The sequence below is a fragment of the Arthrobacter sp. B6 genome (assembly GCF_001663775.1).
Lineage (GTDB): Bacteria > Actinomycetota > Actinomycetes > Actinomycetales > Micrococcaceae > Arthrobacter.
Genome location: NZ_KV467168.1, coordinates 1285408 through 1516093, shown reverse-complemented (window position 1 = coordinate 1516093; position 230686 = coordinate 1285408). Strand labels below are relative to the sequence as shown.

General features: G+C 64.5%; 202 protein-coding genes and 4 pseudogenes. 95 read left to right on the top strand and 111 right to left on the bottom strand.

Annotated elements, in window-relative coordinates; genetic code table 11:
• The first annotated feature begins 138 nt into the window (after window positions 1-138).
• A complete protein-coding gene (locus tag AU175_RS06525) occupies window positions 139-1272 on the top strand; it encodes an LOG family protein (RefSeq protein WP_066286827.1) in 1134 nt (377 codons plus the stop codon).
• A 35-nt stretch (window positions 1273-1307) separates the two neighbouring features.
• Here the strand turns inward: AU175_RS06525 and AU175_RS06520 are convergent, their stop codons facing one another.
• Both AU175_RS06520 and AU175_RS06515 read right to left on the bottom strand, forming a co-directional pair.
• Entirely contained in the window at window positions 1308-2204 is an 897-nt protein-coding gene (locus tag AU175_RS06520; RefSeq protein WP_066286825.1) for a matrixin family metalloprotease, read from the bottom strand.
• A complete protein-coding gene (locus tag AU175_RS06515) occupies window positions 2204-3406 on the bottom strand; it encodes a VIT1/CCC1 transporter family protein (protein WP_066286823.1) in 1203 nt (400 codons plus the stop codon). The genes AU175_RS06520 and AU175_RS06515 overlap by 1 nt, the downstream gene beginning before the upstream one ends.
• 245 nt (window positions 3407-3651) lie before the next feature.
• Here AU175_RS06515 and AU175_RS06510 point away from each other — a divergent pair, with 245 nt between their 5' ends.
• Window positions 3652-3882 (top strand): hypothetical protein, encoded by a 231-nt coding sequence (locus AU175_RS06510; protein WP_066286822.1) that lies wholly within the window; start codon window positions 3652-3654, stop codon window positions 3880-3882.
• Window positions 3883-3991: 109 nt separating this feature from the next.
• On the opposite strand, the gene AU175_RS06505 is transcribed toward AU175_RS06510, so the two are convergent.
• Window positions 3992-5506 carry a sodium:solute symporter gene (locus tag AU175_RS06505; RefSeq protein WP_066286821.1) on the bottom strand — a complete coding sequence of 505 codons (1515 nt, stop codon included), beginning with the start codon at window positions 5504-5506 and terminating at the stop codon, window positions 3992-3994.
• Between the two features lie 291 nt (window positions 5507-5797).
• Here AU175_RS06505 and AU175_RS06500 point away from each other — a divergent pair, with 291 nt between their 5' ends.
• The 11 genes from AU175_RS06500 (at window position 5798) to AU175_RS06450 (ending at window position 20189) form a co-directional block, all read left to right on the top strand.
• Window positions 5798-6373, top strand: coding sequence for a helix-turn-helix domain-containing protein (locus AU175_RS06500; protein WP_066290680.1), 576 nt, complete (start codon window positions 5798-5800; stop codon window positions 6371-6373).
• A 171-nt stretch (window positions 6374-6544) separates the two neighbouring features.
• Window positions 6545-7609, top strand: coding sequence for an agmatinase (gene speB / locus AU175_RS06495; protein ID WP_066290677.1), 1065 nt, complete (start codon window positions 6545-6547; stop codon window positions 7607-7609).
• 5 nt (window positions 7610-7614) lie between these two features.
• A complete protein-coding gene (locus AU175_RS06490; protein ID WP_066286820.1) occupies window positions 7615-9318 on the top strand; it encodes a thiamine pyrophosphate-binding protein in 1704 nt (567 codons plus the stop codon).
• Between the two features lie 179 nt (window positions 9319-9497).
• Window positions 9498-9971 (top strand): MarR family winged helix-turn-helix transcriptional regulator, encoded by a 474-nt coding sequence (locus tag AU175_RS06485; protein WP_066286817.1) that lies wholly within the window; start codon window positions 9498-9500, stop codon window positions 9969-9971.
• Between the two features lie 112 nt (window positions 9972-10083).
• Window positions 10084-11730, top strand: a complete 1647-nt coding sequence (locus tag AU175_RS06480; RefSeq protein ID WP_156642363.1) for an MFS transporter — start codon at window positions 10084-10086, stop codon at window positions 11728-11730.
• 230 nt (window positions 11731-11960) lie between these two features.
• The gene (locus AU175_RS06475) at window positions 11961-13694 is read left to right on the top strand and encodes an ABC transporter ATP-binding protein (protein ID WP_066286815.1); all 1734 of its coding nucleotides are present in this window, start codon (window positions 11961-11963) and stop codon (window positions 13692-13694) included.
• Window positions 13691-15775 (top strand): ABC transporter ATP-binding protein, encoded by a 2085-nt coding sequence (locus AU175_RS06470; RefSeq protein ID WP_066286813.1) that lies wholly within the window; start codon window positions 13691-13693, stop codon window positions 15773-15775. Before AU175_RS06475 ends, AU175_RS06470 begins: the two co-directional genes overlap by 4 nt.
• A gap of 101 nt (window positions 15776-15876) precedes the next feature.
• A complete protein-coding gene (locus tag AU175_RS06465) occupies window positions 15877-16293 on the top strand; it encodes an acyl-CoA thioesterase (protein ID WP_066290675.1) in 417 nt (138 codons plus the stop codon).
• A 91-nt stretch (window positions 16294-16384) separates the two neighbouring features.
• Window positions 16385-16618, top strand: a complete 234-nt coding sequence (locus AU175_RS06460; protein ID WP_156642210.1) for a PLDc N-terminal domain-containing protein — start codon at window positions 16385-16387, stop codon at window positions 16616-16618.
• A gap of 81 nt (window positions 16619-16699) precedes the next feature.
• The gene (locus AU175_RS06455; RefSeq protein WP_066286808.1) at window positions 16700-18925 is read left to right on the top strand and encodes an McrB family protein; all 2226 of its coding nucleotides are present in this window, start codon (window positions 16700-16702) and stop codon (window positions 18923-18925) included.
• A gap of 16 nt (window positions 18926-18941) precedes the next feature.
• Complete coding sequence (locus tag AU175_RS06450) at window positions 18942-20189, top strand: McrC family protein (RefSeq protein WP_231938483.1); 1248 nt, start codon at window positions 18942-18944, stop codon at window positions 20187-20189.
• 49 nt (window positions 20190-20238) lie between these two features.
• On the opposite strand, the gene AU175_RS06445 is transcribed toward AU175_RS06450, so the two are convergent.
• Window positions 20239-21894, bottom strand: coding sequence for a sensor histidine kinase (locus AU175_RS06445; protein WP_066286806.1), 1656 nt, complete (start codon window positions 21892-21894; stop codon window positions 20239-20241).
• 101 nt (window positions 21895-21995) lie between these two features.
• On the opposite strand from AU175_RS06445, the gene AU175_RS06440 reads away from it, so the two are divergent.
• Window positions 21996-22769: a response regulator transcription factor gene (locus AU175_RS06440; RefSeq protein ID WP_197497055.1), complete on the top strand. Its 774-nt coding sequence runs from the start codon at window positions 21996-21998 to the stop codon at window positions 22767-22769.
• Here AU175_RS06440 and AU175_RS06435 read toward each other — a convergent pair.
• The 3 genes from AU175_RS06435 to AU175_RS06425 form a co-directional block, all read right to left on the bottom strand.
• Window positions 22742-23152, bottom strand: a complete 411-nt coding sequence (locus AU175_RS06435) for an Hpt domain-containing protein (RefSeq protein WP_066290670.1) — start codon at window positions 23150-23152, stop codon at window positions 22742-22744. The two genes, AU175_RS06440 and AU175_RS06435, sit on opposite strands and share 28 nt — an antisense overlap.
• 615 nt (window positions 23153-23767) lie before the next feature.
• On the bottom strand, window positions 23768-24292 hold the full coding sequence (locus tag AU175_RS06430) for a very short patch repair endonuclease (RefSeq protein ID WP_082979040.1): 525 nt from the start codon (window positions 24290-24292) through the stop codon (window positions 23768-23770).
• A 20-nt stretch (window positions 24293-24312) separates the two neighbouring features.
• On the bottom strand, window positions 24313-24747 hold the full coding sequence (locus tag AU175_RS06425) for a pyridoxamine 5'-phosphate oxidase family protein (RefSeq protein WP_066286804.1): 435 nt from the start codon (window positions 24745-24747) through the stop codon (window positions 24313-24315).
• Between the two features lie 193 nt (window positions 24748-24940).
• Between AU175_RS06425 and AU175_RS06420 the strand changes: the two genes are divergently transcribed.
• Both AU175_RS06420 and AU175_RS06415 read left to right on the top strand, forming a co-directional pair.
• Window positions 24941-26011, top strand: coding sequence for an alkene reductase (locus AU175_RS06420; RefSeq protein WP_066286802.1), 1071 nt, complete (start codon window positions 24941-24943; stop codon window positions 26009-26011).
• Window positions 26012-26259: 248 nt separating this feature from the next.
• Window positions 26260-26694 carry a nucleoside deaminase gene (locus AU175_RS06415; protein ID WP_066286801.1) on the top strand — a complete coding sequence of 145 codons (435 nt, stop codon included), beginning with the start codon at window positions 26260-26262 and terminating at the stop codon, window positions 26692-26694.
• A gap of 47 nt (window positions 26695-26741) precedes the next feature.
• Here AU175_RS06415 and AU175_RS06410 read toward each other — a convergent pair whose 3' ends face one another.
• The gene (locus AU175_RS06410) at window positions 26742-27059 is read right to left on the bottom strand and encodes a hypothetical protein (protein WP_082979202.1); all 318 of its coding nucleotides are present in this window, start codon (window positions 27057-27059) and stop codon (window positions 26742-26744) included.
• 119 nt (window positions 27060-27178) lie between these two features.
• On the opposite strand from AU175_RS06410, the gene AU175_RS06405 reads away from it, so the two are divergent.
• The gene (locus AU175_RS06405; RefSeq protein WP_066286795.1) at window positions 27179-29605 is read left to right on the top strand and encodes a Tex family protein; all 2427 of its coding nucleotides are present in this window, start codon (window positions 27179-27181) and stop codon (window positions 29603-29605) included.
• A 46-nt stretch (window positions 29606-29651) separates the two neighbouring features.
• Here the strand turns inward: AU175_RS06405 and AU175_RS06400 are convergent, their stop codons facing one another.
• Window positions 29652-30443, bottom strand: coding sequence for a ZIP family metal transporter (locus tag AU175_RS06400; protein ID WP_066286792.1), 792 nt, complete (start codon window positions 30441-30443; stop codon window positions 29652-29654).
• A gap of 102 nt (window positions 30444-30545) precedes the next feature.
• On the opposite strand from AU175_RS06400, the gene AU175_RS06395 reads away from it, so the two are divergent.
• Window positions 30546-30866 (top strand): hypothetical protein, encoded by a 321-nt coding sequence (locus tag AU175_RS06395; protein ID WP_066290666.1) that lies wholly within the window; start codon window positions 30546-30548, stop codon window positions 30864-30866.
• Here AU175_RS06395 and AU175_RS21235 read toward each other — a convergent pair.
• The 4 genes from AU175_RS21235 to AU175_RS06375 form a co-directional block, all read right to left on the bottom strand.
• On the bottom strand, window positions 30863-32527 hold the full coding sequence (locus AU175_RS21235; protein ID WP_231938482.1) for an HNH endonuclease signature motif containing protein: 1665 nt from the start codon (window positions 32525-32527) through the stop codon (window positions 30863-30865). The genes AU175_RS06395 and AU175_RS21235 overlap by 4 nt on opposite strands.
• A gap of 197 nt (window positions 32528-32724) precedes the next feature.
• Window positions 32725-33120, bottom strand: coding sequence for a DUF1622 domain-containing protein (locus AU175_RS06385; RefSeq protein WP_066286790.1), 396 nt, complete (start codon window positions 33118-33120; stop codon window positions 32725-32727).
• 125 nt (window positions 33121-33245) lie between these two features.
• Complete coding sequence (locus AU175_RS06380; protein ID WP_066286786.1) at window positions 33246-34106, bottom strand: SDR family oxidoreductase; 861 nt, start codon at window positions 34104-34106, stop codon at window positions 33246-33248.
• Between the two features lie 4 nt (window positions 34107-34110).
• Complete coding sequence (locus tag AU175_RS06375; RefSeq protein ID WP_066286784.1) at window positions 34111-35019, bottom strand: MSMEG_6728 family protein; 909 nt, start codon at window positions 35017-35019, stop codon at window positions 34111-34113.
• Between the two features lie 157 nt (window positions 35020-35176).
• On the opposite strand from AU175_RS06375, the gene AU175_RS06370 reads away from it, so the two are divergent.
• Window positions 35177-35767, top strand: coding sequence for a hypothetical protein (locus AU175_RS06370; RefSeq protein ID WP_066286782.1), 591 nt, complete (start codon window positions 35177-35179; stop codon window positions 35765-35767).
• A gap of 166 nt (window positions 35768-35933) precedes the next feature.
• On the opposite strand, the gene AU175_RS06365 is transcribed toward AU175_RS06370, so the two are convergent.
• Both AU175_RS06365 and AU175_RS06360 read right to left on the bottom strand, forming a co-directional pair.
• Entirely contained in the window at window positions 35934-36596 is a 663-nt protein-coding gene (locus AU175_RS06365; protein ID WP_066286780.1) for a transglycosylase family protein, read from the bottom strand.
• A gap of 191 nt (window positions 36597-36787) precedes the next feature.
• Window positions 36788-39451: an excinuclease ABC subunit UvrA gene (locus AU175_RS06360; protein ID WP_066286778.1), complete on the bottom strand. Its 2664-nt coding sequence runs from the start codon at window positions 39449-39451 to the stop codon at window positions 36788-36790.
• A gap of 162 nt (window positions 39452-39613) precedes the next feature.
• Between AU175_RS06360 and AU175_RS06355 the strand changes: the two genes are divergently transcribed.
• The 4 genes from AU175_RS06355 to AU175_RS06340 all read left to right on the top strand — a co-directional run bounded on the left by AU175_RS06355 (window position 39614) and on the right by AU175_RS06340 (window position 42838).
• Window positions 39614-40588, top strand: a complete 975-nt coding sequence (locus AU175_RS06355) for an adenosine deaminase (protein ID WP_066290664.1) — start codon at window positions 39614-39616, stop codon at window positions 40586-40588.
• A 259-nt stretch (window positions 40589-40847) separates the two neighbouring features.
• On the top strand, window positions 40848-41804 hold the full coding sequence (locus tag AU175_RS06350) for a pullulanase X25 domain-containing protein (RefSeq protein ID WP_066286776.1): 957 nt from the start codon (window positions 40848-40850) through the stop codon (window positions 41802-41804).
• Window positions 41805-41943: 139 nt separating this feature from the next.
• Complete coding sequence (locus AU175_RS06345; RefSeq protein WP_066286773.1) at window positions 41944-42489, top strand: YceI family protein; 546 nt, start codon at window positions 41944-41946, stop codon at window positions 42487-42489.
• Window positions 42490-42493: 4 nt separating this feature from the next.
• Window positions 42494-42838, top strand: coding sequence for an acylphosphatase (locus AU175_RS06340; protein ID WP_066286771.1), 345 nt, complete (start codon window positions 42494-42496; stop codon window positions 42836-42838).
• Window positions 42839-42873: 35 nt separating this feature from the next.
• Here AU175_RS06340 and AU175_RS06335 read toward each other — a convergent pair whose 3' ends face one another.
• The 3 genes from AU175_RS06335 to AU175_RS06325 all read right to left on the bottom strand — a co-directional run bounded on the left by AU175_RS06335 (window position 42874) and on the right by AU175_RS06325 (window position 49675).
• Complete coding sequence (locus AU175_RS06335) at window positions 42874-46578, bottom strand: TM0106 family RecB-like putative nuclease (protein ID WP_066286769.1); 3705 nt, start codon at window positions 46576-46578, stop codon at window positions 42874-42876.
• 162 nt (window positions 46579-46740) lie between these two features.
• Window positions 46741-47940, bottom strand: a complete 1200-nt coding sequence (locus tag AU175_RS06330) for a TerC family protein (protein ID WP_066286768.1) — start codon at window positions 47938-47940, stop codon at window positions 46741-46743.
• 37 nt (window positions 47941-47977) lie between these two features.
• Window positions 47978-49675, bottom strand: a complete 1698-nt coding sequence (locus AU175_RS06325) for a RecQ family ATP-dependent DNA helicase (protein ID WP_066286766.1) — start codon at window positions 49673-49675, stop codon at window positions 47978-47980.
• Window positions 49676-49901: 226 nt separating this feature from the next.
• Here AU175_RS06325 and AU175_RS06320 point away from each other — a divergent pair, with 226 nt between their 5' ends.
• Window positions 49902-52241, top strand: coding sequence for an FdhF/YdeP family oxidoreductase (locus AU175_RS06320; protein ID WP_066286765.1), 2340 nt, complete (start codon window positions 49902-49904; stop codon window positions 52239-52241).
• Between the two features lie 130 nt (window positions 52242-52371).
• On the opposite strand, the gene AU175_RS06315 is transcribed toward AU175_RS06320, so the two are convergent.
• Complete coding sequence (locus AU175_RS06315; protein WP_066286764.1) at window positions 52372-52701, bottom strand: DUF6457 domain-containing protein; 330 nt, start codon at window positions 52699-52701, stop codon at window positions 52372-52374.
• 90 nt (window positions 52702-52791) lie between these two features.
• Between AU175_RS06315 and AU175_RS06310 the strand changes: the two genes are divergently transcribed.
• The gene (locus AU175_RS06310; protein WP_156642208.1) at window positions 52792-54090 is read left to right on the top strand and encodes a serine hydrolase domain-containing protein; all 1299 of its coding nucleotides are present in this window, start codon (window positions 52792-52794) and stop codon (window positions 54088-54090) included.
• Between the two features lie 68 nt (window positions 54091-54158).
• Window positions 54159-54512 carry a GNAT family N-acetyltransferase gene (locus AU175_RS06305; protein WP_066286762.1) on the top strand — a complete coding sequence of 118 codons (354 nt, stop codon included), beginning with the start codon at window positions 54159-54161 and terminating at the stop codon, window positions 54510-54512.
• A gap of 276 nt (window positions 54513-54788) precedes the next feature.
• Here the strand turns inward: AU175_RS06305 and AU175_RS06300 are convergent, their stop codons facing one another.
• Window positions 54789-55175, bottom strand: a complete 387-nt coding sequence (locus AU175_RS06300) for a DUF7793 family protein (protein WP_066286760.1) — start codon at window positions 55173-55175, stop codon at window positions 54789-54791.
• Window positions 55176-55276: 101 nt separating this feature from the next.
• Here AU175_RS06300 and AU175_RS06295 point away from each other — a divergent pair, with 101 nt between their 5' ends.
• On the top strand, window positions 55277-56638 hold the full coding sequence (locus AU175_RS06295) for an MFS transporter (RefSeq protein ID WP_066286758.1): 1362 nt from the start codon (window positions 55277-55279) through the stop codon (window positions 56636-56638).
• Between the two features lie 82 nt (window positions 56639-56720).
• Here AU175_RS06295 and AU175_RS06290 read toward each other — a convergent pair whose 3' ends face one another.
• Window positions 56721-57746, bottom strand: coding sequence for a LacI family DNA-binding transcriptional regulator (locus AU175_RS06290; protein WP_066286754.1), 1026 nt, complete (start codon window positions 57744-57746; stop codon window positions 56721-56723).
• A 162-nt stretch (window positions 57747-57908) separates the two neighbouring features.
• Here AU175_RS06290 and AU175_RS06285 point away from each other — a divergent pair, with 162 nt between their 5' ends.
• Window positions 57909-58844: a dihydrodipicolinate synthase family protein gene (locus AU175_RS06285; RefSeq protein ID WP_066286753.1), complete on the top strand. Its 936-nt coding sequence runs from the start codon at window positions 57909-57911 to the stop codon at window positions 58842-58844.
• A 107-nt stretch (window positions 58845-58951) separates the two neighbouring features.
• Complete coding sequence (locus AU175_RS06280) at window positions 58952-60250, top strand: Nramp family divalent metal transporter (RefSeq protein ID WP_082979038.1); 1299 nt, start codon at window positions 58952-58954, stop codon at window positions 60248-60250.
• A gap of 71 nt (window positions 60251-60321) precedes the next feature.
• Here the strand turns inward: AU175_RS06280 and AU175_RS06275 are convergent, their stop codons facing one another.
• Together AU175_RS06275 and AU175_RS06270 are read right to left on the bottom strand one after the other, a co-directional pair.
• Complete coding sequence (locus tag AU175_RS06275; RefSeq protein WP_066286752.1) at window positions 60322-61476, bottom strand: FAD-dependent oxidoreductase; 1155 nt, start codon at window positions 61474-61476, stop codon at window positions 60322-60324.
• Between the two features lie 201 nt (window positions 61477-61677).
• A complete protein-coding gene (locus AU175_RS06270) occupies window positions 61678-62427 on the bottom strand; it encodes an ArsR/SmtB family transcription factor (protein ID WP_066290658.1) in 750 nt (249 codons plus the stop codon).
• 126 nt (window positions 62428-62553) lie between these two features.
• Here AU175_RS06270 and AU175_RS06265 point away from each other — a divergent pair, with 126 nt between their 5' ends.
• From AU175_RS06265 to AU175_RS06245, 5 genes are all read left to right on the top strand, one after another.
• Complete coding sequence (locus AU175_RS06265) at window positions 62554-62886, top strand: hypothetical protein (protein ID WP_231938481.1); 333 nt, start codon at window positions 62554-62556, stop codon at window positions 62884-62886.
• A gap of 103 nt (window positions 62887-62989) precedes the next feature.
• Window positions 62990-63361, top strand: coding sequence for an ATP-binding protein (locus tag AU175_RS06260; protein ID WP_066286748.1), 372 nt, complete (start codon window positions 62990-62992; stop codon window positions 63359-63361).
• A 24-nt stretch (window positions 63362-63385) separates the two neighbouring features.
• The gene (locus AU175_RS06255) at window positions 63386-63667 is read left to right on the top strand and encodes a hypothetical protein (protein ID WP_156642206.1); all 282 of its coding nucleotides are present in this window, start codon (window positions 63386-63388) and stop codon (window positions 63665-63667) included.
• Window positions 63668-63693: 26 nt separating this feature from the next.
• A complete protein-coding gene (locus AU175_RS06250) occupies window positions 63694-64557 on the top strand; it encodes an alpha/beta fold hydrolase (RefSeq protein WP_066286746.1) in 864 nt (287 codons plus the stop codon).
• 10 nt (window positions 64558-64567) lie between these two features.
• The gene (locus AU175_RS06245) at window positions 64568-65077 is read left to right on the top strand and encodes a GNAT family N-acetyltransferase (protein WP_066286745.1); all 510 of its coding nucleotides are present in this window, start codon (window positions 64568-64570) and stop codon (window positions 65075-65077) included.
• Window positions 65078-65153: 76 nt separating this feature from the next.
• Here the strand turns inward: AU175_RS06245 and pulA are convergent, their stop codons facing one another.
• Complete coding sequence (gene pulA / locus AU175_RS06240) at window positions 65154-68153, bottom strand: pullulanase-type alpha-1,6-glucosidase (protein WP_231938480.1); 3000 nt, start codon at window positions 68151-68153, stop codon at window positions 65154-65156.
• 253 nt (window positions 68154-68406) lie between these two features.
• Here pulA and AU175_RS06235 point away from each other — a divergent pair, with 253 nt between their 5' ends.
• Window positions 68407-69459, top strand: a complete 1053-nt coding sequence (locus AU175_RS06235) for a LacI family DNA-binding transcriptional regulator (protein WP_066286742.1) — start codon at window positions 68407-68409, stop codon at window positions 69457-69459.
• Window positions 69460-69946: 487 nt separating this feature from the next.
• Here the strand turns inward: AU175_RS06235 and AU175_RS06230 are convergent, their stop codons facing one another.
• The 3 genes from AU175_RS06230 to AU175_RS06220 are packed head-to-tail and all read right to left on the bottom strand — an operon-like array spanning window position 69947 to window position 71044.
• The gene (locus AU175_RS06230) at window positions 69947-70264 is read right to left on the bottom strand and encodes a hypothetical protein (protein ID WP_066286741.1); all 318 of its coding nucleotides are present in this window, start codon (window positions 70262-70264) and stop codon (window positions 69947-69949) included.
• A 28-nt stretch (window positions 70265-70292) separates the two neighbouring features.
• Window positions 70293-70553, bottom strand: coding sequence for a helix-turn-helix domain-containing protein (locus AU175_RS06225; protein ID WP_066286739.1), 261 nt, complete (start codon window positions 70551-70553; stop codon window positions 70293-70295).
• Window positions 70553-71044 (bottom strand): DUF2975 domain-containing protein, encoded by a 492-nt coding sequence (locus AU175_RS06220; RefSeq protein WP_066286736.1) that lies wholly within the window; start codon window positions 71042-71044, stop codon window positions 70553-70555. The genes AU175_RS06225 and AU175_RS06220 overlap by 1 nt, the downstream gene beginning before the upstream one ends.
• 107 nt (window positions 71045-71151) lie before the next feature.
• Here AU175_RS06220 and AU175_RS06215 point away from each other — a divergent pair, with 107 nt between their 5' ends.
• Complete coding sequence (locus tag AU175_RS06215; RefSeq protein WP_066286734.1) at window positions 71152-71475, top strand: hypothetical protein; 324 nt, start codon at window positions 71152-71154, stop codon at window positions 71473-71475.
• A gap of 203 nt (window positions 71476-71678) precedes the next feature.
• On the opposite strand, the pseudogene AU175_RS22290 reads toward AU175_RS06215, so the two are convergent.
• The 5 genes and pseudogenes from AU175_RS22290 to AU175_RS06195 form a co-directional block, all read right to left on the bottom strand.
• Window positions 71679-71801 (bottom strand): annotated as a pseudogene (locus AU175_RS22290) (carbohydrate kinase family protein); the annotation flags it as partial.
• The gene (locus AU175_RS06210) at window positions 71798-72859 is read right to left on the bottom strand and encodes an NAD(P)-dependent alcohol dehydrogenase (protein ID WP_066286732.1); all 1062 of its coding nucleotides are present in this window, start codon (window positions 72857-72859) and stop codon (window positions 71798-71800) included. The pseudogene AU175_RS22290 and the gene AU175_RS06210, both read right to left, overlap by 4 nt.
• A 34-nt stretch (window positions 72860-72893) precedes the next feature.
• On the bottom strand, window positions 72894-73811 hold the full coding sequence (locus tag AU175_RS06205; RefSeq protein ID WP_066286730.1) for a carbohydrate ABC transporter permease: 918 nt from the start codon (window positions 73809-73811) through the stop codon (window positions 72894-72896).
• A complete protein-coding gene (locus AU175_RS06200) occupies window positions 73808-74776 on the bottom strand; it encodes a carbohydrate ABC transporter permease (RefSeq protein ID WP_066286729.1) in 969 nt (322 codons plus the stop codon). The genes AU175_RS06205 and AU175_RS06200 overlap by 4 nt, the downstream gene beginning before the upstream one ends.
• 26 nt (window positions 74777-74802) lie before the next feature.
• Window positions 74803-76149 carry an ABC transporter substrate-binding protein gene (locus tag AU175_RS06195; protein ID WP_066286727.1) on the bottom strand — a complete coding sequence of 449 codons (1347 nt, stop codon included), beginning with the start codon at window positions 76147-76149 and terminating at the stop codon, window positions 74803-74805.
• A gap of 275 nt (window positions 76150-76424) precedes the next feature.
• Between AU175_RS06195 and AU175_RS06190 the strand changes: the two genes are divergently transcribed.
• Window positions 76425-77348 (top strand): AraC family transcriptional regulator, encoded by a 924-nt coding sequence (locus tag AU175_RS06190; protein ID WP_082979037.1) that lies wholly within the window; start codon window positions 76425-76427, stop codon window positions 77346-77348.
• 181 nt (window positions 77349-77529) lie between these two features.
• On the opposite strand, the gene AU175_RS06185 is transcribed toward AU175_RS06190, so the two are convergent.
• The 3 genes from AU175_RS06185 to AU175_RS06175 form a co-directional block, all read right to left on the bottom strand.
• On the bottom strand, window positions 77530-78786 hold the full coding sequence (locus tag AU175_RS06185) for an MFS transporter (RefSeq protein ID WP_066286725.1): 1257 nt from the start codon (window positions 78784-78786) through the stop codon (window positions 77530-77532).
• Window positions 78783-79241, bottom strand: a complete 459-nt coding sequence (locus tag AU175_RS06180) for a MarR family winged helix-turn-helix transcriptional regulator (RefSeq protein ID WP_066286724.1) — start codon at window positions 79239-79241, stop codon at window positions 78783-78785. Before AU175_RS06180 ends, AU175_RS06185 begins: the two co-directional genes overlap by 4 nt.
• 273 nt (window positions 79242-79514) lie before the next feature.
• The gene (locus AU175_RS06175) at window positions 79515-79910 is read right to left on the bottom strand and encodes a DUF1801 domain-containing protein (protein WP_066286722.1); all 396 of its coding nucleotides are present in this window, start codon (window positions 79908-79910) and stop codon (window positions 79515-79517) included.
• Between the two features lie 191 nt (window positions 79911-80101).
• Between AU175_RS06175 and AU175_RS06170 the strand changes: the two genes are divergently transcribed.
• The 3 genes from AU175_RS06170 to AU175_RS21655 all read left to right on the top strand — a co-directional run bounded on the left by AU175_RS06170 (window position 80102) and on the right by AU175_RS21655 (window position 81562).
• Window positions 80102-80614, top strand: coding sequence for a mycothiol transferase (locus AU175_RS06170; protein ID WP_066286719.1), 513 nt, complete (start codon window positions 80102-80104; stop codon window positions 80612-80614).
• 223 nt (window positions 80615-80837) lie between these two features.
• Window positions 80838-81218, top strand: coding sequence for a VOC family protein (locus tag AU175_RS06165; protein ID WP_066286717.1), 381 nt, complete (start codon window positions 80838-80840; stop codon window positions 81216-81218).
• Between the two features lie 179 nt (window positions 81219-81397).
• A complete protein-coding gene (locus AU175_RS21655; RefSeq protein WP_156642204.1) occupies window positions 81398-81562 on the top strand; it encodes a hypothetical protein in 165 nt (54 codons plus the stop codon).
• A gap of 48 nt (window positions 81563-81610) precedes the next feature.
• On the opposite strand, the gene nhaA is transcribed toward AU175_RS21655, so the two are convergent.
• Window positions 81611-82954, bottom strand: coding sequence for a Na+/H+ antiporter NhaA (nhaA, locus tag AU175_RS06155; protein WP_066286714.1), 1344 nt, complete (start codon window positions 82952-82954; stop codon window positions 81611-81613).
• Between the two features lie 88 nt (window positions 82955-83042).
• Window positions 83043-83933, bottom strand: coding sequence for a potassium channel family protein (locus AU175_RS06150; protein ID WP_066286713.1), 891 nt, complete (start codon window positions 83931-83933; stop codon window positions 83043-83045).
• 149 nt (window positions 83934-84082) lie between these two features.
• Between AU175_RS06150 and AU175_RS06145 the strand changes: the two genes are divergently transcribed.
• Window positions 84083-85444: a hemolysin family protein gene (locus tag AU175_RS06145; RefSeq protein WP_066286711.1), complete on the top strand. Its 1362-nt coding sequence runs from the start codon at window positions 84083-84085 to the stop codon at window positions 85442-85444.
• The gene (locus tag AU175_RS06140; protein WP_066286709.1) at window positions 85437-86477 is read left to right on the top strand and encodes a hemolysin family protein; all 1041 of its coding nucleotides are present in this window, start codon (window positions 85437-85439) and stop codon (window positions 86475-86477) included. Before AU175_RS06145 ends, AU175_RS06140 begins: the two co-directional genes overlap by 8 nt.
• A 40-nt stretch (window positions 86478-86517) precedes the next feature.
• Here the strand turns inward: AU175_RS06140 and AU175_RS06135 are convergent, their stop codons facing one another.
• Window positions 86518-87819, bottom strand: coding sequence for a hemolysin family protein (locus AU175_RS06135; RefSeq protein ID WP_066286708.1), 1302 nt, complete (start codon window positions 87817-87819; stop codon window positions 86518-86520).
• 196 nt (window positions 87820-88015) lie between these two features.
• On the opposite strand from AU175_RS06135, the gene AU175_RS06130 reads away from it, so the two are divergent.
• The gene (locus AU175_RS06130; protein ID WP_066286706.1) at window positions 88016-88930 is read left to right on the top strand and encodes an ABC transporter ATP-binding protein; all 915 of its coding nucleotides are present in this window, start codon (window positions 88016-88018) and stop codon (window positions 88928-88930) included.
• The gene (locus tag AU175_RS06125; RefSeq protein WP_066286705.1) at window positions 88930-90549 is read left to right on the top strand and encodes an ABC transporter permease; all 1620 of its coding nucleotides are present in this window, start codon (window positions 88930-88932) and stop codon (window positions 90547-90549) included. The genes AU175_RS06130 and AU175_RS06125 overlap by 1 nt, the downstream gene beginning before the upstream one ends.
• 24 nt (window positions 90550-90573) lie before the next feature.
• Here AU175_RS06125 and AU175_RS06120 read toward each other — a convergent pair whose 3' ends face one another.
• The gene (locus AU175_RS06120) at window positions 90574-92157 is read right to left on the bottom strand and encodes a serine hydrolase domain-containing protein (protein ID WP_066286703.1); all 1584 of its coding nucleotides are present in this window, start codon (window positions 92155-92157) and stop codon (window positions 90574-90576) included.
• 157 nt (window positions 92158-92314) lie between these two features.
• Between AU175_RS06120 and AU175_RS06115 the strand changes: the two genes are divergently transcribed.
• From AU175_RS06115 to AU175_RS06105, 3 genes are all read left to right on the top strand, one after another.
• On the top strand, window positions 92315-92953 hold the full coding sequence (locus tag AU175_RS06115; RefSeq protein ID WP_066286702.1) for a hypothetical protein: 639 nt from the start codon (window positions 92315-92317) through the stop codon (window positions 92951-92953).
• The gene (locus tag AU175_RS06110; RefSeq protein ID WP_197497053.1) at window positions 92953-93174 is read left to right on the top strand and encodes a helix-turn-helix domain-containing protein; all 222 of its coding nucleotides are present in this window, start codon (window positions 92953-92955) and stop codon (window positions 93172-93174) included. The genes AU175_RS06115 and AU175_RS06110 overlap by 1 nt, the downstream gene beginning before the upstream one ends.
• 88 nt (window positions 93175-93262) lie before the next feature.
• Window positions 93263-93733 carry a DUF309 domain-containing protein gene (locus AU175_RS06105; RefSeq protein ID WP_231938479.1) on the top strand — a complete coding sequence of 157 codons (471 nt, stop codon included), beginning with the start codon at window positions 93263-93265 and terminating at the stop codon, window positions 93731-93733.
• Here AU175_RS06105 and AU175_RS22285 read toward each other — a convergent pair.
• The gene (locus tag AU175_RS22285) at window positions 93730-95055 is read right to left on the bottom strand and encodes an alpha/beta fold hydrolase (RefSeq protein ID WP_231938478.1); all 1326 of its coding nucleotides are present in this window, start codon (window positions 95053-95055) and stop codon (window positions 93730-93732) included. The genes AU175_RS06105 and AU175_RS22285 overlap by 4 nt on opposite strands.
• A 62-nt stretch (window positions 95056-95117) precedes the next feature.
• Here AU175_RS22285 and AU175_RS21650 point away from each other — a divergent pair, with 62 nt between their 5' ends.
• Window positions 95118-95270 (top strand): LPXTG cell wall anchor domain-containing protein, encoded by a 153-nt coding sequence (locus AU175_RS21650; RefSeq protein WP_156642202.1) that lies wholly within the window; start codon window positions 95118-95120, stop codon window positions 95268-95270.
• A 236-nt stretch (window positions 95271-95506) separates the two neighbouring features.
• On the opposite strand, the gene betT is transcribed toward AU175_RS21650, so the two are convergent.
• From betT to AU175_RS06070, 5 genes are all read right to left on the bottom strand, one after another.
• On the bottom strand, window positions 95507-97639 hold the full coding sequence (gene betT, locus AU175_RS06090) for a choline BCCT transporter BetT (RefSeq protein ID WP_066290649.1): 2133 nt from the start codon (window positions 97637-97639) through the stop codon (window positions 95507-95509).
• Between the two features lie 560 nt (window positions 97640-98199).
• Window positions 98200-99840: a GMC family oxidoreductase gene (locus AU175_RS06085; RefSeq protein ID WP_066286699.1), complete on the bottom strand. Its 1641-nt coding sequence runs from the start codon at window positions 99838-99840 to the stop codon at window positions 98200-98202.
• Entirely contained in the window at window positions 99841-101337 is a 1497-nt protein-coding gene (locus tag AU175_RS06080; protein ID WP_066286696.1) for an aldehyde dehydrogenase family protein, read from the bottom strand.
• Window positions 101338-101690: 353 nt separating this feature from the next.
• Window positions 101691-102317 (bottom strand): TetR/AcrR family transcriptional regulator, encoded by a 627-nt coding sequence (locus tag AU175_RS06075; RefSeq protein WP_066286694.1) that lies wholly within the window; start codon window positions 102315-102317, stop codon window positions 101691-101693.
• Between the two features lie 125 nt (window positions 102318-102442).
• On the bottom strand, window positions 102443-104029 hold the full coding sequence (locus AU175_RS06070) for an MFS transporter (protein ID WP_331711937.1): 1587 nt from the start codon (window positions 104027-104029) through the stop codon (window positions 102443-102445).
• A gap of 30 nt (window positions 104030-104059) precedes the next feature.
• On the opposite strand from AU175_RS06070, the gene AU175_RS06065 reads away from it, so the two are divergent.
• The 6 genes from AU175_RS06065 to AU175_RS06040 all read left to right on the top strand — a co-directional run bounded on the left by AU175_RS06065 (window position 104060) and on the right by AU175_RS06040 (window position 109804).
• On the top strand, window positions 104060-104944 hold the full coding sequence (locus AU175_RS06065) for a helix-turn-helix transcriptional regulator (protein WP_066286692.1): 885 nt from the start codon (window positions 104060-104062) through the stop codon (window positions 104942-104944).
• Between the two features lie 102 nt (window positions 104945-105046).
• On the top strand, window positions 105047-105382 hold the full coding sequence (locus tag AU175_RS06060) for a cupin domain-containing protein (RefSeq protein WP_066286690.1): 336 nt from the start codon (window positions 105047-105049) through the stop codon (window positions 105380-105382).
• Between the two features lie 128 nt (window positions 105383-105510).
• Window positions 105511-107844 (top strand): PEP/pyruvate-binding domain-containing protein, encoded by a 2334-nt coding sequence (locus AU175_RS06055; RefSeq protein WP_066286688.1) that lies wholly within the window; start codon window positions 105511-105513, stop codon window positions 107842-107844.
• A gap of 25 nt (window positions 107845-107869) precedes the next feature.
• Window positions 107870-108535, top strand: a complete 666-nt coding sequence (locus AU175_RS06050) for a hypothetical protein (RefSeq protein ID WP_066286686.1) — start codon at window positions 107870-107872, stop codon at window positions 108533-108535.
• 270 nt (window positions 108536-108805) lie between these two features.
• Complete coding sequence (locus tag AU175_RS06045; RefSeq protein WP_066286684.1) at window positions 108806-109237, top strand: PRC-barrel domain-containing protein; 432 nt, start codon at window positions 108806-108808, stop codon at window positions 109235-109237.
• A 78-nt stretch (window positions 109238-109315) separates the two neighbouring features.
• Window positions 109316-109804 carry a hypothetical protein gene (locus AU175_RS06040; RefSeq protein ID WP_156642200.1) on the top strand — a complete coding sequence of 163 codons (489 nt, stop codon included), beginning with the start codon at window positions 109316-109318 and terminating at the stop codon, window positions 109802-109804.
• Window positions 109805-109873: 69 nt separating this feature from the next.
• Here the strand turns inward: AU175_RS06040 and AU175_RS06035 are convergent, their stop codons facing one another.
• Window positions 109874-111223, bottom strand: a complete 1350-nt coding sequence (locus AU175_RS06035) for a permease prefix domain 1-containing protein (protein ID WP_066290640.1) — start codon at window positions 111221-111223, stop codon at window positions 109874-109876.
• A complete protein-coding gene (locus AU175_RS06030; protein ID WP_066286682.1) occupies window positions 111220-111582 on the bottom strand; it encodes a PadR family transcriptional regulator in 363 nt (120 codons plus the stop codon). Before AU175_RS06030 ends, AU175_RS06035 begins: the two co-directional genes overlap by 4 nt.
• A 198-nt stretch (window positions 111583-111780) precedes the next feature.
• Between AU175_RS06030 and AU175_RS06025 the strand changes: the two genes are divergently transcribed.
• Window positions 111781-112125 carry a DUF1304 family protein gene (locus tag AU175_RS06025; protein WP_231938477.1) on the top strand — a complete coding sequence of 115 codons (345 nt, stop codon included), beginning with the start codon at window positions 111781-111783 and terminating at the stop codon, window positions 112123-112125.
• A gap of 224 nt (window positions 112126-112349) precedes the next feature.
• Here the strand turns inward: AU175_RS06025 and AU175_RS21230 are convergent, their stop codons facing one another.
• From AU175_RS21230 to AU175_RS05960, 14 genes are all read right to left on the bottom strand, one after another.
• Complete coding sequence (locus tag AU175_RS21230; protein ID WP_082979035.1) at window positions 112350-112769, bottom strand: LapA family protein; 420 nt, start codon at window positions 112767-112769, stop codon at window positions 112350-112352.
• A 15-nt stretch (window positions 112770-112784) separates the two neighbouring features.
• Entirely contained in the window at window positions 112785-113087 is a 303-nt protein-coding gene (locus AU175_RS06020; RefSeq protein WP_066286679.1) for a DUF3040 domain-containing protein, read from the bottom strand.
• 439 nt (window positions 113088-113526) lie between these two features.
• Window positions 113527-114006, bottom strand: coding sequence for a hypothetical protein (locus tag AU175_RS06015; protein ID WP_066286677.1), 480 nt, complete (start codon window positions 114004-114006; stop codon window positions 113527-113529).
• A gap of 134 nt (window positions 114007-114140) precedes the next feature.
• Window positions 114141-115382: an MFS transporter gene (locus AU175_RS06010; protein ID WP_066286675.1), complete on the bottom strand. Its 1242-nt coding sequence runs from the start codon at window positions 115380-115382 to the stop codon at window positions 114141-114143.
• A 170-nt stretch (window positions 115383-115552) separates the two neighbouring features.
• Complete coding sequence (locus AU175_RS06005; protein WP_156642198.1) at window positions 115553-115723, bottom strand: hypothetical protein; 171 nt, start codon at window positions 115721-115723, stop codon at window positions 115553-115555.
• A 195-nt stretch (window positions 115724-115918) separates the two neighbouring features.
• Window positions 115919-116800 carry a universal stress protein gene (locus AU175_RS06000; protein WP_066286671.1) on the bottom strand — a complete coding sequence of 294 codons (882 nt, stop codon included), beginning with the start codon at window positions 116798-116800 and terminating at the stop codon, window positions 115919-115921.
• A gap of 89 nt (window positions 116801-116889) precedes the next feature.
• Entirely contained in the window at window positions 116890-118038 is a 1149-nt protein-coding gene (locus AU175_RS05995; protein WP_066286670.1) for a baeRF3 domain-containing protein, read from the bottom strand.
• 378 nt (window positions 118039-118416) lie between these two features.
• Window positions 118417-119421: a bile acid:sodium symporter family protein gene (locus AU175_RS05990; RefSeq protein WP_066286668.1), complete on the bottom strand. Its 1005-nt coding sequence runs from the start codon at window positions 119419-119421 to the stop codon at window positions 118417-118419.
• Between the two features lie 176 nt (window positions 119422-119597).
• Window positions 119598-121139, bottom strand: coding sequence for an alanine/glycine:cation symporter family protein (locus tag AU175_RS05985; protein ID WP_066286667.1), 1542 nt, complete (start codon window positions 121137-121139; stop codon window positions 119598-119600).
• A gap of 283 nt (window positions 121140-121422) precedes the next feature.
• Window positions 121423-122163: a DUF4386 family protein gene (locus AU175_RS05980; RefSeq protein ID WP_066286666.1), complete on the bottom strand. Its 741-nt coding sequence runs from the start codon at window positions 122161-122163 to the stop codon at window positions 121423-121425.
• Between the two features lie 146 nt (window positions 122164-122309).
• On the bottom strand, window positions 122310-122816 hold the full coding sequence (locus tag AU175_RS05975; protein WP_066286664.1) for a hypothetical protein: 507 nt from the start codon (window positions 122814-122816) through the stop codon (window positions 122310-122312).
• 88 nt (window positions 122817-122904) lie between these two features.
• Window positions 122905-123522 carry a hypothetical protein gene (locus AU175_RS05970; RefSeq protein WP_066286663.1) on the bottom strand — a complete coding sequence of 206 codons (618 nt, stop codon included), beginning with the start codon at window positions 123520-123522 and terminating at the stop codon, window positions 122905-122907.
• Window positions 123523-123627: 105 nt separating this feature from the next.
• Window positions 123628-124044 (bottom strand): hypothetical protein, encoded by a 417-nt coding sequence (locus tag AU175_RS05965; protein ID WP_156642196.1) that lies wholly within the window; start codon window positions 124042-124044, stop codon window positions 123628-123630.
• Between the two features lie 121 nt (window positions 124045-124165).
• Window positions 124166-124588, bottom strand: a complete 423-nt coding sequence (locus tag AU175_RS05960; protein ID WP_066286660.1) for a PRC-barrel domain-containing protein — start codon at window positions 124586-124588, stop codon at window positions 124166-124168.
• A 1190-nt stretch (window positions 124589-125778) separates the two neighbouring features.
• Between AU175_RS05960 and AU175_RS05955 the strand changes: the two genes are divergently transcribed.
• On the top strand, window positions 125779-126195 hold the full coding sequence (locus tag AU175_RS05955; protein ID WP_082979034.1) for a LapA family protein: 417 nt from the start codon (window positions 125779-125781) through the stop codon (window positions 126193-126195).
• A gap of 118 nt (window positions 126196-126313) precedes the next feature.
• On the top strand, window positions 126314-127237 hold the full coding sequence (locus tag AU175_RS05950) for an ANTAR domain-containing protein (protein ID WP_197497052.1): 924 nt from the start codon (window positions 126314-126316) through the stop codon (window positions 127235-127237).
• Between the two features lie 123 nt (window positions 127238-127360).
• Here AU175_RS05950 and AU175_RS05945 read toward each other — a convergent pair whose 3' ends face one another.
• Window positions 127361-128395: an AAA family ATPase gene (locus tag AU175_RS05945; protein WP_066286653.1), complete on the bottom strand. Its 1035-nt coding sequence runs from the start codon at window positions 128393-128395 to the stop codon at window positions 127361-127363.
• A 365-nt stretch (window positions 128396-128760) separates the two neighbouring features.
• Window positions 128761-129111: a VOC family protein gene (locus AU175_RS05940; RefSeq protein ID WP_066286652.1), complete on the bottom strand. Its 351-nt coding sequence runs from the start codon at window positions 129109-129111 to the stop codon at window positions 128761-128763.
• A gap of 314 nt (window positions 129112-129425) precedes the next feature.
• Here AU175_RS05940 and AU175_RS05935 point away from each other — a divergent pair, with 314 nt between their 5' ends.
• Window positions 129426-130466 (top strand): serine hydrolase domain-containing protein, encoded by a 1041-nt coding sequence (locus AU175_RS05935; RefSeq protein WP_231938476.1) that lies wholly within the window; start codon window positions 129426-129428, stop codon window positions 130464-130466.
• A gap of 72 nt (window positions 130467-130538) precedes the next feature.
• On the opposite strand, the gene AU175_RS05930 is transcribed toward AU175_RS05935, so the two are convergent.
• Window positions 130539-131564 (bottom strand): DUF808 domain-containing protein, encoded by a 1026-nt coding sequence (locus AU175_RS05930; RefSeq protein WP_066286649.1) that lies wholly within the window; start codon window positions 131562-131564, stop codon window positions 130539-130541.
• A gap of 315 nt (window positions 131565-131879) precedes the next feature.
• Here AU175_RS05930 and AU175_RS05925 point away from each other — a divergent pair, with 315 nt between their 5' ends.
• Window positions 131880-132524 carry a hypothetical protein gene (locus AU175_RS05925; protein WP_156642194.1) on the top strand — a complete coding sequence of 215 codons (645 nt, stop codon included), beginning with the start codon at window positions 131880-131882 and terminating at the stop codon, window positions 132522-132524.
• 29 nt (window positions 132525-132553) lie between these two features.
• Here the strand turns inward: AU175_RS05925 and AU175_RS05920 are convergent, their stop codons facing one another.
• Window positions 132554-133510: a lipid kinase gene (locus tag AU175_RS05920; protein ID WP_066286644.1), complete on the bottom strand. Its 957-nt coding sequence runs from the start codon at window positions 133508-133510 to the stop codon at window positions 132554-132556.
• 295 nt (window positions 133511-133805) lie between these two features.
• On the opposite strand from AU175_RS05920, the gene AU175_RS05915 reads away from it, so the two are divergent.
• A complete protein-coding gene (locus AU175_RS05915; protein WP_066286642.1) occupies window positions 133806-134126 on the top strand; it encodes a GYD domain-containing protein in 321 nt (106 codons plus the stop codon).
• 136 nt (window positions 134127-134262) lie between these two features.
• Here AU175_RS05915 and AU175_RS05910 read toward each other — a convergent pair whose 3' ends face one another.
• Window positions 134263-135159 (bottom strand): ketopantoate reductase family protein, encoded by an 897-nt coding sequence (locus AU175_RS05910; protein WP_066286640.1) that lies wholly within the window; start codon window positions 135157-135159, stop codon window positions 134263-134265.
• A gap of 470 nt (window positions 135160-135629) precedes the next feature.
• Between AU175_RS05910 and AU175_RS05905 the strand changes: the two genes are divergently transcribed.
• Window positions 135630-136706: a N5-glutamine methyltransferase family protein gene (locus AU175_RS05905; protein ID WP_066286638.1), complete on the top strand. Its 1077-nt coding sequence runs from the start codon at window positions 135630-135632 to the stop codon at window positions 136704-136706.
• Window positions 136707-136851: 145 nt separating this feature from the next.
• On the opposite strand, the gene AU175_RS05900 is transcribed toward AU175_RS05905, so the two are convergent.
• From AU175_RS05900 to AU175_RS05885, 4 genes are all read right to left on the bottom strand, one after another.
• A complete protein-coding gene (locus tag AU175_RS05900) occupies window positions 136852-138135 on the bottom strand; it encodes a glycosyltransferase (RefSeq protein WP_066286637.1) in 1284 nt (427 codons plus the stop codon).
• A gap of 232 nt (window positions 138136-138367) precedes the next feature.
• Window positions 138368-139054, bottom strand: coding sequence for a DUF2306 domain-containing protein (locus tag AU175_RS05895; RefSeq protein ID WP_066286635.1), 687 nt, complete (start codon window positions 139052-139054; stop codon window positions 138368-138370).
• Window positions 139055-139248: 194 nt separating this feature from the next.
• Window positions 139249-140934, bottom strand: coding sequence for a thiamine pyrophosphate-binding protein (locus AU175_RS05890; protein ID WP_066286633.1), 1686 nt, complete (start codon window positions 140932-140934; stop codon window positions 139249-139251).
• 120 nt (window positions 140935-141054) lie between these two features.
• The gene (locus AU175_RS05885; protein WP_066286628.1) at window positions 141055-141558 is read right to left on the bottom strand and encodes an Lrp/AsnC family transcriptional regulator; all 504 of its coding nucleotides are present in this window, start codon (window positions 141556-141558) and stop codon (window positions 141055-141057) included.
• A 93-nt stretch (window positions 141559-141651) separates the two neighbouring features.
• Between AU175_RS05885 and hisC the strand changes: the two genes are divergently transcribed.
• Window positions 141652-142749, top strand: coding sequence for a histidinol-phosphate transaminase (gene hisC / locus AU175_RS05880; RefSeq protein WP_066286626.1), 1098 nt, complete (start codon window positions 141652-141654; stop codon window positions 142747-142749).
• A gap of 53 nt (window positions 142750-142802) precedes the next feature.
• Window positions 142803-144215 (top strand): amino acid permease, encoded by a 1413-nt coding sequence (locus AU175_RS05875; RefSeq protein WP_066286624.1) that lies wholly within the window; start codon window positions 142803-142805, stop codon window positions 144213-144215.
• Between the two features lie 121 nt (window positions 144216-144336).
• On the opposite strand, the gene AU175_RS05870 is transcribed toward AU175_RS05875, so the two are convergent.
• The gene (locus AU175_RS05870; protein WP_066286619.1) at window positions 144337-144612 is read right to left on the bottom strand and encodes a hypothetical protein; all 276 of its coding nucleotides are present in this window, start codon (window positions 144610-144612) and stop codon (window positions 144337-144339) included.
• A 291-nt stretch (window positions 144613-144903) separates the two neighbouring features.
• On the opposite strand from AU175_RS05870, the pseudogene AU175_RS21225 reads away from it, so the two are divergent.
• Window positions 144904-145217 (top strand): annotated as a pseudogene (locus AU175_RS21225) (integrase core domain-containing protein); the annotation flags it as partial.
• 117 nt (window positions 145218-145334) lie between these two features.
• Here the strand turns inward: AU175_RS21225 and AU175_RS05865 are convergent.
• The gene (locus AU175_RS05865; protein WP_066286617.1) at window positions 145335-146000 is read right to left on the bottom strand and encodes a hypothetical protein; all 666 of its coding nucleotides are present in this window, start codon (window positions 145998-146000) and stop codon (window positions 145335-145337) included.
• A gap of 346 nt (window positions 146001-146346) precedes the next feature.
• Here AU175_RS05865 and AU175_RS05860 point away from each other — a divergent pair, with 346 nt between their 5' ends.
• Both AU175_RS05860 and AU175_RS05855 read left to right on the top strand, forming a co-directional pair.
• On the top strand, window positions 146347-146676 hold the full coding sequence (locus tag AU175_RS05860; RefSeq protein ID WP_082979031.1) for a DUF4234 domain-containing protein: 330 nt from the start codon (window positions 146347-146349) through the stop codon (window positions 146674-146676).
• A 2-nt stretch (window positions 146677-146678) separates the two neighbouring features.
• Window positions 146679-147317, top strand: a complete 639-nt coding sequence (locus tag AU175_RS05855) for a hypothetical protein (protein WP_066286615.1) — start codon at window positions 146679-146681, stop codon at window positions 147315-147317.
• Window positions 147318-147440: 123 nt separating this feature from the next.
• On the opposite strand, the gene AU175_RS21985 is transcribed toward AU175_RS05855, so the two are convergent.
• Entirely contained in the window at window positions 147441-148163 is a 723-nt protein-coding gene (locus AU175_RS21985; protein WP_197497051.1) for a hypothetical protein, read from the bottom strand.
• 104 nt (window positions 148164-148267) lie between these two features.
• Window positions 148268-149035: a FadR/GntR family transcriptional regulator gene (locus tag AU175_RS05845; RefSeq protein ID WP_066286611.1), complete on the bottom strand. Its 768-nt coding sequence runs from the start codon at window positions 149033-149035 to the stop codon at window positions 148268-148270.
• A gap of 95 nt (window positions 149036-149130) precedes the next feature.
• On the opposite strand from AU175_RS05845, the gene AU175_RS05840 reads away from it, so the two are divergent.
• The 14 genes from AU175_RS05840 (at window position 149131) to mads8 (ending at window position 174920) form a co-directional block, all read left to right on the top strand.
• Window positions 149131-150009, top strand: coding sequence for a carbon-nitrogen hydrolase family protein (locus AU175_RS05840; RefSeq protein ID WP_082979030.1), 879 nt, complete (start codon window positions 149131-149133; stop codon window positions 150007-150009).
• Window positions 150010-150018: 9 nt separating this feature from the next.
• Window positions 150019-151368: an APC family permease gene (locus AU175_RS05835; protein WP_066286609.1), complete on the top strand. Its 1350-nt coding sequence runs from the start codon at window positions 150019-150021 to the stop codon at window positions 151366-151368.
• A 49-nt stretch (window positions 151369-151417) separates the two neighbouring features.
• The gene (locus AU175_RS05830; RefSeq protein ID WP_082979029.1) at window positions 151418-152197 is read left to right on the top strand and encodes a carbon-nitrogen hydrolase family protein; all 780 of its coding nucleotides are present in this window, start codon (window positions 151418-151420) and stop codon (window positions 152195-152197) included.
• A 336-nt stretch (window positions 152198-152533) separates the two neighbouring features.
• The gene (locus AU175_RS22280; protein ID WP_231938474.1) at window positions 152534-153112 is read left to right on the top strand and encodes a hypothetical protein; all 579 of its coding nucleotides are present in this window, start codon (window positions 152534-152536) and stop codon (window positions 153110-153112) included.
• The gene (locus AU175_RS22275) at window positions 153093-153557 is read left to right on the top strand and encodes a hypothetical protein (RefSeq protein ID WP_231938473.1); all 465 of its coding nucleotides are present in this window, start codon (window positions 153093-153095) and stop codon (window positions 153555-153557) included. Before AU175_RS22280 ends, AU175_RS22275 begins: the two co-directional genes overlap by 20 nt.
• Window positions 153536-153994, top strand: coding sequence for an amino acid permease (locus tag AU175_RS05820; protein ID WP_066286606.1), 459 nt, complete (start codon window positions 153536-153538; stop codon window positions 153992-153994). Before AU175_RS22275 ends, AU175_RS05820 begins: the two co-directional genes overlap by 22 nt.
• Before the next feature lie 281 nt (window positions 153995-154275).
• On the top strand, window positions 154276-155262 hold the full coding sequence (locus tag AU175_RS21980; RefSeq protein WP_197497050.1) for a hypothetical protein: 987 nt from the start codon (window positions 154276-154278) through the stop codon (window positions 155260-155262).
• A complete protein-coding gene (locus tag AU175_RS21645) occupies window positions 155244-156359 on the top strand; it encodes a hypothetical protein (RefSeq protein WP_156642190.1) in 1116 nt (371 codons plus the stop codon). Before AU175_RS21980 ends, AU175_RS21645 begins: the two co-directional genes overlap by 19 nt.
• A gap of 362 nt (window positions 156360-156721) precedes the next feature.
• Window positions 156722-159841, top strand: a complete 3120-nt coding sequence (locus AU175_RS05810; protein WP_442855306.1) for a DUF3427 domain-containing protein — start codon at window positions 156722-156724, stop codon at window positions 159839-159841.
• A 236-nt stretch (window positions 159842-160077) separates the two neighbouring features.
• Window positions 160078-162222, top strand: coding sequence for a methylation-associated defense system DNA methyltransferase MAD2 (gene mads2 / locus AU175_RS05805; RefSeq protein WP_231938472.1), 2145 nt, complete (start codon window positions 160078-160080; stop codon window positions 162220-162222).
• Window positions 162219-163634: a methylation-associated defense system restriction endonuclease subunit S MAD5 gene (mads5, locus tag AU175_RS05800; protein WP_066286601.1), complete on the top strand. Its 1416-nt coding sequence runs from the start codon at window positions 162219-162221 to the stop codon at window positions 163632-163634. Before mads2 ends, mads5 begins: the two co-directional genes overlap by 4 nt.
• Window positions 163634-167860 (top strand): methylation-associated defense system protein kinase MAD6, encoded by a 4227-nt coding sequence (gene mads6, locus AU175_RS05795; protein ID WP_066286599.1) that lies wholly within the window; start codon window positions 163634-163636, stop codon window positions 167858-167860. The genes mads5 and mads6 overlap by 1 nt, the downstream gene beginning before the upstream one ends.
• Window positions 167851-169485, top strand: coding sequence for a methylation-associated defense system protein MAD7 (mads7, locus tag AU175_RS05790; protein ID WP_066286598.1), 1635 nt, complete (start codon window positions 167851-167853; stop codon window positions 169483-169485). The genes mads6 and mads7 overlap by 10 nt, the downstream gene beginning before the upstream one ends.
• Window positions 169486-169601: 116 nt before the next feature.
• Window positions 169602-174920 carry a methylation-associated defense system ATP-binding protein MAD8 gene (gene mads8 / locus AU175_RS05785; protein ID WP_156642187.1) on the top strand — a complete coding sequence of 1773 codons (5319 nt, stop codon included), beginning with the start codon at window positions 169602-169604 and terminating at the stop codon, window positions 174918-174920.
• Window positions 174921-175054: 134 nt separating this feature from the next.
• Here the strand turns inward: mads8 and AU175_RS05780 are convergent, their stop codons facing one another.
• Both AU175_RS05780 and AU175_RS21220 read right to left on the bottom strand, forming a co-directional pair.
• On the bottom strand, window positions 175055-175459 hold the full coding sequence (locus AU175_RS05780) for a GNAT family N-acetyltransferase (protein ID WP_231938471.1): 405 nt from the start codon (window positions 175457-175459) through the stop codon (window positions 175055-175057).
• 63 nt (window positions 175460-175522) lie between these two features.
• On the bottom strand, window positions 175523-175816 hold the full coding sequence (locus AU175_RS21220; protein ID WP_331711950.1) for a PfkB family carbohydrate kinase: 294 nt from the start codon (window positions 175814-175816) through the stop codon (window positions 175523-175525).
• A gap of 768 nt (window positions 175817-176584) precedes the next feature.
• Here AU175_RS21220 and AU175_RS21640 point away from each other — a divergent pair.
• A complete protein-coding gene (locus tag AU175_RS21640) occupies window positions 176585-177250 on the top strand; it encodes a DUF6338 family protein (protein WP_197497047.1) in 666 nt (221 codons plus the stop codon).
• Between the two features lie 218 nt (window positions 177251-177468).
• On the opposite strand, the gene AU175_RS05770 is transcribed toward AU175_RS21640, so the two are convergent.
• From AU175_RS05770 to AU175_RS05750, 5 genes and pseudogenes are all read right to left on the bottom strand, one after another.
• Window positions 177469-179934: a CHAT domain-containing protein gene (locus AU175_RS05770; RefSeq protein WP_066286595.1), complete on the bottom strand. Its 2466-nt coding sequence runs from the start codon at window positions 179932-179934 to the stop codon at window positions 177469-177471.
• Window positions 179935-180068: 134 nt separating this feature from the next.
• A pseudogene (locus AU175_RS05765) lies at window positions 180069-180619 on the bottom strand (DeoR/GlpR family DNA-binding transcription regulator); the annotation flags it as partial.
• Window positions 180620-180632: 13 nt separating this feature from the next.
• Window positions 180633-181330: pseudogene (locus AU175_RS21975) on the bottom strand (DeoR/GlpR family DNA-binding transcription regulator); the annotation flags it as partial.
• Window positions 181331-181434: 104 nt separating this feature from the next.
• On the bottom strand, window positions 181435-181935 hold the full coding sequence (locus tag AU175_RS05755; RefSeq protein WP_066286591.1) for a GNAT family N-acetyltransferase: 501 nt from the start codon (window positions 181933-181935) through the stop codon (window positions 181435-181437).
• Window positions 181932-182798: a ribokinase gene (locus AU175_RS05750; RefSeq protein ID WP_066286590.1), complete on the bottom strand. Its 867-nt coding sequence runs from the start codon at window positions 182796-182798 to the stop codon at window positions 181932-181934. Before AU175_RS05750 ends, AU175_RS05755 begins: the two co-directional genes overlap by 4 nt.
• 142 nt (window positions 182799-182940) lie before the next feature.
• Here AU175_RS05750 and AU175_RS05745 point away from each other — a divergent pair, with 142 nt between their 5' ends.
• Together AU175_RS05745 and AU175_RS05740 are read left to right on the top strand one after the other, a co-directional pair.
• Entirely contained in the window at window positions 182941-184380 is a 1440-nt protein-coding gene (locus tag AU175_RS05745; protein WP_066286585.1) for an MFS transporter, read from the top strand.
• A gap of 25 nt (window positions 184381-184405) precedes the next feature.
• The gene (locus tag AU175_RS05740; protein ID WP_066286581.1) at window positions 184406-185407 is read left to right on the top strand and encodes a nucleoside hydrolase; all 1002 of its coding nucleotides are present in this window, start codon (window positions 184406-184408) and stop codon (window positions 185405-185407) included.
• Window positions 185408-185471: 64 nt separating this feature from the next.
• On the opposite strand, the gene AU175_RS05735 is transcribed toward AU175_RS05740, so the two are convergent.
• From AU175_RS05735 to AU175_RS05715, 4 genes are all read right to left on the bottom strand, one after another.
• Complete coding sequence (locus AU175_RS05735; RefSeq protein ID WP_156642183.1) at window positions 185472-187172, bottom strand: hypothetical protein; 1701 nt, start codon at window positions 187170-187172, stop codon at window positions 185472-185474.
• Window positions 187173-187516: 344 nt separating this feature from the next.
• Window positions 187517-188299 (bottom strand): GntR family transcriptional regulator, encoded by a 783-nt coding sequence (locus AU175_RS05725; RefSeq protein ID WP_066286576.1) that lies wholly within the window; start codon window positions 188297-188299, stop codon window positions 187517-187519.
• 497 nt (window positions 188300-188796) lie between these two features.
• A complete protein-coding gene (locus AU175_RS05720; RefSeq protein WP_066286573.1) occupies window positions 188797-189093 on the bottom strand; it encodes a hypothetical protein in 297 nt (98 codons plus the stop codon).
• 245 nt (window positions 189094-189338) lie between these two features.
• Complete coding sequence (locus AU175_RS05715; protein ID WP_066286571.1) at window positions 189339-189686, bottom strand: hypothetical protein; 348 nt, start codon at window positions 189684-189686, stop codon at window positions 189339-189341.
• Between the two features lie 1087 nt (window positions 189687-190773).
• Here AU175_RS05715 and AU175_RS05710 point away from each other — a divergent pair.
• The 3 genes from AU175_RS05710 to AU175_RS05700 all read left to right on the top strand — a co-directional run bounded on the left by AU175_RS05710 (window position 190774) and on the right by AU175_RS05700 (window position 193062).
• Complete coding sequence (locus AU175_RS05710; protein WP_231938470.1) at window positions 190774-191658, top strand: hypothetical protein; 885 nt, start codon at window positions 190774-190776, stop codon at window positions 191656-191658.
• Between the two features lie 179 nt (window positions 191659-191837).
• A complete protein-coding gene (locus tag AU175_RS05705) occupies window positions 191838-192530 on the top strand; it encodes an aspartate/glutamate racemase family protein (protein WP_066286570.1) in 693 nt (230 codons plus the stop codon).
• 19 nt (window positions 192531-192549) lie between these two features.
• Window positions 192550-193062, top strand: coding sequence for a DUF2087 domain-containing protein (locus AU175_RS05700; protein ID WP_331711934.1), 513 nt, complete (start codon window positions 192550-192552; stop codon window positions 193060-193062).
• A gap of 60 nt (window positions 193063-193122) precedes the next feature.
• Here AU175_RS05700 and AU175_RS05695 read toward each other — a convergent pair whose 3' ends face one another.
• From AU175_RS05695 to AU175_RS05675, 5 genes are read right to left on the bottom strand one after another with little or no spacing between them, the layout of a single operon-like run.
• On the bottom strand, window positions 193123-193971 hold the full coding sequence (locus tag AU175_RS05695; protein ID WP_066286566.1) for a sugar phosphate isomerase/epimerase family protein: 849 nt from the start codon (window positions 193969-193971) through the stop codon (window positions 193123-193125).
• A 48-nt stretch (window positions 193972-194019) separates the two neighbouring features.
• Window positions 194020-195237: a substrate-binding domain-containing protein gene (locus AU175_RS05690; RefSeq protein ID WP_066286564.1), complete on the bottom strand. Its 1218-nt coding sequence runs from the start codon at window positions 195235-195237 to the stop codon at window positions 194020-194022.
• Window positions 195237-196349: an ABC transporter permease gene (locus tag AU175_RS05685; RefSeq protein WP_066286563.1), complete on the bottom strand. Its 1113-nt coding sequence runs from the start codon at window positions 196347-196349 to the stop codon at window positions 195237-195239. Before AU175_RS05685 ends, AU175_RS05690 begins: the two co-directional genes overlap by 1 nt.
• Entirely contained in the window at window positions 196346-197383 is a 1038-nt protein-coding gene (locus tag AU175_RS05680; RefSeq protein WP_066286562.1) for an ABC transporter permease, read from the bottom strand. The genes AU175_RS05685 and AU175_RS05680 overlap by 4 nt, the downstream gene beginning before the upstream one ends.
• A complete protein-coding gene (locus tag AU175_RS05675) occupies window positions 197380-198981 on the bottom strand; it encodes a sugar ABC transporter ATP-binding protein (RefSeq protein WP_082979027.1) in 1602 nt (533 codons plus the stop codon). The genes AU175_RS05680 and AU175_RS05675 overlap by 4 nt, the downstream gene beginning before the upstream one ends.
• Before the next feature lie 322 nt (window positions 198982-199303).
• Here AU175_RS05675 and AU175_RS05670 point away from each other — a divergent pair, with 322 nt between their 5' ends.
• Both AU175_RS05670 and AU175_RS05665 read left to right on the top strand, forming a co-directional pair.
• On the top strand, window positions 199304-199762 hold the full coding sequence (locus AU175_RS05670) for an SRPBCC family protein (RefSeq protein ID WP_066290612.1): 459 nt from the start codon (window positions 199304-199306) through the stop codon (window positions 199760-199762).
• 75 nt (window positions 199763-199837) lie between these two features.
• Entirely contained in the window at window positions 199838-200602 is a 765-nt protein-coding gene (locus tag AU175_RS05665) for a class I SAM-dependent methyltransferase (protein ID WP_197497045.1), read from the top strand.
• A gap of 47 nt (window positions 200603-200649) precedes the next feature.
• Here the strand turns inward: AU175_RS05665 and AU175_RS05660 are convergent, their stop codons facing one another.
• Entirely contained in the window at window positions 200650-201396 is a 747-nt protein-coding gene (locus tag AU175_RS05660; RefSeq protein WP_066286559.1) for a hemerythrin domain-containing protein, read from the bottom strand.
• A 90-nt stretch (window positions 201397-201486) separates the two neighbouring features.
• Here AU175_RS05660 and AU175_RS05655 point away from each other — a divergent pair, with 90 nt between their 5' ends.
• From AU175_RS05655 to AU175_RS05645, 3 genes are all read left to right on the top strand, one after another.
• Entirely contained in the window at window positions 201487-202053 is a 567-nt protein-coding gene (locus AU175_RS05655) for a TetR/AcrR family transcriptional regulator (protein WP_066286557.1), read from the top strand.
• Window positions 202054-202180: 127 nt separating this feature from the next.
• The gene (locus AU175_RS05650; RefSeq protein WP_066286553.1) at window positions 202181-202390 is read left to right on the top strand and encodes a DUF4177 domain-containing protein; all 210 of its coding nucleotides are present in this window, start codon (window positions 202181-202183) and stop codon (window positions 202388-202390) included.
• Window positions 202391-202487: 97 nt separating this feature from the next.
• A complete protein-coding gene (locus AU175_RS05645) occupies window positions 202488-203294 on the top strand; it encodes an alpha/beta fold hydrolase (protein WP_197497044.1) in 807 nt (268 codons plus the stop codon).
• A 201-nt stretch (window positions 203295-203495) separates the two neighbouring features.
• Here AU175_RS05645 and AU175_RS05640 read toward each other — a convergent pair whose 3' ends face one another.
• The 13 genes from AU175_RS05640 to AU175_RS05580 all read right to left on the bottom strand — a co-directional run bounded on the left by AU175_RS05640 (window position 203496) and on the right by AU175_RS05580 (window position 217485).
• Window positions 203496-203714 carry a hypothetical protein gene (locus AU175_RS05640; protein ID WP_066286551.1) on the bottom strand — a complete coding sequence of 73 codons (219 nt, stop codon included), beginning with the start codon at window positions 203712-203714 and terminating at the stop codon, window positions 203496-203498.
• A gap of 197 nt (window positions 203715-203911) precedes the next feature.
• Window positions 203912-205642, bottom strand: coding sequence for a choice-of-anchor G family protein (locus AU175_RS05635; RefSeq protein WP_066286549.1), 1731 nt, complete (start codon window positions 205640-205642; stop codon window positions 203912-203914).
• Complete coding sequence (locus AU175_RS05630; protein ID WP_066286548.1) at window positions 205639-206190, bottom strand: hypothetical protein; 552 nt, start codon at window positions 206188-206190, stop codon at window positions 205639-205641. Before AU175_RS05630 ends, AU175_RS05635 begins: the two co-directional genes overlap by 4 nt.
• Before the next feature lie 199 nt (window positions 206191-206389).
• Window positions 206390-206983 carry a signal peptidase I gene (locus AU175_RS05625; protein WP_082979026.1) on the bottom strand — a complete coding sequence of 198 codons (594 nt, stop codon included), beginning with the start codon at window positions 206981-206983 and terminating at the stop codon, window positions 206390-206392.
• A gap of 11 nt (window positions 206984-206994) precedes the next feature.
• Window positions 206995-207690, bottom strand: coding sequence for a SipW-dependent-type signal peptide-containing protein (locus tag AU175_RS05620; protein ID WP_066290606.1), 696 nt, complete (start codon window positions 207688-207690; stop codon window positions 206995-206997).
• A 186-nt stretch (window positions 207691-207876) separates the two neighbouring features.
• Complete coding sequence (locus AU175_RS05615; protein WP_066286546.1) at window positions 207877-208791, bottom strand: peptidase; 915 nt, start codon at window positions 208789-208791, stop codon at window positions 207877-207879.
• Window positions 208792-209033: 242 nt separating this feature from the next.
• Entirely contained in the window at window positions 209034-209564 is a 531-nt protein-coding gene (locus AU175_RS05610) for a hypothetical protein (RefSeq protein WP_066286544.1), read from the bottom strand.
• 296 nt (window positions 209565-209860) lie between these two features.
• The gene (locus AU175_RS05605; protein ID WP_066286542.1) at window positions 209861-212191 is read right to left on the bottom strand and encodes a beta-L-arabinofuranosidase domain-containing protein; all 2331 of its coding nucleotides are present in this window, start codon (window positions 212189-212191) and stop codon (window positions 209861-209863) included.
• A gap of 53 nt (window positions 212192-212244) precedes the next feature.
• Window positions 212245-213162: a carbohydrate ABC transporter permease gene (locus AU175_RS05600; RefSeq protein ID WP_231938468.1), complete on the bottom strand. Its 918-nt coding sequence runs from the start codon at window positions 213160-213162 to the stop codon at window positions 212245-212247.
• 42 nt (window positions 213163-213204) lie between these two features.
• Window positions 213205-214146 carry a carbohydrate ABC transporter permease gene (locus AU175_RS05595; RefSeq protein ID WP_066286537.1) on the bottom strand — a complete coding sequence of 314 codons (942 nt, stop codon included), beginning with the start codon at window positions 214144-214146 and terminating at the stop codon, window positions 213205-213207.
• The gene (locus tag AU175_RS05590; RefSeq protein ID WP_231938467.1) at window positions 214143-215516 is read right to left on the bottom strand and encodes an ABC transporter substrate-binding protein; all 1374 of its coding nucleotides are present in this window, start codon (window positions 215514-215516) and stop codon (window positions 214143-214145) included. The genes AU175_RS05595 and AU175_RS05590 overlap by 4 nt, the downstream gene beginning before the upstream one ends.
• 45 nt (window positions 215517-215561) lie before the next feature.
• Window positions 215562-216557, bottom strand: coding sequence for a LacI family DNA-binding transcriptional regulator (locus AU175_RS05585; protein WP_066286535.1), 996 nt, complete (start codon window positions 216555-216557; stop codon window positions 215562-215564).
• Window positions 216558-216759: 202 nt separating this feature from the next.
• Window positions 216760-217485: a hemerythrin domain-containing protein gene (locus AU175_RS05580; protein ID WP_066286533.1), complete on the bottom strand. Its 726-nt coding sequence runs from the start codon at window positions 217483-217485 to the stop codon at window positions 216760-216762.
• 225 nt (window positions 217486-217710) lie between these two features.
• On the opposite strand from AU175_RS05580, the gene AU175_RS05575 reads away from it, so the two are divergent.
• The 3 genes from AU175_RS05575 to AU175_RS05565 all read left to right on the top strand — a co-directional run bounded on the left by AU175_RS05575 (window position 217711) and on the right by AU175_RS05565 (window position 221029).
• Window positions 217711-218106, top strand: a complete 396-nt coding sequence (locus AU175_RS05575) for a hypothetical protein (protein WP_066286532.1) — start codon at window positions 217711-217713, stop codon at window positions 218104-218106.
• Window positions 218107-218183: 77 nt separating this feature from the next.
• A complete protein-coding gene (locus AU175_RS05570) occupies window positions 218184-219341 on the top strand; it encodes an FHA domain-containing protein (protein ID WP_066286531.1) in 1158 nt (385 codons plus the stop codon).
• Between the two features lie 338 nt (window positions 219342-219679).
• Window positions 219680-221029, top strand: a complete 1350-nt coding sequence (locus AU175_RS05565; protein WP_066286528.1) for a flavin monoamine oxidase family protein — start codon at window positions 219680-219682, stop codon at window positions 221027-221029.
• A gap of 110 nt (window positions 221030-221139) precedes the next feature.
• Here the strand turns inward: AU175_RS05565 and AU175_RS05560 are convergent, their stop codons facing one another.
• The 7 genes from AU175_RS05560 to AU175_RS05530 form a co-directional block, all read right to left on the bottom strand.
• Window positions 221140-222363, bottom strand: a complete 1224-nt coding sequence (locus AU175_RS05560) for a Wadjet anti-phage system protein JetD domain-containing protein (protein WP_066286526.1) — start codon at window positions 222361-222363, stop codon at window positions 221140-221142.
• A 124-nt stretch (window positions 222364-222487) separates the two neighbouring features.
• Complete coding sequence (locus tag AU175_RS05555; RefSeq protein ID WP_197497043.1) at window positions 222488-225910, bottom strand: ATP-binding protein; 3423 nt, start codon at window positions 225908-225910, stop codon at window positions 222488-222490.
• Window positions 225907-226563 (bottom strand): DUF4194 domain-containing protein, encoded by a 657-nt coding sequence (locus tag AU175_RS05550; RefSeq protein ID WP_066286525.1) that lies wholly within the window; start codon window positions 226561-226563, stop codon window positions 225907-225909. The genes AU175_RS05555 and AU175_RS05550 overlap by 4 nt, the downstream gene beginning before the upstream one ends.
• The gene (locus AU175_RS05545; RefSeq protein WP_066286523.1) at window positions 226560-228002 is read right to left on the bottom strand and encodes a DUF3375 domain-containing protein; all 1443 of its coding nucleotides are present in this window, start codon (window positions 228000-228002) and stop codon (window positions 226560-226562) included. The genes AU175_RS05550 and AU175_RS05545 overlap by 4 nt, the downstream gene beginning before the upstream one ends.
• Window positions 228003-228100: 98 nt before the next feature.
• Window positions 228101-228493, bottom strand: a complete 393-nt coding sequence (locus tag AU175_RS05540) for a type II toxin-antitoxin system VapC family toxin (protein ID WP_231938466.1) — start codon at window positions 228491-228493, stop codon at window positions 228101-228103.
• A gap of 8 nt (window positions 228494-228501) precedes the next feature.
• Window positions 228502-228765, bottom strand: a complete 264-nt coding sequence (locus AU175_RS05535) for a type II toxin-antitoxin system Phd/YefM family antitoxin (RefSeq protein ID WP_066286522.1) — start codon at window positions 228763-228765, stop codon at window positions 228502-228504.
• Between the two features lie 83 nt (window positions 228766-228848).
• Entirely contained in the window at window positions 228849-229928 is a 1080-nt protein-coding gene (locus AU175_RS05530; RefSeq protein WP_066286520.1) for a DMT family transporter, read from the bottom strand.
• Between the two features lie 33 nt (window positions 229929-229961).
• Here AU175_RS05530 and AU175_RS05525 point away from each other — a divergent pair, with 33 nt between their 5' ends.
• Window positions 229962-230573 carry a TetR/AcrR family transcriptional regulator gene (locus tag AU175_RS05525; RefSeq protein WP_231938465.1) on the top strand — a complete coding sequence of 204 codons (612 nt, stop codon included), beginning with the start codon at window positions 229962-229964 and terminating at the stop codon, window positions 230571-230573.
• Window positions 230574-230686: the final 113 nt, after the last annotated feature.

Here is a 230686-nt window from a genome sequence, read left to right as displayed (position 1 = left end):
CATACTGCCTTTGGGACGATAGTAGCAAACTCCCTTCGGGCAGCAAAAGACCCGTGATCCAGCCATGGGGCGGCATACAACAGTAGGCTGGGCCGATGAACAACCGATCAGCTGTCCGGTGAACGCCAGGTCCCCGGCATGAACCTCTCCGGCAGCCTGGGCTCCAGCCCGCGGACCCTGGAGGTCGAAAGCCTGGACAGCTTCGACCGACTGGTGGCGGGCGGCGCAGTGGCCATGCACGGCTGGCACGCCCAGTCACTGGACTTGCGTGGGCGTAAAGCAGCGCTGGAGGCCCTTGACGTCGAAGGGGCCATCTTCCTGGGCTGCACTTTTGACCAGGGTGTCGAAGATAACCTGCGACGACGGGGCGCACTGATCTTTCCCCGGCTTGAGGGCGTGCCCTTCGACCCCTACCGGGCACGGCTGTACACGCCTCAAGAGTTGTACGCCGGGCTGGACCATAACCCTTATGAGGAGCTGCCTGATGCACTCGTCTACCAGTGGAGCATCCGCTCCGGGCAACGGCGCCGGCTGGACGCCACCCTGGCTTCGGCGCTGCACGACCACGCCATCGGAGACGCCCTGGACGAATTGGTCCGCTCCGACGTGGCTGCCGGACTGACCGTAGTGGGCGTGATGGGAGGCCACAACGCCCAGCGCGGTACTCCGGAGTTCGCCCAGGCGGCAACATTGGGCAGGCTGTTGGCGGGGAGCGGGAGGCTGGTGGCCACCGGAGGCGGTCCCGGCGCCATGGAGGCCGCCAACCTGGGTGCCTACCTCAGCGGTATTCCCCAGCACGAGTTCGAGGAGGCGCTGGCTTCACTGGGGTCCGTGCCCGGCTTCCGCCCCTCCGTGTCCGCGTGGGTCCGGGCCGCGGCCGCCGTCGTCGAACGTTATCCTGACGGAACGCCCTCGCTGGGCATCCCCACCTGGTTCTACGGTCATGAGCCGCCAAACTACTTTGCCACGCACATTGCCAAGTACTTCGCCAACGCCGTGCGCGAGGCGATTCTGCTGGAGGTCTGCAACGGCGGCATCATCTTCCTGCCCGGAGCGGCCGGTACCATTCAGGAAATGTTCCAGGACGCGTGCGAAAACTACTACAGCGCACGCGAAGCCGTCACGCCGATGGTCCTGGTGGGCAGCCGCTATTGGCAGCAGGAGTACCCTGCCTGGCCCATGCTCCAGCGGCTGGCAGCCGGACGGGCCATGGCGGACCGGATCTTCCTGGTGGACACCGTTGACGACGCGCTCGCCGTGATCGGCGGGTAGCCAGAGGACTTCGCGCGTCTCCGCGGGTGCCGCGCCTACAGGTCTTTCCGGCAGAGGGCACCGGCCAGTTCATACAGGCCGTTGAGATCGCCCGCTGCAAGGCCCTCCGGCGTGCCGATCTCCGGGTACATGAGCTGCCGGTGGTCCTCCACGTGTTCCAGTCCCATGACGTGGCTGAGCTCGTGCAGGATGACGGCCGTGGCGTACAGCTCGCCGTCCGGTTGCCGCAGCTCTTCGGCGATCTGCGGGGCGTCCAGCTCCAGGCTGCCGGTGACGAAAGTCTTGGGCCCGTCGTCGTAGCTGAAATGCGTGCTTCCGCCTGTGCCGATCACTTTGCCCTTGAGGTGCGGAGCCACCTCGGGGGTGGTCCAGGAGACCAGCAGCGGCGCCCAGCGGTCGCCATACTCGTCCGGCTGGTACGGCGCGCGCTGCGCGGAGGGCTGTTCGCTGGTGGGGCCGTCGTAAATGAAACGGATCCCGGTGGCCTGCGACATGGTGTCCATTGCCTCCGGGATGAGGTCCTGCGCGCCGGACGGGACCAGCTCCGCGTTTACCACGTAGTGCAGCGGCCGGCACGGTGAATACCCCACGGGTGTGCCGTCGTCGTTTGTCGCCAGGAACCGGTAGGAATCGCTCACATACGGGGGCCGTTCCGGCGTTCCCAGCGGCGCGTCTTCCTCCTCGAGGCCGGGCGGGGGAGCGTCAGGCCGGCCATCGGCGGCAGGCCGGACGCCTCCGGCTTCCCCCGGTTGGACCGGTCCCGGGCCAATGCGGATATCCAGCAATTCCCCTACGCGTGAGCCGCCGTAGACCACGCCACCAACCACCAGGGCCGTGGTGCCGGCGGTAATCCCCAGCAGGACGTTCCGCAGGGAACGCCCCGCAGATCGCCGCCCGCTGCTTTGCGGGCGCTGCTGGGTAAGGTTGTCCATCAGCCCACCACAGTGCCGAAGGCCAGGCCAAGCACATAAGTCACTGCTGCGGCGCCCAGACCGATGGCCAGCTGCCGCAACCCCCGCGTCAGCGGTGACGTCCCGGACAGCAGGCCAACGACGCCGCCGGTCATCAGCAGTGCCAGGCCCACCAGGACGCCGGCCACCACCAGGGCGGCCACGCCTGTCATGCCGAAAAGGAAGGGAAGAATGGGCACGATGGCTCCGGAAGCAAAGAAGCAGAAGCTGGACAATGACGCGCCCAAGGCGGTTCCCACGGCTTCGTGCTGGTCCCCTGTTTCGGGGAGCTCGGGCTGCAGGGACAGGCTGGGATCGCAGTCGCAGGAGAGCAGTCCCATGCGTTCCGCCACGCGGTGCTCAGCTGCTTCGTGGGACATGCCACGCGCCAGGTACACGAGCAGCAGCTCGTTATGTTCGATGTCCAGCTTGGGTGCTGCCGCGAGGGTGATTTGGGTGGGCCGGGTGGCCGCGAGGAGTTCACGCTGCGACCGGACGGAGACGAATTCGCCGGCACCCATGGAAAGCGCGCCGGCCAGAAGCCCTGCGATGCCGCTCAGGAGCACCACGCTGCTGGCCACGCCGGAGGCCGCCATGCCCATGACCAGGGACAGGTTGCTGACAAGGCCATCGTTGGCTCCGAACACGGCAGCGCGGAATGTCCCGGCCAGCCGGTTGCGGCCCCGCGTTGCCAGGCCACGGACCACTTCCTCGTGGATCTGTTCGTCAGCGGCCATGGCCGGCGTTGCAGAAGGGTCCTTGGCGTAGGGGGAGCGGCCTTCGGCGCGCTGGGCAAGTGCCAGGACAAAGACCGAGCCGAAGTGGCGGGCAAGGAAGCCCAGCAATTGGCTGCGCAGCGACGCGTGGCGGGATTTTTCGGCGTGTTCGCCCAGGAGGCTAAGCCAATGAGCCTCGTGCCGGCCCTCTGCTTCAGCCAAGGCCAATAGGATGTCGCGTTCTTCGCCGCGCCGGTTCTGCGCCAAATCGCGGTAGACAGCGGCCTCCGCGCGTTCGTCAGCCAGGTACTGGCGCCAGCGCCGGATGTCCGCGGACGTGGGCTGGGTGCTTGGGGGCCGGACTGCGGTTTCGCGCTCCGACGTCGTGGGAGCGGACGGGGCAGACTCCGGGGTGGTGGACTCTGACCGGGCGGCGCGGTGCTGGCCGGGACTGGCGTGCTGAGACACAGAAGCTCCTGAGCTTGATGGGGGATGTGCGGCCCCATTGCAACGCCCAGCTTACCGCGGAATTCCGCGGATTTTTGGCTGGCAAACCTCACTGCGGAGTTTCGGGCTCCCTCAAAGTCAGGACTCTGGCCCTCCCATGCGCGGACCCTTGACCGAGGCCACCGGCGGTGCTGTGATGAAAGTGTGGCGCCCGCCAGCGCCCAGCCGAAAGAGCACGTCAGTGGCGAACAAACGGAGGTTGCACAATGAACACCACCGGACAGCACCCGGACATGCCGCACCTTGATGCCGTAGAAGCCGATCCCGCATATGACTACGCCGAGGATGCGCCGGTTGACGAGAACGACTGGGATGCAGAGGACGAATTCCTGGACGCTGAAGAAATAGTTATCCCGACCCCTCCGGTGAAAGTCGACGCGGAGGAGCGCGTTGTTCCGCTGGATCCCGACGAGTTCCGCGAAGCTGAAGAGGAGTAGGACGGACGACGGCGGCGCCTCCTGTTCGCTGATGAGCGAAAGGAGGCGCCGCCGTCGTGCTTTACCTTGCTTGAACCGGGTCCCTACGTTGATCAGGCCCGTTGAGATCTCACGGCGCCGTGACAGTAACCGGAACTTCGTTTTCCTGGCCGGCCACGCGCCGCACCCAGTTCCGCATGACCTGCGGGTCCGTGGGTTTGGTGAGCAGTGAGACTGCCACGTAGACCACGGCTGAGCTGATGAGGCCGAAGTAGATCGGTTCGTTGGCGAAGACGCCGTCCAGCGGGGCCTTGGCGTTTATCTCGAGCACGATCATGGTGCCAAGCGTCACTACTGAACCCACCGCCATGGAGACAGCGGCGGCCAGGCCGGTGCCGCGCTTCCATACAAGGCCGCCGAGGATGGCAACCAGGAGTCCGCCCACCAGGATGTCGTAGGCGATGGTCAGTGCGGCCACGACGTCCTTGGTGATGACGGCGATCAGGATGGCCACGATGCCAAGTGCCAGGACCCACAGGCGGTTGGCCCTGACGTCGTGCTCGGGGTTGTCGGTGTCACCGGTGTTGATGTCCTTGCCGAACCAGCTGGCAACAAATGGCAGGACGTCGGCGCGGGCCACCGTGGCGGCGGCAATCAGGGCGCCGGAGGCGGTGGACATCATGGCGGCCACGGCCGCGGCGAGTACCAGTCCGCCGATGCCGATCGGGAGGATCGTCTGGGCAACCTCGGCGTAAACATCGTCCGTCGCGGCGATATCCATACCGGACAGGGCAACGCTCGCGGCCATCCCGATCAGGGCGCCGGCAACGCCGTAGAGGATGCAGTAGATGCCGGCGGTGGCGCCGCCCCAACGGGCCACGCCCGGGGTTTTGGCTGTGAACACACGCTGCCAGATGTCCTGGCCGATCAGCAGGCCCAGGGTGTAGACCACAAAGTACGTGATGATGGTCTGCACGCCGATGCCGTCCATCTGGAAGAAGCTCTCGTCAACGCGGCTGCGGATACCGTCGAGGCCGCCTGCTGCGTTGAGCGTGAAGGGAAGCATGAGGGCGAAGATGCCCACGGTCTTGATGACGAACTGCACCTGGTCCGCGAGCGTAATGGACCACATGCCGCCGATGGTGGAGTAGACCAGGACGATTGCTCCGCCGATGGCGATGGCGAGCCAGCGGTCCCAGCCGAAGAGGACCACAAAGATGGTGGCGTAGGCGCTGGTGGACGTGGCGCAGAGCATCAGCGTGTACGCCAGCATGACGATTCCCGAGGTCTGCGTTGCCTTGCTGCCGTAGCGAAGGGTGAGCATCTGGGAGACGGTATAGATCTTCAGCTTCTGGATGGTGCCGGCGAAGAGGAGGCTCAGCAGCAGCACGCCGGCGCCGATGGCCACCACCAGCCACATACCGGAGATGCCGAACTTGTAGCCGAGGCCCACTCCGCCGACCGTGGAAGCGCCGCCGAGGACGACGGCGGCCATGGTGCCGGTGTAGAGGAACGGGCCAAGGCGGCGGCCGGCCACGAGGAAATCGCTGTTGTTCTTGGTGCGGGACTTACCCCACCAGCCGAATGCAAGCATTGCGATGAGGTACACCACCACAATGGCGATGTTGACGAAGTTAGCGTCCATGTTGCGGCTCCTTGGAGCTGATGTGCAGCGTGCTGGAACCCGGAGGCTGCTGGGGAGCCGGTATTCCGCTGCTCTTACGGGGTGGGATGAGGAGAACCCTCAGACGTTGGCTCCCGGAAATATTGCATGGGAGACAACACTTGTTGCCTAGAAGCGTATGCTGTGACCGTGGTAACAGTCAAGGGGCCGCCGCCACTCCGCCGGCTGGTGCGTGGCGGCGTCACATGGGGGAGCGGCCATTAGGATTGCTCCAGGGATGGGGCCGGGCTGCCGGCCATGAAAGGTCTGCACATGAAGGCACTGCCAGTTGAGCCGAGCAACGTTCCGGTTGCCATCGGGTCCCGAATCCGTGCCGCCCGGCAGTCCCAGCGACTCACCATCGAGCAGGTTGCGGATGCCACGGGCCTGACCAAAGGCTTCCTGAGCCGTGTGGAGCGCGACCTGACCTCCCCTTCTGTCGCATCGCTGGTGACCTTGTGCCAGGTCCTGTCCATTTCCATCGGGGACCTGTTCGCTGCTCCGGAAACCCACTTGACCAAGCGCAATGACGGACCGCGGATTTCGCTGGGCGGCGAAGGGATCGTGGAGCGCCTGCTGACGGCCCGATCGGAACGCCGGATCCAGATCATCCAGGCAGTCATTGAACCCCATGGCCGCGGCGAGTCGGAGCTCTATGCCGTGGACTGCGACGTGGATGTGCTGCACGTTATCAAGGGCAGTATCCGGCTGATTCTCACCAACGAGGAATATGAGCTCAGCACGGGGGACACTGTCACCTTCCCCGGCCGTGAACCCCATACCTGGGTCAACCCCACCGATAAGGCCGTCGAGGTCCTCTGGGTGCTGGTTCCCGCCGCCAGCCGGTAGCACCAATCTAAGTAGCAGCAGGTGTCGTTTTGAACGCTCTAAACGGCATCTGCTGCTACTTAGTTGCGCCAGTGATCCCCTGGGGCTTGTAAACAGTTGATGCGCATTAGGAAACTTAGGGGTATGATGGCTGTCACACCCGCCGACCAATCCTCGAAGGAGGGGCTCACTGTGAAAGAGCTGCGCATCGAAGCCAACGGCAACCTTGGCCCTATCGATTCATCCCGCATCCCGCGTTACGCGGGAGCTGCGACGTTTGCCCGCCTGCCCCGCCTGGACCAGGTGGCGAAGGCTGACGTGACGGTAGTGGGCGTGCCCTTCGACTCCGGCGTGTCCTACCGCCCTGGTGCCCGGTTCGGCGCCAACCATGTCCGTGAGGCCAGCCGCCTGCTGCGCCCGTACAACCCGGCGTGGGACGTCAGTCCGTTCGAAAACATCCAGGTGGCTGACGCCGGCGACATGGCCGTCAACCCGTTCAACATCAATGAAGCGATCGAAACCGTCCAGCAGAACGCCCTGGACCTAACGGCCGGCGGCGGCAAACTGGTAACACTTGGCGGAGACCACACCATTGCGCTGCCCCTTCTTCGCGCGGCGGCCGAGCGCGCCGGCGGTCCCGTCGCGATGCTTCACTTTGACGCCCACCTGGACACCTGGGACACCTACTTCGGGGCTGAGTACACCCACGGCACCCCGTTCCGCCGGGCTGTTGAAGAAGGCATCCTGGACACGGAAGCCATCAGCCACATCGGAACCCGCGGCCCGCTCTACGGCAAGAAGGACCTCGACGACGACCACCGTTTCGGGTTCGGCATCGTCACCGCCGCTGACGTCTACTACCAGGGCGTCCTTGAGACGGTGGCCAAGGTACGGGACAGGATCGGCGACCGCCCGCTCTATATATCCGTGGACATCGACGTGCTGGACCCCGCCCACGCCCCGGGTACCGGAACCCCCGAAGCCGGCGGCATCACCAGCCGCGAACTCTTGGAGATCATCCGCGGCTTCCGTGGCATGAACCTGGTGGGCGCCGACGTCGTGGAGGTGGCCCCCGCGTACGACCACGCAGAAATCACCGGCGTGGCCGCGAGCCACGTCGCCTATGAACTGATCACCCTGATGGCGGACAATGCTGTTGAAGGTGACCGGTTCGGGGCGGCCAACGGCTACGCCGCCCAGGCCCTCGGCCAGGAAGTCCGCCAGCCCGCCGGCTTCGCCGCCGGAATCAAGGAGTAACGACAGTGATCGATTTCGATCCCGGCACGGCAGCCCCGACCAAGGGAACCAGCCAGCGCAACGGCGGGGACCTCGTCGTCGAAACCCTTGAAGCGCTGGGCGCCAAAACAGTCTTCGGCATCCCGGGCCAGCACGCGCTGGGCCTGTTTGATGCCATGGGCCGCGGCAACCTGCATTTTGTCTCCTCCCGGGTGGAAAACAACAGCGCCTTCGCCGCGGACGGATACTCCCGCGCCACGGGCGAGGTTGGCGTGCTGTTCCTGTCCACCGGTCCCGGCGCGCTGACGTCCCTCGCCGGCCTCCAGGAGGCCTACGCCACAGGGGTGCCTATGGTGGTGGTGGCCAGCCAGATCCCCTTGGAAGGACTGGGTGCCCGCCGCAAGGGCATGCTGCACCAGCTGGATGACCAGAAGGCTTCGGCCGCGAACGTCACCAAAAGCCAGCGCCTGATCCAGCATGCCTCCGGCATTCCGTCGGCCATCCAGGACGCCTGGACCGAAGCCATCTCCTCCCCGCAGGGTCCGGTCTGGCTGGAGATACCGCAGAACGTGCTGCTGGATCCCATCATGGTTCCCCCGGTAGAGGACGCGCTTGCCGAAGCGGCGGACAACCCGCCACGCGTCGAGCTGGTCCGCGAAGCCGTGAAGTGGCTGTCGGCGGCGGAGCGTCCCGCAATCATCGCCGGCGGCGGTACCCGCCGGGGCCGTGCGGAGAAGTCCCTGCTTTCCATTGCGGAAAAGCTGCGGGCGCCGGTGATCTGCACGCCGGGCGGCAACGGGGCGTTCCCGTGGAACCATGAGCTGTCGCTGCAGTCCTGGATCGAGGACCGGTACATGACCGACGTCCTGGAGGATGCGGACGTCCTGATCGTGATCGGCTCGTCCCTGGGCGAGGTCACCTCCAACTATTTCACCTTCGAACCTCGCGGCCGGATCATCCAGATCGACGCCGAACCCCGCGTGCTGGAGTCCAACCGTCCCGGCCTGGGCATCCGCGCCGACGCCGGCCAGGCACTGGCCGCCCTGGACGAAGCCCTGGCTGCTCCCGTGGACACCACGCGCAGCTGGCACGGGACGTCCCCCGAGAACCTGGTTAAGGAGTCCCTCGCCAAGGTCAGGGCGAGGCTGGAATCGCAGGACCTGGCCAAGGAACTGAAGTTCATGGCAGACATCCGCGAAGCCGTTCCCGCGGACATGCAGACCTATTGGGACATGACCATCTCCGCCTACTGGGGCTGGAGCTGCTGGGACGCGCGGGAGGGCCAGTTCCACTCTGCCCAGGGGGCCGGTGGCCTCGGTTATGGTTTCCCCGCTGCCATCGGCGGCGCTGTGGGGCTCGAAACGGTGGGTAAACCCGCTGGTTCGTCGCGAGTACTCGCCGTGTCCGGCGACGGTTCGGCCATGTACTCCATTTCCGAACTCGCCACCGCGAGGCAGCACAACATTCCTGTGACCTGGCTGATCGTGGACGACGGCGGCTACGGCATCCTGCGCGAATACATGGTGGGCGCCTTCGGCAAAGCCACGGCCACCGAGCTCGCCCGTCCCGACTTCGTCAAGCTGGCCGAGGCCTTCGGTGTGCCGGCCACGCGCGTGGCTCCGGAGAACGTGGGGGACGCCCTCCAGGCGGGCTTCGCTGCCGACGGACCCAACGTCGTCGTCGTCGAAACCCTGCTCAAGATGTTCGGCCCCACCCACCTGGACGGCTAAGGACCCGCTCCACCTGAGCGCGAACGTACAGTTGAGGCCCCATTTCCGCAAGGACCTGGGGCCTCAAATGTACGTTCGCGCTTGTTTGGTTTAAGGGCGCTTAGTGGATTAGTTTCCCAAAGCAACCTTTTTAGGTATATAGTTGCCTAAGGCAAGCAATCTAAAGGAGCGTCAAACCCATGGCAGTTACGCCGGATACTGCGGCAGACCTCGTCTCCCAGATATTTGACCTCCAACGCGCGGTGCGGTGTGTGGCCGCAGCGAGCATTCGCGGTCAGGAAACAGGGGTCGCGCTGCAGGGGGTACTTCGCTTCGTGGGGGAGGGCGAGACCCGTGCCACGCGTCTCGCCGAACGTCTGGGCGTCAGCGCGCCGGTCCTCAGCCGCCATATCGCGGAGCTCGAGGAACAGGGGTACGTCAACCGGCGGCAGGATCCCGACGACGGCCGCGCCCAGTTGGTTGCGCTGACCCGGGAAGGCGCGGACAAGCTCCGCCGCATCGAGGAACAGCGCACAACGGCGCTGCGGGACTATCTCCGCGAATGGAGCCAGGAGGACGCCGAGGACACGGCAAGGACCCTGAGGAAACTCGCCGAATCCCTCAAACATTCAGTCCGGGCAAAGGCGGCCGGACCTGCCACTACAAACGAATAGGAGCAGACTTATGCCCAGTTACGCCGCAGCCCCCACATCAGCAACCGCCCACCCGAACCCCAACACCCCGGTGTTGCCGGCCCCCGGATCCGCTCCTGACCAGCAGCCGGTAATGTCGCACCGCCAGATCATGGAAGCCCTGACCGGACTCCTGGCCGCCTTCTTCACCGCCATCCTGAGCAGCACCATCGTGGCGAACGCGCTGCCCACCATCATGTCCGAGCTGAGGGGCACCCAGACAGACTTCGCCTGGGTCATCACGGCGGCCCTGCTGGCCAACGCCGCCACCACGCCCATCTGGGGCAAACTTGCCGACCTGTTCGACAAAAAACTGCTGGTCCAGCTCAGCATTGTGATTTTTGTGGCCGGCTCCGTCATGGCTGGCCTGTCCGAGACCATCCCGCTGCTGCTGACCGCCCGCGTGATCCAGGGTGTGGCGATGGGCGGCCTGACCGCCCTGGCGCAGGCCATCATCGGTTCCATGATTCCGCCCCGGGACCGCGGCAAGTACTCGGGCTACATGGGCGGCGTGATGGCCGTGGCCACCGCTGGCGGACCGCTCCTGGGCGGCTTCATCGTGGACAGCCCGCTGGGCTGGCGCTGGACGTTCTTCGTCTGTGTGCCGCTCGCCGTCGTCGCCCTGGTCCTGCTCCAGATCACGCTCAAAATCCCGTACGTCAAACGCCCCGCCAAGATCGACTGGCTCGGCTCCATCCTGCTTACGTCCGGCGTCAGCATTCTCCTGATCTGGGTGTCCTTCGCCGGCAACCCCGACTACTACGCCTGGTGGTCCTGGCAGTCAGGGCTGATGGTGGGCGGGGGTGTGGTGCTCCTGGCGCTGCTGGTCCTGGTGGAATCCAAGGTGGAACAGCCCATCATTCCACTCAAAATCATCTCAGAGCGGACCACAGCCCTGGCCATCCTGGCTTCCGTGGCAGTGGGTGTTGCCATGTTCGGTTCGTCAACATTCCTGGGCCAGTACTTCCAGGTGGCCCGCGGCGCCACTCCCACCGAAGCGGGCCTCCTGACGCTGCCCATGATCGCCGGCAACCTCATCGGATCAGTGGGTTCGGGCCTGCTGATCAGCCGCACTGGCAAGTGGAAGCGATACCTGGTGGCCGGCTCCATCCTGCTAATCGCGGGCCTCGGCCTGGCCGGCACCGTGGATCACACCACGGAACTGTGGCTGACCGGCGTCTACACCGCGGTCCTTGGCCTGGGGCTGGGCATGGTGATGCAGAACCTGGTCCTCGCCGTCCAGAACACGGTCAAGGCCACGGACATCGGCACCGCCAGCGCTTCGGTTGCCTTCTTCCGTTCTGTCGGCGGGGCGATCGGGGTGTCCGTGCTGGGCGCCGTTTTGGGCACCCGCGTCACCCAGCTCGCCAACGAAGGCCTGGCAGCCGCCAACATCCCGGTGCAAGGCGACGCGGGGGCCAGCATGGACCTCGTGGACCTTCCCCAACCGATCCGCGACATCATGCGTGCCGCATACGGCGATGCCACGGCGCAGATCTTCCTGATTTCCGCGGTCATCGGCGTGATTGCCCTGGTGGCTGTCCTGTTCATCAAGGAAAAGCCACTCCGCCGTACCGTTGATATCCAGCCGGAGGTTGAACCCGGGCAAGCAGTGCCGGCACCCGCACTGCCGGCGCCCGCGGCGGCGGCAGCCCAGGCGGAAAGCACGACGGCGGCACCCGGGCGGAGTGCCGGCGTCGACAATCCGGACCGTGAGTTCGTCGGGGTGCTGAGGCGGTAGCCAAACGGCGCGAACGTACAGTTGAGGCCCTGGCGTGTGGGCCACAAGTGTACGTTCGCGCCGGTTTGTGGCGGCATCGGCCCCAGCAGGTACGCCGATCGGATGATCTTTGTGCGCGGATGTTTCGCCCGGGCAACGGATTTCGTAGAGTGGGAAGGCTAAGAATGTCAGCCCCGGCTGCTACTACTTATTCTCACCATTTCGCGCTCTCTTCCTAAGGACCCGTGGGCATGCTTCTCACCCTCATACGGCGCTATTCGAAACCGTATACGCCGTACATCGTGGCCGTCATCGTGTTCCAGCTGGCGTCCACAATCGCGGCGCTCTACCTCCCCAGCCTCAATGCCCAGATCATCGATGAAGGCGTTTCCCGCGGGGATACGGATTTCATTTGGCGGACCGGCGGCGTGATGCTCCTTGTCGCCTTCATCCAGGTTGGAACCGCAATCGCCGGGGTGTACTACGGCTCAAAAACCGCGATGGCCGTGGGACGGGACCTGCGCCGGGGCGTCTTTCGGAAAGTCACCAGTTTCTCCGCCAAGGACGTGAACGCCTTTGGCGCACCCACCCTTATTACCCGCGGCACGAACGACGTCCAGCAGGTCCAGATGCTGGTGCTGATGGGGCTGAACTTCATGGTGGCCACCCCCATCATGTGCATCGGCGGCATCATCATGGCGCTGCGCGAGGACATCAACCTGTCCTGGCTGGTCTGGGTGTCCGTACCGGTGCTGATTGTGGTGGTGGGCTATCTGGTGGTCCGGCTGATGCCGCTCTTCCGCTCCATGCAGAAGAAGATCGACCGCATCAACGCCGTCCTGCGCGAACAGATCATCGGCATCAGGGTGGTCCGCGCCTTTGTCCGCGAGCCCTATGAAACAGAACGCTTTGGCGAGGCCAACAAGGAACTGACGGACGTGTCGCTGAAGATCGGCGCACTGTTTGTCCTGATGTTCCCGGCCATCGGTATGATCCTGCACCTGTCCACCGCCGCCGTGCTGTGGTTCGGCGGGCAGCGCGTCGATTCCGGTGAGATGCAGGTGGGCGCCCTGACGGCGTTCCTGCAGTACCTGCTCCAGATCCTGATTGCGGTCATGATGGGCACGTTTATGGCCATGATGATCCCGCGCGCCTCGGTGTGTGCGGACCGCATCGGCGAGGTGCTCGACGTCGAACCCTCCATCCACGACCCCGAACGGCCGGAAACACCGGCCACCCTCGCCGGCGTGGTCGAATACCGGAACGTCACCTTCGCGTACCCCGGCGCCGAGTCGCCGGTGCTGAGCAACATCAGCTTCACAGCCAAACCGGGCGAGACCGTTGCGATCATCGGGTCCACCGGTGCAGGAAAATCATCACTGCTGTCCCTGCTGCCGCGCCTCTACGACATCGCCGAGGGTGAGGTGCTTCTCGACGGCGTGTCGGTCAGCAAGCTGGACCGGGCCGAGATTACCAAGCGCGTGGCCCTCGTGCCGCAGCGCCCGTATCTTTTCTCCGGAACGATCGAGCACAACCTGCGCTTCGGCAAGACCGAAGCCACGGACCAGGAACTGTGGGATGCGCTGCAGGTGGCCCAGGGCGAGGACTTCGTTCGCGAAAAGAAGAATGGGCTGAACGCCCGCATCGCCCAGGGCGGCACCAACGTCTCCGGCGGCCAGCGGCAGCGGCTCTGCATTGCGCGTGCACTGGTCACCAAGCCCAGGGTGTACCTCTTTGACGACTCCTTCTCGGCCCTGGACGTCGCCACCGACGCCAGGCTCCGGTCGGCGCTGAAGCAGACCACCTCCGACGCCACCGTGATCATCGTGGCCCAGCGCATCTCCACCATCACTGAGGCTGACCAGATCCTGGTCCTGGACAACGGCCGGATCGTGGACAGGGGCACCCACGAGGAGCTCCTGGAAACGTCGCCCACATACCAGGAAATTGTTGAATCCCAGCTGAGCGTGGAGGAAATGGCATGAGCGCCCCCAAGAAGGACTTAGCCGGGACCGGCCGCCAGCCCACTGAACCGGCGCCCGTGCCGGGCGCGGACACGGCTGGGACGCCCGAGGTCCTGGAAGATGACGAATTCTTTGAGGAGGAGTACAAGCCCTCGGAGGCCGACGGTGACATGTTCGGCGGCATTCCTGCCAAGAAAGCCGAACATTTCTGGCCTTCAGCCAAGCGGCTGTTGGGACTGCTGAAACCCGAAGCCGCAGGAATCTACGCCGTCATTGCCCTGGTGGTGGTCGCCGTTGTCCTGAACGTCATCGCGCCCAGGATCCTTGGCCAGGCCATGGACGTGATCTTCGGCGGGGTAGTGGGTAAACAGCTCCCCGCGGGTGCCAGCAAGGAAGCGTTCGTGGAGGGTCTGCGCCAGCAGGGGCAGGACAACTTCGCGGACATGATCTCGAAGATGGAACTGGTGCCCGGAAGCGGCATCGACTTCCAGAAGCTCTCTGTCCTCATTGCCGTCGTGCTGCTGATGTATTTTGTGGCCAACATCTTCCTGTGGCTTCAAGGCTACGTCCTGAACCGCATCGTCATGAAGGTCATCCGCCGGCTCCGGGACGACACGGAAAAGAAGCTGAACCGGCTGCCGCTGAACTACTTCGACACCCGCCAGCGGGGCGACGTCCTCTCCAGGGTGACGAACGACGTTGACAACATCCAGCAGGCGCTCCAGCAGGCCTTCGCCCAGCTGATCAACTCACTGTTGACTGTCATCGGCATTGTGGTCATGATGTTCATCGTTTCCTGGCAACTGGCGCTGATTGCCTTGATCGCCCTCCCGCTGTCCGGCGTCGCCGCGGGCATCATCGGGTCCCGCAGCCAGAAGCTCTTCGCCGCACAGTGGAAGAACACCGGCTCGCTGAACGGACAGATCGAGGAGTCCTTCTCCGGCCACGACCTGGTACGCGTTTTCGGCCGCGACGCCGACATGCTGGAGCGCTTCGAAGAGCGCAACGAGGCTTTGTACAAGGCAAGCTTCGGCGCGCAGTTCGTCTCCGGCATCATCTTCCCGGTGATGCAGTTCGTCTCCTACCTCAGCTACGTTGGCATCGCCGTAGTGGGCGGTCTCCGCGTCGCCTCCGGTTCCATGTCCCTGGGCGACGCCACGGCTTTCATCCAGTACTCGCGCGAGTTCACCCAGCCGCTGGGACAGATGGCGGGCATGGCCAACATGCTGCAGTCCGGTGTGGCGTCCTCGGAGCGGGTCTTTGAATTCCTTGACGCCGACGAACAGGACGCGGAAACGGCTACCGGCCACCTGCCGGCCAAGACCGACGGGCATGTGGAATTCCAGGACGTCACCTTCAGCTATACCCAGGACAAGCCGCTGATCGAAAACCTGTCCTTCACCGCAGAACCCGGGCACACGGTGGCCATCGTCGGTCCAACGGGCGCCGGCAAGACCACCCTGGTGAACCTGGTGATGCGCTTCTACGAACTCAACTCCGGGTCCATCACGCTGGACGGCGTTGAGATTACCAAGCTGAGCCGCCAGGAGCTTCGCTCCAAGGTTGGCATGGTGCTGCAGGATGCGTGGCTGTTTGGCGGCTCCATCTACGACAACATCCGGTACGGCAACCTGGACGCCACCGAGGAGCAGGTCATGGCCGCAGCCAAGGCTACCTTCGTGGACCGTTTTGTCCGCGCCCTGCCGGAAGGCTACAACACCGTGATCGATGAGGAAGGCAACAACGTCAGCGCCGGCGAAAAGCAGCTCATCACCATCGCCCGCGCGTTCGTGGCCAACCCGTCGCTGCTCATCCTGGATGAGGCCACCAGCTCCGTGGATACCCGCACCGAACTGCTGGTGCAGAAGGCCATGGCCGCGCTGCGGACGGACCGCACCAGCTTTGTCATCGCCCACCGCCTCTCCACTATCCGCGATGCCGACACCATCCTGGTGATGGAGAACGGCAAGATCGTGGAGCAAGGTAACCACAAGACGCTGATCGCGGCCGAGGGAGCTTACTACCGGCTCTACATGTCCCAGTTCGCGGGATCCAGCGCCGAGGTAACGCCGGTGGATGATTCGACGGCGGTGCACAGCTGACCGCGCAGGATGCCGGTGCGCGCGTCACCGGAGAGGACATCGCCGAAAAGGCCGCGGAAATAGACCCGGCCGGGCCCCGGCGTATCGAGGTGCTCGTCCCCATGCGGTGGGGCGACATGGACGCCTACGGGCACATCAACAACGTCCAGATAGTGAGGATGCTGGAGGAAGCGCGGATCGGTGCGTTTGGGCCGCCACGAGGTGCGGGGTTGCCGGGGATTGAGCCCGCGGTGTCCCTCTTCAACGATCTTCCCGACGGCATCATGGCCTTGGTTGTGGACCACAGAATCCGCTACGTCAGGACACTGGAGTACCGCAACGTCCCAGCCGTGGTCCAAGTGTGGATCGGCGCCGTCAAGGGTGCCAGCTTCGACATCCACTACCTCGTCCAGGATCCCGTCACCGGGGAAGACTGCGTCCGTGCCAGCAGCCACCTCGCTTTTGTGGACGAGGCCACGGGGCGCGTAGTCCGCCTGACGCCAGAGCAAAAGGAACGGATGGCCCCCTTCGTTGTGTGAGCCCGTTGCGCCGGCCGTGCCCACCACCGAAACTGAAGACCTGGACTACGGAAGACCTGGAATGCTGAAACCTCAACTAAGGAGCTCGACCATGGCCAAGAAAAAGACCTGGAAAGAAATGTCACCGGCAGCACGGACAGGGACAGTGCTCGTCGGACTCGTGCAGGTAACCATGATGCTGGCGGCCCAGCGGGACATCTCGAAGCGCCCGGCAGAGCTGATCAACGGTCCCAAGGCCGCCTGGCGGATGGCGGCCCTGATCAACTTCATCGGCCCGATGGGGTACTTTGTGTTCGGCCGGAAACGGCCTGTAACGGGAAAGTAGGCTCGTCCGCCTGCACCCGGCGTGCACCCGGGCCAGGGGCCTTGGAGCGGGCGTTCAGCTTAAGCCTGTAAATTTGAACCCATGACCCCGACCCCCAAAACTGCCATGCCCCGCGCCCTCGGTATCTCCCAGGAGATCGAGGACGCGGCCTGGTTTGTGCTCGGGCCGGGCCTGCAGGGCAAACCGTCCGCCCTGGATGGCCGCACCCTGACGTGGACATCCGAGGCCGCCGCCGAACTCCACGACCGCCTTGACCATGGGGTGGCGGACCCCAAGGCGCCCATGATGACCAACCTGCGCCAGAACCTCCAGGACGCCTCCCGTGCCGCGAAGCAGTTGGCCGTCGAGCTCCTGTTCCTGCAGTCCCTGCCGCTGGCGCACGAGGTCAAGTCGCTCAAGGTCAAGCGCGCCCGCGTGGCCGAGGCCGCCTCCTGGCTGGAACCGCCGCTGGAGCTGCCCGAGGAGCTCTACAAGGGCATGACGGACCACGGCGTAATCAGGGACCGCACCGCCGAATTCAACTGGACCATCTGGGACCACCTCAAGTGGCTCTGCCGCTTTGTGCAGCACGTGGACCAGCAGGTTCCGGCGGCCGTCGGCAAGGCCCTGAAGGACCCGCTGAAGTTCCATGAGCTCGCCGCCGGGACCCCGGGGGACCAGCCCGCCATCCGCCGCAGCGTCGAATACCTGGCCTGGCCCAGCTACTTTGAGCCAGTGGTGGCAGACGTGGAGCGGCAGGAAATCAGGGACGCCTTCGCCTCGCTGGTTGGTGGCGCGAAAGGCGACACCGACGAGGACATCACGGCGGACATCCACCGCATCCGGCTGCACCTGGACGAGCAGGCAGGGCAGCGCATCGACTGGTACGCGCGGCAGCTGGTGAGCCAGTGGCGCAAGGTGGGCGATCCCGGCCGCCGGGCATGGCTGTTGCGCACGCACAGCGACAACGCCGAGCTGCTCGCGGCCTGGCAGGGCGAGGAGAAGGTGACGCTCGACGTCGAACATCTCCGCCTCCTTGACGCCGGCGTGACTGCCGGGCTGGTGCAGCACGCCGTGGACGAGGACTACAAGCACCTGGGCTACGTGGAGCGCGAGGACACCAAGACCGCCGTATTTGCCATCCTGACGGTGATGAAGCCGGGCGACCTGGTCCTGTACCAGAACTCCGGGACGGTACGGCTCGGCGTCGTACTGGGGGAGCCGGAGCACAACGAGGACAACCGCCGGATCCGCCGCAAGGTGCGCTGGTTCGACGAAGCCCACACCACCACCGACCTGCCCCGGCATGTGCAGCGCCAGCTCGCCACGCCGGGGATCATCGTGGACGTCACCAAGGTGGTCCAGGCGCTGCAGGCGCTGCTGCCCGCGGAAGCGGAACCGGAAGACGACGACGCCGGTGCTGCCGCCGCCGTTCCCGTCCAGGAGGGCTTCCGCCCGCTCACCCGGGAGTTCGCGGAGTCGCTGCACATGGATTTGGAACCGTTGCAGGAGATCGCGGAACTGCTGGAGGAAAACCGCCAGCTGGTGCTCTATGGCCCGCCCGGCACCGGTAAGACGTACCTGGCCAAGCACCTCGCCGCGGAGCTGGCTGATGACAGCACGGATGAACGGGTGAAGCTGGTGCAGTTCCACCCGTCCTACGCCTACGAGGACTTTTTCGAGGGCTACCGGCCGGACAAGACCGACGAAGGCCAGGTCTCCTTCAAGCTCGTTGCCGGCCCGCTGCGCCGTCTGGCAGAGGAAGCCGCCAAACCCGGAAACGAAAAGAAGCCGTACTTCCTCATCATCGATGAGATGAACCGCGCCAACCTGGCCAAGGTGTTCGGTGAGCTCTACTTCCTGCTGGAGTACCGTGACGACCGGATCTACCTGCAGTACAGCCCCAACGAGCCGTTCACCCTGCCGGACAACCTCTACATCATCGGCACCATGAACACCGCGGACCGGTCCATCGCGATGATGGACGCCGCCATCCGCCGCCGCTTCGCCTTCATCGAGCTGCACCCGCAGACCGAGCCGGTGAGGGGCTCGCTGCTGCGATTCCTGCAGGCCCGGCAGCTGGATGCGACCCCGGCGCTGCTGCTTGACGCGCTGAACGCCTCGATCGACGAGTGGGATCGGGACCTGATGATCGGGCCGTCGTACTTCATGAAGCCCGCGGCCCAGACCCCCGCCGGGCTGCGCCGGATCTGGAAGTACGAGCTGATGCCGCTCCTGGAGGAGCACTACCACGGCCAGCTGACCCGGGCGCAGCTTGAGGAGCGGTTCGGGCTGGACCAGCTTCTGGGACGCCTTGCTGCCAGTTAGGCCGGTCCAGGCGCCCGTGTTGGGCGTGGCCCCGCGGGGGCCACACCAACCTGCCCGGCACCTGGTCCTGGATGAACTGTCCGGCGGCATCGTGGAGCGGCTCGATGCTGCCAGCGCGGCGTTCCTCAATTCCAGCGGCCTGGCGAAGGCCTCTCCGATGGGCATGGGACTCTACCGGATCGAACCTGTTGGGAAGGTGGGATCGGTCCGCACTTCCACGGTGCAGCTGGACGTCCGCCCCAAGGACCGGCTGGGTTTGAGCCGGCTGCTGTTCCTGCTCAGCTACGCCGGCAACCAAGGCTTCCGCAATGACTCCGTGGCCGCCGCGGAGGACCGCGATCTGTGGAGCGCACTGGCCGAGTCCCTGGTCCAGCTCGGTGAGCGGGCCCTGGGCCGCGGCGTGCTGCAGGGCTACCTCACCGTGGACGAGTCGCTGCGGACCGTGAAGGGCAGGATCCGGATTTCGGACCAGATCTCCCGGCGTCCCGGCATGCTGGTTCCGCTGGAAGTGTCCTACGACGAGTTCACCGAGGACATCGCCGAAAACCGTATCCTTCGCGCCGCGCTGGATCGCATGGGCAAGGTCCCCGGCGTCCGTCCCGAGGTCCTGAGCCGGTTGCGGCAGCTCAAGGGAAAGCTCGACGCCGTCACGCGCCTTGCGTCCGGTGCGCCCCTGCCGCCGTGGTCCCCCAGCCGGATGAACGTCCGGTACCACGCTGTGCTGCGGCTCGCGGAGCTGGTCCTGCGGAACGCGTCCGCGGAGGCAGGGGAGGGGAAACAGCAGACGGCGTCGTTTGTGGTGGATATGGCCCAGGTGTTCGGGGACTTTGTGGGGGCTGCCCTCCGCGAGGCCATGGCGGCGTACCCGGGGGAACTGCGGCTGCAGTACAACGCGCTCCTCAGCGAGGCCGTGCATGATGCCGACCGGCTCTCGGTGCGCCCGGACGCGGTGCATCTTTTGGGTGGTCGTCCGGTGGTGGTCTACGACGCAAAGTACAAGGCTGCCTCCGACATGGGCGCGTCCCTGTCGGCGGACCATTACCAGATGCTGGCCTACTGCACAGCATTGAGGGTTCCCACCGCGTGGCTGGTCTACGCAGGATCGGGCGAGGTGAAACTTCGGCGGATCCTCAATACTGACATCGATGTTGTTGAGTTTCCGCTGGACCTTTCCCGGCCGCCGTCTGACATCCTGGCAGCGGTGGCGGACCTGGCACGGCAGTCGTGGGGCGAGGTAGTACGGTCTGCCCGCGCGGGAGATTAGGCTGCCGCCTGCCCGCGCGGGAGATGCGGCCGGCCGCCAGAACCCTCACCTAGACCGGGACGCGGAACGTGAAGGTGGTTCCTTTCCCCAGCGAGGAGTCGACGTCGATGGTTCCGCCGTGGGCCTCCACGATGGCCTTGCTGATGGGCAGGCCCAGGCCCACTCCGGGGATGGCAGTCCTGCGCACCGCGCTGGTGCGGAAGAACTTGGCGAATACTTCGGCCTGGTCGTCGGCGCTCATGCCCATGCCTGTGTCGCTGACCCGGCAGGTCAGGTGGCCGTCCTTCTGTTCCAGGGACACCACCACGTTGCCGCCGTCAGGCGAGTATTTGATGGCATTGGACACGAGGTTGTCCAGCACCTGGGAGATGCGGGGGCCGTCCACGTGGGCGTCGAGCCGCGCGGGGGTGTCGGCCTTCAGCACCACCCGGGAGGCGTCAGCCTTGGGGCGGGCAGCGGACACCGTGGCGCGTACGAGTTCCGCAACGTCCACGGCGTGCGGCGACACAATCAGCTGGCCGTTCCTGCTGGCCAGGAGATCGGATACCAAGGTGAGCAGGCGTTCTGAATTGCGTCTGATGATCTCCAGCGGGCCCAGCTGGTCATCCGCGGGATCGTCCTCCAGCAGAATTTCGACGTAACCCAGGATGGACGTCAGCGGCGTCCGGAACTCGTGGGACACGCTGGAAACGAATTCGTCCTTGGCAGCCAGTGCGTTCACAAGGTCGGTCACGTCGCCGAAGACAATGACGGACCCAGCGAACTTCCCGTCTGCATCCTTCATGGCGCGGGCGCTGGTGGTGATGGCGCGCTGTTCCTTGCCTGAGCCGAGCCAGACCAGGTAGTCCGTGAAAGTCTCGCCCAGGACGGCCCTGCGCACAGGGCGCTCCTCCACCGGGACGGGAGTGGTGCGGTCCGGGCCGAAGACCAGCAGCTGCGATTCGTTTGGATCCTCGATGTCCCTGGGCCGGGCCAGCTCGTGGTTGGCACGCTGTTTCCGGTTCATCAGGATGTCATGGCCGTCTGCGTCCACCGCGAGGACGCCCAGATGCACAGTGTCGAGAACGGTGTTGAGCAAGGCCTCATGCCGCCGGGTGCGGCGCAAGCCGGCCTGAAGCTGCTCATCCTTCTCCTCCAAGGCACGCTGCTGCCGCGTCATGCTCAAAGTCAGGACGCTGACCGACACCCCGATCCCGAGCAACATGACGGGGAGGAGCAGGGGCTTGGACAAACTCGGGCCTGACAGGTCTCCGCGGATCAGCAACGGAACCCAGATGATGGCCAAGGGTGCGAAAAATGACAGCCACAGCGATGTCCTCGGGTAATATCCTGAGGCGCACAGCCAGATCACGGGGAAAACCGCCAGCAGGCTGATGCCGGTCAGGCTCTCCTGCCCGCCCTCCCTGCCCACGGCTATCGAGACAAAATCCAGGAGCGGAATCAGCAGGAAGCTGGTGTAGGGCAGGCGATCCCACGGCACCAGGTAGCAAAGCGCCATGAGGACCAGTTGCGAGACCAGAAACGCAATAAAAAGCGGGTGCTCCATGGTCGCCGGGAAGAACGCCCACGTGAGAAGTGTCGTGAAGATCGTGGTGACGAACAACGGCATCTGGCTCAGCACCACCCGGTCCGTGAGCCGGTACTCGTGGAACGGCCGGCGGAAGAATCTCAGGCGACCCGAAGCCCACGCAACTGGCTCACTCATGGACAGGTGCCGGGAACACATTTAAGTCAAGACGCATGACAGCAGGATATCGGCAGCCAGCTATATACTTCAGACGTGTCAAGCAGGCTGAGGGGGCTGTAATGAGTGATCCACGCGTGGGGCTCGTCATCGAGGATGACCAGGACATCCGGGAACTGGTGCGGACAGTATTGACGCAGGCAGGCTTTGACGTGACAGTGGCCGGAAGCGGAGCTGAGGGCGTTTTGGCGGCCAAGACGTTGAACCCTGACGTCATCACCCTGGACTTGGGGCTGCCGGACATCGACGGCTTTGAAGTGTCACGCCAAATCCGCGAATTTTCCGACGCGTACATTGTGATGCTCACGGCCCGCACCGATGAACTGGACACCCTGATCGGCCTGGAATCCGGCGCGGACGATTACCTCACCAAACCCTTCCGCCCCAGGGAGCTGCGTGCCCGTGTGGCGGCAATGATGCGGCGACCGCGTGCCGCCGCGGAGCCCGCAGAGCCCGCAGGCGCCGCCGACGCGACCGCCGGGACCGAACCAACTGCGACTGGCCGCGGCAACTACACCCACAACGGACTGGACCTTAGCTACGCGTCGCGCTCCGTGACCGTGGACGGCCAGGAACTGAACCTGACGCGTACCGAGTTTGAACTCCTTTATGCCCTCCTGGAGGCGGGCCGGACTGTCCGGACCAAATCCGACCTGGTGCGGCGCCTGCGGGACGAGGATTACGACGTCGGCAGTTACATCAGCGAGGCGGACGAACGGTCCGTGGAAGTCCACATGGGAAACCTGCGGAAAAAGCTGGGCGATTCGCCGCAGCGTCCGCGCTGGCTTCAGACCGTGCGGGGCGTTGGCTACCGGTTGGCGCCGGTCGAGCGCTGAGCCTGGAGGCGGTGCAGGGTCTGCCGGCTGCACTGGTTGATGGGCTTGAGGTACGCAGCCGCGAGCCGCGGCAGGGCAACTGCAACGTCGCTGTGGGCTGCGTCGCTGCGGATGGCGCTCTCCAGATCCATTGCCAGGCCGGCCAGTCTCTCCGCTCCCACCATTTGGCTGGAGGTCTTGAGGCTTAGGACGGCGTCGACGGCGCCGTCAAGGTCACCGGTTGTCAGGGCCAGGCGAAGCCGGTCGATCCGGTGCGGAAGATAGTCGATGAAGTTCCCCACAAAGACCGTGCAGTAACCTTCGTCCTCGTCCAGTTCCTCCCGCAGCCTTTCCAGGACGGATTGGTCCACCAAGGGCCGCCCGGCATCATCAGATTGCGTCATGACGGTCCTTTCCGCTGGGGCCTCCCGTTCCGAAAGTCCGGCGGTGGCTTGAGGCATCTTTCCTTCTTCAGATTAGGTCCGTTCCCCCGCCCGGTAAGGGTTTTGGACAAGAATTGTGGCTTTCTTGATGAGACTGCGGGTTTTGCGTCCAGGGTCAAAACCGGTGCGGCCGGCACTGCCTTTTGGTGGCCCAGGCCACGCCTTGCTGGGGGCCTGATTGCCCCCTTTTCGTACGTTCAAAACCTTGGTTCTCGCGCTTGGGGGTGCCGACTTGGTGCCAGCCGTGTGCAGGCGTGTGGTCATCCGCATGGAGCCCCCGGAGCTCCCGGAGCACGCCGCCGGACCTGTCCGCGCCGGCGTCGCCCAGCTTCGCACACTGGCCTCCGGAACCGACTCTCACCGCTGCGACCGTCCTCAGCTGCGCTTTGCTGGCCTGGCGAAGTTGCTGGCCTGGCGAAGTTGGAGGGCCTGGCGAAGTTGGCGGAGCTGGCGGACGCGGGAAGGGCACGCGTTCCTCCCCGATAGCCGATCCGGTTGGCCGCTCGATCGGCGCCCACGGCTTCAATCCTTGCCGCTGCTACTCAACATGGACGGCGGCAAAGGATCAAGATCGCCTTAAGTTCCGTCTGTACCGTGACTTGGCCCCTGGCTTGGACCTCGGGCATCGTGGCTCGGACCGTGGCCCTGACCGTGTCCGGGACCATGGCGGGGGATTGCCACGTCGCCGAGGAACTGGACGAGCTGGGCCTCAAGGGCCGAGCCGTCCTTGAGCTCGCATTCCCAAAGTGTCAGGACTTCCCACCCTGCGTCTTCGAGCCGCTTGCGCTGGTCGGCGTCGCGGTTCCTGGTGCGGGTGCGCTTGGTGTCCCAGAAGGCGGCGTTTGCCTTGGGGGCATGCAGGCCAACTCTGCAGTCATGGAAATGCCAAAAACAGCCGTTGACGAAGATGACCTTGCGGCGTCCAGTGAACACCAGGTCAGGGTTGCCCGGCAGGCGGGCCTTCCCGGCTCCGCCGTGCAGCCGGTATCGGTAGCCCTTGGCGTGGAGGAGGCGGCGGACCAGGAGTTCGGGCTTGGTGTTCTTGCCCCGGATCCGGGACATGTTCCAGCTGCGCTGCTCGGGGGTCAGCCTGTCCGCCATAAGTCCAGTCTAGGCAGGCCCTAGATGTCGCGCTCCGGCTGCTCACCCAGCTCGAAGTGCCGGCCGCTCACGGACGTGGGCACGATCTCCACGTAGAAATCCTTGAGCGTGGGGACCCAGGTCTTCAGCCCCAGCTCCTCGATGGCGGCCAGTTCCGATGAGTTGGTCAGGACCCGGGCGGTTCCCCGCAGGACCACGGACCACGCTTCGTCGGACAGGACGCCGTCCGTCTCAAACAAGACCCTGGAGTTGATGGTGAGCTGAGCCAGCTTATTTCCGGGGGCTGTCCGGAGGTAGACCTTCCGGTCGGAGGTCAAGTAGTTGACGGGGAAGATATCGGGCTCGCCCGCTACCGAAACCACCAGGCGGCCGTGCTTTGTGGCGTCGAGGAGCTTCCAGGACTGCTCTTCGTCTAGTTCCAGGACAGGGTTGCCGTCGGCGTGATTAAACATCATGACCCCATTCTTCTACGATCTGTAGAAAATGACCAGAGCCTCCGGCGAATCCTTCCTTTGGGCGCCCGGACGGCTTTTGCTCAAGATGCTCAAGGCGCCATCGGCCAAGATGATCCCCATCACACCCGGAATAGTTGCAGACGCCAGCCAGTTGGGCAGGGCAGTACCACGTCATTTTTGAAAGGAACTGCGCATGCTGTTTTCCCCGTTGACCCTCGGCGAGCTTGAACTTCCCAACCGCCTCGTGATGGCGCCGCTCACCCGCCTCCGCTCCGGCGAGGAAGGTGTGCCCGGCCCGCTCGTCGTCGAGCATTACCGCCAGCGCGCATCCCTGGGCCTCATCGTCAGCGAGGGCACGTACCCCAGCCCCGCCGGCCGTTCCTACCCGGGCCAGCCCGGACTGGTCACCGAGCAGCAGATTGCCGCCTGGAAGAAGGTCACCGACGCCGTCCACGCTGAAGGCGGCCGGATCTTTGCCCAGGTCATGCACGGCGGACGTGTGTCCCACGAGGACATCACAGCCGGCCACCGCATCGTGGGCCCGAGCGCCGTCGCCATCGAAGGTGAAGTCCGGACGCCGACGGGCAAGAAGCCGTACCCGGTCCCGCACGCCCTCACGACAGATGAACTTCCCGTGGTTATGGGGGAGATCGTCACGGCCTCCCGCAACGCGATCGAGGCAGGCTTTGACGGCGTTGAGCTGCACTCGGCCAACGGCTACCTGTTGCACGAATTCCTGGCGCCCAACTCCAACATCCGCGACGACAGCTACGGCGGATCTCCGGAAAACCGGGCGCGCTTCGTCATCGAGACGGTCAACGCCGTCGTCGCTGCGCTCGGTGCCAGCCGCGTGGGCATCCGCATCTCACCGGAGCACAACGTCCAGGGCATCGCCGAAACCGACCTGGCTGACGTCCGCGCAACCTACGAGGTGCTGCTTGACAGCATTGCGCCGCTTAACCTCGCCTACCTGAGCATCCTCCACCACGAGCCCAGCGGCGAGCTGGTCCAGGACCTCCGCGCACGCTTCGACGGGACCTTCCTCGTGAACACCGGCTTTGGCGTTGTCACCACCCGCGACGAGGCCGTGGCCCTGGTGACCGACGGCCACGCAGACGCCGTGGTGGTGGGCCGCCCGGCCATCGCCAACCCGGACCTCGCGCGCCGCTGGAAGGAGAGCCTCCCGCTGAACGAACCGGACGCGTCCACGTTCTACGGTGAGGGCGCAAAGGGTTACACCGACTACCCTGCGTACCAAGCCTAAAATGCACTGAACGACGACGGCGGCACCCGCCTGGGTGCCGCCGTCGCTGGCTGCTCGGTGTGCTGTCCCGGCAGCGCGAGCCAATAAGCCATCCGACGGCTTTCCTGGCTCTTCCTGTAGAGTGGCCCGCCTGGATCCCAGGGGGCCCGGGCGGTAGGTCCAGAATACTCCACCGAATGGAGTATCGCTAGGGTTTTTCTGAACCGTGCGACAACACGGCCCGCGCGTTGGGACGATAGGCTGGCCGCATGACTGACCCCGCTTTCGAAGCAGCGTACCGGGCCGCGCAAAAGAGCCTGGGCGAGGGTGGCATTCCGATCGGGGCTGCGCTGGCGCGCGGTGGCGCGGTCATAGCTGCCGGCCACAACCAGCGTGTCCAGCACGGTGACCCCATTGCGCACGGCGAGATGTCCGCCCTCAGGTCCGCCGGACGGCAGCACAGCTACAGAAACACCGTCCTGTATACAACGCTGGCGCCCTGCGCCATGTGCACCGGGACCATCATCCAGTTCAAGATCCCCAAGGTAGTGGTTGGTGAGGCGCGGACCTTCCCGGGCGAGTTCGATCTCCTCAGGTCCCGTGGCGTGGAGGTGGTTGTCCTGGATGACCAGCGTTGCGTCGACATGATGCAGAGTTTCCAGCGCGATAACGCGGAGCTGTGGGCTGAAGACATCGCCGAGTAGAGGCTATGGAGCACAGCAAAGGGATCGCCGCACAGTGAGAGTGATAGCTAGAGGAGTGCTTCGCGGCCGGTTCCCTCGCGCATCACCAACTTGCCGTCCTCGATGGAAACCAGCACGCTTTTGGGCTTTCCGCTCACCTTGAGGATCGCTTTCAGCCCCTTGTTGGTGACTTCCACGCCCACCTGCGCCCCTTTCGCAGGCAACTCCACTGATGTTTCGAAAGCTTCCCCCAGGATGGGGTTGGTGGAAACCCCGATGTCGCGGCGGACCTCCTTGCCGTTGACCATGACGGTGATGTTGGCTTCGTCGAATCCTTCCTGAAAGACGATGAGCAGTTCCCGCATGGTGGCCTCTTCCTCGAGAATGAATACCGGTGACCGCAACTCCACTACAGCACTTCGCGGCCGGTAGCGGAATACCCGGCCCCGCAGCGCGGATTGAGTCGTCGCTGGAGACCGTCAGGCCCGTAGGGCAAAATGTTCTGGTGACACAACTCCCGCACGCCCCGTCCGCTCCCGCGTCCGCCCCCACACAGGACAGCGCCATCCACGCCCAGATCGCCGCCGAGCTTGGTGTGAAGACCTGGCAGGTCAAGGCTGCTGTGGAATTGCTCGACGGCGGGTCCACAGTTCCGTTCATCGCCCGGTACCGCAAGGAAGCCACCGGGACGCTCGATGACACGCAGCTCCGAGACCTCGACGAACGCCTGCGCTACCTCCGCGAACTTGAGGACCGCCGTCGTACTGTCCTGGAGGCGATTGCCGCCCAGGGGCAGCTGACCGCCGAACTGCAGGCGGCGATCCTGGCCGCGGACACCAAGTCACGGCTGGAGGACATCTATCTTCCGTTCAAGTCCAAGCGGCGCACCAAAGCCCAGATCGCCCGGGAAGCCGGGCTGGAGCCGCTGGCCGATGCCCTGCTGAAGCGGCCGGAACTGGATCCCGAACGCGAGGCTGCCAAGTACTTGAATGCCCAGCATTCCATTGACGACGCCGCTGCGGCGCTCGCCGGAGCCCGTTCCATCCTGGTGGAACGCGTTGCCCAGGACCCTGACCTTGCCGCAACACTGCGGGACAGGCTGTGGACTCAGGGGCGGATGGTGTCGCGGGTGAAGAAGGGCAAAGAGGGCGAGGGACAGAAGTTCGCCGATTACTTTGAGTTCGCCCAGGCGCCGTCGGGGATGCCCTCGCACCGTGTGCTCGCACTGCTGCGCGGAGAAAAGGACGGCGTCCTGGAACTGGATCTTGCAGAGGCTGATCCGAGCAATGACGACGCCCTCATGGCCGCCCGTGCGCGGTATGAAGGTGCGGTGGCCAGATGCCTCGGTGTCGCCGAACGTGGCCGGCCCGCCGACGCCTGGCTGATGCAGACCGCCCAGGTGGCCTGGCGCACGCGCGTGCTCGCCCGTTTGACGGCGGACCTTCGCGGGCGGTTGTTCGCTGCCGCCGAGGACGAGGCCGTCCGGGTGTTCGCCGCCAACCTGCGCGACGTCCTGCTGGCCGCGCCCGCCGGCAACCGCGCCACCCTGGGCCTGGACCCGGGACTCCGGACCGGTGTAAAGGTTGCCGTGGTGGACGGCACGGGCAAGGTCGTCGCCACCGATACGGTGTATCCCCACGCACCTGCGCGGAAGTGGGACGAAGCCCTGGCAACCCTGGTCCGGTTGGCGCAAAAACACAACGTTGAGCTCGTGGCCATCGGCAACGGAACCGCGTCCCGCGAGACTGACAAACTGGCTGCCGAACTGATCAAGCTGCTCCCGGCCGCGGAGAAGAAACCCCAGAAACTGGTGGTCTCCGAAGCAGGGGCGTCCGTGTATTCGGCGTCAGCGCTGGCAGCGGCGGAGTTGCCCGGTATGGACGTGTCCCTGCGGGGCGCCGTCTCCATCGCGCGGCGCCTGCAGGATCCCCTTGCCGAACTGGTGAAGATCGATCCGAAGTCCATCGGCGTTGGCCAGTACCAGCACGACGTTACGGCGTCGAAGTTGGACCGAAGCCTGGACGCGGTGGTGGAGGACTGCGTGAACGCTGTGGGCGTGGATGTGAACACAGCGTCACCCGCGCTGCTGAGCCGGGTGGCCGGCGTCGGGCCTTTACTGAGCGAAAACATTGTGGCGTACCGGAACGAACACGGCCCGTTCGCCAAGCGCGCTGACTTGAAGAAGGTGCCGCGTCTCGGAGCCAAAGCGTTCGAACAGTGTGCTGGCTTCCTGCGGATCACCGGGGGAGCGGAGCCGCTGGATGCGTCCAGCGTGCACCCGGAGGCCTACTCGGTGGCCCGGAAAATCCTGGTGGCTGCCGGTTCGGCGCCGGCTTCGTCCCTGGATCCCCGGGAGTTCGTGGACGGAACCTTCGGGTTGCCCACTGTCCAGGACATCCTGGCGGAACTGGACAAGCCGGGCCGGGACCCGCGCCCCGCGTTTGCCGCGGCGACGTTCTCGGAAGGAATCGAGAAGATCTCGGATCTCAAGCCCGGCATGGTGCTCGAGGGTACGGTCACGAACGTGGCCGCTTTCGGCGCTTTTGTGGACGTCGGGGTGCATCAGGACGGGCTGGTGCACGTTTCGGCGCTGGCCAACCGCTTTGTCTCCGATCCGCGCGAAGTAGTGAAGTCCGGCCAGGTGGTGCGGGTCAAGGTTCTGGAAGCCGATCCCGAGCGGAAGCGGATTTCGCTGACATTGAGGCTCGACGACGAACCGTCACTGTCCAGTGGCGGTGGCACAGGCGGCCGTGCCGGCGGGCGAGGCGCCGGTCGTGGCGCCGGTGGGCGACCGGAAGGGGGTCGGCAGGGTGGTGGGAAGACGCCGCCGTCGGCTGGCGGCCGGACTGTCGCGCCGAAGTCGGCGCCGCAACCCGCGCCGGTGAATACGGCCATGGCGGAGGCGCTTCGCAAGGCTGGCCTCGGTAAGTAGGCGGTTTCTTGGCTCGCTGACGCCCACCTCGGCGGGGACGTGCGGTTCAGGCCAGCGACAGCACGAACGCCAGGACGAACCCGGCTGCTGTGGCGATTGCGACCGCGGGGCCGCCGTGTTCGTAGGCTTCAGGCATGAGCGTGTCCGCCAGCGAGGCGATCACCGCGCCGGCGGCGAACGCGAGGGGCAAGGAAATTGCTTCAGGGTCAGTGCCGGACAGGGGACCGGCGCCGATCACCACGGCGACCACCAGCAGGACCGCACAGGCGAGCCACAGTCCGATGACGCTCATGGATGAACGGCCCTGACTGCGCATTGAGGCTGCTCCAACCAGGGCCTCGGGCAGGTTGGAGACGAAGATCGCGGCGAGCAGAGCCAGCCCGCCCGTTCCCTCACCGAGTGAGACACCGAGGGCGACGTTTTCCGGGACACCATCCAACGTGACTGCCGCCAGGAGTGCCATGCCGGCAGCGCCGCGGGTGGAAGCGGGGGTGGCAGGCTTGTCCTCGGCGGCAGCATCTGTGTCCAGCTTGGCGCTGCCTTGGAATTCATCGGCGGGCGTGGCCTGTTTGCCGGGCTGGGCCCAGCGGTCGAGCATCGCACTGAGGACTGTGAAGACGATAGCGCCGCCCATCAGCCCAATGGCTGCGCGGATGATGCCTCCGCGCTCGTAAGCGTCCTCGAAGAGTTCAAAGGCCAGGGCGGTGATCAAGGAGCCCGCCGCGAAGGCCAGGAGGATGGCCAGGAGCCGTTTTGGCAATTCGAACCGAACACCGATGAAGGCACCCAGGATCAGTGCACTGGATGCTATGGCGCCGAACATCAGCGACATCATCATCCCGACAGTATAGGAGCCGAAGGCCAGCCGAGGAACCTGTAATTGCAGGTCAGCGCGGGCAAGAAACTTTCGGGACTGAGGACTTTCTGCAAGGCTGGAACCATGACCTACTTCCTGGAGTACAACATCCCTCCCGCACCTGATGATGCAGAGTTTGCGTTTCCTCACGACGAAATCAACACGGGTACCACGGTTCCCCTCTCGGAAACCGCTGCAGAGGTCATTCACACGGCCGAACTGCCTGCACGGACAGGCATCATCGGAGCCACCGTCCCAGAGGCGAAGCTCGAGGCCGAGCAGCTCATCACGCATAGCCGCGCCACTGAAGCAACGCTGTACTTCGATCCGTCGAACTCGCTGAAGGCTGGGGTCGGAACGCGTGTGGCCACCTTCAAAGAAGGGCGCGGCTGGCAGGACGCCTAGCCAGGCTTAGGTGGTTGCGCAGCCGTCATGGCGCAGGGAAAGCGCCCACTCCGCGAAAGGGTCCTTGGGGAGGCGCCAGGGACAGGCTCAAGCAGCTGGCCGACTGACTGGTCTTCCGCAACGACAGGGACGGGTCCTTGCTCCGGGAGCAGCCCAAGTATCTGGGGTGGCCACTGGGGTGGTTCCCAGTCCTGGTGTTCGCTTTGGTAGTGGCGGCCGGTTGGTGAGATCCATCCGGGCGGTTTGTCGATGCTGGCGGCGGTGGGTGTCCAGGCCGTGGTGTGTTTGAGTTTGTGGTGCTTGGGGCAGGGTTGGCCGAGGTTGCTGATGCCGGTGGTGCCGCCGTCTGCCCAGGCGAGGAGGTGGTCTGCCTCGTTGTCCAGGGACTGGTTGGAGCAGCCGGGGAACGGGCATTTCCCGTCCCGCATTCGCAGCCATTGGCGCATCGCGGCGGGGATGCGGTAGCTTTCGCGGCCGATCTTCAAGGGTGCCCCGTTGCGGGGGTCAGTGAGGACCCGGTGGAATGAGCTGGGTCCGTCGGCGACGAGCTGGCGTGCCATGGACGCGGGGATCGGCCCGTAGCCGTCGAGGGTGGCGGGTTCGTCGGTGAGGCCCATCAGGGCGAACACTGGCACGGTCACGAGGACCTGCGCCGCCGGTGTGGGCACACGTCCCGCCAGCACGTCTCCCGCTAGGACGTTGTTGCCCGCCACGCTCCCACTGGTGGAGGCTTTTCCTGCTGCGACACCGGGGCCCGGTGCACTGACCGCGGCGGAGTCGCTGGTGTCGCACTCTGAGCCTGTGCCGGCGGCTGTGTCTGTGCCGCGGTCCATTGGGCTGGCCGTGGTGAAGCCGGCGCCCAGGAGCAGGGTGGCTGCGATGTCGGCGCGGATCTGTGTCATGGTGCGGGTTTCGGCGGGGCTCTGGAGAGCCCTCGACGTGGCGGTGATGCCGTTCCAGATCCCGGCCGCCCGGTCCGCGGGGAGATAGGCGGAGAGCCAAGCCATGCCGTCCCGGTCCGGGACGTATTCCAGCCGCCGGTCCAGGACACCCTTGGCATGGCGCTTTTCGATGCTCACCGGGTGATGCCGTTCCCGCCAGGCCCGGGCCTTGTGCCGGAACCTGGACGGGATCAGCTCCCCGGCCGGGCACTCCCGCGCCCGGTCCGGCACGTCCGGGCCCAGGAAACGGGCCTCCAACTCCGCCGCGCCCGCCGGGTCAAGACCGGTTGTTTCATCGACCATGACCTTGGCGTGCTGCCACGACAGGTCCCCCTCCTGCAGGGCGGCCAAAGTCAGCGGCAGGGCCGTGGTCAGTTCATGTGACTGCGTCAGCAAGGCCGAAGCCGTGCGCTCACTCACGGTCAGAGCACACGCGACCTCGGACACAACACCCATTTCCTGGGCGGTGTGCTGGCCCGGGCTCTGCGCCGGCCCGGCCAGGGCCGCGGACTTCGCGGCGAACCCTGCCGCGAAGTACACCTTCCTGGCGGACAGCATGGCCTCCAGCCGGGCCGTCACTTCCAGACCCTCGAGGCAGGCGTCCGATTGGTCACGCAGAGGATTCGAACCGGTGGCATCAGAACCACCCTCGCAGCGGTCCGACAACACCGCAAGCGCAGCCATCGAAGCCATCATGACCTCCACCGCCGTGCTTCCCATAGCCTCATCATCCAGCGAGGCACCGACAAAAACAGCGCAGCAAATGGCCTATGTGGATAACCTCCAGCCCCTTCCCAAATCACCCGTGGCAAGGAATTTCTCGGCCGCGCACGATCAGGCCGCAAGTACGCACCCACTGGTTCGGCAGGGAAGGGCAGGCCGGGTGGGGGCTGGGCTTCTGCTGATGCCGGTGGGGGCTAAGCTTCTGCTGATGCCGGCCGCGAGGACGACGCGGACGGGTCCTTCTGCCATGGCCAGCGTCCGGTGATTTCCAGTTCCAGCGAGAAGCTCAGGAAAGTTCGGATCAGCACGATGATCGCGAGCACCCCGACGCTTTCATACGTGGGTGCCACGGCTACCGTGCGGATGATATCGGCAGCCACCAGAAGCTCCAGGCCCAGCAGGATGGACCTGCCCAAGAGCTGCCGGTACGAACGATACACCGTCAGCTTTTCTGATCCAGCGGGGAGCTTTCGAGGCTGGTAGCCGCGGAGGGCCATGGGAATTGAGACAACAGCGCCGATGACCATAACGGCCACCCCGGCGAAGTCCATGTACCTGCCCACGGCCTCAATAATGTGTTGGAAGTCCACGATGCTCCTCGGGTTACGACAGGTTCAGACGCAGGTCGATGCCAACGGCCTGGGAGTCTGCTGTTTGACCCCAGTGTATGTTCGCGCGAGACGGTAGGGCCGCAAGTGGACGTTCGCGCGAGGGGCTACGGGTGGCGCACGCCTTTACCCGCCAGGATGTCGCGGTAGCCTTCGCGGAAGGACGGGTAGGCGAAGTTGAATCCGGTGCTACGAAGCAGGGCGTTGCTGCAGCGTTTATTTCCGCCCCGGGCCTCTCCCGCGGGTCCCGTTGGCGGTTCCGGATGCGCCATCTCGGAGGCCAGGAAACGTAAAACGTCGCCGAGATCCGCCGGATCGTTGTCCACGCCGACGTATACCGGTGCAGGCATGGATTCCAAAGTGCCGAGGTGAACGATGGCCGCCGCCGCGTCGTCCCGGTGGATCCGGTTCGTGTAGCGCGGTTCATCCGGGACGACTGCTGCTCCGCTACGGACCTGGTCAATGAGCCGGGTCCGCCCTGGCCCGTAGATTCCGCCGAGCCGCAGCACCACCGGTGTGGTTCCCGTGCCGCGCAATCGCGAAAGCAGGAGTTCCTCAGCCTCGCGGAGGATGCGCCCGGAAAAACCGCCGGGAGCCGGCGTCGTGCCCTCATCAACCCAACCGCCGCCCGCGTCCCCGTAGACGGCGGTGGATGACACAAACAGCACCCGCCCCGGCGCGACGCCGTCGCGCCTCAAAGCGTCCAGGACATGCGCCAGCCCATCCACGTAGGCTGCCCGGTAGGCGGTTTCGGTGGGCGAATCGGCCGCCACGGCAATGACGACGACGGTGGTGTCCGCCGGGATAGCCGGAAGGTCCGCGGTGGACAGGTCAGCCGCGACCCCTTCAATTTCCGCGGGCAGCTTGTCCGGGGAACGGCGCCAGCCCACCACCCGGTGTCCCGCCGCCGCGAAGCGCAGCCCCGCTTCGGTGCCCAGATCGCCGCAACCGGCCAGGAGAATGGTCATGCGGTCAGGGAGCGGGGACCGGGAAGAATACCCGTGGATCCTGCAGGAGCGCCGGGTAATCGAACGCTGACCGGTCGATCACCTCGGTGACGCTGAAATTACGGCCGAAGCGGCCGTCGTCGAGCGTTATGGGCCGGCCCAGGACCTGGCCTATGGCGAATTTGGCGCCATCCTCGGACGCAACCGCCACGGTGGTCTTGCCTGGGAGGGTGGCAAACGCTTCCTCTTGGGCCTGGCGCTTCCGCGTGGGCTTCTTGACCTTCGGCTTGGGAGGAAGCTTCCGGGGCTGCTTGGAGGGCCGGCGGGATCCGTCGTCCGCATAAACCGGAGCGTAGTCATCCTGCTCGGCTCCGTCGGCGTTGCTGCGGCGGACCGGCGGCAGGGCGACTGTGTTGAGCGTCTCGGGGCTGAACTCAGGATGCGGGGAGCGCAGGATCCAAAGAATTTCACCTTCGGGATCCTCGGGCAGGAACTCATGCTTCGGCTCGGGCCAGATGTAGTCGATGTTCGGTATGGCGTCCGGGAACACTGACCTGTAGAACTTGGGTTCCTTGCGGAGAAGCTTCGAACGGTGGCTTAGGTGGAAGTCCGGGTCCCCGAGCCACGGCGGCATAGGGATTTTGGCCGCATAGTCCGGGTGGGCCGCCTGGGGTGCGAACTCGGTGATGTTGGCACGGGTATTGTCCGGGTGGCCACGTTCGGTCCATTCGTCCACCATTGCCAGGCCGTACATGGTCAGTGCCGGAACATGGCCCATCCACATGCGGACGGCGGGATGGGTCTGCCAGCCGTACTGGGGGATGACCAGTGCCCGAAGGGTTTGAAGCGCCTCGACGCGCTGCTTGCCCAGTCTGGCAGTGTCCAGTGCGGCGGCGCTCTGCCGGAAATCGGGGTACGGAAGGAAGGTTTGCATCCCTTCAGTCTGACGGCATGCGGCCCCAGAGCCAATTGCAGTGCCGGACGCCACAGAGACGAGGCAGCGAATGTTCACATAGTGGACCGATGCATACAGCAGGTGGTGCTACCCACTAAGATCGCCGAAAACACCCCAGCGTCCTGGAAGCCTTAACATGACAACCACACCTGAAATGACCCCCGGTACTGCCCAGCCTTTCGCGCCCAAGTTCGGCCAGATGCTCAGTCCGGAGGCCAAGGGCATCCTGGTCCTTGATGAATTTACGATCGACCCCGCCGCGGCCCGCAAGGACCAACACGGCTTCCGCGCCGCCCTGGCCTCCGTGGCCCTGACCCTGCGCAGGATCGCCGCCCTTCGGGTCATCATTGCGATTGTAGCCATTGGAAACCTCCCCCTGTTCCTGCTCTCCAGTGGCTGGTGGATCTACGCCGTCTCCCTTGCCCTGGTGATCGCTGTGCACGCGGCTGTGTCCTGGCTCAACAAGCACGAACCCAAAGTCCGCCAGCGCCAGACCCTTGAGCTCCACCTTCACCGCGAACGGAGCGCCAACTACCGCAAAGTCCGCGACGCCGTGAAGTACATGATCGACACGCCAAGCCGCATGAACGAGCACCTCTACCTCGAACTGCTGGCAGCCAAGCGCGTGGCACTGAACGTCGCCCACGGCACGGTGGCCCTCCTGGACACCAGCGACGACGCCGCCTGGAAGGTGCGCATCATCCGTGAAATCCCGGCCGCCGCCTAACCGCAGCGCCCAGCCACAGTTCAAGACACAACAACGACGCCGGAGCTCCCCGCTGGGGGGACGCTCCGGCGTCGTTGTTGAATGTTCTTGTTACGCACCTTGTTGGGCGGGGCCCGTGTAGGTCCCGTTGTTACGAAGGCTCCTGCCCGCCGGGTCCGTGAAGGGCCTAGGCCGGAAGCTGGAGGATCTGCCCCTCGAACACGAGATCCGGATCCGCGATGGTGTCCATGTTGGCGTCGGCGAGGCTCTGCCAGCCGCCCTCGATGCTAAGCTTTTCGGCTGCGGAGCTGAGCATGTCGCCGGCCTCAAGCGTGTAGGTTTCGCCGCTCAGCGCCACTGGCGCGGCATGCCGGGCGGAGTCCACGGCACCAGTCGGGGCCGTCACCGGAACGCTTTGGACCGGAACGCTTTGGACTGGAACGCTTTGGACTGGAACGCTTTGGACTGGAACGCTCTGGGGAGCAACCGCCGTCGCGCCGCCCCCTCCGCTCAAGCCAAGCTGGGACGCGCAGGACGGCCAGGCACCCCAGCCCTGGGAGGCCTGGACCTGTTCGGCGACGGCGATCTGCTGTTCGCGGGTGGCATCGGCCGCGGAGCCGGTTCCGCCGTAGGCCGCCCACGTGCTGGCGCTGAACTGCAGGCCGCCCGTGTAGCCATTGCCGGTGTTGGTGGACCAGTTGCCGCCGCTCTCGCATTGCGCCAGGGCGTCCCACGTTGAGGTGCTGGTGGCAGCGTTGGCGGCTGTTGCCGAGAGTGCGAGACCTGCTGCCGAGACGGCGGCCACGGTGATTCCACGGCGTGCGGCAGTACGGAAAGTGGTGTTTTTCATGTGGTGATGCTCCTGAAGGCCACCTGCGCTCGATCCGTCCCTGGAGGTCGTCGCGCCACTGCCCGCCCCTGACGAATAGAGGTCATTGTCGGTGTCTGCCGGCCGGGCAGTTCTGGTGGAGGCAGCACCGGGCATTCATGTCGCCCGCTTGGCGGGCTTGCATTTCACGCTAGGACATCACGCGGCCGTTATCAAACCGAGATGCTTTCTGGGTGTCGGCTGGTGCCCTGCTGGGGAAGTGCCGCCGCCAGGTAGGGCGCGGTGCGGCTGTGCGCGGAGCGTGCGACGTCGGCGGCGGTCCCGGAAGCGACGATCCGGCCGCCGGCGTCCCCACCCGACGGGCCCAGGTCAATGACCCAGTCGGCCGCCGCCACGACTGCCATTTCATGTTCCACCACTACGACGGTGTTGCCGCTGTCCACCAGTCCGTGAAGCTGGGCCATGAGCAGCTGGACGTCGGCGGGGTGGAGACCGGTAGTGGGTTCGTCCAGGAGGTAGAGTGTGTGGCCCCGCTGGGCACGTTGAAGCTCGGTGGCGAGCTTGATGCGCTGGGCCTCGCCGCCGGAGAGTTCCGTGGCGGGCTGGCCCAGCCGGAGATAGCCCAGGCCGACGTCCCGGAGGCTCTTCAGGCTGCGGGCCGCGGCGGGAATATCGGCCAGGAACCCGGCGGCCGCGTCCACCGTCAGGCGCAGCACCTCGGCCACGTTCTTCCCGCGGTACGTCACCTCCAGGGTTTCCGGGTTGTAGCGGGAACCGCCACACTCCGGGCATGGACCGTAGCTGCCAGGGAGGAAGAGTAGTTCCACGGCCACAAACCCTTCGCCTTGGCAGGTTTCGCAGCGTCCGCCCGCCACGTTGAAGGAGAACCTCCCGGCGCCGAATCCGCGTGCCCGGGCCTGCTCCGTGACGGCGAATTCCTTGCGCACGGCGTCGAAAAGCCCCGTGTAGGTGGCGAGGTTGGAGCGGGGCGTGCGGCCGATGGGCTTTTGGTCCACGGTGACCAGCCTGTCAATCCGCTCCGTGCCGCTGACCGGCCCCACGGACAGCCGCGTAGCCGGCCCCGCCGCGTCCGGATCTGCAGGCTGTGCTGACTTTGCCGTTTGCGTTGATTTTGCTGTTTGCTCAGCCTGGTGCGTGCTGAGGCCGGATCCGATGACCTCCCCGAGGACATGGCTCACCAGGGTCGACTTACCCGAGCCGGACACCCCGGTGACTGCCGTCAAAACGCCCAACGGGAACCGCGCATCAAGGTTTTGGAGGTTGTGGCGGCTGATGCCGGACAGCTCCAGCCAACCATCGGGCTGGCGGACGCCGCGCGCACGCGCGGCCGTGCCTGCCTGTGGCGCGTTGCCGCCGTCGGCCGAGCCGCCGCTGGCCGAGCCGCCGCTGGCCGAGCCGCCGCCGTCGAACAGGAACGGGCGCGTGACGGACCCTTCGATGGCAGCCAGGCCCGCAACGGGACCGCTGTAAAGCACCTCGCCGCCGCCTTCGCCGGCGCGTGGGCCCACGTCCACCAGCCAGTCGGCCCGACGCACGACGTCCATGTTGTGCTCCACCACGAAGACAGAGTTTCCGGAAGCCTTGAGCTGGTCCAGGACTGCCAGGAGCGGCTCGGCGTCGGCCGGATGCAGGCCGGCGGACGGTTCGTCCAGCACGTAGATCACACCGAACAGCCCGGACCGGAGCTGCGTGGCGATCCTCAGCCGCTGCATCTCGCCGGGAGAGAGGGTTGGGGTGGCGCGGCCCAGCGCCAGGTAGCCCAGGCCCAGGTCCAGAAGCACGCTGATGCGCTGCAGGAGGTCGGCCGTGATGGCAACCGCCACCTCGTTCTCCTCTCCCGAGGCCTGCCGGCGGGAAGCGGTTCCGGCTTCCTTCAGCCCGGCGGTCGGGCGGATGATCTCGGCAAGCTCCAACATTGGCGCGGCATTCAGCTCGGCAATACTCCTGCCTGCAAAGGACACGGCCAGGGCTTCTGCCCTGAGCCCGGTGCCGCCGCAGCGCGGACATGACCCGGACTCCATAAACGCCAGGACACGCTCGCGCATGGCAGCGCTCTGGGAATCCGCAAGGGTGTGCAGGACGTAGCTCTTGGCGCTCCAGAAGCGCCCCTTGTACGGTTTCGCCACACGGTCGCGTTCGGGCGTGACTTCCACGACGGGCTGTTCGTCTGTGAACAGGATCCAGTCGCGCTGATTCCTGGGCAGTTTCCGCCAGGGCACGTCCACGTCGTAGCCCAGGTGGCTGAGGATGTCGCGGAGGTTCTTGCCCTGCCAGGCACCCGGCCAGGCCGCGATGGCACCTTCCCGGATGGTCAACAGGGGGTCCGGAACCAGGGATTCCTCACTGACAGTATGAGCGACCCCCAGCCCATGGCATTCAGGACAGGCACCGGCCGCGGTATTGGGCGAAAACGCGTCGGAGTCCAGTTGCGCGGCGCCGGGCGGGTAGGTTCCGGCCCGCGAAAAGAGCATGCGGAGCGAATTGGAGAGTGTGGTCACGGTGCCCACGGTGGAGCGGCTGCTGGGTGCGCCGCGGCGTTGTTGAAGCGCGACGGCGGGTGGCAGCCCCGAGATCATCTCCACCTTGGGATTGTGGCCCTGCTGGATGAGGCGGCGTGCGTACGGGGCCACGGATTCGAAGTAGCGCCGCTGGGCCTCCGCATAGATGGTCCCGAAAGCCAGCGACGACTTCCCCGAGCCGGAAACCCCCGTGAACGCCACGATGGAGTCCCGCGGCACATCGACGTCCACGTTCCGCAGGTTGTTCTCCCGGGCGCCCCGGACCCGCACAAAGCCGTCCGAGAGGTGGTCAGGAGTGGGAAGGGAAAGAGGGTCAGCCTGTTGGGGTTTCCGCATTGATCCGACTCTAGCGGCGAATCGGCCGGCGGGCGATATCCTGACCGGATGGACAATTACCGGGACACCGCTGCCGATCCGCTCACTGAGACGGACCCCACTCAGACGGACCTTCCTGAGCCGGAACTGCAAGAGTCGGAACTGCCTGAAGCGGCTGTGAGGATGCTTCCCGTCGCCGAGCTCCACCTGCACATCGAGGGCACCCTGCAGCCGGAACTGATCTTCGAACTTGCGGAGCGCAACGGTATCTCCCTCCCGTATTCGGGCATTGACGAGCTTCGGGCACTGTATGAGTTCACCGATCTGCAGTCGTTCCTGGACCTGTACTACGCCAACATGGCGGTGCTGCAAACGGAACAGGACTTCGCCGACATGACCCGCGACTACCTCGCCCGCGCCGCCGCCGCGGGAGTCCGGCACGCGGAGATCATGATGGACCCGCAGGCGCATTTGTCCCGGGGCATCAGCCTTGAAACCTGCGTCAACGGGGTGGCATCCGCCCTGGCGACGTCCGTGAACGACTTCGGCGTCTCCACCTTCCTGATCGCCGCGTTCCTCCGCGACCTGTCCGAGGAGTCCGCGCTGGAGGTCCTGGACGGACTTCTGGCCATGAACGCACCCATTGGCGCGATCGGCCTGGACTCGGCCGAGGTGGGCAACCCGCCGTCGAAGTTTGAACGCCTGTTCGCCAAGGCCCGGGAAGCGGGCCTGCGGCTGACCGCCCACGCGGGCGAGGAGGGACCGGCGTCATACATCCTGGAGGCGCTGGACGTTCTGGGCGTGGAGCGGATCGACCATGGCATCCGGTGCATGGAGGATCCCGACCTGGTGGAGCGGCTGGTGGAAGAGCGGATTCCGCTGACGGTCTGCCCCCTGTCCAACGTCCGGCTGCGCGCCGTGGACACGCTGGCGGACCACCCGTTGCCGGCCATGCTCGCCGCCGGGCTCAATGTCTCCGTGAACTCCGATGATCCGGCGTATTTTGGCGGCTACGTGGACGACAACTTCGCGCAGCTGGAAGCCGTTTTTGGGCTTTCCGACTTTGACCGTTCGCGGCTAGCAGCCAACTCCATCCACTCGTCCTTTGCCTCGGAAGAGCGCAAAGCCGAGCTGCTGGACGAGCTGAACCGGGCGTAACCGCGCAGCGCCATTAAGGCGGCCGGTCCAGCCTGCCGCTAAACTGGTGCCGCAAAGCGTGTTTGGGCAGGGAGCGGCGGAAGCCATTTCAGCGCCCCGGGGTTAAGCAAACCGCCCTAACCTGAGACTCCCGCCTCACTTCCGGGAGTTAACCGCGTCATAGTCGGTCACGACACGCAGAGTTAACCAATTAAAGTCGTGCGATTTAACAGGCTGTTGGCATGATGCCTAATGACCGATCGCTTTACAAAGGGGAACCATGGCCAAGTCCACCGCAGAAAACACCAACCTTCGACTCAAGTCCGTGCTGGATGTCCTGACGGAAGGCACGTGGACCGGTGAAGCGCTGAACGCGGGAGGGGTGCTGGCTGAAGCCACCGTCCGCGTGCCGTTCAGCCCGCACGAGGCCGAGTTGCTCAGCGGCGGAATTCCCCGCGGCCACAAGACCCTCACCTCCGCTACTGCGAAGTTGGTTAAGGCCGGCTGGCTGGTCAAGGGCCGTTCCGGCTGGACCGTCACCGAGGACGGGATGCGCGCCACCGTGGCCTTCCCGGATGCCGAATCGTTTGCGGCAGCGCTCGACGCCGGAACTCCCGTTCCGGCTGACACCCCCGTGCCGGTGGCGCCCGTTGCCGCACCCGCCAAGGTGGCAGCGGCCAGGACCACCCGCAAGTCCGCAGTGGTCAAGAGCGCCGCAGCCGAGGAGGAAAGCGGGACGAAGGCTCCCGCCAAAAAGGCCCCCGCCAAGAAGGCGCCGGCGAAGAAGGCTGCCGAGGCCGTCGGCAAGGCCGCCAAGAAAATCGAAGAGGCCGTGGAACCGGTGGTCAAGGCTGTCCGTACGCGCAAGGCAGCCCCGAAAACGAAGTCGGAAGCCGCCGTGGCGGATTCGCTTGAAGGACCGGACGTGGAGACCTTCCCGCAGCCGGAGGCGGTTGCCGTTGCGGGCGACTTCAACACCCTCCTGGGCGCTCCGGAGAACTGGGCGCCGCAGTACGACGAGGCCCAGATGCAGTTTGATTTTGTCGCCCAGCAGTGGAAGATCAGCGCCGAACTGCCCGCCGGCTACTACACGTTCAAGATCGCGCTGAACCGCTCGTGGGAAGAGAACTACGGTGCATTCGGCACGTTTGACGGCCCCAACCACGAACTGCACCACGACGGCGGCACCGTCACCATCCGTTACGACCACCGCACGCGGGACATCGTGATCAACTGATCCCGCCCGGGGAGTTTTTGTCCAGATACGGAGATCTTAGGGTGCCTTTGGGCTCCGTATCTGGACAAAAACTGCGGTGTGACGCACTGTGGGTTTTGGTCGCTGTGACCGGTTTCCACCCACCCTAGGAGATGCGGAAATGACTCTTCCCACAGGAATCACGCCGGGCGTCTGGACGTTGGACATGTCCCACAGCGAGATCGGCTTCACGGTCCGCCACGCCGGCATCAGCAAAGTCCGCGGCCGTTTCACGGATGCCAGCGCCGAGGCCCGGATTGGCGGGTCCCTGGCTGATGCCTCGTTGCACGCCACCGTCAAGACAGCCAGCTTCGATTCCGGCGATGCCAACCGGGACGGCCATGTGAAGGGCCCGGATTTCTTCGACGTGGAGAACTTCCCTGAGATGACCTTCCGTGCCACGTCGGCAGAAGGCGATGGCGAGGACTACACCCTTACCGGCGACCTCACCATCCGCGGCATCACCAAACCCGTTGAACTCGAAGTCGAATTCACCGGCGTTGCCGTTGACCCGTTCGGAGCTACCCGCGCCGGCTTCTCCGCGGAGGCGGAGATCAGCCGCAAAGAGTTCGGCTTGACGTGGAACGCGGTCCTGGAAACGGGCGGCCTGCTGGTCAGCGACAAAGTCAGGATCAACGTCGAAGCGGCGCTGGTCAAGCAGTCCTGACGCGATGGCAGCGTCGGCAGGAAGGCACTCCGCAGGCCGGGACCAGCCAGGACCGGAATCTGCAGGAGGGGACGACGGCGATATCCGGCTCTCCGCGCGTGTCTTCGGCGTGGTGCAGGGCGTCGGTTTCCGCTTCTGGACGATGGGGAAGGCTGAGGAGCTGGGCCTGACGGGGTTGGTGAAAAACCTCGACGACGGCTCCGTGTCGGTGATCGCCGAGGGGCCGCAAAACCGCGTGCAGGATTTGCTCGACTGGCTCAAGTCGGACAACACCCCCGGCCGGGTCGAACGGGTTGAAGACACACTGTCCGCGGCCGAGGGCGGTTTCCGCGGTTTCAACGCCCGCTGACAGCGGCTTTTGAAGGTCTGCCCGGCCGCTGCCCTCTATGCCGCCGGTGGTCGGGCGCCGCTGGCTGTGGCGCCGCTGGTCCTGGGGCTCAAACCGATAAACGCCCCGAGTTCCTCAAGCACCTCTGGTTTTCGGGGCATGTAGTTGGTGAGCTCGGGGGAGCGGACAATCACTGACCGCCACTGGCCCCGGGACACAGCCACGTTGATCCTGTTGCGGTTCAGCAGGAACTCTGCCCCGCGGGGGGCTTCGGCAACAGCGGAGCAGGCCATGGACACCAGGACAACGGGAGCCTCCTGGCCTTGGAACTTGTCCACGGTTCCCACCCGCACCGCGTCAAGCCCTTCCTGCTGGAGTGCGTGGCGGATCAGCTGGACCTGGGCGTTGTACGCGGCCACCACCAGGACGTCTCCGGCGGCCAGGGGCCGGGCAGGCTGGTCGCCGCCGGCAATCCACTTCAGTCCAATGTGCCGCTGCGCCTGCCTGACCACTTCGGCGGCCTCTTCAGACGATGCTGTGGTGTTGCCGCTGTGCTCAACGAACACCGTCTCCACGCCGGGAGGCAACTCGGCCAGGCCCCGGAGGGAGGCTGCCGGTGCCGATTCAAGCTTGCCGTCGTAACTCAGGACGGACACCGCGCGGCACAGTTCGGGGTGCATGCGCCAGCTGTCCGCGAGGAAATAGCCCAGCTCAGGGGGCAGGGTGGCGTGCCCGGCGGCGAGCCAGCCGAGGGCGGACTCGTCCACAGGCTCCGGGTGCGAGCCCTGTGTGACCTGCGGAAGCTGCTGCGGGTCACCCAGGAGCAGGAGGCGTTTGGCTGAACGTGCCACGGCCAGGGTGTTGGCCAGCGAGAACTGCCCGGCCTCGTCAATCACCAGCAGGTCCAGGGACCCGGCAGGAACCGACTTGCCGGTCATGGTCCACGCCGTGCCGCCCACCAGGCAGCCGCCCCGGGAGTCCAGCAGCGCGGCGACGTCCGTCTCCTTGATTTGTCCCCACGGCACATCGTGTTCGGCAGCAAGTTTCTTGGCCACCCGGGCCGGGTCAACCCCGGCGGTTTTGATTGCCGTGCAGAGCATGTTCTCCACCACCGCGTGGGACTGGGCAACGACGCCGATCTTCCAGCCCGCGTCCACCAGCCGGGCGATGACATGGGAGCCGACGTAGGTCTTGCCGGTTCCGGGCGGCCCCTGCACGGCGAGGTAGGAGCGGTCGAGGTCCTGCAACGAGGTGGTGATGGCCGTGATGTAGTCCGCCGCGCCGGAGCTGTCCTTTCCGACGAAAGCGGGGCCGGGCAGCGAACGGAACCGCGGCGGAGCTTTGCGCAGGATGTCCACGCCAGGGTGCTGCGGCAGCGACGGAACCGAGGCTCCGACGTGCTGCGCCAGCTCCGCCAGGGCCGCCTCGATATTCACTGTGGGAACGGGCTGGTCCTCAGTCAGCGCCACCGGAAAGTGCGGGTACGCGGGGACCCTGCCGGTCTCCTTCTCCTCAATGGTGATGATGGTCTTGCCCGGAGTGTCCGAATGGTCCTCGACTGCGGTGACCACGGTGCCGAAGGCATAGCCGCGCGCCAGCAGGTTTCCCTGCGGGTCCTCCAGCCCATCCGGCACGGGCGAATCGTAGAGCCGGCACCATGTGGTGCCGGGCTTAAAATCGGAGCCCTCGCTCATGGTTCCGCTGAGCCTCAGGACACGGGTGCGCATCCGCACCGTGGGCTTGGCGAGCAGCCAGTCCGTGACCACGTCGGCGGAGTCCACCACAAACACGTTGCGGTGGTCTGACCAATGGTCGATCTCGGATTCGGTCCGGTCGAAGTGCTCCCACCAGAACTGCTTCCGTTCGCGCCGGTGGTAACCGGTGGCGGCGGCAACCATGGCGATGGCACGCTCATCGTTGGTCCAGGGCCGGGTGTCCGGGAAGCCGGCAAGGTACTCCTGGAGCCGGAGCTCCTCCGGCGAGGGTTCTGTAGTCTCCGCTCCCCGAACTGCCAGCTGCCGGGGCGGCGCCCCGCCGCCGTCGGCCGTTCCTGCAGTTGTGGACCCGCCCGGGCGGGCGGCGCCGGGAACGTCCGGGCCTGATGAGCGCAGTCCCAGCAGCCAGTCGCGGAGGCGGAGGGTGGAAAGGCAGTCGTATTCGTTGTAATCCGAAATCGAAGCCAGGATTTGGGCGGCACTGGCGGCATCGCCGTCGTCGCGGGCCGCGCAATAGGCGGCGTACGCCACCACCGAAGCACCAGCGTCCTTTACGTCGCCGGAGCGGAGATTGCTGCCCATATAGAGCGGCTCGAGTTTCTTGATGGAGTAGGAGGGCTCGGAGATCCTCAGTGAGTGGCGGGCGGTGGCATAGAGGTCCACCAGCACGCCTTTACGGAGCCAGTCATCCACGATGTCCTCGCCCGCCAGATGCGTCACGGACAGGTTGCGGAGCGCAGATTTCTCGTACGCGGCGTAGTGGTAGACGTGCATGTCCGGGTACCGGGCGCGGCGTTCCTCCACATAGGCCAGGAAGTCCAGGAACGCCTGACGTTCCTCGGAGCGGGAATGCGCCCAGAACGGACGGAACACCGGCCTGTCGGCGGCATCGGCGGCGGCATCCGGCGCCTCGATCACGCCGAACAGGTACTCCAGCCCCCACTGGCCGGTGGCCGGATCCTGCCAGAGGGGGTCGCCCTCGAAGTCGAAGAAGATGTCGCCCGGGCTGGGCGAGGGTATGCCAGCCAGGGCGTTATCCGGCAGCACCTTAAACGCCACTGTGTGGTCCTCGCCGTCCTTGGTAAAAGTCCGCGAACCGTGCGGGATATCCCGGCCGAGCTGCATCCGTGCTTGATCGCGGAGCCGTACCAGCGAACCGGTTGCCTTGTCCGGTGGAAGGTCGGCGAGGGCCTCAATGGTGGTGATGCCCTCGGCACGGAGCTTCTTCCGGCGGAGGGTGGACATTCCGCCGACCATCAGGAGATCCCGATGCGCCTGGACCTGCCCGGCGCAGTAGTTGCACCGACCGCAGTACGTGATGCCAGGCTGCATCCACTGCACCTGTCCGCCGCCCTCCCGGTGCCCGGCGGTCAGGGCACGGAAGCGGTCGCGGCGCTCGCGGAAGACCGGCAGCAGATCGGGGAGGGAATGGACGCTGCGCACGTAGTCGCCGTCGACCACTGCGCCCAGCACCAGGGTGACCTTGGGGGAGGGTTCCAGGCCCATGCCGATGAGCTGGTCACCGTAGGCGGCGAGCTGCAGGAGGGCGCCCACCTTGGCGTGCCGGGCCAGCTTGGTGTCCCAGACCTCATAGCGTCCGGGGCTTCCGGTGCCGGCGGCCTCATTCACGATGAAGTCTGCGTATCCCAGGAACTCGCCGTCGAAGAAGGTTGCCTGGAACACCACATCCGCCCCGGCACGCAGCGCCAGCTCGGTTTCGGCCTGCTTGGCCACAAGGTCAGCACGGACGTTGTCGCCGCGTTCGATCGAATACACGCCGGCGCCGCGGCTGGCATCCCATTCGCCGTACTGGGCGATGAGGCCCGCCAACACCTTCGCCTCGTGCTTGTCGCCCAGGGCACCGGCGCGGCGCTGCATCTCGTCGTCGGGGAAGTCTGCCTTCGGGGAACGGCCCAGCTTCTCGTCCAGGACGCGGAGCGTGCGGTACTCACACTCGCTGGCTGCCACGAGGTCGCTGGCGGAAAACACCAGGTCCCGGGGTGCGTCCGGAGCTGAATCAGCGCTGGCAGGATCGAGCAGGAACATGGGGCCTCCCCATTGACTGATCTGGCTTGGGGACGGTTCCCCTTGCCTGGTTCGAATCTAGCAAGAGGGGCTGACAATAAGGGCCGGCCAGGCCCGCCCACGCCCGGCCAGAAAGCCAGCCTGGCGCGGCCGGCCCGGCCGGCCCGGCCAGTCAGGCCCCTGCTAGCCCTCGGCGTCTGCCCGCACGTGGGCTTTGTCGTGCTCGGCGTGGGCGCTGCGGATCAGCGCAAGGAACTCGGTCTCGTTACGGATGAGCCGCTTGTACTTCTCGGGAAGCTTGCGGATCTGCTCTTCCTCCCGCACCATCCGGGCGAAGATCTTGTCCCTTTCTGCCATGTCCGTTTCGTAGTTGAGGTCCAGGTACTCGGTGGCGTGCCGCTTCGCACCCGAGACCGCGTTCTTGGCCTTGCCCTTGGGGCTGAAGATGGACGCGAAGATGGTGACCAGCAGGACGCCCAGGATCACTGTCAGCGAAATCTCGGTGCTGACTTCAATCACGCTGACGTGCTGGCCGTCGTTGATGAACGCGAGGTTGTTCTCGTGCAGGGCGTGCAGGATGAGTTTCACGCCGATGAAGCCCAGGATGGCTGCCAGCCCATAGGCGAGGAAGATCAGGCGGTCCAGCAGGCCGTCTATGAGGAAGTACAGCTGGCGCAGGCCCATCAGGGAGAACGCGGTGGCGGTAAAGACGATGTACACGTTCTGGGTCAGGCCGAAGATGGCGGGGATGGAGTCGAGGGCGAACAGGATGTCCGTGCCGCCGATGGCCACCATCACAAGGAGCATCGGGGTGAGGACCCGCTTGCCGTTCTCCCTGGTGAAGAGTTTGTCGCCGTCGTAGTGTGCAGACGCCGGGAGGTACTTCTTGGCGAGCCGGACCACCAGGCCCTCTGAGTGTTGGTCGTGGCCTTCCGGCCGGAGCAGGTTGCCGGCGGTAACCAGGAGGATGAGCCCAAAGATGTAGAACACCCAGGCGAAGCTGTTGATCAGGGCAGCGCCCAGGAGGATAAAGCCGGTGCGGGCAATCAGCGAGAAGACGATGCCGAACAGCAGCACCTTTTGCTGGTCAGCCCTGGGCACCCTGAAGCTGGCCATGATGATGAGGAACACAAAAAGGTTGTCCACGGACAGCGCCTTCTCCGTGACGTAGCCGGCGAAGTATTCCGTGCCCATGGTGGGGCCGCCGAACATGAGCACGCCCAGGCCAAACAGAAGCGCTATCCCCACGTAGATGGAGGACCAGATGGCCGACTCCTTCAGCGAGGGGGTGTGGGCCTTCCGGACATGGAAGAAGAAATCGAAGGCCAGCAGGCCAACAATTCCTGCAATGGTCAGGATCCAGACAATGGAGGGAACTTCCACGTTGGGGGCCTTTCGTTGGAGTCTTCCTCCAGCCTACCTAAGCGGGCTTCAGCAGTTTGCCCTCCAGGACAGCCTTTCGGGAGAGTGTTTTATAGCCTTCCCGCTCAAACAGGACAGTGATCACGTCTTCCTCGCAACGCATCACCAGCCCGGCTCCCCACTTCTTGTGGGTCACCGGCGACTGGACAGGAAACGGAACATCAACAGCATGGCCGGCAGGGCCGCCGTCGTCATCCTCAGCGCTGGCCTCCCGTACCGGGCCAGGCCGCTGAGCCTCGGTGCAGGCATCGCAGTTGCCGCACGGCGCTGGAAGGTCCTCACCGAAGTAGCCGAGCAGGAACTGCCGGCGGCAGCCGTCCGTTTCGGCATAGCCACGCATCATGTTGAGCCGGGACTGGTCCACGCGTTGCCGCGCTTCGGCCAGTTCGACGGCGCGCTGCACCAGTGCGGACAGCTTGGCTTTGGAGGTGAGGCGGACGCCCCGCTTGCCGGAGGTCACGGCGCCGGCCTCCTGCAGCTGGTTCAGCAGGCCCGTCACCCGCCGGGGCCTCAGGCCGGTGAGCTCGGCCAACGACGACGGGAAAACGGGGCCGTCCGCCGAACGGAGGACCTTGAGCACGGCCGACAGCGAATCCGGGTCAGGTGAGTGCGTGCCGAAGAATTTGCGCAGGCCCACGTCGTCGGCCCGGTAGTGCAGTACGGCCGCCGCAGGCTCGCCGTCCCGCCCGGACCGGCCAACCTCCTGGTAGTAGGCGTCCAGTGATTCGGGGATGTCGGCGTGGATGACGAACCGGACGTTGGGCTTGTCGATCCCCATCCCGAACGCCGTCGTTGCGACCACTGCGTCCAGTCGGTCGTCCATAAAGAGCCCGAGGATCCGCTCACGGTCCGCGGAGGAACGGCCGGCGTGATAGGCCTCGGCGCGTAGCCCCTGCGCAGCCAGTTTGGCCGCATACTTCTCTGTGTCCTTGCGGGTGGCAGCGTACAGCAGCCCCTGCTGGGCGCCGGCGGCGCTTCCCTGGACCAGCGCGCTGACCTGGTCCACCACGGCGAGGCGCTTGTCCTTTTCCTCGTGGTGCCGGATCACGTCCAGGCTGATGTTGGGCCGGTCGAAGCCATGAACCAGAACCAATGCATCCTTCATGCCCAGCCGCTCCACAATTTCGTCCCGGACGGGAGGGGAAGCTGTGGCCGTCAGCGCGGCAACCGGCGGGTTGCCCAGGTGTTCCCTGACCGTGCCCAGTGTCAGGTAGTCGGGCCGGAAATCGTGGCCCCAGGAGGAGACACAGTGAGCCTCATCCACGACAAGCAGTGCGGGGCGCATGGCGGCAAGCCGCTCCACGGTCTCCTTCTTGGCCAGCTGCTCGGGTGCCAGGAACAGGAACGCCGCCGTGCCTGCCTCCGCCTTCTGCCACGCCTCTTCCAGTTCCGCGTCGCTGTGGGCGGAATTGATGGCGACGGCGGCGTCCGCCCCGAGTGCCCCGGTGAGCCCGTCGATCTGGTCCTCCTGGAGGGCGATCAGGGGTGAAACCACGACGGCGGGGTGTCCCGTCTGGCGGTGGAGGTGGGCGGCGGCCACCTGGTAGACGGCGGACTTGCCGTAGCCGGTGGGCATCACGGCCAGGACGTCGCTGCCGTTGGCCAGGGCGGCCATACCGGCGAGCTGGCCCTCGCGCAGTTTCGGAAGGGAGAAGGCAGAGGAGGCGAGCGCGCGGAGCGCAGGATTCTGGGGCATGAAACGGCTCCGGAAGGTGGGTCCTGCGGCCGCTTGCTTCAGCCGTGGTGACCAGCCTACGCGAGGTGGGCGCCGCCGTCGTGCGCTGTGCAGCTCCGACGCTTCATGAGCTGCTGTGCCGGGCGCGTCCTTGACTTCCGTGGCCCCCTGATCAACTGTGGGAAGTGACCGTTCCGCTGATGCAGCCGGCGGGTTTTTCGGTTCCGCAGGACAAGGAGAATGCAGCGTGACGCGTAAAAACCCCAAGGTGGAAGAGGCCGACGAGGCTGATATCGAGGTCAGCGGCCACCCGAAGGCATGGGCAGCGGGGGTGCCCGGTGTTTACCACTCCATGCAGCCTGCCTTGAAGCACATGGGCGCGGGCCGGGCGGCGAAGACGCTGCTGGCGCTGAACCAGAAGGACGGCTTCGACTGCATGAGCTGCGCGTGGCCGGACCCCGGACACCGCAAGACCTTCGAGTTCTGCGAAAATGGCGCCAAGGCGGTCACCTGGGAAGCGACGCCCGTGGTGATCGGCTCCGACTTCTTGGCAGGGCATCCGGTGAGTGAACTCCGGGAACGGTCCGAATACTGGCTGGGGATGCAGGGGCGCCTCACCGAACCCGTCCATAAGCCAGCGGGGGAGGACCACTACCGCCCCGTCAGCTGGGAGCAGGCATTCACCATAGTGGCGGACAAGCTCAAAGGCCTCGCGGACCCCAACCAGGCCACCTTCTATACCAGCGGCCGCACGTCCAATGAAGCCGCGTTCCTCTACCAGCTGTTCGTCCGCGCCTACGGGACCAACAACCTGCCGGACTGCTCCAACATGTGCCACGAATCCTCGGGCTGGGCCATGGGCCAGACCATCGGCATCGGCAAGGCCACCGTCTCCTATGACGACTTCGCCAAGGCGGACCTGATCATCATCATGGGCCAGAACCCGGGCACCAACCACCCGCGGATGCTCACAGCTTTGGAAGAAGCCAAGGAGGCCGGAGCCAGCATTGTCGCGGTGAATCCGTTGCCGGAGGCCGGGCTGATGCGCTACAAGAACCCGCAGAAGGTCAAGGGCATTGTGGGCCGCGGCACCGACCTGGCGGACCAGTTCATGCAGGTCCGGATCGGCGGCGACATGGCGTTGCTGCAGGCTGTTTCGAAGCGGGTGCTGGACGCCGAGTCGAAGAATCCCGGTACCGTGCTGGACCACGAGTTCCTCGACGAACACTGCGAAGGGCTGGCGGAGCTGCGGGCCCATCTTGCCGCGCTGGATGAGTCCGCAGTCCTGGAGGCCACCGGACTGCGGGCCGAGGAGATCGACGAGCTGGCGGACCGTTACCTGAGGGCCGAGAAGGTCATCATCACCTGGGCCATGGGCATCACGCAGCAAAAGAAGGGCGTGGCCACCATCAAGGAGATCATCAACCTGCTGCTGCTGCGCGGCAATATCGGCAAGCCCGGCGCCGGCGCCTCGCCCATCCGCGGCCACAGCAACGTCCAAGGCGACCGGACCATGGGCATCTGGGAGCAGATGCCGCCAGCCTTCCTGGACGCACTGGGCAAGGAATTCAGCTTCGATCCGCCCCGTGAGCACGGCGTGGACTCGGTGGAAACCATCCGGCAGATGCGCGAAGGCGGCATTAAGGTTTTTGTGGGGCTGGGCGGCAACTTTGTGGGAGCCATTTCGGACACCCAGGCCGCGTTCGCGGCGATGGAGAATACTGAGCTTTCCGTGCAGATCTCGACCAAGCTCAACCGCTCGCACACCGTCACCGGTGCGGAGGCGCTGATCCTGCCCACCCTGGGCCGGACCGAAATTGATGTCCAGGAAACCGGGCCGCAGTTCGTTTCGGTTGAGGACACAGTCTGCGCCGTGCACGCCTCACACGGGACAGTGGACCCCGTGGCGCCCGGACTGCTGTCCGAAGTGGCCATAGTCAGCAGGCTGGCCCAGCACGTGGTCGGGGATACGGTCCACGCGAACTGGGCGGGTTTCGAGAAGGACTACAACCGCATCCGTGAGCACATCTCCCACGTGGTGGTGGGCTGCGAGGACTACAACCGGAAGATCCGGCAGGACGGAGGCTTTGTGCTGCCGAACGGTCCCCGGGACTCCCGGACATTCAGCACCCCCACCGGCAAGGCCGTCCTTACGGTTAACGACCTGGAACACGTGGAGCGGCCTGCCGGGACGCTGATCCTGCAGAGCATGCGGTCGCACGACCAGTTCAACACCACCATTTATGGCCACAACGACCGCTACCGGGGCATCAGGAAGGGCCGCGAAGTGGTGTTTGTCAGCCCCGAGGACCTGGCTGAGCTCGGCTTCAGCGACGGGCAGCACGTGGATATCCACGGGGTGTACGGGGACAAGGTTGAACGCGTGCTGCGGAGCTTCCGGGTGGTGTCCTACCCCACAGCCCGCGGGTGCGCGGCGGCGTACTATCCCGAAGCCAACGTCCTTGTTCCGCTGGAGAGCGTGGCCGAGGGCAGCCAGACGCCGGTGTCCAAAGCCGTCATCGTCAGGCTCGAACCTGCCAGGGAACAGGCAGAGGAATGGGTCCCGGAGCCCGAGGCGGCAGGATGAGGACACGGCAGCCGTCCACGGGCTGCCAGAAGGAATAGAACTGCGCCAGCATGAGCGGCCCTGGCCCGTAACAGCGGTGTTGGCCAGCACCGTTTGCGCGGGCCAGCACCGCTGATTGAGGCCGGCGTCCTTACTGCCCTGTGTCCGCCCAGCCTGCAGCAGCCGGGCCGCCGTCGTGCCCGTCCTCGCACAGTTTGAAGGCGACGTCGGCCGCCTGGGAAACTGCCGCGGCGGACGCCTCCTTGGACCCGGCGCTTCCATTCCCGGCGGCGAGCCCTGCCGCGTAACCCACCAGGAACGTGGTGACCGGGGCTGCGGCGTGGATCACGGAACCGGCGGATTTGCGGGCCAGGTCCAGGAGAAGCTCCTGGTCCACGTCAAGGTCCAGGATCTGCAGTGCCTGGGCCAGCCGCTGGGTCCACTGGTCCAGTACCACCGCTTCGTCGTCGTTGACCGCCATGTTCTCTCCCTTGTTTCCTGGTTTGCTGGTGCCGATGCCCACGACACTACAAGGCCAGGCGGGCTGAGTCACCCGGTGCCGCAAGCGTTCTTGACACTCCCAACAGCCCTGAGGAACATCGAAGATGCCGGTGCAGCCGGCGGTCTCTTCGAAGTCCAGCTGCAGACCGGCCCCTTGAAGGGACACGGGATGCAGGCAGCCGTTCATGGTTTCAGTTCCTCCCGCCTCGCGGCCGCCATGGTTGCTGCCGCGCTGGTCGCCTCACTTGCAGGGTGCACCAGCGTCCCCGATCCGCCTGACCAGCAATCGCCGACCGCTCAATCGCCGACAGCGACAGCCACGGCGACGGCGAGTGCCCCTGCGCAGCCTGCCTTCGTGGCCGTGCTGGAAAAGTACAGCGAGCGCATGCGTGCCGGGGGAGCAACCGCCGTCATCATCCAGATGAAATCACGGGTGGGGGAATGGTCCTCAGCCGAGGGTGTCCGGAACCTCGACACAAACGAACCCGTGCAGCTGACCGACCAGACCCATGTTGGGGACATCACCATGTCCATGGTGGCGGTTTCGGTCCTGAAGCTGGTTGAGGAAGGAAAGATCCGGCTTGATGACCCCATCCAGGACCACCTTCCGGACTTTGAGAGCATCATCAGGCCACCCGGACCCATCACCATTCGCAGCCTCCTCAGCCACCGTTCCGGCATGCCGGACTACTGGGGGTCGCCCATCGACATAGGGAAGGGGCCCTTCACCCATGCCGAACGTGTGTCGTTCGTTGCCGGCATGCCTTGGACAGGGGGATCAGGCAGCCTGTACAGCTACTCCGCCACCAACTATGCGGCGTTGGCCCTCCTTGTTGAGAAGCTGCGGGGAAAGGACATCGGAGCGGTCATTCACGACGATAGCGTGGAGCCCTTGGCGCTGCAGGACACCCTGATGACGGGTGACGAGCCTGGTCCGCGGAGGATGGTCCACGGCTACACCCGTACGGAAGGCGGCGACCTGGAGGATAACGCGCTGGTGCCTTTCCACAGGGGCTCCCCTGACACTGGGATGATTTCCACCGTTCCCGAACTGAATACCTACTTCGCCGCCCTGCAGAAAGGGACCCTGCTGACGAAGCAGACCTTGGAGGAGATGCATCATCCAAAATACGAACAGTTCGGCCTTGGCCTGGTCCGGCGGTACGACGCATGCTCCAACAACGCGTATGTGGGCAATATCGGCGTGGTACGTGGCTACGCGGCGCTGGCGTTGATCAGTGCCGACGGATCCAGGCAGGTGGCCATGGCAGTGGCCCGCGCTCCGAAGCCGGACCTGATTGGTTTCGATGATCCACAGTCGATCGAGATGGCCGAAGCTGCCGTGGATGCCCTCAACCTCGCGTGCTAGGCGCTGACGAAATAACTGCGGGGATACCGAGGTTAGGCTGTACCAAAAGCCGAACCGAGGAGACCGTCGTGAATGATGTCACTATCCGCCACAATTCCGGCCGCGAGCGCTTTGAAGTGCTGGTAGGCGGAACCGTGATCGGGAAGGCAGCCTACAAGAATTACGACGGCGGCAGCTCACCGCAGCGGATTTTCTACCACACGGTGATCAATGAGGAATACGGTGGGCAGGGGCTGGCAGGCAAGCTCGCCGCCGTGGCGCTGGACGAAACTGTAGAGTCGGGCTTCCGGATCGTCCCGATATGCCCGTTCATCAAGAAATACATCACCAAAAATCCTCAGTACGCCGGTGACACCGCCCCTGTTGCTCCGACGCACCTGGAGTTCCTGAACGACGCCCTGGCGCCGAGGGCCCGCGCATAACGGAATCTATTCTGCGCGTTGTTCGGCTCGGAGTTTTTGTCCACATAACGCGACTTGTGGGGTGGTTTGGGGACTTTATCTGGACAAAAACTCCAAGGAGGGGGCAGGCCGGTAGTGGATGCCGCCGTCGGAATCGCCGGAACGGTGCCCGGACGCTGAACCGTTCCGGCGACGCCGAACCGTTCCGGCGACGCCGCATCGTTCCGGTGACCCCGCATCGTTCCGGCGACCCCGGACGTCCCGGCGACGCAAGGTTTTCCGCACAAGCAGGGCTGGCTACAACCGTTTAGCGGGCTCTTCCAGCAGCCACGCCATGGCATCGCCCCGGGATGTGAAGAACCGCGTGGGGCAGGGCGGGACGTGCAGGCTGAGGAAAAAGTTGGCGAGCACCCGGTCCACCGGACTTGAGCCCAGGAGGGCGATCCGCGAGGCCGCGCAGGGGATGGAAAAGACAGCCCGGGCCTGGCGGCTCACAGACTCTGTGGTGGCCATGTCAACGAGCATCGGAAACTCGGATCCGTCGCCCACGACGTTTACGGCCTCCATGGCGGAGAGCGCGTCGTCCACTTCAATCCGGACACTGCGGTTCCAGACCAGGTGGATGTACCTGCCATCCTTCAGATCCACCGTGCCTTTGCCGCCCTTGACCGTGATCGGTTCCACTGCCGCCCCCCAAGAGTATCAGTTGAGTTCATCCTAGTCCCCGCCCTCGCCGACGGTCACAGGAATCGCGGTTTGAAAGGCCACTACGCCAGACTGTTTGCGTGAGCGACAAACCCCGGACCGGACTGGCGGTGGCAGGCCTGAGCCTCGGCACCGCGCTGAACCCGCTGAATTCCTCCATGATCGCGGTCGCACTGGTGGTCCTGCGCGCGGACTTCGGGCTCGACGTCGCCACCGTCACCTGGGTGATAACGTCCTTCTACCTCGCCTCCGCGGCGGGCCAGCCGCTGATGGGCAGGCTGGCGGACCGGTTCGGGCCACGGCGGATGTTCACGCTCGGCATGGGCGCCGTTGCCATCACCTGTGCACTCGCCCCTTTCTCGCCCAACTTCGGCCTGCTTTGCGTCGCCCGGGCCGTGATGGCGCTCGGAACCGCCACGGCCTATCCCAGTGCGGTGGTGATGATCGGTGCCATCGCGCAGCGGGCCGGGACGGAATCCTCGCGGCCGCTCGGCAGAATCCAGATGGCAAACACCTCCGCGGCGGCCGTGGGACCAGTGGCGGGCGGACTGCTGGTGGGCCAGGTGGGCTGGGAGGCGCTGTTCCTGGTCAACGTTCCGTTGGCGCTGGCAGCACTCTTCATTGTGCGGCAAGTGGCCCCGGCTGACGGGGTCCGCGAGCGCGGCAGCATCGCCCGGCTGGCCAGGGATTCGGACATTCCCGGGATTGCCGGCTTCATCGGCTCGCTCCTGCTGGTCATGATGGCACTGCTGGACGTTGCCCCGGGATTCCGCTGGTGGATGCTCGGAGCCGGGACCGTCACCGCCGCGCTGTTTGTGTGGCGTGAACTGCGCTTCAGCCCGCCGTTCCTGGACCTGCGGCTGCTGGGCCGGAACCGGCCGCTGATGCTTGTCTACCTGGGGTTCGCCATCTTCAGCAGCGTGTACTACTTTGTGTTTTTTGGCCTGCCGCAGCTTCTGCAGGAAGCTGGCGGCTATGACCCAGGGCTGGTGGGGCTGCTCATGCTGCCCCTGGCCGCGATGTCCGTGCTGGCCACACCGTGGGCTGTCCGGGCCATGGGAAAATTCGGCGTGCGGCGTGTGCTGATCGCCGGCGTCGTGCTTCTCACCACGGTGGCCGCGCTGATGTGGGTGCTGACCGGATCCTTGGCGATACCCCTGGTTTTGGCGCTCACTACGCTGATGGGCGTCCCGTACGGAGCGGTGGGCATTGCCTCCAACCAGGGCATGTTCCTCTCCGCCGGGCCGCAGGAGCGGGGCGTGGCAGCCGGGATATACCAGACCTGCCGCTACGTGGGAGCCATTACCGCCACGGTGCTGATCGGTGTCTTCGCCGGTGGCGGGGTGGACCAGGCAAGCTGGGGCCTGATGGTGGTGGCCATGCTTGTCCTCAGCGCGGTGGCGTTCGGCGTGACCCTTCTGTGGCGGGAGCCGGCGGACTAACCATCCAGACTAACTATCCGGCGCGAACGTACACTTGTGGCCCCACTTTTTGGGGCCACAAGTGTACGTTCGCGCTGCATGCCTACTCCGCGCGGCGCTGCGGGGGTCCGCTGGATTCGCGGGGAATCAGTGTGGGCAAGGCCTTCCGGATCCGGGGGTCCTTGCCGGGGTTCACAATGAGATCGATCGCGCTGCCTGCAATCTGGTCCAGCGGGACCCGTACGGAGGACAGGGGAGTGGCGAGCCGCGATGAGAGGGGGATGTCGTTGTAGCCCACCAGTGCCAGATCCCGTCCCACGATGGCCTGGCAGCGGTGCGCGGCCGCGATGATGCCCATCGCAAGGTTGTCGTTCGCGGCGAATATGGCGGTGGGGCGCGGGCCGGACCCACCCAGCAGAGTTTCCCCGGCCGCGAAGCCGTTTTCGATGCCGTAACCTGCCGCCAGCAACCACTCATCCCGCGGGATGACGCCGGCTTCTTCCATGGCCCGGCGGGCGCCGGCCAGGCGGGCCGTCCCGGTGGAGGTGAAGGCCGGACCGGTGACCACCGCGATATCACGGTGGCCCAGGTCGATAAGATGGCGCGTGGCCAGGTATCCGCCCACCTCGTCATCGCCGAGTGCTGACGGGCTCACGCCGTCGGTACGCAGCACCAGGGCGTGAGCCACGTTCCGCTGCCGCAGCAGCTTGGGCAGTTCGTCGTCGAGCCTGGCCGTGGCCAGGATCAGTCCGTCAACGTTGCGGTCCAGCAGTGTTTCCGCGGCGCGGCGTTCATCATCCGGGTCGTCTCCGCTGGTGGCCACCATGGCGAAATAGCCGCGGTCCGAGGCCGCCCGCTCCAGTTCTTCGAACATCAGGGCCATCACGGTGTCACTGAGGCGCGGGACCAGCACTCCCAGCGTCCGGGTCTCGCCCCGGCGCAGGCTTGATGCGAACGAGTTCCGGCGGTAGCCGAGCTCCTCGGCAACCTTGCGGACGTGTTCCGCCGCCGCGGAGCGGGATGCCGTTCCGCGTTCATCCAGGGCCCGGCTGGCCGTGGACAGGCTCACTCCGCTGGCGGCGGCAACGTCCCGCAGGGTTACGGTGGTGCCTGATGCGACCGGTTCCATGGGTGGTCTCCTGTTCACGATTGTCCTAGAAGACACTCTATTTCCTCCGTCTTTCACAATTGGCCCTTGACAGTGAGCTGGAGCACGTCGCACAATGAAAACGTTCCCGCAAACGTTCTCACTCTAGCGGGGCCACCGACTAACAAGACAGAGGTAATTTCAATGACGATCGATCTCCGCGGGCTTGTTCCCGCTCCCGTAACGCCGTTCACCCGCGACGGCAGCGTCGACGTCGACGCGATCCACCGCCTCGGCGGCTGGCTGGCCAGCGTCGAAGGCGTCAAGGGCCTTGTAGTCCTCGGCCACGCCGGCGAAGGCACCTTCCTGACCCAGGACGAGCAGGCACTGGTCATCCGCGAATTCAAGAACGCAGTCAAGGGCGAGATCCCGATCATCGCCGGCATCACCGGCGAAGGAAACACCGTCGCCGCCCTGGAAGCCAAGCGCGCAGTCGAGGCCGGCGCCGAAGCCGGCCTGGTCTACCCCTCACACGGCTGGCTCCGCTTCGGCTACCAGCAGGGCGCACCGCAGACCCGCTACAAGGAAATCTACGAAACCTCCGGCCTGCCGCTGATCCTCTTCCAGTACCCCGACGCCACCAAGGCAACCTACGACCTGGAAACCCAGCTCGAGATCGCCGGCATGGAAGGCGTATTCGCCACCAAGAACGGCGTCCGGAACATGAAGCGCTGGGACACCGAGATCCCCGTCCTGCGGGCAACGTACCCGGACCTGCAGATCCTCACCTGCCACGACGAATACCTGCTGCACACCATGTTCGACGTCGACGGCGCACTGGTTGGCTACGGCGGACTCGCACCCGAACCGCTGGTGGAACTGATCGCCGCCGGCAAGGCCAAGGACTACGCTGCGGCCCGCGCCATCCATGACCGCCTCCTTCCTGTCACCAAGAACGTCTACCACCGCGGATCGCACATGGAAGGCACCGTCGCCCTCAAGGAAGGCCTCGTTGCCCGCGGCATCCTGGACCACGCCACCGTCCGTCCGCCGCTGCTTCCCCTCGCCGAGGGCGCAGGAGCTGAAATCGCACTGGCCCTCAAGTCCGCCAACCTCGGCAACGTCACCGTTCCTGCTTGACATCGAAGGGCGGCGGAGCAGCCCTCCGCCGCCCTTCGCCCAAATTTCACTCTCCAACCTGGTCAACGACGACCCCCAGCACTGAAGCTGGAGAAGGAGGACTCGCCATGCGCGAGCAGAATAGGATCATCCACACCCGGGACGAACAACGAGGTCAGATGGTCACCCCCGAAAGCACTTCCCTCACCAGCCCGCCTGCCAAGCGCCGGTCTTTCCTCGGGTACCTGGCCCTGATGGGTCCGGCGTTCGTGGTGGGAGCCTGGCAGTTCGGGCCCGGCAACCTCACCACCGCCGTCCAGGCCGGGAGCCGGTTCGACTACAGCCTTGTCTGGGTCATCGCCATCTCAACGATCTTGATGATCTTCTTCACCGACATGAGCGTCCGGCTCGGCATCGCCACCCCGACGTCGTTGATCACCTCCATCAAAGACCACCTGGGCAAATGGGTGGGCGTCCTTGCAGGCTTCGGCGTCTTCGGCATCACCCTGATGTTCTCTGTCGGCAATGCCGTCGGCTCCGGCCTGGGCCTGTCACTTGTCTTCGGCGGGTCTCCGGTCCTGTGGACCGTTGTCTGCACCGCCGCCGTCGGCTTCGTCCTGGCCTTCAAAAATGTCTACGGAATCGTTGAAAAGGCCCTGCTGGTCATCGTCGTTCTCATGGGCATCGCGTTCATCGCCAGTACCGTAGTTGCCCAACCGGACTGGTACCGCTCCATGGAAGGCATGGTTCCAAGCCTGCCGGCAGGAAGCGAGATCCTCATTGTCGCCCTCGTGGGCACCAACTTCTCCATCAACGCCGCCTTCTATACCTCCTACGGCGTCAAGGAACACCGCCGCACCCGCAGCGACTACCGCGACATCACCCTCGTGGACACCATCCCCGGCATCATCGCACCCGGCATCATGACAGCGTTGGTCATCCTGGTGGCCGCCGCCGTGCTGGGCAAGACCGGCGCCGAAGCCGGAACCATCAACGCCCTCGCCTCCGTTTTCGCACCACTGGCCGGTCCCGTCGGATCCATGCTGTTCGCCCTGGGCCTCTCCGGTGCAGCCTTCTCATCCATGATCGCCAACGCCACCGCCGGAGGCACCATGCTCTCCGACGGCCTGGGCCGCGGCGCCAAAGCAGGATCCCCTACTGCCCGCATCATCACCGGCATGATCCTTGCCTTCGGACTGATCATCACGCTCACCTTCCAGTCTTCACCCGTGGCGCTGATCGTCATCGCCCAATCCCTCACCGTACTCATCGCCCCCATGCTCGGCGTCCTGATCGTCATCATGGCCAACAGGGCCTCCATCATGGGAGAGCTCCGCAACAAATGGTGGCACAACCTCTTTGGAGCCATCGGCCTCGTTGCCATCGTCGCATCATCCGTCCGGCTGATCACCACTCTGCTCGGCTGAATTGGCATCCGAAAGTCCGCAGGCGGGGCCCTCACGCGGGGCCCCGCCTGCTGTGGTCTTGGATCAAAGAACTACAGTGCCGCGCCGGATTTGCCGATCAGGGCTGAGCTGATCAGACGGGTGATGCCCGGTACTTTGGACAGCCGGATTGCGGTGCGGCGGACGACGGCCGCGTACCGGGTCGCCGGAACGAACCACTGGGCGGCCGCTGCGCCGGCCTTCTGCTGCCGCCCAACCGGCGGCCGCACGCGTGCTTCGAAGGATGCCAGTGCCGTGCCGATCTCCGGACGTTGTCTAAGCTCTTGCGCCAACGCCTCGGCCGCAGCCATGCCGAGGGACGCGCCCTGGCCGGCCAGGAGCGACACCGCAGAGGCTGCGTCGCCAAGCAGGACCACGCGGCCCGTGTGCCACCGGGGCATCCTGATCTGGGCAACCTGGTCGTAATAGAGGTCTTCGGGGCAATGCTCGACGGCGGCAGGACAGATCCAGCCCAGGCTGCGGTATCTGGATCTCAGCAGGGCCGGTGGGTCGGCCGGAAGCGCGGCGCTGGCTGTCCGGTGTATCGCCATGGCGGTGATCCGGCCGTCACGCAGCCGGTAGAAGAACATGGCTTCACCGCGGGTGTCGGTGGCCGCCACCCGGTCCCCGATGGACTCCGCGAGTTCCGGGTCGCTGAAGGAGTAGGCACCCACCTGGAAGCCGAGGTAGTGGAAGAACTCCTCTTCCGGTCCGAAAACCAGCTCCCGGACCGCCGAGTGGATCCCGTCAGCGCCGATGAGAAGATCGGCGTTCAGCACCTGGCCGTCATCAAGTGTCAAGGTCACTCCGTCCCTGCTCTGCCCGACAGCCGAAACGGTGCGGCCGTACCGGAGGTCGACGTCGTGAGGCAGTCCCTCGCGGATGGCCAGCTCCAGGTCCGGGCGCAGGATGCTGGTCAGTCCGCCATTGGCCACCTGGGCAAGCCTCGCGAAGGGCAGGGTGGCTTGGGTTTTGCCGTGCCGGTCGACGTAGTCCACCCTCGGGATCTGGTAGCCCAGTTCGCGGAGGCGGGGAAGGATGCCCAGGCTGGCGGCTGCCTGCCATCCCGGGCCAAAGAAATCAATCATGTACCCCTGCGGGCGCGGCCCCCTCGCCTGTTCCACAACGAGCACCTGCCATCCGTCCCGGGCGAGGAACGCCGCTGCGGAGAGCCCGCTGATCCCGGCACCGCAAATGACCGCCTTCACTGAGAGCTCCCTCCTGCTTCGATTCTCCCTCCAGCTCCGGATTTTGGCGCCTATCGTGGTATGGAGTTCCTGAGAGGGCCCTTCTATCTGGACGTCGCCGCCAAAGGACTGTGCTTTGTGGGCGTACTGCTGATGATCTTCGGTCGGGACAGAGCCATGGCTAGTCCAGTCCTTCCTCATGCCTGGCACGCGGCCAGGGCGTCAGGTATACATCAGCGAACCCGGCGTGGTCAGTTTCTCGCCCGTCTCGAGCCAGGTCTTGAGGCCGGAGAGGATCATGGGCCAGCCGCCGTAGAGCTGTTCGTTGGCACCTTCGCGGAGGTCGCTGTGCGTGACGGTGAGGTGGCATGAGTCGCCCACCGGTTCGATCTCCCAGGTGATGGTGGACCAGCCTTCGGCCTTGACGTCCTCGCCCCACAGGGCGCGCATGGACTGGACGAGCTTCCGGGGCGGATCCACCTCTTTGTTCTCGCCTTCTCCCAAGAGGTCTCCGTCGTTGGGTGACATCTCGAACCGGGACCCCGGCGTCCAGTCCGAGGTGATGTTCATCCCGAACTGGTATTTGCTGCGGATCCCGCTGTCCGTGATGGCTTCCCAGAGCCGTTCCGGGGTGGTCTTGATGTAGATTTCGAAAATTTTCTCCATGGGACTTTCCAATCTGGATTTGAGGTCGCTGAGCGCAGCGGCCCATGGTTCTGCATACTTGCTCACCCAGCGGTCGTGGATGAGGCGGATGGGCACCGGATTCAGGAAGTGCAGTTTCTCGCGGCCCCGACGACGGGTGACCACCAGGCCGGCAACTTCGAGCAGCTTGAGGTGCTTGGCGATCCCAAAGCGGGACATCTCGAAACGGGCCTCCAGGGCACCCAGCGACTGGCCGTCCTCGCGGAAGAGCTCATCGAGCAGGTCCCTGCGGGTGGGGTCGGAAAGTGCCTTGAAGACAGCGTCCATGCGGTTAAAATAGGTGACCAAATGGTCACATGTCAATGGTTTTCCCCGTCGGGATTGGGCTGAAAACGCACTGGTGATGGCAGGATGACCGGGCAGCTGCCGGTGTGCTCGCCAGATCAAAGGCTCTTGACCGCGCTGGACGGCGTGGACGTGGCGCTGGTCCAGAGCCAGTCCATAGGGTACGACGGCGTTGCTTCGGTTCTGCCCGACGGTTGCCTTTTCGCCATCGCGGCAGGGGTCCATGAGCCGTCCACCGCCGAACTTGCGTGGGGGATGATGATCTCCAGCCAGCGTGGCATGCCCGACTTTGTCCGGAACCAGGAAAAGGCACCTGGGACAAACAGCCAGCGCCCGAGCCTCGCGGACCGCCGGGTACTGCTGGCCACGCCTATGCCAAAAAGTGCTGAAGGGCCTCAACTGTACGTTCGCGCACCTCCGGCCGCTGCCATAGGGAACTAAAGTGGGAATACGTTCGGGTCCTGGTTTCACGCCAAGCACGTAGCGACAGTCAGTCTTCCAGGACCAGGCTGAGAATCATGACGACGATGGATAGGGTCGATTCATGCATTCCCGCGACGAGCCTCTTCCGCACCGGCCGAAGCGCGTTCTCGTGGCCGGCGTGTCGGGTTCCGGCAAGACGACGCTGGCTGGACGGATCGCCGGGATCACGGGAGGTCCGCACATGGAGATTGACGCGATCTTCCAGCTGCGGCGCGAAGAACTGTGGAACGGCAACCTTGAGGCGCCGCTGCGCACGTTCTTCACCGACCGTGACCACATAGTCCGCTGGGCTATCCGGACGCGGCGGAAATACACCGAACTGATGCCGCACTTCGTCAACGACTACCCGCATGTCTGCGTCGTCAGGCTGCGTGGGCAAGCGGAGGTTGAAGAATGGCTCCGCCGATCATTGATTCCTGCCATCACTGGCTGATGGGAGTTGCGGCAGAATGGGTGCGTGACCTCGCCTAACGCCACAGTCAACCGCAAGCCGAAACATTCGTGGGGGATGCGGGCCAACCTTGCACTTTCGGTACTGGTGATTTGCCTTGGACCGATCCTTTTCGTCGTGGGCACTGCCGATCCCGGCCAGGCCACGGCGCTCGGATTCGAGAGCGACGGCGTCTTTTATCGGGGGATCGGAACCGTCCTGACAGGCATCTTCGGGAGCATAGGCCTTTTCCTGGCCGTCTGCTACTGGCTGGGCCGAAGGAAGGACCGAAAGAAGCGCGCCAGCTAAGTCCTACTGAAAGGTAAGGGAGCAACATGGCTGAAACTGCTGAGGCCGTCCTCCATGACGGTTCGATCATCCCCGTGACCATTCACGGCGACGGGCCGGCGCTGCTGGTGCCCGCCCGACTGGAACCGTATGATTCGACCGCGGCCGAGACCATGCGCAAGTGGGGCGGGGACCCTGATCTGGGTCCGGCTATGGTCCGTAGGCTTTCCCGGTCAAACCGGGTGATCGTGGCTGACTACGAAGGCCACCGGATGTCACATCCCGCGGCGGAAACCCTCACCCCGGACCACCTCGCCGCCGACCTGCTCGGCATTGCGGACGCCGCCGCAGCCGACGAGTTCGGCTACTACGGCTACTCCTGGCTGGCGCTGAGCGGGCTGCAGCTTTCCCTCCGCACGAGCCGTCTGCGGGCCTTGGCCATGGGTGGATTTCCGCCCCTGGGCGGCCCTTACCAGAGCATGCTGGCGGTCACCCGCGCCGCGCACGCGAAGTCCGCCCAGAAGCCTGACCCGGCCTGGGTCCCGATCGACGACGCCGAGCCGGGGGACTGGGACGCCGCCGCCGTCCAGACCACCGAAGCCCAAACACTCCAGTTCGTCACCCTCTACGAAGCACTCCAGGACTTCGACGACTCCGTCGCCGAAGTTCCGCGTGACCTGCCGCGGCTCGCGTTCGCCGGGGCCGACGACCAGATCGACTACAGCCCGCAATGGGGCGGCGTCCAGGTGCTGATCGGTGAACCCCTGGCCAGACACCAGGAGGCACTCGTCGCCGCCGGCTGGGATGTGCAGGTCCTTCCCGGACTCGACCATCTCGGCGCGATGCACAGTTCGGTGGTCCTGCCCATCCTGACCGGCTGGCTCCACAAAGTCGGCTGGGTCAAAGATTAGTCTGGGGAAGATGGACTATCAGCTTCGCCGGGCCACTCCCGAGGACGCCGAGGCGGTGGTGGGGATGCACACGCTGGCACATGAGGAGTGTTACCCGCACCTGCTGTCCAAGGAGTTCTTCCGTGCACGCCGGGCCAATATCCCCGAGCGTGTGGAACGGCGTCGGCCCCACCTGGATGTCCCGGACCCGCGGATCATTGCCCTGGACGCCGACGGCGAAGTGGTGGGATTGGCCGACGCCGGTCCGGGCCGCGACGAGGACGGCCCCGAAGAGCTTGAACTGTATTCGATCTACACGCTCAAAAGGACGCACGGCACCGGACTTGGGGCGGCCCTGATGCGCGCAGCTATTGGGGAGTCCCCGGCCTACCTCTGGGTGGTTGAGGGCAGTCCCCGGGCGGTGGCCTTCTATCTCAAACACGGATTCCGGCCCGACGGAAAATGCGGGCAGCTTCCGCCTGAGTGGGAAAGCCTGCCGGAATTCCGGATGGTCCGGTCAACCCCTCCACCGAAGCCATGAACCGTGTCCCGAGTAGGAGGCGCGTCGCCCGTGGAGCGCGTGGCCTGGCCTGCGCTCCACGGGGGGAGAGGTGGGTTTACTTGGCTTCGAAGACCGCAACCGTGCGGGCTGGAACAGTGAACGTTCCAGAGGCCGTATCGTGCGTGGCGGTCTTCACGACGGGGTCCTTACCGCCTGCCTGGACAGGGTGGAGCGAGTAGCTCTTCCCCTCAGTACCCGCGACATTCTGTGTTGTTGCTTCGTCGGAGGCATTGAAGATGACAACCAGGCCCTTGAGCTTGGGGTCCACGTCCGGACCGGCGGTGTCGTCGATGTTCATGACTACGACTCCGGGGGTCTGCGTTGGTCCTCCAGTGGGGAAGGAGACCTTCTGCTGGACGAGCGCTGCGGTGCCAAGGCGGAACAGGGGACTGCTCTTCCTGAGCTGTTGCAGTTCGGCGGCGCCGGCCCGGGCGGCGGCCATGTCTGCCGTCCCGGGCTTGAGTGCCGGGTCTTCGAGCAGCGGCTTCATGAACGGGTACTTGTCCCCGTTATCGACCACAGGCGGCAGGCCCCGAGCGAAGCCGTTGGTTGCGTCGGTGTGGTCAAGGACGTTGAACCAGTCGCCTGAGTCATAGCTGTTCCGATCCAGGGACTTACTGCGCAGGGCTTCCGCTCCTGCGTGCCAGAACGACAAGCCCTGCCCGAGCGCGGTGGTGCCCAAGGCAAGGTATTGCATACGGATCCTGTCGGCCATGCTGGTGCCCTGGGGCAATTTGAAGGCCAGTGCGTCGAACAGGGTTTCGTTGTCGTGGGCCTCGACGTACGTGATGGCTTCCTGTGGATCGTTGGTGTATCCAACCGGCTGCCCGTTGTAGAGGATGTCGGAACCCTTGGCGGTCGCACCGGTACGGTCCGTGAAGGTGTAGTCGGCCAGGTTGCCTGTCAGTCCAACCTTGAGCTGGTCCTGTGCCAGCAGCAGGGTTTCGCGCTGCTGCTCCGGTGTTCCGTTGGCGGCTGAGTCGTTGGGGTCAGTGAACAGTCCGGTGGCGAAGCCTTGGATGCGGGGGTCGTCATCGAACGGCGTGCCGCCTCGCACAGCGTCGCGGAGCCTGTCGTTGAAGCTGCCGATCCCGGTTCCGGCCATGTTCGCCTGGGTTGCCTGGACAAACCTTGCGTCGTTGGCGACCTCACCGAATTCCCAGCCTTCGCCGTACAGGTAGATGTTCTTCCCATCCACGCCGTCTTTGTGCAGTGTGAGTTTGTCCAGGGCGGCCCGGACGTCCAGGATGTTCTGCTTGGAGTGGTGGCCCATGAGGTCAAAGCGGAAACCATCGAGTTTGTAGGTCTTGGCGAGGGTCACCAGGGAGTCTGTCATGAGCTTGCCCATCATGCCGTTCTCGGTGGCAGTGTTGGCGCAGCAGGTGGAGGATTCCACAGTGCCGGTGTCCGGGTTAAGCCGGTGGTAGTAACCGGGAACAATGCGGTCCAGGTTGTGCGCGGAGTTCTGCCCAGCACCGGAGGTGTGGTTGTAGACAACGTCCTGGATCACACGTGCCCCGGCGTCGTTCAGGGCCGCGACCATTTCCCGGAACTCGACGGTGCGGGTGGCGCCCTCGGGGTTCGTCGAGTAGGACCCCTCTGGTGTCGTGTAGTGCAGTGGGTCGTAGCCCCAGTTGAAGCCATCCTTAGCCGCTATCGCGGCAACACATTCCTGCTGCTCCTCGCTCGCGGGAGGCAGGGACGGCAGATCGCAGGCCGGGTCCTGGTGCAACGATCGCCGTTCCTCTATGGTCGCGATGTCGTTGACGGGCAGGAGGTGAACTGCGTTGATACCGGCGCTGATCTGTTCTTTGAGACGCTTCATTCCGTTGCTGCCGGCATCCGTGAAGGCCTTGTACGTGCCCCGGTGATGCGCAGGGACGCTCCGGTCACCGATGGAAAAGTCCCGAACGTGGAGTTCGTAGATGGACAGGTCCTCAGGCTGGGCCAGCGCGGGTTTGGAGATCTTGTTCCACCCGTCGGGGGCCTGGGCCTTGTCGTCCGGGTCGAGGAAGAAGCTGCGCTCGGAATTTGTTGAAAGCCCCAGGCTGTAGGGGTCGGTCACCGTGTTGCGTTCGACTCTCCCGGTTTCGGGAACGTAAACCTCAACCTCATACACGTAGTAGGAGCCTTTCCAGCCCTTGTCTCCTTCGACTGTCCAGACGCCGTCTTTGTCCAGCGTCAGCGGGACAGCGGCGCTCGGCTCACCGCTGGCTCCGTTGGCGTAAACCTTGACCTGGACGCTCCGCGCAGTCGGCGCCCAGAGCGCAAGCTGAGGTTTCTGGCCCTTCCAGCGCAGCCCAAGCTCGCGCTGAAGAGCGCCGGGATACACGTTGTCGAGGACACCGGGCGTCTGCACCCCGCTCGTCGCGACGACGTTACCGGAGGCGTCCAGGGCCGCGAGGACCACCTGCCCCTTCAGCAGTTCTTTGGCACGGCCCGCGTCCCCGTCAGGAATGGTCAGGACTGGAAAGCCGGCAAGGTGCGGGAAGCGTGACGCCAGCTCGCCGCTGAGGCCAGCGGCCTGACGGCTGAGCTCGATGGGTTCTCCACCGCTGAGCTGAGTACCCGAGATTGTGATTCCGCCATCCGCTGCGGTGTAAAGCCGGTAGCTCGCTGCGGCTTCCGTGGAACCCTTCCACGCGATCGTGTTGCTGCTGAGCCAGTGGGCGCCGGCCACATTGCCCACGGCGTCCGGCAGGTTATCGGTGATCAGGTGCGTGTTGTGGTCGTAGAAAAAGGTCACCGATCCACCCGGTGCTGTCAGGGCTAGATTTGCCCCGCCTGTGGCCCCGGCCGCTCCATAGTTTTCTTCCCATGAATTGTTGAGTGCGATTTTGAACTCGTATCCACCGGCGGGGACATGAAAGGTCCCTTGATAGAGGCCGGGTGAACCGGCCACAGGCTGGAGCGTGGTGGCGCCACATTCAGGCTGCCAGTCGCCGGGGCAGCCGAGTTCGGACTGCAGGGAACCGACCACGGTGACGCTGGTCGGGGCCGGGGTGTGGTCCGCGAGGGCAGGGCCCGCCAGTCCTCCCAGAACAAGGGGAGCCATACCCGCGGCTGCTATGGCTGATAGGTAGGCCTTGCGGCGTGAACCGTGTAAAGAGGTTCGAAGAACCATGGGAAACCTTCCGTGAAATGACCCAGACCGGCATCATTGGTGAGCTGTGGGTCCGTCAACGATAGAAATGTGAGGACAGGCACGTCAAGGATTTGCGTAAATCTTACGTCGTGTTTTTGTAAATAGGTCGCGCGAGGTCTGCCTATACTGGGCGTACTACGATCCGTCCAGATCAGGAGCAGCCATGAAAAACGCCGTCGCGCAGAAGGGCAGCGGCGCCCCGGAGCGGCCACGCCTTGAAGACCTCGCTAAGCATGTGGGTGTCAGCGTAGCCACGGTGTCCCGGGTGCTGAACGGTCGAAACGGGGTCTCCCGCCAAGTGCGGCAGTCGGTTCTCACGGCGATGGATGATTTGGGCTACGAGCGCTCTGACCGCGGCGCGGGCACCACCAAAGGCCAAGTTGGCGTGATCGTCGCAGACCTCATCAACCCGATATTCACCGCCCTGGCGCAGGGCGTGGTATCCCTGCTCTCGCAAGAAGACTTCATTCCGGTCCTGTGCGCCCTTCCTGGCGGCGGACGGTCAGAGGACGAATATATCGACCTGCTGATTAAGCAGGGGTCGGCAGGGATTGTGTTCATCTGCGGGGCGCATGCGGACGGACAGGCCAACATGGAGCGCTACCACCGCCTCCAGGGCCGTGGGCTTTCCTACGTGCTCATCAACGGCAGCAGGCCGGAACTTGACGCAACGTCGGTTGCAAATAATGACGCGAAGGCCATCTTTGATGCCGTTCAGTATCTGGCCTCGCTGGGACATACCAAGATCGGCTTATCGATTGGCCCGCACCGCTTCCTGCCCAGCCGCAACAAAATCGACGGCTTCCGCACTGCCCTGGATGAGCTCCTGAACGAACAGGACGTTGAGTCGCACATAGCCACCAGCATGTTCACCATCGAAGGTGGCCAGAGCTCGGCTTCCGAGTTGCTGAGGACAGGGCACACCGCCCTAGTCTGCGCCTCCGACCTTATGGCGCTGGGAGCCGTGAGGGCCGCCCGCGCCGCCGGCCTGCGCGTGCCGGAGGATGTCTCTGTGATCGGATTCGACGACTCTCCACTGATGGCGCTTACGGATCCGCCGCTCACCACCCTTCGTCAACCCGTGGGCGCGATTGCCCATGCCGCGGTTCAGGCGCTCATCACCGATATCTCCGGCGAATTCAGCGGACCGTCCGAGGTGTTGCTCGAGTCTGACCTCGTCCTGAGGGCGTCCACCGGTCCAGTTCCCAGGCCGTAATCTCGAACGAAGGAACCCTGACTCAAGGGCCCGCCTGAGGGCCTAAAGTGCCTTCCAATGCCCGCCCGGTGGACGCGGCAACCCAAAACGGTTGTAAACAAGACGTATTCCTTGCAGCAAAGGTTGACGCCCAGTTGCGGCGGCGTTTACTCTTATTGCCATGTCCGATTTGGGGGTCAAGCAAACATCTCTGAATGCTTGACGCAGATGGTGCTCCGACAAGGTTCGGACGCGCCGCTACATGTTAGGAATTTGCCCAATGGAAGCATCCACGCCTGTCAGCCCTGCTGCTTACGCCATCAGCGATTCATGGGAGCCGGCAGCCCGCCGCTACAGGGACATTGAACCAGGCCCCCACCAGGTGGCTGCAGCTTCGCCAGCTGAAGCAGATTCCGGGCCTACCCCCGGGCTGACTGGCGATGTGGGCCAAGAGTGACCGGGATGTTGTCGAATAGCCGGAGCTGACCCTCATCGATCAACAAGGGCGCTATTGGAGGGAGCGCCGGTTGCGTGCCTGGCGGACCAGCCTCAGGAAAGCAAGGATGAAGCCGGCTTCGATCAACGCCATCACTCCGAGCATCAGCCACTGGCTTTCGCTGATGAAGTAGATGACCCCCAGCAGGACCAGGACGGTTCCAAGGACCAGCGCGTACACGGCGAAACCAAGGGCCACCCTCGCGCTTCGCACGCCCGTGCGGAAGCCAAAGCCAATGGGCTCTCCGCCGGGGTAGCCCTCCACGCGGTCGCGGGCAGCGGGCTTGAGCCTGTCGAACTCATCCCACAGCTCATGGTCCTGGTCCGTCATACGTCCATTATCCCGCGCCGCACGCTGGTTAGCCGAACTCGGAAAGCGGCCGCCCGCCGTCGTCCGTTCCGCGGGAGGCGGGATCATCCGGCTCCCAGCGCAGCAGGTCGCCGGGCTGGCATTCCAGCACCTCGCACAGTGCCTGCAGCGTGGTGAAGCGCACCGCCTTGGCCCGCCCGTTCTTGAGGACCGCAAGGTTGGCGGGCGTGATACCCACCCGGTCGGCGAGGGTGCCCACGGGCATCTTCCGCTTGGCCAGCATCACATCGATGTCGACGACGATCGGCATCAGATCACCTCGTCGAGTTCGCTGCGCAGGTGCTTCGCTTCGGCGTCGCGGGCAACGGCCTGGGCCAGCAGCGTGCGCATCACCAGGACGATCAGTGCAACGCCGGCGATCATGAGGGACGCTCCGCAGACCAGGCCCACGATGCCGGGCGCGGTTTCGCCGGGCGCCAGGATGACCGCGATCCCGAACATGAGCAGTGAGGCACAGGCGATCGCGCCGAAGATAATGTCCACGTACCGGAAGGCCCCGTGGGAGAAAACCGTTCCGCGGCGCACCAGGGTGAGGAGCCGCCACACGCACACTGCGGTGACCTGAACGCACACGATTCCCAGGACGATGATGGCCAGCAACGCAACACGTGGGCCATCGGGTGCGCCCGCCTCAACGAGGTCTGCCGAGATCAGCGGCACCATCCACACCTGCACGAACAATGAGCCGGCAAGCACCATCGCAATCACGATGCGTAACGCCAGGACGGTGAGCTTTCCCATGAGGTCTCCTAGGGTGTCGATTTACAGTTGGATAGTATCGATAATCGACAGGTTCGGCAAGTTGGGAGCTCTGGCGGTCCGGACGCGTCCGGGCCTACGGTTGTGGCATGGCTGATACTTTTTCGAACCTTGTGGACACGTTCAAGAACGTCGGCGTCACCAGGGCGTACGGCACCCCCGTCCAGCTGGGCGGGCAGGAGGTCATTCCGGTGGCTCTCGTCTCCTTCGGCTTCGGCGGCGGCAACGAGGGCGACGACGGCGCATCGGGCGGAGGGGGCGGCGGCATGGTCCTGCCGCTGGGCGTTTACCGGAACGTCGGCGGCGACGTCGCGTTCCGGCCCAACACCGTCGTCACGCTGGTGTGCCTGGTTCCTCTGGTCTCGGTCCTCGGCGCCGCCATCCGCCGGGCCATCCGCGCAGCCAAATCCTGAGGCTTGTTGGCGCGAACGTACACTTGTGGCCCTGCGGCGAGGGCCACAAGTGTACGTTCGCGCTTGAACGAGGGCCACAAGTGTACGTTCGCGCCGGGGTGAGGTTCCGCGCCCGCCCCTCTTACTGCTTGTCTCCCCCTACGCTGCGGTGAGGAATCCGGTCAGGGAACCCAGTTCGGCAGAGGTGGGCGGGTTGGCCCCCGCCGGGCGCAGCCGACGGCGACGTTCAGCGGGCTGCCGCCCGGATGTGTCTGTGTGGGAGCAGCCATCTGCGGATCTCGGATGGTATCGACGAGGGATTCTCCGATTACGGTGATCATGGTCATCGGCCCGGATAGACCACGGCTTTGAGCTGGCGGGGCTGTTTGCCGGCTTTGAGCGCTGCTTCGGATTCGGCGAGGGCGTACTTGCCGGTGACCAGGATGTCGAGGTCCACTTTCCCGTCGGCGATCAGTTGGATGGCCAGCGGCCAGGTGTTGGTGTAGCGGAACACTCCGGAGAGCCAGATCTCCCGGTTCTGGATGAAGGAGACGGGGAGTTCGACGTCGTCCGCCCCGAGCCCGACGAGGATGACCCGCCCGGCCGGCCCGACGGCCTTGATTCCGGAACGGACCGCCTGCGGTGCGCCGGACGCGTCAATGAACGCATCGACGTCGAGCCCTTCCATACCGTCCGTCCCGGCGTGGAGCGCGTGCGTTGCCCCGTGTTCCAGGGCGAACGCGAGCCGGTCCTCGGCGATGTCGCTAATGAAGATTTCCGTGGCGCCGAATGCCCGGGCGGCCTGGGCGGCGATGATGCCGATCGGACCGGCGCCGGCGATCAGGACCCTGCTGCCCGGTTTGATCTCCGCGCGCTCGCAGGCCCAGAGACCCACCGAAAGCGGTTCGATGAGGGCGGCTGCCTCGTCGCTGACGCTGTCCGGGATGTCGTACGCGAAGTCAGACTGGATGGTGACGTATTCGGCGAAGGCGCCGTCGATCGGCGGGGTGGCGTAGAACTCGACGTCCGGGCAGAGGTTGTAGCGGCCGGCTTTGCACTGTTTGCATGTGCGGCAGGGGCGCTGGGGTTCGACGGCGACGCGGTTGCCGATGCGGGAAGAGTCAACTGCGCTTCCGACGGCGGCGATCCGGCCGGAGAGTTCGTGGCCCAGGATCAGCGGGTGGTCCACCACATAGTCGCCGATCCTGCCGTGTTCGTAGTAGTGGACGTCGCTGCCGCAGACTCCTACGGCGGCCACCTGGACCAGGACCTGGTCGGCGTCGAGCGTGGGCAGGGGCAGGGTTTCCATCGCCATGTCGCCCTGACGTTTGAGGACGGAGGCGCGCATGGTTGCCGGCAGGTCGGGGTGTACCAGGGGGAGGACCTGGGCGGTAGATGTTGTCATTGAAGTGTTCCTTTGAAGAGTGGAGCGGGCCGGGTTATTTCACGGCGCCGAGGGAGAGGCCCTGGACGAGCTTGTCCTGGGCGGCGAAACCTGCGAACAGCACCGGCAGGGAGATGACGACGGCGGCCGCGCAGACCTTCGCCAGGAACAGTCCCTGCCCCGAGACGAAACCCGTCAGGAAGACGGGGGCAGTGCCTGCCACGACGCCGGTGAGGACGCGGGCAAGGAGCAGTTCGTTCCAGCTGAAGATGAAGCAGATCAGGGCGGTGGCGGCGATGCCTGGCATGGCCACGGGCGCGATGATTTTGCGGAGGATGAGCAGGAGGTTGGCGCCGTCGATTTGGGCTGCCTCCAGCATTTCTTCCGGCACTTCGGCCAGGAATGAGCGCATCATCCATACGGCGATGGGCAGGTTCATGGACGTGTACATCAGGATCAGAAACCAGATGTTGTCCAGTGCCCCCACGGTTCTGGCGAAGAGGTAGAGCGGCAGGATGGCTGCCACGACGGGCATCATTTTGGTGGAAAGGAAGAAGAACATTACGTCCGTCCACCTCTTCACCGGCCGGATGGAGAGCGCGTAGGCGGCCGGGAAGGCCAGGAGCAGCACGAGGACCGTAGACAGGATCGATGCGGTGGCTGAGTTGATCAGTGCCGGCCACGGGCTGACGCCGGATGTTTGGCCGAAGAATTCCCGGTATGCGTCCAGGGTGAGGTTCGCGGCCAAGGAGGGCGGGTTGGTTGCGGCGTCGGTCTCGGAGTGGAACGAGGTGAGGATCATCCACAGGACCGGGACCGCGAAGAGGAGTGCGAGCAGCCAGGCCGCGATGCCGGCGGCGGTGTTGTTGCGGGTCGGATCCATGCGTGACTTGCCGCGCCGGAGTGATCCGGTGGTTGACGTGGCACGGGCGGGGGTTGTCTTGCTGGGTGCGGCAGGAGTGAGGGTGCTCATCGAGCTGCCTCCTTCTTGAAGAGCGAAAAGACGGTGCGGAGGGCAAAGGTGGCCACGATGATGGTGCCGACGACCACCACGACGCCGGCGGCGGATGCCAGGCCGTATTCATTGGCGAAGTAGAACGTCTGGTAGATCGCGTAGGGCAGGTTGGCAGTGCCCAGTCCGCCTGCGGTGAGGGTGAAGACGGCGTCGAAATTCTGCACGATGTAGATGGCTCCGAGCAGGCCGCCCAGCTCCAGGTACTGGCGCAGATGCGGCAGGGTCAGGTGCCGGAAGATCGCCCAGGGCGTGGCGCCGTCCATCTGGGCAGCTTCCACGGTGTCCATGGGGCGGGACTGCAGGCCAGCCAGCAGGATGAGCATCATGAACGGCGTCCACTGCCACACCAAGGAGAGTATTACAGCCATCATTGGAGCCTGTGAGAGCAGGTCCAGTTGCGGCGCCGTGGGGCTGCCGAACAGTGACCATATCCAGGTGAGGACGCCGTTGATCAGCCCGTAGGTGGGGTTGAGCAGGGCGTGCTTCCAGATCAGGGCCGCTGCTACGGGTACCACCAGGAAGGGTGCAATTAGCAGGGTGCGGGCCAGTCCGCGGCCGATGAATTTCTTGTCCAGCAGCAGGGCCAGGCCCAGTCCGATGAGGAGGCTGATCAGCACTACGGAGACGGTGAGCAGGATGGTGGTGAAGATTGCCTGGCGCAGGTCCGGGTCGGTGAGGACGGTCGCGTAGTTCTCCAGGCCGGCGAATGCAGTCTTGTCAGGGCTGAGGCTGTTCCAGTTCAGGAACGAGATAATCAGCGTCACCACGAACGGGAGCTGGGTGACCAGGATAAGGAAGACCAGGGCGGGAAGCAGCGGTGCGCGCCGTGCCCAGGCCAGGGCGCGTTCGCGCGACTCGGCATCTCGTGAAGGTTTGGCTGCATTGCGTCCCGGGCGGGAGATGCGCGCCGTTGCGGTAGTCATGATGTTCTCCTGCGATTCGGTCGTTGCTACTTGTACCTGTTGCCGATTTTTTGGGCCGCTTCCTGGCCCTTGGCCAGCGCATCGGCAACGGTGCCCTGGCCTGCGATGGCGGAGCTGACACCCTGGGAGACGTTGGTGCCCAGTGCGGCGAACTCGGGGATGCCCACAAACTGGATTCCGACGGCGGGACGTTCCTGCACGCCCGGATTCTTCGGGGCGGCGTTCTCAATGGCGAACCGTTCGGCTTCGAAGAACGGCGCCGCCTTCTGGAATTCGGCATTCGCGTAGGTGGAGATCCGCTTGCCGGAAGGAACCTTCGCCCAGCCGAGCTTTGAGGCCACGAGTTCCTCGTACTCCTTCGAGCTGGCCCAGGAGATGAATTTCGCGGCAGCATCCTGCTTCTTTGAGGCTGCCTGAACAGCCCAGGACCAGGTCCACAGCCACCCGGAGGACTTGGTTTCCTTCACCGGAGCCTGGGCGTAGCCGATCTTGCCCTTCACCGGGGAGTCCTCGGCTTCCAGGGCGCCGGCGGCAGACGTGGCGTCGTACCACATGGCCACTTTGCTTTGGCTCATGTTGTTCAGGCACTCGGTGAAGCCTGCCTGCGCGGCTCCTGCTTCCCCGTGCTCGCGGACTAGCTTGGTGTAGAATTCGACCGCTGCGGTGAATTCCGGGGAGTTGACCTGCGCGTTCCAGTCCTTGTCGAACCAGGTGCCGCCGTAGGTGTTGACCACGGTGGTAAGAGGAGCGAAGACCTGGCCCCAGCCCGGCTGGCCACGGAGGCAGATGCCCTTCATGCCGGGCGCCGCGCCGTCGGCCTGGGCGGCGATCTCGGCCACCTCGTCCCACGTGGGCTTCTCCGGCATGGTGAGGCCCTTGGCTTCCAGGATGTCCTTGCGGTACATCAGGAACGAGGACTCGCCGTAGAACGGTTCGCCGTAGAGCTTGCCGTCCGTACCAGTGAGTGACGCAGTGTAGGCAGGGAGGATGTCGTCCTGGTCAAAATCAGGGTCCTGGGCCACGTCGTGCAGCGGCGCGAGCCAGCCGTTGGCCGAGTAGAACGGGATCTCGTAGTTGGACAGCGAGGCAACATCGTACTGGCCGGCTTGGCTGGAGAATTCCTGGCTGATCTTGGCCCTGACGTCGTTCTCAGGGAGGATCGTGTAGTTGACCCTGATGCCGGTTTCCTTGGTGAAGTTGTCCGCGGTGAGCCGCTGGAGGTCCTCCATCTGGGGGTTGTTCACCATCAGGACATTGATGCTGTTCGGGTCTCCGGCGGAATTGCCTCCGCCGGCACCGGCACAGGCCGAGGCGCTCAGCGCGACGCACAAAGCGCCGGCGGCCAGGGTCGCAGCACGCATTTTGGGGCGCATTAAGGACTCCTTTGTTCTTCAGGGGTGCACAGTCACCGCACCTCGACTGCTGCGTCGACGTACCGGACCGGGGCGAGGCAAGTGAACGGGAATTCCGATGTGCCTCGTTGATGTTCCTCAACATTAGGCCTGTGGGATAGGGCGCAACTAGCGCCCTGGTTGCCAGTTTCTGATACTAATTTTCCGCTGCCGTTCCGTGTGGCAGGCGCTACCCTGGGAGAAAACCCTGAGGTGCTGTCTAGATTTCATAAGCACCCGAACGTACGGAGAACCCCATGACAGCCGCGGACACTGCCGACGGAGCAACGGCGAGGCTGGCCGAAAGGCTCCTGGGGATGCGGGCCAACAGGGAAGTCATCCCGCCTGATCCCGACCACTCGGTCCGGTGGGTTGAGCACAGTTACCCCAGCCCCGTGGCACGGTGGAATTACCACCCCGAGTACGAGATCCACCTCATCCGCAAGGGCACCGGGAAGTTCATCGTCGGAGACCATATTGGCACGTTCGAGGCCGGCCACGTCTCACTGGTTGGATCGGGGCTGCCGCACGACTGGGTCAGTGACCTGGAGCCAGGCGAAGTGCTGGAGAACCGGGATGCCGTCATCCAGTTCGACGGGAAGTGGGTGGAGCAAGCGGCTTCCCTGGTCCCGGAGTTGGCCGAAGTGATGCCGCTGCTGGAACAGTCGGCGCGGGGGATCGAGTTCCTGGGGCGCTCAGCGGAGACGGCGGCCGCAGCCATCGAGGCGATGGGCGCCACCGCCGGGCTGGAGCGGCTCCAGCACCTGTTTGCCCTGTTCGGGATCCTGACGCGGGCACCCCAGGAGGAACGGCGCTACCTTGCCGAGGAATGGTTCAGACCGCAGCTGGATGGCCAGGCGGCCGCCGTCGTCGACATTGTCCTGGAGTATGTGTTCAGCAACCATGCCGGCAGCGTCAAGATGTCCGAGGCCGCTGCCCTGGTGGGGATGCCGGATCCGACGTTCTCGAAGTACTTCAAGCGGGCCACCGGGCAGAACTTCAGCGACCTGGTTCGCAAGCTGCGCCTTGCCCACGCGCGGCGGCTGCTGGAGCGCAGCGACAAGGCCATCTCCGAGATCTGCTACGAAGTGGGCTTCTCCAACCTCTCCAACTTCAACCGGCACTTCCTCAACGACGCCGGTGAAACGCCAAGGATCTACCGCCAGCGCGTCCAGGCCTAACCCCCTTGCGCGAACGTACAGTTGTGGCCCTGCGGCGAGGCCACAAGTGTACGTTCGCGCTTGTGCGGGGGCCACAAGTGTACGTTCGCGCTTGAGCGAGGGCCACAAGTGTACGTTCGCGCAACGACGACCAGGCGCAGATGGCGGAGACCGCCACGCGGGTCGCTCACTTGCTGGGTGCTTAGGCCGCGGCGCGCCTTCCAGGAAACGCTGTGCGCACCTGCTGCCGGAAGGTCAACGGACTGCGGCGGTTGACGGCGATGACCGCGCACAGCCCGGTCAGCAGCACGATGCCCCCAGCTGTGGCCACCGACCAGCGGGCACCGAATTCGGTGCCGATCCACCCCAGCAGCGGCGCCCCCAGGGCGGTCCCGCCCTGCAGGATAGCGAGGTACAGGGCAAGCACCCGGCCGCGGAACTGCGGCTCCACTGACAGCTGGATGCTCGTATTGCAGCTGTTCAGGAACGTGATCGTGGCCAGGCCCACCGGGATCAGCACGGCGGCATAGAGCCAGAACGACGGCGACACGCTGGCCAGCAGCGAAAAGAAACCCGCTCCGAGGGCCCCGCCCAGGAGGAAACGCAGCCGCGGGCCTGACCTGCGGGCGGCAAGCAGGGCGCCGGCGAGCGTCCCGACGGCCATGATGGAGCCCAGAAGCCCGAATTCCCCGGGCCCCGCCTGGAACTCCACGGTTGCCATCAGGGCATTGGTGATGGCGAAGTTCATGCCGAAGGCCCCGATGACACTCACCATCACGAGGATGAGCACAAGGTCCGGCCGCTGCCGCACGTAGCCCAGGCCGTCCATCACCGGGTGCTTGCTGCGACTTGCCGGCGTGGCCAGGCTCAATTCAGAAGTGCGGATCCGCGGCAGCGAGATGATGACGCCGGCAAAGCTCAGTGCATTGAGCAGGAAGACCGGTCCGGTCCCCACCCAGGCGATCAGCACGCCGGCGATCGCGGGGCCGGTGAGCCGGGCGGTGTTGAAGGACGCGGAGTTCAGGGAAACTGCGTTGGTGACGTGTTCCCGCCCCACAAGTTCGGACACGAAGGCCTGGCGGGCCGGCGCATCAATCGCGCTGGCCAGTCCCAGGCACAGCGCGGCCACATAGGCATGCCACAGCTGGGCGCTGCCCGTCACCACCAGGAGTCCGATGGCGAGCCCGCAGAGACCCATCGCAACCTGCGTCCACAGCAGGATCACGCGCTTGCTGTACCGGTCCGCGAGGACGCCCCCATACGGGCCAAGGAGCAGGCTGGGGAGGAACTGGAGCCCGGTGGTGATGCCGACGGCGGTGCCGGAGTGGTTGGTGAGGACCGTCAGTACCAGCCAGTCCTGCGCGATCCGCTGCATCCAGGTGCCGATGTTGGAGACGAACGCGCCGCCCGCCCAGATCCGGTAATTGCGGTTTTCGAGTGCCCGGAACATGGCGCTCATTTGGCGCTCATCTCCTGCATGATGCGTGCGGCCCGGCTGAGGATGAGGCGGTCCTCGTCGCTGAGCCCGGCGACACGCTGGGCCAGCCATGCCGTCCGCTGGCTGCGCGCCTCGGCCAGGACCGTCTCGCCGGCTGGAGTAATGCTCACTTGGACCTGGCGGCCGTCCTCGGGATGCGCCGACCGGGACGCAAACCCCTGGTCCGTGAGTGCATTGACGATCCGCGTCATGGACGGCGCCTGCACGTGCTCACGTTCCGCCAATTCCCGCAGGGTCTGGGATTCATTCCGGAGGTGCGCAAGTACCGTGTACTGGCCCGGCGTGATGACATCCCCGGTGGCTTCAATGCGCAGCCGCCGGGACGTGCGCATCACGGCAGTCCTGAGGTCGATCGCCAGGATGTCCGGCTTGATGCTGTCAGCGGACGATTGATCCGTCTCTTTGGTGGTGGTCATGGGGTTTCGGAGTCCTCCCACATATAGTTAGCACTGCTAATTAGCCCTGCTAACCATTATGCGGGGCTGGCTGCGCGGGAGGCAAGTAATGTCCGGCACCTCACACTGTCCTGCCTGGCGGTGGCGAGGAGTGGGCCCCCAAAACGGGGCACTTCGACACGGACACGCCGGCCGCGTCGTCATTTGCGACGCCCACGGCGCCAAAGTGCCCCGCGACGGACGATATGCACGCCCATTGGCATTCGGTGCCAGTGGAACTGAAACGCCCTGCACCTACTCCGGCTGCTTGAGCTTTCGCCAGCCGCCGGCGCGGTTGTTGGCGATAATCGCCCGGAACAGCTCCACCAGTGCTTCCTCATTCACGGAATCACCCTCGTGGATCGCAATCGTGCGGCCGGTTTTGTTGCCGTGCCCGCCGGTGATGATGTTGTGCGGATCCGGGGTGATGCCGCCGTCATACAGGAAAACGTTGACGTGGTCCTTCGCGGCGAGGAGGGCAATAACGTTGCCCTGCAGGACGAAGTACGGCTGGACGGTTCGTTTGATGGTTTCCTCGACGTCGGGATCGGCGGTGTGGACCAGGTCCCGGATGCTGTGGCAGATGTCCTGCTGCCAGGCCGGAAGGGCGTCGATGTACTGGTCAACGCGGGGGTCTTTGACGTAGTCCATGGCTTCAGTCCTGGAGGAGGTGGTATGTGCTGGAAGTATCCCAAGCCGCGGCGCCCCCGGCAATCAGAAACTCTAAGCGCCGGCAGCCGTCAACAGCATGCTCAGGAATAGAATGGCCGGCATGGGCACCGTTGACGATTCCTTGGCCGAGCGCGGAGATCCAATAGCAGGCCGAGCTCAAAGGGGACCCGATGAAAACGAGTGAACTCCTGCTGGACGCCTTTGGCCGGATCCGCGAGACCGTTGAAGCCATTCTTGAGGGGCTCGACGACGGGTCGCTGGTCCGCCGCCCGGCCGGCACCGGGAACTCAATCGCGTGGCTGATCTGGCACCTGGGCCGCGTGGAGGACGCACAGGTGGGCTCCGCCGCCGGCGTCGAACAGGTTTGGACGGCGCAGGGATTTGTGGCCCGTTTCGACCTGCCCCTGCGTGCCCGCGACACAGGCTACGGCCACTCCACCGAACAGGTGGACGCCGTCAAGGCAAGCCCGGAGCTGCTGCTGGAGTACTACGATGCGGTCCACCGGCAGACCGTCGCGTTCCTGCAGACGCTCGACGACGGCGACCTGGACCGCGTCGTCGACACCCGATGGGACCCGCCCGTCACCCTCGGCGTACGGCTGGTCAGCACCATTGCCGACTGCCTCCAGCACGTCGGGCAGGCGGCGTACGCGAAGGGCTTGGACCCGCATCGCGGGCAGTAGAAATCCCCTATTTCCGTAGCCGCAATTCGGTTCCATAATGGCCACATAAGCTTCGGGGACCCTCGTGCCGTGAAGGCTGGCGGGGCGTCGCAGGGTCCCAGGTGGCCGCCCCGGCACTCGGCGGAACGGGCGGCCACGCGGCACCGGACAAGCACGTTCCGGGGCCGGCACCCGGGGGAGAGCATCGCCATCAACGCCATATCTCAGCGCAGAGGAAATCATCATGCTCAACAATGCACCCGTCATGGCTGTCCTTCCCGCGAAGGACATCAACAGGGCGAAGGCCTTCTACAGCGACAAGCTGGGACTCGAGCCGGCCCAGACCATGGAGGACGAGGCCCTGATCTACCAGTGCGCAAACGGCACTGGCTTCATGATCTACCAGACGGACAACGCCGGCACGGCCAAGAACACCCAGATGGGCTGGGACACGGATGATTTCGACCGCGAAGTTGAGGAGCTTCGGGGCCGTGGCGTCGTTTTCGAAGATTACGACCAGCCCGGGCTGAAGACCGAGAACGGCATTGCCGACAGTGAGTGGGGGAAGGCCGCCTGGTTCCTGGACACTGAGGGGAACATCCTCAACATCACCCAGCGGAAGTAGGAACAGTACGACGTCGGCGCTGGCCGCCGGCAGCCCGCGCGAGCATGGTGCCCGCGCGGGCTTGGCCCGCAGGAGATGAGGAGGCAACCTGGGCACCCTCGAACACTCAGTGTGGATCCTACTTCGGACTGAAGTTCGACGTCGATACGCGCCTTCTGTCCGAAGCCGGCGGCACTCAGATGCAGCTTCTCGCCAAAACACACTGGCCCCGTGGGCTGGGCCTCGTTGGCAAGCTGATTAAACGCGCCATCCTGAGCGGTTCAGAAGCACGCAAGGAACTCACAAACCTCAAGACCCTCGTCGAAGAGGAGGCTGGGAACCCGCCCGTACAGCCGCCCGAGTGATGGGTCGGCGCTGCCAAGTTGCATACGCGTGCGTGGCCAAGCCTGGGCTTAAGGGCGCTGGTCGTGCTGGTAAACGTCCGGGATGCCGTCGTCGTTGGCGTCGACTTTCTCTTCGGCTTCCGCAACGCGGTAGTAGCGGTTCCGGGTGCTCAGTACTACCGCCGCCAGGAGTGCGGCTATCACTGATGCCGTGAGGATGGCCACCTTGGCGTGGTCATCGTGGTCACTGCTCGGACCGAAGCTCAGTTCGGCCACGAGAAGGGAGACGGTAAACCCGATCCCGGCGAGGAGCGAAACCCCGAAGACATCGATCCACTTCAACGACTTGTCCAGGGACGCCCTGGTCACCTTCGTCAGGAGCCAGGTGATTCCCATAATGCCTATGGGCTTGCCTGCAACAAGGGCAACGATGATGCCCAGGGCAACAGGATCAGTCAGGGCGGACATCAGGCCGTCCCACCCGCCAACGGCTACGCCGGCCGAGAAGAACGCGAAGATGGGAACCGCTACGCCTGCCGAAATCGGCCTGAAGCGGTGTTCAAAGATCTCAGCCAGGCCCGGCCCGGCGCCCGGTCCTCCGCTGGCTTGCGAACGGAGGACGGGAACGGCGAAGCCAAGCAGGACACCGGCAACCGTGGCGTGGATCCCGGAAGCGTGCACAAGCGCCCAAACGACCATTCCGAGGGGAAGCAGGATCACCCAGGGAGCCAGGGGATTGGTCCCAAAGAACCGGCGGTATTTCTGCGCCAGAAAGGTATAGGCCGCCAGGGGGATCAGCGCGAAGAGCAGCGGGGAGACCTCAATGTCGCTGGAGTAGAACAGCGCGATGATGCTGATCGCCAACAGGTCATCCACCACGGCAAGGGTCAGCAGGAAGATCCGCAGGGCGCTGGGGAGGTGTGAACCGATGATCGCCAGAACCGCGACGGCAAACGCGATGTCCGTGGCTGTGGGAATGGCCCATCCGCGCAGGGTCTCGGGGCTGGTCAGGTTGATCACCGTGTAGATCACTGCCGGAACAACCACACCCCCGGCTGCCGCTGTGATCGGGACGATGGACTTACTCAACTGCCGGAGGTCTCCGGCGACGAACTCCCGTTTGAGCTCCAAACCCACGAGGAAAAAGAAGATCGCCAGAAGGCCGTCCGCTGCCCAAGCCCCCAGGCTGAGTTCAAGGTGCCAGGGCTCGTAGCCGACCTTGAAGTCGCGCAACGCGAAGTAGCTGTCCGAAGCTGGTGAGTTGGCCCAGATAATGGCGACGGCGGCGGCAGCTACCAGCAGGATGCCGCCGACCGTTTCCTTCCGCAGGATCTCTCCGACACGAAGTACCTCGGAGTAACTCCCGCGTCCGAGGACGGAAGGGCGCGGAGGGGCAGGGCGATTCTCGTTCATGAAGGTCCTAAACGTTGGGTCCACAAGTACACATGCCGACCAGACTTCCCGGCTCACCTTCGAGCAAGTCTACGCGAACCGGTCCCGGCTATCTGCCCGGTTCCTCCCGCCGCCGGCGCCTGTGGTGCAGCTCGTAGCTGTCGAATACCGCGGAAGACGTTGATCCCGAATGGCCGAACTTGCCTCGAAGCACATCCGCGAGGTCGTCCAGCGCCGCATGCAGCATCCGTCCAGCGAACTGGAGTTCGGAGCTTTCGCTGCCCTGGGCCTCGGAGGCCAGCCGGTGGGCGTAGGCAACCGTGGCTGGCAGGGATCCCCGCTGCGCAGCTTCGTGGAAGTAATAGGTTTCGTGGAACGAAAGCAGGTCTATGCTCACTGAAGCCACATTTCCGGCCATTGCTTCCAGTAGCCCGGCCGCGTGTCGCGGATCCAGTGAAGATACGCCCGCTGGTCCCGCAGCTTCCCTGAAAAGGTTCAGCTGGTGGGCCAGTGCCCGGCGGCGGCTGAGGGCCGGGTAGGTCTGCAGAATCCAGGAGACCGTCGCCGTTAACAGCCCGAATCCGGTGACTGCTTGGAGTGCCACTGCAAGCCTGAGCATCGGATCCGCCGGCACCACGTCACCGAAGCCCACGGTGGAAAGACTGACAAGGGAGATGTAGAGCGCTTCAGCAAAGTCGCCGCGCTGGGGAACCCCGGGTCCGTAAACAAAGCCCCCCGGCAGATGGGGGAGGTACAGCAGTGCCCAGCCGATTGCCGCCAAACCTGCCCAGGCGCCGATGACGGCGGCCATGGCCAATGGTGCTGCGATGGTGGAGCCACTGCCCCGCAATCCTTTCGACACCAGCCAGAATCCCCGCATGATGGTCCGGCCCACAGGACCGGAACCGTGCGGATACAGGAGCGTGTGGAAGACGTCGGCGAGCATCAGCAATATCAGCCCGGCCCCTGCAACCGTCCAGAGCGCCGACTCGAAGTCCATGACTCATCTTAGAGGCGGCACCGCGCTGTAAAAGCAGTAAACCGGAACCGGTAGAATTGATGGCACTATGGATGACCCTCCTTCACATATGCCCTTGCCCCTCAACCTTCTGACCGGTTTACCGGCCAACGCGGGAGAGGGGCGCCCGAATGTATGAATGGATCATGATCGGGATCGGTCTCATCCTCACCGTCGGCACGGGGTTGTTTGTCGCCTCCGAGTTCGCGCTGGTGAACCTGGACCGTAACGATCTGGAAGCCCGCCAGGCCCGTGGCGAGAAGCGCCTGGGCCCGACGATCAAGGCCCTGAAGATCACCTCGACGCACCTTTCCAGTGCGCAGCTGGGTATTACGCTGACCACCCTGCTTACCGGCTACACCTTCGAACCGGCCATCAGTTCGCTGCTGCGCGGGCCGTTCCTTGCCGCCGGCCTGCCTGAGGCCGTTGTGCCGGGGGTAGGCGCTGTGGTGGGCATCTTCATCGCCACCGTCTTTTCCATGGTGATTGGCGAGCTGGTGCCTAAGAACTTCGCCCTGGCGCTTCCGCTGGCGACGGCCAAGGTCGTTATTCCGTTCCAGGCCCTCTTCACCGCGGTGTTCAAGCCCATCATTCTGCTGTTCAACAACACCGCCAACAAGATCATCAGGTCGTTCGGGATCGAGCCGAAGGAAGAGCTCTCCGGGGCCCGCAGCGCCGAGGAGCTCAGTTCCCTGGTGCGCCGGTCAGCGCTTGAGGGCGTCCTGGACCAGGACCACGCGGTTCTGCTCCACCGGACGCTTCGCTTCTCAGACCACGCAGCGGCCGACGTGATGACACCCCGGGTCCGGATGACTGCGGTGAACGAAGATGACACCGCGGAGGAGATTGTCGCCCTCGCCACTTCCACCGGATACTCCCGATTCCCCGTCATCGGCCGGGACCGCGACGACGTCCAGGGTGTCCTGCACCTGAAGCAGGCGTTCGCCGTTGCCCTGGAAGACCGAGCGAGCGTGACCGCCTCACAGCTGATGATTGACCCGCTTCGGGTGCCCGAATCCATGGGCGTAGATACCCTGCTGGTCCTGCTGCGCAAGCAAGGCCTCCAGGTGGCCATCGTCGCCGACGAGCACGGCGGAACCGCCGGCATCGTCACCCTTGAGGACCTAGTGGAGGAAATCGTCGGCGAGCTTGAGGACGAACACGACCGCGCTCGGACCGGTGTGGTCCGCACCGGCCGCTCCATCACGTTCGACGCTTCGCTGAGGCCCGACGAACTCCTGGACAGGACCGGCATCACCGTGCCCGACGGCGAAGAGTACGACACCCTCGCCGGCTTCGTCACAGACCAGCTGGACCGCATCCCCGAACTCGGCGATGAAGTCACCGTGAACGGCGGAATCCTGCGTGTTGAACGGGTCGTGGGCACCCATGTGGAGCGCCTGCGTTTCACCCCGGATGAATCTCAGGAACCGTCCAAGAGCGCGCACGACCGGATCATCGACAACCTCACGCAGGAGCTGACCCATGAGTGAATACCTTCCCGGCATCATCTGGCTGGTGGTGCTCCTGGTGGTCAACGCCTTCTTCGTCGGTGCCGAATTCGCCGTCATCTCCGCCCGGCGTTCCCAGATCGAGCCCAAGGCCGAGGCCGGCAGCAAGGCCGCGAAAACCACGCTCTGGGCCATGGAACACGCCACGCTCATGCTCGCCACCAGCCAACTGGGCATCACCGTCTGCTCCCTGGTGATCCTGAACGTCTCCGAACCGGCCATCCACCACCTGCTGGAGATACCACTCGGCCTGACGTCGCTCTCCGGCGAGGCCATCGGAATCATCGCCTTCATCACAGCCTTGCTGCTGGTGACCTTCCTGCACGTGGTCCTGGGGGAGATGGTGCCCAAAAACATCTCGTTCTCCGTACCGACGCGCGCAGCCCTGATCCTGGCCCCGCCGCTGGTCATGGTTGCCCGCATCTTCAAGCCGGTGATCTGGACGCTGAACGGGATCGCGAACTCCATCCTCCGGCTGTTCCGGGTGGAGCCCAAGGATGAGGCCACCAGTGCCTACACCCTGGACGAGGTGGCGAACATCGTGGAGCAGTCCACCAGGGACGGCATGCTCGATGATGCCAGCGGCACCCTGACCGCCGCCTTCGAATTCACCTCCAAGACCGTGGCGGACGTGGAGGTTCCCATCGCCGAGATGGTCCTGCTTCCGGCATCCTCCACGCCGGCGGACATCCAGCGCGCCGTGGCGCAGCACGGCTACTCCCGCTACATCCTGACCGACGGAGACGGCGCGCCTTCCGGTTACCTGCACCTCAAGGACGTCATGGACCTGACATCCGCGGAGAAGTTCAGCCAGCCTGTGCCGGCGAAACGGATCCGCCGCCTGGCGTCGGCCTTCAGCGGCAGCGAACTGGAGGACGCGCTGGCCACCATGCGCCGCACCGGAGCCCACGTGGCCCGGGTCTTCGACGCCCAGGGCAACACCACCGGCGTGCTCTTCCTGGAGGACATCATCGAGGAACTGGTGGGCGAAGTGCAGGACGCCACCAGCGCCTAGCCGAACGGGCGGCCAAGGCGGACCTAAACGCCCTGGCCGCTCAACCGTCGTCGGGCTTTACCCTGACGGGCGTCACCCGGATCCGGGCGATGCGCAGCCGGTCCATCGCGATGACGGTCAGCACGTGGCCGGATATCTCCACCCGGTCACCTGCCTGCGGCAGGCGGCCGAGGCGGTCCATGACGAACCCGGCCACTGTTTCATAGTGGCCGTCCGGCAGCGCGATGCCGGAGGCTGACTCGAATTCCTGGAGGATCAGGCCGCCGTCGACGTCCACTGCCCCGTTGGCGATGCTGATGCGGTCCTCGTGGTCGGCCCCGGCGTCGTACTCGTCGTAGATTTCACCCACCAGTTCCTCCAGCAGATCCTCCAGCGTCACGATGCCGTCCGTGCCGCCGTATTCGTCAACCACCAGCGCGATGTGATGCCCCAGCCGGCGCATGCGGGACAGCGAAGGCAGCACCCTGTTCGTGCCCGGCAGCGGAAGAATCTCGCGGACAATGTCCTTCACCATCCCGTCGTCATACGCGTGTTCCCTGGACATCAGGTCGCGGAGGTGGACAAAACCCAGGACGTCATCCGGGGACTTCCCGATCACCGGATACCTGGAAAACGGACCGTCCCGGACCATGCTGCGTGCGGCCGCGATGGTCATGGTGCCGTCGATAAAGGTCACCTCAGTGCGTGGCCGCATGACTTCCTGCAGCGAACGGTCCCCGGCCCCGAACACGTCCGTCAGGATGTTGCGACTGTGTTCTTCCAGCGTGTCGCTCTCCACGACCATGTCCCAGAGTTCCTCCGAGCTGACGCCCTCCTGCTTCGCGTGGGGATCACCGCCGAAGAGCCTGACCACCACATTGGTTGAAACCGACAGCAGCCAAACGACGGGCCGCATGATTTGCGAAAGGATGATCAGCGGGGGCGCCAGAACCTTCGTGAAGCCAACAGCGCTTTGCATGGCAAGTCTTTTGGGCACCAGCTCACCCAGCACCAGCGAAAGATAAGCCACCAGCAGCGTCATGCCGATAAAGGCCACAGGTTCAGCCGAAGATCCCAACCCCGCCGCCTCCAGAAGGGGCTCCACATCCGGGGCAATCGTGGCGGCACCATACGCGGCGGAGAAGAAGCCCGATAGCGTCACGCCGATCTGGACTGTTGAGAGGAAGCGGTTGGGATTCCGCGCCAAAGCGGCTATCCGGGTCCCGCGCGTGCCCGTTCTTTCGATCTGGCGGACCTGGCTCTCGCGAAGGGAAACCAGCGCCAACTCCGTGCCGGCAAACACTCCGCCCACCAGCACAAAGAGGAGAACCCAAAGGAAATTGACCAAAGTGCCGCTGTCCATGACCTGACACTACCGAACACACCGAAACCCCCTCACCAGGAAGGTGCGGGCCAGCGGTCTCTTCCTCGCCCGATCAGGTGCTTGTAAGCTGTGGATCGGAGAGCCGGGAAGCCTGGTCGGCCCGTAGGCAATGCCTGCGGAACGTCCCGGCGGCCGCCTCGGACGTTCACGTGATGACCCGAGGAGCGGACGGCTCGTGAATGCAGCAGCAGAACCTGTCATTGAGACTCTTGGCCTGGTCAAAGACTTTGGCAGGACCCGGGCACTGGACGGCCTGGGCCTGAGCGTCGCCGCCGGGGAAGTCCACGGATTCCTGGGCCCCAACGGTGCGGGCAAATCCACCACACTGAGGATACTCCTGGGTCTCATCCGCCCGACGGCCGGCACGGCCCGGGTGTTCGGGCTGGATCCCTGGGCCGATCCCGTCGGGACCCATCAGGACATCGCCTACGTCCCCGGAGATGTGAGTTTGTGGCCGAACCTTTCCGGCGGGGAAGTCATCGATCTGCTCACCGGCCTGCGCGGCGGCGCCGACGCAAAGCTTCGAGCCCAACTCATCGAGGAGTTCGAGTTCGACCCGCGGAAAAAGGCCCGGACCTACTCAAAAGGCAACCGGCAGAAGGTCGCCCTGATCGCCGCATTTGCCCGCCCCGCCCGCCTGTATTTGCTGGATGAGCCCAGCGCCGGCCTGGACCCCCTGATGGATGCGGTGTTCCGCCACCAGATCCGGCGCGTCAGCAGGGACGGGGCCACAGTCCTGCTCTCCAGCCACATACTCAGCGAGGTCGAACAGCTGTGTGACCGGATCACCATCATCCGGTCCGGAACCGCGGTGGAGACCGGGACCCTGGGCGAACTCCGGCACCTCAAACGGACGCATTTCCGGGTCACCGGCCTGGCGGATCCGGCACGGCTGGCGGCGCTGCCCGGCACGTACGGGGTCAGCGTCGACGGCGCCGCCGCCGAGTTCGAGGCGGACGCTGCCGACCTCGGTGCCGTCCTGGCCGGCATCGCCGAGCCGGGCATCAGCGGACTCACAGCCGCACCGCCGTCGCTGGAGTCACTGTTCCTGCGCCATTACAGCGACAGCGACGGCAGTGAGGTGCGGTGATGTCCGGCGTGCTGCGCCTGGCACTGTTCCAGGCACGCCGGGACCGGGTGACGCTGCCCGTCTGGATCCTGGGCATCGCGCTGCTCGGCTTTGCGACCTCCAGCGCGGTGGTCACGCAGTTCGGTGACGAGGCCGCACAGGCTGCGATCCTCACCCTGGCAGCATCGAACCCTGCCTTCCTCTTCCTCCGCGGCCTTCCCGACGGCACCGGCCTGGGGGCTGTCGTATTCTTCCAGGGCTTTGCGTTCACGGCGGTCCTGGCAGGACTGATGAGTACTTTCCTGGTGGTGCGGCACACCCGGACCGATGAAGAGCTCGGACGGGCCGAACTCCTGGGCTCGGTTCCGCTTCCGCGGGCGGCGGCACTGGCGGCGACGCTTTTGTTGGGCGGGGTCGCAAACCTGCTGCTGGCCGCGTTTGCTGCCGCAGGTTTCGTCGCGGCCGGACTGCCGGTTTCCGGCGCTGCGGGGGCGGGTGCCGCCGTCGGGGCGGTCGGTATCTTCTTTGTGGGCGTTGCCGCGCTCATGGCCCAGGTCCTGCCCTCGGGCAGGAGCGCGAACGGCGCGGCGGCCGGCCTGGTCGGGGCGGCCTACCTGGTCCGTGGTGTTGGTGACGCACTGGGAACTCCGTCGGCGGACCTGCTGCACGTGAGCAGTGCGTGGCCTTCGCTGCTGTCGCCCATCGGCTGGGGCCAGCGGTCGCGGCCGTTCACCGCGCCGGACCTGTCCGCGCTGCTGGTCCTTCTCGCTGCCGCGCTGGTCCTGGGCGCAGTTGCCATGCTGATCCGGCGACGGCGGGACGTGGGCGCCAGCCTTCTGCCCCAGCGCAGCGGCAGGGAACGGGCCGGAGTCGGGGGTAGGTCATTCGTGGGCCTCGCCTGGCGCCTGCAACGCTCCACGCTGGCCGGCTGGAGCATCGGGGCGGCGGCCCTGGGTGCCGTGGCCGGCGCGCTCGGCCCCCTGGTTTCCGAGACCGTGTCCAGTGTGGCGCCATTGAAGGAACTCATTTCCCGCCTCGTGCCCGGCGGCCAGGCGGGGCTGATCGACGTGTTTGTCACGGCCCTGCTCGGTATCGCAGGGGTTTTCGCCGCGGCTGCGGGCATTCAGGCGGTGCTGCGGATGCGCGCTGAGGAGGCGGAAGGCAGGGCGGAGTTTCTGCTCTCCGTGCCGTTGTCCCGGTCCCGGTGGCTCGGCGCGAACCTGTTCATCGCCGCGCTGTCCGCGGTGGTTGTTTCCGGAACTGCCGGCGTCGCCGCTGCTTTTGGCCTGGGACTTTCGGGCACATCCAACGGTCCCGCCGTGTCCCTGGTTCCGGCTGCGCTGGCGCACGTTCCGGCTGCCCTGGTATTCCTGGCAGCGGCCTCGCTGGTCTTCGCTTCCGCGCCGCGGCTCAGCGCTTTGCTGGGGTGGGGGATGCTTGCGGCCGGGCTGGTCCTGGGCGAATTCGGGGAGCTCTTCGGGCTGCCCTTGTGGCTGCAGGACCTGAGCCCGTTCCGTCATTCCCCGGCCATGCCCGTGGAACCCTTCGACCCCGCAGGGGCGCTGGCCCTGGCCGTCATTGCAGGCGCCCTGGCGGCCTTGGCCGCCTACTCGATCCGGCGCCGGGACCTCACTGCGTGAAACCGGGCGGCTGCCGGCGCCGCCCTAACGGGCCCTCTCTCGCCCGCTTGCAAGGATCTTGGCGAGCAGCCAGACCGTCCGCGGGACCGGCCAGAGGATGGCCAGCGCGAGCACTGGCACCAGCGAGACACCGACGTCGGGAAACTGGCGGATGATGACCGGCAGGCTTGTGTCGAACCGCGCGGGTGCGTAGAGGAAGCACAGCCACAGGGCGAACCCGTCCAGGGCGAGGGCGACGGCGGCCCAGGCCACGGGAGCCCAGAGCTTCTTCTGCGGGGCTTGCCTCCGGAGCAGGAACCGGAGGGCCAGCCACAGGCTCAGCAGCTCCGCCAGCAGCAATGCCAGCGAGACCGCCCAGCTGTAGCGCTGCAGCCAGTCCTCGTGCACCACCGCGGGCACCGGGGACTGGCCGTGGAGGATCCGCAGGACGTTGGTGTCGATGGCCTTCAGGCGAGACGGGGCAGCTGTGTCGTTTCCGTTGATGACCAAAGCGACGCCGAGGCCGGCTGACGGCACCATGGCCAGGTAGGTGTGGCTGTTGCCCCATTCGCCCTGATGTTCCAGGAGCCGCGGCAGGTCTGAGTCCGGGACGGGAGGCGCCGCCGGATCCACGGACTCCACCAGCGGCCGGGTGAACCAGCCCATGGCATAGCCCTTTGACTCGTCCACCTGCACGCGCGGCTCGAACATCGCCGCCACGCTGTTGGGCTGGAGGATCCGGGCGTCACCGTACTGGCCGCCGTCGAGCAGTGCGGTCAGCATATGTCCGAGGTCCTCGGCCGAGGCGTACATGGTGGAGGACGGCATCCCGGTGGTGGGTGCAGGCACGTCGGTCTGGAGCCAGAACGAGCCGAACCATCGCGAGTAGCCGGCGGCCGCGTCGTCAGCGCGTGCGGCAGCCCGGGTCGGATGGCTGTGGGCCATCTCCAATGGTCCGAATACGTGCTGCTCCATGTAGTCCCCGAACGGCTGGCCGGAGACGGTCTGCACCAGGAGACCCAGGATGTTGAAGTTTGCATTGGCATAGCCGAATGCAACACCTGGCGTGCCGGCCAAAGGGGAGTCCGACAGGGCCCGCACCCCTTCCTCAAGGGCCTCGGGGTCCTGGGAGTCTGAGCCTTCGAAGGCCGTATCCTTCGAAGCCATGCCGCTGGCCTGGTGGAGCAGGTGCCGGACCGTGATCGCGGACGAGCGGCTGTCGTCCAGCGTGAACCAGGGCAGATACGTCTGTACGGGCTCATCCAGCCGCAGCCGGCCGGCCTCCACCTGCTGCATCACGGCGATGGCCGTGAGTGACTTGCTGGTGGAGGCCAGCAACACCGGCGTCTGGGCGGTCAGCGGCCGCCCGGAGTCGTCGGCGCGGCCAAACGCGGCGGAGTGCACCTGGACGCCGTCCCGGACGACGGCGACGGCGGCGCCCGGAATTCCGAGGCGGTCGATCTGCTCCTGCAGGAAGGAGTCCACCGCCGCATATGCCTGCTCCTGGACCGCGGGACTTGTGGGCGGCCCGTCGGGAGGGGCTGGTTCCGGCGTGGCGACGCCGCCGATGATCCCGGCGGCAACGAGACACAAGAGGAGGCAGCGCGTAGACCGGAAGATAGTCCGCATACCCACACCTGCGTTCGCCTGACGGTCCTCTCACGGTAGGGCCTGGTAAGGCGGAAAACAATGCACGGTAGCGGGCGTTGGCCCTTGACGGCGGGCCACACCACCTCTAGGTTATTGAATATCGATATTATCGATAGTCAATAATCTTTGGGGAGGCATGAAACAAGTACACCGCGCCTTCGGAAGAACATCGGGCGGCAAGAGGGTTGTGTCCAACACTGACGCCTTGGCGGTGATGATCGTCGCAGCCATTGCGGCCGTTGCCACAACGGCTGCGACGGTCTCCGGCGTCATTGCCTCCTTTGTGGGCCCTGTGACGCTCACCCTTCCGCTTGCCACCAGATCCCTGCGCCCGACCGGTCTGAGCCTCGGAGCGGAGGCACATTTCACGTCCGTTGAAGCGTTCATCCCAGCGCTTCCTCCCTCTGAGGCCTCCCTGCTGGCATGGGCGGGGGTGCTGAACCAGGTCAGCATTTTGGCTGTGCTGTCCCTCCTGTTCCTGCTCGCGTTCCGGCTGCGGGGAGACAACCTGTTCACCGCGGGTTCGGTGGGGATCATTGGCCGCTGCGGGGCAGTCCTGGCTGTGGCCGGAACTGTCGGCCAGGTTCTCGATCAAATCGCCCGCAGCCGCCTTGCGGAAGCGATTGGGGCAAACCAACGGACGGCGGAAGACGGCATCATCTTCATGGGGAACCTCGACATCGGACCGGTGATGGCCGGCATGGTGCTCATTCTGGTCGCCGGGGTCTTCCAATTCGGCGGCCGCCTGCAGAAAGATACCGAGGGCCTGGTCTGATGCCTGCCGAAGACGCCACCGGCATTCACTGCCGCCTCGATGAGCTCCTGGAGGCGCGGGGCATGACCCTGACGGAACTGAGCAAGCGCGTCGGTGTGAGCCTGGTAAACCTGTCGGTACTGAAGAACGACCGGGCAAAAGCGATCCGGTTTTCCACCCTGACCGCGATCTGCCACGCCCTGGACTGCCAGGTGGGTGAACTGCTGGTCGCCGAGCGGTGATTGCCGGCCGGATTCCGATCTGTCGCCCGGCGGACCTTCGAAGGCCAGGCCTTAGCATTGGGCAGATGAAGGTTGGTAAGGTCCACGGATGCTCAGAGCGGAAACTGCAATGACCAGGGACAGGGATCGGGATGCATCAAGGCGCCCCCGGCAGGCCCGGCCGCGTGACGAACTTGGGAGGCCGCTGCCGTACGGAAGCGCTGGCGTGGAGCCTGTCTCCGAGGAGCCGCTGCCGCCGGCGGAGACGTTGGCCTCGGCCCGGAGCCTGGTGGAAGCGGGCCGGCCCTTCGCCGCGCACGAGGTACTTGAGGCCCGCTGGAAGGCCGGGCCGGCCCAGGAACGCAACCTTTGGCAAGGTCTCGCCCAGATCTGCGTCGGGCTCACCCACGCCGCCCGGGGGAACAGCGTTGGCGCGCTCCGGCTGTTCGAGCGCGGTGCGGCCCGACTCGAGGAGTACGGTTCCGGCGACGGGCCGACCTACGGGCTCGATTTGTCGGCCGTGGTGAGTTGCGCGCGTGATCGGATGGGCACCGGCCGCTCAGCCGGCGACCAGCGCTAGGCCCGCGGGAACCCGACGTACCGGGGCACCCTTTCGGCGTAGTCCGGGTAGGACTGCGGGAAAAGTTCTGCCACCACGGCTTCTTCACCAAGGACAAAGCGGTGTTCCACAAGCAGTTCGGCCGGCAGCGTCACGAGGACCCAGGATGAACCGGCGAGGGTTCCTGCGCCCAGTTGGATGAGCCACCAGCCCACGTACATGGGATGGCGTGTGATTGCATACGGGCCGGTGACGACCAGCTCTTCCGGCTCCTCCAGCGCGAAGGGGCCCGCCGAGCGGCGCCGCCGTTCCGCCAGGGCCCAAAGATTCAGGCCGACGCCGGCGAGCACCAGTGCCGCCCCCTTCAGCCGGTGCAGGGAGCGGGGGCCGGGAAGCGGCATTGGACGGAGCCTGGCCAGGAGGACATCCAGGGCCATCGCTGCGATGGTCGGCAGCGGCAGCGGGAGGTTTTCGTAGGTCGCCTTCAACTTACTGGCCAGGGTTCCGGCGGGGCGGCCGGTCCCAGGGTGTCTGACGGACGGCGGGCGTCGCGCGAGGGAGCGGAAGAACGCCGTCGTATCCTCTGCCACTAGCTCCGGACACTCCCACAGGACCATGTGCCCCACGTCGGGGTAGACCAACAACCCCGCGCCGGGTATCCGGGCCGCCAGCGTTTCCTGGTCGCTGCGCGGCAGCAGGTTGTCCCGGGCGCCCCACAGGATCAGCGTGGGCGCCTGGATGGTTCCTGATTCCGTGGGCGGGCTGGCCTCGCTTAACCCGTTCAGTAACCTTTTCCACGTGTGCGCCGGCATTTTGAGGCCGTCGCGTACCCGGTCCTCGATGTACCACGGGGGAACCTCGTGCAGCAGCGGAAACCAGGACAGCGAATCCCGGACCCAGTCCTCGTCGATGGGGTCGGTCAGGGTGTCCACTTCGTCGGCAAAGGGGGCCCGTCCGTGGAGGCTCACGGGACAGCCCACCAGCACCAGCGCCGCAACCTTTTCGGGATGGACGACGGCGAGTTGCTGGGCCACGTACCCGCCGCTGGAAGAGCCGACGACGAAGGCCCGCCGCACGTTGAGGGCGTCCAGGATCGCAGCGGCGTCCTCGGCCTGTTCCGCCAGGGAGTAGCCGCCCTCGGGCTTGTCCGCTTCGCCCTGGCCGCGAAGGTCCGGGGCGTAAATCCGGAAGCCGGTCATCAGGGGTATCAGGCGGTCAAAGCTTCGGCGCGATTCACCCCACGGATGCAGCAGCAACACCGGTTTCGCACCGGCGTCGCCCTGCACGAGGCACGGCACGGTGATGCCGGTGCGGAGCCTGAGATCCCGGACTTCGGATTCCATAGCTACAGGCTACGCCGGCCTTTTAGTGCACCCGGATTCCAGGGTGGCGTAGGCTTTCCGGCATGGGACTTATCATCACACTGCTTATCATTTGGCTTGTTCTGTCGATCATCGGCTTCGTACTCGAGGGATTGCTGTGGTTGGCCATCATCGGCCTGGTGCTGTTCGTTGGTACAGCTGTCTGGGGCTGGGTGAAGCGAAAAGCCAGAGCTTAGCGCCTAACCTCGTCCGCGCGACCCTGGGTGGCCGCCTCCAGCAGCGGTGCCGTCGGCCAGTGAACTCAAACCATTGCCGCGATTTCTTCCGCAAACGCGGAGGGAGGCTGCCGTCTCGGTGACGGCAGCCTCCCTCGAGTTATGCGCCTATGGCGTCCACACGGCAGGACTCAGTGGAGTGATAGTGATTGACCCCGTTCTCGCCGTCCCCCCTTCTGCGCAGGGGAGACGTCGTGTCACTTTGTCTCCTCCTGGCGCACGAAGTCGGACTCCCAGTTGTCCTTGGCCGCCTGGTCCTCGGTGACGGCTGTGGTTCCGGGCAGCGCCCGGTTCAGGTGCAGGAATTCGAGGTGTGTCTCGTAGTGGTCAAGGACATCGGTGATGACCTGTTCCTTGCTGTAACCGGCGAGGTCATAGCTGTGGCTCCCCTCGAGGGAGAAAACCTCCATCCGGTAGTACTTCGGGTCAAGCGCGGCATTGCCCGGCGCATAGGACGGGGTGTCGTACTGGACCGGGTAGATCTGGTACTTGAACGGGCGCTCATCGCAGAGCCGCACCAGCAGGTCGACGTGGCGGATGCCGCAGGTCTCAACAATGCCCGTCGTCAGGCTCACGTTGGCGTCCTGCGCCTTCAGTTCGTCGTACACCTCCTGCAACGCGGGCAGCGCCACGGTGTCCACGAAGCGGTTCGCATGCTCCGGGCCCGGATAGGTCATGGCCCGGTTGAGGCGCTGCCGCCACGTGCGGGACGACGATCCGTCCGCGCTGTGGCCGGAGATGATTCCCGGCAGGCTCGCGCGGTAGCTGTCGGCCAACGAGTTCTCCACGCGCAGGGCCTTGTAGAGGCCCAGCATGATGAACAGCAGCAGGATCGAGAGCGGTAGACCCATGATGATCGTCGCGTTCTGCAGCGTCGTCACACCGCCGACGGTCAGCATGGCGAGCGTCAGGAGACCGGTCACCAGGGCCCAGAAGACGCGCAGCCACTTGGGTCCGTCGGCGTTGGCGTCCTTCAGGTGGCTCGTGAAGTTGGCCATGACGAGGGCACCTGAATCGGCGGAGGTGACGTAGAAGAGCAGTCCGGTGAAGGTGGCCACACCGATGATCAGCGGCGCGGCGGGGTACTGCTCGAGGAGGCCGTAGAACGCCCGCTCCGGCTGGGCCATCGCCGTCTCCCCGAAGGCAGCATTACCGTTCATCACAATGTCGAGGGCGCTGTTGCCGAAGATCGAGATGAACACCAGGATGAACGCGAAGGGGACCATGAGGGTGCCCAGCACGAACTGACGGATGGTGCGGCCGCGGGAGATGCGCGCGAGGAAGAGCCCTACGAAGGGAGCCCAGGCTATCCACCACGCCCAGAAGAAGAGTGTCCAGCCCTGCAGCCAGTCACCGGGCCGGTCATAGGCGAAGGCGTCCAGCGTCATGGCCGGGAACCGGCTGAGCACGTCGCCGGTGTTCTGGATGATGCCGTCCAGCATGAAGCTGGTCTTGCCGCTCAGGAGGATGAACACCATGAGGGCGAGGGCGAGAATCACGTTCAGTTCGGCGAGCCGGCGGATTCCCTTTTCGACGCCGGAGAGCACGGACGCGGTGGCCATGACAACGGCCACAACGATCAGGCCGATCTGCACGGCGACGTTCTCGGGCAAGCCGAACATGAGGCTGAGCCCGTAGTTGAGCTGCACGACGCCGATGCCCAGGGAGGTGGCGATGCCGAAGATGGTCCCGAGGAGGGCTGCGATGTCCACGCCGTCGCCGAGCGGACCGTTGATTTTCTTGCCGAAGATGGGGTACAGCGCGCTGCGGATACTCAGGGGCAGATTATGCCGGTAGGCGAAGTAGCCCAGGGCCAGTCCCATGAGCGCGTACAGGGCCCAGCCTGTGATTCCGTAGTGGAACAGGGTGAGGACCATGGCCTGCCGGGCGGCCTCGACGGTGCTGCCATCACCCTGCGGGGGAGCCAGGTACTGGGTCACGGGCTCGGACACCGAGAAGAACATCAGGTCGATGCCGATCCCCGCTGCGAAGAGCATTGACGCCCAGGTGAACATGCTGAACTGCGGCTTTGAATGGTCCGGGCCGAGCTTCGTCTTGCCCACCCGGGTCAAGGCGAGGACCAGGACGAACACCACCACGAGGGTAACGATCAGGAAGTAGTACCACCCCATGTTGGTGGATACCCAGGTGACCATGGACCCGATCAGGGCCTCGGCGCCTGCGGCGTCGCTGATGGCCCAGATGGCGATCGCGAGGATCCCGGTGGCCGACCCGATGAAGACGGTCCAATTGACGCGGGTTCGAGCCGCAGGGGTCGTGTCACCGCCTCCAGTAACTGTTACGGGCGGAGCGTCGGCTATCTGACTCATGTCGTCCCTCTCATTGTGCATCGCACATCATGACGGTGTTTCGTCCGGGCGGAAATGGCGCGGGGCAAGACCCGATCCGGGCAGATGGTGTCAACCGCGGACATTCGACGTGGGCTATCAACCCAGCCGAACCCGTCCATGCCGCTTGACTCAATACTTTTGCGTTCCAATATCTGGACTCCTCAGTCGGAATGCATGATGGTGATTACCCGTGGCCGCCATTGGACGCGGGTGTATCAACGGCAGGGCAGCGATGGCGGGCCCTCGGCCGTTTCCCCCAAGTTTTTTCGCCTCATTTGGCTGTGCCTACGCCGGTTCTCCGTGAGAGGAGCCCCATCGACTCCGCTGGTGTGGCCTAGGTCATATGAGGAGATTAGTTCACATTGAACATGTGTTCAAGACTTCTGGATAAAGAATGTTCAAGATTAATTCCCCTTGGCGCGATAGACCCGGGCTGCTGCGGAAAGACCCGGTGGAGGGGGCGTGAGGCATCCCTCCACCGGGTTTGGCATCGGCTCCGGAGCCCGCTGTGGGGCGCGCTGCTGGTCAGGCCAGGGGGGTCAGGCCAGGGCCGCGCTGAGCTCCGCCTCGGCCGTCGCTGTTTCCCCGGTGCGACTGGCGCGGATGAGGTCCGCGCAGCGTTCCCCGATCATCATGACGGTGATGTTGGGGTTGACCGTGACGTGTTCGGGCATAACGGAGGCGTCGGCGACGCGCAGGCCGGTGACGCCCTTGACCCGAAGCTCGGGATCGAGCGGTGACATCTCGTCGTCGGCCGGGCCCATGCGGACGGTGCCGACCGGGTGGTAGACGGTGTTGTGCGTCTTGCGGATGTAGTCCTGCAGTTCCTCATCGGTCTGCGCGTCGATGCCGGGCGAGAGCTCCCGGCCGGTCCATTCGGCCATGGCAGGCTGGGCGGCGATTTCTCGGGCCTTGCGGATGCCGGCGACCATGACGCGCATGTCGTGGCCCTCCGGATCAGTGAAGTACCGCGGATCCACCATCGGCTTGTCGCGGAAGTCCCGGCTGCGCAGCCGGACTGTACCGCGGGAGCGGGCGTGTGTGACGTTCGGGGTGAGGCTGAAGCCGTTCTCCGTGGTCGGGTAGCCGTACCGCAGCGTGTTCATGTCGAACGGGACGGAGCCGTAGTGCATCATCAGGTCCGGGCGGTCCAGGCCTTCCTCGGTGGGCGTGAAGATGCCGATCTCCCACCACTGCGTCGAAGTCTGTACCATCGGCTGCCTCGCCTCGAACTGCACGACGCCTTCGGGGTGGTCCTGGAGGTGCTCGCCGACGCCGGGGGAGTCGACCAGGACCTCGATGCCGTGCCCCGAGAGGTGCGCGGCGGGTCCGATGCCGGAAAGCATGAGCAGCTTGGGTGAGTCGATGGCACCGGTGGACAGAACAACCTCGCAACGCGCGGACAGCCGGTGGGTCCGGCCGAACGCGGAATCCACGACATCGACGCCGGTGCACCGCTTGTCCGCGTCGAACACCAGTTGGCGGGCGCGCAGGCCGGTCAGCAGTGTGAAGTTCTCGCGCTCGATGATCGGGTGAATGTAGGAGACCGAGCTGGAGGAGCGGGTGCCGTCCACGCGGCGGTTGATCTGGAAGAAGTTCGCGCCATTGATCACCGTGGTGCCGGCGTTGAATTTCGCCCGGGGAATTCCGGCCTGTTCGCAGGCATCCAGGAGCGCGACGCCGGCGGGGTCCGCCGGGGGCACGTTCATCAGGTGCACGGGTCCTGAGTCTCCGTGGTGCGGCGCGTCGGGGCCGGCGTCGTCGTTGGTCTCCAGCCGCTGGTACAGCGGCCAGGCGGCCTCAGCGTTCCAGCCGGTGGCGCCGTACTTGGACTCCCACTCGTCCAGGTCTTCGCGCGGTGCCCAGAAGGCGATGCAGGAGTTGTGGCTGGAGCAGCCACCCATGACCTTGGCACGGGAGTGGCGCATGAAGGAGTTGCCGTTCTCCTGCGGTTCGATCGGGTAGTCCCAGTCGTAGCCGGATTCGAGCAGCTCCATCCAGCGGTCCAGCTGCAGTACTTCGGGCACCCCGCGGTCGTCCGGGCCGGCCTCCACCAGCGCCACGGACACGGCCGGGTCCTCACTCAGCCTGGCGGCGACTGCGGCTCCGGCGGATCCGCCGCCGACGACGATGTAGTCGAACCCGCGGTCGTTGAGGTTCTCAACGTTGTCGATGTGCATCTAGTTCTCCTTGCCGTGGTCAGCGAACCAGCCCGTTACCTGCGGGCTGGTGTTCTGGTAGATGTGCTTGGACTCCTGGTATTCAGCCAGGCCGGTCGGCCCGAGCTCGCGGCCGACGCCGGACTGGCCGAAGCCGCCCCATTCGGCCTGCGGGAGGTAGGGGTGGTAGTCGTTGATCCAGACGGTGCCGTGCCGCAACCGGCCCGCCACACGCTGCGCCTTGCCGGCGTCCTGGGTCCAGACCGCCCCGGCCAGCCCATAGATGGTGTCGTTGGCGGTCGCGACCGCTTCATCCTCGGTGCGGAAGGTCTCAACGGTCACTACCGGGCCGAAGGCTTCATCCACGACGACGGACATCCCCTTCTGCACGCGGTCCAGGACGGTTGGCTGGTAGTAGAAACCGGCGTCGTACTGCTCTCCAACAGGTGCCGCGCCACCGCACCGCAGCCGCGCACCCTCCTCCACTCCGCGCTGGACGTAGGTGTGTACCTTGTCCCGGTGGGCCGCGGAAATCAGCGGTCCGGTTTCGGCAGCTTCATCGAACGGGCCGCCGATGCGGATGTCCTGGGCGCGGCGGACCAGCTCATCGACGAAGCGCTCGGCGATCGATTCCTCAACCACCAGCCGCGCCCCGGCGGAGCAGACCTGCCCGGAGTGCACAAACGCCCCGTTCAGGGCATTGTCGACGGCGGCGTCGAAGTCCGCGTCGGCGAATACCACGTTGGGGTTCTTGCCGCCGAGCTCCAGCGCCACCTTCTTCACGGTGCCGGCAGCAGCCGCGGCAATACGCTTGCCGGTCTCCAGCCCGCCCGTGAAGGAGACCAGGTCGACGTCGGGGTGTTCCGAGAGCGGCGCCCCCGCCTGCGCGCCGGCGCCGGTTACGAGGTTCGCAACACCGTCCGGAAGGCCCAGGTCCTGCAGCAGCTGCATGGTCAGGATCGCGGTGGACGGGGTCAGCTCGGAGGGCTTGAGGACGAAGGTGCAACCGGCGGCCAACGCCGGGGCGATCTTCCACGCGGCTTGAAGCAGGGGGTAGTTCCAGGGCGTGATCAGGCCGCAGACACCCACCGGCTCGTAGACAATCCTGCTAACGACGGCGGGGTCCCCGGCGTCGACCACGCGGCCCGACTGCTGGCCTGCGAGCCTTCCGAAATATTCGAAGCAGGCGGCGATGTCGTCTATGTCAATGCGGCTTTCGATGATGCGTTTCCCGGTGTCCAGCGATTCGGCGCGGGCGAATTTTTCGCGGCGGTCACGCAGTTCCGCGGCGACCTTGAGGAGGAAGGCGCCGCGCTCAGGGGCCGGAACCGAGGACCAGGCGCCGGAGTCGAAGGCTGCGCGGGCCGCAGCGATGGCGCGCTCGGCGTCTTCCCGCCCGGCCTCGGACACGGTGGCGACCAGTTCGCCGTCGGCCGGGTTGCGAATTTCACGCACCGCGCTGGACGCGGCCGGCTCCCACGAGCCGTTGATGAACAGGGTGGATGCGGTATCCGTCATGGTTCTCCTTGGGTGGTGCGGGGATGAGTAGTACGGCCACGGTCTTGTGGTTGGCTCCCGATCCGCCGCGGCGGGACGATGTGCCGACCTGCTGCAGGGGTGCCACGGTGCCGGTGCTCGGGGCGCATGCCGTGCAGGGGCCACGGGGCTGCATCGTGGCTGTCCTGGTGGAGGACGCTTGATCGCTAGGACTGCCCGCCGCCCGCTGCGGCCCGCGTCGGCGTCCTCGAAGTGAACTGTGTGGCGTAGGTCATACAATGAAGATTAGTCCATCTTGAACAAACGTTCAAGAGTAAATCTGAACAAATGTTCAACAGTGGGCACAAAGGTCCTTCCGCTGGATGAGGGGGTAGTTAGGACTCTTTGGACTCGCCCAGCCCGCGCTCCTTCTTGCGCGAAGGGGCGAAGGCGATGTCCTCCGTGTGGGCGATGTTCCGCTGGATTGATGCCTTATCAACGCCGAGGAGAGCGGTTAGCCACATGCCGTTCTGGACGACGACGATGTCCGCTGCCCGTTCCCTGCACTCATCGCGGGAGAGCTCGGGATTGGCATTGCCTATCAGAGTCGCGAGACCAGCGAGATACCGCTCGAACGCCTCCGCATTGATTTGTGCGAAGTCTTCACTGGCCTGGGCGAGAGCCCAAAGGTGGAGACGCAGGGACAAATATCGTGTGGTCAGGAGTTCCGCGCCCGCAACGCGCCGGAGAGACTTGCGGAGCTGTTCGTCCGGGGCTGAATCAGGGTCGGGCTCGACCAGCATAAGGTCGTGCTCGTCGATTCGATGCAGGGCCGCACGGATCAAGCAGGACTTGTCTTCGTAGTAGTAGTTGACGAGCCCCAGTGCTACTCCGGCTTCGCGCGCCACGGCGCGCATGTTGACACCTGAGATGCCGTGGCGCGACAGCAGATCCATCGCCGCTTCGAGAATGCGCGACTGCCTGTCAATCTGTTCGCCGGACCTAACGGTGCTTGTACCCACTTGGCCACCCTATGGTGAAACGCCGATGGGTGCATCTCGCGGCCCAGAAGAAGAAGGTCGCCGTCCGGCGATGTTGTTGCCTGTGAGTGTCAATAGTGGGAGGTATTGGTGCATCGCAGCGGAGATCAGTACGCGGCGGGGGCGGGTCGGCGAAGGAACAGTGCCACCAGGAGCGCTGCTGCCAGGCAAAGGGCGGCGTTGATTCCGATGGCGGGCAGTACCGCTCCCAGTACTTGCCGGGGTGCGCCGTGGTCGCCGTGCCGGAGCAGGGACGCGGCGATGATGGCGCTCATGACGGGAATGCCCATGGTGATGCCGATTTGTTGGCTCATGGTGGTCAGACCGGTGGCGAGGCCCTGTTCGGTGTTGGGGAGCCCGGTGGTGGCGGTGACCATGAACCCGACGATGGCGGCGAGGTTCGCGACGCCTCCGATGAACGTGGCGACCAGCACGATGATCAGTGATGTCTGATCGGTGTTGATGAAGAGCAGGGATCCGGTGGCGGCAGCCTGGATGGTGAGGCCGGTGATGATCGTGTTCCTGCTGCCGAGCCTGCCGATCAGTTGCGGGGCAATGATCCCGCCGACAACGGTGCCGATGCCCAGGACGGCGAAGGCCAGCCCTGCCCCGAGCGGGGTATAGCCCAGGACCTGCTGGAGGTAGAGGGTCAGGACGAATACCAGCGACGTTTCGGTGGCGAACGCCAGGATCCCGGCGATGTTGCCCCACGCGATGTTGTTCCGCCTCAGGACGGCCACGGGCACCAGCGCGTTTGAGGTGTTTTTTTCGATGAGGAAGAACACGACGAACAGGGCAAGGCCGGCTGCCAGCGGTCCCCACGCCAGAGGTTCGGCCCAGCCTCGCTCACCGGCGCTGGTCAGGCCGAAGACGAGCAGCAGCAGTGCCAGGGTCACGGTGACCGCGCCCGGGACATCCAGTTTGGTCCGGTTCCCACGCGCTGTTTCGGTGAGGAGTTTCGGAGCGAGGATCAGGACGAAGACGGCGATGGGGACGTTGATGAAAAACGCCCACCGCCAGGACAGCAGGTCGGTCAGAAGCCCGCCGAGGACCGCGCCGGCGGTGAACTCGGCGGCCATCAGTGACCCGTTCAGGCCCAGTGCTTTATCCCGCAGCGGACCTTCCGGGAAGGACGTGGTGAGCAGCGACAACGCGGCCGGAGTGACGGCCGCCGTCGCGAGGCCTTGGGCGACGCGGGCGGCAAGCAGAAGCCCGGGCTCAGTGGCGAGGCCGCCCACGAGCGAGCCGATCCCGAGCAGCGCCATGCCGCCGATGAAAAGCCGTTTACGGCCAAACAGGTCAGCCACCCGGCCAAAGAACAGGGTGAATCCGGCCGCGCACAGTGCGAAGGAGGTGGCGATCCACTGCAGATGCTCCAGTGAAAACCCGACGTCGGCTCCGATCCGGGGGAGCGCGACGTTCAGGATGGAGAAGTCCACCGCGAGGGTGAAGCTGGCAGTCAGCAGCAGGACCATGGTCAGCCGCTGACGCCTGGTCATCCGGACAGGACCCGGTTGGATCGGCGATGTGGGCGCTTCTGGTTGTGCCGTGAGCTGGGGGAGTGGCGTGGTGTCGTTGGCTGTCATCGCGGGGAATCCAATCTGGGTGTGCGGGCGGGTTTTCCACTCCACCCTGCCGACGCCGGGCAGGAACAGCCACGCCGTGTTGTGGGTAGCACTGGCAGTGCTACCCACGTTCGGGAAAGTTCGTGAATACTTCCAGGTATGAACCAACCAGCAGCCATGGGCGACTTCCTCCGCAAACGGCGGGCCGCCCTCAGCCCGGCCGACGTCGGCCTGATGGACTACGGCACCCGCCGGGTGCCCGGCCTGCGGCGCGAGGAAGTGGCCATGCTGGCCGGCATGAGCGTGACCTACTACGCCCGGCTGGAACAGGGGCAGCACGCCAACGCCTCCGACGCCGTCGTTCATTCCCTGGCCCGGGCACTGGCCCTGACCGACGTCGAAAGGAAACACCTCGCCGACCTCTCCGGCATCAAACGCCGCAACCCTAGAACTTCGCGCGACCGGCCGGACCACGTGCGGCCCGGGACAAAGCGCCTGGTCGATTCGATGGGCGGTGTCCCCGCAGTGGTGCTCGGCAAACGCACCGAAGTCCTCGCCTGGAACCGGGCCGGGCACCGGCTCGTGGCTTCGCACGTTGATTTCGACGCACCGGACACGCCGTCCGCACGGCCGAACATCACCCGGATGCTTTTCCTGGACGAGGCCACCCGCAGCCTGTATCCGCACTGGCGCTCGGAGGCCGGCCGAGCCGTCGCGTCACTCCGGCTGCTCTCCGGACGGTTCGCCGACGATACCGGCCTGGCCGCGCTCGTTGGGGAGCTGACCCTCAAAAGCCCCGAGTTCGGCGCCATGTGGGCAGAACACCCGGTGGAGAACTGCATGTCAGGGCAGAAAACCCTCAACCACCCCCAACTCGGCGCACTGCTCGGGTTCGAGGTCCTGACCATGCCCGACGATTCCGGACACCGCATCCTCACCTACACCGCAGAGCCGGACAGTGAAGCAGCCGCAGCCCTCACCCGCCTGCAACGCGCGCCCCTCACCATTGCCCCCGAAGGGGGCAGCATTGACCGGGCAGTCTGAAACAGCCGCGAACAGCCACCACTTCAGCACCCAGCTCCACCAGTCCTGAGAGCCGCTCTGCCGGCCCTCGGCAAAGCGGGCTGCCGTGGGTACGGTTGCCTCATGCAGAAAATTTCGATCGATGCCCTGGCCCGTCAGCAGATCACAGCCGCCGTGGCGGCACCCAGCGGAAGGGCCGCTGACACGGCCTACGGCGGCCATGAGAAGAAACTGCGCCAGACCGTCATGGCCTTCCGTGCCGGTACGCAGCTCAGCGAACACCAGAACCCCGGCGAGGCCACGGTCTTTGTGCTGAAGGGATCAGTCTGGCTCAAGGCCGACGGCGAGGCCTGGCAGGGCAAAACGGGGGACCTCCTGATCGTCCCGGACGGGCTGCACAGCCTCGAAGCCGAAGAAGATTCGGCGGTGCTGTTCACGGTGGTCAAGACCGACCGGTAGCGGCCGGAAGGGGTGCACGTGCGTGGCTCAGGTTAGGGGCACACGGCCCTACATAAACGACCCGCTGCGTGGCATTCTGGTGGTGTGGGAGGCCTGCTGAAGCTTCCGTTTTGTAGGAGGCCGAGGACATGAGGACCGTCGCAGCACTCCACGATCTCCAGCCCGCCGACCCCGCCCTCTGGGGGCGCAAGGCAACCGCACTCGCCCGCCTTGCGAAGGAGGGCCACTTCAAGATCCCGGCCGGGGTCGTCCTCTCCGCCGACGGGACGGACTTCACAGGGGAGGAACTCGACCTGGCGCATAGGTCAGTCCGCGACGTCCTCGGGGACGTCGACCTCGCCGTCCGCTCCTCCTCGGGTGACGAAGACACAGCTGAGGAGTCATCGGCCGGAAAGTATGCAACAGTTCTCGGTGTGCGGGGAAGGGACGCGCTGGCAGCGGCTGTCCGGGAAGTCCTGGACTCCGCGGACGGAGCGCCCATGGGAGTTCTCATTCAGGAGCTCATCCACGCGGATGCCGCCGGTGTGGCATTCAGCGCCAATCCTGTCAGCGGTGCCAGGGACGAGGTGGTTGTGAACTCCGTGCCCGGACTCGGCGACCGGCTCGTCTCCGGCGAGCTCACCCCCGAGTCATGGACTGTGAAAGCCGACGGCACCGCTAACAGTGATGACGCCACCGGCGTCATCACCCCGGATGATGCCCACCGCATCGCTGAGCTGGCGAGGAAGGTTGAAGCCGCCGAAGGCGCTCCGCAGGACATCGAATGGGCGCTCGCCGGCGGGCAGCTCTATCTTCTGCAGGCCCGGCCCATCACCACCCTGGTGGAACCGGTGCCGGTGCCGGTCAGTGTGCCGCACGGGTACTGGGAACGGGAAACCACCCACGCCGCCATGCCGTCGACGCCGATGACGGACTCGGTCATGGACATTGGTCCCAGCATGCGGCACCTCGCCGAGCGTTTCGGCCTCATCGCCCAGTTCGACTTCCGCGAGATCGGCGGCTGGACGTACATGGGGATGCTCCCGCTGGGAATGGAGCCTCGAACCGACAAGGCCCCGCCGCTGCCAGGCTGGGCGCTGGCCCTGGTCCTGCGCCTGGTACCTGAGGGGCGGCGCCGTATTCGCGCGGCACGGCAGCAGCGTGAAGAGGACCTCTCCATGCGCATCGTCGACGACTGGAACAACCGCCATGTGCACCGGCTCCGGGCGCGGATCGAGATCCTCAGGGCGAAACACCTGGAGGCTCTCACCGACGAACTTCTGGCCTCCCACCTGGCGGCGATACGCGAGTTCCTGGCCGAGACAGTGCCGCTGCACTTTCTCACGTCGATGCCCCAGTTCCTCGAGACGACCCGGCTCGAGCTCTTCTGCGAAGAGCACCTCGGGTGGGACTACCCCGACGTGCTCAATCTGCTGGCCGGCACGTCCGAGATGTCCTCCGAGCCGGCCAGGGAGCTTCGCCGCCTCGCAGACCGAAGGCTCGATCCGGCGTCGAAGGAGCGGGCCTTGGAGGAGTACCGGCGCGTCTATGGCGCACGAATTCTCTCCACCGAGCTTGCCGAGCCGACGTTCGGGGAGAGCCCCGGGCTCATCGCCGCGCAGCTTGAGGCCATGGAGGGCCCCAGCAGGGTTGACCCGGCAGCTGAGCAGCGCCGACTGCGCGAGGAGACCGCGGCCCGGGCACGGACCCAATTGAGCGGCCAGGCGCTGGAAAGATTCAACACGCTGCTCGAACGGGCGCTCCGCGCCTACCCGCTCAGGGAACACAACGTCTTCTACACGTTGGACTCCCCGTTGGCGCTCGTACGGTACGCGGTCCTGGAGGCTGGCCGCAGGATGCAGCGCGTCCGTGCGATCACGGCGGTCGATGACGTCTTCTACTGCACTGCGGACGAAGTCCAGGAGTGGCTGGGCGGCAACTACGGGGACATGCGCCCGGCCGTCCGGCGCAGGCGCGGCGAACGTGCCTGGATCCTCGCCCATCCTGGACCGGCCAGCTACGGGACGCCCCCGCCGCCCCCTCCGACAACCAGATGGCTGCCCGCCGATGTGCGCGAAATGATGGAGCTGATGATGCGCGCCGGCGAGCGGATAGTCGCACCGGAAGAGAGTTCCCAGGTACAGACGGTGGACAACGGTATGCTTCAGGGCACACCGGCCTCGTCAGGGACCTACACCGGCGCGGCACGCATCATCGCCAGCGAGCGGGAGTTCTCCCGGATCCAGCCGGGCGACGTGCTGGTCTGTCCGACGACGCGATCCTCCTGGTCGACGGTCTTCGCGACAATCGGCGCTGTCATTACCGACGCCGGCGGGGCCCTGTCCCACCCGGCGATCATCGCCCGGGAACAGCGGATCCCCGCTGTAGTCGCCACGGGAAACGCCACGAAGATCATCCGCGACGGGGCCCTGGTCACGGTCAACGGGACGACTGGGGCGATAACTCTGCTGGGTACCCATTGAATACGTCCGGACAACAGGAGGGTGCATGGATCAGCTAAGTGAAGTCCCCGGGGACAGGACAGCCTCGCGCTTCGCTTATGCGGCCGCGGTGACGGGCGCCATAGGCGTGGTAACCCTGGGCGCGATGTACGCCGTCGAAGTTCCGCGCGGCGGCCCATATGTCTTCGGCACCATCAATGACGCCACCGGCGCGGTGTTCAATGTGCTGGTCATCCCGGTGATCCTGCAGGTCCACCGCCGGGTGCCGCCAGCGCCTGGGACGGAACCGATGAAATGGATCACCGTTTCGGCCTGTGCGGCAGGCGCGGCCAGTTCGGCGCTGCTCGTCTTCAAAGTCCTGGACTTCAACTCCTCAACAGCCATCTCCATAGCCGCCATCACGGTGCAGGGCGCCTGGTTTTTCCTGATCCACGGCCGGCTCCGGAAGGTGGAGGAGTATCCCCGCAGCCTTTCGCGGCTGGGGAGGTTCATCGGCGGTGCAATGCTGGTGGGTCTGCCGGCTGCCGGCGCAGGCTACGCGTTGCAGGGCCCGGAATGGCTGCGGATGGCGCTGATGGGGGCCGGAATTACGGTGGGTGCCGCAGCCTGGCTGGCCTGGCCGTACTGGTATTTCCGCGCCGGGCAGTATTTCGGCCACAGGCTGCACCGCGGGGCCACACCGGCAACTCCCAAGCCCGGGGTGAAAGGCTGAGGCGCACGGGTGCAATAACAAGTGACTCAACGACGTCCGGTGCGTGTTTCAGTTCAGTCACGGGTGTTGAACGGGCTCCCGGCGCCCGCCTAGCGTGGGAAGTGAGGGAAGAACGTCGAGTACCGATACAGCCCCTTCCTGGGCGCTGTTGGGGCGCTGCCCTCAGGTGCAACCTCAGACCAGAAGGCCACAAGCACCACGCTGACGGGGATGTCCCGTGCCGGCCGTTGAGCCGGGCAGTGGCCGCCGAAGAACGGGAGGAGAACCACGATGGGACACCACGCAGGCGAACTGGTGAAGCTGGGTGATACCGGCAAAACGGTCGCAGGATCGGCAGAAGACATCCGCGGATACACCGTCAGGACAGAATCGGGCGAGGAAATTGGGCAGGTGGAGGAACTCCTGGCGGACGTTGAAGAGGAGAAGGTCAGATTCCTCATCGTGGCCTCGGGAGGGTTCCTGGGAATGGGTAAGGACAAAACCTTCATCCCTGTGGACGCGGTAACCAACATCCAGGACGGTGAAGTACTTATTGACCGGTCCCGTGATCATGTTGCCGGGGCGCCCGAATACGACCCCGAGCTTGCCGAGGACCAGTCCTACTACGAGAGCGTGTACGGCTACTACGGCTTTTCCCCGTATTGGAGCCCAGGCTACGTTTACGGCGGATTCCCTTATTACCCCGGAACGCCCAGGAGATGACAGGAGCGCGGCTCGCAGGAAGGCAGACGCCGGTGGACGCAGGGTAGCTTGGAGATTGCACACAACAAGGAGGAAAGCATGGGATACGCGGACCGGATCAGCATCGCGAGAGCACGGACCAGGCGGGCAGTCCTGTTCCCAAGGTTGGCAGCGGCAGGAGTGGTGATCGCTGCTGCGTCTGCTGTCGGCGGGTGCAACACTTCCGGGCCGGAAACGGGAACTGAAATTGAAGATGTTCATCTTGACGCCATCAGGGAAGTGGTACCGGATGCCGATCTGGAGTACAAGAGCGTCACTGTTCCCGGCGACGTTAACGAAGTGATATCCCCGGCTTCCTTCTCCATTATCGATCCTGGGCAGCCCCTGGTGGACCCTCTCCTTATCGTGCACAAGAACGATGTCGCAGGGGCAGAGCCGGCCGCGCAGGTCAAGGTCACGGGCATCGTCTACCGGGGTTTTGACGCCGCGGAAGTGGAGAAGGAAACCGGAATTGATCTGGATGAGGCCCTTCACCAGGAGTGGCAGGGCGATTCCTACATTGTTGCCTCCGAGGTCAAGCCGGAATAGGGCGGCATCGCCGGCGGGCACATGGCCGCTTCACCCGATCCCAATGCCGGATAAGCATCACCCTGCTGATCAGGAGAAACCGAAGACCGGCGGGAAGACCACCACCACGACGGCGGCCCACGCACCGTAGACCGGCAGGTACGTCGTCTGCCAGCGCTCAAGCTGTGTGAACGGGCGCGCGCGGCGCAGGAATCCGACGCCGAGCCAGGCTGCCCGGAGCAGGTGCACCAGGAGCAGGAGGTTCAGGCCGAGGGCGGCGATCTTGTTGGGGCTGAAGCCGAATTCGGCGATGCGGGTCAGCATCGCGGTCAGCATGACGGCGTCGACCGCGAGGGCCGCGACGACGAGCACCAGTTGCAGGGCATCCGGCAGCCCGGGCGGTGCGAGCGGATCGCGGGCGGAAATCGAGTAGAGCAGCAGGCACAGGACCAGCACCAGGATCGCGTCCATGAGGATCAGCAGGTCGCGGTTGACGTCGACGAGTCCGCCGGCAGCCGTGAATACGACCAGGAGCGTCAGCAGCATGACGATCGTCAGGGGCGTGAACACGCTGGTGAGGACGGGGGCGATATTCTCGACGACGTTCTGCTTAGCCTCCACGAGCCACGCGGCGATGATGAGCGCCCCCGGCATGGCGAACGGCAGGATCCACTCCGCCAGGATGGGTTCAAGGTCGACGCCGACCACCTGCAAGGCCGCGAACGTGAGCCCCACCAGGACGGCGCCGCCCAATGCCAGCAGTGTGTAGTAGATGGCGAGCTCACCGGTGAACCGGGCGAAGTCCATGCGGCGGCTGTCGGAACGCCAACTCCCTCCGGCGTACGCCACCCCAGCCAGCAGCCACAGGACCACCGGGGCGTGCAGGACGGCGAGCAGCTCGGTGGAACCGCCGGAGGCGAAGGGGTAGACGTTGACCACGACCGCCAGCACGGCGAAGGGGACTAGCAGCATCGCCGCCACGCGCGGCGGGAGCCGGCGGGACCACACAAAGTAGCCGGCAAGGAACGGGAAGACCAGTAGGCCGAGGTTGCGCGCCTGGGCTGCGCCGTCGTCGAGCCAGGCCATTCCGGCCTTGACCGCAATCCCGGCCCCGACAGCGAACGCCAGGACCACGGCCAGCTCGCGCCACGGGGGCGCGCCGGCGTCGTCGGACTTTTCCGGGACGAGCACGAGCTGCTTCCACAGCCGGTCGGAGTGCTCGCGGGCAAACTCGCGCGAGACGGCGTCGAGGTTGCCCAGGCGTTTGATGGCCACGAGGAAGGCCTCCTCGTCATCAAGCCCGGACGCCTTGCGGTCGGCGATCTGCTCGCGCAGGTGGTCCTCCAGCTCGTCGACGTCGGCGGCGGAGATCGCCTGGCGGCGCTGGACATACCCGCGCCACTGCTCGATCTGGGCTTCCAGTTCTGCGTGCTCCATCATGCCCATCCCACGGCCGGGGCGGGCGGCTGCTGCGCGGCCTGCCACACCTGGCGCAGTGCGGCGGCGACGACGGACCACTGCTGCTGCCGGCTGGCGAGTTCATCCCGGCCCGCCGGCGTGATCGCGTAGTGCTTGCGCCGGCGCCCCGCTTCCGATGTGCCCCACGACGACGATACGTAGCCCAGCCGTTCCAGCCGGTGAAGCAGGGGATAGAGCATGCCGTCGGTCCACTGCATGCCACCGCCCGACAGCTCGCCCACGCGCTTGAGGATCGCGTAACCGTACAGGTCGCCCTCCGTCAGAATCCCCAGCACGAGCGGGGTTGCCGAAGCGGCGACAAGATCCTTATCAATGCGCATGGCGCCTCCTATACCTAGCACTGTAAGGCATTAACCATAGTAGTTCTAGGTATAGCAAGGTCCAGCGCATTCCCGACGTCTTGAAGGACTTTGCCACCACGTCGTATTCTGCACGGAAGAGCAGCGGGGCATGCCTGCCTTGGTTTAGGGAGTGCGCGGATGAATCTACTGAGCCAGATTTTCGCCGGGGCAACCGGTGTGGCCCTGATCGCCGTCGGCATGCTGGAGATTTTCTTTCACGGTGATCGCCGCTTATACCGGCTTTTTCTGATCAAACCTGAAGAAGTTCAGGCCGTGCGCATGTGGGCCATGAACATTGGCGCCTACAACATCACGTTCGGGCTGGGCCTCGCTTCAGGACTGTGGATGGTGAATTTTTCCGACAACGCCGCCAGTGGTACCGCAATAGTGATCTTCTGCTGCGCCAGCCAGTTCCTCCTCGGCATCTGGCTGTGGATCACAGAGAAGCGCCTGCTCGTCAGTGCCATGGGACAGTCACTCGGTCCCGGCCTGGCGTTGCTCTTCTACTTTTTCTTCCGGTGAGCCCCGCCCATTCTTGGCCGACCATCAAAGGCTTTGTTTGGCAACCGTGACGTGCCATTGTCCTAGGGTGTGGCCGGGACCGAGGGCAGGTATGGCCTGTAGGCCTCGAGGGTTCCGTCCAGAACCGGGACCTGGAGTTCTTCCTTGTCCCCGTCGGCCGAAACCGTCAGTGTCACCAGGGACCCGGGGATGTTTTCGATCGAGTCGAGTATGGCGGGGTTCGGTCACCTCGCATGATGCCTGTGACTGAGAAGCGGAAGCCGTGCTTTGGCTGGTTGCCTCCTGGGGGAACGGTGCCGTAGGCGGGCGTCAATGATCCGCAGCTGTGCGATACGAACTGCGCCGACGATTGCCACGAGGAAGCCGCCTGCGACAGCAGCGATGGAAAGAGCGATGCCAAGGGGTACCGACCCTCCGAGCCCGAGATACTGCACGTGTACCGGTTCCTGATTTTGGAGGATAAAGACGATCAGCAGACTCAGGACTACGAGGCCCGCTACCGTGGCCGCCCAGACAAGGGCGGCCCGAGTGGGGGGTGCAGGCTCTCCGCTATAGCGCGCCCGGGAAGGATCGTCGCCGATTACCGGTGGCCGTGCAGGTGGTGGGGGAATGGACGTTTTAGGAGTTGACGGATTGGTTTGCATCTTGCCACCGTCCTTTCAGGTGTGTGGTCTCTTCTCCTGCCCGTCATAAAAGCGGTAGCCGTCGAGGAACCAGTGCGCCCCGGCGATCATCAGCACAAAACCGCCCACGCCGATAATGATGATCTCTGTCGCAATGCCCACGATAACGAGCGTGAATCCGGCCACCAGTGTCAAAACCCCACGGACCACCGTGGCCGCCTCCCTGTGGTCCTTTCCGCGTGGACCGGCCTGCAGTTTCCGCTCCAGATCCGGATCGCTGGAGGCCAGTTGCTGTTCAAGCATTTCAAGGCGTCTGCGCTCTTCTTCTGACAAGGACATGGAAACCCCTCGTTAACTTTCAAAAATCGAGGCTGATTGGGAGTCGCTGATGTGCAACGAGTTTCCGGCCGCGATGACTTTCCTGGTACTGGCCGGGATGGCTACTGGGGTTGAAACTCAGGGCAAGTCATCCCGGCGTTGATCAAAGCTGAACCCGCACGCGCACCGGTAGGTAAGCAGGCTGTCGTCGTTTACTGCTGTAGTTTGTTCGACCGGAAGGGCAGTGGCCATGCCGACCAGCTGCATTTCCTGGCCGCAGTGGATATGTGAGGTCATCATGCGGCGCAGCTCCGGGTCCTCCGGAGGTCTTCCACGAGCCATGCCTCTTAGTTGTTCTTTCTGGCGCGCACGACGAGCTACCCGGGACGACTGTGGATGTGTCATTGGTTTACTTTCCAGGTATAAAGCAGGGTTGATGAAGTGGCACGGCCAGCCGCGTCTACGTCCTGCTGATGGAAAGCCTGATCACTGTAAGCCCCGGCAAATCCGGATCCGGAGGCACGGGCGCGGAGAGCATCCCGTCCCCGGACCGCTGGCCGGTCAAGGACGGCGGATCCACTGCGCCGGTCCGGAGCGGCGCTGGTTCACTGCGGGGCGCCTGGCGCCGTTCGCAGCAGTCCTTCTCCACTTCTTCAGTCCCGGCTGTTGGCCCGGCCTGGTGGACGACGCCGGTTAGCAATGCGGAAGCTGAAGTTTCAGCAGGACTGGCGGCAGTTCCTGCGTGCAGCGGCACTTTTTCAGCTGCCTGCCCGCCCGTGGACTGGGCGGGGCCGTGATTGGGAACGATGGCATACCGGCTGCCGTGCGTGTAGGAGGCCGCTCCCGCCAGCAGCAGGGCCAGAAGGAGCCACACGAAAACGCTCCGCAGCGAAACGGGGCGGCGAAGCACTCCCAAGGGGGACCAGCTCAGCGCGGCCATCCCCAATTCCCGGTAGTCGCCATGCCACCAGCCTAGCTACGGGCGTTTATCAGGTGGTCACGCGCGTATTACTTTTGAGCTTCAACTTGAGCGACCATGATGCACCGACAAAGCCTTGGGGCGCGCGTCGGCCTCTACTTGCTGGTACCTTCATGTTCCTTGACGGGCCGCGGGCTCTTCCACACTGACTCGCGCGGGCCCGGCGGGTAGGCCACCGTCTTTCCGGCGTAGGCGATCACCAGTGCCGCGATGACGGGGATGGCCGCGGCTGCCGGGACCAGCAGCGGGCCGGCGACCACCAGCGCAGCCGAACCATAGAGGGCGCCGATGGTGATGCCCAGCTGGATGGTCAGGACCGTGAGCCCGTTGGCGGCGTCCTTGTTTTCGCGGCCCGCGCGAAGGATGGCCGACTGGTTGTAGATGCCGATGGCTCCCAGCCCGGCGCCCCATACCGTCATCAGCACCAGGGCGAAGGCAAGGCTGCCGCCCACAAAAGGCAGGAGCAGCATCGAGACGGCGATTGCCGCCGTCGTAATCAAAAGCGAACGGCGCGGGTGGGAATCGACGGTGAGCCCGGCGATCCAGATGCCGAGCAGGCCGGAGACGCCCAGGACGGTGAGGGAGAGGCTGATGGCGTAGTCGGGCAGGCCGGCGTCGCGGATGTACGGGGCGATGTAGGTGAACAGCGCGAAGTGGGCCAGGACCAGCAGCGGCCAGGCGATGGCCACCGGCTTTACGCCGGGCTGGGCGATGGCCGCGCGCAGTGAGGGACGGGTTTCGCCCGCGGCGCGGCGGGAGGACGGCAACAGCCAGAACGCGAGGACGCCCAGGAGCACGCTGAAGCCGGCGAGGGCCAGGAACGACGCGCGCCAGCCGAGGAAGGTGCCCAGTGCGGTGCCGATCGGCGCGCCGATGGCCAGGCCCAGGCTGTTGCCGCTGAAGACAATGGCCAGGGCCTTGCCCACCTTGGCTGCCGGGACCACGCGGGAGACGTAGGGGGCCATAGTGGTCCAGAGCAGTCCGTGGGCGAGGCCGCCCACCAGCCGTGCGACCATCGCGGAGGTGAAGTCCGGGGCGAGTCCCACCAGGGCGTTGCTCAGCGCGAAGGTCAGGACGAGCGCCACCAGCAGGGGCCGCCGCGGGACCCTGCCCAGCAGGCGCGCGGCGGGCACCACGGTGACCACGATGACGGCGGCGTAGGCGGCAGCAAGGTAGCCGGCCACCGGTTCGGACACGTTCAGGCCGGTGCTGATCTGGGGGAGCAGGCCGGAGGGGAGCAGTTCGGTGGTGATGGCGGTGAAGGCGATGGCGGCCAGGACCATCATGGCGGCCAGCGGGAAACGCTGGGGCGCCGGCGCGGAAATCGCGGAGGACATGCGGGAGGGTTCCATTCAAGGAGGAGGGGGATGGAACCGGGCTCTGTGGGCCTAACAATTCCTCCATAAGTTTACCCGGTGAACGAAGGGCTCCCGTACAGTTCGGGTCGCAGGAGATCAGCCTTCACGTGCCCAGGTCTCCGGGGCCGGGGCAAGGATTCCACCCCGCCTCAGCGGGGGATCCGGTGCCCGCCGGAGCGGCGGTTCAGAAACAGGAGCAATCCGGCCACGGCCAGCAGGACCGGTGCGACGCCTATCAGGATGCCAAGCCCCTCGACCGCGAGGCCGACGATCAGCATCACGACGGCGGCTACGACTATCGCTATTGTCAGCTTTTTCATCACTACCACCTGGAGCTGCCGGGACATTGTTCGGGGCTAGGGGCCCCGGGGCACAGCGTTTGCGAGCCACCCTACTCCTTTTCGGAGTGAATGGCCCCGCCGCTTCAGGCCTTTCAGGGGACGGCCTCGTTGGGCGAGGTACACCGCTTATTTCACCAGCACATCACTCCGGTGAAACGAGCGGCGGACGGTTTTCTACGGATTTTCCTGGCGGCCATGCGCAGTGTCGTTGCGCCGGGCGATGAGCACCGGACCTTGGGCATGGTGCAGGACCGCATGGGCGGTGGAACCGATAGTGCCCTTGATGAGTCCATGGCCTTTGGTCCCCACCACGGTGATGCGGGCACCCTGGGACGCTTCCAGGATGGCCCGGGGGACGGACGTCTCGGTGAGCAGCCGTTTTTCGACGGTAACTCCGGGCGCCAGGGCGCGCGCAGTGCTGACGGTCGAATCCAGAAGGGCCTCTGCGGCAGGGTAGGAGTCCACGGGATCGCGAAGCATCCTGTAACCGGGCGGGGCGTGCACGACGTGAACGATGATGAGGTCCGTTCCCGTGACGCTGGCAAGGGTGCAGGCATCTTCGAGTGCCGCTGCCGAGCCCGGGCTGCTGTCCACGGCGACGACGACGGGCCCGGCAGGGTGTTCGTTGGACCGGATCACTGCAACGGGACAGGCTGCCGTGGCTGCCATTTCCAGGCTTACGGATCCGACGAGCAGCCCGAGGAACCCGCCGATGCCGCGGCTTCCCACCACGAGCATTTCTTCGCCCGCCGAAATTTTGGGCAGGTGAACGCTAGGCCACCCGTAGACAAGGCTCGTCCTGACTTCCACCCCCGGAGCGGCCTTTCTGACGTGTGCCAGGCCCTCTTCGAGGGTGGTTTGCGGGGATCGATCCTGTCCGGGGACTGCTTCGCCGGGGACAGGATCGGGGCCGTGGTCCGGCAGGGGCCACAACGTGCAATGCACCAGATGCAAGGGACAGTCCCGCTGGGCTGCCTGCTCGGCAGCCCAGCGGACGGCTCTGGCCGCTTGAGCCGACCCGTCATAGCCGACGACGACGGTTTTGGATTCCTGCACGGTATCTCCCTTGCCGGTGTTTCACGTTTGCCGAGGGCCCCGCGATCAGGATGCACTGCAGCAGCCTCCGCACGGGACCCATCTGTTGGTTAGTAGCGCAGGAGAGCTACCGCATCGGCTTCCTTGGGGAGTTCGTCTGCTGACATAACGTGGACATCCCCTCCGTTTTGCAGCGTCTTCATTGCAGCGATGCCCAAGAGATCTTCACCCGAGGATTCAAATTCGGGCCCTGTCTCGAGGTTGTCAGCCTCGCTGTCGTAGCGCCCCCAGACCGGCTCGCCGTCGGGAAGGAGTAGAGTGCCGACCCGGCCCTGGTGTGATGCCCGGACAATGTCCGCGATACGCGTCGTGGCTGTGTGGTCTCCCCGGCCCAGGAGTTCTGCCGCGTTGGCCAGGGCTTCCACCCGTCCGCGGTCCAGACGCTCTTTCACCTGCGGATACGCTAAGCCGTGCAGCGCGGAAGCATCGAGTGAGTTCGGATTGATCTCCACCACCCCTGCCAGGTGCTGGCCAAGGTCGCTCGCTTGCTGGAAATGCCCGCCAACCTCAGCATCGGCGACGAGTACCAGGGGTTGGGGGCTCGCTGAGAGACGGCTTTCTACGGCTTTGGCCACATCCGCGACGAATTCCAGGAGACGCGCTTTCCTGAAATCGGGAGGGCTGTCCCCGTAAACCTGTGCATTGGGAATGTTCGCTGTTCCTACATTCGGACGCGCGGGTGGGCTGGCCTGCACGGGGTTTTCATAATCGTTTTCCACAGACGGTCTCTCGGGAAGCCCGGCAGTCTTTTCCTCAACCAGTTCGTAGCGGGACGCGCTGAAGAGGGTAGCTTTATCAGCCGTGACTGTCAGGACGGAGAAGTGTCCGTCTGCCGCCAGTATGGGCAGCAAGGGCCTCAGGTGAAATTTTCCTCCCACCACCACGCGTTCCTCGAGGGTCAGGGGAACCCGGTATTCACTTGTTTCATTCTCGTTGATGAAAAGGGCCAGGCCGGTGCCCTGGTGCTGCCAAAATTCTCGATCTTCCAGAAGGGCTGTTGCGGGCTCAAGAACAGAGCCGGCGTCTGCTTCGGACATGCCAGCTGCAATGAGCTTCGATCGGGCGTCGGCCAGCAGGTTCTTCAGGCGGATGGGATCCTGCCTGACCTCTTTTCCTTTAGGATGCATCGGCATGAAAATCGATACAGCGGTGGCAGATTCGGTGGTCATCAGTCGGGCCAGGTCGGTTTGCGTAAACACTTCTTCGTCCTTTCGCAGTGCGTGCTCGATGCCGATTATCGGCGGCCGGGTTGGAAGTGGCGGACCCTTAGGCAGCGGCCGGGCCCTCCCATCGGCTGGTTTCTTTTACGCCGATCCGGCTTGCAGGTGTGCTGCTGACAGTGGATCCGATCTTACGGGCTGATTGCTCACTGCCCTCGACGCCACTGTTTGTGCTGACCAGGACTTCCACGGGCGGTCCCCCTCTCTTGACTTCCACATCAGGCAGGGCAAGAAATGAACACCGGGTGAGTCGATCCGCCGGTACTCTCGGCGGCCCTGACTGATTATCGGCTGGTCATTCGATCCTAGGGCGGCAGGACGAGGGTGGCCAGTGACATCTTTCAGTTGGAGTTGTGCTTACTCCGTGACAGCCGCCGGAACCGGCTCGCCGTCGCGCACAGCAGGAGCGCTGCGGCGGCGCCAGTACGCGGCCAGAACCGCACCCGAAACGTTGTGCCAGACCGAGAAAATCGCGCCGGGCAGGGCCGCTTCCGGAGTCAGATACTGCCGTGCCAGGCCTGCCGCGAGGCCTGAGTTCTGCATGCCGACCTCAACCGCGGTGGTACGCCTGGACGGAATCGGCAGCCGGAACAAACGGGCCGCACCGTAACCGAGGGCGTATCCCAGGCCGTTGTGCAGAATCACCGCAGCGAGAACCAGCAGCCCTGCGGAGAAAATGGCCTTTGCGCTTCCGGCCACCACCGCCACCACCACGGTGGTGATGGCGAGCACCGAGATCCAGGGAAGGGCAGGCAGCGTCTTGTTGACCAGGCCCGGCAGGAAGAGCCGGAGGACGAGTCCCAGCAGCACAGGGAACAGCACAATCTGGACGATGGACCACGCCATCGAACCGGCGTCCACCGGCATGTACTGACCGGCCAGCCACAATGCCAGCACCGGGGTCAGCAGGGGAGCGATCAGCGTTGACACGGTGGTCATCGCCACGGACAGGGCGACGTCACCCCTGGCCAGGTAGGACACCACATTGGACGCCGTTCCGCCGGGGCAGCAGCCCACCAGGATGACGCCCGCGGCCAACGCAGGCGGCAGCCCCAGCGCCGCCGCGATCAGCCAGCCCAGGAGCGGCATGACGGCATACTGCGCCACAACGCCGATCACCACCGGGACAGGACGCCTGGCAATGACGGCGAAGTCCGGAGGCGTGAGGGTCAGCCCCATGCCGAACATGATGAGTCCCAAGAGGGGGTTGATCCAGGGGGCCAGCCCGGTGAAGGCTGTGGGGGCAGCAAGCGCTACGGCGCCTCCGGCCAGGATAAGCACCGGGAAAAGGGTGACGGCGATTCGGGCGCTGCGTTCTTCCCCGGCCGATGCCGTGGTGGAAGATTCGGATAAGGGAGACATACCTACCGGATTACCACAGTCCGGGTTGGGTCCCGGAATCAGCGCCTGATGATGACGGCGGAAGGTACGACGGCGCCGCGTGCAGTTCCGCATCTACGTCGCCGGGCCCTGTGGTCGCCGGGGAGGGGGGGTGACCGTGCGCCGCGTGAACGGCGCGGCGCACGGTCAAATGCGCGCTAGATCCGCGCGGATTCCTTCTCGCGGTCGGCCGGCTTGTAGGACTCCCAGAAGGTGGCTCCGGTGATGCCGAGGGGCTGCGGGTCGAAGACCGGGTCGAGGCCGAGTTTCTGCTGCCTCTCGAAGTCCTTGAGCGCCTTGAACGCCGGTTTCTGCAGGATCAGGATGCCCACGATGTTCAGCCAGGCCATGAGGCCGACGCCGATGTCGCCCATCACCCATGCGTCGGCGGCAGTGTTCACGCAGCCGTAAGCGACGGCGATGAGGATCAGGACCTGCAGGGTCATCGTGGTCACGCGGCCCACGCTGGCCCGGACACCGGGAATCATCGTGTTTGAGGAGTTGCCTACGAGGAAGCGCAGGTTGGTCTCCGCCATGTAGTAGTAGGCGATGACCGTGGTCAGGCAGAAGAAGATCAGCGTGATGGCGATGAACGCGGCGCCGAACCCCGGAAAGACGGAGTCGAATCCGGTCTGTACGAACTGGGGCCCAACGCTGGCCGTGGCCGAAAGCAGGCCGCCCTCAACGAGGACCTCGCCGTCTTCGGTGCCTCCGGAGAAGACGCGGTAGGCGCCGGTGGAGAGGATCAGGAAGCCGGTGGCCGAGCACACGAACAGGGTGTCGATGTAGACCGCGAAGGCCTGGACCAGGCCCTGCTTCGCCGGGTGCGACACCTCTGCGGCGGCCGCGGCATGCGGACCCGTTCCCTGGCCGGCCTCGTTCGAGTAGATGCCCCGCTTGACGCCCCACATCACGGCCAGGCCGATAACGGCACCGAGGGCGGAATCCATGCCCAGGGCGCTGCGGAACACCAGCGCGAGGATCTCCGGCAGCTGGGCGGCGTTGATGAAGACGACGACCATGGCAAGGACGATGTAGCCGACGGCCATGAACGGCACGACGAACGCCGCGACGCTGGCGATGCGCTTCACTCCGCCGATGATGACAAACGCCAGGAGAATGACGGCGCCGACGGCCACCATCCACGGTTCGAGGGTCCAGGCGCCGCCGATCGCGGTGGCCATCGAGTTGGCCTGGACACCCGGCATCAGGACACCGCAGGCCAGAACGGTCACGGCTGCGAAGACGTAGCCGTAGATCTTGAAAAACTTGGCACCCTTGGTGTGGGCGAGCGCGCGGGAGAAGTAGTAGGCCGGGCCGCCGCGGTACTCGCCGGTCAGCGGGTCGCGGGTCTTGTAGATCTGGCCGAGGGTCGACTCGACGAACGACGTCGACGCGCCCAGGAAGGCGACGACCCACATCCAGAACAGGGCGCCCGGTCCGCCGAAGGCGACCGCGGTGGCGACGCCGGCGATGTTGCCGGTACCGACCCGGCCGGACAGGGACATGGCCAAAGCCTGGAACGAGGAGACGCCGGAGGCAGACTTCTCACCCCGAAGCAGCTGCTGGATCATTCCCTTGACGTGCCGCACCTGCAGGAAGCGCGAACGGACGGAGAAGTAGACGCCGGTGGCAAGGCAGAGATAGACGAGCCAGTCGCTCCAGATCACGCCATTGATGGCTGACAGGACATCGCTCATAAGTGTGGGTTCCCTCCATGGAAGAGCGTGGGTGGTGCGGTGGGTGCTGCGCGTCGTCGTGTAGACGTAGTGGCGCGCACCACACCAAAACCTGTGAAGTGTCGCACAAAGTACCGGTGTTAGTCCATTTGGCCGCATGACTGGCGGCATCCAGGAAGGGATGAAGAATTTGTGCTGGCCTACGTGATCGGGGGTTGTGAGGTGCACAACCGCACATAAGCCAAGCGCCGCCGTCGTGATTAAAGACGGCGGCGCTTGGCTCGCGGTTCCGGGCCTTCGGGCGTTATGGACCGGCCGGCTGCCGGCCGGGCCGGAGCAGCAGCACGACGCTGGTGGCCAGGACCCAGATCACGAAGAGCAGGAAGCCGGCGAAACCGGCGATGTCGACCACGCTTCCCTCGGTGTCGGTCTGGAAGACTCCCACGAGGGAAATAAGCAGCAGCACGGCTGTGGCGGCAGCCAGCCAGCCCAGCCAGCGCGGTAGCGCCCGGGTGGTCAGGATGGCCACCGCCGCACCGAGGAACATCGCGATACTGGCGGGCACAATGGCACCACCCACCCAGTCGTTGAGGACGGTGAGGGCGCGAAGCGCCACCGGGTCGGGCTGGCCACCGGAGGCGTACTGGAGGAGCGCCATGTACAGGCCCCCCGACACCAGCATGAGCGCCGCCACGGCAGCGCCGGCGGTGAGGACCAGCGCGGAGAACATCCCGGCCGGGCCCTCCCATCGGCGCAGCCTGCTCCAGAGGCCGGCCAGGAACACCAGGAAGGCGATGTCGGCGAATAATCCCAGCAGCAGCGAAACCTGGTGGGCGGTGCGGTCGCCGGCAAGCTGGGCAGCGATGTCCTCCGCCGGGCTGTCGGTACTGGGCGTGTCGGGCGTGAAGAAGCTGGCCACCACCAGGGCGGTGAACACCAGGCCGGCCACCGCGGCCCAGACGTCCGGCCTCCCCGTCACCCCTGCCGGTCTGACCGGGCCGGGGGTGGAGCGGTCCAGCGGCTGCGAATTCTCTCTGGCATCCATGGCGTTCCCTCCTTCGGGCTGCGCCCTTGAGCGTACTGGGAGCACGAAGGGTGCAAACCTACGATCATTTTAGACCTTTTGGGGGTGTCAGCGCCCTTCCGCGTTGACCTGGCCTACGGTGCTCTCCGGGCGCCCGCCGGTCGTGGTCATCCGGACGCGCCGGAAGGTTCGATGCCGGAGGCCACGATGTACGAGTCGCCCTGCCACTGCTCGTGCAGGGCTTGATCCAGGTCGATGCCCGTTTCCTTTTCTACCTCCGCTACGTCAAAGCCGCGGTATACCACCCCTGTGACCTTGACTCTTGCTTCAGGGCTGATGCCATCCAGTGCCGTTTCATGCACGATGAGAAGTTCCTCGACCAGTGGATCCTCAGGATCAACGATGGAGAAGCTAGAAGGGGAGATGATCCGTTCAACTTCACCGGGGACGGTCACCTTCGTGTACTCCTCCACGTCGGGTACTACTTCCCTGATGGCATCGAGGTGAACCTCTTCGATCTCAACCGTGCCCTCCGGTCCCGGTTCCGAAGTGCTGCACCCAGCGGGTGCAGTGGCGGCAACGATGAGAGCCGCTGCCGTTGCCACCCTGGCAAGGAGGGCAGCCGGCGCGGTCCGTGCAGTGCCGCCGGTCCTGATCCTGGCCTCATGTCCCATGGTCTCTCCTTGGTCCTTCGTGCAGCGTGCCGCTGGTCCATCTGCAGACCAGCGGTGCTGCCGTCGTAAGTTCCAGGCGGTTGCCTGACTATTTCCCCTGGCCGGTCTGATGGTTTACTGCAGCCTGGTCAACCCTGCGGTGGAAGCGCATGCCCATCTGTCCGCCGAGAACAGCTCCGGCCAAGGTCACCAGAGCCGCGATGAACAGGAGGGTAATGCTGCCGGCCGTGAGGGCTTCCTCATTCGCTGCTAGGCCGGGAAAGGCTGTGGCGTCGAGCACGTTATTGAACTGTGTGGCCAACGCCGCGAGAGTTGCAGCGACGATTGTGGCGATGACAGCCCACAACCAGACGGCGAGGCCTTGCTTGGCCCCGTCAAAGCGAGCCATGCGTCCGGCGACGTAGCCTCCGCAGTAGTAGGCGATGAACAGCACCACGGCCAGGATGATTGCTCCGGTGATACTGACCATCTGGAGGTTCTCTGACGCCTGGTTCAAGACGGTTGAGGGCTCAAAGTTGCTAGTAGCTCCTGCCGCGGCCGCGACAGCCGTGATCAGTGCGGTGAGCAATACCGAGATACCCATCGCCGTCATCCAGCCGAAAAACGCGGAACCAGGTTTGATCCCGCCGAAGCGGCCGCGCTCCGCGGCCACGGAGTCATCTCGAATGTCCTCGGGGGTGGTCGCCCCGGGTGTACGTGGTTTCATTGTTGTTCCTTCCCTGCGCTGAGGTTTCCCTGCACTGACCCGGCCCGCGGAAGCGGTGTTCGGCAGCCCTCCCTGGCAGGCGGGGCCGGGGCTTCCGTAGTTTCACTAGTCGGGAAGCTCCTGGACCTGGTCGGCCACGACGGCGAGGTCCTGTTCGTATTCGACGACGAAGGTGTCCTCATCGTCGTTGAAATCTATCCCGTAGTCCTTTTCCACATCGGCTTTTATGAAGCTGCGGACAGTGCCGGTGACTTGTACTTTGTTGCCCTCTTCCAGGCCTTCACTGATTCCTTTGCCCAGGACCAGAGTGTCTTCCTCCAAGTCATCACCTACGGTAAAAGCGTTGGGGCCGACTACCTCTTGGACCTCTGATTGCACGGTGACGGTCGCGCCCAGAATGGCCGCTTCCGCGGTCGGTCCCGCTTCCTGGGCTTCTTCGACCACTGTTCCTTCTCCGCAACCTGCAAGGAGGCCTGCCACCATGGCAGCTCCTGCCATCAGGACGCTTGCTTTGCTTTTCATTCCCATCACCATCACTTTCCTTTTGCCAATGCCGGCAGGATGTCCCTGCCAGCGTCGGATTTCCTGCCCTGCCTTAGACGCCGGCGCGGAGGGCAGGGCCGCCCCGGCCGAAACGGATTCCCTAGCGGGGCGGGAAAGGGTACGCCGGGTAGACGTAGCCCGGCGTCCAGTAGGGCTGGTAGCCGTAGTAGCTGTACACACTTTGGTAAAAATCCCGCTCTGCTACGAGGTCGGGATCATAAGCAGGCGCTTCCGCCACGTGATCCCGTTTTTGATCCAGATGAACCTCGTCAGAGGTGATTCGTGAAATCGTCTCGACGGGGATGAAGGAGTTCGTTTCCCCGATCCCCAGGAATCCACCCGAGGCAACGACGAGAAACCGGACCTTGTTTTCTTCCGGGTCTATGAGAAGGTCATCGACTTTTCCAAGGTCGTTCCCGTCCCGGTCTTTCACATCACGGCCACGGATGTCATCGTCTCTTTCCGCAACTGTTTGGGCGGTGTCGCTGAGTTTCCTGAGTTCTGCCATTTTTTCATCGGACATGGTGTTGTTCCTCCCTGTGGGCGCATTGGAACACACCCGCGTGCGGGTCGAGGCCGGAACTGCCGGCGGCCGTTGCCGACCGCCACCGGCTAAGCCCGTGCGCGCATCTTGTTGTGTGTCCCGGATATCTCACGGGTCCCGTTGTAGGGATGACAGGTTCTGCATCCTGTCCGCATTCGGTTCCGGTAGCGGTTCCGCAATGCACTTCACTGAAAAGGCTACGTGCCCGATCTGCCTCGGCAACCCCACGTTATTTACCTGTGATGGCCAGGGGTCATTCTTGACGGACTCGTAACTCACTCAGAGTGCGCAGGAGCTGTGCTCGAAGGAAGTGACCCGAGCCGATGGCGCGGACCGCCAGCAGCGCGAGTGCCGTCAACCCCTCGAGGAAGGCCCCGTCCGAGCCTTCAGCCACCTGTCCTCTCAAGTTGAAGCCCAAAAGTGACACATGTGTGACCATCCGATGGGCGCCGGTAGCTAGGCTCTTTAAATGACACATACCGGGATTCGGAGATGGCCGCGCTGAACTGGTCCTCACCAGGAATGCCTCGCAGCCGCGTTTCGCTGCGAAGCCTATTCGTGTGGCTTCTTCTGACCCTTCTCCTTACGGGAGCCGCTTCCTATACCTCCGGCAGCCGGTACGCTATCGTTCCCGGGTGCGGCCCGGTTCAGGCAGCAGACGATCTGGTTTCCGAGGAAGTGCCGCCGCAAGCGGAAGCCGCAGCCAGCCCCACTGGTACTTCACTGTCGACCTCGCAGGCAACGGGCGCCGTACACCGCGCCGCGCCATCGCTGGGGACTGAAGAAACCGAAAAGGACTGCTGCCAACGGCGTCATGCGCCGCGCGGCGAACCAGCCCCGATGCGGACTGGCGCCCCGGACCCGCTACGTGTAACTCACCAGCAGCCCGGCAGCGCGTTGCTTAACGGCGCAGCGCCTCACGAGCCTGGTCTGCCAGCGCTTACAGTGGTCGAGCTTTCCATCAGCAGGACGTAGAACGGTCCGCCGTTCAACCTCCTCGAACAGCCGCATTCACCCTTGTCATCGTAGGCATCGCAAAAGAACTCATTATTGTCGGCACCGTCGGCTTCCTGCTGATGATGGCCGGCGCTCAGTGGCTCATTAAAGGCCTCGGACTTCAAACAGGGCCAGAGGAGACACGCCATAAAACCTGAAAGGAAGGTGGCAACATGCAAACAAATCCGCTAACTCCTCGAACCTCCATCCCTCCACCGCCTGCACGGCAACCGGCGACAGGCGAACGCACGCCCTCCGAGGGCCCCGAAGGGGGCCCGCGGCACCCCACCCGGGCCGCTCTTGTGTGGATGGCCACCGTCGCTGTCCTTGTACTCCTGGGACTCCTGATCGTTTTCATCCTTCAGAACCAGGAACAGGTGCACGTACAGTACTTCGGGCTCGTGGGCTCGGTGCCCCTCGGCATCGCCCTTTCCATCGCCGCGGTCATCGGCGGACTCCTCGTGGCAGTCACCGGCACAATCCGTATCGCGCAACTGCGAACCGCCGGCACTCGCCTACGACATCGCTCCCCGACGAGGCCGCCAAAGATACGCCATCAATTGTTCAGGCACGGACACCCTGCCAGGTGATGGAAGCAGCGAAGTAGCGGGACCTGACGCACCTCTGGCCCCGCGCCTACCAAATCATATTTTCTACCGGCTGGCTGCTCAGGACCTCGATCTTGACCCGGCAGGGAGGATGGCCATCATGGCCGGACATTTCGAACTGTTCACCGATGATCAGTTCCACATACGTTTCCAGCTCCTCGCGCCCGACGGTAGCGTGCTAGCCGTTTCGGGACCATTCGGCGACAAACGCGCTGCCGCAGATGCAATCATCCAAGTCCGTGAATGCGCCGGTACGGGGCTGATCCAGGACCACTGCAGAAAGACCACGACCATGGCCGTACCGAAACCGGATTTGGCTCTCGAACTGGAGGACCTCATTTTGAACGACGGAAAACTCGAGGATTTCGTGGAAAACCTGACCGCCGTCGGCGCAAACATTGTGAACTGCGACAGCTCCGACACCGCCTGCGGCATATCAATCAACCGCCCGAAAAAGCATCCGATAAAGGCCTCGAGCGGACTCTTGGCCCGGTCACTGGACCAGTTGGAGGACGACTTCAAACAAGGTCCAAACCTGACAGCCTTGATCGAGCAACGCACGGTCCATGCCTCCGACCTGAGCGGCGATGACCGCTGGCCCCGCCTTGCTCGATCCGCCACCGAACGAGGCATCAGATCCTGCCTGAGCATCCCCCTGGAGGTGGAAGGCCCAAACCAGGCAGTCATGGGCCTAACTGCCCTCACGTCGGATGCCTTCTCGCGTAACGACATCTATGCCGCTGAGGCATTCGCCGAGGAGGCCTCAAGGATGCTCCGCTCTGCCCTGCGGATCACCAAGCTTACGGAAACCGTGCACGATTTATACGCAGCACTTGAACATAGAACGGTCATTGATTCAGCACTAGGGGTGGTGATGAGCCAGAACCACTGCGACCACGACACCGCTTTCAAAATTCTCCGCAGTGCTGCCAGTTCCAGAAACCTGAAACTACGAGACCTGGCCGCCTCCGTTATCGCATCGGTCTCCGGCGACACCAACGTCTACTTTCACTTTGACCCATGACCTTTGGGACTGTCTGAATAGCGGTGGATCCAGGGTTGACCTGACACGCCGTCATCGGGGAGATGACCGAATGGCTGCCTGCGAAAGTGACGGGCCTTCGCCTGACAGCCGCCGCAGATCCGGTCAGACCAGCCATTTCCACCAGCGTGATTTCTCCGGTTCCGGCATTGGTTCCGGCTCCGGCTCCTCGCCCAAGGCCAGCGCGGCCTCGACGATGTCGTCCGTGGTGAGCGTCATGACGGCCTCACGATCGAGCGCGTCGAGACTTTGTTCCTCGTCGCGCGACAGGCGCAGCGCCTGGCGGTTGAGCGCCTGCTCGAACAGCGTGCGGGCGAACCGTGCGTTGCCGGAGTCCTCGCCCGCGTGGAGCCCGGCGAGGATGCGGCGCAGCATCTGGTCCGCACCCGGCTCCAGCGTGTACTCGTGCTGGGCCAGCATCTGGTGGAAGATCGTCTGGAGTGCGTCGACGGAGTAGTCGGGGAACGTTATCTCGCGGGCGAACCGGGAGCGCAGTCCGGGGTTCGAGAGCAAGAAGGACTCCATCAGCCGCGGGTACCCGGCCACGATCACGACCAGGCGATGGCGGTGGTCCTCCATCCGCTTGAGCAGGACCTCGATCGCCTCGGGGCCGAAGTCCATCCGGCCGTCCTCCGGGGCCAGCGCGTAGGCCTCGTCGATGAACAGGACGCCGTCCAGCGCACGCCGGATCACCCTGTCCGTCTTGATGGCGGTCGCGCCGACGTACTGCCCCACCAGGCCCGAACGGTCCACCTCGACCAGGTGGCCTTTCTGCAGCAGACCGACCGCGCGGTACATCTCGGCCAGGAGCCGCGCCACGGTGGTCTTGCCCGTGCCTGGGTTTCCGAGAAACACCAGATGCTGTGATGTGGCCACCTCCGGCAGGCCGTGCGTCTTGCGGCGGGCCTGGACCTGGAGCAGTGCGACGAGGGCCCGCACCTGTTCCTTAACGGTCTCCAGTCCGACCAGCGCGTCGAGCTCGGCCTGCACCTCGGACAGCGGCCGGGCCGGCCCGGGCCTCGCACCGATGAGTTCGCCGACCACGTCGTCGACGCGCTCCGAACCGTGCAGCCTGAGCTGATCGGCCAGATGGCCGATGGTTTCGCGCAGGTCGTCGAGCGGATTGCGGCTGGCAGCCATGCATCCACTGTAGTACTCGATTCCCGACCGGGGGCTGGGGCAGCTGTGGGCGTCAAATCAGGAATTCGGCCAAGGGCTCACCGATTGGGGTCGGATTCCGCAAGGGGCTAGTGCGAAACCTGCTGGTCCAAGTTCTCATACTGTTGAGGGATGGGGGACGAACAATTTATGACGAGAAACGGCTGGGTGGCGGTGCCTAACGCCAGGATTTACTGGAGGCCACGGGGGGAGCCTGATGGCATCCCAGTGCTTTGCCTTCATGGAGGTCCTGGTGGTTCTGTTGGCAGGGGTGGTTACCGTAAACGCCACGACCCTGGCCGATTCCTGACTATTGGCCTGGACCAGCGCGGTTTTGTCTGCTGTCCTTATGAAGCTGAGCGGACAACGCACCATTCGTTTCCTTCCGGATCCTGCAGCACCTGGAAGGTGCCAACGGCATCTCTGTGGATCGTGCCGATCCTGACAGCTCCGAGGGCTTCAGCTGCGGCCGAGGCCGCCGGCACGTCGTCCACGTGCACATCAATATGAAGGCGGTTCTTCCCTTGCTTGCCCTCGGGGACTCGCTGGAAGGCCAGCCGTGTCCATCCCGGCGGATCAATGAAGGACCACGCATCGCTCCGGTGCACCGGTTCGCCACCGAGGACCGAGGACCAGAACTGGGCCAGTCCGGCGGGGTCCTGGCAATCCACTACGACTTCATCAACTCGTCCGATCATGGTCCGAGCCTAGTGCCGGTCCGCGGTGTGCTTTCCCCTCGTAGACCGGCAGGAAGCTGCGCCTCGATGCCCTGCGGGGAGACACTGACTAAGGCTCTTGACTCGGGCCGGCGGCGTGAGGAGCATCTGAATATGGGCGTGCGGGGCCAGCAGCTAGCGCATTTTTGCCCCATGCAGGAGAGGTTGCCGGGATGTTGCAGAGCCGGAGTCATGGTGCCCTTGGACGCACCTTTGCGTTCGGCCTTGCTGTCCTCCTGCTGGTACTGACTGGCTGCTCCGCCGGACCAGGTCCGGCTCCGACGCCTTCATCGTCCATGAACGAATTGAAGGCTGACCTGGAACAGTTCAGTGGTGACCGGTTGGCAGCGGGAGCCTCAGCGGTCCTCATCCAGGCGGTGCTGGGTGGGGACGTCTGGTCAAGTGCGTCGGGCGTCCGGGACCTTGAGACGAACGTTCCTGCCGCGCCCGATGATTCGTTCCACGTGGCCAGCCTGACAAAGTCCATGGTGGCCACCTCCGTCCTCAAGCTAATTGAACAGGGCAAGATCCGGCTGGACGGCCTGGTGAGCGATTACCTGCCGGAGTTCGATTCGGTCCTGCACCCGCCCAAGCCAATAACTGTCAGGATGCTGCTGGACCATACATCCGGGATGCCGACCTTCGAGGAACCGCTCATCAGGTCGGGTCCCCTGAAACAGCTCCTGACCACCCCGCTTACCGCCGAGCGAAGGCTTGAACTGACAGGTACCGTGCCATGGGACGCCGGTACGGTTGGCTTGTACGAGTACTCAAGCTCCAATTACGTGGCGCTGGGACTCCTCGCCGAGCGCGTGACGGGCCGCAGCATGGGGGATGTCCTGCGGACTGACATCGTGGAGCCCCTCGGTTTGGGCGGAACGCTGCTGACCGGAACCGCGAACGCTCCCGACACCATGGTCCACGGCTATGTCATGATCGACGGCGAACGGGTGGACGCCGCCGAGGCCGGAGTCCAGAGCGGGTCTGCCTCCGGCGGCATGATCTCCACAGTTCAGGACGTGAACATGTTCTACGCTGCCCTGCTGTCGGGCAAGCTGGTGAGTCCCGCACTGGTGGAGGAGATGCAAAGTCCCAACTCCTCCGAGTACGGGCTCGGCCTGGCCAAATGGTGGGACAGCTGCACGAGCGATTTCTACTACGGACATCTCGGCGGAGCACCGGGCTATGCTTCCATCGCGATGATCAGCGCCGATGGCTCCAGGCAGCTGGCCGTGTTTGTGGCCCACGCTGCCGAACCCCTCAGCGCGGATGCGCCTTCACGCGATTACGGGCTCGTGGAGTTTGCGCAGAAGGCGCTGGACGGCAGCTGCCAGTAGCCCGGCGCTGAGGCCGGGGAGTACGACGGCGGCACGCGGCCAGGGTGCCTTGTCTTCCCCGGTGGATACGGGCTAAGGGGAGGGGTCGGCACCACGTTTCGTCGGCCGGTAGCCGGCAAGTTCGGCGCGGATGTCGCCCTCCTCGTGCCCGCCCTTCTTCTTGCCGAACGGCAGCACGTTGAGCAGCGGATGCACGATAGCCATGATGATGAGGCCCCAGGCGAGTCCGATGACGGCCGAGCACAGGGTGTTCACGAGCCAGGCCAGGAAGGCGCCCACGGCAGGGATCCCAGTGAAAGGTCCCTCGAGGACATGGACTAAGTCGTAGGGCGCGTGCCAGCCGAGGTCGTAGGCCCCCTGCAGCATGATGTGGCCGCCAACCCAAAGCATGGCGATGGTCCCGATGAAGGTTATCGCGGCCAGCACGGCGGGCATCCCCTTCACTAGCAACTCGCCCACCCGCTGGGAACCCGCGGACTTCCTGGCGGCCAGGTGCAGGCCGATGTCGTCCATTTTGACGATCAGTGCGACGGCGCCGTATACGAGCACCGTAATCGCGAGCGCCACGACGACCAGGATAATGGCCCGGGACAACAGGGAATCACCGGCCACCTCGTTCATCGAGATAACCATGATCTCGCAGGACAGGATGAAGTCGGTGGTGATGGCGCCCTTGATGACCTTGGCCTCGGCCTCCGGACCGCGCTCGACCGCCGGCGCCTTTTCGTCCGCGGTGTGGTGGCCGCGGAGCTTGTGCCAGACCTTCTCGGCACCCTCGTAGCAGAGGTACGTGCCGCCGAGCATAAGGATGAACGGGATGGCCCATGAGGCGAAGGCGCTGATGAGCAGCAGGGCCGGCAGGATGATCAACAGCTTGTTCCGGAGCGAACCCCAGAAGATCCGCTTGATCATCGGCAGTTCGCGCGACGGGTCCGCCCCGGACACGTACTGCGGCGTGACGGCGGCGTCGTCGATTACCACGCCGGCGGCCTTGACCCCTGCCCTGCCAGCCCCGGCAGCGATGTCGTCCACCGAGGCGGCCGCTATGCGGGCCAGGGCTGCGACGTCATCCAGCAGGGCGACGAGACCGCCGCTCACAGATCGTTCCCGGGCTGCTCGGGGGTGGACGGCTGGGTGTGGGTGCCTAGGTCGAGGCGCGTGAATGGCATGTTTGGAGTATATCGACGGCGGCGGGCAGTCCGTCGACGCCGCGGAGGGGGCGGCCGCCACCACTGGGCTCCGTGCTGTGCGAATGGCCGAATGTTCCGATACGCGAACTGCTCCAGGACTTGACGCCCGCGCCCTGAGTGCCTGGCGATATAGAACATGATGCCCTCCTGCCCGAACTTCCTTGCCGGCAGTGAACAAAGCGACTCCGTTCCCAGCGGCGGCGCCAAAAATCTATAGTGAGACATGGCCATGTTGAGGGTCTCTCTTCGGTTGTCAGCAGTGTCGTTTGCCGTGACCGGTGTGTTGCTCATCGCCGTGACGTTCTTGCATCCGAGCATCTTCGACCGGCCGGTCAGTGACGTGGTCCTGGAATCGGCGGCATGGTGGGTTCCCGTGCACCTGGCCGGCCTGGTTGTCTTTGTTCTGACAGTTTTCGGAGCGGCCGGCATTGTCGCCGCCCACGGGGACCAGATGGGCAGGCTGGGGCGCGCGGGCCTGGTAGTCACCCTGGTGGGTGCGGGCTGCACCGGCGCCCTTTCCGCCGTCGAAGCCGTGGTGTTTCCCGTGCTTGCGGAACGGGCTCCTGACCTGCTTCGGCTGGACGGGCCGCTGCTGGCTTCCTGGCCGATGGTCGTCATTGGCGTTGCAGCCCTCGGATGGTTTTTGGGTCTGGCGATAATCGGCGCCGCGGCGGCCCGTTGCTCCGTTTTCCCCCGCGCAGCCGGGATGCTGCTGGCTGTCAGCAGCCTTCTGTTCCTGGCCCTTGAGGGTCCGTTCGTTCCGGTGTTGGGCCTGCTCGCGGGTGTGCTTTATGGGGCCGTCCTGATCTGGTGGGGCTGGCTTCTGGGGAAAGCCGCTGCCGCGCCTTCCCAGATGCCGTCGCACTGACGCCTCCGGCGCCCGGCGTAAACCAGCTTTCAAACGGCCGGCCAGTTCGCGGCGCCCGGTCCGTCGAACAGCGCGCTGGTGCTGCTCTGGGGTACTACGACGTGGACGGCGTTGCGCTGGACGGTGAAGTCGGTGGGCGTGGTGGTGGCGATTTCGCCGTCGAGGTTCACTGGTAGCGGCTGCTCGGTGACCACCCGGACAGCACGGCTGGTCACGTGGTACACCCTGTCGTGTTTAATGAAGCTGCCGTCCTTGAGGAACCGTGCGATACTCACGTGCTCCCGGAGCGGCCCCGCCAGGATGGCGTAGATATCAAGGGTGTGATCGTCGATTCCCGCCGTCGGGGAGACCGTGTTGCCGCCGCCGTAGTGCCGGCCATTGCCGACCGCCACCTGAAGCAGGTCGTCGAACTCCATCGTCTCGTGGTCCCCGTCCGGGAATTCGAGCCGGGCCCGGAACGCCTTGTGCCCGGCATAAGCGCGCAGCGTGGCAATGCCGTAGGCCAGCGGCCCGAGAATCCGCTTCAGGCGGGGGCTGAGAGCTTCGGTGACGGCCACCGACAGGCCCACGGATGCGACGTTGAGGAAGGGCTCACCGTTGGCCCGGCCGAGGTCGATGTCCACGACCTTCCCGTCTGCGACGGTAGCGCACGCCTCGGCAACGCTATTCGGTATCTCCAGCGTGCGGGCGAAGTCGTTGGCGGTGCCCAGTGGAAGAACGCCGAGCATGACGTCGGTTCCGGCAATACGACCGGCGGTGAAGGTCATTGTCCCGTCGCCGCCACCGACAATGATCAGGTCGTGCCCGTCCGCCACCACTCGGTCCAGTGTCACGGCCAGCTCGCCCCCGGACAGCACGTGGTGCACGGCGGAGATCGGCACGCCTGCTTTTCGCATCGTGTCCACAGCAACTTGGTGTGCCGCCCCGCGGCGTGATCCGGCGTTGATCACTACGGCGGCAGAGCGGGCGTCCCGGGCAGACTTCATGTGGGACATGGTAGGCCGCGGACCTGTGAACTCCCGGTGGGGACTGGGCGGATCGAGTGCGTGCCCGGGGACTGAGCCCGGGAAATCCGCGCGTATTGACTGCCCGTTGCCCGAGGAATAACGTCTGCCCTAACGGGGTCATCCACCCCGTTTCCACGGGATAAGGGGCCGGATCTGGGCCGCTCCTGCATGGCGATGGAGCCAGCTGAGGAGGAGTCTGTGTGGACGTCATCCTGCACCACAGTTCCATGGCGATGAGTGGCCCCTGGGACAGGAATCCAGGAAAGGAATGACAATGCCGAAATATCTGTTTGAAGCGACGTACGTGGGCAACGGCATCAAAGGGCTCATGCAGGAAGGCGGTACCAAGCGGCGTGATGCGCTGACGGAGGCCCTCAAGTCTATAGGCGGATCGCTGGAGTGCTTCTACTACGCTTTTGGCTACTACGACGTCCTTGGCGTTTTTGAGGCGCCGGACGATGCAAGTGCTGCAGCGTTGTCGCTGCTGATCAATTCGACGGGAAGCGTCAACGTCCGGCTCAAGCCGCTCCTGACCGTGGAAGACCTCGACGAAGCCGCCAAAAAGACACCGTCCTACCGGCCCCCGGGACAGTAAAGCCCCGGACAGGAGGGGAGTCTGGCACCCTGGCCAGCGGGCCGCCGTCGTAATGTACGACGGCGGCCGCTGGCTTTGGCGACCCTTACATTCCATGGAGCCTTGTTCCTGAGATCGCCCGTTCGGGCGGAGTGGGTCAGCGCTGCAGGCCGGCCCTGATCTGGATGAGGGTGAGGTCCAGCAGTGGCGTAGGGACGTTGAGGCTGCGGGCCCTGCCGGCGAGGTCACCGAGGATATGCTCCGCTTCCGAAGGGAGCCCTGCGGTGAGGTCCCGGTACAGGGAGGACGTGAAGGCCGATCCTGGCTCGGTGAGTATACCGACCGCTTGTGCATGAGCGGTGTTGGGAACGGGATGTCCTGCCGCGGCCGCCACCGCTTCGGTTTCGCTGACCGCCTCCAGGATCCTGGACTGCCCGCCGGCCTCGAGGATCCGTCCCACCGGCGCCCGGAACAGGCAATTGACGATCCCCGCGGCAGCGATGAAGGCCCATTTGTCCCACAGTGCGCCCACTACGTCGTCGGCTACCGAGAAGTCGACGCCGGGCACGTCCAGAGCCTCAGAAACCTCCGGAGGGACAGCGTTTCCGTTCAGCCCGCCCACCATGAGGGAAGTGAGGGGCACCTGCTGGCGGACCACATCGCCGTCGAGCGTGGCGACGATCCGAGCCAGGCCGCCGAGCACCTGGCCCGGGTACTGCTGCTCAAGCCGGTCCACGTGGGCCATGCCGTTGAGGATGGGAATGATGGTGGTTCCGGGCCCCACGAAAGCGCCAAGTTCGCCGAGGACGCCTTCGAAGGCGGTGGCTTTGACCGTGACGAGGATCAGCTCGAAGGCCTCTGACCCGTCCGGTGCCGTGATTGTTTTCACCGGGTGCGTCCGGTCAGCGGTGGGGGAGATGAATCGGAGCCCGTCGCGGCGGAGGACCTCCTGCTTGCGCGGCCGCACCAGGTACGTGACATCCCGTCCCGCTTCCTGCAGCAGCGTACCGAACGCCCCGCCTGTGGCTCCGGCTCCGACGACGAGTATCCGCATGGGTGCATACCTTTCCGGGGGTGCTGCTCAAGGACGTTTCCGGGAACAGGAGCCTGAGTACAGCTGATGAGCCTTGGATCCGATGCTCCAAGGCTAGGCCGTTTCAGCAGGACGGCCCACCCGCCGCACCCAACCGCGGCAACCTGGGACCGGGGTTCACATGGCCGGGCGGCGGGTGGCGATCATGGCACACCTGTATCCTGACAATGCAGGTTGGATGGCTAAGTGCCATCAACCACGCTCGGTTCGCGGCCGGATGACGGTCCGGAATCTGGGGCCGTCGCCTTCCACGTCGTGGATCACCGCCGCAATCGTCAGTCGCCGATCGGCTCCTCTGACGCTTGGAATGGATCTTTATCACTGCCGACACTCCAGCTCCCGCAGGAATCCCGACGCCGGTCCGCAAGCCCGCGGGCCCAGCTGCGGTAAATGATCCCGCCGTCGTGACCTGGCTCGAGGCTGGTAAGACCATGACCGCGCGGTGGCGTTCGGCGAACGGCAGACCGGCGCCGACGCGCGTCGAAGTGGTCTCCGACTCCCTCGCGGCCGATGATGCGAACCGGATGGCGTCACAGGGGATCGCGATGCTCTGGCACGGTGACTTCCACAACGCACGGCAGATCCTCAACGCCATGGACCGGCGGATGGGCGCCGGAAAGAAAGAGGTTGCGGCAACTCCGGCCGAAAAGTTCTACCGGCACCGCCAGTCAGCCTCGCACCGTGCTCGCATTCTTGGCCTGCTGCTGATTCCCCTTGATCCGGGCCCGGTGGTGCCGCTGCGCCGCGCACCGGACATCCGGCAGGCGGCCGCTGAAGCGTACGGCGATATCGGCGAACCGTCCGTTGTGTCGCTGCATGAGCTTGTCGGGGCCATTGGCGCCCACGAGTGGCGGCGGAAGGGTGTCTACGTCGATGCCCTGCAGGGGCGCATCCACCCGCACTACGGCACGTTCTTCCCCACCCGGAGCGAGTATGTGGATCTCGTGGCCGCCGCTGCGCTTCCCTCTGACACGCTGGCGTTCGACGTCGGAACCGGCACCGGGGTGCTCGCTGCCGTCCTCGCGCGCCGCGGCGTCCGCCGCGTGGTGGCGACGGACAATGAACCGCGTGCAATCGCCTGCGCCGCTGAGAATTTCCGGAACCTCGGCGTCGAGGACCGTGCTGAGGCTGTCCTGGCCGACATGTTCCCGCCCGGGCGGGCACCCCTGATCGTGTGCAACCCGCCCTGGATTCCGGCCACGCCGCATTCCACCCTGGACAGCGCTGTCTACGACCCGGGGAGCAGGATGCTGTTCCGCTTCCTGAATGAACTCCCCGACCATCTAGAACAAGACGGTGAGGCCTGGCTTGTCCTCTCCGACCTGGCCGAGCACCTTGGCCTGCGGACGCGTGACGATCTGCTGGGCGCCATCGGGGCCGCCGGGCTGAAGGTGGCGGAACGGCTGGACACCAGGCCTACGCATCCGAAGGCATCGGACCGCGACGATCCTCTGTTCGAGGCGCGTTCGGCCGAGGTCACGTCGCTGTGGCGGCTTGTTCGCCGGTAGCCGCAAATCTGCGAGCGGCGGAGTACGACGGGGGCGGTCACCTGCCCAGTGGTGTCCCTTCTGGCTTCGTTGCCGTTACCGGCTCGTGTGATTACGGCGGGACCGGCCGTGGTCGCCAACAGACAGGTGACCGTCATCGGCTGATCTATTCGTCCGCGGGAGTAACACCGGTGATCTGCTCCAGGGCATGGACCCCGGCGGCGAGCCCGTTTTCGGCGCGGACTGCGGCGCCCAGCTCATTGGCACGGGAGGCGTAAGAGCCGGTATGGACGAGGTCGCCCAGACGTTCGGTCAGGGCTGTGCCGAGTTGCCTGGGCGGGAGCGGGGCGGGTCCGATGCCGAGCGCATGGACCCGCGCACCCCAGAATGGCTGGTCCCCAAGGAACGGTACCACCAGCGTCGGCCGGCCTGCCCGTATGCCGGCCGCCGTCGAGCCCGCACCGCCGTGGTGCACGACTGCCGCGACACGCGGGAAGAGCCATTCGTGGGGTGCGCCCTCCAGGACCAGGACGTCGTCGGTCCCGGCCTCGCCGGGGGCGATGCCGCCCCACCCGGTCGCGACGATCCCGCGTAGACCATGAACCCGCAGTGCGGCCAGAACGGCGTCACGTCGCTCGTTCGCTCCCTTGCCGAAGCCCATGGAGCCGAACCCGACATAGACCGGAGGCTCGCCCGCTGCGAGGAAGTCCACCAGTTGCGCGGGCAGCTCCCGGTCATCGTCGTCGCCGTTGTGATCCAGAAACCAGTAGCCGGTGACGTGGGCCGAAGGCGGGTAGTCCTCGGGGACAGGCACAACGTGCCTGCTGTAGGGGTACAGGATGTGGACCGGACTGCCGTCCGCATTCCTGAGCGGGTCGGCGAGACGGCGGACGGGACCCAGGCCGACCTCGCGCCGGAAGTTGTTGATCATGCCGCCGTAGATGGCCCCACTCATCCTCCGGAACGCGTAGGAGGCGCGGTTTCCCAACGCCCCGAAGGAGGCGCCGCCGAAGAACGGCATGGCATGCGCACGCGTCGGGGTGAAGAATGGCAACGGGAGGGAAAGCACGCCGGGCACCCCCAGCGCCTCGGCGATGTGCGGCCCGGCAAGACACTTGGGGTGGTACACGACGACGTCGGGGCGCGCCGCCTGGGCGGCAGCCCAGCACTCCGCGTTCAGCTCGCGCATCGCGGAGGTCATGATCCCCAGTGTCCGCAATGCATCCCGGGGACCGCTCAGCTCAGGCATGATTTCCTGAACAAGGCGCAGCATGGCGGAGCCGGCGGGCTGGTGCCTGATGGTCCCGGGGCCGTCGCGTGGCACGAGATCTGCGAATCCCGCAGGGACAGCGAGGGTGACGTCGTGCCCCGCGCGGGCAAGTGCACCGGCGAGGGCGGCGTAGGGCTGAATGTCGCCGCGGGTCCCGAACGACATGATCAAGACATGCATGGCAGGCTCCTTTAGACGGATTCCCTTGCCGCCCAGAGGCGGGGCGGCATCGCCGCCGACCAGGCTTCCCGGCACACCATTTTGGATGCTACACCCTCAACTGCGATGAGCCGGATATGTAGGGCCCACGGCCCCGCTGGCACAGGCACCGTATGACCTGGTCCGTGTCCTGAGACACCTTTCGTGCGGCTTCCTGATCACGACCGAGGTGTTCCCCTGGCGAATAGGCCAGTCAGCCGGTCAGGGCGGGAGTGCGGCGCAACCACCACTCGCCGAGGGCGACGTGCATGGTGAACGCCAGCCAGAAAGCGATGCCGAACATCGTGGGGTCCGGGGCACCCGGAGTCGTCCCACGGGAGATTGCTTGCTCGACGCCCTCGAAGATCCCAACCCAGATCCTGATGGTGCCGACCGCGACACCGACGGTGAACGCGCGAATCATCCAGCGCCTGTGCTGCCGTACGTCATCATGCCGGATCGCCCGGAACGCGAGGACGAGGCAGGTCAGGAACCAGCAGCCGAACAGCACGGTCGCGACGGCTTCTGGTGCGCCTCCCCAGGCGTGGGGCACGCCGAAGAGGAAGGCGAACAGCCCGGAGATAAGCGCGCAGGTGAGAAGTATCCGCCCGAGCCGCCGGTGCACGCCGTAGTGGCGGGTACGGAACCGCCGCGACAGTTGCAACGGCGCTCCCAGGAGGTAGACGACACCCGGCGCGATATGAAGGTAGGCCAGCCACGGGTAGGCGACGTACCGCTCGGCGAAGTCGTCATCGCCCGGTGTGGTCCCAGCGACGATGTTCGGCCAGTCGATCGCCACACGGATCGCCGCGAACACCATCACGATGGTGACCAGCACGCCGATCGCCACCGCGGTACGACGCACGAGCCGCGGATTCGCGGTCGGCACCTTCTGCGTCACGAGCGGAGCTTCGCACCATGTAGTGCCGGTGTCAATGGCCCGCGTTGACTCATGGAAGATGCGCGCGTACGAGCTACTAAGGCAGTTAGCTTTCCGACGGAGACCATTTACGACGGCGGCGCCCGGGTCGGGGAGTGACTCCGGCCCTAGACCCGGGCAGCTGCAGCGGCGTGCAGCTGGCTAGGTTAGCCCGCCTACCCAGCCACCGCCGCCTTCGCCTCCTGCTTGGCCTTCATCCACTCGCTCATCCACGGCGCCCGGACGCTTGAGGTGATCCGGCAGTCGGCCACGAAGGTTCCCTTGGCGCCGGCGTCGATCCACTCCTGAAGGCTGGCAAGGTCCGCCAGTGACCGGATGATCGCCGACTTCGCACCGAGCGCGCGGGCGATGCCGCTGAAGTCCACCTCGGGGATCAGCATGGGCTTTTCGGTCAGTCCCTGGGAGCCGTACTGGTGGATTTCGGCTCCGTAGGCGGCATCGTTGTAGATCACGACGACGGCGCTGCTTGCCGTACCGATCAGCGACTCGAGGTCCGGCAGGCCCATCAGGAAACCGCCGTCGCCGGAGGCCAGCACCAGGGTGCGGCCGTCCTCCACCGCGCGGGCCGCCCCGACTGCGCTCGCAAGGCCCAGCCCGATGGTCTGGTAGGCGGTGCCCACCATGACCAGGTCCTGGGGCCGCGGGATGCGCCAGTACATGGGTGCCCAGCCCATGAAGTGCCCTCCGTCCTGGACCACCGTGCGGCGCTCCGGAAGGATGGCATCCAGTGCCGTGGCAAGGGAGCGCGGGTCCAGCCGGCCGTCCGGGGTCTCCGCGGATCCTGCCTGGTGGGCCGGTCCGTCGGCCAGGCGCTTGCGGGCTTCCGCGCGCCAGGCCTCTGCTCTGGGTTCCGTGAGCCGGGCTTCCGGCGAGGCCTGGCCATCCAGGATCCGGAGGAGTCGGCCCGCAGCAGACTTCACGTCCGCGCTGACGAACATGTCCACGCGGGGGTTCGTGGGCTGCAGGGCGGTGTCGATCTGGATGACCGTGCTGTCCGGGCCGAGCAGGTGCCCGAAGCGCATGGTGAAGGGGGTCAGGCTGGCCCCGGCCACCAGGACCACATCGGCCTCACCCATGAGTCCGGCCGCGGTGTCCGTGCCGAAGCCGCCCGCGACGCCGAGGTACCCCTCGCCCTGCAGGAGGTTGAGCGCCAGTGCGGTTCCGGCGGTCAGGGCGCCCAAGCGGTCGGCGAGCTCCCGGAGCTCCGGGCCGGCTCCGGCGAGATGCGCACCGCGGCCGGCGAGGATCAGCGGCCGCTTCGCCCCGGCGAGCAGGCGGGCTGCCTGCCCAAGGCCGCCGTCGACGTCGTCACTCACCGCGGGTGCCGACGGCTCGGGAAGCTCTTCTTCCGCAGCCTCGAGTGCCGCGAGGTCGTAGGGAATGGCAATGACGACGGCGGTCCGCTTGGTGAGTGCGTACTCCACCGCCTGCCGGGTGATGGAGCCCGCGGCTTCGCGGGTGACGGTGAACGTCGCCGCTCCAAGGCCTGCGGCGATTGCCGCCTGGTCCACGTCCCAGGGCCGGGCACCGCTGCTCGGGGCGTCCCCGGTGACCAGCACAGCGGGGATCTGGGCCTGAACCGCCTCGGCGAGGGCGGTGAGTGCGTTGGTGTAGCCGGGGCCGTAGGTGGTGGTGCCTGCTGCGAGACGTCCTGAGGTCCGGTAGTAGGCGTCGGCCGCGGCAATGGCGGCGCCTTCATGGCGGACAGGGGAGAAGCGGAGGCCCAGCTTTTCCGCGGCGTCCAGGAAGTGGACGTTTCCGTTGCCCATGACGCCGAAGACATCGCTGAGGTAGCTGCTGAGAACCTGCGCCACGCGGCCGGAGACGGTAAGTGAAGTCATGCAGGAATCTTCTGGGTTGCTATTTGGATTAGCAATAGAGCGGATTCGTATTGGGATATTTGGCAGTGGAATGGGATACCAACTGACAATATGCCCACCAGTGGCGCGCATCACTCCTAGTTAGTTGGAAGGCCGGGATTCCTGCTCCGACAGCCGGCTGAGGAGGCCGTCGTAGCGGGGCGGCATGAGTTCCAGCACGGAAATGGCCGTGCTGGTCCGCTGGATCCCCTCGATTTCCAGGATCTGGTTGGTGATGCGGTAGAGATCGGCGGTACTGCGTGCCACCACCTTGGCCATGAGGTCCGCGTCCCCGGTGGTGGCGTGCACTTCGATGACCTCGGGAATCGCGGCGAGCCCGTCTTCCACCGCGCCGGTCCGCGTCTGGCTGATGGCCAGCGAAAGGAAGGCCATCAGGTCATAGCCAAGCGCGGCGGGATCCAGCCTCCGGCTGAAGGAGCGGAGGGCGCCGCTGCGCTCGAGCCGTGCCAGCCGGGCGTGGACCGTGTTCCGTGCGACGCCGAGCGTCCGGGAGAGTGCCAGCGCGCTGGCTTCCGGGTCCTTGTCCAGAGCGAGGATGATCCTGCCGTCGAGGGAATCCAGGGTGCGAGAGTTCTGAATGGTCATATTTTCACCACAGTCAGTAGAAGTTGAGCAGAAGTCCCAATGGGTTGAGGGTATCTTGCATTGTGCGCCGGGTCACATCCATGATCGGTCCTCATGACCCGTGATCAACTCCTGACCGCGCCGGACACCGCGCTCCCCACCCTTCGCGGCGCGGTGGCCGGCCTCCCGCCTTACGTCCCGGGCCGGCGCAGCGCCGGCACGGACATCGCAGCCCTCGCCAGCAACGAAAGCCACTACGAACCACTGCCCGCAGCCACCGCTGCGGTGGCCGCAGCGGCCGGTACGATGAACCGCTACCCGGACAGTGCCGCCGTCGAACTCCGGGAACGGATTGCCCGCCACCTGGGCGTCACGGCCGAAGAGGTGGCGGTGGGACCCGGCAGCGTGGGCGTCCTCCAGCAGATCATCACTGGGCTTTGCGATGCCGGGGATGACGTGATTTTCGCGTGGCGCTCGTTCGAGGCCTACCCCATCCTGGTTGAGCTGGCAGGCGCCCGGCCGGTCCGCGTTCCGCTGGACGCCGCCGAGGGCCACGACCTCGTTGCCATGGCAGAGGCCGTCACTGCCCGTACGAAGGTGATCCTGCTTTGCACGCCCAACAATCCGACCGGTGTGCCGATCAGCCATGACCGGATCGAGGCCTTCCTGCAGTCCGTCCGCTCGGACATCCTCGTGGTGATCGACGAGGCCTACGTGGAATACGCCGAAGCGGGCAGCGGCCCCGATTCGCTGGCGCTCTACCGCCGGTACCCGAACGTCTGCATCCTGCGCACCTTCTCGAAGGCCTACGGGCTCGCCGGCCTGCGCGTGGGATACGCCGTGGCGGCGCCGGCCATCGCCGAGGGACTGCGCCGGACCGCCCTTCCCTTCTCCGTGAGCGCGCTCGCCCAGAAGGCTGCCATCGCGTCGCTGGACGCGGGGGAGGAGATGGAAGCGCGGGTGGCTGCGGTCAAACAGGAGCGCGCCCGGATGGCCGCGCAGCTGGAAGCCCAGGGCTGGAAACTGCAGACGAGCCAGGGCAATTTCCTGTGGATCCGTGCCGATGACGAGCTCCGGGCGAGGCTGGTGGACGCGTTTGACCGCGCCGGCATCCTGGTCCGGGCGTACCAGGACGACGGCGTGCGGATCACCGTTGCGGACCCCGCCTCCAACGACCGCGTGCTCCGGCTCCTGGAAGCCCACACGGCCTGAAACTCTTTGACCCTCAAACCCAATCCGTTCCACCTATAACCAGAGGAATCCCCATGGAACAACAGACAAAGACGTCTGGCCGCGCCCTCGGCGCCGCACTCAAACCCCGCCAGCTCACCATGATGGGGCTCGGAAGCGCCATCGGCGCGGGCCTTTTCATCGGCTCCGGCGCCGGCATCCAGGCTGCCGGCCCGGCCGTGCTGATTTCCTACCTCGTGGCCGGCACCCTCATTATCCTGGTGATGTGGGCCCTGGGCGAGATGGCCGCCGCCAACCCGGACAGCGGCGCCTTCTCCGTCTACACCGCCAAGGCCTACGGGCCGGTAGCCGGCGCCACGGTGGGCTGGCTCTGGTGGATCCAGCTCGTGGTGGTCATCGCGGCGGAAGCGCTCGGCGCGGCAGGGCTGCTTGCCACCATCTTCCCCGCGCTGCCGGTGTGGCTCATGGCCTTCATATTCATCGTGGTGCTTACCGCTGTGAACCTCACCAGTGTGAAAAACTTCGGTGAATTCGAGTTCTGGTTCGCCCTGCTCAAGGTGGCGGCGATCGTCGCGTTCCTGGCTGTGGGCGCTGCCCTGCTGTTCGGCTGGGTGCCGGGCGTCCAGTCGCCGGGCCTGTCCAACTTCATGGGCGAGGGCTTTGCGCCGAGCGGTTTCGCCGGCATTGCCACGGCACTCTTTGTGGTGGCGTTCGCGTTCGGCGGCACCGAGATCGTATCCGTAGCTGCAGCTGAGACCGCGGAGCCGGCCCGGAGCGTACAGAAGGCAGTCCGCACGGTGCTGTGGCGCATCCTGGTCTTCTACATCGGTGCGATCTTCATTATCGCGGCCGTGGTTCCCGTAGGTTCTGAGGGGCTGAAGAGCCCCTTCGCCGCGGTATTGGACGCCGCCGGGATGCCCGGTGCTGCCACCGCCATCACCCTGGTAGCCGTCGCGGCACTGCTTTCCGCCCTCAACGCCAACCTCTACGGTGCCTCCCGGATGGCGTACTCCCTCGCCGAGCGAGGTGAAGCACCACGCTTGCTCGCCTCGGTGTCCAAGGCGCGGGTCCCGGTGGTCGCAGTCCTGGCCAGTGTTGCCTTCGGCGTTGTCACGGTGGTGCTGGAGCTGGCTTTCCCCGAGATGGTCCTTGGCGTCCTTCTGAACATCGTCGGCTCCACCTGCCTGCTGGTGTGGACGTCCGCGCTGCTCGCCCAGCTCGCCCTGCGGCTCCGCGCCGACCGGGAGGGAACGGAGCTTCCGCTACGGATGCCCGGGTTCCCCTGGCTCACGTGCTTTGGCCTGCTCATCCTTGCGGCGATCTTCACGGTGGGCTTCATCGGTGAGGATTCCCGGCCCCAGCTCCTGAGCACCTTCGGCCTCGTCGCGGTTTTGGCGGTGGGGTGCTGGCTGAATCACCGGTCGGGGAAGGTTTCGCCGGTTGTCGAGTCTTCCGAGCCCGCCAAGCAGTCGGTGCTCATCGACTGAACCATGAGCGGTGAACCACTCGCGGGTTCAGAACACACGAAGGGGCGCGTCCGGCTTTAGCCGGGCGCGCCCTTGGCAATGTATGCCGGGCATCGAACTGAGGGCCTGGCACCACGGAATGCTAGCGCTGCCCTGCGGCTGTGGTCCCGAACATCAGCGTCCGTCGGGGCACATCGTAAAACACGGTGGCTGCGGCTGAGAGAAGGCCTTGGAGGTTCTCGGCATCCTGCCCGTCCAGGGTAAGGACCTCTTCCGTCGCCCCCTGATCAAGAACCAGCTGAAGGGTCCAGGTTCCCGGCTTTCCGGTGTCACCGGCCACCCAGGAGAACTGGTAGTGGCTGACCTGCCGGACCTTGATGCTGTCATCGGTCATAGCCTGTTTAGGTGCCGGGCTCATAATGTCCTCCTAGACACGTCGGGCCGGTTGCTCCGGACGTGCAACCGGATATTAAGCAAATATAGGCGCGGGAGCGGCCCCGATCCAGAGCCCTAGGCGGATCAAGGTCAGCTCCTCCGGGCGGGTCAACGCCGACGGCGGCGACCGTGCTCTGAGCTGGGCTCGGTACCGGCAGTGGCCGCTCCAGGTAATGCATTTTCAGAAGTGGTGCCAAAAGCGGCATCATGGCTCATGTGGCGGGCGACAGGATCGAAAAGCAAGTTTGAAACTCGCCTGAGAGCGTCTCCTGTCTACGGCGTGAAAATCCAGCGCGTCCTGACCGGCAACGGCGCCTGCTACCGTTCCCGCCCTTTCGCGGAAGTCCTCGCCGAAGCCGGCATCAGCCACAAACGCACCAGACCCTATCGTCCACAAACCAACGGCAAGAGCATCGAACGCTTCAACCGCATCCTCCTGGAGGAATGGGCCTACGTCAGCGCCACAGCTGAGAAAGTGAAGGCCAGGCCTGTTACTAGGGCTTCATCGAGCACTACAATCAGCGCAGGCCCCACACCGCACTCAAAGGCGCCTCACCTGCCAGCCGCGTCACCAACGTGGCGGGTTAGTACAACTAGGGCTCGCACGTGCTCGTAACGGGGCCTGCGAGAGCTCTTCTTGGGAGGCTTAGAAACACGCACGGAATACGCGGGGCGAAGTACCAGAACCTGCCTCGGCCGATTGGTTTATCGGGCGGAGAGTACTTCTTGGATCCGGATTAGGTAAGTCCTCGAATGGCTTTCCCACCAGTCGTTTGGGTCTGCCGCGAAGGTGGCATTCCCGGGGAGTTCCAGAACAGCTCCGATGGTGAGGGTGCAGCCGTTGGGCGTCGGTTCAAGCCGATAGGTGAAACGCTGGTTAATCTCGTTCTGAGCAATTGGCCTTGTGGTTGCCCACCAGGGGCTTTCTTCGCCAATGACTTCGACAATGGAGACAGATCCGTCCCGATTGATGAAGCACTGCTGTTCCCCGACGCCTGATGGCGTACCCGGAACCGTAAATGCACGCTGTGCATCCGAGAGCAACACTGCGCTCTCAGCTGGCCGAATGAGCGACCAGACAGCGTAAGGGTCATGTTCGTAGGAGGCAGAGGCATGCAGGCTGTGGATTTTTGCGGGGGCGTTAGCCGCGACGACTCTTGTTTCTCTCGCGAAGCCGACCGTCGGCTTATCTCTCCTGTTTATTGCGACCGAAACTACGAGGAGGAGAAGGTACATCGCGGTGGCAATCGCGAAGATCGCGAGTCCTACTTCTTCACGGCCATAGTGACTGATTACGGCTGCGAGCACAATTGTGGATAGGTAGCCAGCAATGAATAGGACATTGTGAAGGACTCTGAAAATGGTGACCACTCAGTCATTATGGATGGAGTTCCGGCAAATAGGCGTAACATGAAAAAATTTTGGGCAGAAACACACCGGCACAACCATCCACTTAACGGCGGCCGGGGCAAGCGGGGCCGCCGTTAAGTCGTCGGTCGCGGCGAGGATGGGCGGCCGTCGGCGCAACCTGATGGTTGCGTAGGAAAAGGTCTCTGCGACTCTTGAATATGACGTTCCCCGCAGGATCACATCAAGATTGGCGCAGGTTCGCCGGGGCTATGGCGACCAGCGGATACATTCATTCGGGGGAAATCTACGACGCTGTGTTGCGCCAAAGGAATACTCCGAAGTTCCAGTAAACGTACCTAGGAGAATTATGAAATATCGCAGCATCGCAGCGCCGCTACTTTTGCCTCTCGTCACTTTCGGCATCTACTCCCTGGTTTGGAGTGTCAAGACGAAGAACGAAATGAATAATTACGGCACGGGGATACCCACCGCTTGGTTGCTGATCGTGCCTATTGCCAACATCGTTTGGCTATGGAAATACTCCGTGGGAGTCGAGGTCTTCACGCGTCGAGGCATGGGACGCCATGCGGCTTTTTGGCTGATGCTCCTTCTCGGGACCATCGGCTCAGCGATTGTTCAGCACGAGTTCAACCGCAAAGTTGCACCAGCCTCGGTGAATGTCTCTGTTTCTGCCTGATCATGGATGCTCTCGTTGACGCGTTCGTGCGCGATGCTAGGAAGATCCCAAAGGACCGGTACGAGGTGTACCAAAATGGTTGGGAAGGGCAATTGGGGATGGCGTTGCTGGATGCCGTTTACTCCAAGCAAACGCTATATAGGACGAAGCGAGGCAAGGGCCTACTCCCGCGGTTGCTGGCCTTCCATAACAAACATGAGCCGGCACGTTCGGACCTGCGCGAGTTGCTCAAACTGCCGGAAACTGAACTGAAAGACGTTCTGGGCAAGGGGGTGACCAACGGAAGAACTAAGGCGTCAGCCGTACTGGAAGCGGCAACAAAGCTTGTCGCTTGTTCGGTGTATACGCACGAACAGTACGATCACTCAAACTCTTCCCACCGACGCGCTTACCTTGACGTTCACGGATTAGGCCCTGTCACCCATAACTACTTTGGCATGTTGCTCGGCTATCCCGATACGAAGCCGGATACGTGGATTATCCGCGCGGTTCAGCGGGTTGCAGATGCTGAGAACCTAGGAACTGTAGTCAACTCAAAGCTGGCGAGGACTGTAGTCACTGAGGCGCATGTCATTACAAAACTAGGAAAGACCGTCACCCATATGGACCACGCCATTTGGCTGACTGAACGCGACAGATGACCGTTAGGTCAAGAGTGAGCAGCCGTAGTAACCCGCGGGATACGAAAGCGGCAGCCCGGTTTCAACTTCGGATCCGGGCTGTCGACGCGGTCGTTCCTATCTCAAAATAGGTGAAGGTGGCTATCAGCGGTTCCAGAGCTGATGCCTGTATTCGTTGATCAGTCGAGCCTCCAGCTGAAGGGCCTCGGCTCTGGTCTCGACCGTCTGCCAGCGAACTTCCAGTCCTGCGTGGTCAATTGCTGAACGCGCAGCCGCCTTCGCCCTCATGGGATTGCCTGCAAGAGCGTCGTCCAGACGTGCCTGAAGCCACTTCGGATCTTCCAATGCCCTGTCAAAAGCATGTTCTCCCAAGCCGGAGCCGGCTCCCTTGCCGCTTGCATAGATTGCCAGCCGGCCACGGAGCCCATTGCCTTTCCTTTCCCCTGCCATGCCTATGTAAACAGGGCCACGGTGAGGTTCCGCTGCAATCCGGAACATGTAAACACCCGGGAAGCGGGGAGCCACCTTAAGGGCTTCACTGAAGGGAATCCATTCGGACCACGTGCCATGAGACGGGTTGGGAACTGCATCGGCGAAGGCAGACTGGGGACTAGGCTTTTCGACTGCAAGCAGACGGGGTGACGTCAGGCGGTCGCGTGCAAGTGCCGAGCGGTTGGGAATACGCCGTCCACGTTGAATTGCGAGTTGCTCGACGTAGCTTGCCTTGAGGAACCAATTGCCTCCATGTTGGGGAGGAATCTGTCGGGCACCTTCAGGGCGTTCGTCACGCAGCCTTTGCCGTAGCGTCTTTGCGCTCATCCCGAGAAGGGCGGCAGCTTCTTCAGCTCTGACTGAATAGTCGTCCACGTGGACATCCTGCCCTACCGCGTGAGCTCTGCAATACAAGGCGCGGCGTAGCGTAGCGAATTAGCAATCCGACGCCGAGGTGTTTGGGGCCATAACCTACTCATTCAGCCATGTGCACCGGCTTCAGCTCTGCCGTCCGCAAGCCCCATAAACATCGTCCGGTGCAGGATGTCCACGTGCTTGCGGGCGATCTCCACGGCTTCGGACCCGTTGCCCGCGCGCAGGGCCGCCACCAGCGCCACGTGGTCGCAGTTCGACTTGTGCAGCAGCTCGATGGGGTAGGGGATGAAGTAGGCATAGAGGTCGGCCAGCGCCTCGTGGTAAACCTCGACGGCGGTGCCCAGGCCTGAGGCGGTGCCCACCAGCTGGTGGAACTGCTCGTCCCCCCGGTGGTAGTCGGACCAGTCGGAGGACTCGGCCATGTCCCGGGTCAGCCGCTCCAGCTCATCCAGCTGTTCGGCAGTGGCGTTGATCGCCGCATAATGGGTCACTGCGCACTCGAACAGAAGCCGCCGGTCCACCAGGCGGTTCACGGCCTGGGACTCCGCCGGTGACGCCGAGAGTTCCGCCAAAACATCCGTAGGTGGCGAATCCGCCACGAACGTTCCTCCGGCGCGGCCGCGGCGGCGGACCACAACGCCCTGTTCCGCCAGGCTCGCCAGCGCGCGGCGGGCGGTGATCGGGCTGACCGACAGGCCCAGGGCCACGTCCTCCTGGTCGGGCAGTCGCTCGCCGGGTTTTAGCAGGCCCAGGGAGATGGCCATGCCGATCCGCAGACGGACGGCGTCGATGGCACTGCGGCGGTCAATGCCGGCCAGCCTGCCGGCGCCGATGGGCGACGGCTCGGCGGTGTCCTCCAACTGACGGGTCATATCCGCTACTTTACGGCCCAAACCTGCCTCTTCCCATAATTGGATCATTCTGATCTAATATAAGACAGATCACATCCCCAACGCGGAGATATCCCATGCAACGGACCCTTCCCCTCATCGCTGCCCAGGCCCGGCCCCGGCTCATCGGCGAACCCGTCTCGGCCTTCGCGGACGAGGTCAAAGAAGCCCTCCAGGCCCAGCCGCACACCAAACTGGTCGTCTTCCCCGAGCTGCACCTCTTCGGAGATGAGAACCCGGACCTGCAGCGCATCGAAATGCTCCAAGAAAGTGCCGAACCCCTAGACGGCCCAAGAGTCAAAGGGCTCATACAGCTCGCGAAAGACCTCAACATCTGGCTTGTCCCGGGCAGCGTGTGCGAGCGCGGCCCGGAGGGCCAGCTGTTCAACACCCAGCTGATCCTGTCCCCGGAGGGGGAGCTTGCCGGCTACTACCGGAAGATCTTCCCCTGGCGCCCGTTCGAGCCCTACGATCCCGGCGACAAGTTCACTATCGTGGACCTGCCCGGCATCGGCAGGGTGGGACTGAACATCTGCTACGACGCCTGGTACCCGGAGGTGTCCCGCCAGCTCGCCTGGATGGGCGCCGAGGTAATCATCAACGTCGTCAAAACCACCACGCCGGACCGCAAACAGGAACTGATCCTCGCCAAGGCCAACGCCATCGTCAACCAGGTCTTTGTGGTCAGCGTCAACTGTGCCGGCCCCACCGGCAAAGGCCAAAGCATCATCGTGGACCCGGAGGGCAACACCCTCGCCGAGGCCCCCGACGACGCCTCGCAGCTGCTCACAGCGGAACTGGACCTTGCCGCCATCGACCGCGTCCGCACGCACGGCACGGAGAACCTCAACCGCCCCTGGTCGCAGTTCCGCGAGGGGGAGGCCGCCGTCGAACTTTCCGTCTACCAAGGCCGGATTAATCCGGCCACCTGGACACCGCCGTCCTACAAGCCTTAAGGAAACACCGTGACAACAACCCTCACCCGCACGCTGAAACTGCCCTCGCTGGTCCTGTTCGGCCTGGCATACCTCACTCCGCTGATCGTCCTGGGGATCTTCGGCATCATCGCCGAATCCACCGGCGGCGCAGCGCCCGCCGCCTACCTCGTGGCGCTCGCGGCCATGCTGTTCACCGCGCACAGCTACGGCCGGATGGCCGTGGCCTACCCCGTGGCCGGCTCCGCCTACACCTACGTCCGCAAGTCCATCGATTCCCGGGTCGGGTTCATGGTGGGCTGGGCCATCCTGCTGGACTACCTCTTCCTGCCCATGGTCATCTGGCTCATCGGCGGGTCCTACCTGACCGCGCAGTTCCCGGGCATCCCCATCGGGCTCTGGATCGTGGGCTTCATCCTCATCACCACGCTCCTGAACATCCTGGGCATCAAGGTGGCGGACAAGGCCAACTACGTGCTGATGGCCTTCCAGTTGCTGGTCATCGTGTTCTTCGTGGCGCTGTCCATCGGCAACGTGGTGTCCGCCTCCGGCGCCGGCGGACTGGCGAGCACGCAGCCGTTCTTCAACGACACCGCCAGCTTCGCCACCATCTCCGCCGGTGCCGCCATTGCCGCGTACTCGTTCCTGGGGTTCGACGCCGTCACCACCCTCACCGAGGAGACCATTGAACCGCGCAAGAACATGCCCCGCGCCATCATGCTCATCGCCCTGATCGGCGGCGGCATCTTCGTGGCCGTGTCCTACGTGACCCAGCTGGTCCACCCCGGCGGCGTGTTCGAGGACTCGGCCTCCGCGGCCAGCTCCATCGCCCTGCAGATCGGCGGACAGCTGTTCGGCGCGGTGTTCCTTGCCGGGCTGGTGGTGGCGCAGTTCGCCTCCGGCCTGGCCGCGCAGGCCAGCGCGTCCCGCCTGCTGTACGCGATGGGCCGCGACTCGGTCCTGCCCAAGGCGGTCTTCGGCCGGCTCAGCGAGAAGTTCCACACGCCGGTGGCGAACCTGGTCATCACGGGCATCGTGGGCCTGATCGCGATCTTCCTGGACGTGGCCACCTCGACGTCGTTCATCAACTTCGGTGCCTTCACCGCCTTCACGCTGGTGAACGCCTCGGTAGTCTTCCACTACGTACGCCAGCGCCGGGCCGGGCACCAGCTCAACCCGGTGTCCTACGTGGTGGTCCCGGTGATCGGCGCCCTCATCTGCGCCTACCTGCTCTCCCGGCTGGACAGCAACGCCATTACGCTGGGAGTGTCCTGGCTGGTGCTGGGCGTGATTGTCCTGGCCCTGATCACCCGCGGTTTCAAGGCGGCGCCGCCGGAGATGACGGCCACCGAAAAGGCGACGGTGGAGGCCGCCGCCTGAGCCTTCTGGTTTAACTAGGCCGATGCGTAATGTAAGGGAAGGAGCAGCCGTGAGGATAGCGCTCGGGCAGCTGGAGTCGGGCACCGACATCCACGCCAACCTCGCCGCGATCGACCGGTTCGCCGCGGAGGCGGCGCGCGCCGGCGCCGGGCTGGTCGCCTTCCCGGAGTACGCCACCTACGAGAAGAAGACGGTGGACGCGACGTTCCCTGCGATGGCCGAGCCGCTGGACGGTCCAGTCTGCCGGGAGCTCGCCGAGACCGCCCGCCGCCGCGGCATCGCCCTGGTGGCGGGCGTGGTGGAGGCCTCGGAGGAGCCGGGCAAGGCCTACAACACGCTGGTGGCTTACGGGCCCGACGGCGGCCGGCTGGCTTCCTACCGGAAGATCCACCTTTTCGACGCGCAGGGCTACGGGGAATCTCAGTTCATCAAGCCCGGACCGTCCACCGACCCCGCGGTGTTCGAGCACGGGGGAGTGCGGTTCGGGCTGATGACCTGCTACGACCTTCGGTTCCCGGAGCTGGCCAGGTCACTGGCCGACGCCGGCGCGCAGGTCCTGCTGGTCTGCTCATCCTGGGTGCCGGGCGAGCACAAGACGGAACAGTGGCTGGCGCTGAACACGGCTCGGGCCATTGAGAACAGCGTGTACGTGGCCGGGGTGTGCCAGGCGCCGCCGGTGTCGGTGGGGCGGAGCGTGCTGGTGGATCCGATGGGGGTTGTTGAGGCTGACCTTGGGCTGACGCCCGGTGTTCGGTCGGTGGAGGTTTCACTGGAGACCGTGGACCGGGTGCGGGAGTCGTTCCCGATGTTCCGGCAGCGGAGGTTGTAGCACCCCTGTATCCTGACAATTTGGTTCAAGGGCTCCAGCCGCCATCGATCAAGAAGCTCCGTTCGCTGCCGGATGACGGTCTGGAATCTTGGGCCGTAGCCTTGGACGTCGTGGAATCGCCGCCGCAACCGTCAGTCTCCGATCCGCCCGCGGACTCTTGGAATGGATCCTTATCAGTACCGACATGCCAGCTCCCGTGGGAATTCCGACGCCGGACCCCAAGGCCTCGCGCACAGCTGCGGTGATTGAGCGTGCCCTCGTTTCCTGGGCCGAGGCCGGTGTCAGCATGACCGCGCGGTGGCGTTCGGCGGCAGACCGGCGCCGACGCGCGTCGAAGTGGTCTCCGACTCTCTCACGGCCAATGAGGCGTACCGGATGGCGTCGCAGGGGATCGCGATGCTCTGGCACGGTGACTTCCACAACGGGCGGCAGATCCTCAACGCCCTGGACCGGCGGATAGGCGCCGGAAAGAAAGAGACCGCAGGAACTCCGGCCGAAAGGTTCTATCGGCATCGCCAGTCCTGCTCGCATCGAGCACGCATTCTCGGGCTGCTGCTGATTCCCCTTGATCCGGGCCCGGTGGTGCCGTTGCGCCGCGCACCGGATATCCGGGAGGCCGCTGCTGAAGCGTACGGTGATGTCGGCGAATCTTCCATCGTGTCCCTGCATGAGCTTGTCGGGGCAATTGGCGCCCACGAGTGGCGACGCAATGGCGTCTACGTCGATGCCCTGCAAGGCCGCATCCACCCGCACTATGGCACGTTCTTCCCCACCCGCAGTGAGTATGTGGATCTCGTGGCCGCCGCTGCGCTGCCCTCTGACACGCTGGCGTTCGACGTTGGAACCGGTACCGGGGTGCTCGCCCGCCGTCCTCGCGCGCCGTGGCGTCCGCCGCGTGGAGGCGACGGACAATGAACCGCGTGCGATCGCCTGCGCCGCTGAGAATTTCCGGAACCTCGGGGTCCAGGACCGAGCTGTGGCCGTCCTGGCCGACATGTTCCCGCCCGGGCGGGCACCGCTCGTCGTGTGCAACCCGCCCTGGATTCCGGCCACGCCGCATTCCACCCTGGACAGCGCCGTCTACGACCCCGGGAGCAGGATGCTGTTCCGCTTCCTGAATGAACTCCCCGACCATCTAGAACAAGACGGTGAGGGGTGGCTTGTCCTCTCCGACCTGCCCGAGCACCTTGGCCTGCGGACGCGTGACGATCTGCTGGGCGCCATCGGGGCCGCCGGGCTGAAGGTGGCGGAACGGCTGGACACCAGGCCTACGCATCCGAAGGCATCGGACCGCGACGATCCTCTGTTCGAGGCGCGTTCGGCCGAGGTCACGTCGCTGTGGCGGCTTGTTCGCCGATAGTCGTCCTGCAGATCGGCGGGCAGGTGTTCGGCGCCGTGTTCCTGGCCGGCCTGGTGGTGGCGCAGTTCGCCTCCGGCCTCGCCGCGCAGGCCAGCGCCTCCCGCCTGCTGTACGCGATGAGCCGCGACTCCGTGCTTCCCAAGGCTGTCTTCGGCCGGCTCAGCGAGAAGTTCCACACCCCGGTGGGCGAACCTGGTCATCACCGGCACTGTGGGCCTGATTGCCATCTTCCTGGACGTGGCCACGTCGACGTCGTTCATCAACTTTGTGCCTTCACCGCCTTCACTTTGGTGAACGCTTCGGTGGTGTTCCACTTTGTGCGTCAGCGCCGGGCCGGGCAGCAGCTGAACCCGGTGTCCTACGTGGTGGTCCCGGTAATCGGCGCCTACCTGCTCTCCCGGCTGGACAGCAACGCCGAGCCCACTCATCTTCTGTAGATTCGAGAGGAACTGGCGGAGCAACTAAGATTTTGAGTTTGAACCGCTTAGGACAAAGTTTGGGTCTCGTGCCTGGGTTGACCAACTGCAAAAGTTTTTACTGATGGGGAACAACTATGGATTGGCTTTACGACGATAGAAGTCAGTGCTGGTCGGTTTTAACGACTTTGCCTGTCGCGGACTATATCTCGCTGGTTGATGATGCTCACGCGGCTCAGGGAGCCTTGAAGGGGCAACGGGGAGTCCTGACTACCACGACGGCCAAGAGAATACGCTCCAGAATGGTCGAAGATCTGAAAAAGGGCGCTGTTCTGCCACCTATAGTGATCGGCGCCGTGTTGGAGAAAAACCTATTTGACGCGCTGCCCAAGTTGGAAGCGGTAGGTATTAACGAATTTCTGCCGACTGCCCATGGATCGCTTTCGATTATTGATGGAATGCAGCGAACTGCAGCTTTGAAAGAAGCGCTTTCTGACCATGTCGAAGTCGGAACAAGAGGAGTGCGCGTTGAGTTCTGGCTAACAAACAGCGTTCGCGCAATGATTTACCGGATGCTCGTGCTCAACACGTCTCAGGTTCCTTGGACAATTAGCCGACAACTCTCTGTAGTTTTTGCACCGTTGCTTGATGAGATCAAGCGGAACGTAGAAGACCTTGATAAAGTCACTTCTCCTGACAATCCTGGGCGTCGCGTGGCCCCCGCTCAATACTCGAGTGACGACTTGGTTGAACTCTATATTGCATTTTCGCTCCGAAAGACAGCCGTTGACACCAAAGAAGCCATTTCTGATGAATTCTCGCGGCTTGACTTTGTAGATAACCTCGCAGATGAGTCATTTCAGGACCACTTCTACACGGCCCTGTCGATGCTTGCTCGCTTGGACGTCGCCTTCGGTAAATACCTCGGGGAAGATGGGTCTCCCTCCGGAAGATTCATCTTTGACAGACAGCCGGCTCGGATTGGTCTCATTGTCGCACTCGGAAGTTCCGTATTGGGCCGGCCTGGTGCCGACCGTTCGAGAACGCAGCGGATGGCGCGTATGGAAGAACTAGAAGCAGCACAGCAGCGTTTGGTCTTCAGGTTGCATGGCATGAGTAACGAGCAGTTAGAGGACTTTCTTCGTTTAGACGTTCTTAGGGAAGTGCTCGACAAAAAGGTCGGCCAGGTCGGTAGATACGAGCGGTCAGTTTTCTCGGAAGCGTTCAAGGTCTTGGTTGAAGAGGAATTTGACCTTGAAAATATGGAGCAATGCTGGCGGGCAAGCTAGTGAGTAGAAGCATGAGGGATGCAAATGCATCCTTGTTCACGATCTTGGCGACGTATTGTGAGAAGCGAAACGATCCTATTAGCGATACATCCTTTCCGCGATGGGTTCAGAGTAACAAGACTGAGAAAGAATGGCTCAAGTACATTTCGGTCCTATCCTTCCTCGGCTTCGGCCGGCACCGCTATCTTACGTGGCTGGAACTCGGCGAGGACGGCCCTCACTACATAGGATTAGTCGGTTTCGAGTATGATCCGGATTATCCGGAGCTCCCGTTGATAGAGGTAAACTCGGGGCTTACTGTCTCCTTGATCTCCGAACTCGGAATCCAACCAAATGTCCCAACGGGGGTCGTGCGCAACGTTGTTGAAGTTGGAGCAATGGGCGACCCGGGTTATGAAGGCCATGACCACTCCCAGGTGGCTTCGCTATTCCCAACGGTGAAGGCATTGAGAAGTGAAAGCCCACTGGATAACACAACTGTTTGGCCGACGTTCTTGCGTTTGAGTGTGGACGAATGCAGGCTAGGTAGTTCATGGATCGATGATGAACTTGCTGCCTCGCTCTCGACCCTCGCCGATCTGAACGTGCCTTCTCTTCCCTACGCTGAATTGTGTCGATCTGTGTTCGATCTTGATCCTAGAAGTCTATTTATGTCTTTGTATCGATGCATTGAAGCCACTTATGCTTACGACACCAGTTCAAAATTGGGAACAGCGCTAGCCCTGGAACTTCCTTGGCATGAGATTGCAGCAGTTTTGGAAAGCAAAATTGGGTGGCATCCGCAGGAGGCTAGCAGCCTCAACGTCGCTCTAAAGCAAGCTAACCGTGCGGATCTTGCAAAGATCTGTCGTTGGCTCGAGTCTGGGCCTAAGGCGGATCCGGACGATTCTAAAGAAATTACTCGCTTGAGTGAATTGGAAGCGATGGATGAACTGGACGTCTTAGCTGGACGGGCGATCTATAAACTCCGAAACCAAATTGTTCACTACCGGCCCTCGGAAGAATCGCTGGATATAACCGCAATCAACTGGAATCCCTTATGCAATGCTCTCGTTTCAGTCGCCTTAGATGTTTTTAGTCATGCTTATAGTGGCTAGCCGGATAGCCCTTGGCAACTGCGGGTTGCGTCTTGATATCGCAGTGAATGAATGCGGGCCTTGATCTTCGTTTGACCTAGTTTTGCCTTAAACCAGAATTAGATGCACTCGTCCTTGCCCTGCTGCCGCGGAAACTGCTCTTCGCGAATGCGTTGCGAATGCCAACGCGGCGCTTGCGGCGGTGGGCCCCTTGCGGGCGACTGCGATGACGGTCGGTATCTGGGAGCTTCCCGCGATTGGAGATGCAGGGCGTAGGTCTGTCGCTGACTCCTAACATAAGTTACATCTACATCAGATGTTGTTGGAATCACTAGTAGCCTGGGGCAGTGACCGACTTTATTGGGGGAGAGGGAGCCAATCAGCTGCCCGAGGGTTTATACGAGCTTCTCAACACCGATGACCTCGTTTCAGATGTTGAACGGCTTTCGGATCTCCAACCAGTCTTCGAGATTGTTGATGAGGAGGACACACCCGATGTCCTCTGCCGCCACGTCGCGGGTGCTGTCCGCCGAGCCCTGGCCGCAGCCAAACCGGTCGACCGCGTGGCCCTGGCCAACCGCCTCCTTCGGGAACTGGACGTCACGGAACGCATCGCAGAGGGACCCTGCCAGCTCCAGTCACTCCACCGGCCGGAAACCCTAAAGCGCCGGCGGCTCCGTCGCCCCACCATAAAGCTGAGCGATTCCGCGCTCCTCACCAACAGTAAGGACGATCCCAATCTCGCCGCCGAGATCCGGGCCGAGATGGAGTCCGCCAACACCGTCGACCTGCTCTGCGCCTTCGTCCGTTGGACCGGCCTCCGTCTTCTCCAGCCGGCGCTCGAGGGGCTCAAGGAGCGCGGCGCCAGGATCCGCGTCATCACCACTACCTACATGGGCGCCACCGAACGCCGCGCCCTTGACGAGCTCGTCGACAGGTACGGGGCCGAAGTCAAGATCAGCTATGAAACCCAGGCCACAAGGCTGCACGCCAAAGCCTGGCTGTTCCGCCGCAACACCGGTTTCGACACGGCTTACGTGGGCAGCTCCAATCTGAGTCAAGCTGCGCTCCTGGATGGGCTGGAATGGAACGTGCGGCTCAGTTCTGTCGCCACCGCGGCACTTCTGCAGAAGTTCGAGATCACCTTCGACAGCTACTGGGAGCAGCGAGCCTTCCAAAGCTACGACCCCGAACGCGACGGCGAAAAGCTGGACGCTGCGCTGGAACGCAACGGCGGCCGCCGTACTGCGGCCCCGGATGCCGCTACCGGTCTCGACGTTCAGCCGTTCCTCCATCAGGAGGAGATGTTGGAGGACCTGGAAGCGGAGCGACTCAAAGGCTTCAACCACAATCTCCTAGTGGCGGCCACCGGCACCGGGAAAACAGTCATCGCCGCACTGGATTACAAAAGGCTTTCCAAAGCTGCCGGCCGCGATCTGAAGCTGCTGTTCGTGGCCCACCGCCAGGAAATCCTCAAACAGGCGATGCGCACCTACCGCGACGTCACGCAGGACGGCGCCTTCGGTGAACTCTACGTGGGGGAGCACAGGCCGCAAGAGTGGAAGCACATCTTCGCCTCGGTCCAATCACTGTCCTCGCTCGGTATCGAGCAGCTGGAACCGGACTTCTTCGACGTCGTGGTCATCGATGAGTTCCACCACGCCATGGCGCCCACTTACCGGCGCCTGCTGGACCACCTGCAGCCGCAGCAGCTCCTCGGGCTCACGGCTACACCGGAACGCGGCGACGGAGTCGATGTAGCCAAGCAATTCTTCGACGGCCGCACCGCCAGCGAGCTAAGGCTGTGGGACGCGCTGGATGCAGACCTGCTTGTGCCCTTTCACTACTTCGGCGTTTCGGACGACGTTGACTTGAGCCAATTGGAATGGAAACGCGGTAACTACGACACCACACAGCTGAGCGCCCTCTACACCGGAAACGATGCCCGCGCCGCAAAGGTAATCCGCGAGCTCAGGGACAAGGTCGCCAGCACAGCTCAGATGCGGGCCATCGGCTTCTGCGTCTCGGTCCAGCATGCCCAATACATGGCTCAGGTGTTCAACCGTGCCGGCATTGCCTCGGTTGCCGTCGACGGCAGCACTGACGATGTCGACCGCGAGGAGGCCCTGCGACGCCTGGGTGAGCGGGAGATCAACTGCATATTCGCCGTCGACCTCTTCAATGAAGGACTGGACCTGCCGCAGGTGGACACCATCCTGCTGCTCCGGCCCACGCAGAGTGCCACGGTCTTCCTCCAGCAGCTGGGACGCGGTCTGCGCCGTGCCGAGGGCAAAGCGGTACTGACGGTCCTGGACTTCATTGGCCAGCAGCGCCGGGAGTTCCGCTTTGATCTGCGCTACCGGGCACTGACCGGCTACGGGCGCAAGGAGCTGGAGAAGGCTGCCGAGGACGAGTTCCCGTATCTGCCGTCCGGCTCGCAGATCGTGTTGGACCGCGTCGCTCAGAAGGTGGTGCTGGACAACATTAAGGCTCAGCTCCGGTTCAACCGGGCGCAGCTGGTCCGGGATATTGCCTCGTACGCCGAGACCGAGCTCGAGGCCTATCTGGAGCGGTCGGGGAACGACGTGAAGACGATCTACCGGTCCACCCGGGACTCGTGGACCGGTTACCTCCGGCAGGCAGGGTTGATTGACGGGTTCTCGCCCCTGGAGACTGTGCTCCGCGGGAAAATTGAGGAGCTGTCGGACGCGGAGGAGAAGAAGCTGCTGGGCCGTATGGCCGCGCTCATTCATGTGGACGATCCGGAACGCGCTGCAGCCTATTCGATGCTGGTTGCTCCCGACGCACCCCGTTACGCTGAGCTGGGCATGCGCGAGCAAGCTTTTGCACGCATGCTTTTTTACACGCTGTGGGATGACGGCGGCGGATTCAGAACGTACGACGACGGTCTGGACCACCTGCGCGGCTACCAGTTTGTGTGCCGCGAGATCCGCCAGGTCGTGAAGCTGGGGTTGGCGGCATCAAAGCATGCGGCTAAGAGCCTCGGTACGGGGCTGCAGCATGTCCCGCTGCTCTCGCACGCTACCTACCGGCGCGAGGAGGTTCTCGCGGCGCTTCAGTACGGCTCGCTCGAGCAGGGCAAGAACGTGCAGCACCGAGAGGGCGTTGCATGGTGTCCTGCGACTTCGACGGACGCCTTCTTTGTCACCTTGAACAAGGATGACAAGAAGCACTCGGCAACCACGATGTATAAGGACTACGCCATCAGCCCGGAACTGTTTAACTGGGAGTCGCAGAACGCGACCTCGCCATCCAGCCCGACGGGACGGCGCTACCTTGACCGAGCCTCCCACGGCTCGCGAGTTCTGATCTTCACAAGGGACACGGCGGATGACGAGACCGGGCTGACAGTTCCCTACACGTGCCTGGGGCAGGTGGACTATGTTCAGCATTCAGGCCAGAAGCCCATTGCCATAACCTGGAAGCTGCACCGGCCTATGCCAGCTGATGTCTACGCGGACGCCGCGGCGGTTGCCCATTAGGTGGAGCGTGACATGTTTCCCCACGAAGAGAATGAGATGGGCAGCTCAAGGCGATCAGGAATTACTCACGCTTCAATGAATCTCGGAACGCTGCGTTTCGTGTCACCTTCCCACCCTTGTCGGACCGATCCATTACGCTGAGCTGAGCAAGATGAGACCGGAGCTCGGAAACCCGGTACCGGTGGTCGCCCAATGCGGCCAACACGACATTGACGACCGCAGAAGAGAATGTGATGGTGAGCTCAACCGACATGGTTGACCCGACGACTCAGGATGATGCAGCCCAGCCGAGCGGGGAGGCTGACAAGCAGGTCCACTATCTCGACGAGGGCTACCTCGTCGACTTCCTTACCGATAGGCCGATCAAGGACACCCCAAAAGAGCAGGTCCGACAGCGAATAGTGCGTGTGCTGTTTCACGAGTATCAGTTCGCTCCAGAGGACATGGAACTTGACTTTGTGGTCCAGGTCAATACGGAGAATGGGAAGCGCCGCAAGAAGATTGACATTGCAATTTTCGCCTCTGGCAGCGAGCACACAGCGGACAGCTTGCGCCGCGTGGTGGTGACTAACAGGGAGCCCAAGCGCGGCAAGAATGTCATTAAGCTGCGCACTTACGACCAGATGAAGTCCGAGATGGCCTTCGTTCAGGACTTGCTTGGCGACGAGGACTACCCCGAGCGTGCGTGGGGCCTCTGGACCGACAACGTGGACTTCTTCTTCGTTGAGAAGGAGACGAACCGTTGGGGTGCAGAGTTTCATGAGCGATCTGACTGGCCCTTGTCTGACGGGACCTTGGGCAGCGGTCAGGTAGTTTCCGCTCAGCAGCTTCGTCGCGCCGAACCGGAGATGCTCAAGATCACGTTCCGGCGCTGCCACAACTATGTCCACGGAAACGAGGGCATGGCTAAGGACGCGGCGTTTTGGCAGTTCCTTTACCTGCTCTTCGCGAAAATGTACGACGAGCGGGCCGTTCGCAACGGCAGCTCTCGTCGCTTCTACGCCTCTATGAGCGAGCCGTACGACGATGATGGCCGCAGGGCAATTCGGCAGCGGATCCTCGATCTTTTCGAGGACGTAAAGAATCGGTACGCCGATTCCGGGCTCTTCCGAGGTAATGACGAGATCACCCTGTCGGACAGAGCACTTGCCTTTATCGTTTCCGAGTTGGCCCCCTACGACCTCGGTCTGACCGACATCGACGCCAAGGGGCTGGCGTATCAAGAGCTCGTCGGCACAAACCTGCGCGGAGACCGAGGTCAATACTTTACTCCTCGCGGCGCCGTGAAATTGATGATCGACATCCTAGACCCGCAGGAGGACGAAACCGTCCTCGATCCGACCTGCGGCACAGGGGGCTTCTTGCATGCCACCCTGACACATTTGCACCACAAAATGCAGGATGAAGACGGCAGCCGCGGCCTTCCGGATTCCCCAGAGCAGGCCGAGCGCTACCGCGACCGCCTGCGCAAGTACGCTGATGGACACCTCTTTGGCGCCGACTTTGATCCATCTCTCGTGCGAGCCACTGCGATGAACATCATGACGCTCGCCGATACTCCCGGCCGCGTCTTTCACATGGATTCCCTTGCCTTCCCGAAGGGGCATCTGCAGGGCGTCGCTGGAGCAAGCACATCCATTCCGTTGGCCAAGGATCGTCGCGATGGCGTCGTCGACGTGCTTCTTACTAACCCACCCTTCGGCGCGGACATTCCGGTCAACGACGAGTCAGTACTCGCGAACTTTCGCGAGGGTGTCGCCCGATCGTGGTCGCGCGATAGGAAGACCGGTAAATTGGTGGCCAGCCCAAACCTGCCCAGCTCCATGGCGCCCGAGCAGCTCTTCGTTCAGCGGGCAATCGAGTGGGTTAAACCCGGTGGGCGACTCGGTATTGTCCTGCCTAATGGCATTCTGTCGAACCCCGGCCCGGCTGACGAAGGCATTCGCCAGTTCATCCTGCAGGAGTGCTGGGTTCTTGCCAGCGTCGAATTGCCTGTTGAAACTTTCATTGTTGAAGCGGACGTCAACATTTTGACGACATTGCTCTTTCTCAAGCGCAAAACGCTCGACGAGAAGATCAATGCCAAGCTCAACGGCGAGGTGTCTTACCCGGTGTTCATGGCTGTTGCAGAAAAGGTGGGCTTTGACCGGCGCGGCAACGAACTTTACAAGCGTGCTCCTAACGGTGATGTCATCACCGAATCGTTCGAAGAGACCGAGTACATTACCATCGGCGGTACCCGTCGTACCCGCACAGTCAAACGTAGTCGTCCTGTTATCGACAATGACTTGCCGGTAATTGCTCAGAAGTACTGGGAGTTCCGTGCGAGGCATCCCATACCTGGCTTCGACTCTCGTGACGTCGGCAGGGCTGAAGCATGAAGATCGCCAGCATAGAGAACCCGGTTCGAGCTGACTGGTTCTTCGAGCAAGGCCTCCGCCTCGATGCGAGTCCGTACCTCTCGGGTGCGATAGAGGCGCGGAAGCGCCTTCAAGCGCTTCCGAACACAATGCGACTCGATAGTGTCACCGCGGGACACAACGGCGGGATTTACAATGGACCGAAGTTCATCCGCACCTACCTGACTGATCCCGAGCATAGCGTGCCGTTCCTCGGCAGCACGGACATGCTGGAAGCTGATTTCAGCTTCCTCCCTAGGTTGCGAAGGGAGACAGCCGACCGGTTACGTTACCTTAAAGTCGAGCCGGGAATGTCCCTTATTTCTTGCTCGGGAACCATCGGGCGAATGAGCTATGTACGGCCTGACATGGCCAGCTTCTGGTCCTCACAGGACGTCATGAAGGTGCAAGCCAACCCTCACCGGATTGCGCCGGGTTACCTATATACCTTCCTCCGCAGCCGCTTCGGCGTGCCGATGATCGTAGCCTCGGCCTACGGCGGGATCATTCAGCACATCGAGCCGAACCATCTAGTGGATCTGCCAGTGCCCCGGTTCGATTCTAGGCTGGAGCAGAAGATTCACGACCTGGTGGAGGGGGCCGCCCGATTACGAGCCGCTTCCCAGGCGGCCCTCGTCGCTGCCACCGATGATTTCTTCCAAAGTGTCGGACTGCCCGAGCTGATAGACCAGCGCTGGCACGACCAGGAACGTGACCTTGGCTTCCAAGTTACCGACTTAGGCTCTCAGTCCATTCGAGCACTCAACTTCTCACCTCGAGCCCGCCGGATCGTGGCCAAGCTATCTTCCGTGGAACACCGCAGGCTGGGTGACATCTGTGAGGGCGGTTTGCTGTCCCGTGGTGTCCGGTTTAAGCGGATCGACAGTGACGCAGAGTTTGGGGTGACGCTCGTCGGTCAAAGGCAGGCGTTTTGGGTTACTCCTGAAGGGCGAAGGGTTAGTGCAGGGACCTTGCCACCGCAGGTGTTCGCGGAGGACGAGACTATCCTGATGGCCGCTCGTGGAACCCTTGGAGAGAACGAGGTTTACTGTCGGGCAGCTTTCATCACAGGAAGTTGGCTGGATAACGCCTACTCGGAGGACTTCCTTCGTATCGTGAGCGGTACTCGAGAGATCTCGGGAGCCTACTTGTTTGCGTTCCTTCGCTCTGATGCTGCATTTCGCGTCTTCCGCTCTCTCAGCACAGGCGGTAAACAGCAGGACATTCACGAAGGACTACGGCGAAAGGTCCCAATCCCGTTGGCTCCGAAAGCTGACCGTACGCGCATTTCCGAGAGAATCCGCCAAGCGTACAGAGACCGTGACCACGCTGATGTGCTAGAGAATCAAGCGCTGGCTTTGCTGACGCATGCGATTGAGGGGGCGTCGGCCTAATGGCGAGGATTGTCCCTATAGGCCGCCCCGTGAACGATGCGGAGCGGGCAGTCATTGCTCACCTGCGTGACCACGGGCCGGACGAGTGGACGGTCCTGCACTCCCTGGAGATTCCCGACTCGCGGGGCCGACTTTTTGAGGTCGATCTGGTAGTCGTGACCAGACATATGGTTTACGTGATCGATGTGAAGGGCACATTCGGCCGGATCGATGTGCAGGGGTCGCGGTGGATGCCGGCAGGACGGTCGCCCTTCCATACACCATTACCGAAACTGCGAGAGAACGCTAAGCGCCTGAAGAGCCTCCTCGAGGACACACACCCGCAACTCTCTCGGGTCTACATCGACGCGATTGTTGTCCTTCCGGCGCCAGACGCTCGGCTGGTCGACCGCAACACTCCGCAGCGGGACGCCGCTTCGACGGTCAACCTGCAGCACTTGGTCACGCTGCTGTCCGACGGCTCCCGGGTGCCGACCGGTTCGTTCTCGGTCGACGCGGACATCGAACGTCATCACGAGAGGATCGTGGAGGAGGTCAAACGGATAGGTCAGGTTTCGACCGGACCGCTGCATTTCGGGAATTGGCTGGTGCTGGACACGCTGAGTGAGACCATCCACGCCGACGGCATCGACGTTGTGGGGGAGTACCGTGCGAAGAACGCCAACGCCGTTCAGGGCTCGGGCACGGTGCGGCTCGTGGTGCGGCAGGCCGACTTGTACGCCCCATCATGGGAACGCGAGAAGAAGCAGAAACAGATCGGGATCGCATATGAGGCGCTCGGTAAGCTGCCGCCGCATCCGGCTATTGTCGGGGTGAAGGACTTTTTTCCCGACCAGGAGGACCGTGGGTTCGTCACGGTCTACGACGATATCCCCGGTCATGCCTTGCGGTTGCATCTTGGAGATAATCCGGTCGAGCCGCTGACCCGGGATCGGAAGCTGTTGATCATGCGGCAGGTGCTTGCCGGGCTGTCGCACGCACAATCCCGCAAGATCGTGCACCGGGCGCTCAGCCCGGCCACGATCTTGCTGACCCAAGACGGCAGGGCGATGATCACCGGCTTCGACTACGCCAAGACCGCACAGATGCGTGCGCACACGGTTGCGGTAGATGCCCACGCGGCCGCGGACAACGCCTATCTCGCTCCCGAAGCACTCGAGAACCCCACCAAGATGACCGATAAGGCCGACATCTATGCCCTTGGCGTTATCGGGTTCGAGATGCTCACTGGCCACTTACCCTTCGGGTCAGTCACTGCGCAGGTCAAAGCCGCCGGTGTGCTTCCGGAGAAGGACTTGGAGCAGGCCGACGTGCCCGCTCCGCTGCGTCACTGGTTCTCCCTGCTATGCGCTGCCAAGCCCGAGGACCGGCCCGACGCGCGTGAGGCGATCCGCCGCTTCGACCTGGCCATCGGCGAGCTTAACCGGCCCAAACGTCGGGTCGTCGCAGGAAACGGGGGGGAATCATCGACGCCCGCAGCGGCGTCGCAGGCCGGTGACGACGACAGGCGCCGCGACCTGCTGGACTGGCGGAACCTGCCGCGGGACTTCGCGCTTGGCACGAAGTACATCGTGCAGCAGCGACTCGGTAACCCTGGATCGAGCGGCGTGGCCTACAAGGTCTTCGACACCATGCGAAACGTCGACCGAGTGATCAAGTTGATCCTGCGCGACGAGGAGGGCACCCGCGAGCGAGCCCGACGTGAGGGCATGGTGCTATCTCGGCTCCAGGATGCGGAGGCGCATCCGAACGTGGTTCGAATGCTCGACGTCGACGTCCTGCCACAGCCGTATCCGTACCCCTTCCTCGTGTTCGAGTTCGTTACCGGGGAGGACCTCGGTGCAGTCATCCGAGGTGGCACGCTCACGCCGAGTGACGTCTTGCGAATTGGCCTGGACGTAGCCGAGGGGCTGAACTATCTGCACAGCCTGGACGTCTGGCACTGTGACATCAAGCCCGGCAACCTGCTGTGGACCGAGGACGGGGTGAAGATCCTCGACTTCGGCATCGCCAAGACGCCCGAGACCACTCAGGGCCACACCGCGAGCACTCCTCGCTACACCCCGCCCGACCTCGACCAAGTGCCTGCCGGTGCGTCAGGCTACATCGACCGGGACCTCTACGCCCTCGGGATCACCCTGTACGAGGCCCTCACCAATGCCTACCCGTGGGCCGGCGCCAATACGCCGCGGCCGGCGTTGCCGGCCGACGATCCGCGCGAGCGCTTCAGCATTTCTGGTGTACCACCCAAGTTGGTCGAGACGATCCTCAGGGCTATCGCTCCAGAACGTGGTAGCCGGTTCACCAGCGCCCAGGAGTTCATTACCTCGCTAATGGCCGCGATCGAGCAAACGAAGGCGAAAATGGCGGAGCCAATGAAGCCCGCTCCAGTCCTGGCGACTGATGACGAAGAAGCCTCGTCAGAGCGTAACCCCTTCGTTGCTTACCTTCAGACCCTTTATAGCCAGAGTAGGCGCAGCAATCGCGGTACTCGCGGAATGGATGCCGCCAACCTTCGAGTATATGTGCCTACTGGGCTAGATTTAGCTCTTACGCCGGGGGTCCTCGAAGGTAGGCACTCTTTGGTGATCGTCACTGGTAATGCCGGTGACGGCAAGACCGCATTTCTTGAAAGTCTCGCCGCGACCGCGCGCGAGCGGGGTGCTACCTTCACCTCGGACCGGGCCAATGGGGCCGACTTTGAGCTTGACGGACGCCACTTCCACACCAACTACGATGGCAGTCAAGACGAGGACGGGGTCGTTAGCGACGAGGTTCTTTCAGCGTTCTTCGCTCCCTTCGCTGGCGCTGACCAGGTTGGTGAGCTGATCGGGGAGACGCGGCTAATCGCGGTCAACGAGGGCCGCTTGGTCGATTTCCTCAGCCATCACGCCGAGCAGTTCGCAGCTCTCACCCACATCGTCGAGGTGGGGCTTCGTGGTGAGGACGACAATCCGGGGCCAGTGGCGGTGGTTAACCTCAACCTCCGCGATGTAACCGTGCGCTCAGCCGACACGCTCACGGGTGGAGGTCTTAGCGACTCAATCCTCGAACGGATGCTCGACTCGATGGTCCGCCCGGAATTTTGGGCCGACTGTGAGGGCTGTGCCCTCGTCGAGGGCTGCTACGCTCGGCAGAACGCGGCCACCATAGCCCATCCCGTCGTGGGGCCGCAGGTCAAGGAGCGCATGCGGCGGGTTTACGAGGTCGCCCAGCTCCGTGGCCGACTGCACATCACCCTACGCGACCTCCGCTCTGCACTCGCCTACACCCTGACCTCAGGGCGCGACTGTACCGAGATACATGAGCTCTACGAGGCACAGCAGTCCAGCCCGATCCTGGCCAGTCACTACTTCAACGCATACCGAGGGGGTGATGCTGCGACCGAGCGCGACAGGTTACTCATTCAGCTTCGTCACGTCGATGTCGCCCGACCCCCTCAACCGGTGCTCGACAGACGGCTGGCCAACGAAGGCCTACTGGAGCACTACCTGGTAAGTCCCGACGACAGAGTCACTCCAGAGCGAGACCTGCTCCGTGAACTGCACGCCGAAGTTAGTGGCGCCGACAGCAGCCCTGATGACGTCGTCAGATTCGTGTCGGCAGCCCGCCGGTTGTCGTACTTTGAAATGCGTGACCCCGGTGAGGCAATAAAAATGCTGCCCTACGCCTCCGTGCAGGCCTTCCGCGAACTGCTCGACGGAAAGCGGCCAGTGCCGACCGAACTTTTCCTCAAAGCACTAAACCGCAGTGAGGGTGTCGTCTCGACGGAACTTTCAGCCGGTGGGCTCGTCATCGGGGTCCGCAATGTCGTACGCGGCACTATTCGCAGCCTGCGCCGGTTTCCGGGTAAGGGGTTCCAAGCCGGACGGATCGGCAGCGACACCCACCCGTACCTCGAGACACGACCGACGGCGCTTCGGCTGACCTACACTGATCCAGACCATGCAGGGATCCCATCGGCCGAGCTGCGCATCGGGTTGGATCTTTTCGAGCTGATCGAACGGTTTAGCCGCGGCTATCAGGCCAGCATTGACGATGATCAGGGCTATGCGCTTGCCCTGACGGTCTTCAAAAACCAGCTTGCCGTCGTGCCCTACCAGGCGGTGCTGCTGACCGTTGACGGATCGGCGATGCACACCGTGCGGCGCGACGACGGCGGCGTGCTCCACCTGATCACCCAAGAGAAGATCGTGCCCGAGACCCAGGAGGCGGAATGGCGCTAGACGGTAAGGACCGCGCCTTTCGATGCGACGCGATCAGCCGTATCGATTACAAGACGCTTACCATGGACCGTGTCCTCACGGCGTTCCTTGCGAGGCTGTGGCACGGTGGCGTCAGCAGCCGGGTCCGACGCGCAACCGACCTGGATGTCGACGCCTACCTGGAGCTGCTGGTAGACGACAAGTTCGGCCGCTTTAACGGGTTCGCAGATAATGAGGACGTCAGCCGCCGTTGGGTTGAGACCCACCTGCTCGATATGGTTAACCGCGGCCGGACAACCGAGGCGGTGGCCGGGCCGCGTCCGCTCCATGGCTTCGCCTACCGGCTGCGAAACTCCGCCCGCTCACGTCCCTATGGTGCAGACGAGCAGCTCTACGAGTTACTCTCGGTCAACGACCTCGCCCTGAACGGCTTGCGGGAGTTCTTTTTCTCTGATATAGACCCTGTTACCGGCGAGGCGGCGCCCGGCCCGGACATTGACGTGGAGTCGCAGGCATTGCTCAGCATGGTCGAGGCTGTCCAGGGCAAGGCACAGGATCGCCCCGACAGTTCAGCCCGTCGTGAGCAGAAGCAACTGTGTCGCCAGTCGGGCGAGCTGCTCGGTGAGGACGTGCTGCGACTGCTGCTGCACCGGGCGTTCATGCCGCGGACTGTTCTAGTGGAGCACCTCAAGATTCTATTCTCGTTCCACCTGGCTCTCTACCACCTGCGAATGCTTAAGCTCGTTCCGGCTGCCATACGTAACGGTGCTGTTGACCATGCCTGCACCAGCGGTCACAAGCGCGGTGAGCAGTGTCGCTTCCAGCCGCATCTCTTCGTGGACGTCGCAGGCTCGGAGCCTGGGCTGCCAGCGGAGTACGCGGCCAAGAGCGCCTCGACCTGGTATGGCCGGCTACCGCAGTTTGTCCGCGGCACATTCGCAGTGCTAAAGCTGGCCGACTTCGCTAAGGATCTGCACCGGCAGGGCAAGTTCGCGAGCCCCGGCAGGGAGGACCTGCCCGCCTCCGAAGCGATCGCCTTGTTAGATACGAAGTACGAGGCCGACCGCGAAGTCTTCTTTGACATGCGGGTGCGTAGGATACTCGACGACGAGGAGGAGCCGCTTGCCCCCGAGCTGCAGACCATCATGGACCTCGACTTGAGCCGCCTCGACACGTACCTCGAACTGATCATGCACTACCGCGGTGCCTTTCAACGGAAGTATCTGGTCGAGTGCCTGGACTCAATGTTCCTTAAGGGCCGCCCCGGAGAGCTGTTGACCCAACCCCGGGGCAAGTCCGGCGCACGTCGCTTCGTGCTTGATTCACGGCTGTTGGAGGTGCTGTTGCAGGTGTGCTTGGTACAGCCCGACGAATCAGGACGGATGCGAACTCGACCGATGAGGGTGGATGAGATCCTCGAAACACTGCGGACCCGCTACGGGCTGTATATCCATACCCTCCCTACGGAGGACGGTTTCCATGGCCCGGACCTGCCTGATCAGGCTGCGCTACGAGCTAACACTGCCGCCTTCGTTGACCGGCTCCGCGAGATCGGTTATTACCGTGATCTTTCCGACGCCTACCTGACCCAGACCGTCACTCCGCGCTTCATCATCGGAGCTCACCAGGAGAGGAGTCCACGTTGACGGCTACAGCCGCCGGGCTCGTTGAGCCCACCATCCTTGACGTCCGCAGCGCTCTGGAGGACGTGCTCGTCCCCCACTTGCTCGGGCTACTTACAAGCCGGCAGGCCGGCCACTGCATGCGTGTCACCGAACTCGACGGTGAGCTGGGAGCCCGCCTTGTACACCGGCTGCGTTCTGCTACCCTGCCAGGCACAGTGGTGTGCCTGCTGGCCTCCGACGAGAAGGTCGCCAAGGGGGACGATACCCTGGTGACCAGCACCCAACTCGTGGAACTTCGCAACCGACCGATCGAGGAGACCTCCGGACCGCTGCTTGTCTTCGTACCCCCGGGATTGCGCGCCAGCGCCGAGGACTCTTTCGGGGTGGCTACCTTCGAGGAGATCGAGGTCGGCAAAGCCTACGCTATGCTTCGGAAGGAGCTGATCAACCGGGTGCCGGCCTCGCTTCGAGATGGGATCAGCCGCCTGGAGCAGGTCCTCGCAAGCAAGAAGGACAATCGCTCCAGCGACCAGGCCTGGGTGCGTTACCTGCTTACCCTCGCCGCCAACGACTACGAGGCCGACGCGGCCGGGGCAGCGATCTACTGCTTCGGCCTGGTGCCCGACCTGGCGCTTTTCACGAAAGTCGCGGATGTACCTGAACGGGTTGGTCGTAACCGGGTCCACGTTGACGACCTCAGCCGCAGCGAGCTCGACGAGCGGCAACGGGTACTCTCCCTCGGACTGTCCGACCCCGACTTCACTTCTCGTCTCGCCCGCTTCGCCGGTAAGATCGGCCTCGAGGACCGCGTTGTTTGGACCCGACGGATCATCACCGATCGCGACAACCGCGTCTTGACTTTCGACAAGTGGCCTGCGCCCAGCGAACGCGAAGTGCAACTCAAAATCGAGGTCCACGTCGTCGGCCTCTCGTTTGTCGGTGACGATCCCGAGCACCTCAGGACCTACCCGGTTTTGGAGGCCCTAGCCGGACAGCCGTATCTAGTTGCCGGTCCAACCGGCGCGAAAGACATTGCCGCGACTTTTTCCATCGACCCGGTGTTGACCTCAGCCGACGGTTTGCTCAAGCTCCGCGTCGAGTTGGTCTCCGAGGACGGTGAACCGACAGGCAAAGCCGTTAACGTAGCGATGGGGGCGCGTCCTAAGAGCAGCTACAAGGGAACCATCCGTAACTTGCGCAAGGCTCAGCTTGACGAGGGCTGGCACCGCCTTATTGTCACACCAATTGCGGAGATGGACCGCCGTATCATCACCGCCCCCACCTCGGGCATGAGTGAGCTCTTTTACGTCGTCAACGCCGACGAGAGTGAGGAGCCTCCCGAGACCCGAGCCCAACGCTACGAAAGTCTGACGCACGCCATCCAGAGGCTCGGCTTCGGCCGCCTGGCGGAAGGACGCCCTGTCAGGGACCTCACTCCCGGGGCGGTCTCGTGGGTCAATGGATCACGCACTTCGGCTTTTGCCAGCGCCAACATACACGTAGCCGGTGGCGGCGGGGTCGAGATAAGGCTCTCACGACTGCTGACCCAGATCGAACGCGATACGTTAATCAGCCCACGGGAGCTCGGCATGTGGCAGCTTGCCGTTAGCCAGGAGGGATCCCCCTCGGCTCAGGTTCGCGACGAGACCACATGGGTCGATTCGCTCGGGCCGGTGGCGGAACAGGCCTTCGCCGATTTCATTGGCGTTCGCGACACCCTGTTCCAGGCGATTGCGGATGCCAGCGCACCATATGACGACGAGCCCATCAGTGTCGTCGAGACAACCAACCTCATGCCACTCTCAGCTGAAATCGTTGCCTATGCAGCCAGCTACCAGCGGCTGGTCGCAGCGCAGACTGCCCATGCAGCAGAGGTCACAAGGAATGAGCGGGGAGCGGCGCTGCGGGCGCTTGGCGGTCTCCAGCAGATCGATGCCGTCGCAACGCGCTATCTCGACGCCCTCGGTGACTTCCACCAGGTCCTGCTGGTCGGGCCGACGCACCCGTTGCGTTTGCTGTGGTTCTCTGAGTGGAGCGCTGTAGGTGCAGCTTGGCGCGGGGAGCTTGGCGGCCACAACAAGGAAGCTGCCGCCGATGCGGCAGCGAGTTACTTCCACAAGCTTGATTCCCTTGGCTTCCCCTTCGCCGTGCCCCGCCAGGACAACCACCACCTGCTTGCCGCCGTCGGCAACCTGACGCCCTTCTGGACAGCAATGGTCCACTCACGGACCGATGATGCGATCGGACTCCTCGGCAAACTGTCCAACGCGCTCGGTATACCGGATGCACCCCGAGCCCCCGGCCGCATCCAGGCCGGAATCGTGCTGGCCGACAGAGTGGAACGGTACGTCCGGCAGCACGCCTACATTCGTACCTTGGTTATCAACGTGATCAACCCAGGCGAAGCGGGACTCATTGTCGAGATGCTCTTGGAGCTCCAACGCCGTTCGACGACCAAGGAACTGACCTACGATCTACGACTATGCACGCCTAACACCGCCATGCCCGGGATCGGCGAGGCCGTCGCCGACCTGACCCGCTCAGATAGCCGGTTCAATAGCGAAGAGGCCGGTGCATTTGGATCCCGCCACGATAGTAGCGTGCCCAAGCTGGCCTACTCCATCCGCTCTATAGACGAGTTCGAAAAGTGCCCGACCGAGTTCGAAGCCCACCTGACGATCTTTGTCGACGCCTTCTCGGGCGAGGAACACGAGACCGGACCGGTCCAGCACATAGCTCACGCCCCCGCATACGGGCTGATTCAGCAGGCGGCAACAGCGTTCGACGTCGGAGATGACGGGGCCAGCGTCACTTGGCGAAAGACCCCTGTTTTCGCCCGACCCGCTGCCACGGAAAGCCCTCTGAGTGACCTGCTCGCCCACCTGCCGCACACGCTTGCCCGTGCCGCAGCCAGTGTCGCCACTGATGGCACTGGGACCGGGCATGTGCCCACTGCCACCCTCAACCTCGACGGTCAACAGCGGTCCTTGTTGCATCAGGCCCACGACGTCAGTGACTGGGTGGTTATCATAGACCGGACGCTTGGATTGGAGTACTTCGACCGCACGACCGAGGGCGGCGGCCGCAACGACTTCGTTATCGACTACGTCGCCGGCAGCGTCGGTCTCGGCCGTCAGGTGTTGGTCAGCTCGCGCAAGGTCGAGGAACTTCGTGGACTGTTGGCGCCTGTTATTGTCGATCATGGTATCGCCGTCGACGATCGGCATCTGCAGACTTTCTTCGAGCAACTTCGGCTGCTGTCGGGCAGTCTCGCCTTTAAGCTCTCCTCCGCTGCCCGCAACCAGCGCTCCGAGGTGCTGGGACTCGCTCTCGCGAGGCTCTACCTCGAGGGCCAGCAGGCGCTGGGCGACCAAATTGTGATTCCCCTCGATGCCCACCAAGACCTCTACGCGGAGACCCGACGCCGAACGGCGGCAGAAAAGTCGCTACGACGCACCGACTTAGCGCTATTTTCTTTCGACGCCGTTGCGAGAACCATCACCTGCCGTCTAGTCGAGGTCAAGGCCTATTCAAGGATCCGTAACGTCACCGACCACGAGGGGCTGCAGCGATCAATTATCGAACAGGTTGAGACCTCGCAGAGCGTCCTGGCGAGCCAATTCGACCCAAACGCTGCCGACCCCGATCGGGTGGACCGGGCGGTGAAAAACGTTGAGCTCTCTGCGCTGTTGCGGTTCTACCTCGAGCGCTCGGAGCGATACAAGATGGTGCGGCGTTCCGTAAGCACGCATGCTCGTCGATTACTTGAGACACTTGACGACGGGTTCACCCTTTGCTTTGACCGGGTCGGGCTCATATTCGAGCTTTCAGGGGAGAGTAGTGCCCCTGTGATCGTCGACGGTGTGGAGTTCCACCACATTGGGCGGAGCGAGATCGACGAGCTCCTCTCCGCTGTGCCGACCGAGCTCGACCTGCCCCACGATGCGACCGAGCCCTACTCCGTCACGGTCCCGGCGTCTACCCATCCTCGTCGTGATGAGGCTGCCTTCCGGGCCCCAACGCTGGATGTACTCGAAGACGAGCCCCAGGAAGTTGAAACCGATTGGGGCGCTACGGTGGTTGCGCCTCCTGCTGAGCTAGATCCAAAAGCAGCTGCCCCTGCCGTTCCCGGGGACGTTTACTCACCACCACCCAGTGGCCTGTCCGGTGAGGCAGTCGAAGGCTCGACACATGTCCCCGTCGATCGTGAGGGCCTCTCTGCTCTCGAAAACCTGTTGGCTGCTTCCTCGTCGCCCGTCAACCCGCCGGTGCTGCTGGGCGTTACGGATAAGACTCCGCAATGGGCGATGCTTGGTGAGGCAGCGGGCGGCCGAAAGACAGGCATCGATCTAAATGAGACCCACACCATCAGCCTTTTCGGTGTTCAAGGCGGGGGCAAGAGTTATACCCTCGGATCCCTTATCGAAGCTGCAATCCTGCCTGCTCCCGGTGTGAATGAACTGCCGCACCCACTGGCTTCTGTCGTTTTCCACTACAGCCGGACACAGGATTACGCGCCCGAGTTCACCTCGATGAAGTACGCGAACGATGTCGAAGGCCAAATCGCGTTACTTCGTGATCGTTACGGCGCTGAGCCCGCTGCACTGGAGGACGTGCTGGTACTGGTCCCGCGGGACCAGCTCGGGGAGCGTCGTGAGGAGTTCCCGGATCTGGACGTTCAGCCGCTTTTATTCGCATCCTCCGAACTGCAAGCCTCGCACTGGCGCTTTCTGCTGGGTGCTGTGGGCAATCAGGCGATGTACATTCGTCAGCTCATGCAGGTACTCAAGGCCAACCGCAACACCCTGAGCTTGACGACCGTGAGGCAGGGTGTTGAGTCCTCCAACATGGCGGATAACCTTAAAGACCTTGCCCGGCAGCGGCTCGACCTTGCGGCAGATTATATCGACGACTCCGTGCGGATTTCAGACTATTTGCGACCAGGACGGCTGATCGTCGTGGATCTCCGTGATGAATTTATAGAGAAAGATGAAAGTCTTGGCCTCTTCGTCGTCCTCATGCAGCTCTTCTCGGAGGCCAAGGCCGACGGCAAGCACTTTAATAAACTAGTGGTATTTGACGAGGCGCATAAATACATTGACAGTCCCGAGCTGGTCGATGTGCTCGTGGAGTCCGTTCGCGAGATGCGCCATAAGGGTATGAGCATCCTGGTTGCCAGCCAAGACCCGCCTTCTGTGCCCGTATCGCTCATCGAGCTTTCGGACGTGGTCGTGCTTCACAAGATGACGTCACCGGCGTGGCTCAAGCACATCCAGAAGGCCAATGCGGCACTCAACAGCCTTCGACCCGAAAGCCTAGCCCACCTCCAGCCAGGGGAAGCGTATGTCTGGGCAGGTAAGGCCGTAGACCTCGCCTTTACCCGTAATGCGGTGAGGGTTACTTTGCGCCCAAGGGTGACGCGGCACGGCGGCGGTACCAAGACGGCCTCACAGTAATGATTGCAGTTGTGAGCAACTGGATCTTTGCTGAGGAGAAGGCCATATCCAGCGCAGGGGTGTCGTAGGTGCCCGAATATTGGTTTCCCCGTGCGCATCTTGTGCCTTACCTCCGTTACCAACGGGAGGGCAAATTACCTGGCTGCGGGAAGGGCCTTGGCCTCCACGAGTTGTAGCGTGAACACCCACGGCGGGATGTCCTCGCCAGGCACGTACCAGTCCCGTTCCGGCGCGCGGCGGAAGCCCAGCGACTGATAAGCCGGTGGACCAGTTCCATGAAGGTTGCACTCGTGATGCAGATAGCCCTGATGCCGGGCAAGCTCCACGATCTCCAGCACCACCGCGCGGCCCACGCCGCCGCCCTGGCAAATCATGATCCTCGGAAAGCATCCGGAACTCCAGCTCCCCGACCCGGGCGACCTCCGTGTAGGCCGGCCCGCCAACGTCAGCGTCACCGCCGCCATCACTGCTCCGGCCGTCTCCGCCGCCCAGACCTGTGCGTGCTCCGCGCCGTGCTCCACGTCCTCCCGGACGCTCATGTATGGATGGTCGGCGGCGAAGTAGCCTGCCCGGAGGTAGGCATCGCGGGTGATGCGCCGGACTTAGGGAAGTCCGCCGGCAGTGCCCGCCGGAAGATAACAGTCATGATGAAGCGCCGGAAGCAGCAGCGGTCCGCTCCACGTAATGGCCAGTTGAACCAAATCCGGGTGAAAGGACGGATCGCCCACAGCATCGGCGCCCACGGCATTCGCCACGGCCAGCGCCCGGGTATAATCCAGCCCGCTCCGCAGTGCCAGGACCAGGGCGGCGCCGAACGCGCCGCCGGCGCCCACGGTGTTCGCCACCGCCACCTCTGCGGAGGGTGCCTTGGCCACCTTCCGACCGTACTTGGACATCGCCGAGCCGCCCCCGCCGTACGTCACGGCCACCCGTTTGGCTGACGCCAGCGCCGGGATCAGGGGGCGTACTCGTTCTCGTTGACGATCACCAGGCCGCAGGGAATCCTACTGTCCTCCCGCCGGTGGGTGTCCCAGGATCGGCTCAGTACTTGGACAACTATCGCCTTCCGCGGCTGGCTGAAACGAGGCATCCTCAAGGTGGCGGGAAGCGAGTTCGGGCGGGCTTAGGGGTGGCCGCTCCGTTCCCGGCACTGTTGTCCACGGCGGCCCCTGAGAACGGCCTCCATTCTTCTGCCTTGGCTGCGATCTAGGGCTGTTCCCTAATCGCCTTGTTGACAGGAGGGCTGCGGCGCCCGTTCTCACTCGATGAGGCCCCGCTTCAATATGTTGAACTCTTGCTCACTGAGTACGCTACTGTCCCTTAACGACGCAAGTTTGGCCAGTTCATCCGCTAGTCCACGAGTCGTTGGAATGGAGCCAGTCGCTGCCCAACGCCCTAACTGAACAAGAGCCAAGCACTTGATATACCGATGCATATGCTCGTCACTACTTTTTCCTTGAGCTATCATGTCCTGTGACCGAAAATAAAGACGCCTCCTCGCAAGTTCCGCCGACGCAAGTAAGTGAGACTCTCACCGGATCTGCAAGTAGGGGAACGCATGTTATGCCAGTGAGTTTGTTGCCCGAGGGTTTCGTTCCGCCCTCTGCGGCACTTAAGCCTGCAGAGCAAGTGTCAAATCAAACCCCTAAGCTAAAGAACTAGGGTTGTTGCCAGGTAGCCTGTGGGCTTTTCTTGCACTGCTTGGCCTAGTTCCTGGTTGGATATTTTTGATCCGACGCGAAAAGTACCTTCGCGGAGCTTCGCGCAGTGGCTTAGGGGAGCTTCTGCAGGTTTCCGCCGTAGGGGTCGGCCTCACGGGAGCGGCGCTGTTACTGTGGGCGTTGTTTGCCGAGCTTCTGGCCCCTTTCGGCTTCGTAAGCTTGGATGAATTGGCTCGGTTAGGTGGCGCTTATATGGCTTCACACCCCCGGCACGTCATATCTACATTTGCTCTTGTTCTGGGTGGGGCGTGCGCCCTTGCCTGGGGGCTCACCTGGCTTGCTTACCGGTCACTTCACGATGCCTATAAGCCAGGTTCACCATGGGAACAGGCTTTCACCGGCGTAGCAAAAGGCACTACCCTCTGGCTGGGAATCGCCATGAAAGAGGGCCCCTTGGTGGAAGGAGTTCTCCACAGCTTCGATATAGGAGAAGCCAGTGAGGGAAATCGCGATATCGTACTTTCGCGGCCCATATATGTCACTGAGAAGGAAAACCGCAGTCTTACAAGTCTTGACCGTTTAGTGGTCTCGTCTGATGAAATTCAATACCTGAGTGTGGTTCACGTTGCAGCGAGCGATGCGGCGAAAGAGGCAGCAGGAAAAGCCTGAAATCGCTCAATGGGTGCTTATTATCATGGTCTCGCGCGAGTTCGCGCGCTGCCAAGGCATGAGGCAACTTTTCGCCCTGCCTGCCGCAAGTCCCCGAAGGGACGTCTCGTGGCCGCCGGGTCTCACTTCGTAAAGCTCCATTAGATTAATCGGCAGACGGAGAGCGGTGCAGAGATACTGCTGAGAGCAGGCAGGTGCGGATCTTGCTGCCCAACGACTCACGCCCAATGACGTCCAGACAGTCGAAAGAGCCGCCAGTCGTCAGGCGCGACCTCCATAGCTTGGCCTAAGTCTTCCTGCCAACGCGGCCAGTCAACTCGTAGTTCCTCTTCATAAGCATGCCCGGACTCGTCGAAGCAGCCCTGGCTTACCGCAGCCCTAGCTGTTAGAAATGCTTCCCAGACGCTGTGCTCATTCCGCAGTGCGGCATGGAAGACGCATGCAAACAGACCAGCGACCACGTCGTTAATGGGGGCAGAGGTTGAGACGACCGTCTGAGCGCCAGCTTCGATGAAAGCCACGTCCATGGGCACGTTATCGACCAGTTGGCTTGGTCCATAATCTGCCCTACCCGTCGAACAAGCAGAAAGAAAAACTATCGTCGTCCTGGTGCAATCTGCCTCAAGGAGCACCTTAGATGCCGACAGATAGTCATTGGGATGTGGACCCAAATCCATTCCTACCTGAAAAGATGATGAGCCGGAGTACCCATGACCCGCAAAGTGGACGATAGCGGGCAGTGGCGCGTTAAGGATAACTTCCCTAGGTTTAGATGAGTAGAGTCTGGCCACGATGGATAACTCGAGCTCTACTTTAGGAAGATATCCATCACCCTTATCTGAGTAGCCGGCGACTAGTACTCCTCGATTGTCCTTTTTGTCGCTCTTCGGCGAAAGGCTTGAGAGGCTATGTGTGTAGCTTACTTCCGAAAAACCCATGGCCAACATCGCATCGTGCAGGGGTATGTTATATGCATCCGGTCCCGGATTGATCACGAGTTTATCTATTCCGCTGCTGGCAAGTCCGCTTAGGGAACTCAGCCCGTCACGGTAATAGTTGCTGCATCGGGCGATATCATCGAAATGAACGCGTGTATCAATGTCACCAGAGAAATCCATGGGGTAACAATGGGTCTGGCTGTCGCTGTCCACGTAAGCAACTAGGGCGTTGAGAAATCCGTTCATTTGGAAGAACTGCACATAAGCCCTCCCGTCTCCTAGATTGCTCAGGTCGAGCTCCCGAGAAGATCCTCGCTCAAGCCGGGTGAGTGAGACCCGCAGAATTTCATAGGCCTCAGTCAGAGTAGACAACTCAAGGGCAACTCCGCGTCGGACATCAAGTGATAATTCGTGCATCACACGAAGGAACTTGAGATAGCCGCTTGTGATGGGCGAGTTTGGCGCTTCTGCTCTTTCTCGTTGCAGGAACTTTAAATTTTCAAAAAGGTTTTTCTCAATCAAGCTCATTTCGTCCAAATAGTGCAACGTAGTTTTTGGAACAAGAGCCTTGACCGTTGGCTGGTTGGATTCGAGGTAGTCCTGAATTACGGCTCTACCCTTAATCACCAACTCGAAAGGGAGGCGGCTTCCGAAGGCGAAACAGTACTCGATACCAAATAAAAGATTTAATCGATAAACGTCAATTCGTACAATGCCGATAGCAAGTAAAGCTTGTAACCAATAGAGACTAACGGTGTCTGATATGTCGTATCTATAACTAACGTGGGCCTTCTCGCCGCGATCGCCGAGGTGGAAAGCGAAGCCAATGGTGAGAATACTGTCATTTTCCTCTCTTAGGAAAAATGCGAGAGACGAAGATTCTTCATAAATTCCATTCATCTCCTCGTTTGACTCGACGGTGATAAACCATCCAGGCACAAATCCACTTGTTGAGTGACTGAAGCGTGCACCTCTGTTGCGCACAGAGTCGATAACCCACTCCGGAACGCCTCCGGGCCCGGGGCGCGGCCACCCGCCGGGCTGGCTCAGATAAACGTGATGGTACTGACTTGCAAGCGCAAGCGCTTCATCTTTCCACAGGTCTATGTCGTTGTCCGGATAGCAACCTAGTAGCTCCAAAGGCGAAAAAATCGCATAGGCTGCTTCAGGATTGGTCTGAGCGAGGCTAAGCACTACGTTGAGATGGCTCTCGGCGTAGTCCAGCCCAAAATCTAGATTCTGCGGCAAGGACAAGGAGTTTTCTAAGGCGTCAGGGTGTTCACTGAAGTATGTGAGCACGCCGTGGTCTATGTGTTCTGGATCCAAATTGGCGGTTGTTTGCTTCCTCATCCATATACCAAGCGGAGATGCATAGAACTCTAAGAGGAGCTCGGTTCTAGCCTGCTCAAGATCACGACCAAGGCGGAGCAAAGTCAACCAGGAAGACTCTAAAAGGCTGCTGATACGAGGGTCGAAACCTGAATCACGCCATCGTGAAATTACGCTTGTGCATAGTTCAGGCTCTAGGTAGCCTCGGATTTGGATGTCCCCGTCATCGACACCGTGGATATGACTCAGTCCTATGTGGATCACCGATAATGCTTTCTCGACTTCGGTGAAATCTGACAGTCCCGAGATACTATACGTTTCCACGTCATCGAGGCGGGTTGAGAATAGCTTTTTGGCGACCCATACAAGCCACTGCGTTCGCGCGGCGATCAGTTGCTCGATGTTAGTGAACGACAATAGTCCTCGCGAAGAAAGTAGTTAGGGGTCACGCAATTGGTGCCGTGGTTCAAGAGGGGTTTTCCTCACCGCATAGCTCTCCATTTTTGCGGAGGGCTTTCGATCCTCATAGAAGTAAGCTTACCCACCGTGACTTAGCCGGAAACCGCTGCCACCTCAACCTGTACCCGCGTCCCGGAACTTCTGCACCTGCTCAGGGTCGGCGCCGTTGTCCGTCACCAACGTCCACGGGAGCGCCAGACGGGCCCAAGCGTGGAACGGCCGCAGGCCCAGCTCGGACGAGTCCGCAAGACATAAACCGAAAGCCCGCGCTCGGCCATGAGCTCCTTGAGCCGGGTCTGGGCGTGGTCGGCTTCGCAGATACCGTCCTCGGCGGTGACGGCGTCGGCGCCCAGGAACGCCCGGTCAAAGCTCATGCGCTCCAGCGCCGCCTCGGCCAGCGGCCCCACGAAACTCTGCGACACGCCCCGCAGCCGGCCGCAAAGGCAGTCCACCTCGATGCCCTCGCAGTCGGCCAGCTCCTGCAGGGTGTTGATGCCCGGTGTTGTCACGGACAGCGGACCGGACCGCGCAGTTCATGGGCCAGGGCACGTGCCTTGGAGCCGGCGTCGAGCAGGATGTTCTCCCCGGGCTGGATTACGGACGCCGCCCAGCGGGCGATCGCGTGATTCTGCTCGAAGGCTTCGCATGCGGCAGGCTCACCCGGAGACCGCGGCCACCTCAACCAGTACCCCCGCGTCGCGGAACTTCTGCACCTGCTCAGGGTCGGCGCCGTCGTCCGTCACCAGAGTCCAGGGGAGTGCCAGCCGAGCCCACGCGTGGAACGGTCGGAGCCCGAGTTTGGACGAGTCAGCCAGGACGTAGACTTCCCGGCCGCGGCGGGCCATGAGTTCCTTGAGGCGGGTCTGGGCGTGGTCGGCTTCGCAGATGCCGTCCTCGGCGGTGACGGCGTCGGCGCCCAGGAACACCCGGTCGAAGCTCATCCGCTCGAGCGCAGCCTCGACCAAGGGCCCCACAAAGCTCTGCGAAACGCTGCGGAGCCGGCCGCCCAGGCAGTCCACCTCGATGCCCTCGGAATCGGCGAGTTCCTGCATGGTGTTGATGCCCGGGGTGGTCACAGACAGCTTCTCGAACCCGCGCAGTTCGTGGGCCAGGGCACCTACGGTGGAGCCGGCGTCGAGCAGGATGTTCTCCCCGGGCACGATCACTGAGGCGGCCCACCGGGCGATGGCATGCTTCTGCTCGAATGCCTCGCCGGTGCGCTGCCGCAGCGACGCTTCCGGGTGCGCGCCCAGGGCCATCGCCCCGCCGCGCCGTAGGTGCGGGCTAGCCTGCCCTGGCTGTTCAGCAGCGCAAGGTCGCGGCGGATGGTGGAGGCCGCCACCTCGAACCGGGCCGGTGGCTAAGGGGTCACAGCAAGGACTGTTGATGTGCACCATGGGGAGCCAGGTTTCGACTGGCTCAACCACCGCATTAGACGGGCTCAACTAGTGTTCCGGTTCAGCCAGCGAGTTCGAGCGTAAACACCCACAGCAGCACATCCTCGCCCGGCACATACCAGTCCCGTTCCGGCGCCCGGCGGAAGCCTAAAGACTCATACAGGCTATGAGCACGTTCCATGAACGTGGCGCTGGTGATGCTGATCGCCTCGATGCCGGGCAGCTGCCGGGCGTGCTCCACAATCTCCTGCACCACGGCCCGGCCCAGGCCGCTGCCCTGGTGTGGCGGGTCCACGGCCAGCATCCGGAACTCCAGCTCCCCGTCGGCTGCGATCTCGCTGTACGGTTGGCCGGCGAACGTCAGCGTCACCGCCGCGACCACCTTTCCGGCGGCCTCCGCCACCCACACTTGCGCGTGCTCGGCCCGGTGCTCCACGTCCTCCAGCACGCTCATGTACGGATGGTCGGCGGCGAAGTGCCCGGCCCGGAGGTAGGCGTCGCGGGTAATGCGCCGGACATCCGAAAAATCCGACGGCAACGCCCGCCTGAACGCGAGGCTCACCGAGCAGCCTCGGCAACGGAGGTCCGCTCAAGGTAGTAACGCAGCCGTGCCAAATCCGGCTGCGAGGAGTGATCGCCCACGGCGTCCCCGCCCACCGCGTTGGCCACCGCCAGCGCCCGGGCATATTCCAGTCCCTGCCGGAGTGCCAGGACCAAGGCGGCGCAGAACGCGTCCCCAGCGCCCACAGTGTTCGCCACCGTCACGGCGGCCGACGGCGCCTCCGCCGCCTTCCGGCCGTGCTCGAACATCGCCGAGCCGTCCCGGCCATAGGTCACGGCCACCAGTTTGGCCGAGGCGAGGGCCGGGATCAGGGCGTATTCGCTCTCGTTGACGATCACCAGGTCGCAGCGTTCCAGCAGCTCCGCCGGCAGGTCCATAGCCGGAGCGGCGTTTAGCACGAAGTACCCGGTGTGCCGCCGGGCGGCCTCCAGCACCACGGTCAGCCCGACCTCCAGCTGGCACAGCACCGTCTCCTCTGGGTCAAACGCCACCCCGTCCAGCCACAGGTGCGAGTTGGCGCCCGGGCACACCACAACCTGGTTCTCGCCGTCGCGGTCTACCACAATCAGGGCCGTCCCGGTCGGCTCCGGCAGGACCGCCACATCAGCGGTGTCCACGCCGGCAACCGCCAGCGCGTCCAGCATCCGCTGCCCGTGCGCATCATCGCCCACGGCGCCGATCATCCGGGCGCTGCCGCCCAGCCGTGCTGCAGCCGCGGCCTGGTTGGCGCCCTTCCCGCCGGGCTGCTCGGACAGCACCGCGCCGCCGATGGTTTCACCCGCAGTGGGCAGCCGCTTTGCGGTGGCGATCAGGTCCAGATTGATGCTGCCGACAACGGTGACGGCAGGAGGTCGAATGCTCATGGGAAGTCCTAACGGGGGATGGGCCGGAAGAGGCCGGATTGAGAAATAGTGTAGATCATGGTTGTACTTGTCCGTCATACATGGTTGTATAACAACTCACATCCCAAGCGCAGGACCCGCCTGCAGAACAAAGGAGTTTGATGTGAACGCCCCAACCCCGGCGGCCGCCGCGCCTTCCGCGGAAGCCGCATCCGCCGTCGTACTTCCCGACGAAGCGAAATTCGCCGGCCGCCGCGCGGCCCTGCTGATCTCCACCCTGCTGCTCGGCGTGCTGTCCTTCCAGCTCAACGCCAGCATGGTCACCCCTGCACTGCCGCAGATCGCGGCCGAGTTCGGCCAGGGTGCCGACAGTGCCGCCCCCGTCCAGTCCATGTTCTTCCTGGCCGGCGCCATCGCCGGGCCCGTGATCGGCCGGTGGAGCGACTTCATCGGCCGCCGCGCCGCCCTGCTCCTGGTCCTCGGCATCATGGGCGCCGGCACCATCCTCTGCATCACCGCCCCCACCCTGCCGCTGCTGGTCACCGGCCGGTTCCTGCAGGGCGTCTCCAGCGCCGTCTTCGCCCTCGCCTACATCGTGCTGAGCGAAAACCTGCACGCCAAAGTCTTCGGCACCTCCGTGGGCATCATCGCCGCCATCAACGGGGGAGTGGGCGGCGTGGACGGCTACGTGGGCGGACTCATGGCCGAGACCCTCGGCTTCCGGTCCATCTTCGTCGTCGTGCTGGTCCTCACCGCCATCGCCGCTGCCTGCATCATCAAAATCGTCCCGGCCGGACGCCCTGCCGGCGTGCGCGGCGCCATGGACTGGTGGGGCGCCGGATCCCTCTCGCTGTTCCTGGTCTTCATCACCTACTTCGTCTCCGGCGGATCGGCCGCCGGCTGGCTTGCACCCAGCACGCTGGCACTGCTCGCCGGCACAGTTGCCTCCTTCGCCGCCTTCTGGATCATCGAGAAGCGCCGCAGCCACCCGCTGATCGCCGTCCACCACCTGCGCTCCCGCCAGGTGTGGCCGGTCATCGCCACCACCGTCCTCACCCTGGCCGGCATCTTCGCCATCATCAACTTCACCGTAGTGCTGCTCAGCCAGGACCCCGACGGCGGCTTCGGACTGACCGCCTCCATCTCCGCCCTGCTGTTCCTCACCCCGGCCGCACTCATCGGCGTCTTCGCCGCCCCGCTCGCCGGCTGGCTGGCCGACCGCCGCGGCTGGATCAAAACCCTCCGCATTGGCACCGGCCTGAGCCTGGCCTGCGCCATCGCCGCCGCCACCTTCTCGGAGAACCTGACGGCGGTGCTAATCGCCGTCGCAGCCCTGGGCATCTTCTACAACGGCTTCTTCCTCACCGCCATCAACGGACTCTCCGTGCTCCTCTCACCCAAGGAAGCCCCGGCCGCCCTGCCCGGCATCAACGGCGCCTCCTTCGGCATCGGGGCGAGCCTCGGCGTCGTCCTCGTGGCACCGTTCGCCGCCCAGGCCACCGACGCCGGGTACGCCACCGCCCTCTGGATCTCGGTGGCCATCACCGCCGCCGCGTTCATCGTCAGCCTCTTCGTCGCCGCCCCCAAGGGCGAGACCGTCTAACCCCTTTTACCGTAGGAGAACCACCATGACCACGCCCTCCCCGTTCTACCTGGACTGCGACACCGGCATCGACGACGCCCTCGCCCTGGCCTACCTGCTGGCCTCTCCTTTCGCTTGCGTGAAGGGCATTGGGACCGTCAGCGGCAACGTCAGCGCCGCCACCGGCGCGCGCAACACCCTGGACCTGCTGGCGCTCGCCGGATCTGCCCACATTCCCGTGGCTCTTGGTGCGCACGACCCCCTTACCGGTTCCTTCGGCGGCGGGGCACCATGGGTGCACGGCGAGAACGGGATCGGCGGGGTAACGCTGACGACGGCGGCCGCTTCCGTTGCGTCCGAAAGCGCGGCTGAGATGCTGGTCCGGCTGGCCCGTACGTACCCTGGCACGTTGAAGGTGCTCGCCATCGGGCCACTGACCAACATCGCCGAGGCGCTCCGGCTGGAACCTTCGCTGCCGTCTTTGGTGGAGTCGGTGACTGTGATGGGCGGGGCTGCCCTGGCTCCCGGCAACATCACCCCGATGGCGGAGGCCAACATCTTCAACGACCCCGAGGCCGCCGCCCTGGTGCTGGCCGCCGACTGGGACGTGACCCTGGTGCCGCTGGACGTGACCATGGCGTCTGTCCTGGAGGAGCCGCACCGGCAGTCGCTGCTGGCCTCCTCTTCGCCCGTGGCGCAGGCGCTGGGGGAGATGCTCGGCTACTACTTCCGGTTCTACGAGGACATTTACGGCCGGCCCTGCTCGGCGATGCACGATCCCCTCGCGGCGGCGCTCGCTGTCGGTGCTGTTAAAGCTGCTGCTGCTCCCGTGGTGCGGGTCGCCGTTGACACCTCCGACGGGCCCGGCCGCGGCCAGACCATCTGCGACCTCCGGGGACTGTATGCGGGCTACCCTCCGGTGCAGGGCGCGCGATGCCGCGTGGTGCTCTCGCTCGAGGAGGACTTCGCCCCGCACCTGGTGGAGACGCTGCTTGGCTCCGAGGAGCGTACGACGGCGGCAGTCGCCTCAACGGGGGCCGTCGCCTGACGCAATAGGGCCCCGGTCATGCCATGGAAGCCATTGAGCGGGAACTGCAGGCTTGACGGGGTTTCTACAGTGAAGCCTCCACCGCCCCCAGCGCGTCCAGGACCGGGCGCAGAAACCTCAGCGATTCGGACGGCAATTGGATCTGGGTGCGCAGCGGAATGTCTGCAGGCTCGCCCGGCAGGCTGGCTGCAGCGTTGGCTGGTTCGTCCGCCGGTATGGCGATCCGCCGTACCGCATCGCCGTCGCGGACCGTGATGATCGCAATCATGCTGTCGGGCAGGACCTCGTTGTCCAGCTGCTGGTGGGGCACCGCCGGGACATCGTCGCTGAGCAGGCCCGCTTCGGCGGCGGCCTCGAAGACCCGGCTCGCCAGCTGCTGGTCCACGGTATGGCTGGTCTCGTCGTTTCCGCCCTGCTGCAGCTCATCCAGCACGCTCCGCTGGGCGGCGCCGTCCCCGCTGACGCCCAGCCGGTACACGTAGCGTTCACCGGGCGCACCGCCGCTGACTTCAAAGGCCACCTCGGTGTCTTCCGCCCCTGCGGGAGCGTCACCGCCCGAGGCCATGCCCCGCAGCCTTTGCAGGACGGCGGCCCGGGGTTCCGGCTTCAGGTTATCGATGTTCTTGAGCGTCATTACAGCCTCTTCGGGGACCTCGGGCGGCTCGGATGCTCCGGCCGCCGGCGCGTGGCCGGCACCGTGGAATCTGGTGATCCGGTTGTAGTGCCGGGCAACGGTCTCGGTATTATCCGCCATGACAGTGCCCGTGTTCACCGGGTTCCTGGCCGGGCACGCCGCATCCGCGTATTCGTCGGGATGCCCCAGCATATGCCCGAACTCGTGGGCGGCTACATCACCGGAGTCGCTGGTGTCCCAGAGCCGCATGTTTGAACGCGCGGGCCCTGGCTGGACGCGCACCACATGGTGGGCCCCGAAACCAACCCATTGCACGTCAAAGGTGAGGGGTTGGCGGCCGCCGTTCGGCGCCACGCAACTGAACCTGTCCGACCAGGTGGCGATAATGCCGTTCCGCCAGGTGGTACGCAACGCGTCCATCGTGGCTGTGCTGATCCCCGCATCGGGGCTCAGCTGGATCCTCACGGTGACCCGGGTTCCGGACTGGTGATAGGCGGCGGTCCAGCTGTAGACACACTCGCTCACCGCGAAGGACACCTCGCCGGCGGGTTCCGGCTGGTAGACCCAGTATTTTTGCCAGACGCTGCCGTCGGTGCCGCGGACGAAGACGTGTTCGTGGTCCGGGCCCATGGAGCCGAGCGCTGGTTCGGAGGTGAGGACGCCGCCGTCGTTGTGCCGTCCCCAGGGGTGCCAGCTGTTGGCGAAGTAGGCGCGTTGCCAGAGGGCACCGTCATTGCCGCGGACGTAGACGTTGCACACGTCCTTATTGCGGGAGATCGTGGCGGGGCCTCCGCTGAAGCCGCCGGCCGGGGCGCCGATGTTGAACCAGCCGCTCCATCCGCCGGCCTTGGTCCAGTATTTTTGCCAGACGTTGCTGTCGGTGCCGCGGACGAAGACGTGTTCGTGGTCCGGGCCCATGGAGCCGAGCGCTGGTTCGGAGGTGAGGACGCCGCCGTCGTTGTGCCGTCCCCAGGGGTGCCAGTTGTTGGCGTAGTAGGCGCGTTGCCAGAGGGCACCGTCGTTGCCGCGGACGTAGATGTTGCACACGTCCTTGTTGCGGGAGATGGTGGCGGGGCCTCCGCTGAAACCGCCGCCGGGGGCACCCAAATTGAACCAACCACTCCAACCCATGTCCACTCCGATCTCAACCCGGCCGATGTGTATGCCTGCCTCATTCGACCCCGCTGCGCGTTACACGGGCGTTACTGAGGCACTGGAGGAAGCGCCGTTCCGGACTGGAACGCCGAACGTCCACGGGGTACGACATCGGCAGCGGCACGTCGATGGCCTCGCCCATTGTTGCTGCTGTTGCGGTGCTGGTCTGGAGCACCGATACCGGCACCACAAACACGGTCGTCGGGGAGAAAGTCGAATCATCGGCCGAAGTGATCAAAGGCACCAGTACCCAGTGGAGGCACGGCCGCGTGAATGCGTGTGACGCTGTCGGTTGGGTACGGCCCAAAACGCGTCCTGGGTCAGGACTGCAGGGACTGCATCACCGAGAGGTGCCCGGCCCGGGCAGCGATCAGGCATTTGGCCAGGTAGAAGGGCTGATTGCCGTATCGAACGTACTGGGTGAGGACCAGCACGGGATCGGACGGGCGGAGCTCCAGCAGCTTCGCGCGGCTGGGCCCCACCTGGCTAAGGCTGATCTGGCATTCGCCCGGCCCGGGCAGCCTGCCCAGCTGTTTGTTGAGTGCGGCAAGCAAGGTGGCGCCGCCGTCGTCCTTTATGTCCAGCGGCGCGGCGGGGCCGTTGCCGAGGCTGACGGGATGGGCGGAGATGTTTTCCTGCAGGTGGGCTATGGCTTCGCCGTCGCGGATCAGGACCGATTCCCAGAGCCAGCAGTCGGTGCCCGGATCGACGCCGACACCGGGGGCGGCGAATTCGGACGCGGGCTGGCGCACCACCTGGACGCGCTTGATCTCGAGCTGCTGGCCGGGGCTGCCGAGGACTTCCTCGAAGGGGCGGATGCGTTCGATGCCGATGCGGGGGAGCGTGTCCGAGACGAAACGCCCGACGCCGCGCCTTGCCCTGATGAGGCCGTCCTCTTCCAGCAGCATGAGGGCTTCGCGGACCACGGTGCGGCTGACTTTCATGTCCGTACCGAGTTCGGTTTCGGTGGGGATCATGGAGCCGGGCGTGAGGAGGCCGTTGCGGATGGCCTCGGCGATCCGGGAGTACACCGCGACGCGGAGGGGTGAGCCGGGCTGGGCGGCCACCGGCTGGGACAGGAACCGGGCGGCGTCCTGGTGCACGTTATGCCTCGCTACTTAGTGGGTCTGGGTTTTCCAGCCTACCGGTGTGACGGGTTTGTTGGACAAGCGCGGGCGGTGAGGAAGCTGCAGCAGTAATACCAGCTGATCTGGTCCTCCAGCCGTCCCCACGTCGGATCGTCCGTGGCGGGCGGGGAAAAAGCGGTGGATGCGCCGCATGCCGGCCGTTCCCGCAGACAGGACGGGTCCTGGCGGCAAAGGCGCCGCGGTCTCGCCGGGCTGCATGGTGAAGAAGTCAGTCATTGGATGGCCCCTAACGCTAGTCACTGCGACCAGGGCCTCTCCCCGGCAGCATCGTATCGTCCACCTGATGCCGCACATTGGCGAGAGGCCGGCGGCGGCTATCCCACTGTTGCGTCATCGTCGACAACGCCGTCCGGTGCCTGGCAAGCAACGTGGCGACGCCGGCGCAACTGCGTACGTGGATGTTCGGTTGAGCAACGTCGGAAGAGCAGCCAGTGCGTGCGCCGTCCTGCTGCCTAGGTTTCAGCTTCTATGAGTTCCTTCATCCGGCTGAGGCTGCCTTCGATCATCGTGGGGTCCATCGAGGCTTCCATCGCCGGCACGTCAAGGTAGATAGTCATTCTGGTGCTGGCGCCCTCGTCCAGGGACTCCAGGGTTGAACGCGAGTTGACTTCCAGCGGTCCGTTGGGTGTTTGGTCGAGAATGTGGAAGCCCATGGACTGACCCGGTTCGAACTCAACGACCTCCATCGTGCCCTTAATGGCGGCGCCGATCCGCGTGTGGCGGCGCTGAAACCGCGTGCCGACGCCCACGGGTCCGTCCGTAAGGCTGCTTGAGGTCCATGTGAGGATCCCACCGTGGATGGTTGTGCACATGGTTCACGGCGACAAAATCAAAAACGACCGACGGCGGCCGGTTAATGACAATGGAGCGATCAAGTTTCATGGCCGTCCTGCCGATTCAATTGGTGGGATTGATAGGCGCAGTGCAATCCCGGGCTTAGGAATCCACGAGAGCACGTGGAATGAACTTGTGCGTAGGTGTCTTGGAGGGCGCCTCACTTGGGGGCGTTCAGGGCGTCGAACTGCTCCTGCCAGAGGAACAGCTCGCGGTCCATGTACTGCCTGCGTGCCGCGGTCCATTTAGGCCAGATGTCGGACGTGACTTTGGCTTCCGCCCGCTCGCGGACGGGGGCCACTATAGGCGTCGGCTTCGGCCGCGGGATCGCACTGGACTTTCGGGCAGCGGGCATACTCACAACGGGCATTGGGCGAGTGAGCCGGGGCTTCAGGTCCATGATCCAGAGCACCAGATTGCACAGGACCCAGATGATGCCGGCGAGGACCAGGGCGCCAAGTAGGAAGCCCACATATGCCAGCCAGCCGAGGGCTAGAAAGACCAACATGGTCCATTTTACCCACCAAACGCTCGTTTAGTTCAGGTCTGCCTCCGGCACTTGGCGGTGACCGCTGACCAGCAACCGGTGGTTGTTAACAGAGCAGGATTAACCGTTGCGCGGAGGGATCCGGCGGCACAGACTTGAGCTCAGGAGCTGAGATAACATTGCGACAGCTGCCGCCGCACCAGCCGCTCGCCGTCGAGAAATCCAGGGTCGCCGCAGCGTCCGGGCCTCATGGGCAACCTCACTGTTGACCGGCTTTCGCGCTCCATTGCGTCGAGAACTCGTATTCATTTGTGCCCCCAGAATTCAGATATCGATGCGAATTGCCTGCCGAGCGTAACACCGTATCTTGGGATGAAAATAGCCTCATGAGCATTACAAATTTAGTCAAAGGGAGCAGCATGCTGGGTTCCAGGTTTTCGCCTGTGCTGTCGTGCATTCGTGAGTTACGTAAAGTCCTCGAATTCGGCAATTCACGCGCGGAACCTTGAGAGCAAAAAAACCTAAGAGAGCCACAAAACCTCAGGATCAGCTCAAGAAAGCCTGAATGTTGACTGAGGATTCGCCCAGCACTGCGGCCGTGGCCCGCAAAGCAAATAGGCTCATCTTCGACGAGGTTGTAGCGACACCGGGCACATTGGTGAATGTTCGCAATCTGGCCGGATGCCAGAACTGATGAGATTCAACTCCGTGACCGACTGGCAGTCAAAAAGAAGCATCTGCACGAAAATTGGGGGCAACACTCGTGACCGAAAATAATCCCTCTCAAGGGATTCCTGAAAGGCCGGCAGCGCCGCCTAATCTTCAGACAGTTGAGCATCTGCCGACTCGTCCTGCTCGCACTACTTCCGATGTCACCGGCAGCTGTTATTGGGGAATTAACGGTACTGGCTCCAACGGTGGCGACATTGTTGACAATGATATCGTCTCCGGCGGCCGTCCCTCAGTGACGCTCTCGTCAGGTAGGACTTCAAAACCTCTCGCTGTGGTTCGTGGCTGAAACAGTAACTGCCACAACACACTACCGACCTGAGCTTGCAATCTGGCTGAAGTCGAAATTGAACACACTAATAGAAATATGGGGGAACAAATGTCACATCAACAGGATTACCAGCAGACGGCACCCGGGCAGCCTGGGCAGCCACCTCTCGCACAGCCGGGTTATAGGGGGCCAACGCAGCCGTTCCCGCCCCAGCCGACGAAGGCAAAGAAGCAGTTGAACGTCGTCGGGCTCATCGCACTCGTCACAGCGGCGCTCGGGTTCATCTTCGCCTGTATGCCCGGTGCCCTCATCGCTGGCTGGATACTGCTGCCAATTGCATTCGTTCTGGCTCTCGTTTCACTGTTCCTAAAGGACAAACCCAAAGGGATGGGCATCGCTGCCTTGATCCTGTCAATCGTTGGAACAATCGTCGGGGTCGTCGTGTTCTTTGCCGTCGTCGGGTCCTCCATCGACAACGCCCTAGGCAGCGGCGACACCAAAGTCGTAGCACCGTCCGGCGACGCTGGTGCCACTGATGGAGCAGCAGATCCGGCCGCCGAAGCCGGAACTCGCGGCAATCCGTACCCAATCGGCTCGGTCATCGAGTCTGACGACTGGCGCGTCGTGATCAACTCCGTCACGCTCGCCGCCACGGATGCTGTAATCGCTGCCAACTCATTCAATGAACCGCCGACTGAGGGGGCGCAATACATCCTCGTGAACTACTCCACCACTTACATTGGCGATGACCCTGACGGGCAGATGCCGGCCTTTGTCTCAATCGAATACGTGACAGTAGACGGCACGACTGTCAATGGACTCGACAAGCTCGTCGTCGCACCGGAGCCCGTCGACACCACGAGCACGCTCTACAAGGACGGCACAGCAACAGGCAATGAGGCTATTGAAGTGCCGACCGCTACGGCTGGCCAAGGTGTCCTCGCCGTCAGGCCGGGCATGCTCGCCGACAAAGTTTTCGTAGCCGTTCAGTAACACTCACAGGACAAGTGCAAAGCCTCCGGGTGCATCACCCGGGGGCTTGCTGTGCCGCACCTGGGGAGCCTTGGCCACCCTGGTTGCGACAGCCAACTCCAGAAGAGCGGATGGCAATGGCCTACCGCCCGGCGCATAGTCCCTGATGACGCCGGCCTGCTCTGTTACAGTCAGGCCCCATGATCGAACTTCGCCCCGGCTGTGCCGGTACCGTTGGTTTCCTCCACACAGCGCAGGTCCACGTGGCGACGTTCGAGGCCCTGGCCCAGGAGCTCATGCCGTCCGCCCGCACAGTCCACCGGGTGGATCCCGAAGCTTTGGAGCTTGCCAGGCAGGTCGGAACAGCGGAGCGCGTAGGCGCCGTCGTGGCCAGCCACCTTTCGGAGCTCCGGGAGGCCGGCTGCGAGGTAATCCTCTGCACCTGCTCGACACTGGGCGAGGTCGCGGAAGGACTGTCAGCAGACGGCGTGGACGTGATCCGGATCGACCGGCCCATGCTTCGCCGGGCCGTCACCCTTGGCCCGCGGATCGGCGTTGTCGCGGCGCTCACAAGCACTGTTGAGCCGACCGCACGCGTCCTTGCGGAGGAGGCTGCGGCCACGGATTCCGCCACATCCATCGAGGTCAGCCTCGTGGACGGGGCATGGGACGCCTTCCTCAGCGGAGATGCTGGGCAGTACAACTCCCGGGTGGCACAAGCGGCCCGCGTGCTCTCAAACCGGTGCGACGTCGTCGTCCTCGCCCAGGCGAGCATGGAACCGGCTGCCGCCCTGCTGCGCGGGCTCTCCGCTCCCGTCCTGACGAGCCCGCGCTCCGCCGTCGAAGCGGTCGCAGCGGCCATCCCGTCCCGCCGGCGGGGCGGCTCCGAATAGCAGTGGGAGGTGGAGGCAAGTGAACGGACCGTCCGCGCAAAGTGGACCGCACTGGCGCCGGGTGATGGCGGCGCTCGCCAACCGGGACGCGCGCACCGCGTACGGGCAGATCGTGCTCGGTGAGGAAGTCCTCGCCGACGCGAAGGAGCAGCGCCGTAACCGGGCCATCGCCATCCTGCTGGAGGCCGGACTGGTGGAGCGGAAGGGAAGCAACGCTTATCAGGCCTCGGACACGATCTTCCACGACCTCCTGTCCCAGCAGCCCAAGCGGCAGCCGAAGACCGGGGTGGACCGCTTCCTGCGCCTGGGCCGGATCGACAGGTACCCGGCCAGCGCGGCGGACCGCCGCGAGCTCCTGGCGTGGATTGTCGGCGAAGCCATCCGGCCGGGGGAGGACCTCACCGAGAGGCAGGTCAATGAGCGGCTGCTGAGTTACACGGACGACGTGGTGCTGCTGCGCCGGTACCTTGTCGACTTCGGGCTGCTGGAGAGGACCGCGTCGGGGTCCTCCTATTCCCGGCCGGAGAACTGAAGTTCCCGAGCCCGGACACAACGGTGGCCGGCTTCCCGGTGGTTCTACGCCGCAGCACGCCTATACGCCGCGCAGGAAAGCGAGGCCCCTGGCAGCCAACTCGTCCTGGCTCGGGGCCAGCGGCCGCCAGATGGAGGCCGCAACGGCAATCGCGGCGTTCTCCGCAGTGAAACTTTCAATGTTCAACGGTCCGCTGTAGCCCACCTCGTCCAGGGCCTGCAGGAAGCCCGCCCAGTCGGTCTGGTCCCCGCCGGGGGCGCCTCGGTCGTTCCCGCAAACCTGCACGTGAACCACGTGTTCTCCCGCCGCCCGGACCGCGGCGGCCAGCGAGCGCTCCTCGATGTGAAGGTGGTAGCTGTCCAGGGCAAGGCCGACGCCGTTGCCAAGCAACGGCTCCAGCGCCTCGAGTGCCTGCTCCACCGTGTTGATCAGGGAAGTTTCGTACCGGTTCAGCGGTTCGATGCCCAGCACCACGCCCACTTCCCGGGCCCGGGCCGCCACCGGCTGCAGATTGTGGCGCAGCTCGGCGTAGGCCTCCCGACGCTCCCCGGGCGACATCCGCCAGACCCGGCCGGTCTGGGCGTAGAAAGGACCGCAAACACTGGGCGAACCGATGCTGCCGGCCATGGAGACGCAGGCCATGAGGTAGGCCTGCGTCCTTTCCACGGAGGCCGGGGCCGCGGCCACGAGGTCCCGGCCCGGCGCCATGGCACCGACAACAAACGGGGCAAGCCCCGTGGACTCCAGCGATTCGCGCACGACGGCGGGCGTGAAGTCGCCGGCGTTTCCGAGGGGCAGTTCGACGGCGTCAAACCCCATCGCGGCGATCCTCGCCAGGTGCCCGCCCAGGTTGGAGTCGGTCAACGGAGACTCCCAGACCCATGTGCTGATTCCGATGAGACGCTTCACGCCGCCCCTTTCAACGCCGCACCCTCCCACGCCGTACGCAGAGTGGTGTCAGGGCATTTGCCGCTGCTGCCAGACCTCCGGGTAGCCGGGAAGGTCTTCTCCGCCGAACTTGGCATAGTGCCCGCCGGGCATCCCCTGGTTGCGCTGCAGCCAGGAGTCCAGCTCGTCCGCCAGGATGGGCTCCTGCGGGAGAATCCATTCGGCCGGGATCTGCTCACCCTTGAAGATCTTTTCCAGGGCCAGCAGCGGGGTGCGCCACTGGAAGTTGGAGTAGACGGGAGCCATGGCATCGATTCCGGTTTCCTTCCACTTGGTCAGGAAGCTCATCTCATCCTCGCCGGTCATCACCGGCAGGTCCTTGCCCGCATCCTCGAAGGCCTCGAGGGCAGCCACCGCACCGTCTCCGGCGTCCATCCAGACGCCCTGGACGTCGCCGGTGGCCAGTTCATCCGAGATGATTTTCTTGATCTCGGTGGGGTCAGCCCCGGTGAAGTAGTCCCTGGCCTGGATTCCCTTCTCCTCAAAGATCTTCTTTGCCGCCGCCCAGCGGTGTTCCAGCACGTCCACGCCGGGAAGGATGCGCAGGGCCACCACCTTGTCACCGGACTGCAGCCTGTCGGTCAGGAACGTGGCGGTGTCTATGCCCCAGGCAAAGCCGCCGATCGGGTGGATGAACGTGGTGGCGCAGTCGGTTTCCACGCCGCGGTCAAACACCACCACCGGCTTGCCGGTCTCGCAGGCACGTTCCACCGCTTGGGTCAGGGCCGCCGTGGAGTTGGGCGAGATGACGAACGCGTCACAGTTGCCCTCGTCGATGAAGTAGTCGATGTCCGCGATCTGCGTGTTGTCGTTGTCCTTGGCATCCCGGGTCTCCATCTCGGAAATGACCCCCGAATCCTGCAGGACCTTGAGCTGCTGGTTCATGGTGATCCAGCCGGTCTGGCGCCACGGGTTCGAGATGGAGGCATTGGCGAAGCAGACCTTCTTCGCCCCGGGTGAGGCGAACTTTGCGGTGTCCGTCATGTCGCCGGCGATGTACTGCAGGTAGGGCTGCTCCGGGTTCCCTTCAAAGGTGGCCGAACGCTGCTGAAACTGCGCGTCGTACAGCGCCTGGTCAAACCATTCCTGGCTCGCCGGACTGGTTTCTGCAGGTGAACCAGGAGCCGTCGTTTCGGTAACCGACGGATCCGTGGTGGTACAGGCAGTCAGCACCACCAGCGGCAACGCCGCCCCAAGCGCGATCGCGCGAATAGAGTGTTTGCGCATCAGATTCGATCTCCTCCTTGTTCGGTGCCCTCGTGGGGCATGGGTGCTGCACTAAGCCTGTGCCGTTCATCATGGGCAGCGGCAGTTGCTCCCTTGCGCTTGCGCTGCCATGACTTGGACGCTGCTGCCACAGCGACGATAATGATGACCCCCTGGACCGTGTCCCGCCAGGTGGCCTGGACGCCCATGAAGTTCAGGAGGGTGAACAGCGCCTCGAGGGCGAACGCGCCGGCCGCCGCAGACAGAACCCAGCCGCGCCCGCCTCCCAGCACAACGCCACCGAGGACGACGGCGGTGATCGCCGTGAACTCGTAACCCCGCCCTACCGACGGGTGAACTCCCGCGTAGCCCACCAGCAGGATGCCGGCCACGGTGGCCGACAGCGACGAGATGATGAACGCCCGCGTCCGCACCCACCAGACGCGGGAGCCGGCCAGCTCAGCAGCCCTCGGATTGTCACCGACGGCGATGAGCATGCGGCCGAAGGGGCGGCGCATCAGGACGAACGCCAGGATGGCCACCGCGGTCAGGATGATGACAGGGTAGGGAATGATGTCCAGGACCGGGACATCCTGGATCCCGCCGCGCCCTATCTGGCGGAAGCTGTCCGCCGGGTTTCCCTGGGCCGCGCCGCCGGTCCAGTAGAGGACCAGCCCGAGCAAGGCCAGCATCATGCCCAGGGTCACAATGAAGCTGGGCACCTTCAGCAGCGTTGTGATCAGTCCGTTCACCAGTCCGATGAAGGCGCCGAGCACAAACATCAGGACCAGGACCGGAATCACCCTGGAATCGTCCTGCCGGATCAGGTTACCGGCAACGATGACCTGCATGGTCACCACTGATCCCATGGACAAGTCGAATTCGCCGCTGACAATAACGAAGTACTGGCCGACGGCGGCGATGGCGATCGGGGCCGTCCTGCCGATGAACCGGATGAAGGAGCCCGGCTCTCCAAAGGAGGGATTCAGCGCGATGATGGCCGCCAGGAGGCCGATCAGCAGGATAAAAACAGCGCCGCCGGGGGTGCGCACAGCCCTTAGGAGCCGCTCGGAGCGGCTGGCGCGGTTCTGCCGGAGGACGGTGCTGCGCCCGGAGGGCAGGACTGTGCTCATGGCCGCTCCGCGCGTGCGGGCTCTGCGGCGGGCGATTCCGCAGAAGCCTTCGCGCTGAACCGCTCCGGCCTGGTGACCGTCCTGCGGCGGGCATACACGGCGACGGCGACGACAATCACCACGCCCCTGACCACGTCCTTGAGGAAGGGGTTGATTTGCATGACGGACATGATGTTGTCCAGCATGGCGAAGATGAGGACACCGCCCAGGGTGCCGGTGATGGTTCCTTTGCCGCCGGCCAGCAGGGTGCCGCCGAGGACCACTGCGGCGATGGAGAGCAGATCGTAGCCGCCCTGGGAACCCACCGTCGGGCTGCCCACGCCCAGCCGGCTGGCGAGGAGAAGCCCCGCCATTCCTGCGAGCAGTGAACAGATCACATGGGCTGTGATGACCGGCAAATCCACGCGGATTCCAGAGGTCCGGGCGACGGAAATGTCACCACCGACGGCGTAGAGGTGGTGGCCCATGCGCGTGCGGTGGAGCAGCAGCATAGCCAGGCCCGCGCAGGCCAGCATAATGATGGTCGAGATGGGAACAGGCCCCAGGCCCGTCGCACCGATCAGCCGGAACGACAGCGGGGTCTGGCCGAAGCTGCCCTTGAAATTGGTGGCGAGGAAGCCGCTGATGATCAACCCCATGCCCAGCGTGGCGATGAACCCGTGCACATTGAGGCGGGCCACGATCAGCCCGTTCGCCAGGCCGATGACCGCCGCGGCACCCAGCGTGAGCACGACGCCGGGCAGGACGTTGCCCGGGTTGTTCGCCATCACGCCGGCGGCAACAAGGCTGGCCAGGCTGGTGACATAAGGAACCGAGAGATCCAGGCTGCCGGCCAGGATGACCAGCGTCTGTCCGATGGCGATGAAACCCAGGACGCTGGTTCCGGTCAGGATGCTGGAGATATTGCCCTGGCTGAAGAAGTTCCGTCCGATCGAGCCGACGAGCACGGCACCAACGATCAGCGTCAGCAGCGCCACGAGGTACACGATCTGTGTGGAGGAGAGGCGCTCGATGAAGCTGCCACGTTGTTTCATGTCCCTCCTCCAGGTGCAGTCCTGGCGCCCGTTCCCAGCTGCAGGACGGCTTCCTCGGACGTTCCGGCCGGAAGCTCGCCGGCGAGGCGCCCGTCGCGCATGACCAGGATCCGGTCGGACATGCCGATGACCTCCGGCAATTCGCTGGAGGCCATCAGGATGGCTTTGCCTTCGGCGGCCAGCGTGCGCATCAACCGGTACACCGCCACTTTGGCTCCCACATCTATGCCGCGGGTGGGCTCATCCAGCAGGACCAGTCGGGGGCGGATGGCCAGCCACTTGGCAAGGACCACTTTCTGCTGGTTCCCGCCGGAGAGGTACTGCACCTCCTGGTCCAAGTCCCGCGCCACAACCTCGAGGGAGGAAAACACGCCGGGGATCTCGGTTTGGACCGCTCCGGTGCGGCGCGGGAAAACTGATCTGATGACGGTCAGCGCGTTGTTCAGGATGGACTGGTTCAGGCTCAGGCCCTCAGCCTTGCGGTCTTCGGTGATGAGGGCCATGCGCGCCCGGACCCCCTCCCTTGGCGTCTTGGGCAGGACTTCCCGGCCCTCCACCTTCATGGTGCCGCGGTTGAAGGGGGCGGCGCCGAAAATGGCGTGCAGCAGTTCCGTCCGGCCGGAGCCCTGGAGACCGGCGAGCCCAACAATCTCACCCGGCTGAACGCTGAAGCTGATCCCATCCAGTTGGCCGTTCCCAGCACCCTGCAACTCGAGGATCGGCTTCGCGGAGACAACGGCACCTTCAGCGTTTGTGCCTTCAGCATCGCTGTCTGTCCGCGGCAGCTTGTCCGGGAAGAAGGCCCAAATGGGCCGGCCAACCATCAGCCGGACCAGCCGTGCGTCGTCGAGTTCGGAGGCCGGGCCGGTGCTGACCACGCGGCCGTCCTTCAGGACGGTGATGACGTCGCACAGGTCGAAGAGCTCCCGGAGCCTGTGGGAGACATAGAGGATGCCCGTTCCGCGGTCCCGAAGCCGGGACACGATCTGGTAGAGGAGCTCAACTTCGGCGCCGGCCAGCGCGGCGGTGGGCTCATCCATGGAGACGATCCGGGCGTCATAGCTGACCGCCTTCGCAATCTCCACCACCTGCTGCTCCGCCACGGTCAGGCTCCGCACCTGCGCGGTGGGCCGGATGGCGGTGATCCCGAGCGACTGCAGCAGCTCCGCCGTTTTCCCGTTCATCAGAGACTTGTTCACCAGGACTCCGCGGCGGGGCTCCCGGCCCAGGTAGATGTTCTCGGCCACCGTCCGGTCGGGAAGGAGGTTGAACTCCTGGAATACCGATGACAGACCGGCTTCGTGGGCCTTTGTTGGGTGGCTGAACCTGACTTCCCGGCCGTCCAGGAGCACTGTTCCCGCGTCCGGCTGGTACACCCCCGCAAGCACTTTCATCAGGGTGGACTTCCCGGCGCCGTTTTCGCCCACAAGCCCGTGGACCTGGCCCCGGTGAAGGGTAAGGTGGGCGTCTTCCAGGACGGGAATGCCGAAGAAACTTTTGGTCAGTCCACGGACTTCCAGGAGGGGCGTTGGGGCCGCGGAACCTTGGGTGAGCCCACCGGGGATCGACGCCGTGCCATTCAGCTCGGGGTTCTCCATCGATCCGCCCACGCCTAACTGTTACAGGGCCGGTTCTGTTCCGTCAAGGGATAAACGATTGCTTACTACCACGGCTGTTTTGGCCGGGTTTTTCGGCTATGTAAAGGGTCAAAGCGAGGGTGGGGGGAGTCGACGGCCGGTACTACGAAAGTAGTGACTTGTGGTGAAGGAAGTAGTACCTTGTGCCTATGACGGGAACCTCTCTTATCCCAACGTCTATGGCGCAACTCCTCGAATTGTGCCCAAGCATTCCCGAGGGCTGCATCTATGCGACAGCGTCCTCATCGGGCCAGGAAACCAGGTGGCTTCAAAGGAGCATCCGATGCCTGTAGTGGAAGAATGCGTGGTTGTGGCCAGGCCACCCCAGGAAGTCTTCGATTTCCTGGCGAAGTTCGAGAACCTCTCGGTCTACGACGCCTTCGTCACTAAGTCCGGGCCGGTTGGGACGGTCCCCCCGGGGCTGGGAACCCGAGGCTGGGGAACAACCCGCTTCATGGGCCGTGAGTTCGACTGGATGGTCGAATTCACGGAGTTCGAGCCGCCCCGGCGGATGGTGTCCCGCTCGGTCGGAGGAGAGCGCGACCTCACTGCGACGTTCATGCTGGAACCGAACGGCGGCGGCACACGCGTCACCGAGCGGCTCGTGACCGGCTCGATGGGCGGCCTGCTGGGCAAACTGCCCGATCCGCTGGTGAACCGGCTCCTGGGCAGGTCCCTCCGTCGCAACCTCAAGACCCTGACCCGGGTAGTTGAGGAACGCCCACGCCCTGACGGCCCGTGACGGCCGCTGGGCACCCGCCGTCGCACCCGCCGTCGGGCGTTTCAAAGCAGGCTGAGAATGCGAGGTCTCACCGGTATGGCTAGCCCGGAACAGTTCTATGACGACCTTGCGTCTGAGTACCATCTGCTCTTCGCTGATTGGTGGTCAGCGGCTCTGTGGCATGGGCGGGTCATCGCAGACATCCTCGCGCAGCGGGGGATCACCGAGGGTCGCCTGCTGGACTGCACGTGCGGCATCGGAACCCAGGCCCTGCCGCTGGCGGCGCTTGGTTACAGTGTGACAGCCACCGACGTGAGCCACGCGGCTGTTGACCGGGCCCGGGTGGAGGCGGCCGAGAGGGGAATCGACGTCGATTTCAGGGCCTGTGACGTCCGCGACGTCCGTGAGAACGTCGAAGAGACCTTTGACGTGGTCATTTCCTGCGATAACGCACTGCCGCACCTGCTCACGGACGAAGATCTGCAACGTGCCGTGCGCAGTGTCCGGGCGTGCCTGCGGCCGGCCGGGCTGCTGCTCGTCTCCCTTCGCGACTATGACGCGTTGCGGCGCACCCGACCCGCCGGGGTGCCGGTCTCGGTCCACGGGGACGTCGGGTCGCGGCATGCGTCGGGCCAGGCTTGGCGGTGGTCGCAGGATGCGGAGTACGTGGACATCGAGTTGTTCACTTTCACCGAAGAAGCGGCTGGATCATGGCGGGCACGTTCGGGGACCACCCGCTACCGTGCCCTGCAACGCTCGCAACTCGAAAGCCAGCTGGTCTCGGCCGGGTTCACCGCAGCCGAATGGCTCATGCCCGACGTAAGCGGCTACTACCAGCCGATCATGCTCGCGAAAGGCTGAATCCTGCACCCGGAACTCCACCATTTGAGGTCCCAGTTGCGCTCCTGCTAAAGAGTTTCGGGGATCGGCCTTCCCGGGAAGAGCGTCGCGTATTGCTTGCGGTACATCCTGCGGCCGATGAGACGGTAGCCCAGGCGGGCTGGGGCGGGAATCTCCTCAAAGAATATTTCCCTTCGGTCATCGGGCGGGTTCGTGGCCAGAACCATTCCGAGGTAGGTGACGAGGAACTTCTTGTCGTGCTGCTTGACCCCGTGCTGAATCATCGCTTTCAGTTCCTCCTCCGTCACGACCCGGTCGACGGCGGGCATCACTTCGTTGACCTCGCGGCGCAGATGCTCGCTGAGAACTGACTGCACGTCCTCGTAGCCCTTTGCCAGCACTTCCCGGTTCTCTTCGTCTGCAGTCTGCATCCAGCGCTTACGGACGGGCTCGATGCTCTGGACGCGTTCCCGAATTTTCCTGTGCTGGTCAAGCATCTGCTCCACGTGCGGCGCACTTGCCGGTGCCCGCTGCGCCAGTTGCGGGTACATGAACAGGTCCTGGCCTTCCTGGTGGATCAGGAGCACCTTGTCGAAGTTCCCGAGCACTTCCCCCACGTAGGCGGCGCGGAAAGTGTCTCCGGGCGCTGCCGAACGCACCAGGCCGGGCGCCTCCTTGTACGCCCAGTGGAGGAAGCGGTGAACCCGCCGAATGCCAGTCGAGCCTGACGACAGGACCGGTCCCGGCGGCACGGGAGGTCCCGGCGGCACGGGAGCTGCGGTTTCACCGGGATGCATGGTGAAGAAGTCTGTCATTTGGATTACCTCCATTTCAGAATCACGCGAGCCATGCAAACAGGTTACTACTTATGTAGTGGCGATGTCACTACCTTTGTAGTATGGAGTATGTCCATTCGTACACGGATTCTCGATGCTGCCGTGGAGCTGCTTGGCACCCAGGGCCTGAAGGCTCTTACCCACATCAGGGTTGACGTGGAGGCCGGGGTTCCAAGGGGTTCGACGTCGAACTACTTCCGCACCCGTGCCGCCCTCCTGACCGGGGTGGTCGAGTGGCTTGCGGAACTTGACCTGGCTGACCTGGTGAGCCGGCCAAGCCCGCCGGCTGATGTTGGCGCCTTCGTCGCTCTGCTGGCCCACGCCGTCGAAACCGCCACCACAGCATCCCGGACCCGGACCCTTGCCCGGTATGTACTTTTCCTCGAAGGCACGCACAACGAGGACGTCCGCCGCCCCCTGCTCGCCGGACGCGCGTACTTCCGGTCCTTCGTCGAGACCACCATGGAGCGCCTCGGAGCGCATGATCCCGCGGCGGCGGCCACTGCCATCACCGCAGTGGGCGAAGGCATGATCATCCAGCGGGTGACTGTGGACCCCGGTGCAGACGTGTTCGCACCCATTGATGCCGTCGTGCGAGCGTTTGTGCCGTGTGGGCACACCCGGGCATCGGACTGATCCGCCGCCCGGCGTTGACCTGGCGCACTGTCGATACCCTCGACGCGCCGTCGCCAACGCCCCGGAGGAGCGGGACGCGTCAACTAGCATTGCTCCCAATTGGCCAGCGACGGAAGGAAGCCGTGTCATGCACTACGTGGTCCTGCAGGTGATTCTTAAGGAGAAACTGTGGGGAACCGGTTCGGGCAACCTGACTTCCCTGGAGAAGACGATCAACGATCAGGCTGCGAAGGGCTATCGGCTCCACACCATCACCACCGCGAGCAGCGGGAGCAAGGGAATGATCGGCGGCGGTGACCGCATCCAGGCAACACTGGTGTTCGAGAGCCTCGGCTAATCGCATCGCGAAACGGATCTTGAGGCACCAGGATATCCAAGACGTCAGCATGGAGGACTACGCGAGCTTCTTGTCGCCTTCCCGAAGGAAGTCACTTGTGCCCCCGGCCTCGGAGTGGTGGGCCTGGAGGAACCATCGGGTCCACCTCCTCCGGTTACGGGACGCCAATGCCACGGTTCGGATGCTCGTGGTCCATGGCGCGGGAGCCCATGCTGCGGCGCTCTGGCCTGTTGCGTCCCTCCTGGCAGGCCGGGGCGTCGATCTGACTGCTGTGGATTTGCCTCTCTACGGCCGAACGGTGACAACGTCGCGCGGAACAGTGACCTACGAGGACTGGGTCGACTTACTGGTTGACGTCATTTCAGCTGAAGACGACGGCCGTCCCGTCATCCTCTTCGGGGCCAGCATCGGGGGTTTGCTCACGGTGGAGGCAGCGGCCCGTTCACGCCGCGTCACGGCCGTGGTCGCCACCTGCCTGCTCGACCCACGAGAGAAGTCCGCCCGCTCAACGATGACGCGGCTCAAATCTTTCGCGCTGGTCTTCATGCCACTGCTCAAGCTGGTCCGCGGGCCGATCGCCAGGGTCCCCGTCAAGGTCTCCTGGATCGCCGATCTCAGGAGCATGGGGCTGGACCCCGGCCTGGGCCGGCTCTGCGCGAAAGATGCACGCGGAGGCGGCGGATGGGTCCCTCTGGGGTTCCTTGCCAGCTATATGCAGCATCCACATGCCCAGGCACGCACGGCACTCTTCCCAGTCCACCTGATGCACCCGAGCTCGACGAGTGGACCCCAGTGGAGCTCAGCGAGGGCACTCTGCGAACCTTGCCCGGCCCCACCACCAGCCAACTGCTGCGTGGTTGCGGCCACTTCCCCCTCGAAGAGCCCGGGTTGCAGGATCTCCTGACCGGCCTCGAAAAGGTGGCAGCCGACGCAGGGTCAAGCATCGCGGGGTCGCCAAGCTGATAGCGGCGGCGCCGGGGTCTTGTCTGGCGCACGACGGCGGGGCGCGCACCTGGGTGCGTGCCGCCGTCGTCAAGCGGGTGCCAGAGGAAAGCAGCCGCAGTTCACGCTGCCCGGCAGCAGTCCAAAGATACTGCTGGAGTTTTCAGAAGTGGTGTGCGCTGCAAATGTCAGTATCCGGCTGCATCACCGTTCCTTGTCCGTACGCGGGGTCGTCCTCGCTTCCGGTCCAGATGGCACCGCCTCCAGGGCACGGCCTCACCTCGAACGCCCGGCCATCACGCTGGGCCCGCAGGTGGCGCCCGTCATCCTCGACCACTTCCCAGCCCGCCGCTGGCAGCGCCGCGCGGTAGTGCTGCAACACATCGACGTCTCCTGAGAGCACAAACCAGCGGGCACAGCCGCCCACACCAGATCAGGAGCACATAATTGTCCATTCGTTGTTCTTGTGTCCGCTATGTAGCCTTTGCAGTTGAAGGCCCGCCGTTTCCCCCAATTGCGGGCCTTCTTCGCGCCCGGCGCGTCCCGGTCCCGGCTCTCGGCCTGCGTTGAGGAGTCGCGTCATGGGGCTGGTTCCGGTCTGAAGATCACTGGACCTGCTGAAGCTGTGGCCAGGTAGATTTCCGCCGCATTGCCAAGGGTTGCGATCCGTAGTGCGGAGATCTTGTACTCGCCGGGTGCGGAATTGCCGGCGGCAGCGGACGTGACGGGTGCTCCGGGTTGGTCGGGTTGGACGTTGATGGTGAGGGAAAGAACCCCTGCCAGGGGATCAAGGATGGCGTCCAGTTCTTCCGTGACTCCGTCGGCGGCTCCCTCTATTCCAGTCACAGCTGTTGGGATCACTCCGCTGGTTCCCTGCAGGGCCGGAACGAGGACTCCTTCAACAACGGTTCCTGTTCCGTTGTTCAAGGCAGTAAGGATCGGCGTAAGCAGCGTATCCAGGCCGGATAGGGCTCCGCTGAGGACTTCGGTGGTGATGGTGGGCTGGGGAGCAGAGCCGTCCAGGAAGGCCCCCAGTGTGGTTGCGTAGCCAATGCTCAGCCGGGCTACATCGACTGTGCCGAGCAGGGGTACGTCTGCCCGGAGCACCACTTGGGTCTGCATGGTAAAAGTGGCTGCTTCCAGGGCCTGTTCCAGCGCAAGGGCCATCCCGGAGGACCACTCTGCCAGCAGCACCGTGGTCCGCTGGCTGACTTCCTGAAGCAGTGCCTGGTCGATGCCGATGACGGTGTTGGGCGGAAGGCCATTGAACCCGTTGGCTCCTCCCCGGAGTGCGGCGAGGTTGACCGTGGCGCTGCTGTTGCTGAGGTCAATGGTGACGACACCATCGCTGATGGTTCCCGTCAGCAGGGGCTGGACTCCGCTCAGATCGAGGGTCCCGATGGTGATGACGGTGTCCACGGTGCCCAGTGTGAGGCTCCCGGCCGCGCCCTGAACGAGCGCCCTGATTCCGGTGTTGATCGTCGTGGTGACCTGTCCGCCGGGGTCGTCGAGGGCGGCAAGATCATCCACCGCGTCGTCAATGGCCGAAGTTGTCGCCGCCGCCATGCTTTGAACAGAAGGGACTCCTGCTTTCAGGTCCGCTCCGGCGATCCCGTATGTGCGGTTCTCTACCGGAACGGGATTTGGTGTGGGCCAGCCATTGACCAGCAGGCATGCATCCACCTCGGCGGAGCTTGCGACTGCGCCGATGTCCAAGGTCATGTCGGCCGCGGAGGCTGGCACGAGCGAGGACAGGTTGATGCTCGCCGACCGGGGCATAGTGGCTGATCCGTCGGCCGTCCCGGTGGCATCAATGGCCCCGGATTGGTCGTTTACCGTTCCCGCGGCAGCGGCCGCCTGGCCACTGCCTGTGGCGCGCCCCCACTGGTTGTAGGCACCTGCCTCTCCAGCGGCCGCATCGAGTCCCAACGTCGCCGAAAGCAACGGACTGCCCAGCGCGCTGGCCTCAAGTGGAGCGCTGAAAGTAACGGGGTTGATCTGGATCGCCGAAGCAGGGGTCACTGACACTGTTCCCCTTGCATTCTCAACGGAGAGCCCTTGAAGTGCCGCAAGGGAATCCAGTTCATCTGCTCCCAGCAGGCCAGAGAGTTGCCGGGCTGCTGATTCTGTCCGGAAGAGGGGCGTTGTACTGCAGTTTCCGGCGATCATGACCCCCGCAGCGGTGCCGACGTATTCATCGTCCGTCCAGGCAGCATCAGTGCCCGAACTCAAACTCAGGAATGCTGCTGCAGCAACGATAATTGCGGAAGTTCCGGCTGCGGCCTGGCGCCTCAGTGTGGGGACTCTCATGGTTGCCTGGTCACCCGTCCGAACCGGATCAGGAGTGCCCCCAGCAGGGTCAAGCCTGCTGCGCCGACGAGATAGGGGAAAACGTTCGCGCCTGTGATGGAGAGATCCTCAGCCGGGGGAGTGCGGTCGCCGTCACCGGCGACAATGCCAATCCCAAACGCCAGCGTCCCATCGGCTCCGGCAGCAGTTGCGGGACGTTCGAGCCGGAACAACAACCACGGATGATCGGTACTCGTGAATCGACCCAGCGGATAGGCCGTACTTCCGCCGCTGCTGAAGGAATCGACGGCGAGTATCTGCCTTGCGCCTGGCCCGCACAGCAATGTTGCATTCCTTCCGCTGGTTCCGGACCACTGGACTGGGCAGGACTGCGCCGTGACCGTGTAGGCCTCCGGCCCGGCGGACAGGGACCCCGAACCTTGAAGTTCCACCGTGGCGGTGGCTGATTCGGGGCCGTCCAGCACGGCTCCAACCTGCCAGCTGAAGGACTCACCGGGCCCGAGAGACGGGATGTCCAGAGGGTAGACGGAGGAGGTCAGGCGGAGCATTGCGTCACCTCCGGTCTGGGGCACAGGCAACACCGGGTCCGCGGCCCAAACTGGACTCTGCCCCGCGACGGACAGGAGCACGCAGGAAGCCGTAACCGCGGCACGGAGTACAGTGCGGTTCTGGCGAGGGCACCTGCCGAGGGAGCCGGATGGCCGGCGGCGCAGCCGAGGGCGACCTGTCATTCGCTGATCCAGTCCGTCATGGGATTCGGGTCGTGTCGGGGATCTGGAGATTCTTTCGTTGTGGCGTGGGACCTGTGCTGCGGGGCCAGAACGACCAGGCCACAAGGGCGGCAACAAGCACCGTGCTGGAACCCAAAACCACGGGGGATCTCAGATCCATGACCCAGCTGCCCAGTCCTGGTACGACGAAGAGCATCTGCCGCGCCGTGGCTACCCGGTATTCCACAGGGTCCGGGGAGCGGTTGGCGTCTCCTTTGAGGACAAGAATTGTGTGGCCGGCCAATGCCGGATCCGGCGTGACGCTGACTACGCGGTGGGTAATCGGTGTCGAGGCAGGTGTCCGCGATACGGTGGCGACGTCGCCGGGTTTCAGCGATGAGGCGGGCACTTCGCTGACAGCGGCGAGGGCGCCAACAGGGTAGGCCGGTTCCATGGAGCCGCTGCGGAATACGACAAAGGTGATGTTGAAAACGGCAGCAGCGATCATTGCAGCGATACATAGCCCGCCGAGCACGGCAAGGATCGTGAGTACACTCTCCCGGACTCCTGTCCGGAAACTCTTTGCCCGCCGCGCTCTCGCCTCTGCCCCGAATCCCCTCACGGACGTCATGGCTCCGCCTGCTATGAACCGACGACGCTTGTGAACCGCCAGAGTGGGATGACGTTTTTGCCCTGAAGCGTGACATCCGAAGTGCCCGCGGGAAGTGTCAGTGCGAAGCACAGATCCACCGGGGCGCCGGCGGCACCAGCGGCCCCTGCCAGGAGATCAAAGGGCGCTGCGCCCACTGTGTCCAGGTCGGAGGCGGCGGCCACGAGGACCTCCCCACCGGTCTGGTCACCACCATCGCTGCAGTCAGCCGCCCCGACGTTCACCCAGGCCTGCACCGTCAGCGCCTCATAAAGTGCCGTGCTGTTGGCGTCGCCGACTGCCGGAACCGTCGCCTGCCGTGCCTCCGCGAGGCTGACCGTCAGCGCTTCGGACCCGGCCTTCGCACGGAGTTGGAAGGGAGCGTAGACCGTGTCCCCGGGAAGCAGGCTGGCAGCTTGGACGGTGAAGTCCAAGTACCCACCGTTGGCTTCCGGCTCATCCGTCCACGTTCCGGCCGCAAACGGCGCCACAGTGTTTTGCTCCATGGCATAGACCTTGGTGCCTGGATTATTGTCATCCGGACCTGCGCCGCCGAACACCCATTCATTGTCCGTCCAAGCCGCCAGCGTGTACGCTGCTCCGATCCCCAAGACCAGGCCGCCGGCCAGCAGGGCACGCACCTTATCTTTACGGCGCGAATCGAACGCCGTTGTGTCTCTGTCATTCATTTTGGGCCCCCCAAAAAAGGTGTAAGGAATCTTGCAGTCCATGGAAAGGGCAGATGCGGTGAACGGATCCTCGGAAGGTTGCCGCCATAGGCATCTGGGTCCTCTGCAGACGATCCTTCAAGGAGCCGATCAATATCCGGACAGGAACGCCGCAGGATTGTCCAAGGTATTTGCAAGGTGATCCCGTCAGGAGTTGCCCTGTCCGGCATGCTCGGCTGCCCGCCCCGGTTCAGTGTTTGGGCCGCCCACTGGATCTCTCTGTGTGGCGTACTCCGCCGTGATCCGGCGCCGGCGCCGGTAGCGCCATTGGAGCAATGCGGCGGTAACCAGCAGCACGACCAGCACCGCGACGGCAACATACAGCCATCCGGAGTCGGGGGTCTTCGTTTCCACTGGGGGCGATGACCCGGCATCGGGGAAAGTGATGGTTGCTTGGGCGCTGCGTTCGAGCAGTCCGCTATGCAAGGTGATCCCTGCTTGCCAGGGGCCGGCGGGTACCTGCTTGTCCAGGACGATCGTGACGGACTCGGTGGCACCGATCGCCACGGTCGTGCCAAGACTGGCGGGGAACGGTCCCGCGCTGAGTCCGCCCGGACCGCCCGAAAGTTCCAAGGTTCCGAACATGTCCAGTGCCCGGCCGCCGGTGTTGTGGACGGACGCACGGACAGATGGCCGGCCGTCGGGGGTGCGCTCGGCCGTTAGCGAGTCGACCGTGAAGTTGGCCGCGGGCGCCCCGCCGGGCCCAACGGACAGATAGAGACGGATGCCGACGCGGCTGATTTGAGTGACGCCGCCGCCATTGGTGGGATCCACACGCGCCTCGGCCCAGACAACGCCGTACTGCTCCCCTGGAGCTGCGTCGAGGGGGACGGCAATGGTTACAGTGGCCGTCACGTTTCCGCCGGCCGGGACCGTGGATGAGCCCGGATCGACAGACGTCCACGTGGATAGGTCGTTAGGCGTGTCGCCGGGGGCGCCCAGGAATGAGCCGCCCGCAATGGAGGCTGCGGCAGGGTACAGGACAACAGGGGTGGATGAAGCGGCTCCGTTCGAAACCTCGACCCGCCGCTGTATAACCGTTCCAGGGGCGAGGTGGTCCACGATGTAAAGCTGTGCCCGCGGATCGTTCGCGGGTGCCGGACGGGGCGTCGAGGAGCCGCAGCCCGAGGCCTGCGGCAGGGCGTTGGCTTGCCGGGGTGCCCGTGGACGCGTCCACGGGTACCCCGGCAACTACGCACAAACCGACGCCGGCGACAATGCACAACATGAACCGCATGATGGGTAGCCATGTGTGCGGGAGGAACGCGGGGCGTCCCTCCCGCGAGTACGTGCCCAATCGGTGCCTAGAGAAGGGAGTGGGTGATTGTCGCCGAGTAGACGGCGGCGACGGTGCCCCCCGGGACCGCGACGCTGATCGCCGGGTTCCATGTCGCGGAGTTGTCCCCCGTGATCCCGGTCGCCGTGACCGCAGGAACTACACCGACGAGGCTGGCCGGGTCGTTAGCTGTGTAGGTCGCTGTGCCCACTTTCGCGATAGTTCCGGCCGAGTAGCTGACAGCGCTGGCAGCGATTGCTGGTCCAGACGCAGGAGTGAAGGCGGTGGAAATGACGCTCGCAACCCAGCCGGAACCGGCAGCGGCGCTGCGCGCATCGTTGACCTGCACCTGCCCCAAGGCTCCGCTGATGGTCCCCCCGCCAACAGTGTTCGCGCGGGTGCCAAGGCTACCGGCGTCGGTAGGAACGCTGATTGCGAGGGCACCTCCCGTGACCTGGATGGTGGCGGTTGTCGGATCCGCCGAGGCGGGCAGCGCCGCACCCCCGGCGAGGGCTGCGGTGAAGGCGAGGACGAGTGCGGAGCGTGTGATTGAACCCATGAGTGGGACCCCAATTTGCTAAAGACAGATGAGTGTTGGACGAGGGTGAAGCGCTTGACGCGTCTGTCGACATTCACTGTGGACCGGAAGGAGGGTCCAGCGATCTGCTGGTTGCCCGCTTCTAGCCTGCTGTTCGGCTCATCGCGTGAGAGCAAATAGGAAATCCGTTCTGTAGCCCCCACCATGAACGGATATCACCAACGACGTGGTGTGTAACGTCACTGTGTGCCTCTTTTGACTGAAAGTCAACAAATCCAGTCACAATAGATTTCTCGGTGCACCTTTACGGAGTCCGGTCAGGCAAAGCAGGGTTCGTCGAGTAATTCGACGGAGAGCAGGTCACCCGTGACAGTGCCGGGGAGGGCATGGACAGCGAACACGAGCGACCCGGACGCTTCAGTCCTTGCCTCTGCGGGGACGCCGTATTCGGCAACCTCGGCGCCCTGCTCGATGCGGGAGCGCAAAGCCTTGGCCAGCGGCACGCCATTGAGGCTGATCCGCTGCCCATGTCCCGTGCCAGGCCGCATCCTTACCCGCACGGAGCCGGCCTCGCCGTTGGAATCCTCGAGGACATAGGAGAACCAGCCCGTGGCGTTGCGCCAGTGCACACCGTCCTGACCGCCGGCCCGGGTGGCTTCGCCGGCGAAGAAGTGGTCGGCCTCCGGCTGCTGCTCACCCGCGGTCACGGCGTCGACGACGCCCCTCTTGTCCGCCGCCGCGTCCGTTGCGGCAAGCTCTGCCGTCCGCGCCTCGGCGGAGGCACCCGTGGGCCAGTACACGGTGTAGCGCTCGTCGTGGATCCCGGCAAACGGCTCGAGCTTGAGCTGAACGGTTGCGCCGTTCCGGACGGCGGTCAGTTCCGCGGTGATGGCCGCCCGGTTGGACAGTTCGACGGCGGCTGCCGGGTCTGCGGCAACCACCACCGGAGTGCCGGCCAGGGGATCCTGGAGACCGGAGGCAACGTGGCCCATCCGCTCGTCCCGCGCCTCCACGGCTTCCACACCTGCGGTTCCCTCGCGCGCGGCGAGGACCACTGGCCCGTAGAGGAAGGAAACCCACGGTGAACCGTCAGGCAGGGCTTCGGCCAGGATTTCGGCCTTAAGCCGGACGGTGACCGTGGTGGTTCCCTCCCACACGCGATGGACGAAGCCGGCGTTCCCCTTCACTGCCTGCGCTCCCTGTGGCGTTCCGCCGGCCGCGTCCGTTTCATGAACCTGAATCTCCATGGCCGTTGCCCACTCCGGGCGGCGCAGCTGCAGGGTGAAGGCTGTTGGGTTGTCCGCTGTGACGGTCAGATGGACGGTGTCCGAATGCGGGAACTCTGTTTCCATCCGGACCTTCACCCCGCGTTCGGCCCAGGTGAGTTCCGAGGCGATGTAGAGGTTCACTGCCAGGTTGCCGCCGCTGTGGCTGTAGATCAGCTCGCCATAGCGGGCATGGTTTTCCAGGCCGGAGCCCACGCAGCACCACATGGATTCATGGACGGTGGAGTACACGCGGTAGTGGGACGGACGCATCGGCGTGAAGTACACAAACCCGCCGCGCCCGGGGTGCTGCGAGGAGAGGATGTGGTTGAACGTGGCGCGCTCGTAGAACGCCATCGCTGCGGGATCGCCGGCCCGCTCGTACCGCAGCTTGGCGAGCTTCAGCATGTTGTAGGTGTTGCACGTCTCCGGCCCCTGGACCTCAAGGATCATGGGCGTGAAATCGCGCGACGGGTGGAAATGCTCCCGGACGCTGTTGCCCCCGATCGATACGGTCCGCTCACGGGTGACTGTCTGCCAGAAGAAGTCGGACGCCTCAAGATGCTCCTGGCTGCCCGTGGCCTGCGCGTACCGTTCGTACCCCACCACCTTGGGTATCTGGGTGTTGGCGTGGAGCCCGTCCAGCCGGTCATGGCCTGCGGCAAGCGGTTCCAGGATGGCCCGGTGCGAAAAGCGCTTAGCCTCGCGCAGGTAGTCATCCCGCCCGGTCAGCTGGGCAAGGGACGTCAGGGTGTCGTTCATTCCGCCGAACTCAGTGACCAGGACTTCCTCGAACGAGTCATCGTCCAGGCCGGCGGAAACCGTGAGCCACCAGTCCGCCAAACGGGTAAGCATTCGCAGGGCAGATTCGGCCCCGGCATACGAGTAGGCGTCGAGAAGCCCGGCGAAGGTCTTGTGGAGGCTGTACAGCGGGACCCAGCGTCCGTTGAGCGTAAACACGTCGGCATCAATTTCTCCTGCCCGGAGTTCTTCGCCGAGGCGGCGGCCGCCGGGAACCCCGCCCAGGTACCCGGTGCCCGCCGCGTTCTGGCACTCTTCGAACACGTCCAGGACGTAGTGCAACCGCTCGAGCAACCGGGCATCGCCCGTTGCCGCAAACAACTGCGCGCAGGCCGAGAGGTAGTGCCCCCCGATGTGTCCTCCCATGCCGTCGGATTCCCACCCGCCGTACCCAGCCGCCGTCGTCGTAAGTCCTGCTTCCCTGCGGTAGGGCGCACAGAGGCGGTCAGCGTCCAGTGCCAGGACGTAGCGGATATCGGTGTCCTGGGCCGTCTTGAAGTCGCTGGGCAGCAGCCGGACGCTGGTCAGGGGAAAGGACGACGGCGGCGCGGTGGTTTCCACGAAGGCGGTGGTGGAGTGCATGGGAAGTGCGGCTTTCTTGGCTTGGGTCTGTGGGGAGCGGGACGGCGTGGTTCTTAGCCCTTGACGGCCCCCGCGACGAGGCCCCGCACGTAGTAGCGCTGGACGGCGGCGTAGAGGATGAGGCAGGGGAGCATGAGCAACACCGCGCCTGCGATGACGTAACCGTAATTCACCGTTCCGAACGCGCCGGAGGCGACATTCTCCACCGCGACGGGCAGGGTGAAGAGCTCCTGCCTGGTCAGGAAAGTCAGCGCGCCCAGGAAGTCTCCCCAGGCGCCGAGGAACGCGAAGAGGAATACGGTCACGGCCCCGGGGACAATCATGGGCCTCAGCACGGAGAACAGGATCCGGAGGGGACCCGCGCCGTCGATCCGTGCCGCTTCCACAACCTCTGCCGGGATCTGGGCGAATGAGTTTCTCATCAGGAAAACGCCGAAGGGGAGGTTGAAGGTGAGGTGGAAGACGATGATGCCGGCCAGGGAGTCTGTCAGGCCCAGGGCGTTCATCTCCAGGAAGAGCGGCGTCAGGATGGCCTGGAAGGGGACCATCATGGTCAGCAGGATGAGCGCGAACGCCACGTTCGATCCCCGGAACGGGTAGTTGACCAGGGCGTAGGCGGCAAGAGTGGTGATGACGACGCTCAGCACCGCGGAGCCCAGCGCAATGGTCAGGCTGTTCCAGATGTAGGAGCCGGCGCCGATGTTGTTGATGAGGCCGACGTAGTTGTCGAGGGACAGGTCCGTGAACGATTGCCCCGCCGCAGGGCCGGCAATCTGGGCTCCGGGCTGAAGGGAACGAAGGACGGACCAGAGCACCGGGGCAACGAAGAGTATCGATACGACGGTGCCGATCACCGCGTACAGTGCCGTCCTGAACCGTGCCGAGGCAGGTGCTTTCTTGGCGTTCGGGGCGTTGGGGGGAGTACGGGGCAGCCGCGGCGTAACCGGCGGCGCTTGGGTGGAAGTTGTCACGAAATCTCCTTTGATCGGACTCGGCCGAAGAGTTTGTGCTTCTCAGTCCTCGCGCATGACGCGGAACTGAATGAGGGTGAGGCCTGCTGCGATGACGACGACGACAAATGACAGGGCGGTTGCGTACCCCACCTGCAGGTCGCCGAAGGCCTTGTTGTAGACGTAGAGCATGGTGGTGAGGGTGCCTGTGCCCGGGCCTCCGCCCGTGATGATGAAGAACTGGGTGAAGGCGAGGACGGCGCCGATGAAGCCCATCACCGTCAGTAACCCGAGGTACCGCTTGAGCAGCGGAACAGTGACCAGGAATTCCTGCTTCCACCGTCCGGCGCCGTCTATCTGGGCGGATTCGTAGAGTTCCTCCGGGATGCTCTGCATGCCGGACATCAGGATGATCATGGTGAAGCCGGCGCCCACGTAGGTGCCCAGGAGGACTATCAGCACGGTGGCGCTCGTACCGTCCAGGAGCCAGGCCGTGGGCGCCGAGGTGATGCCAAGGTTAAGAAGCAGCTGGTCGAGCGCGCCGCTGTCGGGCCGGAACTCCAGGATGGCCACGAAGCTTAATGAGGTGATGCCGATGACGTAGGGCAGGAACACTGCAGTGCGGATGAGCCCGGCACCCCGGCGGTTGGAGCGGACAAGCATGGCGAGCAAGTAGCCGACGGCGATGCCGAGGGCCGTGGAGATGACGGCAAAACCCAGCGTGTAGAGGATGGATCCCCAGAAGACGGTGTCGGCGAAGGCGGTGACGTAGTTTTCGACGCCGTTGAACTTCACTTCTCCGACGAGCGGCCAGTTGGTCAGGGAGATGACCACGGCAAAAACCAGCGGAACGATGACGAAGACGGCTACGAGGAGCACGGCCGGGGCGAGCATAAGCATCCCGGTGTAGGAATCGCGGCGCGATGCGCGCCGGGGTGCCTTCTTCCCGGTCTTCCCGCTCTTCCCGGTCTGGAGCTGGGTCTGGTACGGGGTTGTGGTTGTCATGCCTGATTCACCTTCAGAACTCGGGCAGTCTCTTCATGGCCCCGCTGAAGAACGTCGTCGAGGGCTTCCTGGCTGAAGACTGCTTCGCGGAACATCGCAAGCCAGGGCGACTGCACGGTGTTGGTGAGCTGTGTGTAGAGCGTGGTGGGAGCGGCGAAGCCTTCATTCATGCGCTCCATGCCCGGGACCATAAGGGGGAATTTCTCGGCAAAGCCTGTCTTGAGGATGTCGCTGCGGACCGGGTACCAGCCCAAGGCGGCCAGTTCCGACTGCTGTTCAAGCTCGCCCACGAAGCGGATGAAATCCCAGGCGGCCCCCGGATTGGCGGCGCCCCGGGGGATGGACAGCACCGCTCCGCCGGAAAATTGCGAAACGTTTCCGTCGGGGCCAGGGAAGGCGCTGACGCCAAGCTTGTCCAGGAACTCCGGTGTGGCACTCCCCACCACCAGGTCGTAGGACCCCGGAAAGAGCCCCACAGTTCCTTTGAGGAAGTCTTGCCCCCACGCCGCCCCGGAGTCTGCCTCCGCCCCTGGCTGGGCGAGTCCTTCCCTGTAGAAGCTGCGGTAAAGCTCCAGCGTCCTGCGGAGCGGTTCATTGCCCAGCACCGCCGCCTGCTGGTGGCCCAGCGGCCCGTTGTAGAACGGGCTCCGGTCCGCCCAGAAGTGCGGTTGGATCACGTAGCCAAGGATGCCGGCGGAGTTACCGGTGAAAGTCACTCCGGAAACCCCGTTGATGGACTGGACAGCCGCGGCGTGCTCCAGGTATTCCGCATAGTTGCCCGGGCCCTTTTCCGGATTCAGCCCTGCCTTCTCGTAGAGCTCCTTGTTCCAGAACAGTTGCGAGACATTGGAAAGAGCCGGGAGCCCGTAGATTTTTCCGTTGAAGGAGGCCACGTCAAGGAGTGGCTTGTTCAGGTACTCCGCGTAGGGGAGCCCATTGATCAGCGGGGTGAGGTCCGTTAAGGCGTCCCGGGTGCTGAAAACGGGAGTTGTGACGGAGTCAGGGGCTACGACGTCCGGCACGGAACCGCCCCGGATCGCGGTGGCGAGCTTTGTTGTCATCTGGCCCTCCGGCAGGACGGTGAGATCGATCCTCACTGCCTGCTGGGCCCGGTGGTATTTGTCCACGATGAGCTGGGCGGGCTTGAAGGCCGTGGCCCGGCACCAGAAGCGGATGGTGCCGGACGGGTTTTTCCCGAAGTTCGCTGCCGCCACATCTGTTTCCGGCAGGACAGCTGAGCATCCTGACAGGCCGAACGTCGCTGCCACGGCTGCGGCTCCGAGCATCAGTGCTGAGCGGCGGCTGAAGTCCCGGCTGCCGCCGTCGGGGGAATTTTGGGCGCGGCGGAGGCCGGCCGGTGGGGAGTGCATCATTGGTCCCTCGTGGTCGTTGACGTTGGTGGGGCTGGATGGATGTTAGGTGGAATCGCGGACGATGAGCTGGCACGGCTGTGCTTCCACACCGGTCCTGCTGTTTCCGCCGATGGCTTCAAGGACGCGTGCCCCTGCGGCGCGGCCCAGTTCCTCAAGGTTCATGTCGATGGTTGTCAGGGAGGGCCTGCAGTTCACGGCCGCTGCTGCCCAGTTGTCGAAGCCGATGATCGCGACGTCATGGGGCACCACAATGTTTGCCTCGCGGAGTCCGTCAGCCACACCGCGGGCGATTTCGTCACTGCCGCAGAGAACGATGTCCACAGGTTCCACGCGCTGGCGCAGCATCTGGGCGGCTTGCCTGCCCCAGGCCTCGGACCAGTTTCCGTAGAGGGGACGGTCGCCCGCCAGGGTGAGCCCGAAGGCTCCGGCGTGTTCCTGTACGGCCTCGGCGCGGATGCGGGCTGAGTAGTCCTGGCGCGGCCCCGCTACATAGGCGATGTTCTGGTGGCCCAGGTTGGCTGCGTGTTCGAGTGCGAGGAGCATGCCCTGCACCTGGTCAACCACTACGGACATGTCTTCGGGGTCGGAAGAATGTCCCATGACATAGACGATCGGGACCGATGTCGGGGGCAGCGGGGCCCGCGGGCCGGTGAGGTTGGTCATGACCACGATCGCATCGACATTGCGGGAGGCCAGCGTTTCCACGCAGTGGCGCTCGCGGACCAGATCGCCCCGGGAGTTGCTGATGAGGACCGATGCCTGCTCCGGGCCGAACGAATCCTCCAGCCCGTACATGACGGGGATGCTGAAGCGTCCGATGTCGTCCGACGTCACCAGGCCGATGGTGAGGACGTCGTTCCGGTTGCCTTCCGCAACAGAGGGCTCGAAACCGAGTTCGCGGGCGGCAGCCAGGACGCGGTCCCGGGTATCTTCACGAAGCTGGCCCCGCTTGTTGAGTGCCTTGGACACCGTGCCTATGGAAACACCGGAGGCGTTGGCTACGTCGGCCATGGTGACCCTGCGGGACGTGAAGCTCATGAATCCTCCTGGAAGTGATGAGATGTGCAACACATTCAGAATATGTTGCGGAAACTTTTCCTGTCAATAGGAAACGTTTCTTATGGTCCTTCATCAGCCGTCTTGGACTAGCCACACGGGGGAGTCGGTTATGGCTGAACGGAGGCTCCGCGGATTGCCGTTAGCTCCCGTTCCGGCAGCAATCAGCCCGGCGGCGCGTGGACTACAGCGTCTCCGGAATCGGGCGTCCGGGGAAGAGCGTCGCGTACTGTTTCCGGAACATCCTGCGGCCGATGAGGCGGTAACCAAGGCGGACCGGGGCAGGGATCTCCTTGAACATTTCCTTTTGGTCTTGGCGTGGATTCGTAGCCAGCACCATCCCGAGGTAGCCGATCAGGAATTTCTTGTCGAGCTGATCGATCCCGTGCTTCCCGGCCTCCTGCAGTTCCTTCTCGGTCATTACCCTGTCCACGACGGGCATTACCTCAGTGACTTCGCGGCGCAGGTGAACATTGAGGACGGACTTCAGGTCCTCGTAGTGCGCAGCGAGTTCCCGGCCAACGTCTGCGTCTGCGGTCTCCATCCAGCGGAGGCGGATCGGCTCGATGCTCTCCAGGCGCTGCGTCACCTGCCGGTGCTGCTCAAGCATCTGCGCTACGTGCAACGCACATGCCGGTGCCCTTTCCGCGAGCTGCGGGTACATGCTCTGGTCCTCACCCTCGTGGTGTAAGTGGAGCACCTTGTCGAAGTTCCCCAGCACTTCGCCCACGTAAGCGGCGCGGGGGATGTCGCCGGCCGCGGCGGACCGCACTAGTCCCGGCGCCTCGTCGTACGCCCACAGGAAAAAGCGGTGAATGCGCCGCATGCCGGCCGTCCCCGCACACAGGACGGGTCCCGGCGGCAAAGGCGCTGCCGTCTCGCCGGGCTGCATGGTGAAGAAGTCAGTCATTGGATTGCCCCTAACGCTAATCACTGCGACCAGGACCCCTCCCCGGCAGCATCGTATCGCTGGCCTTCATGCCGCACAATGGCGGGCCGAGCCAGGGTGGCGAGTGCCGCCGTCGGCCGCCATTCATTCGGGCTCCGAAGACCCACTTGCCGCTCGGATTCTCTACGGACAACCCCCGGATCGCGATAGAATAGCGGGCAAATGACATCTCGGCGGTGAGGTGAAATGCCCAAAGAGCAGAAAGCGTCCAATAAGTCGGGCGCGGCGGTGTTCTGGCTCGTGGCGATCCTGATATGGCTCGTCGTCACCCACCCATGGCTGCTCCTGTTCCCGATCGTGTTCTGGCTTTGCATCATCCTTCCCAACCGCCCGAAGCAAGTACGCAGTCGACCTCGCCCCCAGGCAATCACCCCCGCGCCGTGGCCCCGGACCAAAGTTGCAAGGCCTCCCACGAGGACAATGGCACCCGCGCCGATGCCAAAGGCCGCCCCGCAGCCAGTCAGACCCGCCGCGCCCGACTTCATTCCTAAGGACCGCGAATACAACAGGTCCCTGGCCAGGACCTGGGACGAGGAGTTCGAGGCGCTGGTAAGGAAGCGCGAGCAGTACCCACAGCCCTAACGGCCTTAGCGTTCCATTGTTGAGACGGAACGGGGAAGGGATGGGGTCGCCCTCGGGGATGGCAGTGCGAGGAAGCCATGGACGGACCTGGTGCCAGGAACGAGTTCATCGTCGTCAGCGGGGAGGCGGCGGGGAGCAGGATTGCCATTCCGCACGGGAACGTCACCATCGGCAGCGACGATGCCTCCCGGATCCGCCTTCCGGTCTCAGGGGTCAGCCGCCGCCACGCACTCCTGACCTCCGCCAACGGCCGGACCATCCTCGCCGACCAGCAGTCCCGGAACGGCAGCTGGGTGAACGGTCACCGCATCAGCTCGCCCACGGAACTGACTGACGGGGACCTGGTGGAGTTCGGCCAGGTCGGGCTGCGGTTCATCGACAGGACGGCCGACGGCGGCGGCGCACCTCACGGGAGCGGCGGCACGAAGCGGACGGGGCCGGCCCCGCAGCCGTCCGGGGGACGGCTGGGAACGGCCCTGTTGTACGCAGCCGGCATCAACGTCGTCGGGATTCTGGGCAACAGCCTCGCCGCGTTCCTCACCGAGCTGACGCCCACTTTGACCTGGTTCATCGCCCCCTTCGTTGGATTGCTGGTTGCCCTGGTCATTGAAACGCTTGGCCATTACCGGAAGGGCCAAGGCGCCCCGCCGCGCCCGCCCGCCGGCGACGAACCCGGGCCCGACCAACCGGGGTCCCGCCGGGCACCTGCGCCCCGGCGGCCGCTGGCGGCCACAGTGCTGCTGACGTTGCTGCTGCTCGGAGGCGGCGGGTGGCTGGTCGCCGCAGGGGTGAGTTACGCCGTCGGCTACTTCTCAGGCAACGAAGACGGTGTTGAGCGGCTGGAAAGCCAGGTGGTGGCCGAAGCGCAGGGTGTCACGGTGACTGTCCTGGGCGTCCAAAGCACGGCCCATTTCACCCGGGTGGAGATCCTCGTCAACAACGGCACGAGCAACTCGATATCCCTGCCGCTGTTCCAGAACGCGCTGCTCACGGGGCCGGACGGCACCACGTTCGACGCGAGTGCCTTCCGCAGCAACTGGCAGCCCCAGATCCCGGCCGGCGGGCAGCGCAGGGGAACCCTCAACTTCGAGAACCAGCTGCCCGATGGGTCCACGAGGGTGACACTCAGCTTCGCCACGGTCTTTCTGCAGGGCTTCGACGGACCCAGGTCCATCACGGTTCCGAACATTCCGCTGGAGCCGCTGGACGCCGAAGTTTCGGCGTTGCCTGCCTAGCGGGGCAAGGGGGGTCAGAAAGGGGCCGACGACGGCTGGGGGTGGTAGAACGCGGTCTCAGACGTCTACCCTCGACGCCGGCCCCGGCCTCTGCGGTCCCGGCCAAAGCCGGGACTTCTGGTGTACTCCAGAGCCTGCAGCCCCGGCTGCCGCCGGAGCTCTCCCACGACCATAAGCGCAAAGGGGCACCGGGCACACGAGTACCGACTACCTGCTTTGTTGTCTGTGGATACTCGTCAGTGCACCACGTACTAACCTCAAATATCGGAGTCCCGCGGGAGTCGTAAGCTCGTGTCTAAGCCATACATGCGACTGGACCGATTTTGGAGGATCGCAAGATGCACGATGTGGATGTCGTCGTCGTGGGCGGGGGCCTGGCTGGCCTGAGCGCAGCCCGCACGCTGGTTGAGGCCGGCAGGACAGTTGCCGTGCTGGAGGCGCGCGACCGGGTCGCCGGCCGCACACTGGGAGGCTTTCTCAGCAACGGGGTTCCGGTGGAGATGGGCGGCCAATGGGTCGGCCCGACACAGGACGTGGTGCTCGGGCTCATCAACGAACTGGGCCTCAAGACCTTCACCACCTACGACCAGGGCGACGCCTTGACCGTTTTCGACGGCAACGTGGTCCGGAACGCCGACGAGACCTTCGGCCTTCCGCCGGAGTCGGCGACGGAGGTCGGCCGGCTCTGGGAGGACCTGGAGAGCCTGGCCTCGACGGTAGCGATCGAGGCGCCGTGGGAAACTGATGGCGCGGAGGACCTGGACCGGCAGACGCTGGACGCGTGGCTGGTTGCCAACACCAAAGACAGCATCGCGCGGAGGTTCTTCCGCCTGGTGGTGCCTGTCCTGTTCTCCGCCGAGTCTCCGGAGCTTTCGCTCCTGCACTTCCTCTTCTACGTCAGGTCCGGCACCAGCCTTGAGGCACTGATGGCGATAACAGGGGGTGCCCAGGAGAGCCGCGTCGCCGGCGGCACCCACCAGATCTCCGAGCGGATGTCCGCCGAACTGGGCGGCTCGGTCCGGCTCAATGCCGTGGTCCGGACCATCCGCCAGGATGACACGGGCGTACTTGTCGAATACGACGGCGGCAGCGTCACGGCCCAGCGCGTCGTCGTCGCCATACCGCAGACTCTGGCCGGCCGGCTGCGCTACGTCCCGCCGCTGCCCGCGCTGCGCGACGGGCTCACCCAGCAGATGCCGGCCGGGTCTGTGATCAAGCTCCAGGTCGGTTACGACGCCCCGTTCTGGCGCGAGGACGGGCTGAGCGGAACGGTACTCAGCCTCGACGACGCGTTCAACATCGTCCTGGACAACACCCCGGACGACGGCTCCTGCGGGGTGTTGGTTGGCTTCCTCGAGGGCGCGCACGCCCGCACCGCGAGCCTGATGAGCGCAGCTGAGCGACGCGAGCTGGTTATCGGTGCACTGGTGAAGTACTTCGGGCCGAAGGCGGCGCACCCGTTCGACATCGTTGAGCAGGACTGGACGGAGGAAGAGTTCACCCGCGGCTGCTACGGTGGACGACTCGGCGCGGGCGCCTGGACCCAGTACGGCACGGCCCTCGCTGCCCCCGTGGGCCGGATCCACTGGGCGGGCGCAGAAACGTCCACGGTCTGGAACGGCTACATGGACGGTGCCATCCGCTCCGGCCGCCGAGCCGCCGACGAGATCCTCAAGAAGCTCTCCTGACCAGCGGGTTCATATGTCGGTCGCGGTAACCGGTTTGCGTAACTTTTGGCCGAGACGCAACGGGCCACCCGCGGGAACACGGGAGATTTCCGTGCCAGTGAATCCAAAAGTCACGCATTTCGGTTTCGACCAACCGCAAGTCGCTCCAGCGCCCAGTCCCAGCGGATGAGCTCCTGCTCCAGCCTGACGGACGGGCCGTAGGTATTACTGCCAAGCGCTGCATAGAGCGCCGATTCCTCGGCTGTCAGCCTGGTCAGCACCGCCCGGGACGGCGACGGTTCACTGCCCCACACATCCCGATGGGCCAACAGCGTGGCCTCATCCATCAGTACGCTGACCACGTGCGGGTGGACGGCCCGCAGCTCATCGAGGATTCGGAAGCCGTGCGTGTCCAGGTCGCCCCAGTACAGGACTTCACAGTTCCGCAGCCAACCGGCATCGCGCAGCGACGAAAAACCGTACCCGGCGCCGTAGATCGCCAGGGCCTCCGGGCGCTCCGGGAGTGCGAGGAAGTTCACCAGGTTCTCAGTGACGATCACCGTCTTCACGGGCAGCCGGAGCGTGCTGAAGGCCTCCGCCGTCACCGTCAGATCGCGTGCCTCGCCCAGCAACGGCACGTCATTGTCCAGCGCCCGGAACCGGACGAGTTCGGGCTGGTGCAGGAAACCGTGCCGCGCCGCAAACCGGGCTGCAGGAGTCCGGGCGGCGATCTGGCCCAGGAGGGATCCGGGCTCAGCTGGCGCACTGGGAAGTGTCTCATCGGCGGACTCAACTCCGGTGCGCCCGGCATCAGGCCGGAGGGCCTCCACCAGTTCACCAATCACCTTCCGGTGGTTTTCGATGAACTTCGTGTGCACTCCGGGCAGGCTCAGCTGACGGACGTAAACGCCTGGCTCTGGAAAGTCGCGAAGCCACAGGGCCACCCGGGCCGCGGTCAGCGCGTCCGCGTCCAGCTCCAGCAGCTGCAGCGGCCGCCGCAGCGCCCACCCGCGGAACGCAGCGTCCAAGGCGCGCAACCCCTCAGCCAGCCCCACGAACCGGGCCGCGTCCTTCGCCTTACCGGCAAACCCAATCTCGTCGTCCACCGAAGCAAACACCGCCGCCGCCGGCAGCTGGTTGGAACCGATCGTCGTGCGGCCCACCTCGGCGGTCTCCAGGCTGAAGGGGCCGACGGCGGCAACAAGCTCAGCTGCCCACACGCGGGCGGCGGCATAATCGCCCAAAAGGCTTGCCGCCGTCGGCCGCTTCAACGGACGACGGCGGGGATACAGCCCGGAGGGCTCCAGCAGCTCGCGTAGCAGCGCGCCGCTGCTCCAGGCCTTCAGTGACTGCACGCGTAGGTCCGCAAGCGTTGTCCAGCCCTGGGCCCGACCAGCCTTGGTCCCGCCACCCGAGGAGTCAGCGCGGAGGTCCCTTCCCAAACCTCGCAAGCTCCCTTCGGGGCCCTCGGGACGCCGCTCAGGCACGGCGGTCCCGCTCGTCGCGGTACTCCTGGATGGTCATGTTCCGCAGTTGTGAGTCGTTGCCGTTGGTGTTGGCGACGAAGCCCACGTGTGCCACAAAGGGCTCGATCACGTGGATCTTCTGCAGCGGAGTGACGATCAGCAGCTGGAGCTTCATCCGCTGGAACAGCTCCAGCCCGTACCGCGCCGACTCGTCGGAGCCGCGGCCGAATGCCTCGTCGATCACCACAAACCGGAAACTGCGGCCCTTGCCCGCGCTCCGGCCCGCGCCGGCACCCGCGGCAGTACTCTGCCCGGCACCCAAACCGAACTGGAACGCCAGTGCCGCGGCCAGGATGGTGTAGGCGAGCTTCTCCTTCTGCCCGCCGGACTTGCCGCCGGAATCGGTGAAGTGCTCGAACTCCTCGCCGGTCTCCGTCCACTTTTCCGAGGCGGAGAAGGTGAACCAGTTCCGCACGTCCGTGACTTTCGCCGTCCACCGCTCATCCAGGGCTGTGAAGCCGTCCCGTCCGCGGAACCGTTCGATCAGCCGTTCCACCTGCAGGTACTTCTGCTCTGAGTACTGGTCATCGTCCCCGATGGTCCCTTCCGAGCAGGCCCGCAGGTCCGTCCCGAACTGCCGTACGTCCAGGTCCGTGCTGTTCTGGTGCTCCAGCTGGATGTGCCGGCCGCGGTTGTATTCGATGGTGGCCAGGGACTCATTGATCTTGTTGATCCGGGTCACGATGTCCTGGCGGCGGCTGTCCAGGAACGCGTTGAACGCCACCACCTCGTGGATGGTGTTCTGGTTCAGCGAGTCCTTGAAGTGGGCCTCGAACTTGGGCAGATCGTTCTTCTCGAGCTGGTCCAGCAGCCGTTCGTAGTCGCCGGCGGCGTCCAGGGAGGCGTCGATTTCGGTGGTTTCGTTGGGGTACCTGTTCCGGAAGTCGGCCATCAGCCGCACCGTATTGGCCTCCGCCGTCGCCAGCCGCTTGGACAGGGCGTCGATGGTGGCCGTGAGTCCGGACCGCACCAGGCTCTCCACCGCCACCGTGTTCTTGTAGGTGAGGACCTTCTCCCCGGGGGCCGCGGCGGCGAGGCCGGCCACGGAAGCCAGCACGCCGGCGTCGTCCGTCAGCGGCTGTTCCTGCAGCAGGGAGCGGCACTCGGCGATGGCCTCGGCAAGGTTTTCGGCGTCTTTTTCGTTGGCTCCGAGGCGCTGCTGGAGCTTGCTGGCCCGCTCTTCGAGCCGGCGCAGCTCCACGTTCAGGGCAGTCTCCCTGGCCGCCAGTTCCTGCAGGATGTTGCTGGCGGATTCGAGCGCACGCCGCTCTTCCTTGAGCGCCTCGATCCGCCGGGCAGTGAGCTGCCAGCTGATCTCGCCGAAATCCGCCACGGAGCGCACGGTGCCGAGCTGCTGGTACTTCCGGCCGGTGTCGCCCAGCTGCCGGTCCACTTTTGCCAGCTGCGTCCCCGCCACCTGGAGCTGGCCCTTTGCGTCCTCCAGCTCGACCAGGAACCGGTTGATTTTGTCCTGGTTGTCCCAGCCCAGCACGTAGTTCCGCCGGTCCGCCAGGTCGTTCCGGTCATCCTTCTCATGCCGGCCGCGGCCGCCCTTGAGCTGGCCGTTGGCCGTGAGCGCCTTGGGAAAGCGGCGGAAATCCGCCAGCGTGTCACAACAGACGTAGTCGAATCGGCCCGCCAGCTCCTCCATCAGGAAATCACGGAAGGGGGTGCCCTGCTTGATGGCGATCTTGGCGGCCAGCGTCCCGGGCTCCGCGGCCCTGGGGGAGTACGACTCGCCCACCTTGAGGTAGACCAGCTTGCCCTTCAGGTTGTTTGAGTCCACCCAGCTGCTGACGCTCGCGTAGTGTTCCGACGGCACCAGCAGGGACAAGGCAAAGCCACGCAGCGTCCGTTCCGCCGCACCTTCCCAGGCGGCCTCGCCGTCGCGGACCCGCAACAGCTCGCCGGCGAACGGCAGGGCCTTCTCCGCCACTCCCGTTCCTTCACACAGCCGACGCCGGATCTCCAATTGCTGCAGTGGCAGCAGGTTGCGCCGTGACTGGAGGCTGGTCAGCTCGGCTCTGATGTCGGCGGCCCGCCCGTCGAGGACCGTGCGCGTCATGGTCAGTTCGGTCCGCTGCTCCTGAAGTTCCCTGTGCTGCTCGGCGAGGGCGGACTCCACAGCGGCCAGGCCGTCCCGGTTGGCGTCGAACAGCACCCTGTCCTCCGGCGCGTTGAGGCCCAGCTCCGCCGCGGCGGCGGCGTAGGTCTGGTAGCGGGTCCGCTGGGCTGCGGCTTCGTTGCCCAGCCGGGTGACGTCGGCGTCGATGGCCGCCAGCCGGCCGCCGCCGTTGGAGCGGATGTCCTCGGCCACCGCGCCGAGCTGGTGCCGGAGCTCCGTGATCCGGGCGGTAAGGGACGCGTTGTCCTCGCGGAGGCGGTTCCCCGTGCTTTCCAGCTCCGCCTGGTGTTCCAGGCTCAGGATGAGGCGCTGGTTGGTGAACCAGGGGTGCAGCTGGTCCCGCTGGGCTCTGGCCAGCTCGTCCTCGACCGTCAGTTTGGCATGCCGGGCGGCGCCGTCGCGGATGGGGGTCAGCAGCGCGATCTGGTCCTTGGCGCGCAGCACGGCACCGTGGGCTTTTTTAAGGTCATCGAAGTGGCTGATCAGTTTGCTGATCCGGGTGTCGACGTCGTCCTCGTCCAGCATGTTGGTGCGCACAAAGTGGGTGATGTTCTCCACCTGCTTCATGGAGACAGTCCGGTGGAACAGCTCCATGGCCTGGTTCCCGCTGATGCCGAACTGCCGTTTGAAGGCCGCCGCGTACGGCTCGAAGGTGTCATGGACCGTCACGCCCGCTGCCTTGAGCTTCTTCTTCAGCCGGGCGGGGTCCTGGCCGAAATTGGAGAAGTCCGCGGCGATGGACTGGTCCGTTTCCGCCAGGGAGTAGAAACGGTTGGGCTGGCCCGCCTCCTGGACTGCCCAGAGGGTGATGGCCAGCGTGACCGACTTGCCCAGCACGGCGTTGCGGAAGACGGCAAGCACCACGGTGAGCGCGCCCGTTCCGCGCAGGGACACCGGCTTGGAGTTTTCACCGCCGGTGCTGCGGGTGCTCTTGTGGTAGCCCCGCACGTAGGACATGAGGCTGCGTTCCTTCTTCTGCGCGCCCGCGGCCTTGTTGTACTCGATCTTGTTGGCGGGCAGCAGGAGGGTGGTGATCGCGTCGACGACGGTCGACTTGCCCGAGCCGATGTCGCCGGTGAGGAGGCTGTTGGCGCCGTCCAGGCGGAACGTGCGCACACCCTGGTGGAAGGTGCCCCAGTTGAGCAGCTCCAGACGGTGCAGCCGGTAGCCCGGGGGAGTGCCGGCGTCGTCCGTTGTTTCCCGTTCTGTTGGCTCCAGGCTGAACAGGCTGTCCTGCAGGTCCGCGGTCACGGGTGCTCCCCTTCGTCTTGGTTGGGTGCCGCAGCGGTTTCCGAAGCTGCGCCCGCTGATCCGTCCAGCGACGCGCGGTAGTCCGCCAGCCGCGCGTCGAACTCCTCCAGCCATTGCGCATCCACGTACGCCTTTAGGATCCGGGCAACCTCGTACGTGTCGGTCTGGCCGCGGAGCCTGCGGAGGAAGCCGAGCTCCACCACCTTCTTGATGTTGGCGCCCAGCCTGTCCATGATCCGCGCCTGGTTGGAGGATTCGGGCAGGAACACGGCCACCATGTCCGCGATCTCCTGCTCGGTCATGATGAGGCGGAGCTCGCTGCTGTTGGTGTCGAATTCGAGCATCCGGCCGCGCAGCAGGGCCAGCAGGAGGCTGACGTCGAAGGTCAGCCGCCGGCGGGGGATGAGCCGGGGAAGGTTGCCGTCCGGGTCCTCCCGCGACCGAAGGAACGCGTAGCCCTCGGACTCGTCCAGGATCAGGTCCAGGCCAAGCACGGCCACATAGTCACGGGCCTGGGACTCCAGGGCGATCAGCGACTGCCAGACCTTCTCATCCGCTTCGGCGTAGACCACACCGCGGAACAGCCTGGTCACCACTCCTGGCAGTTCCTCGGGCGTCCGGGCTGCGGTGTCGGTGGTTTCCGTCGGGTTCATGCCGGCCTCACAAAGATGATCTGGTCAATGGTTGCTTCGCGGATGCTGCCGTCCGCGAGCTGCCATTGCAGCTGCACGGGCACTTGGTCATGGATGCTGGCCCACTCCGACTCGCTGGCCAGCTGGTAGTACGCCACAATTTCGGCGAGCCCTTGCTGCAGCGGATGCGCCTGGGTGACCTCCACCAGGGTGGCCTGTTCGGCGTCCGCCAGGACGGCGTCCACATTGGCTTTCAGGCGCTCCTTGTCCACATGGAACTGACTGAACAGGGCACCCGCGTCCACGTCCGCGTCATCGGCGGTGACGACGTCGTCGTCCACCATCACCTTCTGGCTGGGCTCATACAGCGGCCGCTCGAAAGGCAGTGCCACGTCCACCGACTGCGCGGCGATCTCCATATAAACGCCCGACGGCGGCGCCTCCCGGGTGCCCAGCGCACCGGATTCGATGCTGCGGATCAGCCGCATGATGCGTTTGTTCTCCAGGAAGACCTTGTCATCGAGGAGCCGGCGCATCTGCTCGGAGAGCTGCCGGACGGTGGCCTGGGTCTGGTCGACGGCGGGCAGCCAGTCCTGGTGCAGTTTGGTCACTGCGTGCAGGTCCGCCACGCCGGACAGTGCCTCGATCTGGGTGGCGCGTTCCAGCAGGTCCTGCAGTTCGGTGCGCAGCTGAGGCGACATGAGGTAGTCCCAGAATCCCTGGAACGTCCGGCCCTGGAGGGAGCTGCTGATGCCCTGCTGGTTGGCGAAGATGGTCTCCAGGAGCTCACCCTGGCCGCCCTCCCAGGTGGCGATCTGCTCACGCACCTGGCGGTCCAGCTTCCGGAAGTTCTGCTCAACCTCACGGAAATCGGCCAGGAGGTCCTTGGCCAGCGTGGTCAGCTGCTGGAAGTGGTCCAGCGCTTCCGGGGCCGTCATCACCTTAACGTTGCCGTCCCGGATCCGCTGCATCTCGGCGTCGATCCCGTCCCGCTGGCGCTGGAGCTCGGCCAGCCGCACCTCGGGGTCGGTCTCGGACTGTTGGACCAGGGCCTTGAGGACCGCGAAGATGCTGGTCAGCCGGGACTGCGTGGCCACAAAATCCCTGCCGCGCAGGCTCTCCACCCAGCGGACCACGTCCTCGGCGGCGGGGGTGAGGTCGTAGCGCGGCTCGTCCTGGGCGGGCACGTAGTACTTGCGCAGCCAGGCCCGCTCCTGGGCTGCCCAGTCATCCAGATACTCCGAAGCGGGACGGGGGAACTTGTCCTCGCCGTAAACGTCCCGGAGTCCGAACAGGACGTCGTCCAGGTGGTCCACAAGTTCCTGCCGGCCGATGTCCCGCTGGTTGGGGCCGGTGAAGGCCTTCATGAAGAAACTGATGGCCAGCGGGGCGTTTTGTGCGCGGAGCAGGGACCATCCTGGGTGGTTCTCACGCAGGTTGTTGATGGCGTAGAAATCCAAGGCGTCCTCAGTGGGCTTCCGGCGGCGGGATGACTTATCTGCCCAAGCTACACGCCGCCGCCGACAATTTCCGTGGAGGAAGAATGATTGCTGCCTGATTACGGCCCGGTGCGCTCACCTGGCGACAGGACGTTCAGGCCGGCATCAACAGCTGCGGCCAGGAGTTCTGCGTCGTAGGCCACGAGAAGATCGGCCTGCAGGCGGATTGCGGAGGCCAGGTTAATGGCGTCGGCGCTGCGCAGCCTGCCAGGCAGGGCGGCGGCATACATGAGGTCCGATCGTGCAAGGTCCACAAGATTGATGCCGCCGAGGGTCGCATTGACCAGCTCGCCTGGAAAACCGCGGCGGCGCGCTGCGCAGTGGAGCTCCGTATAGAGGAGCATCGAAGCGACCAGCCTGTCATTCCGGGACGCGGCGGCTGAGAGGTACTCCGCTGTGGATGCTGATTCCCTTTCCTCCACCATCAGTTTGAGGGCGGCCGAGGTATCCACGTAGATGATCAACGGTCGCCACGAAGATCGTCCAGAATTTCCGCCGTGCTGGATGCTGAGGTAACACGAGGCAGGGCGCGGAAATCGACAGGTCCCGTGGCCGGGCGGACCTGGCCTGCCAGGAGCAGACGTTCAAAGGGCGAGGCCGACGGCGGGATCAGCGTCGCAGCGATCTCTCCATTGTTGGTGACATCGATGGTTTCGCCGTTTTTTACGCGTTCAAGAATCTTGCTGCTCTGGTTGCGCAGCTCGCGGTGCGGAATAGTTGTCACGATTGCCTCCGTAGCAATCGTAGCAACCTCAATGCCTGAAGATAAGTCTCAGCCGGGGAACGGTTACCAGGTTCCGTTCTGCGCTAGCGGCTGTCTTCTTCAAGGCGATGGTGAAGGGGCGCTTCACCTGCCAGGACATCGGCGTAGCCCGAATCGGCGGACGAAGCGGAGGGGGGCTGCGTCGAGGAACGCTCGGGCCACAGGACCAGAGCGATGGCGGCGGACCCGAGGATCAGGCCGGCGAGGGTGGCGGGAGTGAACGGTTCCCCGAACAGGAGGGCCCCGGCGACGGCGGTGGTTGGGGCGACCAGGAAGAGGAGGGCATTGAGCGCGGTGATGCCGATCCGGCGCAGGAGGAACCAGTACAGGCCGTAGGCGATGAGGGTGGGGACGATCGCGATCACCAGGGTGGAGATCCAGAACTCCGGGGTGGCCGGCGGGGCGAGGGTTCCGTCGAGGGACGCGAGCAGGGCGACCGCGACAAGTGAGACGGCGGCATGCGTGGACAGGGTGGCAGGAACGCCGAGGCGTGCCGAGGTGCGGCGCTCCAGGAACGTGGCCGTGACGAGGCTCGCGAGGGCGACCAGCGGAAGCAGATAGGCGGCGCCCGGAGACGCAGCTGCGGACGCGTCCGAAACCACGATCAGGGCGACGCCGCCGGCGCCGAACACGAGGCCGAGCCATTGGAGGGCACGCACGCGGAGCCCGAGGAGCGGACCGACGAGGGTGGCGACGACAAGGGGCTGGATGGCGTCGATGAGTGCGGTGGTCCCCGACGACACGCCGGCGGCGATGGCCAGGTAGATAGGCACGACGTAGCCGAATTGAGCGAAGAAGCCTATGACCAGATGGGGGCGAATATCGCGCCAGGCGGGCAGGTCCGCACCAGGAGGGACCGGGCCTCGGGAGGGTCTCCCGGGACGGTCTTTCGACGCGATGCCATGAGCCCGACGCCGGGTGATGTTGGCTCGGACAGCGGTCGCCGCGAAGGCGAGCGCCAGGATTGCCACAACAATGAGGAATCGCCAGAAGACGACCGTGAGGGCGGGGGCGCCGGAGGTACCGATCTTGGCTACGAGAAAACCGGAACTCCAGCTGAGAACGAACGCGACGGAAGCTCCGATCAGGACAATGCGCCGAGGTATACCGTTCTGTTTACTCATGCAGATTAGTATACAGAACGGTATAGTAGATGCATGATGATCGAAGATCGCCATGAAGAGCTGCCCCGGGACGCGAAAGAGCCGCCCAAGTTCACAAAGGGAGCGGAACGGGTTCTGCGCGCCGCCTCCGAGCTGTTCTATCGCGAAGGAATCCACGCGGTAGGGGTGGACACGATCGCCGCGGCGGCCGGTGTAACCAAGAAAACCCTGTACGACCAGTTCGGTTCGAAAGAGGCGCTGGCCGTGGCCTACCTCCGGCGGCGGGACGCCCGGTGGCGCGAGTACCTCGAAAATGAACTAGCGCAGGTACCTGCAGGCGGCACCCAACGGATCCTCGCGATCTTCGATATCTCCGGGCGGTGGGCCATCGACAACAGCGACAAAGGGTGCTGCGCGATCAACGCGCGGGCCGAGACTGCTGACCCGGGAAGCCCGATTGCGGCCGAAGCGATCCGTCAAAAGAAATGGCTGCGGGACCTCCTGGAGGAACTGTGCAGGGAAGCGTCCGTTGCTGATCCTGCCCATGCGGCCGACTCATTGATGCTTCTGTATGAGGGCGGCCTGGTGACAATGGGAATGGGTACCTTCCCGCAGCCCTTCGCGGTGGGGCGGGACGCAGCAGCCAGACTGCTCGCCATGAGCTAGCTCGTGTCCTCTCAATTGACTGCAAAGTCAGGTGCCAGCGGATGCCTCAGTGCTGCCTTCCGCCTGCTCCCAGTGCCGCCGGAGCAGCTCCGCCAGCCGCTCGGGCTCGATCC

What these genes read in the sequence shown, in the direction of transcription:
- AU175_RS06110 (WP_197497053.1), top strand. Translation starts at nt 92,953, where the DNA reads ATGCCTGCCGAAGACGCCACCGGCATTCACTGCCGCCTCGATGAGCTC.
- mads8 (WP_156642187.1), top strand. Translation starts at nt 169,602, where the DNA reads ATGCGTGTCACCGAACTCGACGGTGAGCTGGGAGCCCGCCTTGTACAC.
- AU175_RS21235 (WP_231938482.1), bottom strand. Translation starts at nt 32,527, where the DNA reads ATGGGAAGCACGGCGGTGGAGGTCATGATGGCTTCGATGGCTGCGCTT.
- AU175_RS21980 (WP_197497050.1), top strand. Translation starts at nt 154,276, where the DNA reads ATGGTCGAAGATCTGAAAAAGGGCGCTGTTCTGCCACCTATAGTGATC.
- AU175_RS05610 (WP_066286544.1), bottom strand. Translation starts at nt 209,564, where the DNA reads ATGGGTTCAATCACACGCTCCGCACTCGTCCTCGCCTTCACCGCAGCC.
- AU175_RS06205 (WP_066286730.1), bottom strand. Translation starts at nt 73,811, where the DNA reads ATGAGCACCCTCACTCCTGCCGCACCCAGCAAGACAACCCCCGCCCGT.
- AU175_RS05915 (WP_066286642.1), top strand. Translation starts at nt 133,806, where the DNA reads ATGCCGAAATATCTGTTTGAAGCGACGTACGTGGGCAACGGCATCAAA.
- AU175_RS05860 (WP_082979031.1), top strand. Translation starts at nt 146,347, where the DNA reads ATGAAATATCGCAGCATCGCAGCGCCGCTACTTTTGCCTCTCGTCACT.
- AU175_RS06005 (WP_156642198.1), bottom strand. Translation starts at nt 115,723, where the DNA reads ATGAAAAAGCTGACAATAGCGATAGTCGTAGCCGCCGTCGTGATGCTG.
- AU175_RS06150 (WP_066286713.1), bottom strand. Translation starts at nt 83,933, where the DNA reads ATGGACTTCGAGTCGGCGCTCTGGACGGTTGCAGGGGCCGGGCTGATA.
- AU175_RS06465 (WP_066290675.1), top strand. Translation starts at nt 15,877, where the DNA reads ATGCGGTGGGGCGACATGGACGCCTACGGGCACATCAACAACGTCCAG.
- AU175_RS05845 (WP_066286611.1), bottom strand. Translation starts at nt 149,035, where the DNA reads ATGACCCGTCAGTTGGAGGACACCGCCGAGCCGTCGCCCATCGGCGCC.
- AU175_RS06415 (WP_066286801.1), top strand. Translation starts at nt 26,260, where the DNA reads ATGACTGACCCCGCTTTCGAAGCAGCGTACCGGGCCGCGCAAAAGAGC.
- AU175_RS05840 (WP_082979030.1), top strand. Translation starts at nt 149,131, where the DNA reads ATGCAACGGACCCTTCCCCTCATCGCTGCCCAGGCCCGGCCCCGGCTC.
- AU175_RS06375 (WP_066286784.1), bottom strand. Translation starts at nt 35,019, where the DNA reads ATGCAAACCTTCCTTCCGTACCCCGATTTCCGGCAGAGCGCCGCCGCA.
- AU175_RS05890 (WP_066286633.1), bottom strand. Translation starts at nt 140,934, where the DNA reads ATGACTTCACTTACCGTCTCCGGCCGCGTGGCGCAGGTTCTCAGCAGC.
- nhaA (WP_066286714.1), bottom strand. Translation starts at nt 82,954, where the DNA reads ATGAACGAGAATCGCCCTGCCCCTCCGCGCCCTTCCGTCCTCGGACGC.
- AU175_RS06290 (WP_066286754.1), bottom strand. Translation starts at nt 57,746, where the DNA reads ATGGAACCGGTCGCATCAGGCACCACCGTAACCCTGCGGGACGTTGCC.
- AU175_RS05685 (WP_066286563.1), bottom strand. Translation starts at nt 196,349, where the DNA reads ATGAGCACAGTCCTGCCCTCCGGGCGCAGCACCGTCCTCCGGCAGAAC.
- AU175_RS06055 (WP_066286688.1), top strand. Translation starts at nt 105,511, where the DNA reads ATGAGGACCGTCGCAGCACTCCACGATCTCCAGCCCGCCGACCCCGCC.
- AU175_RS06030 (WP_066286682.1), bottom strand. Translation starts at nt 111,582, where the DNA reads ATGCGCATTGATAAGGATCTTGTCGCCGCTTCGGCAACCCCGCTCGTG.
- AU175_RS06145 (WP_066286711.1), top strand. Translation starts at nt 84,083, where the DNA reads ATGTATGAATGGATCATGATCGGGATCGGTCTCATCCTCACCGTCGGC.
- AU175_RS06045 (WP_066286684.1), top strand. Translation starts at nt 108,806, where the DNA reads ATGGGACACCACGCAGGCGAACTGGTGAAGCTGGGTGATACCGGCAAA.
- AU175_RS06420 (WP_066286802.1), top strand. Translation starts at nt 24,941, where the DNA reads ATGCTGTTTTCCCCGTTGACCCTCGGCGAGCTTGAACTTCCCAACCGC.
- AU175_RS06365 (WP_066286780.1), bottom strand. Translation starts at nt 36,596, where the DNA reads ATGAAAAACACCACTTTCCGTACTGCCGCACGCCGTGGAATCACCGTG.
- AU175_RS21655 (WP_156642204.1), top strand. Translation starts at nt 81,398, where the DNA reads ATGCAGCTTCTCGCCAAAACACACTGGCCCCGTGGGCTGGGCCTCGTT.
- AU175_RS05740 (WP_066286581.1), top strand. Translation starts at nt 184,406, where the DNA reads ATGACCACGCCCTCCCCGTTCTACCTGGACTGCGACACCGGCATCGAC.
- AU175_RS05870 (WP_066286619.1), bottom strand. Translation starts at nt 144,612, where the DNA reads ATGAGCCCGGCACCTAAACAGGCTATGACCGATGACAGCATCAAGGTC.
- AU175_RS05580 (WP_066286533.1), bottom strand. Translation starts at nt 217,485, where the DNA reads ATGACTGACTTCTTCACCATGCAGCCCGGCGAGACGGCAGCGCCTTTG.
- AU175_RS06445 (WP_066286806.1), bottom strand. Translation starts at nt 21,894, where the DNA reads ATGAGTGAGCCAGTTGCGTGGGCTTCGGGTCGCCTGAGATTCTTCCGC.
- AU175_RS06455 (WP_066286808.1), top strand. Translation starts at nt 16,700, where the DNA reads ATGACCCCGACCCCCAAAACTGCCATGCCCCGCGCCCTCGGTATCTCC.
- AU175_RS05625 (WP_082979026.1), bottom strand. Translation starts at nt 206,983, where the DNA reads ATGACGTCCGTGAGGGGATTCGGGGCAGAGGCGAGAGCGCGGCGGGCA.
- AU175_RS06370 (WP_066286782.1), top strand. Translation starts at nt 35,177, where the DNA reads ATGACAACCACACCTGAAATGACCCCCGGTACTGCCCAGCCTTTCGCG.
- AU175_RS05955 (WP_082979034.1), top strand. Translation starts at nt 125,779, where the DNA reads ATGCAAACAAATCCGCTAACTCCTCGAACCTCCATCCCTCCACCGCCT.
- AU175_RS06245 (WP_066286745.1), top strand. Translation starts at nt 64,568, where the DNA reads ATGGACTATCAGCTTCGCCGGGCCACTCCCGAGGACGCCGAGGCGGTG.
- AU175_RS05705 (WP_066286570.1), top strand. Translation starts at nt 191,838, where the DNA reads ATGATCGAACTTCGCCCCGGCTGTGCCGGTACCGTTGGTTTCCTCCAC.
- AU175_RS05940 (WP_066286652.1), bottom strand. Translation starts at nt 129,111, where the DNA reads ATGATCGGACGAGTTGATGAAGTCGTAGTGGATTGCCAGGACCCCGCC.
- AU175_RS05735 (WP_156642183.1), bottom strand. Translation starts at nt 187,172, where the DNA reads ATGGGTTGGAGTGGTTGGTTCAATTTGGGTGCCCCCGGCGGCGGTTTC.
- AU175_RS06270 (WP_066290658.1), bottom strand. Translation starts at nt 62,427, where the DNA reads ATGGACGCTGTCTTCAAGGCACTTTCCGACCCCACCCGCAGGGACCTG.
- AU175_RS06280 (WP_082979038.1), top strand. Translation starts at nt 58,952, where the DNA reads ATGCGCGAGCAGAATAGGATCATCCACACCCGGGACGAACAACGAGGT.
- AU175_RS05605 (WP_066286542.1), bottom strand. Translation starts at nt 212,191, where the DNA reads ATGCACTCCACCACCGCCTTCGTGGAAACCACCGCGCCGCCGTCGTCC.
- AU175_RS06425 (WP_066286804.1), bottom strand. Translation starts at nt 24,747, where the DNA reads ATGATGTTTAATCACGCCGACGGCAACCCTGTCCTGGAACTAGACGAA.
- mads6 (WP_066286599.1), top strand. Translation starts at nt 163,634, where the DNA reads ATGGCGAGGATTGTCCCTATAGGCCGCCCCGTGAACGATGCGGAGCGG.
- AU175_RS06170 (WP_066286719.1), top strand. Translation starts at nt 80,102, where the DNA reads ATGAAAACGAGTGAACTCCTGCTGGACGCCTTTGGCCGGATCCGCGAG.
- AU175_RS05975 (WP_066286664.1), bottom strand. Translation starts at nt 122,816, where the DNA reads ATGGGACATGAGGCCAGGATCAGGACCGGCGGCACTGCACGGACCGCG.
- AU175_RS05550 (WP_066286525.1), bottom strand. Translation starts at nt 226,563, where the DNA reads ATGAACCCGACGGAAACCACCGACACCGCAGCCCGGACGCCCGAGGAA.
- pulA (WP_231938480.1), bottom strand. Translation starts at nt 68,153, where the DNA reads ATGGCTCCCCTTGTTCTGGGAGGACTGGCGGGCCCTGCCCTCGCGGAC.
- AU175_RS21230 (WP_082979035.1), bottom strand. Translation starts at nt 112,769, where the DNA reads ATGCAAACCAATCCGTCAACTCCTAAAACGTCCATTCCCCCACCACCT.
- AU175_RS06225 (WP_066286739.1), bottom strand. Translation starts at nt 70,553, where the DNA reads ATGCCGATCGTCGTCGACATCGATGTGATGCTGGCCAAGCGGAAGATG.
- AU175_RS05570 (WP_066286531.1), top strand. Translation starts at nt 218,184, where the DNA reads ATGGACGGACCTGGTGCCAGGAACGAGTTCATCGTCGTCAGCGGGGAG.
- AU175_RS06355 (WP_066290664.1), top strand. Translation starts at nt 39,614, where the DNA reads ATGCTTCCCGTCGCCGAGCTCCACCTGCACATCGAGGGCACCCTGCAG.
- AU175_RS06190 (WP_082979037.1), top strand. Translation starts at nt 76,425, where the DNA reads ATGACAGCCGCGGACACTGCCGACGGAGCAACGGCGAGGCTGGCCGAA.
- AU175_RS05970 (WP_066286663.1), bottom strand. Translation starts at nt 123,522, where the DNA reads ATGAAACCACGTACACCCGGGGCGACCACCCCCGAGGACATTCGAGAT.
- AU175_RS06430 (WP_082979040.1), bottom strand. Translation starts at nt 24,292, where the DNA reads ATGGCGGACAGGCTGACCCCCGAGCAGCGCAGCTGGAACATGTCCCGG.
- AU175_RS06080 (WP_066286696.1), bottom strand. Translation starts at nt 101,337, where the DNA reads ATGACGGATACCGCATCCACCCTGTTCATCAACGGCTCGTGGGAGCCG.
- AU175_RS06315 (WP_066286764.1), bottom strand. Translation starts at nt 52,701, where the DNA reads ATGGCGGTCAACGACGACGAAGCGGTGGTACTGGACCAGTGGACCCAG.
- AU175_RS05935 (WP_231938476.1), top strand. Translation starts at nt 129,426, where the DNA reads ATGAACGAATTGAAGGCTGACCTGGAACAGTTCAGTGGTGACCGGTTG.
- AU175_RS06325 (WP_066286766.1), bottom strand. Translation starts at nt 49,675, where the DNA reads ATGCCCCAGAATCCTGCGCTCCGCGCGCTCGCCTCCTCTGCCTTCTCC.
- AU175_RS05575 (WP_066286532.1), top strand. Translation starts at nt 217,711, where the DNA reads ATGCCCAAAGAGCAGAAAGCGTCCAATAAGTCGGGCGCGGCGGTGTTC.
- AU175_RS05910 (WP_066286640.1), bottom strand. Translation starts at nt 135,159, where the DNA reads ATGCGGATACTCGTCGTCGGAGCCGGAGCCACAGGCGGGGCGTTCGGT.
- betT (WP_066290649.1), bottom strand. Translation starts at nt 97,639, where the DNA reads ATGAGTCAGATAGCCGACGCTCCGCCCGTAACAGTTACTGGAGGCGGT.
- AU175_RS06500 (WP_066290680.1), top strand. Translation starts at nt 5,798, where the DNA reads ATGAAGGCACTGCCAGTTGAGCCGAGCAACGTTCCGGTTGCCATCGGG.
- AU175_RS05965 (WP_156642196.1), bottom strand. Translation starts at nt 124,044, where the DNA reads ATGAAAAGCAAAGCAAGCGTCCTGATGGCAGGAGCTGCCATGGTGGCA.
- AU175_RS05750 (WP_066286590.1), bottom strand. Translation starts at nt 182,798, where the DNA reads ATGAGCATTCGACCTCCTGCCGTCACCGTTGTCGGCAGCATCAATCTG.
- AU175_RS06505 (WP_066286821.1), bottom strand. Translation starts at nt 5,506, where the DNA reads ATGGACGCTAACTTCGTCAACATCGCCATTGTGGTGGTGTACCTCATC.
- AU175_RS06230 (WP_066286741.1), bottom strand. Translation starts at nt 70,264, where the DNA reads ATGACGGACCAGGACCATGAGCTGTGGGATGAGTTCGACAGGCTCAAG.
- AU175_RS06480 (WP_156642363.1), top strand. Translation starts at nt 10,084, where the DNA reads ATGTCGCACCGCCAGATCATGGAAGCCCTGACCGGACTCCTGGCCGCC.
- AU175_RS06125 (WP_066286705.1), top strand. Translation starts at nt 88,930, where the DNA reads ATGTCCGGCGTGCTGCGCCTGGCACTGTTCCAGGCACGCCGGGACCGG.
- AU175_RS05675 (WP_082979027.1), bottom strand. Translation starts at nt 198,981, where the DNA reads ATGGAGAACCCCGAGCTGAATGGCACGGCGTCGATCCCCGGTGGGCTC.
- AU175_RS06210 (WP_066286732.1), bottom strand. Translation starts at nt 72,859, where the DNA reads ATGACAACATCTACCGCCCAGGTCCTCCCCCTGGTACACCCCGACCTG.
- mads7 (WP_066286598.1), top strand. Translation starts at nt 167,851, where the DNA reads ATGGCGCTAGACGGTAAGGACCGCGCCTTTCGATGCGACGCGATCAGC.
- AU175_RS06335 (WP_066286769.1), bottom strand. Translation starts at nt 46,578, where the DNA reads ATGTTCCTGCTCGATCCTGCCAGCGCTGATTCAGCTCCGGACGCACCC.
- AU175_RS05780 (WP_231938471.1), bottom strand. Translation starts at nt 175,459, where the DNA reads ATGAGCGTCCGGGAGGACGTGGAGCACGGCGCGGAGCACGCACAGGTC.
- AU175_RS22285 (WP_231938478.1), bottom strand. Translation starts at nt 95,055, where the DNA reads ATGGAATCCGAAGTCCGGGATCTCAGGCTCCGCACCGGCATCACCGTG.
- AU175_RS06345 (WP_066286773.1), top strand. Translation starts at nt 41,944, where the DNA reads ATGACTCTTCCCACAGGAATCACGCCGGGCGTCTGGACGTTGGACATG.
- AU175_RS06460 (WP_156642210.1), top strand. Translation starts at nt 16,385, where the DNA reads ATGGCCAAGAAAAAGACCTGGAAAGAAATGTCACCGGCAGCACGGACA.
- AU175_RS05855 (WP_066286615.1), top strand. Translation starts at nt 146,679, where the DNA reads ATGGATGCTCTCGTTGACGCGTTCGTGCGCGATGCTAGGAAGATCCCA.
- AU175_RS06440 (WP_197497055.1), top strand. Translation starts at nt 21,996, where the DNA reads ATGAGTGATCCACGCGTGGGGCTCGTCATCGAGGATGACCAGGACATC.
- AU175_RS06060 (WP_066286690.1), top strand. Translation starts at nt 105,047, where the DNA reads ATGCAGAAAATTTCGATCGATGCCCTGGCCCGTCAGCAGATCACAGCC.
- AU175_RS06470 (WP_066286813.1), top strand. Translation starts at nt 13,691, where the DNA reads ATGAGCGCCCCCAAGAAGGACTTAGCCGGGACCGGCCGCCAGCCCACT.
- AU175_RS05585 (WP_066286535.1), bottom strand. Translation starts at nt 216,557, where the DNA reads ATGAGCTTCACGTCCCGCAGGGTCACCATGGCCGACGTAGCCAACGCC.
- AU175_RS06435 (WP_066290670.1), bottom strand. Translation starts at nt 23,152, where the DNA reads ATGACGCAATCTGATGATGCCGGGCGGCCCTTGGTGGACCAATCCGTC.
- AU175_RS06360 (WP_066286778.1), bottom strand. Translation starts at nt 39,451, where the DNA reads ATGCGGAAACCCCAACAGGCTGACCCTCTTTCCCTTCCCACTCCTGAC.
- AU175_RS06165 (WP_066286717.1), top strand. Translation starts at nt 80,838, where the DNA reads ATGCTCAACAATGCACCCGTCATGGCTGTCCTTCCCGCGAAGGACATC.
- AU175_RS05905 (WP_066286638.1), top strand. Translation starts at nt 135,630, where the DNA reads ATGACCGCGCGGTGGCGTTCGGCGAACGGCAGACCGGCGCCGACGCGC.
- AU175_RS06140 (WP_066286709.1), top strand. Translation starts at nt 85,437, where the DNA reads ATGAGTGAATACCTTCCCGGCATCATCTGGCTGGTGGTGCTCCTGGTG.
- AU175_RS06340 (WP_066286771.1), top strand. Translation starts at nt 42,494, where the DNA reads ATGGCAGCGTCGGCAGGAAGGCACTCCGCAGGCCGGGACCAGCCAGGA.
- AU175_RS06380 (WP_066286786.1), bottom strand. Translation starts at nt 34,106, where the DNA reads ATGACCATTCTCCTGGCCGGTTGCGGCGATCTGGGCACCGAAGCGGGG.
- AU175_RS06475 (WP_066286815.1), top strand. Translation starts at nt 11,961, where the DNA reads ATGCTTCTCACCCTCATACGGCGCTATTCGAAACCGTATACGCCGTAC.
- AU175_RS06105 (WP_231938479.1), top strand. Translation starts at nt 93,263, where the DNA reads ATGCTCAGAGCGGAAACTGCAATGACCAGGGACAGGGATCGGGATGCA.
- AU175_RS05925 (WP_156642194.1), top strand. Translation starts at nt 131,880, where the DNA reads ATGGCCATGTTGAGGGTCTCTCTTCGGTTGTCAGCAGTGTCGTTTGCC.
- AU175_RS05655 (WP_066286557.1), top strand. Translation starts at nt 201,487, where the DNA reads ATGTCCATTCGTACACGGATTCTCGATGCTGCCGTGGAGCTGCTTGGC.
- AU175_RS05680 (WP_066286562.1), bottom strand. Translation starts at nt 197,383, where the DNA reads ATGAAACAACGTGGCAGCTTCATCGAGCGCCTCTCCTCCACACAGATC.
- AU175_RS05950 (WP_197497052.1), top strand. Translation starts at nt 126,314, where the DNA reads ATGGCCGGACATTTCGAACTGTTCACCGATGATCAGTTCCACATACGT.
- AU175_RS05990 (WP_066286668.1), bottom strand. Translation starts at nt 119,421, where the DNA reads ATGTCTCCCTTATCCGAATCTTCCACCACGGCATCGGCCGGGGAAGAA.
- AU175_RS06185 (WP_066286725.1), bottom strand. Translation starts at nt 78,786, where the DNA reads ATGAGCGCCATGTTCCGGGCACTCGAAAACCGCAATTACCGGATCTGG.
- AU175_RS05595 (WP_066286537.1), bottom strand. Translation starts at nt 214,146, where the DNA reads ATGACAACCACAACCCCGTACCAGACCCAGCTCCAGACCGGGAAGAGC.
- AU175_RS06040 (WP_156642200.1), top strand. Translation starts at nt 109,316, where the DNA reads ATGGGATACGCGGACCGGATCAGCATCGCGAGAGCACGGACCAGGCGG.
- AU175_RS06020 (WP_066286679.1), bottom strand. Translation starts at nt 113,087, where the DNA reads ATGTCCTTGTCAGAAGAAGAGCGCAGACGCCTTGAAATGCTTGAACAG.
- AU175_RS05630 (WP_066286548.1), bottom strand. Translation starts at nt 206,190, where the DNA reads ATGCTCCGCCTGACCTCCTCCGTCTACCCTCTGGACATCCCGTCTCTC.
- AU175_RS06115 (WP_066286702.1), top strand. Translation starts at nt 92,315, where the DNA reads ATGAAACAAGTACACCGCGCCTTCGGAAGAACATCGGGCGGCAAGAGG.
- AU175_RS21650 (WP_156642202.1), top strand. Translation starts at nt 95,118, where the DNA reads ATGGGACTTATCATCACACTGCTTATCATTTGGCTTGTTCTGTCGATC.
- AU175_RS05690 (WP_066286564.1), bottom strand. Translation starts at nt 195,237, where the DNA reads ATGCGCAAACACTCTATTCGCGCGATCGCGCTTGGGGCGGCGTTGCCG.
- AU175_RS06065 (WP_066286692.1), top strand. Translation starts at nt 104,060, where the DNA reads ATGAACCAACCAGCAGCCATGGGCGACTTCCTCCGCAAACGGCGGGCC.
- AU175_RS05650 (WP_066286553.1), top strand. Translation starts at nt 202,181, where the DNA reads ATGCACTACGTGGTCCTGCAGGTGATTCTTAAGGAGAAACTGTGGGGA.
- AU175_RS05635 (WP_066286549.1), bottom strand. Translation starts at nt 205,642, where the DNA reads ATGAGAGTCCCCACACTGAGGCGCCAGGCCGCAGCCGGAACTTCCGCA.
- AU175_RS06260 (WP_066286748.1), top strand. Translation starts at nt 62,990, where the DNA reads ATGCATTCCCGCGACGAGCCTCTTCCGCACCGGCCGAAGCGCGTTCTC.
- AU175_RS05660 (WP_066286559.1), bottom strand. Translation starts at nt 201,396, where the DNA reads ATGACAGACTTCTTCACCATGCATCCCGGTGAAACCGCAGCTCCCGTG.
- AU175_RS05565 (WP_066286528.1), top strand. Translation starts at nt 219,680, where the DNA reads ATGCACGATGTGGATGTCGTCGTCGTGGGCGGGGGCCTGGCTGGCCTG.
- AU175_RS05530 (WP_066286520.1), bottom strand. Translation starts at nt 229,928, where the DNA reads ATGAGTAAACAGAACGGTATACCTCGGCGCATTGTCCTGATCGGAGCT.
- AU175_RS06120 (WP_066286703.1), bottom strand. Translation starts at nt 92,157, where the DNA reads ATGCGGACTATCTTCCGGTCTACGCGCTGCCTCCTCTTGTGTCTCGTT.
- AU175_RS21220 (WP_331711950.1), bottom strand. Translation starts at nt 175,816, where the DNA reads ATGTCCAAGTACGGTCGGAAGGTGGCCAAGGCACCCTCCGCAGAGGTG.
- AU175_RS06050 (WP_066286686.1), top strand. Translation starts at nt 107,870, where the DNA reads ATGGATCAGCTAAGTGAAGTCCCCGGGGACAGGACAGCCTCGCGCTTC.
- AU175_RS05665 (WP_197497045.1), top strand. Translation starts at nt 199,838, where the DNA reads ATGGCTAGCCCGGAACAGTTCTATGACGACCTTGCGTCTGAGTACCAT.
- AU175_RS06200 (WP_066286729.1), bottom strand. Translation starts at nt 74,776, where the DNA reads ATGACTACCGCAACGGCGCGCATCTCCCGCCCGGGACGCAATGCAGCC.
- AU175_RS05885 (WP_066286628.1), bottom strand. Translation starts at nt 141,558, where the DNA reads ATGACCATTCAGAACTCTCGCACCCTGGATTCCCTCGACGGCAGGATC.
- AU175_RS05715 (WP_066286571.1), bottom strand. Translation starts at nt 189,686, where the DNA reads ATGTTGGTCTTTCTAGCCCTCGGCTGGCTGGCATATGTGGGCTTCCTA.
- AU175_RS05525 (WP_231938465.1), top strand. Translation starts at nt 229,962, where the DNA reads ATGATGATCGAAGATCGCCATGAAGAGCTGCCCCGGGACGCGAAAGAG.
- AU175_RS05710 (WP_231938470.1), top strand. Translation starts at nt 190,774, where the DNA reads ATGTCACATCAACAGGATTACCAGCAGACGGCACCCGGGCAGCCTGGG.
- AU175_RS06180 (WP_066286724.1), bottom strand. Translation starts at nt 79,241, where the DNA reads ATGACCACCACCAAAGAGACGGATCAATCGTCCGCTGACAGCATCAAG.
- AU175_RS05620 (WP_066290606.1), bottom strand. Translation starts at nt 207,690, where the DNA reads ATGAATGACAGAGACACAACGGCGTTCGATTCGCGCCGTAAAGATAAG.
- AU175_RS06015 (WP_066286677.1), bottom strand. Translation starts at nt 114,006, where the DNA reads ATGGCCGCGCTGAGCTGGTCCCCCTTGGGAGTGCTTCGCCGCCCCGTT.
- AU175_RS06135 (WP_066286708.1), bottom strand. Translation starts at nt 87,819, where the DNA reads ATGGACAGCGGCACTTTGGTCAATTTCCTTTGGGTTCTCCTCTTTGTG.
- AU175_RS06195 (WP_066286727.1), bottom strand. Translation starts at nt 76,149, where the DNA reads ATGCGCCCCAAAATGCGTGCTGCGACCCTGGCCGCCGGCGCTTTGTGC.
- AU175_RS06520 (WP_066286825.1), bottom strand. Translation starts at nt 2,204, where the DNA reads ATGGACAACCTTACCCAGCAGCGCCCGCAAAGCAGCGGGCGGCGATCT.
- AU175_RS06400 (WP_066286792.1), bottom strand. Translation starts at nt 30,443, where the DNA reads ATGATGATGTCGCTGATGTTCGGCGCCATAGCATCCAGTGCACTGATC.
- AU175_RS05875 (WP_066286624.1), top strand. Translation starts at nt 142,803, where the DNA reads ATGGAACAACAGACAAAGACGTCTGGCCGCGCCCTCGGCGCCGCACTC.
- AU175_RS06010 (WP_066286675.1), bottom strand. Translation starts at nt 115,382, where the DNA reads ATGTCCTCCGCGATTTCCGCGCCGGCGCCCCAGCGTTTCCCGCTGGCC.
- AU175_RS06215 (WP_066286734.1), top strand. Translation starts at nt 71,152, where the DNA reads ATGGCTGATACTTTTTCGAACCTTGTGGACACGTTCAAGAACGTCGGC.
- AU175_RS06220 (WP_066286736.1), bottom strand. Translation starts at nt 71,044, where the DNA reads ATGGGAAAGCTCACCGTCCTGGCGTTACGCATCGTGATTGCGATGGTG.
- AU175_RS06485 (WP_066286817.1), top strand. Translation starts at nt 9,498, where the DNA reads ATGGCAGTTACGCCGGATACTGCGGCAGACCTCGTCTCCCAGATATTT.
- AU175_RS21645 (WP_156642190.1), top strand. Translation starts at nt 155,244, where the DNA reads ATGCTGGCGGGCAAGCTAGTGAGTAGAAGCATGAGGGATGCAAATGCA.
- AU175_RS06350 (WP_066286776.1), top strand. Translation starts at nt 40,848, where the DNA reads ATGGCCAAGTCCACCGCAGAAAACACCAACCTTCGACTCAAGTCCGTG.
- AU175_RS05980 (WP_066286666.1), bottom strand. Translation starts at nt 122,163, where the DNA reads ATGGATGCCAGAGAGAATTCGCAGCCGCTGGACCGCTCCACCCCCGGC.
- AU175_RS06510 (WP_066286822.1), top strand. Translation starts at nt 3,652, where the DNA reads ATGAACACCACCGGACAGCACCCGGACATGCCGCACCTTGATGCCGTA.
- hisC (WP_066286626.1), top strand. Translation starts at nt 141,652, where the DNA reads ATGACCCGTGATCAACTCCTGACCGCGCCGGACACCGCGCTCCCCACC.
- AU175_RS05590 (WP_231938467.1), bottom strand. Translation starts at nt 215,516, where the DNA reads ATGCACTCCCCACCGGCCGGCCTCCGCCGCGCCCAAAATTCCCCCGAC.
- AU175_RS05960 (WP_066286660.1), bottom strand. Translation starts at nt 124,588, where the DNA reads ATGTCCGATGAAAAAATGGCAGAACTCAGGAAACTCAGCGACACCGCC.
- AU175_RS06085 (WP_066286699.1), bottom strand. Translation starts at nt 99,840, where the DNA reads ATGCACATCGACAACGTTGAGAACCTCAACGACCGCGGGTTCGACTAC.
- AU175_RS06525 (WP_066286827.1), top strand. Translation starts at nt 139, where the DNA reads ATGAACCTCTCCGGCAGCCTGGGCTCCAGCCCGCGGACCCTGGAGGTC.
- AU175_RS06175 (WP_066286722.1), bottom strand. Translation starts at nt 79,910, where the DNA reads ATGGACTACGTCAAAGACCCCCGCGTTGACCAGTACATCGACGCCCTT.
- AU175_RS05670 (WP_066290612.1), top strand. Translation starts at nt 199,304, where the DNA reads ATGCCTGTAGTGGAAGAATGCGTGGTTGTGGCCAGGCCACCCCAGGAA.
- AU175_RS05945 (WP_066286653.1), bottom strand. Translation starts at nt 128,395, where the DNA reads ATGGCTGCCAGCCGCAATCCGCTCGACGACCTGCGCGAAACCATCGGC.
- AU175_RS05920 (WP_066286644.1), bottom strand. Translation starts at nt 133,510, where the DNA reads ATGAAGTCTGCCCGGGACGCCCGCTCTGCCGCCGTAGTGATCAACGCC.
- AU175_RS06035 (WP_066290640.1), bottom strand. Translation starts at nt 111,223, where the DNA reads ATGATGGAGCACGCAGAACTGGAAGCCCAGATCGAGCAGTGGCGCGGG.
- AU175_RS06285 (WP_066286753.1), top strand. Translation starts at nt 57,909, where the DNA reads ATGACGATCGATCTCCGCGGGCTTGTTCCCGCTCCCGTAACGCCGTTC.
- AU175_RS06235 (WP_066286742.1), top strand. Translation starts at nt 68,407, where the DNA reads ATGAAAAACGCCGTCGCGCAGAAGGGCAGCGGCGCCCCGGAGCGGCCA.
- AU175_RS05900 (WP_066286637.1), bottom strand. Translation starts at nt 138,135, where the DNA reads ATGCATGTCTTGATCATGTCGTTCGGGACCCGCGGCGACATTCAGCCC.
- mads5 (WP_066286601.1), top strand. Translation starts at nt 162,219, where the DNA reads ATGAAGATCGCCAGCATAGAGAACCCGGTTCGAGCTGACTGGTTCTTC.
- AU175_RS06395 (WP_066290666.1), top strand. Translation starts at nt 30,546, where the DNA reads ATGACCTACTTCCTGGAGTACAACATCCCTCCCGCACCTGATGATGCA.
- AU175_RS05985 (WP_066286667.1), bottom strand. Translation starts at nt 121,139, where the DNA reads ATGAGCGATGTCCTGTCAGCCATCAATGGCGTGATCTGGAGCGACTGG.
- AU175_RS06250 (WP_066286746.1), top strand. Translation starts at nt 63,694, where the DNA reads ATGGCTGAAACTGCTGAGGCCGTCCTCCATGACGGTTCGATCATCCCC.